Source organism: Longitalea luteola, assembly GCF_017356035.1.
GTDB classification, from domain to species: domain Bacteria; phylum Bacteroidota; class Bacteroidia; order Chitinophagales; family Chitinophagaceae; genus Niastella; species Niastella luteola.
This window is the reverse complement of sequence record NZ_JAFIQX010000002.1, coordinates 173,015-403,700: the sequence shown is the minus strand read 5'-3', so window position 1 is coordinate 403,700 and position 230,686 is coordinate 173,015. Positions and strand designations below refer to the sequence as shown.

Here is a 230,686-nt window from a genome sequence, read left to right as displayed (position 1 = left end):
TACCGCTTTCCGCAATTATCATTTTTAGTTAACTGGTATCAAAAAACACCTGCCCATTTTTCTTTTGCCGTAAAAGCGCCCCGCCTCATCACACATTATAAAAAATTCCACGACTGTAAATTACTACTGGACGATTTTTATAACACCATTCAAAAGGGGTTGCAGGAAAAGCTGGGATGTGTTCTTTTTCAATTACCGGCGCAGTTGGCGTATTCAGAAGAGCTGTTACAAAAGATCGTACAGCAACTGAGTCCTTCATTTATAAACGTAGTTGAGTTTCGTCATGTGAGCTGGTGGCAACCGCAGGTATATGAAGCGCTGTCGCGCCATCGCATTTGCTTTTGCAGCATCAGCCATCCCACACTACCCGATGAAGTAATTAACAATACAGATGTTATCTATTATCGCTTTCATGGTGTGCCGGATTTATATTACTCTGCTTATGATGAAAGTTTCCTGCAACAGGTGATCACTGCTATACAAACTGCTAAACAGGCGAAGCAGGCATTTGTCTATTTCAATAACACGGCAGCCACTTCAGCCATATACAATGCACGATTTGTACAGCAGCTGGTATCAAAATGATGCTATACATTTTTGCAACAATTTGCCTGACGTTTTTTACGCAGCCCCCGGTAATAAATTTTTGATCAGTAAAAAAACGCACTACATATAACCATGTAGCTAAGTCACTTGATTTATGCTAAGAAATTTGCAAGAAGAATTTTCTGAATTGTCTTTTTCACATTTTTAGTCGTTAATTTGCTGCGCATTTTTATACGAAGTCTTGGTTAAGGTTCTGAAAATTTTAATCCGTACAGCTATTTTCATTTTAATGGTACCCTGTGAATAATTATTGTGAAATTAAATCCCTTTGTATGAAAAGCCTGATACAATTACCTCAACCCGTACCATCCACTCAAACTGTAGTAACCGAACCTGTTCCTCTTCACCGGCTGATTGATCAACTAATGGTAGGCCTTTTACCACTTGTTACCGGTAAAAAGAGTTTTATTATTAATGACGTCGACCAAACATTCCAAGTTCAAGCCGATGAAAATTTGCTGGCCTATGTGCTGGGCAACCTGTTAAGCGGCGCCATCAATGGTACTGAAAATGTATGTATAAGAGTTGAGGCTGTCTGTAACAAAGAAGGAGTGCATGTGCGGGTTCGTAATAATGGCACTTATTTCTACAGTACTGTATCAAACGGATTTTCGCATGTTGTACAGGCTGCCCGGCAACTAGGCGGCAATATCAGCATCTACAATCAACACAACGAGGGAACCACCCTTACTTTCTCTATGGCCACACCGGTTAAAACCTTTTGCTAAAAAAGCATTGTTGTAAATAAAATAAAAAATCCCTCACGAAGCATCGGGAGGGATTCGTATTTAAACCTAACAGGATTAATAACGATTATTGTAGCTGTTGTTGCGGCTAAATGAACGTTTTTCGTTACCACCACCACGCTCTTCACGAGGACGAGCTTCGGCAACTTTGATCTCCCTGCCTTCTACTCTTCCGCCATCCAGTTCAGCGATTGCTTTTCTGGCAGCTTCATCGTTAGGCATTTCAACAAATCCAAATCCACGGCTTTTGCCAGTGAACTTATCGGTAATTACGCGGGCAGAACTTACTTCGCCGTATTCAGCAAAAAAGCCTTCCAAATCATCATCTGTTACGTTGAAACTTAAATTAGACACGTAAATGTTCATACTTCTAACTAAAATTGGTTAAAAATTAATAATGGATCTGAGGTAAAGCAGGGAGTAAAGGAAGACTAACAACTATTAGCAGAAATGCGTAGCGAGATATATCGTTCACTTACCATATGCTATTATCACTCAAATATGAATACAAAGATACTTTATTCGCATTGAATTACAATGGTTAAACAGCCCATTCGCACGTTAATTTATTTTAACGCACGTTTAATTGAACAAAAATATCATCGGCTGAAGTAAGATTACCTGAATCCATTATCTTGTATGTACAATTTAACCCAGCTAAAACACTATCTGCTATGTTTTTTAGAAAGAAAATTACGGTTGCCGGCACCCTGGCGGCGCTGGTAGTATTAGGTATTGCAGCCAGCGCCCCCGCCGAACCCACGTACAAAAACCTGAAGGTCCTGCCCAAAAATATCAGTCATGAGGAACTGGACAGCGTAATGCACCAGTTCAATCGTTCATTAGGTGTTAAATGCAGTTTTTGCCACGCCCCGAAAAAAGACAACCCGCGCAAGCTTGATTTCGCCAGCGATGACAAAGGCGAAAAAAACGTAGCCCGCGATATGATGCGGATGACCGACCGCATCAACAGAAAATACTTCAATTACAAAAAAGGCGACCAACATGCCATTCCGCCGGTAGGCTGCATGACCTGTCATAATGGAACGCCGCATCCCGAAGCAATGGCGCCAAAGGAAGAAAAGAAAGAAGAGAAGAAAACAGCGCCGGCTGCTCAGCAGAACAGCGGCCAATAAATCAGGGCACTTTCCCCGCCCGCCTATTTGCAATTTGACTACTTTTGCAACCTTATCTATCTGATATGAGTGCACAACAATTTGATTTTGGCATGATTGGCTTAGGCGTTATGGGTAGAAATTTTCTGCTCAACATGGCCGATCACGGATTTAAAGTAATCGGGTTCGACAAAGACAACCAGAAGACCTCCGCCCTGGAATCAGCTGCTACAGCAGGTACTACGGTAAAAGGTGTTGTTTCTTTACAGGAGATGATCAACGAGCTGGCTGTTCCCCGCAAGATCATGATGCTGGTACCCGCCGGTAAACCGGTTGATGATGTTATTGAAAGCCTGTTGCCGCTGGTTCAGCAGGGTGATATCATCATTGACGGCGGAAACAGTCATTATACCGATACCTTAAGACGTGTGGCTTATCTGCAGCAAAAAGGCATTCATTTCATGGGCATCGGCGTTTCGGGTGGTGAACAGGGCGCCCGTACCGGACCCAGCATCATGCCCGGAGGCGATCCCGAAGCATACCCGCATGTTCAACCCATGCTCGAAGCAGTGGCCGCCAAAGTGGATTCAATTCCCTGCGTGGCTCACCTCGGTAAAGGCGCTGCCGGTCACTATGTTAAAATGGTGCACAATGGTATTGAATATGCCATCATGCAGCTGATCAGTGAAAGCTACGATCTGTTGCATCGCGGCATTGGTTTGACCAATGATGAACTGCACGCTATTTTCGACAACTGGAACAAGGGCGACCTGCGCTCTTTTCTCATTGAAATTACCGCCGACATCTTTTTACAACCCGACGATAAAACGCCCAACCGCCTTGTTGATATGATCCTGGATAAGGCAGGGGCAAAAGGAACCGGTAAATGGACTTCCCAGGATGCTATGGATCTGGGGGTTGCCATTCCTACCATCGATATGGCAGTGACCATGCGCAATTTGTCGGCCATCAAAGCCGAACGCGTGCAGGCATCAGCACTCTATCCTGCTGCATCAACCGGTTTAATTGGTTTACCCAAAGAACAATTTATTCAGCAGGTGCACGATGCCCTGTTATTTGCCACCATCATCAGCTATGCGCAGGGTTTAGCCTTGCTGCACAAGGCAGGAACAGAGCTTGACATGCAAATTCCCATGCCGAAAGTAGTTAGCGTTTGGCGCGGCGGCTGTATCATCAGGTCGGTATTGCTCGAACTTTTTGGAAACGCCTATAAACTGAACCCTCAGCTGTCGAATTTGTTATTAGATGCTGAGGTAGCCAAAATATTGCAGGCCAAAGCTGCAGGTATCCGTGCAGTAGCAGCGCTGGCTGTTCAGCACAGCATTCCGGCCGGGGCATTGATGAGTGCATTAAGCTATTTCGATACATACCGTAGCAAACAATTGCCCATTAACCTGCTGCAGGCGCAACGTGATTATTTTGGCGCTCATACGTACCAACGTACGGACCAGGAAGGAAGTTTCCATACCGAGTGGGCAAAGAACTAAAAGGTACAAGGCTCAGGGCCCAGGAACCTAAATCATCAAAATGACCGAAGGGTTATTTGAAAGAATGTAAAAAGCTATTTCAATTCAGATTATGACAAACCATAAATGTCCGCCTGCCTCTTTGCTATTCATCTTTGGTGGCAGTGGCGATTTAAACCAGCGAAAACTTTCTCCCGCTTTATATAACCTGTTCATCGATAACTGGATGCCTGAAAAATTCCATATCGTTGGTATCGGCAGAACAGCCTATACAGACGAGAGCTTCAGGAAACATCTGCTCGATGGCATTCAACAGTTCTCCCGCCGCAAAGGCGATCAAAACGGCAAATGGCAGGAATTTCAAAAACATATCTCCTACCTGCCGATGGACGTAGGCAATGAAGCCGATTACCAAAAAATTGCCGACATCGTAAAACAAAAAGAACAGGAGTTCGGCGAGCATCCCAATGTGATCTTCTATATGTCGGTAGCCCCGCATCTGGTGCCACAGATCGCCAGCAAACTGGGACCGTTAAATATTTGTCATGACACCAAATGCACGCGTATCGTGGTTGAAAAACCATTTGGCCATGACCTGAAAAGCGCGCACGAATTGAACGAACTGCTCACCTCCATGTTCGATGAGACCCAGATCTACCGCATCGATCACTACCTGGGTAAAGAGACCGTTCAAAACATCCTGGCGCTGCGTTTTGCCAATGCCCTGTTTGAACCGATCTGGAACAGGAATTATATCGACCACATTCAGATAACCGCCGCCGAAACCGTTGGCCTTGAAAACCGCGGTGATTATTATGAACGCTCCGGCGCCCTGCGCGATATGGTGCAGAACCATATTTTACAGCTGTTGTGCATGATCGCTATGGAAGCCCCGGTATCGTTCGACGCCAACGAAATCCGGAATAAAAAAGTAGATGTATTGAACGCCATTCGCAAATACAGTAAGGAAGAAGTGCATAAATATGCGGTAAGAGGTCAGTATTCCGACGGATGGATGCAGGGCAAAAAAGTACCAGGCTACCGCAATGAAGATAAAATAAAGCCCAATTCACCTACCGATACTTTCGCTGCGGTGAAATTCTATATTGATAACTGGCGCTGGCAGGATGTGCCTTTTTATGTACGCACCGGCAAACGGTTACATGAAAAATCAACCATCATTACCATTCAGTTCAAACAGGCGCCCAGCTTCGCTTTTCCGCCCGAAGCAGCATTGACCTGGAGGCCCAACCGGCTTACCATCAGCATTCAACCGCAAATGGATATTCGCTTACGCTTCCAGGCAAAACGGCCGGGACAAACAATGACGTTGAACCCGGTTGATATGATCTTCAATTACAAGGATACATACGGCGATGATGATCCCGAAGCCTATGAAACCCTGTTGCTCGACGTTATGGAAGGCAACGCTACCCTGTTCATGCGCAGCGACCAGGTAGAAGCTGCGTGGAAAGTAGTAATGCCCATACAGGAAGCCTGGGAAAGCAGAGTCCCGGTAGACTTCCCGAACTATTCGCCCGACAGCTGGGGACCAGAAGATGCAGAAGCGCTCATTGCGCGCGATGGCCGCAACTGGATCACCTTACCCATAGCCCACCAGGGTGTTCAGGCAGGTGTCTGAGAATAGTTACAGGTTCCAAGTTGCAGGTTACACGGAACTTTACTTCAGCGGTTCAACTGCATTGAAAGCCCCTGAAACCTGGAACCTGTAACTTGTAACGCAAAAAAACTATTTCGAACCTGGAACTAAGAAGATAACATGCTCCATATATACAAGTCTCCCGAAGAAGTAAGCAAAGCCCTTGCAGCCTGGATCACCGAAACCATTGAAACCACCCTGCAGCAGCAGGACCGGTTCACCTGGGTGGTAACCGGTGGAAATTCGCCCAAACAGCTGTATGAATTACTGGCGGCTTCTCCTTTCAGGGAACGGATCGACTGGAGCAAAATGCATATTTTCTGGGGCGACGAACGGGCCGTGCCCCTTGCGGATAACCGCAACAATGCAAAAATGACCTTCGAACATTTGCTCGAGAAAGTGCCCATTGTGCGCGAGCAGGTGCATATTATGAACACGGAATTGCCGCCTGCCGAATCTGCGAAAGCCTACGAAGCCATCCTGCATAATTATTTCCCGGAAGCTGGCGCCAGCTTCGACCTGGTATTGAATGGCATGGGCGATGACGGCCATACTTTATCGCTCTTCCCGCACACACCCGTCATCCATGAACAACAAGCCTGGGTTCAATCATTTTACCTCGATGCTCAGCAAATGTACCGCATCACTTTAACGGCGCCCATTGTAAACAGGGCCCGTAAAGTGGCCTTCCTCACTTTTGGCGCTAATAAAGCAAATGCGCTTTATGAAGTAATAAAAGGAGCTCCCAACATAGATCAATATCCGTCTCAAATTATTCAGCCTGCCAGCGGTGAATTACACTGGTTTGTTGATGAAGCCGCTGCCGGCCGGTTACAACAGGCATAACCGCATAAATATCAATTGAATATGGTTGAAATTGGAGCCGCAAATGAACAATTAATGTTCTTTTTGCGGTGTTTGGATAAATTTTTGCCTTACTGCATAGGGGGAAAAGCCAAAAGAGTGTTTTAATTTTAGTTATCGAGATGTTAACACCCATGACTGACGCACATACCAGGTGTATGGACGAACGCTTGCCGGCTATAAATTGGCAAGCCATCCATCCTATTCCCCTGCCATTCCCTGCCAGCAGCTACTGTTCCTTTTACAGCCCCATTATTTACCAACAAAAAACAATGACAGCATGACGAAACTCGTAACTATCATTGTTCCGGTACATAATGAAAGGGATAATGTGGCCATTATGGCCAAAACCGTAAAGCGGATCTTTTCAGAGCTGCCTTACCGGTACAACCTGCTTTTTGTTGATGATGGAAGCAGCGACAGCACCTTGCAGGAGATCAAGAAGCTGGCTGCGGCCGATGAAAACCTCCGGTACATTTCGTTTTCCCGCAATTTCGGTCACCAGGCCGCTATCAAGGCGGGGTTAGACAAAGCAGAAGGCGATTGTGTTATTACCATGGATGGCGATATGCAACATCCGCCGCAACTGATTCCTCAATTGCTAAAAAAATGGGAAGAAGGTTATGATGTGGTATACACCGTTCGAAAGGAAGATAAAAAACTGCCTTTTCTTAAAAGAGCCACGTCGAACCTTTTTTACCGGGTGCTCAACTGGCTCAGTGACATACATCTTGAAAAAGGGACCGCCGATTTCAGATTATTGAACCGCAACGTGGTGAATGTGCTGAAGAACCTGCAGGAATTTGAACCCTTTTTCAGGGGCCTGGTAAAATGGGCCGGGTTTAAACAACTGCCTGTCGAATACCAGCCCGACCAGCGTAAATCGGGCGCTTCAAAATATACTTCCAAAAAAATGATCCGGTTTGCCCTGCAGGGCATAACCTCATTCAGCATACGGCCATTGTATGCAGCTACCTATATCGGCTTTACATTTGCCGCTTTATCAACGCTGTATATCCCGTATGCGCTGTATAGCTATTATTTTGGTTATACTATTTCCGGTTGGACATCGGTGATAGTCACCATCGTCTTTTTCGGCGGCCTGCAACTAATGATCCTGGGCATCATTGGTATTTACCTGGGCAAGCTGTTCATGCAAAACAAACATCGACCTGTTTACATTGTAAAAGAATCTAATATCCATGAGCCGTCAGAGATACATATTGATGAGTTTTGATGTAGAGGAATTTGATATGCCTTTGGAGTATGATCAAAACCTGTCCATCGAAGAACAAATGGAAACAGGCTTTAAGGGGCTGCAGGCTACCATGCCGGTAATCAGTAGTGCAGACGTATCCTGTACGTTCTTTACAACAGCCAATTTTGCCAACTGGTATCCCGACAGCATCCGGCAAATGGTGCGCAAACATGAAGTGGCATCACATACTTTCTATCATTCCCAATACAAAACGGAAGACCTGTTACACAGCAGGCTCACGCTGGAAGAAATTACCGGTGAACCCATATATGGACTAAGAATGCCGCGGCTGAAAAAAGTGCCCATGCAGGATGTTGTTGCGGCGGGGTATAGCTACGACTCATCGGTAAACCCAACCTGGATACCCGGGCGATACAACGACCTGTCACTTCCCCGAACGGTTTATTATGATAATAACATGCTGCGCGTACCGGCCACTGTGAGTCCGCGGCTGCGCATTCCCCTGTTCTGGCTGGCTTTTAAAAATATGCCTTATAGCGTATTTAAATACCTGGCGGTTCAGTCGCTGCGCAAAGACGGTTACCTGTGCCTGTATTTTCACCCCTGGGAGTTCACCGATATCTGGGAATTTCAAATACCGGGTTATGCAAAAAGATGGTCGGGCGAAAAATTGCAGCAACGTTTATACCGCCTCATTAAAGACCTGAAAACAGAAGGCGATTTCACCACTATGTGGCAAATGGTGGCCGAAACAAGATCATTGCCATCCCGGCCCCTGAACCAGGCTGAACACGCATCTAACAGTTTTAAGAAAACGCCTTTAGCTAAATAATGGCATTGTGGCTGCTATCAACTGAAAAAAGCGGTTACCATTTCATTGGTGAGCGTTCTTTCACCTTTTGTCCATATAGCATTTGGCGGTGGAAATTCGTTGCGGCAATAGCCGCCATGATTTTTGAAATCAAACACGGCATGGCAATAGCTATCAATGATAAGCGCGCACCGTTGCCAGTCCCTCGACCAGATGATCCTGATCGTTCCCTTCCGCTGATCGTCGGGTACTTCCTCAGCATTATAAATATGCAGGGCATCGAGGATATTTAATTTTCCTGTACCCGGCTCCACTTCAACCGCATAAAAATACCCGGTATCGGTATCGTCTTCAAACACGACCCCATAATTGCTTTCATCGATCATACATTCCACGAATGTATCTTCACCCGCAGTAAAAGCCTGCTCCCTCAATAAGTATCCGTTCATGTAAGAAAATTAAGCAGCAAAAGGATTTATCATTTCGCATCTACAGAATCATATACGATCACCTTGCTCCATAAATGTGAGTAATCTTCAACAAATTTTAGATGGATAGGATCTACCTGGTAGCTTTGCTGATCGGCGGCATTATCGAACATGGTAAACCAGGAAATAGCATATGAACGGTCAATTACTTCGCGGTTGGTATCTGCGGGTTGACCAATATGAAACGTTTTAATGGTCTTTACTTTCGATAATTTCTGCAGGCCTTCAATGAGTTTGGCGCGATCTTCCTTGCTGCCGGCATTCTTCAACCAGAAATAAACGTGATGTATGAACTTGTTTTCGATCATAGCGGAATCCCCTTTTTCTGCTAAGGTAACCAATCCGCCGGCAACCATCGCTTTTCCGGTATTGCTGATAAATTCACGTCTTGTTGACATATAATTGGTTTTGGTAAAGCTAATGAAAGTTTCGGCTCCGCCGTCAGCCGTTCACCGGATCTGCGGAAAGGCTATACCGGTGATCTTACGGTATACATCTACGGCATACAGATCGGTCATGCCGGCTATGAAATCAACCACTGACTGAATATCGTTGTACAGCTTTTTGGGATCGCCTGTAATTACAAATTGCTGTGATATGAGTTGAAGCAGTTTTTGCGATTTTGCCGATCCCGGATCGATGACCGCTGCAAAGAATTCCTGCAACAAACCGCCTATTACATTATAACCGGCAATTTCTATTTCCACCACCGACCGGTGATTATAAATATGCTCAATAGAGAACGCATCAATGGTCCTGATCAGTTGCTTTTCCGTTTCAGGCAAATAATCGATCAGCGATCTTTGTAAAGTTCCCTGCAATAATGCTTCTTCATTTTGCATGAACACGGTGGTAACCCGGTTCAACAGCAGGTTGATCAGTTTGGCACGTAAGAACTGTACCCGTTGGTTATCATCATTGATATCATTGAACACCTGCTCCACGCGGTCTCTGGCATCATATCCTTCTTCATTATTGAAAAATTCAAGGAACAGCTCTTTTATGGTATCGATAGAAATAATATTCAACCGGTGGGCGTCCTCAAAATCAATGATGCGGTAACAGATATCATCAGCCGCTTCTACCAGGTATACAAAAGGATGGCGGGCAAAGATATTTTTTGAATCGTCCAGTTGGGGTATGCCCAGCTCTTTGGCAATATGCCGGTACGTCTCAATCTCCGAATCAAAGAAGCCTGATTTTTTGGTTACCAGCTGCTGTTTATTAAAGCCGTTCAGCGAATCAGCGGGATATTTTATTATGGATGCCAGCGTGGTATAAGTTAAGCGGAAGCCACCCGGCGTTTTTTCATTGAAGCTGTGGGTAAGGGTCCTGAACGCATTGGCATTTCCCTCGAAAAACAAAAAATCGCGTTGCTGGTTCTCGCTTAGTAAGTCGGAAAACTGCCGCTTTGCCGCTCCTTCAAGATTCCGGAAAAAAGTTCGAATGGCATCTTCGCCGGAATGTCCGAACGGCGGATTGCCGATGTCGTGCGCCAGGCAGCCGGCTGCAATTACGGAAGGCAGCTCGTATTTGTAAAACTCCCTGAAATCATCATTTTCATGGGGATATTTTTGAGCAATGGCATCGCCTACGGCCTTTCCCAGCGAACGGCCAACAGAAGCCACTTCCAGGCTATGCGTTAGCCGGTTATGTACAAACACGGGCCCCGGCAAAGGAAACACCTGGGTCTTGTTTTGCAGCCGCCTGAAGGCAGAGGAAAAGATCAGCCGGTCATAATCGCGCAGGAAAGAGGTACGGATGGCATCGCTATAAGCCTTTTTATGTTCAGAACCGCTTCTTTTGGTACTGTAGAGTTGTTGCCATTTCATGGCGACAAAAATAACCGAAAAACAGCGAGCAATTTGATTACCGGGAGTCTTTTGCAAAGGACTGGGGCTGAAGCTGAACCCGCCAAATTTTGGTTTTAAAAACCTGTAATAATCGGGGCAAACCCTTAGAATTTTTACAAAACGGAACTGATTTTCGGCAAAAGCTGGAAAAATTGCATGGCAGATATTATATTCAATCTGAATATTGCATCAAATTTAAACCTATGCGTATCGTACCCCTCGTTAACAGCTTATTTACCGTATGTCTCCTGGCAGTAATTACCGCTCTGGTTATTATGATGACCCGGACAGGCTACAATGATAAAGTATCGCACACCTGTTTTATACTTATGTCTGCCGCCGGTTTCTTATTGCTGGCGCGTGCTGCCTTTCAATCAGACGAAGAGGGCGGAAAAGCAAAATAAAAAGGACACAAGCTCCAGGAAACAAGGCACAAGCAATCTTGCACCTTACCTCCTGCAACCTGTGCCTTGTATCTCTGCTAAAGCGGATACCTGTTATCGCCAATGAGCTTTGCAGCAATGCGGCGTTTGGCTTCCTTGCTGTTAAAAGGTTCAACCTTTGTAAAGCGTTTTAAACCGAGTAACATCATCCGTTGTTCATCGCCATCGGCGAAGGCGTTAATAGCGTCTTTACCGTGTTTGTTAATGATGTCGGCGGCATCGTATAACCAGGTCCTGGTTATATCCAGTTCGTAGGCAACAGCGGCTTCGCCTTTGCGTTCAGCCAGTTTCATTACCCGTAACAGGGCGCTTTCAGCCACGAAGGTTTGAATGGCCATATCGGCAATATGCATCAGGATCTCCTGTTCCTGCTCGATCTTCATCATCAGCTTTTGTACCGCAGCACCGGCTGTTAACAAAATGGCCTTTTTAAAATTGGCGATCAGTTTTTTCTCTTTGGCGAATGCTTCTTCATCGTCACCACTGCCAAAATCAGGAATGCTCATTAATTCTTTCTGCACGTTCATGGCAGCGGTCATGAGGTCAAGACGGCCTTTCATGGCGCGTTTCAACACCATATCAACGGTCAGCAGGCGGTTGATCTCGTTAGTACCTTCATAGATCCTGTTAATGCGGCTGTCGCGATAGGCTTTGGAGATCACGTACTCATCGCTGTAACCATTACCCCCATGGATTTGTACGCCTTCATCTACTATCAGGTCGAGCATTTCGCTGCCAAATACTTTCAACATCGCACATTCAATGGCATACTCTTCAGCACCGCCCAACACGGCTTCACTGAATGGTTTACCGGCCGACAGCAATTCATGCTCCTTATCGTCGATCCATTTGGCCGTGCGATACAGGGCGCTTTCGCATACCCACATTGAGATGGCCATTTCGGCCAGTTTATTTTTAATAGCCCCAAAGGAAGCAATGGCTGTTTTAAATTGTTCGCGGGTATTAGCGTATTGAATAGTGGTAGACGTTGCCCGTTTGGCGCCGCCCAACGCGGCCGCCGCTAATTTCAGGCGGCCGATGTTCAGGATATTAAAGGCAATCACATGGCCTCTGCCAACTTCGCCCAGCAGGTTCTCAATGGGCACTTTACAATCCTGGAAATAGAGCTGAACGGTAGAAGAGCCCTTGATGCCCATTTTATGTTCTTCTGCTCCCTGGGTAAAGCCTTCGAATCCTCTTTCCACGATAAAAGCAGAAAATTTATCGCCGTCGATTTTTGCGAATACAGTGTATACATCGGCAAATCCCCCGTTGGTGATCCAGCATTTTTGTCCGTTCAGGAGATAATATTTTCCATCGTCACTGAGTTTTGCCGTTGTTTTGGCGCCCAGCGCATCACTGCCACTGTTCGGTTCCGTTAGGCCGTATGCGCCTTTCCATTCACCGGTAGCCAGTTTGGGAATGTATTTCGCTTTTTGCTGTTCATTGCCGAAATACAGAATTGGCAATGTACCGATACCCATATGGGCAGAAACGGCTACCGAAAAAGAAAAACCACCCCCCAGTGCTTCACTTACCAGGTTAGAAGTGATAAAATCTTTACCCAAGCCACCATATTGTTCGGGAATGGACGCGCCCAGCAATCCCTGTTCACCGGCTTTTGTTACCAGCGAGGGCATGAGGCCGGGTTCCAGTTTATCGATGCGTTCGAGAATAGGTAACACTTCTGCGTCGAGGAACGAAGCGCACATGTCTTTTACCATCTGTTGTTCTTCGGAAAAATCTTCAGGGATGAAGGTCTCAAAGGGAGAGCTTTCTTTTATCAGCCATTCGCCACCTTTGAGTATATTATTTTGTTGTGTGGTGGTGCTCATATAACTGTGTTTATGTTGGGTAAATATTGTTGCAATCGTTATTTGGCGAATCGTGAATCGTATTACTTAGAACATAGAACTTATAACTTATTTCAGATTATCGTACACGATCTGCAAAACTTCGCGGCACACATCTATGCGATCGGGCGACACTCCTTCCAGGGCTTCATTCAGCGTTTCGTTGGCCAGTTCCATGGTTTGGTCCTGCAGCTTGAGCGCTTGTTTGGTCAAATAGATCAGGTTCATTCTGCGGTCCGATTCTGACGATACCCGTTTCACCAGCTGCAGTTTCTCCAGGTTGTCGACCAGCCGCGTAATACTGGGTTTATCGCGAAACGAAGCGTTGCATAATTCCTGCTGGCTGATACCATCCTGTTTCCACAAATGATATAACACGCTCCATTGTTCAATAGTTAAATTAAGATTGGCCGCATTGAACTTTTTTTGCAAACGCCGGGCTATGGCTGTCGATGCCTTTCCTGTGATAAAACTGTATAATTCGCCTCTCTTGAATTGGTTGTTTGACATATAGTTGTTTATACAACTATCCAAATCTAGGATTTTCCGGCGATTTTGACAAGTTTTGCGCGGGTAATTTTTTGTCCGAAACGACTTATGGGAAAGTCCTGTTACAGACAGTAACCCCCTTGTAAAAACATTGAAAAACTGTGTTCGGAAGATGAGGGTTGTTGAGGACCAAAGAGTTAGGATGAATTCTTCGCGAAAATCAGCGCATTTTTCATGAATTACCCCACCATTTTCACGAAAACAAGGTCATTTTTTATGCAATTCCACCCTTTTTTCACGAAAACATGGCTGTTTGCATGCAATTCCACATCTTTTTCGTGCAATTCAACCAACTTTTCGTGCAAATCCATACCTTTTTCGTGAAAACGAGACCTTTTCTTATGAAAACCGGTATTGTTTCACGAAAACAGGAACATTCTTCGCGAAAGAACTTCTTAGTTCATGAAATACATATCGCCTGTACCGTAAAAAGTTTTTATTCCGTAAAAACGAGTTCATTCTTCGGGGCAAATTTTCATTCCCGCTAATTGATCCATCTTGCTCCCGTGAATAGGTGTCGTTTGTCTCATAGGTGGGCAAACAGGTAATGCCATTAGAAACGCTTCACCGGAACAAAGGCGGTGCAACTGCTTGTTGGTATAACGCCGCTCACAAGCGCCTTGTGTCATTTCTGTCGCGGATGACGCTTCGTTTTGTATATCCATCCTGTCTATACGATAATCATGCCTGTACCGGCCCTTTCTTTCATAAACCAATGTGTTGGTTAATAATTATCTTGTAGCCAATTTGGAGCCGCATGCAAAAGGCCTTTCTACCATACCGCTCATCGCAAATACATTACTGCTGGTTTGGCAGCGGGCAAAAAATAATCTTTTGCCTGCATGGTTATGGTGAATCCAAAGAATCGTTCGGGGTATTGGAAAAAGCACTGCCCCCTGCGTACACCGTGATCGCTGTTGACCTGCCCTTCCATGGAGAAACCCGATGGCAGGAGGGGTTTCAATTTTCTACAAATGATCTGTTGGCTATTACGGAAGCATTACATGCGAAACACAGTACGGCAAACACCCGCCTAACCCTGCTTGGTTATAGCATGGGCGGACGGGTTGCATTGCAACTGCTGCAGCTTGTTCCCACAAAAATTGAAAAACTGGTATTACTGGCTCCCGATGGATTGAAAGTAAATTTCTGGTACTGGCTGGCCACACAAACCTATATCGGCAACCGCCTGTTTGCCTATACCATGAAACATCCCGCCTGGTTCTTTTCGCTGTTACAGGCCGGCAACCGGTTACAATTGATCAATCAAAGTGTGCTAAAGTTTACGCGCTACTATATTCATGATATCACCGTGCGCAGGTTGTTATATGAACGCTGGACGGGCATGCGCGCTATTAAACCCCAGCTGACATTGATAAAAAAACTAATTCATGCACACCGGCTGCCCGTTCGTTTATTGTATGGGCAATATGACCGCATCATCAGGCACGAACGGGGAGAAAAATTTCGAAAGGGTATTGAATCTTTCTGTACGTTGCATTTAATTCAGACCGGCCACCAGGTGTTACAGGAAAAACATGCTGATCAGATAATACAACTAATTCAATCGTAAAATCTATTTCCAAATCCAATTGAATGATGCCGCTTTTCTTCTTCCTGTTCTTTTTGCTAATGGTGGTATATGCAGTACTGATAGCCTATTATCATAGTGCATGGAATAAGCTGCCGCAATTTGCTTTATCAGAAAAGGAGGCATCAGTTCTCATCTCGGTCATCATTGCAGCCCGCAACGAGGAAAAGAACATTCCCCAGTTGTTACAGTCCTTACAGGATCAGCAATATCCCAAATCATTATACGAAGTGATTATTATCGACGATCATTCCACCGATAGTACCTGGACATTATTACAGGAGCATAGCTTTGCAGACCTTCCGCTTAAATCGCTTCAATTACAGGATCACATTGAGGAAAATAGGGTGATAGCTTCTTATAAGAAAAAGGCCATCGAGACCGGCATTCATGCTGCAGCCGGACAATTGATCGTAACCACCGATGCAGATTGCCGTTTTGATCCCCGCTGGCTGCAAACCATTGCAGCGTTCTACCAAAGCCATGAAGCCAAATTCATAGCAGCTCCCGTAACCTTTTATAACCAGTCTTCTTTATTATCTGTTTTTCAAAGCCTGGATTTTCTAACGCTGCAGGGCATCACAGCCGCATCGGTATACAAGCGGTTCCACAGTATGTGCAATGGCGCCAACCTCGCTTATGAGAAAGCGGCATTTTATGAAGTAAACGGCTTTAACGACATAGATGCCATTGCTTCCGGCGACGATATGCTGTTAATGCATAAGATCTTCAAACAATATCCGGATAAGGTCTACTACCTGAAGAACCGCCACGCCATCGTCACTACGGAGCCGGCTGCCAGTTGGAAGCAGTTCTTTCACCAGCGCATTCGCTGGGCCAGCAAAGCCGACAAGTATGACGATAAACGCATCTTCTGGGTATTACTGCTCGTATACCTGTTGAATGTATGTTTTCTGGTGGGCGCCATTGCAGCCTTCTGGAAAAGCATCTGGGGGTTTCTGGTGCTGCTGCTGTTACTGGCCAAAGTGTTGATCGAATTCCCGTTTGTAAATTCGGTCGCCATCTTTTTTGGTCAGCAAAAGTTAATGAAGTACTTTCCTTTTTTACAACCCCTGCATATTGGTTATACGATCATTGCAGGCTGGCTGGGCAAATTCGGGCATTATGACTGGAAGGGAAGACGCATAAAAAAATAACCGTTACAGGTTACAAGCTTCATGTTACAGGGAGCTTTTGAAACTTGTAACCTGCAACCTGTAACATGTAACAATATGAATTCTGCCACCACAAGAACAACCTGGCGGCGACTTAAACGAAACAAAGGCGCACTGATCGGTATTACTATTATCGTTCTGGCTATACTGGTAGCTGTATTTGCTTACCTGCTGGCGCCCGATGGTTCGCCCAATGCCAACAGAATGGTGGTGGAAATAGGCGGTCAGCAACCTGGCTATAGGCAGTTATTCCTTCAATTACCCCGGGAAAGAAAAATTGGCGCTGCCTCTTTTTTTGAGCGGCTTTTCTTTGGTGAGGAAGACAAATACCAGTACATCCCCATTCAAAGCTATCAACAACAAAAGGATAGTATCATCATTCAGCAATACATCGACGAAGGTATTACCGAAAGGGTGGCCTTCCCTGTTTCCAGAACCCGCTGGCAGGAAGGGACAGATTCCGGTACGTTCAAAGTCATCAGCAAAAAGTTCCGGCTGGGAACCGATAAGTACGGCCGTGATATTTTAAGCCGGCTGCTGGTAGGCGTTCGGGTAAGTCTGGGCGTTGGTTTGGTAACCGTACTTATTTCATTGAGTATAGGTGTGTTACTGGGTGCGCTGGCAGGTTATTTCAGGGGCCGGACCGATGATGCCATTATGTGGTTCATCAATGTGATCTGGAGCATACCTACCCTCCTGCTTGTTTTTGCCATCACATTAATATTGGGCAAAGGTTTTTGGCAGGTGTTTGTAGCCATCGGCCTCACCATGTGGGTGAGTGTGGCGCGCATCATTCGCGGCCAGGTCTTAAGTGTGCGTGAGCTGGAATATGTGGAAGCGGCCAAAGCACTGGGTTTTTCACATACCCGCATCATTATACGCCATGTGCTGCCCAATGTAATGGGGCCGGTTATGGTAGTAGCAGCTTCTAATTTTGCGTCGGCAATTGTGATCGAAGCGGGTTTAAGCTTTTTGGGCGTTGGCGTTCAACCCCCGCAGCCAAGCTGGGGATTAATGATCAAGGAAAACTACAATTTTATTATTACGCATAATCCTATGCTGGCCCTTGCGCCCGGATTTGCCATCATGTTACTGGTACTTGCATTCAATATGCTCGGTAATGGCTTGCGGGATGCCTTGCAGGTGAAGGAATAAAACCTGCCAGTTACCGGGTACCAGTTTCCGAACCCTTTTCGCTTGGCTCGCTACAGTTGTAAGCTTTGTACGACTGCGGTTTGCACTGCAACTGTAATTCCCGGCAACAGGTACCCGGTAACCGGTAACTGTTTTTATTTTGCCGAATAACGGTAGCTGCCTTTCCACTGATTGGTATTGCAGGTTTTGGATGTTACTGTAACATCTACCACGCAGCTTGTACCTGCCGGAGTATTCGTGATCGTAAAATTGTTAGAAGATAACGCATTCTCGAGTGTTGTCGTAAAATAAGTGGTTGAACTGCCACCTTCCGTTCTGGCAGTAACTGTTATGGAAGCGCCTGTGCCTGGCATGGCTTCGATATTTACGACTAAAGGAAAGGAAGTACCGGGGGCTGGAGGATCTATAGTTCCGTTAGCAGGAATAGTTATTACTTTTATTTCTGATTCTCCACATCTGTCATTTCCACCATCTTTTTTCTTTTTACAACCAACTGTTACCGTAAGCGCGAGTACGGAGGCCAAACCAAACAGGATAATTTTTTTCATAAGAGGTATAGATATTTGATAAAAAATACATTTTACTAACGCTACAGGCAAATGGTTGGTATACAGGTACCGCTAAAGATAGTGGCTACTGGGTAAAGACCTGAACATTACGGCTGAAGCTTTCTTCAAGGGAAATAAACGTTTCGGTGCGTTCAATTCCTTTTATCTTCTGTAACTCATCGTGCAACACAAAGCGTAATTGATTAATGTCTTTACAAACTATTTCAGCAAACATGCTGTAATTTCCTGTGGTGTAATTTAATCGTACAATTTCGGGGATGCGCTGCAGTTCTTTGGCTACTGAATCGTACAGGGAGCTTTTCTCAAGATATATGCCAATAAATGCAATGACATCATATCCGAGCGCTTTAAGGTCCACATTTAATTTTGTACCTTTGACAATACCCGCTTCCTGCAATTTTTTTATGCGTACATGGATAGTACCACCGGAAACAAAAAGCTTCTTACCCAGATCTGCATAGGAGATTTCTGCATTGTCCATCATCTCGTGGATTATCTGCAGGTCCAGTTTATCCAAATTCAATTTAGCTGCCATTTTTGCAATCGTTTTTTTACAAATTTCAACTAAGTGTGCAAATATTTATATATTGTCGAAACTTTCAAAATTTTTCTTGAATAATTTACAACAATACTGGCAATTTCTTTAATATTGCTATGAAATAGTTCTTTAAACAGCGAAATATACTGTGGGGTGATGGAACTTTGGCAGACATGCCCTCTTGTCTCGAGGGTGGGGAGTACTGGTTCGCCAGGAAGGACAAATTGCGCTTTTAGCGTGGCTAACAACCCCGTGGAGGTTCGAATCCTCCTCCTACAGCAGCTTTTTTTTTACACGTTTTATCTTGTGGAGTGATGGAACTTTGGCAGACATGCCCTCTTGTCTCGGGGGTGGGGAGTTCGGGATAAACGTGGTGTAATGCCGGTTTAAGCAATTAAGCCGACTGGGGTTGACCACCACAGAATTGCGCCATGGCTAACTGCCCCGTGGAGGTTCGAATCCTCCCTCTACAGCTTCAAATGCCGTCTTTGTATTGACAGCCAATACAGAGGCGGCATTTTAGTTTAAATGGCTTTCTGATCAACTTCTGTTGCCGCCTTTTTTCCATTCATTTTTCTCGCCTATTTTTGCCGCTTCATGGGTCAGAAAAAATTACAACGCTTTGCAGAAGTAAGCACGTTCTCCAATGTGCTGCAGTACCCCGAAAATATGCCGGGCAACTGGAAAAACTTTTTCCATAACAACAATCCCATCACGCTCGAACTGGCCTGTGGCAAAGGAGAGTACGCCGTAGGTTTGGGCCGGCTGTTCCCTCAACGCAATTTTCTGGGTGTTGACCTGAAAGGGAACCGCATTTGGGTAGGCGCCAAAAAAGCCCTGCAGGAAAACCTGAGCAATGTTGGCTTCCTGCGCACCCAGATCGATCGTATCGGCACTTATTTCGAACCTGGTGAAGTATCGGAGATCTGGCTTACGTTCCCGGATCCGCAGCTAAGGACCTCTAAAGCCCGGAAAAGACTCACCCACCCCAAATTCCTGCGCCTGTATCAACAAATAATGAAGCCGGGTGGTTATGTACACCTGAAAACCGATTCGCCGAGCCTGTACCGGTTCACCAAATGGGTGATCGACCTGTATGATCTGCCGCTGATCCAGGATATTGATGACGTATATGCCGAAGGACCGGTAAGCGAAGTATTGCAAATAAAAACGCATTACGAAAGCCTCGACATTGCGCAAAGCAACAGAGTGCATTATTTACAGTTCGTGCTGCCGGCAACGCCGTTGCCCGATAAAGAAAGTGCTTTAAAACTTTTATTGCTTGAAGAAGAAGCTGACCGAAGGAGTTGATTTCTATTATAACGAACAGGGATACATTGTGCTTACAGCCGAATATCACCTCGAAAGAGGCTATTGCTGCGGAAATGGATGCCGGCACTGCCCGTTTGAATATGTAAATGTTCCTGAGCCGCGTAAAACCCAGTTGCTCAATCAACATAAACAAGATGGCACCTCGCAAAAAAAACAGTAAACCTGCCAGGGAAAAGCTCACCACCGTAAATCCTTCGGGCCAGAAAGACCATTCGTTCTTTGAACTGGTGTTTGAAGTGGCCCGGCAGATCCCGAAAGGACGCGTTACTTCTTATGGGGCCATTGCTTCCTGCCTCGGCACCAAACTATCGGCACGGATGGTAGGCTGGGCCATGCATGCGGCTGATGCGGCCAAACCCAAAGTGCCCGCCCACCGCGTAGTTAACCGTAATGGCATGCTCACCGGCAAACATCATTTTAACCCGCCTTCGAAAATGGAAGCGCAGTTGAAGAAAGAAGGCGTGAAGGTTAAAAACGATGTCGTTGTCGATTTTAAGAAACTGTTCTGGGATCCGTCGACGGAATTGTGATAATTGGGAAACGGCAGTCGTCAATCGTCAATCATCAGTCGACAATCGTGAAACGGCAAACTACAAACCACAAACCACAAACCACAAATTACAAACGCTCCATTTTCACATTTACTAATTAGCCTTTTTGCCATTACCTATAACTCGACCATCGCCTTAATAACGCCCGTCTCCGGTTTCAGCCAGCTGGCAAATTCATTTTTTACATTGTCGAACAATACGCGGTGGGTAATATAAGTGGCAGGATTTACCAATCCCTTCTTCATGCTCTGGATCACCAGGTCAAAATCTTCTTTTGTGGCATTCCGGCTGCTCATCAATGTGGCTTCGCGCTTATGAAATTCAGGATGTGAAAAGCTGATCTCGTTCTTTTGCAATCCGACCAGCACATAGCGGGCGCCATGCGCCATATACTGAAAAGCATTGTTAATGGCTTTTAAACTTCCGGTGGCATCAATGACTACGGTTGGCATGTCGTTACTGGTGATCTCCTGCAAACGTTTCATCACATCATCTGCAGCGGCATTGATAGTATGGGCTACCTGCAGTTTTTCACGGCAGAAATTCAGACGTTGCTCATTAATATCCATGGCAATTACCTGTCCACCGGCGATGCGGGCAAATTCCATTATACCCAGACCGATCGGTCCGGCCCCGATCACCAGTACAAATTCACCAGGTTGTACACCTGCGCGGCGTACACCATGGGCGCCGATGGCCAATGGTTCTACCAGCGCCAGTTCATCAAAGCTCAATCCGTCGCCATGCAATAAAGAGTAAGATGGAACTACCAGGTATTCACGCATGCCGCCATCAACATGCACACCGCATACATTGATGCTGGTGCAGCAATTGGGTTTACCACTGCGGCAGGCAATACATTTTCCGCAGTTAAAATAGGGAATGATGGTAACGGCTTCGCCGGGCGTAAAGCCGGGTGCATCGCCCGATACATATTCTGCGGCCAGTTCATGCCCCAGGATGCGGGGATAATTGAAGAACGGCTGGGTACCTTCATACGCGTGCAGATCGGTGCCGCAAATACCTATACGTTTTATTTTAAGCAGCGATTGATTTTCCTTTACAACGGGTTGCTGGCCATTTTGATATTCCAACTGGCCCGGCGTGATACAAACTAATTGCTTCATATTTCGAATTTCTTATCGTAGTCAATGTTGTGAATGGTCAATGGTGAATAGTCAACCGTGAACCGTCAATCCTTGCCCGTCCGAAGCGTAAGCGAAGGCGGGGGCAATCGTCAATCATCAATCGTCAATCGTCAATCCGTCTTCGCAAGGCCGCGGATAAATCGGCAGACGGGAAACGGAAAACGCTGATATTCCGTGCGTCACTGCTCTTTATGGCCAATTTCTTACATCCTGCTTCCCCACTCCCACACCTTCCAACTCTTCCTTTTCAACTTATGAACTGAATAACTTATGAACTGAATAACTAAGAAACTTAATGTCAACGCCTCCCTTCCAACATAGTCACCTCTTCACTATTAAGATTCAGCAACACAATAATATTCGCCTTGCGCGGCGTGAAGATCAGCATGATCAACAAATGAAAGACGGCCAACGCAAAAAATGCATAATTGCTGGTCAGTATAAAACCGATGCCCGCCATTATACCTGGCGCTTCTATCATTGCCCACCACAAAATACAGGCAGTGCGGTATAAGGCCATCCTTTTCTCTCCTGGTTCAGGACTGTTCCTTGCCGCCAGCATCTTTTTCTTGAAGATCTGAAAACCCGCTACGAGGCACACCGTCGACAGCAAAATACAAACGGCCTGCAGGGTCCTTTGCTCCGATTCGTCAAAAGCAGGAAACCCTTCGCTTACCATGATCAGTGAAACGATATTAAATGCAAGCATTCCACTGAGTAAGGCAATATGAATGATCCTTAAGGTAGTAAAGGCGTTTTGCATGGTGAATGGTCAATAGTGAATGGTCAATGGTCAATGGTGAATGGTGAATGGCTAATACGGATGCAGCCTGCTGCTGGTTCAGTAACAGGTTGCCGGTACAATCCGTTCATTAATAGTAAGGACTGATCATCAAATACACCAGCACGCCGGTTACTGAAACATATAACCAAACCGGCCAGGTAATACGGGCCAGTTTAACGTGTTTCGTCCACTCGCCTGTTAACGCTCTGTAAGCAGTATATAATATGAAAGGAAGAATAATACCCGCTAAAGGAATATGGGTGCCAAGAATGATATAATAGAACGTTCTTTTACCACCGGTCAATGCTTTTTCTGCTTCGGTTACCACACCATTCTGGTCAATATCACCAAACCTGGTATCACCAGCCAGTAAGTGATGGCAGATGTAGGACACCAGGAAAATAACCGATAATACCAACGCTGAGACCATAATGCGCTTATGCAGCAGGTATTTTCTCTGCCTTACCACCACTAAGCCCGCCAGTAACAACAGGCTTACGAGCGAATTGATGATCGCATTCAGTTTCGCAAACACATGCACATCGAAACCCAGGTCAACTTCGAGCTTGATGCGGCTCAACAGCACCACAGCAGCAAATACCACAAATGAAAATACGAGGATCAGCCAGTTGGCCTGTTTATCGTTTTTTGCCAGAACAGGAGGAAGCATACTATTATAATTTGGGTTCTTTTGCAGGTCTTCGGGTGATCCATACAAACAATACTACAGCCACAATCACGGCAATATAAATAGGCCACAGGCCTTTTAACTGCGCCAAAACCGGCGAAGATTCGGTCTTGTCTTTTTCCAGCATCAGCAGGGTGATATCTTCTGCAAGCCGTGATAAGGCAGCTGTATCCAGTCCATCGTAATAACCTCTCACAATGCCTTTTCTATCAAGCACCACAAATTTTGAGGTATGAATAAAATTTGAATCAACCCCTTCTCCATCCTGCAGACCGAGCTTTACCTCGTTCAGCGCAAAGTCGTAGATGGCTTTTTTGGGACCCGTGAGCATCCACCATACATCAGGGTTTACGCCAAAATGATCGGCATATCTTTTCAGTGCAGCTACTGAATCCCGTTCAGGATCCACGCTGAACGATACAAAATGAACGAATGAAGTGTCTACTCTTTTGGTAACATCCTTCATTTTCAGGGCGTCTTGCAGGCCCTTCATATTTTTTGTAAGAAAGGGACAAATGGAAGGACAATGGGTGAAAAAGTAGTCGGCTACCACGATCTTACCTCGCAGGTCGTGTAATGATACGGATTGCCCCAACTGGTTTGTCAATTTGATATCTGCCACCTGGTGCCAGATGGTATCGCTTACTTTTTTTCCGTTCTTAACCGTTTCAATTACCTCATCGGGGTAATACCGCGGCGGCATATGAATGGCGTCGCGGCTTACTCCTTTTACAATAAAGTAGCTGAGGAGTGGTAATATTATTGCTATACACAGGGCTAATAATGCTTTCTGACTCACGATCTTTTTCTTTTGCTGCGCAAAGTTACCGCACGATGCAATGCCATGCAGCTTTTTATTTGAATATAACACATTTATGTATTTTCCATCTGAGGCTTCTCAAACCGTCTTGCCTGATGGTTTATAACACCCTGTCAATTAACCGGTTTGCAAAAAGCAAAGAACCATCCCGGCTCGCCGGGATGGTTCTTTTTTATATCACATTTAGCAGTAAGGTCGATTAATGCAATTTGCCAGGCTCCTGGGCTTCTTTATGCTCTTCACCATGGCCGTGTGGTTTAGGTGCAGGCGCTTTCTCTTTGCTGTGATCCAAATAATGCCTGTCGTAGGTATTACGCAGGTTTTTGTATGAATTTCCATCCCACAAAAAGGCGGTAATGAACCAGATGAACAGCAGGGCAGGAATAGAGATCGTCAGGATCATATTCCTGATCTCATGACGTAAGTGCATGAACTCAGCAATGATGAAAAATGCCTTAGCCAGTGTAAGTATGATAAATACGCCATTCAGTAAATACTTTACCAGCTCAGGATTTGAGAAAGTCATTGAATAATATCCGATAGCCAGGATCAGCTCGAATATAGTAATGTACAGAAGTATGCGAAAGGTTCTCCAGATGGCTTTTCTGTCGAAAGTATGCTGCTCGTCGTGAGCATGATGATGTTCTGCTGAATGTGCGTTTGCCATAATCACAATTTATATATAAATCAATAATCTATCTACAATGTCGGTCCTGCAGTTGAGTCGATCAACTAGAACAGGTAAAAACAGGTGAATACGAATACCCATACCAGGTCAACGAAGTGCCAGTACAAACCGGCCTTTTCGATCATCAGGTAGTGGCCTCTTCTGTCGAACACCCCTTTCCAGGTCATGATGAACATAATGATGTTTATCACTACGCCAGACAATACGTGGAAACCGTGGAAACCGGTGATGGTAAAGAAGAAGTTGGTAAAGTTGGTAGAAGCTTGTGTACCGTCGATGTTCACGAACGGATTAGAACCCCACCAGGCGCCCTGGTGATAGAGGTGCGTCCACTCCCATGCCTGACAGCCCAGGAAAGCAGCACCACCGAGGATCGTCCAGCCTAACCATTTCAATACGCCTTTTCTATCCATTTCATGGCCAGCGCCTACAGCCAGTACCATGGTTACCGAACTCATGATCAGAATAAAGGTCATCAAGCTTACGAAAGCCAGCGGAATATTCATTTCGCCAATGATCGGGAAAGACCTGAACACGTGGTTGGGGTCGGGCCATGAGTTGGCTGAAAACCGGATGGTACCGTACGAAATCAAGAATGCGCCAAAAGTAAAAGCATCACTCATCAAAAAATACCACATCATCAGCTTTCCATACTCCACTTTAAATGGGCTCTTTCCTCCTGACCACATGCTTTGATTAGCCGTTGCTACTTGTGCCATGTTGCTATTTTAATATTAGTAGTTCTGCAATTATAATTTAAACAAAAAGAACACAAACAAATAAACCCATAACAGGTCAACAAAATGCCAGTAGGTGCTCATTACTTCTACCGGTATTGAATTGTAATTCCTGATGCGCGCGCTGAATGCTTTGATGAACATCACGATCAATGCAATGATGCCACCCAACACGTGCACCGCGTGCAAGCCGAAAATAACATATAAGAACTGGCCTGCGCCGGTTGATCCTTTCATTTTGGTGCCCGCTTCCCACAACTGCGAAAACCCAATCAGCTGCATGCAGATAAAGGCCAATCCCAGGATCATGGTCACCGTTAACAGGCGGCGATATTGTTGCATACCGCGTTCTTTGAACGATTTCAGTGCCCATTGCATGGTAAAGCTGCTGATCAACATTACAGCTGTTGAATAATAAAAGATCTGCGGCATTTGCACGGTGGTGAAACCTGCCATGCTACCTTTTACGATATAGGCACTGGTTAAACCGGCAAACATCATGATGATGCTGCCTATGCCTATCCACAATGTGAACTTGTGGGGATGTATTTTTTTTCGTTGCGTACTCACTGCTTCGGTCATCACGGTTTTTTAATTTTATGTTTCGTCATTGTTAATCGGCAATCGCAGACCGGCAAACGGCAGACGTGAAACGGCAAACGCTCCTGCTTCGTGCTTCACTACATTTCGCTCACCTCCTGCCTTCAACTCGCCTGTTCTAACTTATTAACTTAATAACCAAATAACTTAAGAACTATCCCAGTTTATCTGCCAACAGCGCCAGTAAAACCACCGGCAGATAAATATAGCTGGTGAACATTACCCGGCGGGCCGCTTTTTTCTCCATTTCGCGATACAACCGGATACTTTGCCAAAGCATCAGCAGGTTAGCTGCCAATACGATCCAGAAGCTGATCATGCCGCTCATACCAACCAGGTAAGGCAATGTACCAACCGGTATCAATACCAGTGAGTAAATGATCGATTGAATGGCCGAATACTTTGTGGGCCCTTCAACAGACGGCATCAGCTTAAAGCCGGCATTCGAGTAATCTTTGTGCGCAATCCAGGCTATTGCCCAGAAGTGCGGGAATTGCCAGAAAAACTGGATGGCAAAGAGCACCCAACCGCCTGCACTTAACTCATCCTGGCCTGCTGCCCAGCCAATTAAACAGGGCAAAGCACCTGGTACAGCACCTAACAGTACTGATACTGCGCTTACTTTCTTTAACGGCGTATACATATAAGCATACACAAACCAGCTGAAGAGGGCCAGCCCGGCAGAAAGCCAGTTAAAGAAATAACCCAGGATGAATAGTCCGGCGGCAACGGCGATAACGGCAAATGCCCAGGCTTCAGCCGGTTGCATTCTTCCGGCGGCCACAGGTCGTTTGGAAGTGCGCATCATCATGGCATCGGTATCTTTCTCCACGATCTGGTTTACGGCATTGGCACTGCCGGTAACCAGCAGGCCGCCTATAAATAACAGGCAGATGTGCAGCCAGTCGTATTCTACGATTTTCGGCGCCAGCAGGTAACTGATAACAGCAGAGAACACGACCATGAAGCTGAGGCTGAACTTAATCAGCATCATATAATCCTTTACCTTACCGGCGATATTTAAAGAACTCTGTTGCTTCACGGTTATCTGCTGCATCTATTGTTAATAATTTAAGTGGTCAATGGTGACTGGTCAATGGTCAATAACGGATATTCAAAACCACTGTCCGTCCATAGCACGCTTTAGTGCTTGGATTCATTCGGACCGATCGGCTCGGTTTGCGGAATGAAATCGCGTCCATCCTTACTGTAGTCATAAGCCCAGCGATGAACTTCAGGTATTTCACCTTCCCAGTTACCGTGGCCGGGGTGAATTGGTGTAGTCCACTCCAGGGTGGTAGCATCCCAAGGATTCAGGGTGGTCACTTTTCTACCTTTCCAGATTGAGTAGAAGAAGTTGAACACGAACAGCAACTGCAACGCGAACACGATCATTGCCACCGTAGAGATGAACTTGTTCAGCTCACCGAACTGGTTGAATGATGACCAGTTGCTGTAATCGAGGTAACGGCGGGGCATACCAGCCAGACCTTCGTAGTGCATTGGCCAGAAGATCAGGTAAGCGCCGATCAGGGTACCCCAGAAGTGGATGTAGGCCATGGTGTTGTTCATGAAACGGCCATACATTTTGGGGAACCAGTGGTAAATACCGGCGAACATTCCGAAGAAGGCCGACACACCCATTACTATGTGAAAGTGCGCGATCACGAAATAGGTATCGTGCAGGTGAATATCCAGTGTTGAGTTACCGAGGAAGATACCAGTTAAACCACCAGAGATGAACAGGCTCACGAAACCTAACGCGAACAGCATACCCGGGGTAAACTTGATATTTGATTTCCAGATGGTAGTTAACCAGTTGAACACTTTGATGGCGGAAGGTACCGCGATCAGCAGGGTCAGCAGTACGAATACAGAGCCCAGGAACGGGTTCAAACCGGTTACGAACATGTGGTGCGCCCAAACCAGGAAGGCAAGAATGGTGATGGCGAACAGGGAGCCCACCATGGCCATATAACCAAAGATCGGTTTGCGCGCGTTAACTGATAAGATCTCAGAGGCCATACCCATCGCAGGCAACAGGATGATGTACACCTCGGGGTGACCCAGGAACCAGAACAAGTGCTGGTACAGGATAGCGCTACCGCCCTCATTAGGTAATGCCTGGTTGGTAGCGGCAATATAAATATCTGACAGGTAGAAGCTGGTGCCGGCGTGACGATCGAACAGCAACAGGATAAAACCTGATAATAATACAGGAAAAGATAAGATACCTAACACCGCGGTAAAGAACAGGGCCCAGATGGTCAAAGGCAAACGGGTCATGCTCATACCTTTGGTACGCAGGTTCAATACGGTAGAAACATAGTTCAAACCACCGAGTAATGAAGATACCACGAACATGGCCATAGCCGTGATCCACAGGTCCATACCGGTTTTGGAACCGGGTGAAGCATCACCCAGGGCGCTCAATGGCGGATAGGCAGTCCAACCACCGCTGAACGGACCGGTTTGAATGAACAGGGAAGATAACATGACGATGCTACCGCCGAAGAAGAACCAGTACGACAGCATGTTCATCATGGGAGAAGCCATATCACGGGCGCCGCACTGCAGGGGAATGAGGAAGTTGGCGAAAGTACCGCTCAAACCACCCGTTAATACGAAGAACACCAGGATGGTACCGTGCATGGTAACCAGGGCATAATAACTTTCAGGGGTGATCTTACCACCTCTTGCCCAATTACCCAGAATATCTTCCAGCCAGGGGAAAGTCTGGTCGGGATATCCTAATTGCAAGCGGAACAGCACCGACATCAAACCACCGATGATCGCCCAGATCATACCAGTGATCAGAAATTGCTTTGCAATGATCTTGTGATCCTGGCTGAATATATATTTTGTTATGAACGACTGATGGTGATGATGCGCGCCATGCTCATCGTGATGCACTTCATGCGTTGTTATTACTTCTGCGTGACCGTGGCTCATTGTATCTTTTTTTGTAAGTCGTAATTAATCTGTTTCGGAATTTGACCTATTTGTGTGCTGCTACCAAATTTCCTTTGGGTACTACCACACCAGCGCCTGCTGCTGTAGTGTCTGCCGGCTGTGCAGCAGGTGCAGGTTGCGCACCAGGTGCATTGAGGGCAGGGTCACCCGCTTTTGTGGGCGCTTTGTAACCAGGTTGTTGTTTGGCCCGCCATAAAACAAACTCATCGCGGGTTACTACTTTAATAAGCCCCTTCATTGAATAGTGACCGTTACCACACATCTGATCGCAGGCAATTTCATATTCAAAATTGGGATTATTGGTAATTTTTTTCATTTCCTCTGTAGTGTACTTAGGCGTAAACCACATTGTAGTTGGCGTACCGGGAACGGCATCCATTTTCATCCGGAAGTGAGGCAGACCCACGTCATGGATCACATCGCGTGAATTGATGATCAGTTTCACCGGCTGATCCTTGATCAGGTACATAGCCGATGTTTGAATGATATCATCAAAACCGGTGGGGTCGGCTTTCAGGTTCTGAACACCATTGGGTGTTTGCATGGTAGAATCCTTCCATAAAAGACCCAGCATGTTGCCATCAGCCTCATCGATCATCCGGAAATATTTCTTTCCAAATACATTGTCTTTGCCCGGGTAGCGATAGATCCATCCGAACTGACGACCGGTAATTTCCACCTGCATAGCGTTAGCAGGCGCATCGCCGGTTATTTTGAACCAGTAATACAAACCAAAACCTACCAGGGTACACAGTGCAATAGCAGGAACGGTTGTCCACAAAACTTCGAGTTTGTTGTTGTGGGGATAATAGAATGCTCTTCTTTTATCGCTATACTGGTATTTATAAGCGAACCAGAACAATAAGATCTGCGTAATGAAAAACACAATACCGGTAATGAGCAATGTAATCTTCAGCATGGTATCGATGTTCTCACCGTGCTCGGAAGCTGATGGGTAGGGCATCAATGTTTTATGATACAACGCTTTGTTGCACCACCATACCCCGATCAGACCCAGCACCAGGAACACTACCATCAGGAATCCATTGATCTTGTTATTTTGTTCGAAGGACTTTTTTTCTCCTTTTAATACAGAGACATACTCACTCGCCTTGGCTATCTGAAATGTAATCAGAAACCCAAGCGCCAGAATAGCTAACAAAAATAATCCGGTAGTTGTCATGATCTTTCAATAATTTTTATACTATCGAAACTAAGTTCGTTGTTTTATTTAGTATCATACCCGAGTTGCCTGTTAGGTATGATGGATAATACTTTCTTTGATGAACGGATGGTTTTTGGGCACCAAAGGCGCTTTTGTTAACGCGTTTGCTACTGCATACATTATCAAACCTACAAACCCGGCAGCCACACCAAAGTCAAACAGGTTAAGGGTAACATGATCAGGGAACAGGCTGGCATGGATCATTTGATAGAAATCCAACCAGTGACCGAATATGATCAGGATTGCCATAAACGTAACCGTAGTATAGTTTCTTTTAGATCCCCGGCGCATTAATATCAATATAGGAGCCAGGAAGTTTATACAGAACATCAACCAGTAGAGGCCAGTGTACGGACCGCTGTGGTTTTTGCTGGTTACACGTGATTTGAAGTAAACAGTTTCTTCAGGAATGTTTGCATACCAGATAAGCATGTACTGTGCAAACCACAGGTATGTCCAGAAGATAGAGAAGGCAAACATGAACTTACCCAGGTCATGGATATGCTCTTCGTTGGCATACTCGAGGTAACCCTGATTTTTCAGGAACACCACGAACAGGGTGATCAGCGACATACCGCTTACGAACGTACTGGCGAAAGTGTACCAGCTGTACATGGTAGAATACCAGTGTGCATCGATACTCATTAACCAGAACCAGGGGGTAACGGACATTACTGTCAATGCAAACCATACGATGAAGATGGCAGCCCAAACGGTATTTTTAAAGATGTATCTGCGGCCAGCTTCGGGATCGCCCAGGGGCGCATTATCAGTTTCACGTGATAACTGGCGCATTTTGTAACCCAGCACAATCCACAAACCAATGGTGAGCAGGGTCCAGGTGATGTAAAATCCTTTATTCAAAAAGGCTGATTTGCCTTCCAGTATCTTGTCACCGTGCGGGTGCAGCCAGTGATAAATATGGGGGTCAACGGTCACCAGGCATATTAATACTATAAAGGCTATTATACCTAAGGGAATAACTGCAACAGAAATGGCTTCTGTAACGCGTCCGAAAGTCAGTTGCCAGCCGCCCATAGCCAGGGTAGTGGCGCAAAGGAAAAACATGGCAGCGTTGGTTACCAGCAAAAAGAAAACGCTGTTCTGTAACATGGTAGCCCAAAATCTTGCCGGATGCTCACCGGTTCCATATAAGAAAAAACCGATGATAACAGATAAAATGCCGACTCCCATCAAAGCCAAAGACCAGGTTCTGTATCGTGCGGGGATGGCGAAAACTTCTTTAATAGCCATTATCAGTAATTTATATGTTCTGTGTTCGTGTCAGTTATTTTTTAGTTGTATCTGCAGTTGATTGAGGGCCTGTGCCGGGGCCAGTACCCGGATCCTTTACAGCGGCTGCTGAATCGGCAGGTGCTGCCTTAGCTGCGGGTTGCTGTTTGCCACCACCCTGTTTAGATTTCACATAGTGAATGATCATCCAGCGTTGTGTGGTGCTCAGCTGAGAAGCATAACTTCCCATCTGTCCTCTACCATAAGTAACAGAATACATCATTTGCCCTTCAGGCATATTCTCGTATTTGGCCTGGCCAACCAGTTTGGCAGGAGCGGCTGCGTACGGTCCATTGCCTCCATTGTACAGGGGCCCATTACCGTCGAGCGCAGTACCATGGCAAATACCGCAGTTAACAAGATATAAACGTTCTGCTTCTTTCATCTGAACTGCATTCAATGCAGGCAAGGGATTAGCGATCTGCATAGCTGCTATGTAGTTGGCAGTATCGCCGGCTTTGTCGGCGGTCAGCGGGAAAGGCAGCAACTCATTGCGTTTGATAGTACCAGCTACCGGCAGGCGGTTATATTTAATACCCTGCTTTGCGAGTGTATCATAAGGAGCATATGTTTCCAACGCCCGGCTGTAACCCATATCAGGCATATACGTTTTGCCCGGACTTCTACGTACGTCACTGCAACTCCAAACTATCACAGACATCACTAAAACAGAAATAATTGATAATTTTTTCATCTTAAAGTATTCAGATATTATGCAGAAACAGTTTCGCTTTGACCTTCAACAAACAATTTTTGTTCTTTATCGTATCTACCTAACCACCAGCCGGTTTCGGCATTCTGTACATTCACTTCTGTGGCGCCAAGACCGGTGAGGAATGAACTAACTTCACTTTCGTTTGTCTTACTGGTTAATTCAATAACCATTACAAACTTATCATCGGTAGCACGCAGGTGGAAGTGATGCTTTTTTACAAAAGGTGCTAACTGGCACAGGTACATGAAAGTGATCACCATACCCACACAGGAGCACAATACAGTGAACTCGAAAGTGATGGGGATCCACGCCGGTAAGGCGAAATGCGGCTTGCCACCAACGTTCAACGGAAAATCTGCGGTAAATACCCATGTCATGAACGACAACATGGAGGTAGTACCAAAAATTGCGTATAAGAATCCGGCTGTATGCAGGCTGGTATCCCGTAATCCCATGGCTTTGTCTAAGCCGTGAATGGGAAAGGGGGTATACACATCATGCAGTTTATAACCTGATTTGCGTACTTTTTTAACGGCATCAAATAACGGCCCCTCATCATCAAAACAACCGACAACAAATTTTTTAACAGCCATATAAAGATTTTGATAGTTCTTATTTCTGAATTTCTGTGATTCTATAATTCCTTTCTATCTTAATTATTAATGATGATGATCGTGGTGTACATCATTATATAATTGTTCAGCACTTTCCTTTTCAATATGGTACATGTTCTTCTTGTAGCTTTCACCTGATTTCTTCAGGATGTGCTTGATCTCAGCCACCGCAATTACGGGGAAGAATTTAGAGAACAGGAAGTAGCAGGTGAAGAACAAACCGAACGTACCAAGATAGAAACCAATTTCCCAGATGGTGGGCGTGTAGTAAGTACTCCAGCTACTGGGCAGGTAGTCGCGGTAGATAGAGGTAACAATGATCACAAAACGCTCGAACCACATACCAATGTTTACGATCACCGACATGAAGAAGGTAACGACCAGGTTGCGGCGCAATTTGCGGAACCAGAAGATCTGTGGCGAGATCACGTTACAACCCATCATCAGCCAGTAACTCCAACCGTAGGGGCTGAACAGGTTCAACCTGTTTTGAGCGAATGCCCAGCCTTCATTGGGGTTTTGACCATACCATGATATGAACAGCTCGGTTAAGTAGGCAACACCTACAATTGAACCGGTCAATACAATTACTTTGTTCATTACCTCGATGTGCTCGATGGTAATATATTCTTCCAGGTTCAGCACTTTACGGCTGATCAACAGCAGCGTTTGCACCATCGCGAAACCCGAGAAGATGGCACCCGCAACGAAGTAAGGCGGGAAGATGGTGGTGTGCCAGCCTGGTATAACTGAAGTAGCGAAGTCGAAAGATACCACCGTGTGCACTGATAATACCAGCGGGGTACTCATACCGGCCAGTACCAACGACAAGCTTTCATGGCGTTGCCAGTGTTTGGTAGAACCGGTCCAGCCGAACGACAGGAAACCATACATAAATTTCCGCCATTTCAAACGGGCGCGGTCACGTACGGTAGCGAGGTCAGGGATAAGACCAGAGTACCAGAACAACAATGATACGGTGAAATATGTAGAGATCGCGAATACGTCCCACAAGAGCGGCGAGTTAAAGTTTACCCATAACGGACCGCGGGTATTGGCATAAGGCAGTACGAAGAAGGCCATCCATACGCGACCCATGTGCCAGATCGGGAACTGACCGGCGCACATTACCGCAAAGATGGTCATGGCTTCAGCAGCGCGGTTCACACCCGTTCTCCATCCCTGGCGGAACAGCAACAGGATCGCTGAGATCAGTGTACCGGCGTGACCGATACCCACCCACCATACGAAGTTGGTGATGTCCCAGCCCCAGCCTATCGTTTTATTGAGGTTCCACTGACCTACCCCATAGGTTACCTCCCGGTAAATTGAATACACACCAAAAAGTAACAAACCAACTGAGATAAGAAAACCGATCCACCAAAGGCGGGTTGGGTTTGCTTCAATAGGACGCACAATATCTTCCGTTACCTGGTGATAAGTCTTCTCATTTTCTACCAGCGGAGGTCTTACTTGCGATTCGTATCTTAATAATGCCATGTTATATGCTTTTAGCTATTTCCTTCCCGCCTTCGGCGGGAAAAATGTTAGCCGAGAAATTTTTATGTAAGTGGTGACTGGTCACCTTTCAAACTCTTGTTTAACCTATAACTTACTTATGTTCTGCGCCATGCTCAACAGCTGGTGTGTGTGTTGAACCGCTGACACTGGTTCCCAGTACACCTTCGTTACTGATGCCGCTCGCATTTCTCACTTTCGCCAGGTAGTTCACATTCGGCATAGTGTGAATGTCCTCCAGCGCGTGGTAAATACGGTTATCGTTCTCTTTGCGTGTTTTGAAAATGGCACTATCAGTATTGTTCACATTACCGAATACGATAGCATCGGCAGAACAAGCTTGCTGACAGGCAGTTTGGAAATCGCTATCCTGTAATGGACGGTTTGCTTTTTTAGCTTCCAGCTTACCAGCCTGTGCTCTTTGTACGCAGAATGAACATTTTTCCATTACACCGCGGCTGCGAACCGTAACATCCGGGTTCAGTACCATGCGGGTAAGATCGTCGTTCATCATCAGCACTACATCGTCCAGATTACCTTCGTCAACCAGCGGTTGTTGGTTGTTCGGGAAGCTGTCGGCGCCGGTATAATCGGCCCAGTTGAAACGACGTACTTTATAAGGACAGTTATTAGCGCAATAACGGGTACCGATACAGCGGTTGTAAGCCATCATGTTCAAACCTTCGCTGCTGTGGTGCGTTGCGGCCACCGGACATACGTTTTCGCACGGAGCGTTGTCGCAATGTTGGCACAGCATTGGCTGAAACACTGTTTGAATGCTTTCCGCATCATCGGGGTTGCCACTGAAGTAACGGTCGATGCGCAACCAGTGCATATCGTGATAACGCATTACTTCGTGTTTACCAACGATCGGTACGTTGTTTTCGATGTGACAGGCTACCACACAGGCACCACAACCAAAACAGCTGTTGAGGTCGATGCTCATGCCCCATTTAATACCCGGACGTTCGTACACGGGATACAGGGTGCCGTCTTTTTCGAATTTCTCAAGACCGCCGTAATTCTTCAGTTCAGCTGCTCTTTCGTTGCGGATGATCGCAGGCTCTTTCTGATATTCATGGAGGGTAACTTCACGGATAACACCATGACGACCTTCGTAGCTGTTATGGGTTTGCGCCTGGGCAATTTTATAAGTGCCGCCGGCTTTGCTTGCATCAGCCTGGCCGGTCCATTCAAAAGTAGAACCGTTAAAGCTGAGTAAAGGATAGGCATTTTTACCCAAAACACCGCCGTCGGCTGCTACTACAGCGCGGCCAACACCTTTGTCGCGGCCATAACCTACGGCTATAGCGATGGTGTTTTCCTGTGTACCGGGGATAATAATGATTGGCAGTTCAACCTGCTGGCCGCGAACTTTTACTCTGATAAGAGGTTTATCAACAGTAACCTCGTAGCGGTCGGCAGATCCTCTGTCGGCCAGATCGATCTCAAACATTTTCTTGGCCAGTACAGGAGAAATAACAGCGTAGTTATCCCAGCTTACGCGGGTGATTGGATCAGGCATTTCGAGCAACCAGGGGTTGTTTGCCTGTTTACCGGAACCAACACCTACTTTCTGGTAGATCACCACTTCATACTCACTGTTCTTCTTCATGGTGTTGGCTGCAGCAATAGCCTGCGCTACGGCAGCACCATTGAAGGCGGCGCCACCGGCATCAGCAGCGGTTGTTTCAATTACACCGTCCTGCAATGCTTTATTGAAAGTGTCCTGGCTGCCTAATTTGGCGATCCAGAAGTTCTTGAGGTAAATGTCCCAGCGGTTGGTGTTACCTGCCCAGTTCAGCAATGACTGCTCAAAAGGTCTTGAATCGAACAGCGGATTGATGGTGGGCTGGATAAGGCTTACATAACCGGCTTTGGGTTCAGCATCACCCCAGCTTTCGAGGAAGTGAGGAGCCGGCAATACATATTTACACAATTGAGTTGTTTCGTCTCTCCTGTCGTTGAAAGAAACAGACAGTTTAACGCCTTTCAACCCTTTTTTGAAACGTTCTGCGTCAAAATATTCGTAAGCAGGATTGGCGCCATAGATCAACAGGGCTCCTACGCGGCCAGCTTCCATATCCTGAACCAGGGATACCATTTCGCTATCAATACCCTGGTGCATCAGGATGGGAGCAGCCCAGCTGATGGTTGAACCATAAGCACCGATGGCGTCGTTGATGGCGTTTACAATGATCTGCACCTGGGTATTGTTGCTGCCGCTTATTACGAGGGCTTTGCCTTTGTTGGCAACCAGGTCTTTAGCCGCTTTTTCAATGCCTGCTTTCAGTTTACCAGTTACGCCTGCTGCACCCTGGCCGTTCACAGCGCTTAATAAAGCAGCTGCTACGATACCAGCTTCTGAAGGACGGTGAACAAAACGCTCGTCGGCAGAAGCACCGGTTGTGCTCATCATGCTTTCGAACTGGTAGTGTTTGCTCATGTCTAACTTCTTCTCGGTAACCTTACGGGTTTTGCTGTAGCCATGCTGGAATTCAACAGGGCTCAACCAGGTACACAGGAAGTCAGCACCAAGGCTCACTATAGTTTGTGCATTTTCGAAATTGTAAGAAGGGATAGCACGTTTTCCAAAAGTAGCTTCGTTGGCCAGTAACATACCGCTGTAAGAAACGGCATCGAACTGAACGTGCTTGCTGTTGGGATATTTAGCTAGGAATTCTGCGATAACCTGTTTGGTAGAAGGCGAATTGATGGTAGAGGTTAATAATACCAGCTGACCACCGCCGATGCCGGCCAACGCGCTTTTAATATCGCGGTCAATGGCCTCGTAACTGGTAGCCGTGTTATTGGCTATTGGATGACGTAAACGGGCTGTATCGTATAAATCGAGCACCGATGCCTGCATGCGGGCAGAAGAACCACCTTTGCTGAAATTTGACAGGGTATTACCTTCTAATTTGATAGGACGGCCATCGCGCACTTTGGCAACAACAGGAATTGCTTCACCGCCACTAACAAAGGTAGTAGCATAGTAATCTGCAACGCCAGGCACCATATCCTGAGGCTTGTTCACATAAGGGATCGCCTTTCTAACCTGAGTTTCGCAACTGGCTGCGGCAATTGCGGCCGCTGTACTAAAACCAAGATATTTCAAAAAGTCTCTACGGGAGGCAGGACTGGTCTCCAATCCTTTTTTATCTGCACTTTCAAACGGTAATTCTTCTTTGAATTCGTTCGAAATCGACTTTTCATAGGCCTCACTGTTATTGAGCTCTCCGAAACTCTGCCAGTACTTTTTATTAGCCATTTATCTTTTGATTTGAAAATTTGATAATTCGATAATTTGATAATGTAAGCATCGAACTTTATAAGGCCTGCATGATCAAATTTTAACTTATTTGGTTCTGGGTTTGAAAATCTGAAAATCGGGATCTGTTCTCATCTTCAAATTTTCACATCATCACATTAATAGTGACATTTCTGACACTCTAATCCACCGATATCATTTACAGTTACACTGTCTCTCTTACCCTCTTTGATCTCGTCGTGGTATTTTTTATAGATGCTATAGAACTTGTTGCCTTCTTCGCCTTTGCCACCAAAGTCAACTTTAGTTGTACGGTGACAGTTGATACACCAGCCCATGCTCAGGTCGGCAATTTGTTTCACTTCATCCATTTTTTGGATATCGCCATGGCAGGTTTGACATTGTACCTTACCGGCATTCACGTGTTGAGCGTGGCTGAAGTATACGTGATCGGGCAGGTTGTGAATTTTTACCCACTGAACTTCAGAGCCCTTGCCAGTATATGATTTGGTAGAAGGATTCCAACCCGCAGCTGCATAGATCTTTTGAATTTCTGCAGTTCCGTTTACTTCTGTACCATCTTCACGGAACAGTTTACCGGCACTGCCTGAATATTCGCTGATGGTCATGTGACAGTTCATACAAACATTCACTGAAGGAATATTGGCATGTTTGCCTTCCATAGCACCACCGTGGCAATATAAACAGCTGATCTGGTTTTGACCTGCGTGTACTTTATGTGAGTAGTAAATAGGTTGTTCAGGCTGATAGTTCGTGCTGCGGCCTAAACCAATTGCACCCTTCACTATGTAATAACCGCCCACTACAAAAAGGATCAGCGTTAAGATAGTGATGTAAGATTTGTTACGATAGAAAGGAATGGGCTCGTAAGAAGGAAGGCCTTCTTTTTCGTCGCTCAGCTTTTTAAGATTGCTGTTCACCTGCAGCATGATCAATGCAACGATGGCAAGGATCAGGGTCAGTACACCATACATGATAGAACTATCGCTGTCATCTATCTTCTGTGTACCAGGTGCACCCTGTGGAGCGCCCTGAGCTGCACCGGGAGGGCCTGCTTTAAATGTTTTCTCTACGTAGTCGATTACGGCATCGATCTCTTTCTCTGATAATGTTGGAAAGGCCGTCATTACCGCACCGCCAAACTTTTGCTTCAACCCTTGGGTATAGGGATCAGAAGCCATGAACTTAGCCGGATTATGAACCCAGTCGTAAAGTTTCTTACGATCAGTCCAGGGGCCACGTGTTGTTACTCCACCTAATGCCGGGCCGGTAAGATCTTTGAAAACAGCATGACAGGAAGCACAGTTATCCTGGAAAATCGCTCTACCATCCTGGGCTAAAATCTTATTTCCGAACGACAATAGTAAAAAGAACAATGCACTGAAGAGGGTTCGCTTAACGTTTGCTCTATGATCAATCATATTGTTGGATATGATGAAATTATGTGGAAAAATTTCCCGAATTGGGTGCAAAAATAAGTCAGGAAATTAACAAAATCACAACCTGTTTAAAATTTTTTTAATGCAGTCTGGGCGCGGGTTTCAGCCGATTTTACCCCCTTTGTTAAAACGGTTCAGTCAGAAATGTCATGCTTTTGTCAATCTGACAACTAACAATTTCAAGATGGATAAATTGACTTTTCTTCACCCCAAAATTTTCCTGCACTTTTGCGTTCATGTTTCAACGACTGAAACAAAAGTGGAACGTAAACGGCACACAGTTATTTTTAATACTGTGTGTTTTTGCTGTTACCGGCACAACCACTGCCTGGTTAACCCGGCAGGCGACTATGTGGTTACAACTTGACGCTTCCTCTTTTTGGTACTGGGCCGTTAAGATCGGTATCCTTCTCTTCGGTTACCAGATACTAATTCTTCTTTTCTCTATTCCTTTCGGACAATTCAATTTTTTCTGGAAGTATGAAAAGAAGATCCTTCAACGTATGAAACTGATCGGTAACAGTTCAACAGATAATGCTAACTCCCCGAATAAGAACTTAAACGTAGATATTAATAATATGCAGACCATTAACGTTGCCATCTTTGCATCGGGCGCAGGATCGAATGCGCAAAAGCTCATTGATTATTTCCGGCAACATACCCAAATTAAAATAGCATTAATTGTTTGCAACAAACCAGGCGCTGGCGTATTAACTATCGCAGAAAAAGAAAACATTCCTACCTTATTAATAGAGAAGGAACAGTTCTTTCGCGGCAATGCCTACGTCGACGAAATAAAACAACATAATGTTGATTTTATTGTACTCGCAGGTTTTTTATGGAAAGTTCCTGTTGCATTGATCCAGGCATTCCCCCAACGTATTATTAATATACATCCCGCTCTTTTACCCAATTATGGCGGCAAAGGAATGTATGGCCGCTTTGTTCATGAAGCAGTGATCGCTGCCAAAGAAAAAGAAAGTGGCATCAGCATTCACTATGTTGATGAACTATATGACCATGGGAAACTGATCTTCCAGGCACGCTGCGTTATCGATGAAAAAGACAATGCCGACAGCCTGGCGCAAAAAATTCACGCACTGGAACACGAGCATTATCCCCTCATTGTTGAAAAAGTGATCCGTGAACTGCAAAATCGCCGTTAAATAAATTGGCCGGTTTATGTTTATGTCATTTTCTTGCAGTAATATCACAATCTTAATTACACCAGCTTGATCCTAAAAGGGTACATACTTTTAATTTTACTGGTCTTCGGTTCGCTTGCAGGCCTTTGTCAGGTACAAATTCAGGTTAAAGGAAAAGTATTTGACATGACCCAGCAGATCCCGTTGGTATCGGTGAGTGTAATGAGCACGGGCGGCACCGGAACAACCACCGATTCATTAGGCCGGTATTCCCTGTATGTGCGGGATACCGACTCTATCTGGTTCTCTTATTTAGGCAAAGGCACGCCGAAATACCCGGTAGCATCTATACCCAACCAGCAGAACTTCGAAATTTCCCTGCATGTAAATGTTACTGAATTAAAGCCCATTATGGTAAAGCAACGGAACTACCATCTGGATTCTATTGCCAACCGCGAAGAATACGCCAAAGCGTTCAATTATAAAAAACCCGGCCTGGGCATTGTAACACCTACGACCCAAAACGCAGCCGTGGGCGTTGACCTCGACCAGCTCATTGATGTTTTCAACTTCCGCAAGAACCGGCGAATGGCAGCATTCAGAGACCGGCTGATCGAGGAAGAAAAAGAGAAATACATCGATCACCGCTTTAGCCGGCCTCTGGTAGTGCGGCTTACGGGGCTGCGCGGCGCCGAACTGGATACCTTTATGAAACGCTACCGGCCCGACCTCGTATTTATCGAAAGCGCCACCGACTACGAACTTCAATCTTACATAAAGCAGTGCTTCGAGAAGTACACCCGGTTGAAACAGATCATGGGTGAGCTTCAAAAACAAAATGAATAACCAGTTGCCAGTTACTGTCACCCGTTTCCGGAACCCTTTTTTCGTAATTAACGGCTAATGGTAATCAACTGTATTTACCTGTAACCCGCAGCCGGGAGCATGTAACTGTTATAAAGCGACAGGAATTTGTAACCGGTAACTTTTCCCTACGTTGATTTTTTTTCGATTATAGTACTATCTTCCATACCAAATATTTCATGCAATCATGAGAAAGCTCGCCAGCACAATTTCAGTTATCCTGTTTAGTATTACAGTCAGTTTTTGCCAGTCGAATCATTCAGATGCCGTTATTTATTCGCGCCACCCGGTACTTAGTATGGCAGCCACCCCCGAAGCCGGTGGATTTTCTTCAAAGCGGTTAACACGTATAGATACCGCCTTACAGGAATATGTTGACAAAGGCAGAATGAACGGAGCCGTAGCCATGATCGTGCATGACGGCAAGATCGTATATTATAAAAATTTCGGTTATAACGACATCGATACCAAAGCGCCATTGCAGAAAGATGCCATTTTCCGCATTGCCTCCCAAACAAAAGCCATTACCAGCGTAGCTGTAATGATGTTGTTTGAAGAAGGAAAATTCATGCTGGATGATCCTATCTCCAATTTTATCCCCGAGTTCAAAAACCCGAAGGTGATCGATAAATTCAATAGAGCCGACACAACTTATACAACCGTTCCCGCGAAAAGGGAGATCACCATCCGCGACCTGCTTACCCATACCAGCGGCCTTGGGTATGCACAGATCGGGTCGGCAGAAGCCAAAGCCCTTTATGCCAAAGCTGGCGTAGTTGGCGGAATTGGCGTGCCCAATTACATCCTGGCCGAAAAAATGAAGATCCTTGGCACCCTCCCGCTCTTTCACCAACCCGGAGAAAAATTCACGTATGGATTGAATACCGACGTGCTGGGTTACCTGGTAGAAGTAGCCTCGGGCATGAGCCTGAAAGATTTCTTTCATAAACGCATATTTGAGCCCCTGGGCATGAAAGACACTTACTTTTATTTACCGGCCGACAAACAAAAAAGGCTGGCCATGTTGTATACCGAAGACAGTACCACTAAAATGCCGGTAAAAATGAAAGAAAGAGTAAATGTGGTGAATGAAATGTTCCGCGATTATCCCAACATGAAAGGCACTTACTATTCAGGTGGAGCCGGTTTATCCTCTACCATCTATGATTATGCTATTTTCCTGCAAATGCTGTTGAATGGCGGCGAATACAATGGAAAGCGCCTGCTAAGCCATAACAGTGTGCGCATGATGACGATGAACCAGATCGGCGAGATCAGCCGCGGACCCAACAAGTTCGGATTGGGTTTTGGAATTACTACTGAACAAGGCAGCGCTGTATTGCCCACCCAGGAAGGCACTTTTGAATGGGGCGGCATGTTTGCCACCACTTATTGGGTTGATCCGAAAGAAAAACTCATCGGGTTACTTTACCGCAATATATGGCCCACCAGCTGGGGCAAACTCAGCAACCTGTACAAAGTACTGGTTTACCAGGCTATGAATTATTAATATCATAAACCTTACTGCTGCTACAGTGATCGTGCTAATTGACCATTTACTACGGCTACCCGTACTGTAAAGTGGGTGGCCATCACTGTTCAGATCTTGTAGCGTTTACACCTTACGCATTTTAGCGTAAATAAGTGACATACTTTAGGTACACGATAAATATATTAATGAAAAACTCATTGTATATTTCAGGTTGAAAATGTATGTTATGGATCAATTGAACCTCGGCATTGGAACCCGTTTACAACACCGGCAACATGGCCCCGGCGTTATAGTAGGTATCAGGTACGCAACCTACATCATCTCTTTTATTCACCATGGCATTAAAGAGATAGATAAAAACGACAGTCATCTGGAAGAGATCATTCCCGAAAATGTTACCGAAGAAATAGAAACGCACAGCGATGTTGAAAGATCGCTGTTAAAGATCCTGCGCCTGTGGGGCGGCTTCCAGGAGATCGTTCCCCTGGGCGATCGCTGGAAAGGCGGCACTATGATATTGCAACCAGCAGATAAAACGCAGAAAGGAAAAGATGTTCCCATCGATGTATTCTTTCACAAGATCGTGATGCTGCGCGACCGCCTGCGCGTACTTGAACAACAGATCAATGCGCATAAGCAATTGAGCGATGAAGATAAAGTGAACCTGCAGCAATACATCACCCGCATTTATGGTTCATTAACAACCTTTAATGTATTGTTCAGGAATAAAGAACAATGGTTTGTAGGGGAAAAAGGCGCTACTGCAGATTAATGGTGGCACAAGATTTTAACTGTTATGAAAAAAACAGTTATGGACAGATTAGAAATTAAAGGCAACTGGAATAAGTGGAAAGGAAAGATCAAGCAAGCCTTTGGGAATCTGACGGATGATGATATTAAATATGAAGAAGGGAAAGATGAAGAATGGCTGGGCCGTTTACAGGAAAAAACCGGCAAAACAAGGGACGATCTGGTTAAATGGCTGAAATCGCTTGATTAATCACTTATTCAACAATAGTAAAAGAAGGGGCTTTACGGCTCCTTCTTTTTTTTGTACAGATACAAAACCAACCAAAAGTACCTATCAGTTAAAATTTTTAATTTAATCGCGTTACTGCTGTTCGGCCCCGGCCTCGTGGCAAACTCTCAATTCTTAGCGTCAACCCTACAATGCCGGGTTTCCGCTCAGCCTGTGCAGGGATTTAATACCCTGGCCTGTTCGGCGTATCTCTTCTTTTACCAGAATCTTTGGTACGGCTGCTATCCTGATTAGACCCTGTGACCGGAGGCTGCGGATAAGCGTTGGCCGGATCGACATGATGTACGGCACTGGCTGAATCGGAGCTTTGCTGGTCATGCGCTGTTGTACTGTCATAGCCCTGCGCATCTTTTGATACGCCGTCGTCTTTCGATGCTCCGTCGTCAGCACAATACATCAACCCGCATAATCCCACCGCAATCAACATATGGAAGAAGTAATTAGTCCTTTTCATAAGATTTTCTCTTTCTGATACCTATTAAATAATCATTCCAGCCCTGTCCCATGGCGGGTTTAACCAGTTATTATGCTGTGGAATTTTGTCAACAGGCCGGCCTGGAACGAATGGCTTGTTCGATAGCTACGAGCTGCCCTGAATACAATAAATCAGTCGGTTACAAAAGCTTTTTATCATAGCTGCCTGCAAAAAAACGCAGTACAAAATGTAAAAATGGTTACCTAATTTTAAAAGACCATGAGAAAATTATTAACGGCCTTATTCCTGCTGGCAGGCATCGCCTGCATTGGCCAAACTAACTGCGACATACTTATTCGTAATGGCCGCATCATCGACGGCACAGGCAATTCCTGGTTTTATGGCGACGTAGCCGTACAAAGCGGGAAGATCATAGCTGTAGGTAAACTCGCCAATTTTTCTGCCCACAAGATCATTGATGCCAACAAGATGATCGTTGCCCCCGGTTTTATTGATGTGCACGGGCATATTGAAAGCGGCATCTTTCAATGGCCCACAGCCGATAATTATATTTATGACGGAGTAACCACCGTAATAACGGGCAACTGCGGCGGCTCATCGTCCAATTTACGAGAGTTCTTCCGTCGTATCGACAGCTTACATCCATCCATAAATGTAGCCTCGCTGATGGGCCATAACACCGTTCGTCAGCAGGTAATGCAACGCGACAACCGCCTGCCCACGCCCGCGGAACAACAACAAATGGAATCGATGATTGAAGAAGCCATGAAAGATGGCGCCGTGGGCATCAGTACCGGTCTTATTTATATTCCCGGCACTTTCGCCAATACCGAAGAAGTAGTGGGGCTGGCGAAAGCAGCTTCCAGATACAATGGCGTATATGCTTCCCATATTCGTAATGAAGAAAACAAGGCGGTAGATGCCATCAAAGAAGCGATCGATATTGGAAGATCGGCCAACATTCCCGTACAGATCTCGCACTTTAAGATAGGCGGTAAAGCCAATTGGGGCACCAGCGCGGTTACATTGGGGCTTGTTCAGCAAGCCCGGCAGGAAGGCTGGGATGTGACCATTGATCAATACCCTTACACAGCAAGCAGCACCAATTTAGGCGTGCGCCTGCCTGATTGGGCCTTTGCCGGTGGCAACGATTCCTTAAAAATGCGGCTGCATGACCCGGCTACAAGAGCCCGGATCAAAAAAGAAATGCTGGAGCAGCTGCGCAAATACAAATTTAAAAATTACAGTTACTGTGTGGTGGCCAACTATTCGGCCGACAGCAGTTATAACGGTAAAAGCATTACCGAGATCAATAAGCTGATGGGACGTAAGTCGAAAGCCGCGCAGGAAGCCGAAACCATTATGGATATGGTGGAGAAAGGCGGCGCCCAGATGGTATACCACAGCATGAATGAAGAAGATGTGAAATACATCATGCGCTATCCGTTTTGTATGACCGGGGCCGATGCCGGCGTTCCCGTACCTGGCAAAGGCATGCCGCATCCGCGTGGTTATGGCACCAATGCACGGGTGCTGGGCAAGTATGTGCGCGAAGAGAAGGTGATCACGCTGGAAGAAGCCATCCGGCGCATGACCTCGCTGGCAGCCCAGAAATTTCAACTTAAAGACCGTGGCCTGCTGAGAGAAGGCATGGCAGCCGATATTGTAATTTTTGATGATAAAACCGTAAGCGATCATGCCACCTTCGATAAGCCGCATCAGTATTCAACCGGTTTTCATTATGTGCTGGTGAATGGACAGCTGGTCGTGGAGAACACCAAGCACACGGGTACACGTAGTGGCGTGGCGCTGTATGGGCCGGCTTATACCCCCTAGCCCCCTAAACCCCTGAAGGGGAATAGTTGCCGGTCGCAGTTAACAGGGGTGTGTTACATGATAACATTTACTTGTTTCAGAGCTTGCCCGCTCTGAAGCGTTGCAGGGAAACAGTTGATTTCCATCAGAAGTTAAGTACGCAAAAGTGTCCCGGAAACCGGTAACTGGTAACCGGTAACACTTTTATGCTGCTTCACCCTTGAAACAAGAAACCTGAAACCTGTAAGCTGAAACGTGTAACTTTAAGCCCATGAAGCTGATCTTCTTTTTGCTGTTTCCCATATCATTGCTGGCCCAGCCATTTAGCGGGGAAGAGATCGCCCGCTGGCAGCAACAGGCAAAACAGGTAACTATTATCCGCGACAAATGGGGCATCCCGCACATCTATGGAAAAACCGATGCCGACTGCGTATTCGGGTTACTGTATGCGCAGTGTGAAGATGATTTCAAAAGAGTGGAAAATAATTACATCGACATATTGGGCAGAAGCGCCGAGATCAACGGTGAAAAAGCACTGTACAACGATCTGTATACGCGCCTGTTGATTGATTCTGCCGGAGCTAAAAGAGATTATATTAATTGCCCCGACTCGTTAAAAAAGCTACTGAATGCCTTTGCAGATGGCATTAATTATTACTTATATAAACACCCAACGGTAAAGCCGGCCTTACTTAAGCGCTTTGAGCCCTGGTTTCATTTAATGTGGACCGATGGCAGCATTGCCGCCATTCAAAGCGGCGGCTTATCTATCGATGAATTAAAGAACTTTTATACCAACGATACAACCACTACTGTTCGCATTAAAAAAGCGGAGGAAGAAGAAGCTACCGGTTCGAATGGATTTGCGCTGGCGCCGGCCCGTACGGCCTCCGGTAATGCCATTTTATACATCAACCCCCATGTGACATTTTATTTCCGGCCCGAAGTACATGTGGTCAGCGAAGAAGGACTGAACGCTTATGGCGCCGTTACGTGGGGACAGCTATTCGTATACCAGGGTTTCAATGAACATTGCGGCTGGATGCATACCTCGGGATACTCGGATGTAGCCGACCTGTATGCATTAAAGATCGCCAAAGGCACAGGCAGTAAATTATATTATCAGTACGAGTACAGGCAGGTGGGGTTGAAGCAGGTACCCATTACCCTCAATTATAAAGAGGGCGACAGTATTAAGACCAAAACCTTTAACACGTGGCATACACATTATGGTCCGGTGATGGGCAGCCGGGAGGGTCAATGGCTCAGTGTGAGGGCCAAAAACCGGTCTATGAAAGCTCTGATACAATCGTGGCAACGTACCAAGGCCACCGGGTTTGAATCGTTTAAAAAGAGTATGGAGTTGCTGTCGAATGCGTCGAATAACACGGTATTTGCCGATGACAAAGGAAATATTGCTTATTGGCACGGCAACTTTATCCCGCGCCGTGATTCAACGCTCGACTGGTCGCAACCTGTTGATGGCAGTTTGCGGTCGACCCAATGGCGAGGATACCATAAGTTGGCTGAAACCATTCACCTGTACAATCCTGCCAGTGGATTTATCCAGAACTGTAATTCCACTCCCTTTACAGCATCGGGCAGTAGTAGTCCGAAAAAAGAGAATTATCCCGCCTACATGGCCCCGGAGCCGGAAAATTTCCGGGGAATAACAGCGGCCCGCCTGCTGGAAAAAGCAAAAAGGTTCACGATCGATTCCATGATCGCCACCGGATATAATACCACGCTGGCGGCTTTTGAAGAGTTGATACCGGCATTGATAAACGGCTATGAAAAGAACCTCACAAAAACCGATTCTGTTTATATAAAGCTGGCAGAGCCCATCCGTGTGCTGAAGGCCTGGGACCTGAAGGCAGGCGTCAATTCCATGGCCACCACATTAGCCATTGGGTGGATGCAGCAATTAATGCCACTGATAAATGCCGTGCGGGTAAACGGGAAGGAAGTTGATCTGGTAACGCGGGTACATACGTATGCGACTTCGGCTTCAGCCGCTGAATTAGCCGGCACCTTGTTGACGGTAGTATATGAATTGAATGGCAAATACGGCACCTGGAAAACGAGCTGGGGAAGTATCAACCGGTATCAACGGTTGACCGGCAGGCTGCAGGAAACCTATGACGATAGCAAACCGAGTTTGCCTGTTGGCATGGCGGCATCTACCTGGGGATGCTTGCCATCGTTTGTAAGCCGTTACAATGCCGGCCATAAGATGCGATATGGCTACAATGGCAACAGTTTTGTGTGCGCCGTTGAATTTGGTAAGAAAATAAAAGCAAAGTCACTATTAACCGGCGGTGTAAGTGGCGATCCCGCTTCAAAGCATTTTAGTGATCAGGCAGAAATGTATACAAAGGGGATATTCAAGGAGGTGCTGTTTTATAAGGAAGATGTGATGAAAAATATGGAGAGGAAGTATCATCCGGGGGAGTAGGAAGCAAAAATTCCTCAAACTTCTTACTTCCTACTTCTTACATCACATTCCTAAGAAAACGTAGACCCGACTTAAGTAAATGCGTTTCTTACAACCGCAAACATCCCTACTTCTTATAATACGGCATATGCGTATCCTGGAACTTCTTCTGGGCATTTTCCCAGCTGTTCATCATCTGCGTACGCTCTTTGTTCACCGCATTATTGGTTTTGTTGAAGGCATTGATGCCATCATTGTATTCATTAACCGCTTTGTTGTATGCATCAACGTCCTGCTGCGTACGGCTACCGGCCGGTTTTGATTCAAATGACTTCTTTGCTTTATTGAAGTTCTCTTCCTTCAAATAAAAATCAGTGAGCCTGGGCACATCGGTCTCAGCCATTTTCTTGTAATACTTCAATACTTCCCGGCAGGTATTGGCCAAACTGGGATCATTGTTAAATGTCTTAAGGGTATCAAGGCCTTTCAAACCTTCATTGGCAAAGCGCAACAAAGCGCTGCGCGCCTGCTCTACATCATTCACTTTTTTATTGTTCATGGCAGCGACCATCAGGTTATCCTGCCAGTTGCATTTGAAGAAAATAAGGAACACTTCATTTACATAATCGTTCAACTTGCCTGCTATCTCCAGTTTGTTATCAAGCGCATCTTTAGTGCTATCGATTTGTACATGGTACTTCGCCGCAAAATCCATAGCTGTTTTATGCATTTTGGCAGAAGCTTCGGCTAGTTTTTCCGATACCTTCTCCTGCAACAATAAATAAGCTGACATGGCATCGTATGATTGTTCGGCTACCTCTTCCATATCAACGATCTTCTTATAATCTTCATTGAATACCCGGTAACATAAGGTCATGTAATCAATTGCTCCCTGGCGTAAGGTATTATCGCCTTTATATTTGGGCAGATCGGTCGCTTTGTATTTGCATTGATTGATAGTTTCCAGCACTTCGCCGCGCAATTTTTCTACCTTCCGTGCCCGGCGGCCATGCGCTGCTGCACTCAGGTATTGCATATACTTGGCATCCATACCACCGCGGGCATTATTAACAGCAGTCATATACTCGCCAGGCTGCTCAATGGCCTGCCCCTGCGTTGATTCAAGACTTATAACAGAAACAAGCAGAAGAACAAAGCGGCGTACATTTTTTTTCATAGCTAAGTTGTATTAAGGGTTGTTGGTTACTGACTACTTTTTCATAGTGGCAAGTACCTGAAAGGCTACTTTTACATATGCATCTGTTAACAGGTCTTCTGTCCATTCTTCGTCTAACTCACTATCATGCGCGCGTTGCTTTTGCCCCGTAGGAATTACCTTGTAAATCGGCTTCTGCGCATCGGGCTCCTGCAGCGCTGCTGCTTTTTGTTCTTTCTCTCGCCTTTTTTGCCAGGCTTCCTCTATTGACAGGGAAAGATCTTTTTTCTCTTTTGCTGCTTTTGATTGCTCGATGTACCGGTTAACATAATTAAAGTAAGCCGACTCAGCCATTTCTTTTTTTGCCACAGCTGCTGCCGCAGCTACGGGCAATGCTGGCAAAGGTTTATAATATTTGTTAGGCTCTATTACAGATGCCGGCAACACATATTTTTCATCGGCCTCTCTTTCAGGCGCTGCATCCGTGAGATCGGGCAAACTGATATCGGGCTTCACGCCCTGTGCCTGCGCAGTTGTTCCGTTTACCCGAAACAGTTTCGACGTGGTTAATTTTATATAACTGGCCGCTGTGCTTTTTCCATTGTACGTTTGCAGATCAATGGTGGTATCAATGGGTAATACGATTTGGGAAGTGGCTTTGCCATAGGTTGGTGAACCTACGATGAGAGCCCGGTTATAATCCTGCATAACAGCAGCCACCATTTCGGAAGCCGAAGCGCTGAATCCGTTCACCAGCAGAACCAATGGCCCATCGTAAATGGTTCCCAGCACACCGTCTTTTAAAGTATGCGCTTTAGGGGCTTTGGTCTTTAACTGCGCAACCGGACCTGCATCTATAAATATCCCCGACAATTCAATGGCTTCCTGTAAAGATCCCCCGCCATTGTATCGCAGGTCAATAATCAGTCCTTCAATATTTTCTTTCTTCAACTTGATGATCTCCCTGGCCACATCATTGGCACATCCGTTTATCCCCAGTGTACCTTCCCAATCTGAATAAAAGGCGGGCAGGGAAATAAACCCTATTTTACGGTCGCCCTGCAGCATAAAACTTTTTACTTTCTCTTCCTCCTCTTCTTCTTCCTCTTTATCTAAACGTTCTTTATGCAATGCTACCTGGCGAACGGTTCCATCTGCTTTCTTAACGGTGATGTTTACCGTGCTACCGCCCGTTGCCGCCAGCGCCTGCTCTACTTCTTCTACCCCGGCATCCGCTACATCAATCGGTTCTTTTTGCTCCCATTGGATGGATTGTATTTTGTCGCCTTTATTTAACCGGCCGCTTTGATAGGCTGAACTGCCGGGCTTCAGGTAATCGATCTGTGCATGACCGTCTTCGTCTTCGCTAAACGTTACTCCAAATTCCAATGGCTTCTTGCCCAGCTGGCTTTCAAAATTCTCTTTGGCGTCGGCAGAGAAATATGCGGTATGCGGGTCGTAAGTAGCTGCCAGGGCCTGGCAGTATAAATTGCCTATGATAAATTCCACCCCTTGCGGGCTTTGCAACACTCTTTTTACCGACCGTTTAATTGTTGTTCCTGCTTTTTTTCTTAAAGCGGGTTCCAGGCTGTCTATTGTTTTTTTTGATGGCAGTTTAGCCGGGTCGGTCAGTTCAGCGTATTCGAGTAAACCTGCCAGTACTGTAAGCTTCAACAGCTTCTGCATTTTTGCATGCATCGCCGGCACATCCGCCGGGCAGGTCGTGTCTTCTGCTACTGTATATTTTTCTTTGAGGGAGAAGTTGAACGGCTTTTTACAAATATTATCCAACATGGTATCTGCCTGTAAGAGCCGCTGTTTGTACGTGGTGATCAGTAGGTGAAGAAAGTTCGATCTTTTGTTTTTGATCTCATCGTCGAGCTGCAGCCGGTAAGCAGATAGTTTCTTCACATCATCCTGCGTAAAGAATATACGTTGTTCGTCTAAAGACTGCATCAGGTCGCGAAAAATGGCATCTGATCTTTCATCATCCAATGGGCGGGGCTGAATATGAAACTTTTCCACCATCCGGCTAACCAGGTAGGCATCGGTAACCGTTTTTTGAAGCGGTTGTGCTTTAAGAATATTACAACTGAACGCTACAAGGATCAGAGTTGCTAATAAACGCATATTACTAACCAGGGTTATTATTTTCGGCAGGGTGATTTCGGGTTACCGGTTACCAGATCTCTTTAAAATCAACGCGTGCTGTGCATTCCGGAAAGAAAAACTCGTGCAATTTGATGCCCTGCTTTTGATAGATTCCATATTTTGTATGCCGGTCTTTTAAGGCAGTAGCTGGTAACAATATTTCAACTATAAGGGCTGGTGGAAAATCAAGATACGGTTTAGTGATTTCGCCACAAACAATCAGAAAATCCGGTTGCAAAATTATATCATCGGCTACCCGGTAATCTAAAGGTTGGTAATCTGTACATTTATTACAAGCCCTCAAAGGCACACCGAAGACTCTCGATAAACTCGATGATATCCTTTGGTGTTTCGGCACAGGGGCCGGGCTCATTGCAATTGCAATTCCTCTGATCAACTCCCACTTCCCTTCCCAATGTATCCAATCATCATAAGTATAATGTGGCAATATAGTAGCTGCGTCACTCACGTATTTCTAATTTTCATAAAGATACAAATTTCGGCATGAATCCTAAATGCCTCACCGCCCTACAGCCCATTGATAATTAAGGCAATACAAGCCATTTGTTATTAATACCTTAGCAACCTTTTCACCGCTTCCGGCAACCGCGACTTCGCCAGGAAATTGTTTTCCAGCTCCAGGTTGAACGGAACAGGCGTATCGAGGGAAGCGCAGCGTACTACCGGCGCATCGAGCAACTCAAAACAATGTTCCCCTATCCAGGCAGCAACCTCACCGCCAATGCCGCCCGTCAACGTATCCTCATGTAGTACCAGCACCCGGCCGGTTCGGCTTACCGCAGCCCTGATGGCTTCATAATCGAGCGGCAACAAAGTTCGCAGGTCCAAAATGTCTATCGAAATTTCAGGATGCGCAGCGGCATATTCTTCTGCCCAAATTACCCCCTGTCCATACGTGATAATACTGATATCGTCACCCGAACGTACATGCCTCGCTTTGCCGATCTCCGTTTCATAATACCCGTCAGGCACATCTCCGCTCACACTTCGGTACAAGGCCTTATGCTCAAAGAACAACACCGGATTAGGATCATTGATCGCCGCTATCAACAGCCCTTTGGCATCGGCCGGCGTTGATGGATACACCACCTTTAACCCCGGCGTATGCACAAACCAGGCTTCATTGGTTTGGGAATGGAAAGGCCCTGCCCCTACCCCCGCGCCGCATGGCATTCGTATGACCACATTGGCCGGCTGCCCCCAACGGTAATGGATCTTTGCCAGGTTATTAACAATTTGCGTGAAACCCATTGTTACAAAATCGGCAAACTGCATTTCTATCATGCTTCTGAACCCCTGCAGGCTCAGGCCCAGCGAAGCGCCGATGATCGCGCTTTCGCACAGGGGCGTGTTGCGCACCCGCTCTTTACCAAATTCATCTAAAAAACCTTCGGTGATCTTGAATACGCCACCGTATTCGGCTATGTCCTGCCCCATCAGGATGAGGTCGTCATGGCGCTGCATGCTCTGCCGCAAGCCGTCTTTAATAGCATCAATAAAGCGATGGTTGGAAACAGAACCTACCGGCTCTTGAACCGCTACGCCAGACGGTGCATATACATCCTGCAACTCCCTGCCTGTATCAACCATCATCGGTTTGGCATTAAACCCTATGGTGCACTCAACATCAATATAATCTTTTAAATCCTGGTGAATGCTATCCATCACCTCCTGGCTAAGTACATGTTTCGATAGCAGGAACTTTTCAAAATTTTTGATGGGATCTTTCATCTCCCATACTTCAAATAAATATTGGGGAACGTATTTGGTGCCGCTGGCTTCTTCATGGCCACGCATGCGAAAGGTAGCACACTCAACCAGGTACGGCCGGTGGTTTTCGAGGCAGTATTTTTTTACTCCCTTAATAGTATCATACACGCTGAGGATATTATTACCGTCGATCTTTACGCCGTCAATGCCGTAACCGCGCGCTTTTTCAACCAGCGCCTCACAACGGTATTGCTCATGCACCGGTGTGCTGAGCGCATAGCCGTTATTTTCTATTACAAAGATCACAGGCAGGTCCCATACGGCGGCCACATTCACGGCTTCGTGAAAATCGCCTTCACTGGTGCCGCCTTCGCCGGTAAACACAACCACTACTTTATTTTCCTTGCGTAGTTTATGCGCGAGGGCTATACCATCTGCAATCCCTAACTGCGGACCAAGGTGTGAGATCATGCCACATATATGATGCTGTGCATTGCCAAAGTGAAAGCTGCGTTCACGCCCTTTACTATAACCGCTCTGATTGCCCTGCCATTGCATTAGCAGCTTATGCAGCGGCATATGCCGGCTGGTAAACACACCCAGGTTCCGATGCAGGGGCAGTATCCACTCGTCTTCATCCAGGGCCTGGGTAACGCCCACGGCAATGGCTTCCTGTCCTATTCCGCTAAACCATTTTGAAATTTTTCCCTGCCGCAGTAACACGAGCATTTTTTCTTCGATCATCCGGGGCAATAACAGGCTCCTGTAAAAATGAACCAGTTGGTCGTGCGTCAAATCTTTGCTATCGAAGTGCATACAATACGGTAATAAAATAGTGTACCATGAAGTTAACGCAAATCGAATATCCGTGGAGGGCGGCGTCTATTCTTTTTCATCCCTTTTTTCTTTATATAACAGCGAGGTAACAATCGACAGCAGCAGGCTGAAGAACAGCGCCCACCAGAACCCGTCAACGTGAAAGCCCTTGATGAACTTATCGGCCAGTAAGATAATGAGGGCATTGATCACAAATAGAAAAAGCCCTAACGTGACAACCGTAATAGGAAAGGTGATCAAAATAAGTATAGGCTTAACAATGGCATTCAAGATGGCCAGTACGATCGCCAGTACGATGGCGGTTGTGAACGCATCAATTTGCACCCCACTTAAAATATACGACAATCCAAATGCAACAATGGAGGTGACAATGATACGCATGAGAAAATTCATCAGAATAGAGATTTTGTGATAAATCAGGTGCGGTGGATAAAATGATGCTGCGCAAAGGAACTATGACAATTTCTGATTTAGAGGCCTGCCTGCTGCACCTTCGCGAAGCTTCGGCGGAGCAAGGCCGGCAGGCAGGTTCAGAGATTTTGAGATTTGCTCAGATTCAACCATTCCGACAAATCACACAATCTCAAAATCCCGAAATCTCGAAATATCTGTCTTAAGGCATTATCACCTAGATTACTACTAACTCATAAAAATCCTCCTTCACCAAATACTTATTCGCCAGCTCCTGCAGCTCTTTGGCCGTTATGTTCTTAATGATCTGCAGTCCGCGCTCAAAATAGCCTTCCTCTACATTGTTGAGGATCATATTTTTCCAGCGTCCGATAACCTGGAATGGCCCATCCAGATCGCCCAGGATGCTGCCGATCATCGAATTGCGCGTCATCATCAGTTCTTCGTCGTCTATCAACTCCTCGCGCAGCTGCTCCATTTCATAATAGATTTCCTTCACAGTATCTGCTGTGACATCGCGCCCTGCTTCGGTGCTCACCATCCAGCCGCTTTCGCTGGTAAAATTCAACAGGTAACTGTAAATACCATACGTATATCCTTTTTCCTCGCGGATATTCCCCATCAGGCGGGAACCAAAAAAGCCGCCAAGCACATTGTTCAGCACCAGTACTTTTTGAAAATCGGGATGCTGGCGGTTGGGGAAAGGCCGGGCAATGCGAATAGCGCTTTGCACCCCATTGGGATCGTTCAGGATTTCATGTTTTTTCTGTGCAGCCGGTTGTATGGGATGCTGTACAGTTGCGGCAAAACTCGTGGAACGCGGTTTCAACGGCAGGTTGCCAAAATGCTTTTCCAGCGTTTCAATAATATCTTTAGGCAGTTTTCCGGCCACGAAAATGACACAGCGGCCCTGTTTGTAATAATTGTTATAGAAATCCACCGCATCTTCGCGCTGTACGGCTGCATAATCGTCGAGTTGCATATACCTGCCGTAGGGGTGATTTTCGCCAAACAAATAAGCATCGATGAGGCGGCCGGCCACAAACTCGCATTTCTGCAGGTTTACTTTTAACCGCTGCTGCGCGTTCTGCACATAAATGTTCATTTCTTCCTGCGGAAACACCGAGTCCTGCACCAGTTCCGCCACCACAGGCAACAGCTCATTGATATGTTTTCCTAACGTGTGCAGGGTAAGCTCTGCTGTTTCATTATAACAGGTGCGGTTAAGGTAAGCGCCGTAATACTCAAAATGTTCGTTTATTTCAAAAGCATTGCGCTTACTGGTGCCGTTTTTAATTAAGAAATTGGTAGCGGCAGCCACTGCCTTTTTCTTTTCCCACCAGTTACCGGCATAAAAAACCCAGTTCACCATTAACGTATCTTCATTACCCAGGTCAAGGGCATACACTTCAACACCATTCGTGAGCGTATGTTTTTTGCAGGCCGGTAAATGTATATCGAATGCAACCGGATCTATTATTTTTGGAGCGATAGTTCTATTAAGCATAATTCTTTTTAGTCGTCTTTTAATCTTCAATTAATTCTCACTATAGTATTTCAGTGTACTGCTGTTGTTCGGATCGAAAATCTTCTGGCTGTATTTCAAAATATCATCACCGGTTACCGAAAAATATTTATCCCTGTCGGCATTGAACAGGTTCACATCGCCCAACAGTTCATAAAAAGCCAGGTTATTGGCCCTGGTAAGCACACTCATATCTTCAAAGGCGAGGGTTGCTTCGGTTTTGTTCTTTATTTTGGTAAGCTCTTTTTCGGTGATGCCGCCTTGTTTCAGTTTTTCAATTTCTTCGTTTATGGCGTTTTCGGCGTCTTCCATCTTTACACCTTTTACCAGCTTTCCTTCAACAGCCAGCAGGCCTTTATCAACCGTTCCGAAATGGTAGCATTCTATCTGGCTGAACAGCTGTTTTTCTTTTACCAGGCGCTGGTAAAGGCGGGAAGAACCACCTCCGCCTAACACTTCAGTTATGAGATCGGCTACATAATACCCATGATCGAGGCGGTTATCCATATGCCATACTTTATAAATGGCATCGAGCGGCACATTGGCTTTTACTTCCATAACGCGCGCTTCTTTTTGTGCCGGTTCATCGGGGATCTGACGAATGTATTTATCACCGGCAGGAATATCGCCAAACCATTTTTCAGCCAGTTGCCGTACCTGTTCGCCTTTTACGTGGCCGGCCACTACCAAAATGGCATTTACCGGGCGATAATGTTTGAAAAAGAAATTCTTAACATCCTGCAGGCTGGCATTTTCAATATGCGATAATTCTTTTCCGATGGTCATCCAGCGGTAAGGATGCTGCTTGTATGCCATTTCCCGCAACTTAAACCATACATCACCGTAGGGCTTGTTAATATAGTGCTCTTTAAACTCTTCAATAACCACCTTGCGCTGCACTTCCAGGCTTTTTTCACTGAACGCCAGCGACAACATGCGGTCGCTTTCCAGCCAGAATGCTGTTTCCAGGTTTTCAGCCGGCAGCTGAATATAATAGTTGGTTACATCGTTGCTGGTGTAGGCATTGTTTTCGCCACCCGCCATTTGCAGGGGCGTTTCAAAATCGTCGATATTTCCCGAGCCACCGAACATCAGGTGCTCGAACAGGTGGGCAAAGCCCGTTTTATTTGGATCCTCATCTTTAGCACCCACATCGTACATCACATTTAAAACTGCCATCGGAGTAGAATGATCTTCATGTACTATAACCCGTAACCCATTCGAAAGCGTGAATTTTTCAAATTGTATCATATTCCGTTTTTGCTTTTAAAATTAGGCCAGACCTGTAAGGTGGACGGTAGAGGGCTTCAATAGTCATTAGGTTAAAGTCCACCTGACAGGTCCACATCTCCAGATTAAATCCGGCCTGTGAGGAGCGCTTTAACAAACTGTAAAAGCAAACTCAGATGGCGCACCTTACAGGTCTGCCTGCCTCTGGCTACAAATTAACGACAAGTTGAGGTATTTGGTTGAAAGTGATTTGATAAAAGCAGATTACCGCCCGGTGAGGATGTTTTTAACCTTCATAGTAAGCACAACGGGCCCTTCCTTACGCAAAACCAGTATTTTAAGCTTTTCGCCGGGGGTTTGCATCAGGTTTTTATAGGTTTGAATATTATTACTGAAGTTATTAGCCACCGCCATGATCACATCGCCTGCTTTGAAGCCGGCCTGTTCAGCAGGCGATTCCGGCATGATATCCACCACCTGAATTTCCCCATCTACCACATACATCCCCAGGCCTGTATAGGAATAATCAAACGCCTCCTTGTAATGGGTATTGGGCATCATGTAAATATCTTTCTTTTCATAATTGATGATCAGGTTGAACCGGCGCAGCAGGTCATTTCCTATCAGTCCGGCCAGCGATGGGTAAGCGGTAACATTGTATTCATCATCGAAAATATAGGTAGGCACGTTCCTGAATTTATATGGCCCCACCTGCATTTGTTTTATAACACCCTGTTTCATAGGCGCTTTGCCGCCCAGCCCCTCGGCCTGGGTGGCATACCATTTCCGTTTGGGCTTAACAAAATTGCTGTCGCTCACAAAATCGGCCGACAGCAGCAGGCACATGCCGGCGCCCGTATCAAAATAAAACCGCGATGTCAGCTGCCGGTTGTCGCGGATGGTTGACTGCATAATGGGAATGGTGTTCAACAGGGGTTTCAGCAAAAAACCACCACGGGGGTATTTAATGGTTCCTTTTGTGTACACAGAGATCTTCAGGCTGTCATAATCAACGCCTACGATGTACCTCGACAAAAAACTCAATCCGATAATGCCATCTATTTTCTCGCCATAGGCGCTGGTCAAAACATCATAATCATTAATATGAAAATCCAGGTTCTCTACCGACAGGCCCGGCAGGTGCAGGCTTTGCCGGTAAGCAAAATATACCCGCCTCACCCCGGCAATACCCCGGATCGTGCGGTCACTTAATTTGGTTTCCACCTTCAAATGATCAGCAGTGGAAGAATCGATGGAAATACCGCCGCTGCCTGTATCGAGAATGAAATTGAGCGTATCAGGAAAATTGCTGAGCCGGGCTTTGAGGGTGATAATGCCCCCGGTAAGTAGTCGGAAAGGGAATTTGGCAATCAGCTTTGCAGGCGGCTGAATAAATTCTTCCTGGGCTTTTACAAAGCTTACTGACATCAAAAGCAGTAGTAACATGGGTATGGTCAACAATCGCATGGAAGCAGGTTTAAAAAAAATAGCTGGATCCCGAAGCCGTTCATTCGGTTTACGGGCCCGGAAGCGATCGGCGACCCATTTACCAAAAAACAACCATGGCTTTGGATATTCGGACTTCCGGCTGTTCGGGCTATACAGTTTCTCAGTCTGCATTTACCAGTCTTTTGGTTGCAGTTAGTAAGATAAAATATTTATGTGAAATTGGTAAACCATTGGTATAAAAACACATAAAGAGATGTTACCGCCTCCTCAAATACGGGTGCCGGTATATAAACGTGCATCCTATTTACCAATACGATTCGTTCTGAACCGATCGTTTAGTACTTTTGTTGCCACAATAAATTTTTATGCATCTGGATGAGCTCTACGCAAAGGCCCTGAATTTTGAAATGCTGACCATCGAGGAAGGAATGTACCTGTTTGAACATGCCCCATTGACAGAACTGATGTTTGTAGCCAATGAGTTGCGTAAAAAACAAGTTCCCCATGGAAAAGTTACCTGGCAAATAGACCGTAACGTTAACACCACCAACGTATGTATTGCCAATTGTAAGTTCTGCAACTTTTTTCGCATACCCGGCCACAAGGATGCATATATTACCGATATCGCCACCTATAAGAAGAAAATCGAAGAAACCATCCGCTGGGGTGGCGACCAGTTATTGCTTCAGGGAGGCCATCACCCAGAGCTGGGTTTACAGTTCTATGTTGACCTTTTCAGGCAATTAAAACAGCTGTACCCTACCATCAAGCTGCACACTTTAGGACCCCCTGAAATTGCCCATATTACCAAACTTGAAAAATCGACCCACCGGGAAGTGCTCACCGCCCTGAAAGAAGCCGGTATGGACAGCCTGCCGGGCGCAGGCGCTGAGATCCTGGTCGACCGGGTACGGCGCCTCATCTCCAAAGGAAAATGCGGCTCCCAGGAGTGGCTCGATATCATGCATGAAGCCCATAAACTGAATATTACCACTTCGGGCACCATGATGTTCGGCCACGTGGAAACGCTTCGCGAACGGTTTGAGCACCTGGTGAAGATCAGGGAAGTGCAGGCTAAAAAACCAGCCGAAGCCAAAGGTTTCCTGGCCTTCATACCGTGGACCTTCCAGGACGTGGATACCCTGCTGACAAAGATCCGTGGTGTACATAACCTAACCACGCCCGATGAATATATCCGCATGATAGCCATCAGCCGTATCATGCTCCCCAATGTCAAGAATATCCAGGCGTCCTGGCTCACTGTTGGTAAACAAACCGCACAAATTTGCCTGCATGCCGGCGCCAATGATTTTGGCAGCATCATGCTGGAAGAAAATGTGGTAAGCGCTGCCGGCGCTCCGCACCGGTTTACTTACAAAAGCATACAACAGGCCATTGCTGAAGCCGGGTTTGAACCGCAATTGCGCAACCAGCAGTATGAATGGCGTGATCTGCCGGTGCAAATAGAAGAGCAGGTGATTGATTATTAAAATCAAGGTAGTTTCAGGTTACAAGTTACATGTTTCAGGGCTTTCAAGGCAACATGCGCTCCCGCCCAAATTGCCCGAATCCTGTAACTTTTATCCTTTTTTGTAACCTGTAACCTGTAACCTGCAACCTGTAAGCCTCCCTATCTCATTGATCCTGACCAGCAGCCGCACAGGAAATGTAAAATCCTGTAGAAATACCCTTAATTATGGCAAAAAACAAGGGTTGGCGTTCAATACAAACTATATTTATCAGTTATATATCGGGTAGGTTTTGTATCCCTTAAATTCATGAAGAGTCCTGTTCGCAAACTGGTCAGAATTGCCATCGTGCTGCTTGCAGCTGTGCTCCTGTTTAACTTCTTCGGTTATTACTTAATTCATCTGTCGTCAAAACAGAATGAACAAATGGTAAAACTGGTGAACATAAGCGGGCAGCAGCAAACGTTTGGCCAGATCATTACCAAGGACGTCTTACTCCTTACCAAAGGCAACCTGCCGGAAACCGATCAACAAACCATCCGCGAACAACTTAAACATGCCACTGACTCTTTTATCGTTTGCAACCAGCTTTTACGTGATAAATTAAGGATCGTAAAGGATGAACCGGTGACTACCGACCTGCTGGAAATCACCCGCGACCTTACCAATGCCCAAACGCACTTCAAAGGCATTGTGGCTGTAGCACAGGAAGTATACCTGGCCGATAGCCAGCTGCTGGCCATCAACGGCTCCCTGTACAAACAGCAAATGTTGTACAGCGAAAGAAAATTCTTTCCATTGATGAACCAGGTGGTGCAACGGTACACCCGCGTGGTAACCGATAGAATTGAAGAATCGTCCACCATCAATACCGGTAAATTCATTTCGCTGATCGTTGCCCTCATCTGTCTTATCTTTCTGGTGATCGATCCGCTTTTACGCAGTAACAGAAAGAACTACGAAGCGCTGCAAATGGCCCGTAATGCCCTGCTGCGCGAAAAGAAATACCTCTCGTCCATCCTCAATTCACAAACAAACTATGTTGTCCGTATAGACCGCAACGGCAATTTCACCTATGCCAATCCGCAGTTCCTGAAAGTCTTTGGATATTCCGAAAATGAAGTGCTGGGTGTTCCGTTCTATACAACCATTCATCCCAAAGACCTGTACCGCTGCCAGGAAGTGGCCGACCAATGCTGGTTGAACCCGGGTACGGTGTATAAACTCCTGATCAAGAAATCTATCAGGCAAACAAATGATTTTCAGTGGACCGATTGGGAATTTATTGCCCTGCAGAATGAGGACGGGGTTTCGGAGATCCAGGGCATTGGCGTAAATGTAACGGAGAAAGTAATTGCCGAACAGGCCCTGCAGAACAGCGAACAAAAATTCCGCCTGCTGGCAGAACATGCCGAAGATATTATTTCGGTGAGCAGTCCCGAAGGTGTGTTCCAGTATGTGTCGCCGTCTGTTGAGAAGGCGCTGGGTTATTATCGCGAAGAAATGGAAGGCCATTCCATTACTGAATTCGTTCATCCGGAAGATGTACATGCTTTTACACCGCACAAAGGCAGTGTGGCCATGCACCGGGTCGATAACCTCACCCTGCGCTATCGCATCAGAACAAAAAGCAACGAATACATCTGGCTCGAAAGCATCTTAAAGCCGGTGAAGGAAAACAACCAGGTTGTAAAGATCATTACTACCTCCCGTAACATTACTGAACAGAAGAAGGCAGAAGCTGAGCGTGAACAGCTGCTGGCAGATGTAAAGCAGTCTGAAGAACTGTTGCGCACCATCATCAATTCTACGCCCGACTGGATCTTCATAAAGGATCCCAATCACCGCTTCCTGTTGATCAACCAGGCCTGTGCCGATTCGCTGCGCAAAACGCCCAAAGAAATTATTGGTAAAGACGACCTGGAAGTGGGCTTCCCCGTTGAATACGTAAAGGGTGATCCTTCGCGTGGCATCCGGGGTTTCTGGGCTGATGATGATGAAGTAGTGCGAAGCGGCAAAGTGATATACATTCCTGAAGAACCCAACTTTGCCAATGGCCAGTTAAATACCATGAGTACGGTAAAAGTGCCGCTGAAAGATCAGGATGGCAATGTGTGGGGCGTATTAGGTTTTGTACACAACATTACCCCGCTGAAAAAGGTAGAAGAAAACCTGCGCCGCAAAGACCAGCTCCTGCAGGCCGTAGCCGAAGCCACCCACCTGCTCATAAGTAATAACAACCTCGATCAGGCTATTGGCGAAGCTATTCAGCTGCTGGGCATGAAAATGCAGGTTGACAACCTGAACGTATATAAAAACGAATACGTGCTGGCAGACGATAAATGGTATACCAGCAGGTTGTGGGCCTGGGATAGCGCTACGGATGAATTGACTTACCGCAGCCCCGATTTTCAGAATAAAGAGATCAATATAAAATCGCCGCTTTTTCAAACCCTGGTAAACGAAGAAATATTCTGCAGCCACGTGCGTCAAATGCAGGACGCTGAATTGCGGGCTTTCTATGAAGGAACGGGTGTTAAAACTGCCGCGGTGCTGCCCGTGTTCACCATGCATTATTTCTGGGGCTTTGTAGCCTTCACCGATTGTACCCGGGAACGCGACTGGACAATCACCGAATTCAGCATTCTGCAATCATTTGCCGCTACCCTGGCTGCCGCCATTGAGCGCAAGCAAATGGAACAGGAGCTGGTAATGGCCAAAGACATGGCCGAATCGGCCAACCAGGCAAAAAGCGAATTTATGGCCAATATGAGCCATGAATTGCGCACTCCCATGAATGGCATCATCGGTTTTACCGATCTCGTGCTTACCACTACCCTGCAACATTCTCAGCGCGATTACCTGGAGAATGTAAAGAAATCAGCGTACGGGTTGCTCGATATTATCAATGACATCCTCGACTTCTCCAAACTGGAGGCCGGTAAACTGCGCATAGATAATACCACTTTCAGAATTGATGAACTGGTTGAGGAAAGCATCGATATTCTCACCGTAAAAGCTTATGAGAAGAAGCTTGAAATGGTTTGCCATATCGATCCGCTGTTGCCCAGCCGCGTCAGTGGTGATCCCGTTCGCATTCGGCAGATCTTTGTGAACCTGTTAGGCAATGCCATTAAGTTTACCCAGAAAGGTGAGATCTTCGTATCACTTAAAAAGGCCGGCAATATCTATGTAAAGGACAACAGGAAATTTATTGATATAGATCTGTCGGTACGTGATACCGGTATTGGTATATCCAAAGAAAAACTGGTAAAAATATTCGACAGCTTTACCCAGGCCGATTCTTCCACCACCCGTAAATATGGTGGCACAGGATTGGGCCTCACCATTTCAAAAAGCCTGGCCGAATTAATGGATGGCAGCTTACATGTTGAAAGCAAAGCGGGCCAGGGCAGCACATTCACGCTTCGGCTGCCCTTACAGATCGTAAATATAGAACCACAGATAACCGGTGCTTACCGGCCGCCCTTACAAAAAGTGCTGGTCATAGATGACAATGCGAGCAACTGCTGGCTCATGCAGGAGATCTTCCGTTATTTTGGCATCCCCTGCGAAACGGCCGCCAGCGGACAGGAGGCATTGACCATCCTGCAGCGGATACACCAGCGCGGCGAATCTCTCGACCTTATCTTAACAGACCACCAGATGCCTGAAATGGATGGCATACAACTGGTGCAGGAGATCAGAAAATCGGATACAGGTGCAGCACAGCCGGTGATCATGATGCTTTCTTCCATTGAAAAAAACATCGTTCAACGGCAGGCTGAAGAGCTGGGCATCCATAGCTTTTTGTCGAAGCCGGTTAAACTCTATGAATTGTATGCCATGCTTTCTGCCATGTTCACCACCGGCCAGCAACAACCGGCCAAGATCAGCCATATTCATACCATTGAAAAAATTACCGATGCTGCCACTATCATGGTAGTGGAAGACGAGCCCATCAATATGATGCTGATAACGGAAGTGCTGGGTAAAATGGGATTTGCCGTCATTAAAGCCACTAATGGCAAACAGGCGCTGGAATTATTACAGCAGAAGGACCCGCAGCTGATCTTTATGGATGTGAATATGCCTGAAATGGATGGATTTACCACCACCCGGCTCATCAGGCAGTTACCGGAACCTTACAGCCTCATTCCGGTCATTGCGCTCACCGCCGATGCTATGCAGGGCGATAAGGAGAAATGTATTGAAGCCGGCATGAATGATTACATCTCCAAACCATTCAAACTGGAAGAGATACAGGCCATACTGAAAAAGCGCATGCTATTAGTGTAACAACACAGATTCTGTTGGCTAAATTTTAACAGGCAGCCGGTAATTATTCAAGAACTACTGCGACTTATTATTTGTCTTAATTGTCGTAAATTCAGGAAATGAACAAACAGCAAACTTCAACGTCATTGATATTTTGTGTAGTGATGGATATCATCGGCTACGCAACGTACACCATTCCCTTCCTGGGCGAATTTGGTGATATCATTTGGGCGCCTATTTCTGCGCTCATTTTCTACCGCACTTTCGGTGGCTGGAAGGGCGCCTTTGGTGGCTTGTTCAACTTTGTGGAAGAGCTGATGCCGGGGCTTGATTTCATTCCCAGCTTTACCATTATGTGGTTTATGCAACGGTTCAAAAATCCGCAACAGCGGATCAGGACGATCAAAACAATTGGCCGTTAACCAACCACGAACCGGTAGCCCACGCCTTTGATGGTTATGATTTCCAGCAGGTCGTCTTCTTTTAGATAACTGCGCAATTTGGTTATGTAAACATCAAGGTTGCGGGAGTTAAAAAACGAGTCATTGCCCCAGAGCAGGTTCAGAATGTCTTTTCGGTCAATGATCCTGTCACGGTTCTCATATAATATCTTTAGCAATTCACTTTCCCTGAAAGATAGTTTACGCTCTTCATTGTAACCCGACAGCATTTGCCGGGTTACATGAAAGCTGTATTTACCGATGGTTAATATATCTTTCCCGTTCGCAACAGGCGCCCCTTGTTGTTTAAACCGCAATGCATTTTCAATACGCACAATCAATTCCTCCATGCTGAATGGCTTTCGAATGTAATCATTGCCGCCGATCGTAAAGCCTTTTACCAGGTCATCGGTCTGTGTTTTGGCGGTGAGGAAAATGATGGGCACAGCACTATTTATTTCACGTATTTCGCCTGCAATGGTAAAGCCGTCTTTATGAGGCAGCATAACATCCAGTACGCATACATCGGGGTTTATTTGCCGGAAAACAGATAAAACATTTGTGCCGTCACTTTCCATCACGACATCAAACTGACGGCTTTCCAGGCTTTCCTTTACAATTTTGCCCAGGAACAACTCATCTTCAACGTATAGAATTTTGGTTTTGCTCATGAAGCTGCAGGTAATTTTATAATGAACCGGCTTCCAATACCCGGTTTACTCTCCACATCGATACTGCCGGCATGCCGCTGAATAACATAGGCTACATAACTCAATCCCAACCCATAACCTTTCACATTGTGGGTATCACCCGCCGGCACCCGGAAGAATTTATCGAAGATCTTTTTATGGTATTCTGCAGGAATGCCTATGCCATTGTCGGTAACATGCAGCAGAATGCGGTCGTTGTCATCTTTCAACTCAATATGAATGGATGGATTTTCCCTGCTATACTTCAGCGCATTATCGAGCAGGTTGAACAACACGCTTGTAAGATGCAGCCGGTCGGCTTCCACCTCAAAGTGATAACCATTCAACTGCAGGTTTACCTGCGCCTTATATTTTTCAAACTGCAGTTTCATGGAGTTCACTACTTCTTTTACCAGCAAGGCCAGGTCAATGGTTTCTTCCTTTAGCTCAACCTGGTGCTTTTCAAACATCGACAGTTTCAACACTTTATCTACCAGAAAAGATAAGCGCTGCAATTCGTTTGAAGAAATAGCCAGGTATTCTTTTGTTTTCTCCGGATCATGTAATGCATCGAAGTTCCTTAAGGCTTCAATGGCCACGCTTACCGTTGCAATTGGCGTTTTCAGTTCATGCGTGATATTACTGATGAAATCATTTTTGATCTGGGTGAGTTTGCGTTGCTGCACGAGGCTGCGCAATAACAAACTGAATGAAAATACGGTAAGTGCTACCAGCAGCAGCGAGATCAATAGTTGCGACCACATTTTTCGGATCACAAAAGCGGTTGTATCTGCCATGTTCAACCTGTAGGTTACCGGATTTTTAAAACCAATGGTTATTTCATTATCCATTTCAAGCGGCGGTGGCGGTGGATAGATGCTATCGTTCCATACCGCCTTATGCCTGGTTATGGTAAATGGGACGGAAATTTTTTCTTCCTTCAATATCTGCGCATAACTAACAGTAAGATCATTGATATTTAAGCTATCCTGCAGCGAGTCTACCCTGCTCAATACTTTTACAATACCCGAGCCGGGACCATCTTTAAAAAAATGGATCTCTTGCACGGAATCGGCAGATGAACCCTGACGGATAAACTGCGTATTTTTTTCCGTTACCAAAACCCGCATCCGGTTCCTGGCGCCCAAAGTATCATTCATTCTTGTCCGGATCACGTCCAGCATTCCAATGGCGCGGCGGGGCGGCATCCTGAAGTGAACATTCGGATTAAAATTGGAATCCAGCTTTAGCTTTTCAACCCGTACGCGCTGTACTGCTTCGCGAAAAAAAATATTGGTACGAAAAGCGAGGTCTTTTTTTTCTTCCCGGAAAGTTTTCACGACCCAGTAAACCTGGAAACTTGCTACAGCTATAATAGCCAGCAGCATTAAAACTATCGGTAAATACAGGCGTTGACCGTTCATACGCTGCAAAAGTAGCCGTTTAATAGCGGCCGTGGTAGACCCATTAACCTTAATTAACATTAAACCAAGGTGCATTAACCTGTTACGGCTACAGGCTGCGATAGTTTTGAATAAATAAATGTATATGAAAGCAATATATTTCTTAGCCAGCGTATTCCTGATATTAAAGGCTCAGGCTCAGCAGCAAAGCGGACGGGTAGTATATGAATTTACCCGGCAAATTCAGCTAAGAGTAGCCGGTGGGTCAGGTGGAATGGAACAGTCACCGCCGCCGCCACGTGCCCATGTTATTAAACTGGAAGTCCTCTTCGGTAATGATCAGATGTTACGCCAGTCGCTGGTTGACAATACAATGAATGATTTTGCAGGCAATGAAAACGGCGCCAGCTTTCGCTCATTCGGCATGGGAGATGATGATATCACCTGGATCAATTTTGCAGAAGGCCGCAAAGTGGAACAAAGGGAATTTGCCGCCAGACTCTACCTCATTACCGACAGCATTCGAAAACAACACTGGAAACTCACAGGCGAATCGCGTAACATTCTGGGTTACACCTGCCAACAGGCAACTACCACCCGCGTCAGCAAACGTAGTACGATATCGATGGAAAATGGTGTTATGACCAAAAAAGACATCCCTGACACCAGCCGGGTTACCGTTTGGTTTACAACCGCTATACCAGTGCCCGCAGGCCCCGACTACCAGGGACAACTTCCCGGATTGATCTTACAAATTGATATCAACAACAATACTACATACAAAGCATTAGAAATTTCACAAAAAACAGACCTCGCGGCTATCAAAGAACCCAAAAAGGGAAAAAAACTATCAGCTGAACAATTTAAAAAAGAATGGGAAAAAGAAATGGAAGGAATGCAACGCAATGCGGGAGGAAGAAGGGTTATGCACATTGGTAATTAAACTTCAAACACTTCGCATACCCGGGTGCTTAAATCATTGCCACAATCATCATACATGGTGATGGCCATCATAAATTAATTGAAGAATTCATTCTATTTTCATAGTGGTTTTTCATAGGATATTGGATTAACACGGGGCTGGATTTCTATCCGGCCCTTTTTATATTTTCTTACGTTGTAGCGAATTTTCAATGCAACACTGCAAAAAACTTAGCGCAGATCAATAATTCTATAAACTGCATTTTCTGTGATCACCGTCATAGATTTTATGCTTTTAACATAGTATTTTCATTTCGGTTTTTCATAGGATATTGGATTAATACGGGGCTGGATTTCTATCCGGCCCTTCTTTAATTTATCAATCGCGCGAAAGGATCAAAGCATTGTACGGTCCCAGATTAATGGCAGCACTGAATGCAAGGCCATCTTTCTTACCTTCAAATGTTTCAGCTTCCAGCGCCGGCGTATCAGTAAACGATTCATCATATCCCTTCCAATCGCTGTTAAATCGTACCTTCCATACGCCTTCCTCAGGCACGCCGATCACATAATCTTTGTGCTCTTTATTGGCGAAATTCAACACCACGATCGTACTGTCTTTCGGACCGCCGTCATGCCAGCGATGAAAGGCAATTACCTTATCTTCATTATTCACATGAATGATCTTCGTATGTTCACCCGTAAGTCCTTTGGTTAAGCCATCGATATTGCGGCGTAAGCGAATACAATCGCGGTATAACCGCGCAATTCCCTTAAATGCCGAGAACTTTGACCAGTCGAGCGGTCTCGTATCATCAAATTCTGCGTCTTCAACAAACTCCTGTCCCTGGAATATCATGGGTATGCCGGCGCAGGTGAATATTAACACAGCGCCCAGCACCGATCTTTTTTTGGCGAACCAACCCTGGGAATCTCCCGGTGCTATCTCTTCCGGTACGCGTGCTTTTCCATTGGCCACATCGTCATGTGATTCGGTATAGATCACCCGTTGAAGCCAGTCGCCATTGAAATTATGCATTATGGCAAATTGTATCTTATCCATATCGCGATGCACGTCATCCGGCACTTTCAACACATCCCGTACACTAAATGTAAATCCAGGGTCCCATTGGGTATTAAACCCTTCACCGCCTTCTTCTTCTTTTTTGGTGATCCATTCATTGTCTTGCAAATCTTCTGCGATCATGATCTTCCATGGATAGCGTTTCTTCACTTCTTCATTGATCCATCGCATGAGCGTCCAGCCTTCCGGCAAATCGGCTTCCGGCAGGTTTTTGCCATGTACATTGCGAACAAATAACAAGGCATCTGTTCGCAGCCCGTCAATATGATAATCTTCGAGCCACATCAAAGCATTGTCGCGCAAATACTGCCTTACTTCCGGCCGTCCGTAATCGGGCCGCGTATGACCCCACGGCGTTTCTGCCCGCCAATCCTGGTAAAAATAAATGCCCCCGAGATCGTTCTCGCTCCAGCCATCAAACTGCCACAGATCGAGGTCTGAAGGACCGAAGTGATTGTACACTACATCGAGTATAACTGCTATGCCCAGCTCATGCGCTGCATTTATCAGTTCTTTGAATCCCTTGATGCCCCCATAATCCGATTCAATGGCAAACGGATGTGATAAGTTATATCCCCAGGAAAATCCACCCGGGAATTCAGTCGTTGGCATAATTTCAATGGCATTTACACCCAGGGCTTTTAAGTAGCCCAGACGCTGCCTGGCCGTTTCAAAAGTGCCGGGCTTGCCATCTTCCTTCACATTAAAAGTTCCAATATGCATTTCGTATATCACCAGTTCATTCCAGGGAGGCATTTGAAAATCCTGATCGGTCCATTCAAAATGCGGATCGGTTACGATGGAATTACCGGCTGAATTGGTTACCTCGCGGGCATATGGATCGTTGCGGTATAGCTCGCCTTTGTCGGTCAGTAAAATATATTTGTATTGATTACTTACTACAGCATCCGGAATATTCACTCCCCAGTACCCATTGCCTTCGTGCGTCATCGGGTGTTTGTTTTTCGACCAGTTATTAAAATCTCCGGTAACAAACACTTTTTTGGCATGCGGGGCCCAAACCCTGAAATAAACGCCATTCTCATGCGGGATAGAACCCATTCCTTGTATATTCACTTTAGCTGCTGGCGTTGCCAGGGTAGCGCTTTTTTTTGACATAATAGTACTGTTTGAGATTTTTCAATCGTACCTTATGCAATTTTGCTACCATGCCATACTGCAGTGATCACCAGGGTATATGCTATCTTTTAATGATATGTACGCCGCCCTTGTCGTTGGGTGCGCTTAAGCCATTCTTGGTAAGACTGTAGGTAAAGCTCAACAGGAAATAGCGTTGCAGGTTGGTTACGCGCTTGTCTTCGATATAATTTTGACTGGTGCTGCGGCTCACGCCAATATTCTGTTTCAACAGGTCAAAGACCGATAACTTAATTTCTCCGCGGTTAAAGCGAAGGAACTGTTTACTGATGAACACATTCCATAGTGGCACTTTTGCGTTGAAGCCACTGGCCCGCTGGCTGTTAATGGCGTAGGTAAATTCCGTATTGAAGAAAAAGCGGTTGGGAAGCTGCCAGTTAATTTCAGCACTGTATTGCTGGTTCAAATACTCGGTATTTAGCGACTGTTGTAACCCATATTGCGTGCGGTAGTAGTTCATTCCGGCAGATAAGGAGATGTCCAGTTTTTCGGTTGCATTGATATCGAACCGCACATCGGGACCAACAGTTAAGGTGCTGATCATATTTTCAGCTCCATTGATGTACGTTTTGTTCCTGGTATAACCTCCATAGGTATTCACATTTACCGTTCCTTTCAAAAACGGCAGTGGTAAACCCAGGTTAATTGACCCGGAAAGATCATAGGCGCCATCAACATTCACCGGCCGCGTGGTTTTTACGCCTACCGAATCAATCGTATCGGCATCAACGATCTTGTTATCTGTTCTGCGCAGGTTAAAAAAAGCAAACAGGTTACGATTCCTGAATGGGTTCACTGAAAAGAAGTTCAGTTGCACTGAATGTGTTAGCTCCTGTTGCAGATCGGCATTACCGGCTTTAATATTCAACGGGTTGCTGTTATCGGGTACCGGTTGCAACTGCGAAACCGTGGGCTGTTTGGTAGTGGTTGAATAATTCAACCGCAGATTACGGAATTTGGTGAAATTATATTGCAGGCGTGCGTTGGGCAACAGGGTCGGAAATGTTTTGCTGATAATTGAATCCATACCCTTTGTGAGAATATGCCCTTCCAGGCGGGCCTGCTGCCAGTTCATCCCCACCGATGCATTGAATTTTCTTTGCTGCATCCGCCAGCGCAAACCCGCTGAATAATAACCATACTCATTTTCATAGTTATTGGTAAGCCGGTCATTCAGCCTGTCGAACTTGCCACTTATGGTATCGTAATCATATGTCGTTTTATGCGCGGTACTTTTGCTGTTGCTCGTTGCTACACTGAATTCGAGCAACGATCTCTTGAAAACAGGTTCAGTATATACCAGCCGGGCCGTATAGCTGTTTAAGTCGCTGCTGCTTGTATTGTGCTGGCTGATGGAATCTGTTCTGATAACAGTACCGGCCGTATTGCGGTAAGTGTTGCTTGAACGCAGGCTGCCGTCTCCATCGCTTGCATTCATATTGTTCTGCAGGCTCAACGAAACTGTTCTGCCACCCCGCCGGAACTTTTTACGGAACAACAGATCATTTTTAAAATTATAGCCCCGGCTATTCGTTTCATTTTGGCTGGAACCGCTGCTGCCCGGAATTTGGGTAAGCGACCAGCTCTTGTAATCGCTCACCTCTTTATTATTTGTTTGCTGATAGCCCAAAGAGGGAGATATTTTTATTGAATGAAAGGAATCCAGTTGAATATCAGCACTCAGGTTTATTTTATGGCTGTTGTTCAGGTTATTTGCAAAGGCATTCTGGTTATAATAATATGATGAATCCGCAAGGTAGTACTGCCGGTGAATGTGGCTTTCGGTATTGGGATTATACCGGTTATAAAAATAGTTGCTCGTGAATTGGGTCTTGTTGCCAATAAGGTCATTATAATTAAACCCACCGCCCCAGATGGTCTTTATGCCATTGTTGTTATCATCATTGCTGTTGGGGCCATCATCCCTGATGCTTAGCTGAATACCGCCACCCCCGCCCTGTTGCATATTGCCCATGCCATTGTTGAAGCTCAGCATATCCATAAATGAAAAACCTTCGGCATTGGTGTTATTGCCCATACCTATTACCGAGAACTGGCGGGCGCCTTTAAATGAATTCACATTGAACTTTCCTTCGTACCGGTCGCTGGTGCCGCCGCCCGCCGTCACTTTTCCGAACATGCCTTTATTCTTGTCTTTTTTTAATTTCAGATTGATGGTCTTTTCACTATTACCATCATCAAAACCGGTAAGCTGTGCCTGATCGCTCATTTTATCATATACCTGCACTTTATCAACGGCATCGGCCGGCAGGTTGCGGGTGGCTATTTTGGGATCGTTACCAAAAAACTCCTTGCCGTCAACCAGCACCTTCTTTACTTCCTGACCTTGCGCGGTGACGGTTCCGTCTTTTTCTATTTTAATACCCGGCATTTTTTTCAGCAATTGTTCAACGGTAGCATTGGGTACGGTTTTAAAAGAGCCGGCATTGTATTGTACCGTATCGCCCATCAGTGTTACCGGGGGCGCTTCTGCCGTAACAGTCACTTCCTGTAATAGCCGGCTAACATCATTCATGATAATATTTCCCAGGTTAACCTGCTTATGTGAATCATCGATAGTAAAGAGTTTACTGGTATTATGATAGCTTACATGGGTTGTTAATAACCGGTATTCGCCATTGGGTAAACCGGTGATCTCAAACTGCCCTTTACTGTCTGTCATGGCAAAGGTTACTAAAGAGGAATCTTTTCGCTGTAATAAAGTAACCGTTGCAGCTACTACCGGCTGCTTTAAAAGGGTGTCATAGACAAGGCCTTTTACTATACCCTTTTGCTGGGTCCATGCCAATGAATATAAAAAACAGGAAAAAACCAGCAGGTAGCAATGCTTCATACAGTTTATATTTTCGCGATTGTAAGGTGGTTACGAAAATATTCTTACGTGCCGGCAATGCAGGTTAAGCAGCGTTGGTTTAATGTTAATGAAGGTTAATGTTTCTGCTGTAATTATTAAGGGTTTACCACAACCGGGTAAGAATTAAGGACCATCAGTTTGGCTATTTTATGAGATAATTATTAAATTAGTCCACAATAAAAAAACCGCTTTACCCGTTACAAATGGCGGCTTATTCTATTAATTCTTAACAATTCAATACCAATGAAAAAGAATCCAATGTACTACGATGTACACCGTGCGAAAATTCACAAGACCATCTACCGCCCTTCATCTAACGTTGTTCGATTTGTTAAAACTTTGTTAGCGGTAATCATGCTGGGCAATTCGCCTATCAGCACGCCTGCACCTGTAAGAAGAAAGTTACATTAAGATTCGGTTAGAATTTATTATAACGCATAGCACTTACCTCTGAAACCACAATTGTAAGTATGTGCTTAACCCTTTCCGATCCATCGGGAGGGGATTTTTTTTAGCTTCAAAACAGGTGTGCCACTTTTAAAGTGTGGCACACCTGTTTTTTAGTCCGATCATAATAACCGCGATCACGGCATTATGGTACCGCTGCGCCCACTATTGTTCCGCTCAATTTGTCGCTCTATGCTGCGCGGTAACCGGGGAGCGCCCTGCCGCTGTTGCTGACCGGTACCGGCCCGGTTAAGGTTATAAGTAAAGGTGAGCATAAAGTAACGGCGCAATACATTTACCCGGGTGTCCTGTATTTTACCATCGGTTACGGTACGTGAAATACTTTGGTTCTGATTCAACAGATCATTTACCGAGAATTTCAATTCACCATTCTTCTTTTTAAACAGTTGATACGCCAGGCTGCTATTCCACAAGGGAATACTTTGGTTAAAGCCATCGGCACGGCCCGTATTGATGTAGTAATCAAAATCGGTCGACAGTACCAGGTTCTTCAGGAAGGTGTAGCTGATATCGGCTGAATAGGTTTGGGTAAAGTATTCATTATTTTGATTCGACAACAAAGAATAGGTAGCCTTATTATAGGCAACACTGGCATTTAATCCCATGATCAGTGCATCTTTAATATTGAGGTTAATGCCGGCTGTTTGTGTAATAGTAAAGGTGTTGGTAATGTTTTGCTTTTGAAACAGGATATTCACATCGCGGTTATACGCAATAGAGTTGTTGAAATTCAGGCTGCTTCCTTTCAGTCTGCCCTGCAAAGGCAAACCGAATGTTATAAATGAAGAGGTGCTGTATGATCCGTTGAGGTTAACCGGAACGATATATTGTGAGGCTGATGGGAAAGTATCATAACCGGGGTATTTCTGCCTTATTTCAGGCCGCAGTGAGTCTATGCTGTTGGCAATTTTATTATGGGTATTGGTCAGGTTAATATTCACCGACAAAAATTTGAAGGTCACCGCATCAAACGTATTGTAATTGAGGTTTACGTTATGGGTAAACTCCTGTCTCAACGATGGATTACCGTTGGTTACTGATAAAATATTCGTTGCATCCGGAACTTCCTGTAATTGGTTTACAGATGGTTGATTGGTTCGGCCGCGGTAAAACAACCGCAAGGTCTTTGAGCGGCTGAACTGGTAGGTAAAATTGGCCGTAGGGAAAAGGTTGGTATATGATTGTTTTATCGTGGTATCGCCATACTGCGCGCGGTCGTTATAATTATTCAGGTCAGAATGCTCAACGGCTGCTCCTATCTGCCAGTTGTACATTTTATTCTGTACCCGGAAGTTGGCGCCCGCGCGATGCGCAATGAAATCGTTCTCAAAATAATTCGTCTGCGCCTTGTTCACGATATCATATTTAAGCGAACCGGTATTGAAATCAAAAGCATCGCGGTCGCTGGTGCTGTGCCGGTTGGTATACGCATAGTTAAGTTCTAAAAGCTTATTGGCGCCAATGGGTTCAGTATACGAAGTACTGATAACATTGTTCATTGACCTTGTTTTTTGAGACGACCTGAAATTCTGATTGATCGTCCCTGTTAAATTGCCCATAGCATCATAGGAGCGGAACGGCGATTCTGTGGTGCCATTTCCGTCACTATTATTTATGCTGTTGTTCAGGCCAATGGTTAATGTACGGCCGAGTTTATGAAACTTGCGGCGGTACAATAAGTTATTGTTCAGATTAATACCGTCGCGTATATTGGTATTGATGTTAGTGCCTTCATTGGCGAGAAAATCCACGGCGTTGACAGAGCGGGTAAACAAAGTATCGAAGCTATATGATTCAGAGTGTTGCAATACCAGGTTGGGCGTATACAACAGGGAGTTCATGGAGTCGATATAATATTCAAACCGCAGGTTGAACCGGTGATTCTGGTTTTTAGAGGTTGAAAACATATCTTCATTCTGAAAAATAACGGAGTCGGCTTTGATCGTTTGTTCAGTTAGGCTTTGCTGTTCCTTACGATTTTCACTGGTTGAAAAGAAATAGCTGCCGCTCACATCTACTTTACTGCCCCATTTGTCAATATAGTTAATACCGGCATTGGTAGCTTTGGTTATACCGTTATTGCCGCCGCCAGCACCACCGAAGCCCCCTCCGCCGCCAAAACCGCCGCCGCCAGTAAATCCACGGCCACCGCCGCCTCCCCGGCCGCCACCGCCAAAACCGCCACCTCCGCCACCGAAGCCGCCTCCGCGTGAACCAAAACCACCCATGTTGCCAACTATGTCGTTAAAAGAAAAAGAAGATCTGTTCAGGTTGTTTGAACCTGCCAGCACCGATATGCGGCGATCATTATCAAAACGGTTAAACATAGCGCTCGCCTGGTAACGTTCATTATCACCTGCACCAGCTACGAAGCGGCCGAAATAGCCTTTGCGTTTATCTTTCTTTAATTTGATGTTTATCGTTTTTGAACGGCTGCCGTCGTCGATCCGGGTGAATTTGGCCTGATCGCTCATATCATCGAATACCTGCACCGATTCGATCATATCGGAAGTGATGTTCTTGGTAGCCATTTTAGGATCGGTGCCAAAGAACTCCTTACCATCGACATACACTTTTTGCACATCTTCCCCCTGCGCTTTTACATTCCCGTCTTTATCTACCTGCACGCCCGGCAACTTTTTCAACAGGTCTTCAGCCGTTGAATTGGGTTTTGTTTTAAAGGCATCGGCCCTGAATTCAACCGTATCTTTCTTTACTGTTATCGGCGGCGCCTCCACGATCACCTCCTGCAGCATATTGTCTTTCTTGGACATGTAAACAGTGCCCAGCTGTATATTGGACGAATCGGCGCTAATATTGAACTTTATATATTTCGGTGTATAACCCTGATAGCTGATCATCAAACGATAACTACCGGCAGGAATGTTTTTTATTCTGAATTCGCCCCTGGCATCGGCGAGGGTATACGATACCACGGTGGTATCGGTAGCATGAAGTACGGTAACGGTGGCATCTACAAGATTGTCAACAAAAAGACTGTCGTATAACTTTCCCTGGATACTACCCGAGACATTTTGGGCGTAACCAACAGACACAAATACAAACGCTAACAAGAACAGGGTAAAAAACTTTTTCATGTATGGGTTTAATATTACAATATAACTTTTAGACGCCACCCTGCCGGCAAACTTGTGTAAACAAAGCGTGTGGTAAAAAGTTTCATCGTCAGGATAAGTTAACCTGCTTATTCCAAAAAAATATGCCACGATCAGCACATTTCAGTTGCTAATCGTGGCACTTTATTATTTACCGCAAAAACAGCATTTGGAATTACTCAATGAAAACCAGCCGCTTACTAACTAAACAGGTATTCCACATCCTCACGGGTAAGCGACTTAACAAATCCTTCATCATCAGTGATCAGGTCCTTGGCTAACAATCGTTTTTTATCCTGGAGCTGCAATATCTTGTCTTCAATGGTGTCTTTACAGATCATGCGATACGCAAAGATATTCTTCGTTTGTCCAATACGATGCGTACGGTCAATAGCCTGCTGCTCCACGGCCGGGTTCCACCAGGGATCAACGATGTACACATAGTCAGCAGCTGTAAGGTTCAAACCCACACCACCGGCTTTGAGCGAGATCAGGAATACACGGCAGTTGTCGTCGTTCTGAAAACGTTGAATAGCCCGTTCGCGGTCAATGGCCGAAGTACTTCCATCGAAATATTCAAAATCAACCTCCAGCTCTTTCAACTTTTCCTTGATGAGGGCCAGCATACCCAGGAACTGGGAGAACACCAGCGCTTTGTGGTTACTGATATTCTCAGTGATCTCACGGCCCAGCTCTTCCAGCTTTATGGAGTGATTGGGGAATTTTTCTGCTTCATTCAAAATGGCTGGTGAATCACAGATCTGCCGCAGTTTCATCAAACCCTGCAAAATGGTTAACTGTGACCGTTGAATGCCCTGCTGTTCGATGGTACCCATGATCTTATCGCGGAAATCATTGCGATAAGCATCGTATATCGCCTGCTGCTCCGGTTCCATTTCGCAGAAGAGGATGGTCTCAATTTTATCGGGCAGGTCTTTGGCCACCTGCTCTTTGGTACGGCGTAATATGAATGGATATAATAGTTTACGCAAATGGTCTTTACGGTCGGCCTCGCCAAACTTATCGATAGGAATGGCAAATTCCTGCCGGAAGAATTCAACACTGCCCAGCATGCCCGGATTGAGGAAGTTCATTTGGGCAAAAATGTCAAATGTATTGTTCTGCAGCGGGGTACCACTTAAACAGATCCTGTTCTTCGATTGCAATAAACAGGCAGCTTTGGTAACCTTGCTGGATGGGTTTTTGATCGCCTGCGATTCATCAAGCACCACATAATCGAATGGAATTTCGACCAGCAGTTTTATATCGCTGCGTAAGGTTCCATAAGTGGTAATAATGATCTCCGCATTCATGAACTGTTCCTTGCCACGCGTTCTTTCACCACCGTGATGGATATAATAGGTAAGCGTAGGCGTAAATTTCTTGATCTCATTTTCCCAGTTGAACATCAATGTGGTTGGACAAACAACCAGCGCCCGCAGCTTACCCTGACTGGTCCTGTAATAATTCAGATAAGATAAAGCCTGTACGGTTTTACCCAAACCCATGTCATCGGCCAGGATACCACCCCAGCCAATTTCACTGAGGTAATGCAACCAGTGATATCCATGTTCCTGGTAGGGACGCAGCACATTCTGCAGATGTTCAGGCAGGGGTATCTCTTTTATCTTGTTAAAGCTTTTCAGCTGTTCGTATTTCTCTTCAAGCCTTAATACCAGCTCTTCTTCACTGCGATTATCATACAGCTCGTCAATGACGCTCATGTGGTATTTCGACAGGCGCAACTGGTTCTGTTTGCCTTCGCCCACCCTGAACAGCAGTGAATATTTTTTGATCCATTCTTCCGGTAAAATACCCAGCGTTCCATCGTTCAGTTGTACGAACTGCTGCCGGTTGGCCAGCGCTTTCTTTACATCGGCAATGGTCACTTTCTGGTCGCCAAATACAATATCAACCCGCGCATCGAACCAGTCGGTATTGCTGCTGATATGGATCTTTGTTTGAGGACGCGCTGTATTAAAGCGGAAGTTCTTCAACGCATCAAATCCAAACACCGGGATCTTCATTTCCTTCATGGCGTCAACGAACAAAAAGAACCAGTTATTCTTCAGTACATCACTTCCTTTCAGCGCCAGCTGTTGGCCGCCCTCGGGTCTTATAAACCCTGAATGCAGGTTCTCCAGCTTTTTAATGAACTGTAATTCTTTTTCTTTATTCCGGTGAACGATCACAACTCTTTCCGTGTCGGGAATCACCAGCTCATCTTTGCCGCCAGGTTTGGTCTCAAATCCTTTATACGAGAACAGCGGTTGAAATACGAGATAATCACCTTTTTCCTGCAACACCACCCGTTTTTCCGGATCACCGTCCTTTACTTCGCTTACCAGCGATCCATCAAACTCCACATGGTAATCTTTGGTAAGTGGCAATACCATTTTACGCAATTGCTCAGGCCAGTCGGCTTTGGAATATACCAGCTTTCCTTTGCCGTGGAATTGTGTTACGAGGCCAACATCTTCAGGTTTATCCCACAGGAACAGGTTATCGTTATAGAAGAAAAGTAAACTGCTGTTGATGCTGTTTTCGCTGATGTTCACATGTTGTCCGTTCAGCTTTACCCAGCATTCAATTTCATAACTGTTCTTGCCGGCAATTACTTTGAAATAAGGCGTAATATAGTCGGTTACAATACCGGCGGTATGCAGGTTTTCTGTTTTAAAAACCTTTTTACCATTCAGGTAGTAAACAAACGGGTTCGAAGCAACATCTGCAAACAGTTTCTTCAATTTGGGATGCAGGTATTCCACCATCAGGGCCTTGGTCTCTTCAGGCAGGTCATCTTCTTCATGGTGAATGATGTTCTCCCATATTCCACTGAAGGGTGAATTGCGGTTAAGGTACTTGGTTACTTCCACATCCTGCATCTTGCGCAGCTGGGGCACCATTTGCCGGTCGTTTTCTGAATAAACGTCCAGGTTAATAAACTTGGACAGGTCGAGCTTTTCTACCTTGCCTGTGAACTGGGTGGCTTCCTCATTTACTTCACCGCTGATAGCATCAATGGAAAAACCGGGATAACTTTCGTAGTTGAAATTAAATACCACTCCCAACCGTTGGGTGAATTGGGTTGTTTTTTCCGGTTCTTCTACCGCTACGGTCTCAGTAACAGCAGGTACTTCGGCCACTACCGGTTTTGGTTTGGAGCGGGCAGCATCCTGTGGTGAAATGCGTTTAATGGAAGGATCCAGTACCCGCAAAAATGGTTTGCCGTCTTTATAGGTAAATTCAAACTTGCCGTCGAGGTTATCGCTTAGTGAATAACCATAGGCTTCCAGTAATTTATTCTTCTCTTTATCCCAGTTGCGAATGCTGTCGAAATAGTAAGGCCCGTAAGCGTTGAGCAATTGCAGAAATACGATCACCTTGGGCAAACACAGCGGATGCAGGCGATCTTCATAATTACAACTGGTGTCAAAATTTCTTTCTTCATTCTTGCGGATCACTACCTTCCAGGGAGTACCGTCTATGTTGACAGTAGCTTTCACTACTTCATCCTGGGCATATTCGATATCTGCACGTTGCGTGCGCAGGTATTTTTCAGCTTCGGTATATGTTTCGGGTGAACAGAGCAACCGCAGGGTCTTCAGGTCGATGAATTTCATCTTCAGTACGGTATGCTTCTGGTCATAATCCACTTTTTCGGTCTTCAGCATATTCTTATCCAGCATCTCCTGGAGTTGAATAAGCGCGGCCGCTTCGTGACGGCAAATATCGCCAAGGTTATACGGACATGCACAACGCACGGAGAGCGTACGTGCATCCTTAAACTTCTGTATGTTTACTTTATAATAAGTAGTATAACTATCATCCTTAACCCTGAACGTCACAGAATCAAGAAGTTCATCATAGTCCACCAGTTCTACATACCCGATGGCGTGTATCTTCTTTCCCCTACGGATCACTTCATCAGTTCCATTGGTGTACACATACTTAATAAGATGAGGTAGTGCCATGCTAATTTTTAAATTTCCAAATCCCTTGTAATAGCTGGCAGTTTCAATTTCCAGTTGGCAGTTTGCCATTTGCAATAAACCCTAAAATTGTAAATCCTGCTAATTCGCAAGCTGCTAAAAAATTCAACAGTTAACTGCCAACCGCCAACTGCCAATTGTTATCAAAAGGGCAATCTGCAAAAGTAAAGGAAAAAAGGTGAGCTTATAAAGAAAAAAACGATCTTAAACAAAATTAATCTCGTGACTTTGTGCACCGTTATTTCAGAAACATCCGGTTAACAGGCATTTATAAACAGATTATAAATTAATTTGTTCAGTTCTTCCTGCACAAGAGCTCCATTACTTGTCTTAGATCAACGCCTAAATAATTCAATAACCTGCAACAGACCTTGAAAAATGTGTTAAAATAGTATTATTTTCCTGAGGGGGCCCGGCTTTAACCAAAAACAGCTTTCGCTTTTCGCCGATTTTTCTGTTTTACAAATGGCTGTAATTTTTGATAAACAATTATTGGTACAGGCTTTGTCTAAGTATAACTTTGTTTGCACCTAAGCCTGAAAAATAAGTACAATGAACCTGTTCATGCGTTTATTGATCATTCTATTGTTCGCCTCCCTGTCTTCGGTAGGCCAGAAATTGAAAAAAGCCGATAAAGTTATGATTGCCAACCTGCAGGCGCACATCGCGTACCTGTCGGATGATAAACTGGAAGGCAGAAGGGCCGGCACTAACGGAGAAAAGCTGGCAAGCGAATACATCAGCAATGAATTTAAAAAGGCCGGTCTTGAACCAAAAGGTGAAAAGGGCTGGCTGCAGCCATTTGAGATCTATGATGGCAAACAGATCAACGCTTCTACCCTGTTGTTCATAAATGACCAGGAGCTCAAATTAACCGAGGAATATTTTCCTTTTGTGTTTTGTCCTGATGCCAGCCTTACAGCTGCTGCATCGCCTGCCGTAAAAGAGCAGGGCGTTCCCTGGTTCAATGACCTGAAAGATATTATAGAAGAGAATAAAGATAACCCGCATTTTGACCTCACCGCGGCTATAAAAACCATTGCCGGGAAAGCGCATGAGAAAGGTGCTACTGCTTTATTCGTATATAATAGCTCCGGAATTGCCGACAACCTTCAATTCGACGCCAAAGACAATTCCCGCCCGCTGGTGATACCGGTTATTTATTTAACCCAGAAGGCCAGCAAACAATATTTAACCGATGAGTCGGCCACGCTCGACATCCGTTTAAAGACAGTGATCAGCGATAAAAAAAGAACAGGCAACAATGTGATCGGTATCATTAATAACGGCGCTCCTACCACGATCATTTTCGGCGCGCATTATGACCACCTGGGTTTTGGTGAAGATGGCAATAGTATGCTGCGCACCGGGGAAAGGCAGATCCACAATGGCGCCGATGATAATGCCAGCGGAACAGCCGCCCTTATTGAACTGGCCAGGCTGCTGAAACTGTCGAAGAACAGGAATAACAATTATGTATTTATCGCCTTCTCTGGTGAAGAGCTGGGCCTTTTTGGCTCTAAATATTTTACAGAACACCCTACCATCAATCTGCAAACGGTGAACTACATGGTGAACATGGATATGGTAGGCCGCCTGAACGATACCAGTAAAACCATTACCATTGGCGGTTATGGCACTTCCCCCGCCTGGCCCGCCGTGTTCAGTGCGTTAAGCAAGCAGAAGTATTTTACGGCTAAATACGATTCCAGTGGTGTTGGGCCCAGCGATCACACGTCTTTTTATTTAAAGAATATTCCGGTGCTTTTCTTTTTTACCGGCCTGCACAGTGATTACCATAAGCCTACCGATGACGCCGATAAGATCAACTACACCGGCGAGCTTTTCGTCATAAAATACATTGAAAGCCTGGTAGCCCTTACCAATACCAAAGGCAAACTGGCCTTTCAGAAAACGCGCGAACCGGCTATGAGTACCGCCGCCCGTTTTAATGTTACCCTGGGTATTATGCCCGATTATACGTTTGCCGGCAGCGGTGTACGGGTAGATGGTGTTAGCGATGGACGGCCTGCGCAAAAAGCAGGTATTCAAACCGGGGATATAATTGTACAATTAGGTACCTACGACACTCATAACCTCGAAACCTACATGCAGGCTTTATCTAAGTTCCATAAGGGCGATAAAACCACCGTGAAGTATAAAAGAGGCGAAGAAATGAAAGAAGGCCCTGTTGAATTCTAAGTTTTATACCTTTATGGCAATATAATGGCATGAAACTTAAGCTCGACCTGGATGATCTGGCCAATGATTTTTTCGACAATACCCGTTTAGCCGGAATTGTGGCGCCGCTCAAAAGCTACCAGTTTTGCTGGCACCTGAACCATTTACTGCATTTTGATTTTCGCATTAACAACGATATAGAGATCCAGCTGCAGAAAAAAAAGCGACACTATTATTTCTCAGTTTTTGAATACCGCGAACCCTTAGGCAGCCTGGTACACTATTTATATAACAACCAGTACGACGGTGAATACCTGTTGCCCGAATTCAGGCATCTTGATTTTTTATGGCTGATGAAAGGCGATACCGTACCTGATGCATTCTTCCAACAGATATTAGCTTCCGTTAAAACCATTTCCGGCGTTCAGCTGGTGATGGAGCTAACGAATGAGAAGATCAAAAATAAAGGCCATTTGATATTTTAACACAGTCATTGAAAATAGGTAACTGTAGCCGGTTACCAGATACCGGTTACCGCGGAATGCAGTTAAAGGTTTCTCCGATTTAAGATTTACGAACTTTCGAAATCAGCAAATGCCGGAGTTAAATACAGTTGTTAGCCTCGATAGTAAGGCCCGGTAACTGGAAACCGGTACCCCTGGAACTTGTAACCCCGCTGTGCGGGGCAAGCTCTGAAACCTGTAACCAAACAAATAAACTTTCATCTATGTGGCAGGAACAAGATAATAAGCTCTACCGGAAGTTTGAATTTAAAAACTTTTCCGAAGCATTTGCCTTTATGACGCGGGTTGCGCTGGAGGCAGAAAAAATGGATCACCATCCATTATGGACCAACGTATGGAACCAGGTAGAAGTATGGTTAAGCACCCACAGCGCCGGCGATGTGGTTACCGATAAAGACCGGCAGCTGGCTAAAAAGATCGATGCCCTTGTTTGATCAAAATGCAATGCTGTTAACTGCAATAAAAAAGCCATCCGTTTTAGCGAGATGGCTTTTTATTATGTTTTGCGGCAGATGGTGTTCAGCCGTTCATGCTTGCTAAAAATTCATAATTGTCTTTCGTACCGCGCATCCGTTTCAGCAATTCGTTCATTGCTTCTTCGGTATTCATATCGGTAAGATACACACGCAATAGGTTCATGCGTTGCAATACATCACGTTCAAGTAACAGGTCGTCACGGCGGGTAGAAGATGCTACCAGGTCAATGGCAGGGAATACGCGCTTGTTGGCCAGGCGGCGATCCAGCTGCAATTCCATGTTACCGGTACCTTTGAACTCTTCAAAGATCACCTCATCCATTTTCGAACCGGTATCTATCAAAGCGGTAGCTAATATGGTGAGGGAGCCGCCATTCTCAATTTTACGGGCGGCGCCAAAGAATTGTTTAGGCTTTTGCATCGCGTTGGCTTCCACACCACCCGATAATACTTTACCAGAAGCAGGCGCAACAGTGTTATGGGCGCGTGCAAGGCGGGTAATAGAGTCTAACAGGATTACTACGTCATGTCCGCACTCTACCAGGCGTTTGGCTTTCTGCAGGGCGATGGTAGACACTTTTACGTGTTTTTCAGCCGGTTCATCGAAGGTAGATGCAATTACTTCAGCACGTACGCTGCGTTCCATATCAGTAACCTCCTCAGGACGCTCATCAACCAGCACGACCATCAGATAACACTCAGGGTGATTGGCGGCAATGGCGTTGGCCACTTCTTTCAGCAATACGGTTTTACCGGTCTTGGGCTGGGCTACGATCAACCCGCGTTGTCCCTTACCAATGGGCGTAAATAAGTCCATGATACGGGTGCTGTATTGATTCGATTGCGTGAACAGGTTCAGCTTCTCGTATGGGAACAGTGGCGTGAGGTAATCGAAAGGAACACGGTCACGCACTTCTTCCGGTTGTTTACCGTTGATGGTTTCTACTTTCAACAACGCGAAGTATTTTTCTCCTTCTTTTGGCGGACGAACAGCACCAAAGATGGTGTCGCCGGTTTTCAGGCCAAACAATTTTATCTGTGAAGGAGAAACATAAATATCGTCGGGAGAAGAAAGGTAGTTGTAATCTGAAGAGCGGAGGAAGCCATATCCGTCGGGCATCATTTCTAAAACCCCTTCGGCCATAATAACGCCGTCAAACTCAATATTAAAGGCAGATTCGCGACGGTGGGGATATGATTTTTGTTGCTGTTCTACGGAAGGTTGTGGTTCTGAGATCCGCTCGTGGTCCTGGGCAATCAGGGTGTTGGTTTCTTCGTCGTCGTCTTCTTCATCGCGTGACGTTATTACCGGAATATCATCTTCATCGCTGTCGTCATTCATTACCGGTAAGATGGGGGCCACTTCTTCCTCTTCTTCTGGTTCTGGTTTCTTGCGGCCTTTCTTGGGAGGAGCAGATTTTTCAATCACTTTCTTTTTGGGTGCTTCCTTCTTCATTTCTTTACGCGCTGGTTTCTCATCACCACTGACCACATCGGCTTCTTCTGTTGCGTTTGCAGTAGTTGTTTTTACTACTCTTTTACGTTTACCTTTATCTTCAGCTGTACCATTCTTTACTGCACTAGCCATCACAGCCTGCTTATCGAGGATTTTATATACTAGTTCCTGCTTATCTAATTTTTTTGCGTTGGGTATTTTTAACTGTTCAGCAATATCTAACAGTTCTGGAACGAGCATGTCGTTCAATTGCAAAATGTCATACATAAAATAACTTGTGAGTTAACACCTAATCAGACGAGCAAACTTTGTTCGTTGAAAATTCGTTTGAAATAAAATTGAAATGAGTTTATATGCGTGGAATGAGATTAACTGATGAGCTTTGTGAGTATCGGGTATGACTTATCAGCCCTATTCCAAACACAATAATACGCCAAATTTACAAAAAGCAAAAATTTTTGGGTTTGATCCCGCTTTTATGTCACTTTTTTAACCCCGATTGCATATATTCAGGGCTTATGGGCTACTTTTTTTGCCGGTTCAAGTCCTCTTTCTTTCTTTTCTCTTCGCTGCGGCACCTTTTAAATGATATGATCTACAACCAGGCTTATGGGAGAATATGCAAATTCGATTCCAGCCTATTTTGATTTGCAGCACAAATATTATAAAAAATTATTTACATAATGATCAACCGGTTGCCTTTGGGGCATAATTTTTATTAAACCTGGCACCCATCGTTGCATACATGCATTAAGACCAGCGGCAGCGACCTTTAGGAATGTGTGTAATTAACCGGCAAAGATCACCATGATTTACTCCATGCGTAAGGGCTTACTCTTATAAACCAGGCCGGTTGCCAACAGCAGTGGCACTATGATCAACCTGTACTTTTACTCAATGAAAGGCGTTCAGCCAGGTAAGTCGTCAGCCTGCTACGATCGGTTAACAAACGGCTAACCATAAAGGTTAATTACAGGGGTATCCATCAACAGGTATATACAGCCGTACGCTATGGTACCAGTTCAGAGAACAAAAGAACGTCGAAGTGCTGAAAAAAGAGATCCCTGTGCAAATAACGCACAGGGATCTCAATTAGTTTATTAAAAGAAAGCTAAAATGCCCAAAAGAGGGTTACCAGCTCACCTGGTTATAACCAGCGTTCACCAGTATGCACTACCAATTTTCCTTCTTCATAAAAGGGCAGCACATTGGCAATATCAGGCGTAAGGCAATACCTGATGTCTTTCTCCAGCCCGAAATTGGTGAGGCGTTGATAATGGGTTGCATTTTTTTCTTTTATGAAACCGTACATGTCGCTTTTTGCGTTCAGGTACAAAGTTTCAGCAATGCCTGAACTGTCGCAATTGATGTTAAAATGATCTTTTACCTGATGAATAACGGCGCCGGCAAATAACATATCTTCCATGTTCACCCTGTCTTTCCAGGCAGCACAACCCAGCAATACCGGTTGCTGTTGTTGTATAAGATAATCGCACACAGCCGACAGGTTCGGGAAAGATCCGGTGATGATATGCCCTGCGCCCCGCTCCAATGCCATGTGCAACAGTTTAGTGCCATTGGTAGTGGTTAATACCAGGGTTTTACCGCTGATGAATTCTTTTGAATATTCAAAGGGAGAATTGCCGTATTCAAGGCCTTCTGCAATCTTGCCGTCCCGTTCACCGGCAGTGATCGCTTCGATCTTTTTTCCCAGCTCAATGCACTTGGCTACACTGTCGACCGGGATTATACATTTGGCGCCATTGTGCAGGGCCGTGGCAATGGTCGATGTGGCGCGGAACACATCAATGATCACTACTATTGTATTGTTGATATCGTATAAATCCAGTAAGGCAGGAGACGGAGATGTGTATAGAGTCGGTTTGCTGTTTGACATAGTTAAATTAAACCGCAAAAATACTTAAATCAATTGGCAATGGAGAATTGGCAATTGGCAAAATTTTCATTGGGATACAGCCTTTCATTTGTCTCATTCCTGGACCATTGATTGGCTGTTATGTTTCAAGACCTGCGGCCAGCTTATCCAATGTGTATACTGCTTAACGCTTTAGCTGCTATTGTTTATTTTCCAGGAGATGCTTCCACTTGTTGCTTTCCGCATATTCTTTAATCACCTGGTTCCGGTGTTCCAACAGTTTTTCGAGGTAACCCGAGAGATAAATCCCGCTGAAAAATCTGCCTAGTCCGCCATACGGCGCTTCATAGTTGAAAATATCAATCATCAGTGTGCCGTTCTCTATCGCTTTGAAATGATGTTCGTGCTTCATCTTTTTGAAATCGCCTTTTTTCATCTCGTCGGTAAATGAAAAAGGTCTTTCCATGGCGGTTATCTGCACCTGTAACACCCTTGTTTTCATCAGGTGTTTGGCTTTCCAGGTCACGGTCTCGTTCAGGTTTATCAATCCCATGATGGTACCGGCTACGGCCTGTTCACGGTGATTGGCCATTGATTTCTTATGCAATTCTATGCTACGGCTCAGATCAAAAACCCTTTCAATAGGTGCGGCTATAAAGGTTGTCAAATGGATAATAGGCATACAGACATGTACATATTTAAAAACGTCTTCTCCAAGCAGCAAGAAATAAGCCAAGAGTATAAATACAGGGTACAGGTTTCAGGTTACATGTTACAAGGCTCATATAAGATAACCCGACAATATTTCTGCAACCCGTAATTGCTGCCCTGTAACCTGCAACCTGTAACTTGTAACTGGCCTCCCGGTTCAGCAGGGAACAACCAGCCAGCCTGTGACTTGATCTATACAAAAGGGAACTTTACTACTCTTGCCTTCAACAGTTTGTCGCGCACGCCGATATATATTTCAGTATCCAGCGCAGCATGCTTAACTTCCACATAGCCCATACCGATGGCTTTTTGCAGGCTGGGCGCCTGGGTGCCCGATGTAACAAATCCTATTTTGTTGCCTGCGGCATCTTTGATGTCGTAATGGTGGCGGGGAATGCCTTTGTCTACCATTTCAAAGCCGACCAGTTTACGGGCAACGCCGGCCGCTTTTTGTTTTTCCAGGATGGGGCGGGCTGTAAATTCTTTGGTGAATTTAGTGATCCAGCCAAGGCCGGCTTCCAGCGGCGAGGTAGTATCGTCGATGTCATTTCCATACAGGCAGAAGCCCATTTCAAGCCGTAAAGTATCACGGGCGCCCAAACCAATGGGCTTCAAACCCTGGGGACCACCCAGGTTGAAGATCGCATCCCATATTTTTTCGGCGTTGCCCTCTTTGTCTTCGAAGTAAATTTCAACGCCCCCTGCACCGGTATAACCGGTTGCACTGATCAGCACATTGTCAACCCCTGCAAATTTGCCTTTGGCAAACGTGTAATATTTTAAATTAAGTATATCTATATCGGTAAGCGGTTGCAGCATCTTGGTGGCGTTGGGACCCTGTATCGCCAGCAGGCAGGTCTTATCTGAAATGTTATGCATCTCTACGTTCTTAGTGTTGAATTTCGAGATCCAGTTCCAGTCCTTTTCAATGTTGCTGGCATTTACGACCAGCATGTACACTTTATTTTCCTCGATGCAATAGATCAGCAGGTCGTCAACGATACCACCCTGTTCGTTCGGCAGGCAGCTGTACTGGGCTTTGCCGGCAGTTAATTTGGAAGCGTCGTTGGAGGTGACGCGTTGAATAAGGTCCAGCGCATTTTCTCCTTTCAGAATGAACTCGCCCATATGGCTTACGTCAAACACGCCGGCATTGGTTCTAACCGCAGCGTGTTCATCATTTATGCCACTATAGGAAATGGGCATATTGTACCCGGCAAATTCAGCCATTTTGGCCCCAAGGGCTATGTGCTTTTGCGTAAAAGGCGTGTTCTTCATACAGTTTATGTAGTTTTTGTTTGGCGGCAAAAATAGGGAATCAGGCTGAACGCTTAATGCTTATCGCTGATCGCAGGTTTCCGAATTCCCTGCTCCATGTTTGCCATTTAGCTGTCCACAGTACTCGGTCCCCGTTCTGCGAATCTCCGCACAGGCGAAGCGTTCGGCGTTGAGCATTTTGCGTTTTGCAAAAAAAAGGGCCCTCAAAAGGGCCCCTGTTGTTCCAACTTCAACCCCGCCTGCTTCCGGCTACCGGATAACAGGGCGGCGGGGAGGTTATCAAGTATTTTTCATGTTGATCCTATCGGGCAATGCCATGTTTCCTCGAGGTGTGACGCTGGAGGCATCTGCCTTCTGCCCACGACCGAACGACGTTCACCGGGGCAGACATTGCTTATTTTTCCATCAGGCGTTTATTTTATAACTGGCGAACCGGCTTGAAAATAAAGTGGCAGGCTCATCTTCATTGGTACCGGCGCTGGCCGATGCAGCATTCACATTGACAGGCGTATCCTTTTTCTTCTCAGGCGCCTGCTTGCGATAGCGGTAACCGCCGGTGGTATCAACGACAGCTTCATTGTTCCTGCGGTTACGGCGCTCCCGTTTCAATTCCCGTTCATTGCGCTCTTCTGTATTGTCATCATTACTGCTTTCATCGTTCCTGTTTTCCCGCTCTTTATATTCGCCTCTTTGTAATGCTTCAGGGTCGAGTTTAGACACCTGCTTCGGGCCATCAGGCGTCATGATATATTCTTTTCCGGTTTCTACCCAATACGTGCGTTCCCAGGTATCTTCAATATCGATCCCACCGCGATGGTTGTACCGAACCTCAAACCAGTCGTATCTTGATACGCTTCTGTCGAGGATGAATCTTTTTCCAACGGGCACCTGTAAGATCAACAACACCTGTTGATTGCGCCAGCGTTCATTTTTACTGATCGAAAATCCCTTGGGCAGGTATAACATACTATCTACCTGGTAGGTTTGAAAACTGATCTTTTCTGCAATATTCCGGGCGATGACCGGATTCTTACCGCGGCTGAATTTAACTTTCGTCAGCTGGAAATTGTTGTCATTGCTTTTCACCACATCGATGCGAACCGTATTCAGCATTATGCTATCGAGGTTGGCCCCAAATAAAGGAGAATCGCCATCCCAGTCGAACCAGTCGTTACTGTAATAACGGTAGTTAATGTTACTGGTAGTTACATCCACGTACAGTTTATTGCTGGCGGGTTGCATGAGCGCAACATTCTCTTCAACAAAGTTCCTTGATTTAAAACTGCGGAGAATTGAACCGGTGAGCATGGCGGCGCTTACAATACCAACAAACCATAAAGTGCCGAATACATAACCGAGATAATGATTTTTGGAACGAACGCCCATAATGCGGCGGATAAGCCAGGTGATCAGGGCAACCACCGGCACACCCAGGAACAGCACTACTGACAACCAGGCCAGTGAATTTTGCCAGAAACCTTCCAGCAAAAACTCTTTGAACGACATAACCGGTACACCACCAAAAAGCAGTCCCATCAATGCGCCAAACAATGCCAGGGCTATCATACCCACTACAAACAGGAAGAAAGCTTTAAACAGTACGCCAATGATGTGAGCGATACCGCTGCCGGCACTGCGCGCCGTTGTGGATGCTTCTGTAGTAAAGGTTTTGACCCGCTCGCTCTGACTGAATTGTCTGGCGCGGTCGCCAAACTGCTGGGCGCTTTGTTTAACTTCGTTTCCCCAGTTCTGCGCTCTTGATCTGAAACTCTCCAGGTCTTCTTTTACGGTATCACGAATAGAGTTCAGATCAACCCGCTCCCCCCGCATTTCAAGTTTTTCAGCGGCTGTAACGGCAATGGGTACTGCAATCCATAAAACAATGTAGCTAACGAACAGCGTGCTGCCTAAAGAGCCTGTCACTACGCGTGGACCGATCCAGAAATCGATATCACCCCACCACCAGTTAAACGGACCGGACAATAACCCGATGATCAGCGGCAAAGCAAAGATCAGGCGGGGAACCCAGGTGCTGATATTGAAATAAGCTGCCAAACCACCACACACCCCCGCAATTACCTTGTCATCGCTGCTGCGGTATAATCTTTTCCTAATGTTCGATTGAATAGATTGCGAAGGAACGGCTACCCATAAGATCAGGTACACGAGCACCCCCGAACCGCCGGTGAAAAGCAGCACCACAAAAATGATGCGCATGATCACGGGATCGATGTTAAAGTAATTGGCCAAACCACTACATACACCCGCAATTATTTTATCGTCGGCATTGCGTACCAGTCGGCCGCGGGTTACATAGCTGGGTCCCTGGCTGCTTTGGGACTGCTGCCAAGAACTTTGCTGTTGACCAGTACTGCTTCCCGTTGTTTGGGCGCCGCCATTGCCGTTCGCGCCGGTCTCTGCTTCAAAATCTTCGGGGCGTCCCATACTGGCCATCACAGCCCGCACATCATCATCGGTAATGCAGGTAACCTCTTTCTTCAATCTTTCTGAGAACAATTCAGCAATACGGCTTTCGATGTCATTGATAATTTCATCCCGGCCTTCCTCATTTGAAAAATACCTTCGTAAACTTTCAATGTATTGCTTTAATATTTCGTAAGCAGTTTCCTCAATAGGAATAACCCTGCCCTGGAAATTTATATTTATAACCTTTTTCATGGTGAGTAGTGTTTGTTGGTTGAAGTTATTTGTTGGGTTGGGTCGTTTCAGTTGGATATGTGGTACTCTCTGTTGTGTTATTTGTATTGGCCGACGATGTCAGCGACTCCCTTTTACTGGCCAGTGTATTCACCGCATTGGCCAGTTCATTCCAGGTTGTCTCCAGTTCTTTAAAGAACTCTTCGCCTTTGGGCGTAAGCGAAAAGTATTTGCGGGGAGGGCCCGAATTACTTTCAACCCATCTATAGGTTAGCATTTCTGCATTCTTCAACCGGGTTAACAAGGGGTAAAGGGTACCCTCCAGGATCTGGAGATTGGCACCTCTCATTTCATCCACAATATCACTCGGGTAAGCTTCCCCGCGGCGAATGATTGAGAGAATGCAAAACTCCAGGATCCCTTTCCGCATCTGACTTTGGGTGTTCTCGATATTCATGGCTATTCTTTTTCAGACAGGCAAATGGCCTGTTCTATGTTGCTTTTATTTGAATTGTTATTTACTACCATTGGTTCTGCTTTAATGATCTGGTATAAACCTGATAATTGAAAAATATGCTCCAAAGGCGTGCTTGACCGTTGCCCTTTTATGGTTACGGCATTATCGGTTTCTGCAGCCATCAATACTAAAGTATTGCGATTATCTTTTTTGTTGGCCCAGTTATATTGTTTACCTCCGATGATCACCACCTGGTCAGGACTGCCCTTGGATTGTGTCCTGGTGAGCCCCAGTGTAAACAGGGCGACAAACATGGCTATGATAATTGCGATTGGCATGGCTGTTCGTGAAGCCGGGGCTTTATTCCCTTTCACAACACAAATATAGGGCGGTTTTTAGTACTATGCAACACATAGTACCATTTTAATTATGGTAATATTGAATGATTGCTAACTAGCTTAACCAATGATACTTGATTTACAAAGCATTACATCGAAGCTGGCTTCGGGCACAAGTTGTCATGATTGGATGAGTGGCTGAAAAATCCAGATGAATGGAGAAAAACTGGGCGAATACCTGCCCAAAAGCAAAACGGACAAGCAATCCGTTGGGAAATGCTTATCCGCTCAAATATTGTCATTCTCAAGGGCAGATTACCGCAGGGTGCACACATTTTGCACCTGCAGACGGCCATTGCCTTCTACTGTCAGGGAAAGTGATTTGCTTTGCTGATTTTGACCAGAGAAGGTGATTTTTACCTCATTAGTCCCAGGTTGCAATGGGATCCTGGTATATAATATAGTATGTGGCAAACTCTGCCAGTTGCGGGTATCGGCTTTTTCTGAAACGAAATTGAAGATCTGTATGGCCGCAGCCATAGCCTCCTTTTCATCCTTGTTCTTATCATCTTTTTTCGGCCGTGCAGCTGCTTCTGCCAGTTTTTTGATCGCCAGGCGACTGAGGGTTTTCGTCATATCTTTTAAAAACCGTTCCTTCAGGGTGGCAAAAGCCAGATCATTGATGTTTTCGGCTTTTTCAAAACTGTATTGCATATTGTTTACCGACACCGTACCACTGGTATAAAATACCGGTTGTTCAATATACTTGGGAAATGCTACCCGCAACGACCTGATGTCTGATGCTTTAATATCGTCCTTATTAAGACTACTGTTCAAAATGAACGGAACCTGCACCGCCCCGGTAGCATCGGTGAACATAAGATTGCCGATGGCGTCTTTGGTGAGCGAAAAGAAAAAATTCTGTTCCTGTTTAACGGGGGCGAGTCCGTTTTCCCAGAAGAGCACCAGTTCACCGCCGGCCTTGTTGGCAGTGGGTTGTAAAGTGGTATTAAGCAGCGTTGAATACCGTTGCACTTCATCCATAAAGCCATTGGCTGCAGCGGTTCGCAATACGTCCTGCTTTAATTGTTCGGGCAGGCTAACGCCATACCAGTTGTTATTATTCTTTAAGAATATATCAACTGCATTCCTGTACGAGATGAAAGCGTTGTTCACATCGCCGCTCTGCTCATATATGATACCCTGCAGCATGAGCGAAAAAGCATCATCTGAATACCGGTTATCCTTATTGCCGGTCTTGTCCTGCTGCGCATAACTGCGCAGGGAGATACGCCGGGCTTCTACCATCGCTTCATCGCTTTGGCCAAGCCCCAGGTAGTTCAGTGATTTATAATAATGCACCATGAACTTCTCAAAATCTTCCCCTTTGTACGTTTCCATCATGGGGTTCAGCAGCGTGCCTACTGCCACATCCCTTACTGAGGTACGGGCATCTTCAATAAAAAGATCGGCTTCGTTAAAGAACAGGTTGCTGCTATCGTATTGTTTCAGCAGATGGGCCATTTTTCCTTTTTCAAAAAGGTACAGCAGCCGGTTCCGCTTGCGCAGCAACAGCTTGTTCTGATCAATGGCCGTATACGCTTTATCGAACTGGTTGTTCACTACCTGATCGTAATAACTGCCAATGCGATTATTGTACGTGGCGCAGGAGCATAACAAGAGCATCGGACATACAACTGCCAATGCTCTTATCATATGTTTTGATGATAAAACCATGCCGGTGATAATTGCAGGTTATCTGCAGTTGAGTACAATTAATTTTTCACGAATTTGGCAATCTTCTTATCCCCTATCCAAACCACTTCATTGCTTTGAATGTTGGTCAGCTCCAGGTCAACCTGGTAATAAACCACTTTTTTGCGTTTTTGAGAATCAACGATGGAGTTGATGGAACCTTGCAGAATATAATCGGCGCCTTGTTCAAGGCCAAACTTTTTCATGCTCGAGGCAGAAGCATTGGTTTGCTGATCTGCTTTTTCGGCGCGCAGCTCATCTCTTTTTTTGCCGCCCTGTACCAGACGCACTCTTCCTGATTTAATAAAAGATTGTTCTACGTCCTTAACAAAGGTTTCGGCTTCAATGTGCTCATGGCTTTTGTTGGTAACAAAACCCACGATCACTACGGGTTTTTGTCCGCCATGCGCTTCCTGGTGATCGCCTAACCACCTTTCGCGTAAAACTGTTTCGATCATTTGTTCAGCTACCAGGCGCGAATCGGTATTGTTCCAGCGCCCGCTCAGGTCAACCTGTTCCTGGGGGTCAATACGGGTTACTTTATGCGAACAGGACAAACTCATACCGGCTACAACCAGGGCCATAACAGCCAGATAAACTCTTTTCATTTTGCTTATTTTAAAAGGGAAGAATTGATTAATGTAATGTTTTATTGATGCTTTTTATCGGCGCAAGATATTAATATGGAATCTACTTTGTATTCCATTTATACAATTATCGGTGGAATGTTAGAATTACCGGGTTAATAACCAGCCTACGGTAGCAGCGGTTGCGGCCAGTGGCACGAGGTTCCAGTAATTACGGTTCCAATACCGGCGATAGGGGTAGTAGCCATAACCACGCGAATACACAGGATAGTAACTACCATAACCACGTGAATAAACAGGATAGTAGTTGCTATAGGTACGTGGATAGTAATAGTCGAAGTCATTATAATACCAGCCGTAGCCATTCCGGGCTCTTTCCAGCCTTAATTCACGGCGGAAAGCGCGGCGTTGCTCACGGGCGGCCTGTCTGTCGGCCATCCAGTCAATGGCTTTGTATGTTTCCTGGGGAGTAGTGCCGTGCAAGCGGTTGATTGAATCGGCCATGCGGGCATATTTTACCTGGCTGATCATGTAATCGGGATTCTGGTCGGGTTCCAGGCTTGTTTGTGACATGCTCCCCGTAACTATCAGCAAAGCCAGGGGTAACAGTAACAAATTATAAAGTACATTTCTTTTCATTGATGTGGGTTTAAAGTGATATATTATTAACGAAAAACCTTATTCTTTAATTATTCCGGCGCCTGAGTGAATAACTAAATTTTGATGAGTCTAAAATACTCAGCAATCTGTTAAGCAGGGGTTAAATAAAAAGCCGGCATATAACCGGCTCTTTATCACTTCTTTATTTCTTTAGTCCAATTTCTCTTAGTCGCTCATCGAGATATTCACCAGCGGTTGCATCGGGAAAAGCTTTCGGGTGTTTGTCATCGATACAGCTTTCGAGACAGGCAAGGCTCATATCGCTTTTCGGATGCAGGAAGAAAGGTATGGAATATCTCGAAGTATTCCACATTTCCCTTGGGGGATTTACTACGCGGTGCGTCGTAGATTTCAGTTTGTTATTGGTAAGGCGTTGCAACATATCGCCCACGTTCACTACGATCTGCTCGGGCAGGGAAGTTACCGGCACCCATTCATTTTGTTTGGTCAGAATTTGTAATCCATCTGCTGATGCGCCTACCAGTAAGGTTATTAAATTGATGTCCTCATGTTGTTCGGCACGAATGGCTGATTTAGGTTCCTGCGTTATAGGCGGATAATGTATCGCCCGCAAAATGGAATTACCGTTATGAATATATTTATCGAAGTAATGTTCATCCAAACCAAGATACAGGGCTATGGCCTGCAATAACGCCTTACCTGATTTCTCAAATGCCCGGTATGCCCTGGTAAAGGTGGCATTGAAATTGGGCACATCACTTACCTGCACGTTATCGGGGTATTCGCTTTTTACGGGATCATTATCGTCGACGATCTGCCCAAACTGAAAGAACTCTTTCAGGTCGGGTGCATCACTCCCCTTTGCATGTTCTTTTCCAAAAGAAGTATAACCACGCTGACCGGCGAGGTCGGGTATTTCGTACTTCTTTTTAGTTTCGGCCGGAAGGGCAAAAAACTGTTGCACATATTTGTACAAGTCGGCAATGAGCTCATCGGGAATACCATGATTCTTTACTGCCACGAAACCAACTTCCTCATACGCTTTACCCAGTTGATTAACGAAAGCTTGCTTCAGCTGCGGATCGCCTGATAAAAAATCGGCGAGATTAACTACCGGTATTGCCATAAAATGTATTTAATTCGGTTTATACAATGAATTACCTGAAACTTCGAGGGACATACAATTTACAAAACAGTATCACCCCCACAAAATTTATGTGCAATTTCCGGCAAAAGCGGTAAAGCCTGTGATGAGTATTTTAATGGCCTTTCAACAAGGTGTTGGCGGCAGCCGAAACATTAAAACGTTTTGCGAACTATCGCACATTTATTTACCTGAACTTTTATTAACGGCCACCTCCTGTTCGTACGAAGTTATATCCATTATGGCATACCGTTTAACGCCATTTATCATTACTTCATCCAACACGTTTATGAGGTTCTGATAATTCGATTCAGGTGTTGGCTTAATCATCAACAAAAGCTCTTTGCGGTTACCTGGCTTCACCCGGTCGAGCGCAGCCTGTTTCTTCCTTACAATTTCTCCCAACCCTTCACGTATTGAATAATTGGTAATGCCATAGCAGCTGCCTTTAAGCGCATCGGTTAATTCACCATGGTAATAAAATACTTTGTCTTCTTTCAGCGGTATTACAGTTAGCGCATTGCTTAAGCCCACATTCGTAGAGTCTTTGCTGTCTTTTGGCATGATCAGGTCCGTTACCCTGGGGTCTGATATGGTGGTAGTAAAAATGAAAAATGTAATGAGCAAAAAACCAAGGTCAACCATGGGAGTTAAATCGACTCTGGTGCTTAATTTTTTACTTCTGCGCACACCGGGTTTGTCTCCGGTTGCACCGGGGATATTAATTTCAGACATAACTAATTGGTTTGATTATAAGACGCGGTGGCACAATTTTTCCATATATATTAAATATCAGTGAGCTAACTGATTAAGGTCAGGACAATAGGAAGAGCGCAATAGTACTTTTAATCATCAAAAAAGAAAAAGCATGAAAACACTGGTAGTTCCTACCGATTTTTCGTCTGTATCTGTCAATGCGCTCAATTATGCCGTTGACATGGCACAGGCCATTAATGCCGGTATAGTGTTACTGCACGTGTACAATGTACCGGTGACTTTTACAGATGTGCCTACGGCACCTGTAAACACTGTATCAATTGAAGAACTAAAACGCACGGCTGAAGAGCGGCTGGAAGAAATAAAAAGAAACCTGGTAACGATTACTTCGGGCAGCATTCAGGTATATTCTGAAGCCCGGTTAGGCGAAACCGTTGAGGAACTGGAACAGCTCTGCCGCTCTGTTGAACCACTGGCCGTTGTTATGGGCAGTCATGGGGCTACAGGTCTTGAACGAATGATCATGGGCAGCACTACCATAACTGCTATGCGACAGTTAAAATGTCCGGTGATCGTGGTACCACCAGGCACAACTTACCATGGCATTAAGAAAATCGGCCTTGCCTGTGACTTTGAAAATGTAGTTCAAACCATACCGGTGACGTATATCAAGAATATAGTCAAGGAATTCGGCGCTGACCTGTATGTTTTAAATGTGCAGGATAAGGAAGATGAGGAACGCGAACTGGCCGAACATACCCTGGATACAACTTATCTCGACGCCACGCTGGATGATGTTAAACCAATTTATGTACCATTGACCGGTAAAGATGTGGTAGAGACTATAAATGTATTTGCCGAACATAACAACCTCGATCTGGTAATGGTAATTCCGAAGAAACACCGCTTCCTCGACCGGTTATTTCATAAAAGTCAAAGCCGTGAGTTGATTGACCACGCACATATACCCATTGTTTCTATCCATGAATAGATCTCAAAGCAAAACGGTGGTCCCCGAATAATCAGGGACCACCGTTATTTTATGCCTGTCAATATGTATTAGAACTCTGCATTCTTGGGCGTTCTTGGGAAAGCGATCACATCTCGAATGTTGGTCATCCCGGTTACAAACAATACCATGCGCTCAAAGCCCAGTCCGAACCCGGCATGGGGAACAGAACCAAAGCGGCGGGTATCGAGGTACCACCACATTTCTTCTACCGGAATATGCATTTCCTTCATACGCTCGGTCAATTTTTCCAGGCGTTCTTCCCTTTGAGAGCCGCCTACTATTTCACCAATACCGGGCGCCAGAATATCCATGGCCGCTACCGTTTTTCCATCTTCATTCTGCCGCATGTAAAATGCCTTGATCTCTTTGGGATAGTTCGTCACGATCACCGGTTTCTTGAAATGTTTTTCAACCAGGTAACGCTCATGCTCGCTTTGCATATCGATACCCCATTTCACTTCATACTGGAATTTCTTTTTCTTGTACGCCGGTGAATTGAGTAAGATGTCGATGGCTTCGGTATAGGTAATACGTTCGAAATCGTTGTTCAATACAAATTCCAGTTTTTCTATCAGGCCCATTTCGCTACGTTTGTCCTGCGGCAGTGCTTTTTCCTCTTCCGACAGGCGCTGCGCCAGGAACTCCAGGTCTTCTCGGTTATGCTCCATGGCATACCGGATAATATATTTAATGAACTCTTCGGCCAGGTTCATATTGTCTTCAATATCGTAGAACGCCATTTCCGGTTCAATCATCCAGAACTCGGCCAGGTGGCGGGCCGTGTTCGAGTTTTCGGCCCTGAAGGTGGGACCAAACGTGTAGATCTCGCTAAAGGCCATGGCAGCAAGCTCGCCTTCCAGCTGACCACTTACCGTGAGGTTGGTGCTGCGGCCAAAGAAATCTTCCTTGAAGTTGATGGAACCATCTTCGTTGCGGGGCGGATTGTCGAAAGGCAGCGTGGTTACCCGGAACATTTCACCTGCGCCTTCGGCATCACTGGCGGTAACGATGGGGGTATGCATGTACACAAAACCCTTTTCGTTGAAGAACCGGTGAATGGCAAATGCCAAAGCGTGGCGAACACGGAATACGGCGCCAAAGGTATTGGTGCGGAATCGCAGGTGGGCGATCTCGCGTAAAAACTCGAGACTGTGTTTTTTTGGTTGCAGCGGGAATTTCTCCGCATCGCTATCGCCTAATATTTCAAGGGATCTTGCTTTGATCTCCATCTTTTGACCCTTACCCAAAGAAGGTACGGCTTCCCCGGTCACCTTGAGCGAGGCGCCGGTGGTGATGCGTTTGAGGGTATTTTCGTCCAACATGCCCAGCTCCACTACTATCTGCAGATTATTATTGGTACTTCCGTCGTTCAGCGCTATAAACTGGTTGTTACGGAATGTACGTACCCAACCCATTACTGTTACTTCCTGACCGGTAGCCTCACTGGCCAGCAGATCTTTAACTTTTACCCGTTTGTTGAACATATCCTGTAATTTTTTAAGGTTTCCTGTGCGCTTTGGGCGCTACAGAAGGACGGCAAAGATAAGTATTGATGCAAAGTCAGGAGATGAAATAAAACGCATAAAAAATATTTGAAAGCTAATGAATGTTAGGTAGTGCCCGGCAAGTGGTAACTGGCAGCCGGCAAGTGGCAAACTGGTAACTCATTACAGCCCTGAAACCCGCCACTTGCAACCTGTAACCTGTATTTTTGCTTCCATGAAAATCGCCTTCTTTTCCACCCAATCATACGACCGGGAATATTTCACCCGCTACAATACCAGCCATGAGCTGGTTTTCCTGGAAGCGCCGTTGAATGAACAAACAGTTGCCCTGGCCACCGGCTGTACAGCGGTTTGTGCCTTTGTAAACGACAAATGCAATGCAACCGTCATTAAAGGTCTGGCAGCCGCAGGCATCCGGCTCATCGCCATGCGATCGGCCGGTTACAATAATGTTGATCTGTCGGCAGCAGCCGCCCATCAGATAAGCATAGTTCGCGTACCGGCCTATTCACCCCATGCCGTGGCAGAGCACGCAGTGGCATTGATCCTTACGCTGAACCGTAAAACACATAAAGCCTATAACCGCGTGCGGGAAGGCAATTTCTCGCTGGAAAAATTAACCGGTTTCGACCTGAATGGAAAGACCGTTGGGGTCATCGGCACCGGCAAAATAGGCCAGGTATTTTGTGAGATCATGCAGGGATTCGGTTGCCGCATCCTGGCATTTGACCTGGTAGCCAATAGAGAACTGGAAGCCAAAGGGGTCGATTACCTGCCGCTGACAAGATTATTACCACAATGCGATATCATTTCCCTGCATTGCCCTCTCACCGAACAGACCCGGCATATCATTAATGCCGACACTTTAGGCATGATGAAACCCGGCGTCATGCTCATCAATACCAGCCGCGGTGCTCTAATTGATACCGGCGCCGTGATCAGGGCTTTAAAAACGGGCGTTATCCGCTACCTGGGCATCGATGTATATGAACAGGAGGAGAAACTGTTCTTCCATAATTTGTCTGAAGAGATCATCCAGGACGACGACATCATGCGCTTGACGAGCTTTCCCAATGTACTTGTAACCAGCCACCAGGGTTTTTTTACCGATGAGGCCCTTACCCAGATAGCCCAAACCACCCTGCAGAATATCGCTGATTTCGAAGCAGGCAAACCGCTGGTAAATAAGGTTGTGTAACCTGCAACGAGGTGTTCACCGGTTCCTTTTTCTGCACCCGGGTAACAGTAACAAACGGTCCCAAAAAGCCGCCCCTATATTGGAAATGTCGTATTAACATTTATTATCTTAATTCCTTATTTTCGGTTGCTGAATAACCATCTTTTTACCTTAACGATATTGCCACATGAAAAAATTGGTTGCCTTGTGCGTCACCATATTTATTGCCTGCAGTGTTTCTCTCGGCCAGTCTTCCGCCATAACAATTACCAGTCCGGACAGATCCATACAGGTTACCTGCCGCCTCAATGAGGGGAAACCGACGTATTCGGTTCAATATAAAAACAGCGTAGTACTGGAACCTTCGCAGCTCGGACTCGCTCGTGCTGATGGCGATTTCTCAAAAGCGCTTACCCAAACCGGTATTACACCTGTTTCTACCGTTACAGACAAATACCGGCTTGTTACGGGCAAACGCCGGAACAATGTATACAGGGCCAACCGCCAGGTGATCCATTATAAAAATGCGGCCGGCGATCTGATGGATATTATCTGGCAGGTTAGTAATGATGGCGTTGCCTTTCGCTATTATTTTCCTGGCACGAAAACGGAACCTAAAAAAGTAGACACAGAATATACCTCCTTTCATTTACCGGCAACCGCCAAAGGCTGGCTGCAGCCCATGAGCGTAGCCAAAACTGGCTGGGAACAAGTGAATCCCTGTTACGAAGAATTTTATGAGAAAGGTATAACCGCAGGCACGCAGTCGCCGCTGAAAGCAGGCTGGGTATATCCTGCACTGTTTCAGTCGGCCGGTCAGTGGCTGCTGATCACGGAAGCCGATATGGATGGAAGCTGGTGCGCCACCAAGCTGGATAATGATTCGGCCAACAGCAACTATCGCATCGCTTTTCCCGATGGACGGGAGGTAATTCCCGGCGGTGGTTTAAAACCTCTGGCTCCCCTGCCCTGGTATTCGCCCTGGCGTATTATAACCATTGGCAGTCTGGCTACCATTATTGAATCAACGCTCGGCACCGACCTGGCCAAACCAACGGTTCCCAACCAGGATTTTTCATTTGCTAAAGCAGGCAAATCGGCCTGGAGCTGGGCTTTGCTGAAAGATGATTCCACCGTTTATTCGGTACAAAAGCGCTTTATTGATTATGCTGCCGATATGAACTGGCAGTATTGCTTAATTGATGCGGACTGGGATACAAAGATCGGTTACGACAGTATGCAGTTGCTGGTGAATTATGCCAAACAGAAAAATGTTGGCATCTGGTTATGGTATAATTCGGCAGGAAGCTGGAATACTACGCCTTACCATCCCCGTAATAAACTGCTCACACATGAAGACAGGGTGAAAGAATTCAGCCGGTTACAGAAAATGGGTGTGGCCGGCACCAAGATCGACTTCTTTGGCGGGGACGGTCAGTCGATGATCCGGTATTATCTCGACATTTTGCAGGATGCCGCTGCTCACCAATTGATGGTGAACTTTCACGGCGCCACGCTGCCCCGCGGGTGGCAGCGTACCTGGCCTAATTTAATGAGCGCAGAAGCCATTAAAGGGTTTGAATACATAACCTTTGGCCAGAAAGATGCCAATGAAGAACCTGCGCATGCCGCCATGCTGCCATTTACCCGTAATGCTTTTGACCCCATGGATTTTACGCCGATGTCTCTTTATAAAATTCCGCGGATAAACCGCCAAACGACGCCGGCCTTTGAACTGGCCCTGTCGGTCTTATTCCTGTCAGGTGCACAGCATTTTGCCGAAATTCCCGAAGGAATGGCCCATATGCCAGTGCATGTGAAAGATTTCCTGCGTAAGCTGCCCACCGCCTGGGATGATGTGAAATTCATTGATGGATTCCCCGGTGAATTCGTGGTCATAGCCCGCAAATCGGGTAACAAATGGTATATCGCCGGCATAAACGGAAGTTCTGGCGAAAAAACACTGACCCTTGATCCCGCTATTTTCAAAGCTAAAAAAGCCACCAGCCTGGTTAATAGCAGGGCCAACGTTTACATTGACCAGCAAATGATAACTGTTAAACCCGGTAAAAAGGAAACGGTCACCATGGCCGCCCATGATGGATTTGTAATGGTGCTGGAATAACTGAACAAATCGACGCTTCAGGTGTATAGGTGAGCCGTTCATCGCCAGTGCGATGGGTGGTTCACCTTATTACTTCAATATTTTACTCATATCGTAAATACCGGCCCGGTTAAATCGGTAAATTTGCGCTCTTGTTTAAACCCTTTTGCTTAGGTAAAAGGGTATTTTAGTAATGGTGAAGACGATACATATTGCATTAGTAGGAAATCCAAACAGCGGCAAAAGTTCCCTGTTCAATGTTTTAACCGGCCTGAACCAGAAAGTGGGCAACTTTCCGGGTGTAACGGTAGACAAAAAAGTAGGCGCCTGTCAATTGTCAGATAGCCTCAACGCCTCTATTATCGACCTGCCAGGTACATACAGTTTGTACCCGCGCCGTGAAGATGAATGGGTGGCTTACCGCGTTTTGATGCAGCAGGATAAAGATGTGGTGCCGCCTGAGATGGTTGTGCTAATTGCCGATGCCAGCAACCTGAAGCGTAACCTCCTGTTCGCTTCCCAGATCATTGACCTGAAAATTCCGGTGGTGGTAGGGTTAACCATGATGGATATCGCCCGCCACAAAGGCATTCAGATAGATGTAGCCGAATTGGAAAGAGAACTGGGCGTGCCGGTGATTCCCATCAATCCCCGTAAGAACAAAGGTATTCAGGCTTTAAAAAAAGCCATTGAACAAACCGCACTGGAGCTTTATAAAGCACCGGTACGTGATTTTATAAATAATGAGTCCCTGGCCCCTGCTGCCATCGGCAGTGTTAAAGAGCTGATCCCGCATTTGAGCGACTATAAAGCCATTCACTACCTCATCAACCATGAATCATTTTCCCTGAATGGCGGGCTGCAGGAGAAAATAGAATCCATTGAACAGGTTAATAATTTTAATCATACCAAAACGCAGGCGGAAGAGATCCTGCAACGGTATCAGCGTATTGGCGCCATTCTGAAACAATCGGTTTCGGAACCATCACCGCTGAAAAAGACCCTTTTCACCGAGAAGCTGGACAATGTATTTCTCCACCGGCGCTGGGGCTATCTGATTCTGTTGGTTGTAATGTTTTTGCTATTCCAAAGCATATTCTGGCTGGCAGATTATCCAATGACTTTAATTGACGTTGGTTTCGCCGAACTGAATCATTGGCTCGGCAAACAATTGCCGGCAAGCTGGTTGACCAACTTATTTGTTAATGGTATTATGGTTGGCGTAAGTAGTGTACTGGTATTTGTACCACAGATCATGATGCTGTTTGGTTTAATAACTATTCTGGAAGATACCGGCTATATGGCCCGCATCAGCTTTTTAACAGACAAACTGATGAGAAAATCGGGGTTGAACGGAAAAAGCGTCATGCCCATGATCAGCGGCTTTGCCTGTGCCGTACCAGCCATCATGAGCGCGCGCAATATTGAAAACAAAAAAGAAAGATTGCTAACCATACTGGTTACTCCGCTAATGAGTTGCAGCGCCCGACTTCCGGTGTACTCAATTTTAATTGGATTAGCCATTCCGAAAAAAATGTTTTTCGGTTTCCTGGGATTACAGGGCCTGGTGATGATGGGATTGTACCTGCTGGGACCTTTAGCATCGTTACTGGTATCCTACGTTGCTCGGTGGTTTATCAAGAGCAAAGAAAAAAGCTTTTTTATACTTGAACTTCCTGTATACCGGGCACCCCGCTGGAAGAATGTACTGGTTACAATGGTGAATAAGGCAAAGGTATTTGTATTTGATGCCGGTAAAATAATTATGGTCATCACTATTATTTTATGGGCGTTGAGTAGTTATGGTCCCCCTAAAAAAACGGAGCCTATAAAAGCCCATTTTAACGAACAAATAAGGCTGGAGTCCGATTCTACCCGGAAAGCTGAGCTAGGCCGCTTGCGGGATGCAGAGTTGCTGCAGCATTCATATGCAGGAATACTGGGACAAACAATTGAACCGGCCATCCGTTCGTTGGGTTACGACTGGAAAATAGGCATTGCATTGATCGCCTCTTTTGCAGCCCGAGAGGCGTTTGTAGGAACCATGGCAATTATATACAGTGTTGAAGGAGGGAAAGACGCTGATCAACGCACTGTAATGAAAAAAATGAGTACGGCCGTTCGCCCGGATGGTACTAAGGCATATACCACAGCAACCGGTATTTCCCTGATGATCTTTTATGCTTTTGCCATGCAATGTATGAGCACGCTGGCCATTGTCAAGCGGGAAACCCGCAGCTGGAAATGGCCGCTGATACAACTGTTCTATATGACCGGTCTGGCCTATATCGTTAGCTTTATTGCTTACCAACTGCTGAAATAGAAATTTTGATGTTGAGATTTTGCGATTTCGGCGATTTTAAGAGAATAGCGACTAAGCCGCTTTTCGGAGTGCGGCCTTAGAAAATCAAAAGATCTCAAAATCTCTAATCCAAAATAAAAAAGGGGCTCGCGAAAAAGCCCCTTCTGTTTTGTCCAATCCATGAAAAATAAACCGTCCTGATAATTACTTTATGCTATAGTTACAATGGCATTATTCGGTAGAATAGTAGATTTTACGTGTATTTCTTTGGCTGCGTTTGTACCAATGACTCCGTTAACCAACACATAACAAAATCAGGCTGTCAGCGCTGTTATACACATATATATGACCCCGTACTGCATAAAAAGTTTGTTATGAAAACCTTAAATGGGTATAGATGCAATGGTTACCAGATAGTGTCTGATTGAGAGAAGATGTAATGAGAGGAGGGATAAAATATATTGCTTATTCTAAAATTTCTTATTGTCCTACCAATTTACTTCGCTTTTCCAGCATAACGGTCGAACGCCAGACGCCATGCAGCTGGGCTATGCGCTCTCGATAACCAATATAACGGAAGCCACATTGCTCATGCAGGTGAATACTGGCGCGGTTTTCTTCATGGATCACGCTTAATAATGACCATATTCCATTACGCTCGCTGGCATCGATCAATTCAACCAGTAATGTTCTGCCGATCCCTTTGCGCTGGTGTTGCTGATGAACGTACACACTTACTTCTGCCACTCCCCTGTAACAGGTTCTTGTTGAAACAGGCGACAGCGCGGCCCAACCCACCGGTTGGTTATCAATTATTGCGATTATTCTTGAGTGTGGTAAATATTTCCTGTCAAACATTTCCCATCGGGGCACCTCCGTTTCGAAAGTAGCCATTCCTGAAGCAATGCCATGGCCATATATCTCCAGTACGGGACCGGCATGTTCCTGCAGCATTGGTAGCAGTGAGATCATATCACTAATTTAAAAAATCAGGCGGCTATTTTCATGCAAAAACGGCTGAGAATTTAGATACGGCTTAACCGTTCTGCCGCCAGGGCCAGAGTCTCTTCTTTTTTGCCAAAACAAAAACGAACCACTTTGTTATCAGTAGCATCCTGGTAAAAGGCAGAAACAGGGATAACCGCTACCCCGAATTCTTTCGTGATACGGATGGCGAATTCCTTATCACTTTCATCACTGATCCGGTCATATTGGGCGCAGATAAAATAACTGCCTTTGCTATCCAGCATGGTAAACCGGGTACTCTTCATCAACTGCAGAAAATAGTCGCGTTTTTGCTGCAAAAATGAACCGAGGGATAAATAAGACTCCTTATTCCGAAGAAAGGTAGCCAGCGCTACCTGTGACGGGGTATGACAGCTAAAGCAATTGAACTGGTGCACTTTCCGGAATTCACTGGTGAAAGCCGCAGGCGCAATACAATAGCCGAGCTTCCAGCCGGTGCAATGGTATACTTTTCCAAATGAAAAACATACAAAACTGCGCTGTGCCAGGTCGGGATATCGTAAGATGGACTGATGTTTTACATTATCAAAAACGATATGTTCATATACTTCGTCAGAAACAATGATAATATTGGTGTTTTGCACCAGGTTGCGCAGTTGCTGAATATCTTCTTCCCGCAGCACGGCGCCCGTGGGATTATGCGGTGAATTCAGCATGATCATCCTCGTTTTAGGCGTGATTGCCGCACGCACTTTTTCCCAGTCGATCCTGTAATCGGGAAACAGCAGATCGATGCGAACAGGAATGGCGCCGTTCACAATGATGTTAGGAATGTAACTATCATAACCGGGCTCAAAAACGATGACCTCATCGCCGGGTCGTAAAACAGTAGTAAGCGCTGTATAAATGGCATAGGTTCCGCCGGGAGTAATGGTTATTTCAGTTTCAGGATTGACCGCCGCGTTATACAAAAAAGCGATCTTTTCAGCAATGGCTTCCCGCAACGGCATCCAGCCCGGCATCGGCGAGTATTGATTATAACCCTTGTTCATGGCCTCCGTTACCAGCGCGGTCAATTCAGCACTCATGGGATAGTCGGGAAATCCCTGGCCCAGGTTTACGGCTTTAAACTCGGCTGCCAGGGCGCTCATTACGGTAAAAATGGTAGTCCCTACTTCAGGTAATTTCGATTGTATATGAAGATGGCTCAAGGTAAAATTTGAAATAGTGGCAAAAATTACTTCTTTCCTTTCAATTGTTCCCGTGCTTTTGCCGGCAGGCTTTCTACGATCAGGTCGTATGAATCATTGATCCATTCTTTCAGCATCGAATTGGATACTGTTCCATCCACTAAAATGGTATTCCAGTGTTTTTTATTCATATGATAGCCCGGTTGCACACAATCATAACGCTCTCGCAGTTCTATCGCTTTCTCCGGATCGCATTTAACATTAAACTGTAATGTATCGGAATCGAGCCCGCAAATTAAAAAAATTTTACCCCCGACCTTGTACACAAGCGTATCGGGTCCGAAAGGAAAAGTTTCTTCAACAGCGGGTTTTGATAAACAATATTCGCGAAGAGATTCAATGTCCATACCGCTTCACTTTAAGGATATAAAAATGTATCGCGTAATTAAATGTTATTGTTTGATCTCTATATTTTCGGCAGCAATGGGTTCTTCACCGGTCATGCGCAAATAAACCTGGGCTACGGTAACCACGTCCTTCTGACAATAGTTAACGATACGATCCAGGTCCTTGTCTTTCCAATACACCTGCCATACCATGCTGCCATCAATATCATCCTTAGGGGTGGGAACGCCCAGGGTGCAGGCCAGCAGGTTCAATGATGTAAACGTTTTATAGTCCCCGAAACGCCAAAGGTCCATGGTATCGAGGTGGCTTATTTCCCAGGGCTTTTTGCCACGGGTATTCAAAATAGCGGGTATTGGAATATTGTGAATGATCATTCGCCTGCACAGGAAGGGAAAGTCGAACTCTTTTCCGTTGTGGGCGCATAAACATTTATTGGCATCGGTTGCCCAGCGTTTCAGCATGTCGGCGAACTGCAACAACACTTCTTTCTCATCTTCCCCGCAAAATGATTTAATCACCAGTTTTTTTACCGGATGGTAGCCCTGGATAATGCCACAGCTGATACATACAATTTTTCCGAACTCCGAATAGATCCCTGCCCGGTTGTAAATGGTTTCTACCGTTTCTTCTTCTTTGTTTCGGATCAGGTAGGATGCTTTCAAATCCCACAGGGCTTTCCATTCGGTGGGCATTTTATCGTAGCAATCGTACTGCGGAACGGTTTCAATATCGAGGAAAAGAATATTGTTGAGTGTAACCATATTAATTTGAAAATGCCTTCCTGTCCTGCATTTTCAATTCAAATTAGCACTTTTATTATTAAAGATACTTGTCGCCCTTATTCCTTTTCACTTCTGCCACATACTCCTTGATCTCCTGCTCTTTTTCTCTTTTGCAGATGAGCAGAACATCATTGGTATCTACCACGATGAAGTCTTCCATCCCCTGCAGCAGCACCAGCTTGTTTTCCGGTGTTTGGATCATACAGCCCTGCGTATCGAATACGATAACGTTTCCGCCACCGTAAGCATTGCTCCTGTCGTCCTTCTCCAAATTCTCCCAGGCGCTGTTCCAGCTACCAAGGTCGCTCCAGCCAAACGAGGAAGGAATAACATACACATTATCGGCCTTTTCCATAATGCCAAAGTCGATGGAAATGTTCGTACAGAGAGGATATACGCGTTGTAAGGCCGCAATCTCCTCTGTGGTATTAAAATGTGTTCTTTCCGCTTCAAATACATCATACATTTCGGGCAGGTGTTTCTCAAAGGCAGCAAGAATGTTCTTTACCTGCCAAACGAAGATGCCGGCATTCCAGAGGAACTCACCGCTGGCAATAAAGGTTTTGGCCAGTTCCAGGTTCGGCTTTTCGGTGAAGGTCTTTACTTTATATACATTATCGCTTACGGCCTGCTGTTCATATTGAATATAGCCATACCCCGTATTGGGATAGGTTGGCTTTATGCCGAGCGTTACCAGCGCATTGTGCTCGCCAACAAAACCAAGCGCTTCCAGACAAACCTTATTAAAGGCAACCGGATCAAGGATCAGGTGATCCGACGGTGCTATGATCATTGAAGCCTGCGGATCGAGCTCATGCAGTTTATAGGAGATATAAGCAATACAAGGCGCTGTATTCTTGCGGGAAGGTTCGCCCAGGATATTTTGTAACGGCAATTGGGGCAATTGCTTTTTTACAATATTTATATATTCATTGGAAGTGACTACATAAATGTTTTCAGCCGGAATAAAGGCAGCAAACCGGTCATACGTAGCCTGGATGAGGGTTTTACCGGTATTCAGTATATCCAGGAACTGTTTAGGGTAATTTGTACGGCTCATAGGCCAGAAACGACTGCCTATTCCACCTGCCATTATTGCTACGTAAGTATGTTTGTTCATTTTTTATATTATTGTCCTTCGGCCAAGCCAGGAGATTAATTCGTTTATTGCTTAATGTGGCATTACTTACAACATTCTTTGTAAAGTTACAATCCTGTTGTATTATGCCATCTATATGAGCCCTTCCCTGATCAGGTCATGCAAATGAATGAACCCAAGATATGTTGAATCGCCGGCTATAACCACCAGTTGGTTGATATCAAATTTGCGCAGGCGATCCAGCGCTTCTACAGCCAATGCATCGGCTGTAATGGTTTTCGGATTAACCGTCATTATCTCTTTCGCTGTTACACTGTCTAAAGGGATGTTCTTTTCGAGCATGCGTCTTAGATCACCGTCGGTGATGATGCCCAGCAGGCGATTGTTTTCATCGGTAACGGCTGTTGTTCCCAGTCGTTTTTTTGAGATCTCAACAATTACCTCTTTGAGGGAAGCCGAAGCAGCCACGCGGGGTTTTTCGTTATTCACATAAAGGTCAGAAACGTGGAGGTACAATTTTTTTCCCAGCGTACCGCCGGGATGGAAGCGGGCAAAATCTTCGGAGGTAAAACCCCTGAGCTCCATCAACGACACGGCAATGGCATCACCCATAACCAGCTGGGCCGTTGTGCTGGATGTTGGCGCCAGGTTGTTGGGACAGGCTTCCTGCGACACAGTAGTATTTAAAACCATGTTCGACTGGCGCGCCAGGAATGAACCGGTATTACCCACCATACCAATAAGGATATTACCAAAGTTTTTAACCAGGGGCACCAATACCTTTATCTCAGGGCTTTCGCCGCTTTTGCTAATGACCATTACAACATCTTCCTGCTGGATCATGCCCAGATCGCCATGAATGGCATCTGCTGCATGTAGAAAAACAGCCGGCGTACCGGTGGAGTTAAATGTTGCAACCAGTTTCTGGGCAATCAAAGCACTTTTACCAATACCACTAATAACCAATCGCCCTCTGGTTTCATAAATAGCTTTCACAGCGCTCTCGAAATCGTCGTTGACCATGGTTTGCAACGATGCAATCGCCTCTGCCTCCAACCCAATGGTTCGAAGCGCAACAGATTTAATATCAATGGCAGACACTGTAGACATATTAAGGCGCAAACCTACTTGAAAATGTTAATTACACAAAGCTTTAAGCTATCTGAAGTAACATACGTTTGTTAAAATAGTTAAGAAACGTATCCGGCGCAGCTGCCAGGCAATTACAGCAGGATCGCCATGCATTATTTATCAGAAGCTTATACAAACAACAACAATTTTACGTTTATACAGTTAAGCTGTTTGCAGGTTACCCCGTTTTGTTAACAGCTTTGCTAAAATGCAGGCTGATCAACACTTAAACAGGTTTTTAAATATGAGGAATTGGGGATTAAAAGGTTGGCATAACAACAAAAATGAATTAAATTCGCATCCCTTTACAAGATGCCTGTTACATCTTTATCCTAATGGCCTGATTTAAACCCATTCAACCTGACGATTTGCTAAAGGGCAACTGAACCATTTATTGCTGTTTCAACATGGCAATAAGCAGGCAGGTAATTAAATTCTGAAACAATCTGTGCGAAGGAAACACTTTGAGCAATGTCAACCACATCTAAAAAAATACCGTCAAAAACGGCAAAAGTTCAGAAAGACAATACAGTAGCAAAGAAAAAAGTGGCGAACTCTTCTTCTACTATTTCCAGCGCTTCTTTACATCAGGCTCTCCAAGAGCAATTTGGATTCGACTCATTCAAAGGCAACCAGGAAGCCATCATCAAAAGTTTATTATCAGGAAAAGATACGTTTGTAATAAAGCCTACAGGTGGCGGCAAAAGCTTGTGCTATCAGCTGCCAGCCATCATCAGCGACGGCGTAGCTATCATTATCAGCCCATTGATCGCGTTAATGAAAAACCAGGTTGACCTGGTTCGCAGTTACAGCAGCAAAGATGATGTAGCGCATTTTCTTAACTCCACCTTAACAAAGAAGGAAATTCGCGAGGTACATGATGACCTGCTGAGCGGCCGCACCAAAATGTTATATGTAGCGCCTGAAACGCTCACCAAACAGGAAAACCTGGAATTCTTCTCTGACCTGAAGCTTTCGTTCTTTGCTGTTGACGAGGCGCATTGTATTTCAGAGTGGGGACATGATTTCCGTCCTGAATACAGGAGACTGCGGGAGATGATGACGCAGATCAATCCGGATATTCCGGTCATCGCGTTGACCGCTACAGCAACTCCAAAAGTGCAAAGCGATATTATCAAGAACCTGGGACTGAAAGAGCCCGAGATCTTCATCTCTTCTTTCAACCGCCCCAACCTGTATTACGAAATACAGCCCAAGATCAAGAAAGATCAAACGATCAAAAATATAGTGCGTTTCATTGTGCAAATGAAAGGTAAAAGCGGTATCATTTATACGTTGAACCGTAAGACAACCGAAGAGCTGGCCGACATGCTGATGGCCAATGGCATTAAAGCCGTTGCTTATCATGCCGGGCTCGACAGCAAGTTGCGCGCTGAACGCCAGGACCTTTTCTTAAATGAAGATGTTCAGGTGATCGTAGCAACGATCGCATTTGGAATGGGCATCGACAAACCCGATATCCGGTTTGTGATCCACTTTAATATTCCCAAAAGCATCGAGAACTATTACCAGGAAACCGGCCGTGCCGGTCGCGACGGACTGGAAGGAAAATGTATCTTATATTATTCGCATAAAGACGTATCGAAGCTCGAGCACCTGATGCGTGATAAACCGCTGAGCGAACGCGAGGTGGGCGCCCAGCTGATCAGCGAAACAGTAGCCTATGCCGAAAGTGGTGTATGCCGACGCAAAATCCTGATGAGTTACTTCGGCGAAGAATATACCGAGAAGAATTGCGGACAGTGTGACAACTGCCTGCATCCGAAAGAGCAGGTAGAAGCCAAAGACAATGTGGTGAAGGTATTGAAGGTGATCAAAGCGCTTGACGAACGGTTTGCTTCTGATTATGTGGTAAACATTATCATTGGGCGGTTAACCCCCAATATCACCATGTACCGTCATGAAGGGCTTGCAGAATTCGGTATTGGCAATGATCAGCCAGACCATTACTGGAATTCGCTGATCAGGCAAATGTTGCTCGAAGGTCTGTTGAGCAAGGATATTGAAGATTACGGTGTATTAAAGATAACCAAGGCAGGAGACGCCTTTGGCAAAAAACCCAAATCGTTCAGGATCGTATTGAACAATTTGTACGAAGAGGCCAATGCCGATGATGACGAAGGAGCAGAAGCAGCCACCGGCGCAGCAGCTGACGAAAAGCTGTTTGAAATGCTGAAGGAACTGCGCCAGAAAGAAGCAAAGCGGAAATCTTTGCCGCCGTTCGTGATCTTCCTGGAAACTTCATTGCAGGATATGGCAACCTTATACCCTACCACGCTCGAAGAACTGGAAAAATGCCAGGGCGTAAGTAAGGGCAAAGCCATTCGTTACGGTAAACCCTTTATTGAGCTGGTAGCCCGCTATGTAGCCGAGAATAACATTGTGCGTCCGGACGATTTTGTGATGAAAAGCGTGGTGAACAAGAGCGGTAATAAGGTGTACATCATTCAGCAGACAGATAAAAAGATCCCGCTCGAAGTAATTGCCAAGAACAAGGGATGGCGTATGGATGAAATGCTGGAAGAAATGGAAACCATTGCCGCCAGCGGCACCAAGCTGAACCTCGATTACGCCATTGCCGAAATGTTGGACGAGAATGAACAGGATGAAATAATTGATTATTTCAAAGGCTGCGAAACCTCGTCGCTGCAGGTAGCATTGGAAGAATTGTCTGAGCACAACTTCACCTGGGAGCAGTTGAAGATCATGCGTATCAAATTCCTGGCCCAGTACGGCATGTAATAGACTTACTTTAAAATGTATATAGAAATGTATGCCCGTTCAACAAACGGTAGCATACATTTTTATTTTATGGCCAACGCCGAATAGCCAACATTCATCGAACATTGGAGACCCTTAATCGAAATAAAGGGCATATTTACTTACTTGTTAATACTTTAGGCTACATAATCCCGTTTAAGAGTTAATGATGTAATGTAACTCCTGAACGTTAAATTTAATCCTAATGAAAACCATGATACTTATGGGCATTTCATGCCTGTTGCTGGCGGGAGTGTATGGTGTAATGAATAAGGAGAGTGTGGTCAGCAAAACATTATCTTTCAACTATGCCAATGGAGCGGTTTCGCCCATTGACGCGGAAGACCGGGATAACAAGATCGACGGATTACCTACTGATAGCTCTGAACATAAAACATCTGCTTCAACAACTTTGGATGACAGCCACTGGATTTATGATCCACTTTTTGAAAAGGCGGCCGAATCCGGGCTGATCACGGATAGCGAAATTGACCTGTCTACCGGGCCTAAGGCTGATCCGGAGACCATTAAAACTGCGCCCCAGGGAGAAGAAGAAAAGGTCACTGCGCCGGCGCCTGAAATTAAACAGCTGATATTGGAATTAGAGCCAGATAGCGGTACCGGGAAGGTTCCGGTAGAGACGATATAATTTGATCATCAGGACGAATCAACAATAAAGAGACTGCAATAAGGGCATGAATAATGAATAAGCCAATAGCAACCCGCCGATGGGGTTGCTTTTTTTTGTAAAAATTTGAAGGAAAAAGGAATTCTTTTTTACAAGTTTTTGCGAATTTGTTAGGAATATCCCCTATTTTTGCTGCCCGATTTAAACCACCGGGTGGAGAGTCGGCAAAACCAAAAAGGTTTGATGGTGCGGTAGCTCAGTCGGTAGAGCAAAGGACTGAAAATCCTTGTGTCGGCGGTTCGATCCCGCCCCACACCACGAGGCCTCTGATGTGAATCAGAGGCTTTTTTATTTTATCTGCATGGTGGATCTCCGCCCCAACGGAAATATTGAAGGTCCCCGGGATCATGATTGAAAAGTTGCGGGATTTAAGAGAAAGTAGTTTTTTTGTAGGAATAAAAAGACCTATGAACATTGCAGTGTGCCCATAAAGCAATGCACCTATAATAACCAAACATGGCTAAACTGTCTATTCTTGTTCCTGTTTACAACGAAGCCGCTACTGTTCATTTGATCCTCAACAAAATTGGCAAGGTTGATCTGATTAACAATATTGACAAAGAAGTAATACTCATAAACGACTGCTCAAATGATAATACGGAAGAGGTAGTGTTGAAGTACATTGAAAGTAATTCAGAGTTGACGATAAAATACATCAAACATCATGTTAATAAAGGAAAAGGAGCAGCATTACACACCGGCATTGCGCACGCAAATGGCGATTATATAATAATTCAGGACGCCGATCTGGAATATGATCCCAACGAATACAATATACTATTAAAACCCGTGGTTGACGAATTTGCCGATGTAGTGTATGGCAGCCGGTTTATGGGCGGCAGACCACATAGGATCTTATATTTCTGGCATACAATAGGCAACCGGTTCCTAACATTCTTATCGAACATGTTCACCAACCTGAATCTAACAGACATGGAAACATGTTATAAATTGTTCAGGGCCCCTATTATAAAATCGCTTACCCTAAAAGAACAAAGATTCGGGTTTGAGCCTGAGGTAACCAACAAAGTTTCCCGCATCCCTAACATAAGAATATACGAGGTGGGGATCTCCTATTATGGAAGAACATATGCTGAAGGAAAGAAAATAAAATGGAAGGATGGTTTCAGGGCAATTTTTTGTATCCTCAAATACGGACTGTTCAGGTTTTAAAAAGAACAAGGATCAAAAATGTATTGACCCTGCAACAGGCAGATCCACAAAAGCCATGTTTATGAAATAATCATCCGCACGCGGCGCATCAAGGAAATGGCACCATTACCAGTGGTTGCTGGTAATGATGCAATATCCAACTATGTAAATCGCCGAATTACATGATATAATAATACTTCTCCTGCCGCTTATCTTCCGGCAGATCCTGATCATGCAGCAGCTGCTTCAGGTCTTTTTCTATTGTTCTGGCAATTGCTGTCATAGGCGTGTCGGTTGGTTTATTCTCAAATGGATCCTGTAAGTGGATGGCCATCTTTTCTATCAGTAAGAAACAGGCGCTGATGGCTACTACCAAAGGCACTTCCAGGAAGCCAAAATAATCGATTACACCAAAAGGCAGCATGCAGATAAACAACAGCAGGGAAAAATGAATATATAAACTATAGGTGGCCGGAAATACGGTATTCTTTATGCGCTCACATTTTCCCATGTTATCGCAAAAACGGGTCAGGGTACGATCGATCTCAATTTGTTGATACCTGTTTATATATCCTTCTTCGAGTGCACGGCGCAGGTCGCGTGCCTGCTGGTCGAGCAAAGCCATGGGTACATTACTAAAACGGCTGCAATGCTCCAGGTCGCGGCGGCTTAAGAATTTATCCAGTTCCGCAGTTGGATTTAACCGGCGCAGGCTTTGTCCCAGCGCATAATTCCACGCCATTTGTCTGCGGATCATGCGCTGCCGCAACTGATGCACTTCATCCTCTTCATATTGACTTTCGGTAAAAGTGAGTAGCTGCCTCGCGAATGTACGTGAATCGTTCACGATAGCGCCCCATACCTGCCGGGCTTCCCACCAGCGATCATAGGCCTGGTTACTTCTAAAACCCAGCAGTAATGAAATAACGGTACCTAATATAGCCGGCACTGCCAGTGGAATACTGATGGGCACTACCAGGAACAATTCGTGTATAATGGCTATGGCCGTACTATACAACAGTATAATGAACAACTCAACCTTTACTTTTCCAAACACATAGCCGATCGGTATATTCTTTTTTAGTAACATCAATTGTTCGTTTAGCGTTCTTGATTAAACTACAAATGGAATTTAGCCAGTCATTATAGTGGTGTTCCCTGCAGCGAGTTGTAGGATCCTTCCTTTAACTGGTTGCATTCAGCATTTTCAGCAGTGCAATTGCTTCTTCTTCTACTGCTGTTATTTCGGGGAGGGTTATTACGCGGCGTTTTGATTTGAACTGTCTTAAGAGGGGAACCCTGCTTTTTTTGAACATAGTGTCGGGGTTCACACTGTCGGGATGTACCTGCCTGAATTCGTATTGATCGGGATAAACAATAAGGTCGATGTCATTTGCATCCACAAAATTCCTGAACACAGCAGGTGTATTGCCATATAAATGTTTAAAAACAATGGTATTCACCTGTTTCGGGTATTGTTGTTTTAACTGTTTGCAGTTATTCCTGAATGCATCTGTCAACAGATCGTGGTATGGCTGCCGTTGTTTCCTTATCAGGTCGTTCACAAAAAAGGGCATCTGAAACGCGTGGAACAAGGTGATATTCAGGACCTGCTCGCCCATTGTATGAATGGCCTTTTCTGCAAGATCAAAAGAAGCAGGTGAGAAATCGGTGGGTACCAATACATTGCGCATACTGTAATCATTAAGTTAACAATGAAGTTTACAGATGCAAAGCTTGTACAATGGGATTAGAAGCTCTTAAGAGGTCTTTAAGAAAGCATTAAAAAAGAAATAAGAATGGGATTAGAAAGTGGTTACACGCCTGAACTCAGCATGATCTCCACAGTTGTGCCCTTATCTTCCTCTGACTTTATTACCAATTCACCCTTATGCAGCCGTACAATATTACGCGCAAGGGGCAGCCCTATGCCATAGCCTTCAAATCGATTCGTATTAGAGGCGCGGTAAAATGGATCAAATACATATTTAAGCTCAGAGGCGGGAATACCAATGCCCTGGTCAATTATGCTTATCCTGATCTTTTGTTTGATTGCCTGCAGAGCGAGTTGTACCGGCCGGTCGTTGCTGTATTTGCAGGCATTCATAACAATATTGGTTATGGCCAGTTTCAATAAATGATAATTTCCTTCAACTGACAGTTCGTTCTCATTGAGCGGCAGTTCGCCAAAATGCAATTGGACCTGGTTATTCGGGTCCAGCTCGTCAACTGCCTGCTTTACTTCGCATAATAATTCATCCATTCTAACCAGGCTGCGGCGTTGTTTCTTGCCATCGAATCCGCTTTGGGCAAGGGCGAGCAGACTGCTGGTCAAATGATCTAGTTTACCGGCTTCGTTCAAGATCACCTGTAAACTTTGCCTGTATTCCTCATTGGTACGGGCTTTTTTCAGCGCAATATCGGCTTCACCCATAATGGTTGTGAGCGGGGTGCGCAATTCATGGGAGGCGTTGCTCACAAAATTATTCTGCGTTTCAAAAGCAGTTTGCAAACGGTCGAGCATGGTATTGAATGTATGCGCCAATTCCGTCATTTCATCCTTTCCCTTGTTGGTTTCCAGCCGCAGGTGAAGATTATGTGCGCTTATGTCCTGAACTTTGCTGATCAGCTGACGCAGCGGTTGAAAGGTTTTACGGCTGAAGAAAATACCAACCGTAAATACCAGTAATACGCCCACAATAAAGGTGGCGATCTTTGCCCGCGCCAGGGTTTCTAACAAGCGGTTTGCATACTCGTTTACGGCCGATTTTACGACCAGGTACTTTTGGCCATCATTATGATATAAGATCCCTGCATAATGTACTTTGTTCTTTTCTATATACACTGTTCTACCCTGTCCTTCAATAATACGCCAATAGAATGATTCCGGCAGCCCCGGCACCTTAGGTTCAATAGTATTGGCTACTGAATCCCAGGTGAGCAGGTACTCCTGCTCTTTCGGCAGCACTTCCAGGTACTGGCGCCGCAATTCGTGGTAGGTGACGGTAGATATTTTATCCTGCTCAAATCGCAGTTTCGCAGCTACCCTTACCCGTAATTCAAGGCGTTTCAAAAAATCGTTAGATGCAAACCGGCTTATGAAATAATAGGTGGTAAAGCTCAGGAACAGGATCAGGAGCGCCGTGAGCACGGTAAAAAGCAATGCGGTTTGAGTTTGGATCTTCAACGGTATTAGCTTTTTTTATCTTCTTTAAGAATATAACCCATGCCGATCATGGTATGGATCAGTTTGTGCGAAGGATCGGTATCAATTTTTTTGCGCAGGTAGTTCACATAAACATCCACTACATTGGTGCTCATATTAAAATCTATCCCCCATACATTTTCCAGCAGCTCCATGCGGGTCAGTACCCGGCCACGGTTCTGTAACATAAATTCAAGCAGGCGGTATTCTGTGGCAGTAAGGTTCACCGGATCGCCATTCAAAGTAGCTGCGCGGGTATTGGTATTCAGGGTAAGATTTCCTATTTGCAGCAGATCGCTCTGGCCATTATTCCCGGGTGTTTTCCGCCGTACCAGTGTTCTGATACGGGCTTCCAGCTCAGCAAACTGAAAGGGTTTAACCAGGTAATCATCGGCGCCGCTGTCGAGGCCGGCCACTATATTCTCTGTAGTGCCCAGGGCCGTTAACATAAGAATGGGCGTATCTATTTGCTGCCGGCGCAATTGCTTGCATAACTGCATGCCATTTACGCCTGGTAGCATAATATCGAGAATAATTACATCGAACTGGTTCTTACTGGCCATCTCATGGCCAATAAGACCATCCGGAGCAACGGTAACCTCATTTCCAGCCTCTTTCAGCCCTTTGTTAAGCATACCGGCCAATGCTGCCTCATCCTCAACGATAAGAATCTTCATCTGAATGTATTTGGTTGACCATGGCAAATCCTACCAAGAACCATGATCCTGTAAAAAAACAAAAATAACTATGAACGCCCATTTTCCACCCATTTGCAAGATTTCCACAAAAAAACAAATCCCCTCCTGAAAACAGGGAGGGGACGTTTTTTGTTGATCGGCTTATACTTAATTATTAATATTCATATTTCAAGGCAACCTCACCGTCGCTGGATGTTAACGGGTAGCCATCTGCATCATATGTATAACTGGTGGTATAGCTGAAATCGAAGTCTGTTCCCGGAAAATCATAAAAAGCTGTTAACAATTCATTCTTTGCATAGAATTCCAGGGTTTCACCCAGCCCGAGCACCCATTTGCTCATAGTAGGGAAACCCGGCTTTTTGGTACCATAAGTAAAGGACACAGTATATACTTCGTCGCCGTCGATGGTTATTTTATCCAGATTGCCTGTGTTGGTATAGGTAAGGTTGGCGGTCAATTCGGTTTCTGCCAATTTCATTTCCTGTTTGATGGTAGTCACCTGGTTATTCACAACAGTATAGGTAAACACATCGTCCTGCACGATGTCATCGGGCTCCCCGGCTACCTTATGCACCACTTTCAGGCTGCCGCTAACCGGTATGCCGTTGTTATAGGTATACATGTAGGTGCTGTAATCATTATGATCCCTTATCTCGATCCTGGTAATGTTACCAGCTGCGTCGAACGTAAGTGCAGTTGATTCAAGATTGTCGGTACTGTTGAATGATCTTAATTTATTGCCTTCGTAATTCAGGTTGTAAATGGTAGTAATGCCGTTCTCTGTTTTCGTTACTTTCTTCAACAGTTTTGTATTACCGCCGTTATCGCCTCCATTTGAATCCTTGTCCTTTTTACATGAACTTACAACCAACAAGGTCATTACACCGGCTAACCAGAAAATCTTTTTCATACTTGTAATTATGTGTTGTTAATGATGGGTGCTTCACCGGTTTGTTTGGCTATACGTTGCAGCGGTGAAGCGGCAGCAATATTAGCGCGGGAACAGGCAGCTACGAGCCATGAGTGGAGTGAAATGCAGAATAGGCTACATGAACTGTATAAACATGTTATCTCAATAAGATGAACGCCGCATATTGTTAAATAATATCAACTGCTTTTATAATAACGATGAATGTTTTTTAAGGAATCTTCCGCGTTCATTTACATATTCAATTTCTGCATGAATGACTGGTAAAGATGGGGTTATAGTAGATTTTACCTAATATCTTTGTACTACAATTAAGGCAACATGGCAATTCGCATCTTTATCACGGGGGGTACTTTCGACAAGGAATACAATGAGTTGAACGGGGAGCTGTATTTTAAAGACACCCACATGAATGAGCTGCTTACATTGGGAAGAAGCCGCTTACCTGTGAATATCAAGACGCTCATGATGATCGATAGCCTTGAGATGACTTCAGAACATCGTAACTATATTGCCGATGAATGCCGTCATTGTGAAGAAGATAAGATCGTTATTACGCATGGTACAGATACTATGGCAGAAACCGCCCGCGTACTGGCAAAAAAAGTTACCGGAAAAACCATTGTACTCACCGGCGCTATGATACCCATTAAATTTGGTAGCTCCGACGGTTTGTTCAATCTGGGCAGTGCACTCGCCTTCGTACAATCCCTGCCGCCAGGTGTGTATGTTGCCATGAATGGCCGCTATTTCAACTGGGATAATGTACGTAAAAACCGGCAGACCGGTATTTTCGAAGAATTGAAACAGGTCAGTACGAGCGCAGAATAGTGGTAATGGTTTGAAGGCGCGCTTTCATTACCTTCCTGTTTCTATCTCCCGTCATCAGGATTTTTTCGGAGGTAAACTAAAAGCTACGGCTTCATGTTCAAAATGACCTTTATGAGAACCATCGCAAAAAGGCTTGTTTTGCGACATACCACAACGGCAGATTGAAATTACTTCACGACCGCCCAGATCATACACATTGCCATTTTTATCTACAATCTCAAAATCACCTTCTACCCGTAATGAACCATTGCTGTTTACTGTAATCTTTGTTGTTGCCATTGATGAGAATAAATTTAGGCCGCAATATAAAGGAAAAAGCATACGTGGAAAGCTGGTATGGACCAGTAAACAAAACTTCATCAATAAACTGTGTCAATGACAGTTTCTTTTCCGTTAAAGACGAATTGATCGCCTGCCTTTTTATTCAACAGTGCCTTCGCCAATGGGGCGAGAGGAGAAAGATAAATTACCTGATTGCCATCAATAGTTTGTTTGCCTAAACCGGCGCCAATGAAGAAGACCATAGCAGCACATTCCACGCAGGCACCGGTAACAGCTGCCGGATAAACAACATCTGTTTTAACCGCGTTTAACAAGGCCAGCTCTTTTAGCTGCTGCGCCAGTTGTTTCGAGTGCATTTCTTTTTCCAGTTGGTTCATAGCCCTGGCCGTTTCATATTTATCACCCGCCGAACTTTTCTCTTCACTATTCGCCGCTTCCTGCGCATTTTCGATTATGGTCTTTGCAGCGGCTATGCGCTGCTCGATGAGGTGCTGCGCCGCCTGCTTAAGCCTGTTCTTAAAAGCTATTTTGTCTGTAGCTGTCACCCTGCTAAAATAAGCAAACCGGCCAATATCATGCTCTTATGCTGTTCCAGCACACAATTGTTAAAGTAATCTAAAAACAGCCGGTTTTACCCCCCAGGTGCTTATGCAAATGCAAATAAGAACGCATCCTGTTGGAAACAACTCTTTATGAACACCCTGAATAAGCTGATTGCCAGTTGCCTTTTGATCATGCTCGCCATGACGTTTATGTACTCAAAAAAGCCTTCGCCGCCTAACCTGCCGACAGCGCAGGCCCCTAAAAAAATACAGGTGGCCGTATTGCTCGATGTTAGCAACAGTATGGATGGATTGATCGGGCAGGCAAAAGCCCAATTATGGAACATGGTAAGCGTATTGGGAAAAGCGACCTGTAACGACGTTGCTCCTGAAATAGAATTGGCCCTTTATGAATATGGGCGCCCGGCCAATGACGCGCGCACTGGTTATGTAAAGCAGATCAACTATTTTACAAAAGACCTCGACGAAGTATCACGCAATTTGTTCAGGCTGACCACCAATGGCGGCGATGAATATTGCGGTCATGTGATCTATACATCCCTTACCAGCCTCGAGTGGGACAACAATCCGGATAACTACAAGGTTATCTTCATTGCCGGAAATGAGGATTTTCTGCAGGGTGATATCTCTTATACAAAGGCCTGTGCCGAAGCCAAAAAGAAAGGAGTGATCATTAACACCATTTATTGCGGCGACCGCAATCAGGGCATCAGGGAACACTGGAACCTGGGCAGTGAGTGTGGAACCGGCAGTTTTACCAACATCAATCAAAATGCCGAAATAGTTGATATTGCCACCCCTTACGACGATGAACTGTTTGCGTTGAACAACAGATTGAACAACACTTACATTGGCTACGGCCGTTCAGGAAAAGAAGCTTACTCGAAGCAGGCTGAGGTTGACAAACTCAACTACAGCATGAACAAATCGGCAGCCGCTAAACGCGTTGCGGTAAAAAGTAAAAAACAACTGTATGATAATTCCACCTGGGACCTGATAGATGCGAGTCAGAGCGACCCCGGCATTTTGGAGAAGGTTGAGTTAACTACCCTGCCCGATTCATTGAAAACTAAAAGCCGGGCCGAGATAAAACAGATCGTAACAACGAAAAGCCAGGAACGCACAACCATTCAAAAGGAGATCGCTGCGGTTTCAGCCAAAAGGGATGCTTTTATAGCCACTGAGAAAACACGCCGGTCAACAAAGACCAATGAGCCTACTCTGGAAAGTGAGATAGAAAAAATAATCAGGCAGCAGGCTAAAAAATACAACCTGGTGATTCAATAAAACATAGGACGGTTCTCGCTAAAAAAAACGGAGATAGTTACAAAAACCATCTCCGTTAATATTTTACATAACGCTGCTTTAGAAAGGCAGATCGTCGTCACCGGCAGAAGTGGTTTCAAATGTTCCCGGCATGTTATTATTATAGCCGGTATTTTCGGGCACTGCGCTACCCGCTTTTTTAGAAACCATTTTCCAGGCCTTTACATCAGTGTACCAGCGACCATTATATTCACGGCTTTCCACATCGAAGGAAACATCCACCATATCGCCGGTCTTGAAGCTGCCCATATCTATTTTATCGCCCCAAACAGCGATACATATTTTTTTAGGATAAGTGTCGCCGGTTTCCAGGATGAACTCCTGTTTTTTCCAGGTGCCATTTTTCCCCTGGCCAGATTGAACCGGTAAGAATTGTACAATTTTGCCGCTGATATCCATAATTAGTATTTTCTATTGTCGTCACCAAAGGTATGTTTACCATTTTCATTTTCTGAAAATGTTACTACCAATTTTTTAACAGTCGCCCTCCACATCCTCCTCGTCAAACTGATCTTTAAGACCCAGTTCTTTACAGGTGCACCATTCATTAAACGGACAGGAAGGCGGGTCGTAAGAGCAAAATTCAATGGTCTCGAAACCATTTTCAACAATGGCTACTTTCTTTTCAAGCACACTGATCAGCAGGCTGTATTTCTGGGGAATGGGTAATTTGTCGGGCATTTCTACTCCAATATTCCATGTAAACAACATTTTTTCAAAAGCCAGACTCACCGCTTCCATTTGCACGGCCGTTAATTTTTCCACCGGTGGAAACTGCTCTTTCTGCAAACCGCAGTAATAGCTGAAATCATGTTCCGGTTCATTTTCCAACCAGCGCTCAACCTCCTCAAAATAACGTTCAATAGCTTCCAGGTCATTTTCAGCGGATGCCGCTGAATACGTTTGTTCTTCCCGGCAGGCTTCGGCTATATCCGAAAGCAGGTGGTTAATATAGGACTGCATAGAATACATGTCAATTATGCGTGCATAATTGTTTTACTGAAAGATTGAAATAACAACCGTTTAAGTAGAAGGGTCTTAATTTTCCGGATGCGGCCCGAGGAAATATAATCAGCTATAAAGGATTGTACGATACCCTATACCGTTATATTCCGGAGTTATATATTATGCGGAAAGTTAATTAATTCCTGCAATAAAAAAAGCAGGAATTTGATATCCCTGCTTCGTTTGCATTTTTAAAATTATAGTAAGATCAGGCTGCCATTCTGTTGTATAGCTGATCGCCAATAGCTTCAGCTACCCGCGGTGGAATTTTAGAAGCGGCAGACCCCCCGTCGATGGCGGTTATTCGTTTTTGTACCGGATGCCATCCGAAGATGTACACAGGACTTCCGTTTACACTAACCCGGTATTGGGTTTCCCTGGTATAGGTTTGAAATGAAGTCGCTTTCACAAAAAACGGAATTTCATCTAACACCATTTCAAACTCTTCTGTCCTTGTCATTTGCTTTTTGGCTTTCATGAACCCTCCCTTTTAATGTAATTAAAAAGGGTAGTTTTCCAACAACTGTGCCGGAATAACCAGGTCATGCCAGGCACCAACACGCTCCTATTTCACATTTATCAGCCAGGATCCCGCTATAAATGCATTACCTGTTAAGCCCCAGGAAAATGGGTGAAAATTATAACGATTTGTGAAAACTGGTTAGGAACCCCGTTGAGCCCGCCCGGCTACACGTGTTGATTTGGCGGCGCCTTTACTGTTGCTTTTCCCTTTTGTGGGAATGGGGGATTGTTTGCCTGTACTGGGGTTGCCTTTCTTTTTGTCTTTGTTCTTATTCGTGTTAAACAGTGACATAAATTCAATTTTAATCTGTAAAGTTACAAAAGCGGCACAAAATCGAATTCCGCATCCCGAAAGTTTCAATATAACGAATTGTTCTGCATAAACGTATCTGGCCACTGACCTGTGAATAATATTTGGGAATCTTTTATAAAATAAAAAAGTCACCCTGCAACAGGTGACTTTCCATTTTTTTCATGGCCACATCTTCTACTGATTCTTAAAATTACACCGAATGCTGCCGCAGCAATTCCTTTTTATACGCTATATACTAACATACGTTATTTCATAACCAGCTGTAATTCAAATGCTAATCAATTCAGCCCCGACAAATATTCGGCAACACGTCACAAATTTACAATAAATTTCTTAAAGGGCCGCGCTTGTCAGAATTTTATTCAGAAATAACCTAATTTTACAGAAAATTCATCGGAATGGATGTTAGTTTAGACAATACCGACCTGCAAATACTGGAGCGTATGCAGGCCAATGCGCGGATTTCAAATGCCGATCTGGCCCGCGAACTAAACATGGCTCCGTCTGCCGTGCTGGAACGGGTGAAAAAACTGGAACAGAAAAAAGTGATCCAGGGGTATACGACCCAGATCAATCCGGCCACCATTCAGCAAAAACTGCTGGCATTTATTTTTATCCGTTCATCGGAAGGTTTTACCTGCAGCAGTAACACCGCCCAGGCATTAGCGGCTATACCTGAGGTGCAGGAAGTACATCACATCGCTGGTGAGGATTGTTACCTCATTAAAGTTCGTACCACTGATTCTTCTTCGCTGATGGCACTGATGCGCAATCAGCTTCAAAAGATCCCTAACATAGCATCCACGAAGACAACCATCGTGCTGGAAACCGTGAAAGAGCAACAACAATTGGTGATTCCTAAAATTTAACAGTATGTCCATTGATGCAAAAAGAAGCGCTTCTCCTGTAATGGTCGTAATTGCCTTCGCCACGGTGTACCTGGTATGGGGCTCAACTTATTTTTTCATACAACGCGCCGTTGAACATTTTCCACCCTTTATCCTGGGCGCCATCCGCTTTATCATTGCAGGTGGATTATTACTTGCCTGGGGCGCCATAAGAGGCGAAAAATTGTTTAACTGGTCGCACATTAAACCGGCCCTCGTCAGCGGTTTTCTAATGTTATTTATTGGTAACGGTGCCGTAATATGGGCCGAACAATCACTTGCCAGCTCACTGGTAGCGGTACTCGTTTCCTCGGCGCCCATCTGGTTCGTAGTGCTCGACAAACCGAAATGGAAAGAGAATCTTACCAGCCGTGCCACTGTTATGGGCCTGATTGTTGGATTCATTGGCGTGATCTTATTGTTCAGCGAACAGGCTACCAAAGCAATGGGCGCAGGCAACGGCCACCAGGTCATTGGTTTGATCGTACTGATCATTGGCGCCATGAGCTGGGCCGGAGGTTCATTATATAGCAAGTACAAGTCAACATCTACCTCCGCTACGGTAAATACTTCGTGGCAAATGCTGGCGGCGGGATTGGCGTTTTTGCCGGGTAGCTTTATTAATAATGAATGGAGCTCATTTCAGTTACAGGAGGTTACTGCCAGCTCCTGGTTTTCGCTGATCTACCTGATAACTATGGGTTCGCTGGCAGGTTTTAGTGCTTATGTATGGTTGTTGCAGGTGCGCCCCGCTACACAGGTAAGCACCTATGCCTATGTGAACCCCGTAGTGGCCGTTCTATTAGGCGTTTTCTTTGCCGGGGAACACATGACCATTTTGCAAATAGCCGGACTGGCAGTGATCCTCTTAAGTGTATTGTTGATAAACCTCGCTAAATACCGGAAAGAACAAAAATCAGGAACGGACGCACCTTCCCCTTCCGTAAAAGATAAAATGGTGATGTCGTCGAGGCAAAAAACAGTGAACGCTTAACGCTCAATACCAAAAGGCGAAAATAAAGGGTTAGATACAGGTATTCAACCGGCGGTTCGGTCTTCTACAGGAAGCAGGACCTGCCGGTTTTCCGTTTAATGTAAATGTTAATTCCGCCCAGGCAATTCCCCGGCACAGGTGGTATAATTTGAAAATAATAGGGCTTATTACTATTTTTATCGCTGTACCATATATTATCTTTTTTAACATTCATCCAGTACTGTACCTTAATTAATCTCTGATCTATGAAAAAAGGAATAAAAATCTTCTGGTGGGTCTTTTTTAGCGGAGTGCTTGCAGGTGTTCTGCTTATTGTTTCTGCCAATATCGGATTGCTAGGCAAAATGCCTTCCATTAAGGAGTTATCAAATCCAACCGCGCTTATTGCCAGCCAGGTGTATGCCGAAGACGGCAGCCTTATTGGTAAATATCTTATCGAGGACCGTATCAATGTTGATTTTAACGAGATCAGTCCGGAGGTAATGAATGCGCTGGTGGCTACAGAGGACGAACGTTTTTTCAAACATAATGGCATCGACGGCCGGTCACTGATGCGTTCCCTGGCTTCCTTCGGAACCAGCGGCGGCGCCAGTACAATTACCATGCAAACGGCTAAAAACCTTTTTACCGAAGGATGGAGCACGCGCAACATTGTTCTTCGTATCATCCAGAAGGTAAAGGAAGCTATTATAGCGGTAAAGCTCGAACGCAATTTCTCAAAAGAAGAGATCATCACCCTGTATTTAAATACAGTGGCTTTCAGTGACAATGTGTATGGCATTAGGAATGCAGCCTATACCTTTTTTCAAAAAGCGCCAGGTGATCTTTCTACCTCCGAAGCGGCTGTGCTGGTAGGTATGTTGAAAGGCAACCAGCTGTATAATCCTCGCAAGTTTCCCGAAAGATCAAAAGAAAGAAGGAATGTAGTGTTACAGCAAATGGTTCGCAATGGCTACCTGGATCAGGCAAAAGCCAGCGCCCTGGGCAAAGAACCGATAAAACTCAATTATAGAAAACTGAATGAAAACACCGGGCTGGCGCCTTATTTCCGCGGCGTTTTGGGAGAAGAATTGAAAAAGTGGTGCAAAGAACATGAGAACCCTGCTACCGGCAAGCCTTATAACTTATATAAAGACGGCTTGAAAATATATACCACCATCAATCCGCGCATGCAGCAATATGCTGAGGAAGCAGTTGCCAAACACATCAGCAAGATGCAGAAAATACTGGTGGCGCAAAAGAATATCAAAAATGGCGCTGTGTGGAAAGAGCATGAAAATGTGCTGGAAGCAGCCATGAAGCAAAGCGATCGCTGGAAGAACATGAAAAAAGAAGGCATTAGTGAAGATGAGATCCGCAAATCGTTTTTTGTAAAGACCGACATGAGCGTTTTTGCATGGAACGAAAAAAGGGAAATTGATACAGTGATGACGCCTTATGACAGTATTAAATATAGCCGGGCCATTCTACAGGCCGGTTTCATGGCAATGGACCCGCAAAGCGGCGCTGTCAAAGCGTGGGTAGGCGGCATCGATTTCAAAACATTCAAATTTGATCACGTAAATATTAACACCAAGCGCCAGGTTGGTAGTACCATCAAGCCGTTACTGTATGGGCTGGCTATCGAGAATGGCGGCTTCACCCCAAGCACTCCGGTTGAAGATGTACAGCAGAACTTTGAAGGATATGGTCCTGTGCCGGCCACAACCGCTTCCTGCTCCAATCAAACGGTGCCTATGGCCGAAGCACTCGCCCAATCACGCAACTGCGCCACGGCCTATATCATGAAACAATTAGGCAACAAAGGCAATGATGCAGCCGTACGGTTTGTTGAATTTTTGAAGAACGTGGGGGTTGAAACAGATATCGAACCGGTACCGGCCATTTGCCTGGGTAGCGGTGAAACATCGCTGTATGAAATGATGCATGCGTACAGCATGTTCCCATCCGGTGGTTTCTCGGTAAAACCGCTGTACATCACCCGCATCGAAGATAAAAACGGTAACACGCTGCAGTCGTTTACATCAGAACGTAAAGAAGTGATCAGCGCAGCTACTTCTTATAATGTTATTAACATGATGCAGGGCGTTATGAAATTCGGTACGGGCAGACGCGCTGCCAGCTACGGCATTAACACCGCGAATGTTGCCGGTAAAACCGGTACTACCAATGATAACAGTGATGCCTGGTTTATGGGTTACAGCCCGCAATTGCTGTGTGGCGTATGGACGGGTTGCGATGACCGTTTCATCCGTTTTAGCAGCACCGCTGTAGGCCAGGGTTCTTCCTTAGCCCTGCCCGTTTGGGCATATTTTTATGCAAGCTGTCTAAAAGATAAAACACTTGGGCTCGATAGCAAGATGGCTTTTGTAAAACCCGAAGGAGTGGTCACTGATTCACTACCCGACTGGACTAAAATGCGCCCGACCGGTCCGGAAGACAGTGTTGAAAACGTAGACGCTTCAAAAGCAAGTGAATACTAACCAATAATAAGATCACATAAGGAGGGCTGACTAAACATTTTTTAGTCGGCCCTTTTTCTTTTTACAGTTACTACCTTTATAAAAAACCACCAACGCGGATGAGCCTGACAGAGAAAATATTGTTTCTTTCATTCGGATTGCTGCTGATTATTTTCATTTCCGTTGGTTATTTAAATAAAGCGGATACGCTCAAACTGTTACGGGATCAATATGATGCGGCATTGGCAGGTGATGACAGGGAAGCCGCCATTGCAGCCGGGCAGGCTTACTACCGTTCTTTGCGCGGCGGCGAATTAACGCCTGAAGATGAAAGGATCATTCTTAAGGATGTGGCCCATTTACCTGAACCAGAGAACACAGCGGAAGACGGGCAATCGTAAGTATCCATACAGGTTATACCCATACTTAGGGAGTTGCGGGGCCAGGTAAGCCGTTCAGTTTCACGCCGCATCCGTTGTACGCATTGCCGTTGTATTTTAGTGCTACCTTGTATTCATACCAGTTATCGCTCATGCCGTCGCTGCAGAACTGTGGCGTAATGACTATTTGCATGGAATCATTTCCACGCAGTGTGTTGTAGATATATTGCCCGTTCTGTTGAACAGCCTCCACATAAGGGAATACGGTTGGCTGACTGCTATCTACCTGTAGAAAACTAATGTGTTTCTCTTTATCCATTTCCATCAGCCAGAACGGTTCATTACCCAGTGCAAAAAAATCAATGCCCTCCGCTTTCTTCTCCATCCAGGCGATATTATCAGCGCCAATGATTTTACGGCTGAGGTAACTGTTCTGGTACAGCGCTAACGGAGCGCCCGTCATACTTAATTCATTCAATCCTTTATTGGTTACTGCAAACTTTTTTGTAACCACATTATTTACCAGTAATTGCAGCTGATCGTTAGTGGTGAGCCAGCGGCCTTCCATTTCTACAGGCGCTTTATCTGTTCCATTAAATTCATCTTTCAGGTGAAAGCTATGGTCGGCTAAAAAAAGGATCTTACGGGCGATATCGCGGCAATCGGTACAGGGTATTGTACCAGTATAATAACCAGGAACGAAAGAAATAGGCGTATCCTGTTCATCTGTTTCAACGGTTGTGGTTGAAAACCCCGTGTCCGCTGGTGTTATGGTAATGGTAGGTGCGGGTATGCGTGCAGGTTCATTACAGGCTATAATAATCAGCATAAACAGGCCAAAACAGAATTTCATTGTCATTTATTTTTCCAGGGAACCCGCCATCATGCTATTCATAATTATATAGTTGCAAATAGCAGACGGTTTATACGGATAACGTTATGTCAACTATCCGTACAAAGAATGGGCCGTTGTTGAAAAAACGGAATTAATCTATAATAGTTTTTACAAGCTGATTAAATTGAAGAAGAGAGGATGGGTAGAATTTAAATATCGTTATTGTTTTAAAGTTTAAAGTAAGGGTACGGATCGTTGTAATTAGCCCTTCGGTAAATAAGGCCCATCCTGCTTAGCTTGCTTTGCCCTTGTGTTCCCAATACTCTTTAACAATTCTACCGTCTGACATCTGCCGGAGTCGTCGCGTAAATCGTTCGCCTTTAATTTGGCCGCTATCATCTTTACGGCCAAGCAGTAGTACAATGGCATCCCCCTCCTTATCGGTTTTAAATGCCAGATCGTAGTGATTGCAATGCGTTTCAATGAAAGAAGATGGTTGGTACTTCTTGCGTAAGATCTTTAAAACAGGTTCTTCCAGCTCCATAGTTTTGAATTTTAAACATGACCAAATGAGTTTTTAATTTTCATAGTTGGTGAGGGCCTGCTTCATTACCGTTATATAAGTAACCAATATGCGCGATGCATTAAATACGGTCAGTAGGAGTTGTTAGATTGTAATCACGTAGTTTGGGGAAGGTCTTAAAACAAAACTGCGCGGTCATTCTACAGGTAACAAAATCGCAGTTTTAATGGCTAAATATTAGGCTTTTTTAAAATTGTTAAAATAATAATGCCACTCTTGTCACAAGCAAAAAATGCACAGATTATGGTGGTACACTTAGAAAAACGTGGCATATGTTGTACATATAAGGGAGGGGATTTAGTGGATAAGGTGGGTAAATTACGATACACATAGAGGCCACTAAAAACGTATACTATTGAGGGCACGGAAAGGAATTGCTTTAAAAATTATAGCAGGTATGTTTTATAGATAAACGTAAGCGGATATCAACTGGTCTATTAAAGTTACAACTTTACTATTAAAAAAGCACGAGACCCCCCTGTTAAGTTTTAAGAGGGGGTTGGATTTTATCAAATATCAATTGCGGGCGTTGCTAATAATAGTATACTAATGCAGTTGCCATATCGTTTAATTTCAACTTTTGCCCATTACACCCGTTAAAAAATACGTACTTTAATCAACCATGGACTATCTGAAAAAGTATAAGAGCTTTTTGTACAGTTATTATTTAAGTTCCGGCGTGCGTATTACAGCAGGGGTGATCTTACCCGCCGTCATTTTCAGTTTTTTCGATATGCTGGCATATGGCGTGGCGGTATCGCTGGGCGCCATGTGCGTAAGCGGCACTGATAATCCCGGTCCTATTCACCACCGGCGCAATGGTATGCTTGTATGTTTATTGTTTTTAGTGGTGGTAGCATCGTTAACCAGTTTAACCGCCTCCTACCCTGTTTTGCTGGGCATTCTCATCACCGTTTTCTGTTTTGTTTTCTCGATGATCGGGGTGTATGGCAGCCGCGCCATTTCCATTGGGGTATCAGCGCTGCTGATCATGGTTTTGCAGATCGGCCATCCGGGCCAGGGTAAGGAAGTGCTCATTCAGGCAGCCTACATTTTATTAGGCGGTTTATGGTATACCGGTTTAAGTTTACTGCTCCACAAGTTTGCCCCTTATCGCCTCGCGCAACAGGCCCTGGGAGAATGCATTGCAGCCACAGCCAACTACATCCGCATCCGCGCACTGTTTTATGATACCAGCTCCGACTTCAATAAAGCTTACCGGCAAATGATAGAACAGCAGGTGATCGTTCACCAGGAGCAGGAACTGGTGCGCGAACTGTTGTTTAAAAGCCGGTATATCGTAAAGGAATCTACCAACACCGGCCGTACCCTGCTGTTCCTTTTCCGAAGCCTGGTTGATCTCTTCGAAAAGATCATAACCACCTATCACGACGATTATAAGGAGCTGCATGAGATGTTTGCCGATACCGAGATCATGAGCCGCTACCGGGAGCTTATTATGCTGCTGGCAGCCGAGCTGGATGATATCAGCATTGCCGTAAAAAGCGGCCGCCGGTCGCGGGAAACCAATACGCTGGCCAACGCCATCAAGGAAACCCGCCGGTATTATATTGAAATGCGGAATAAGAAAAGAACCCCCGAGACCCTGGAATACTTCATTGCTCTGCGGAATATCCTGAGCAATATTGAAGACATAGCCAACCGCATCCATAGTTTACATTTATACACTTCATACCGGCAAAAGGTCACCACCATTTCTGAATCTGATGACTTTGACAGGTTTGTACAGCGGCAGGACTTCAGCTTCAAGGTGCTTACCGATAACCTGAGCCTCCAATCCAACTACTTCAGGCATTCGCTGCGGGTGAGCCTGGCCACCCTGGCGGGCTATATTATTTCACAATACCTGCAGGTGGGCCATAACTACTGGATATTGCTCACTATAATTGTGATCCTGAAACCCAACTACAGCCTCACTAAAAAAAGGAACTTCGAAAGGTTGTTCGGGACCATAGCCGGCGCCGTTGCCGGACTGATCATTCTATATTTTATTAAAGACAAGACGGTGCTTTTTGTGATCATGTTGTTGCTGGCATTAGGTACCTACAGCCTGCTGCGCACCAACTATATGCTCAGCGTTATTTTCATGACGCCGTATGTGCTGCTGATCTTTCAATTGTTATACAATACACCCCTCAAGAATGTGCTTACCGACCGCCTCATCGATACCAGTATTGGCTCGGCTATTGCTTTTATAGCCAATTTGTTGCTGGTTCCTGTCTGGGAGCACGAACAGATCTCCGGCTATATTGCCACCGCCATTGAAAAGAATACCGCCTGGTTTAAAACCGTTGTCACCCATTTTATGGGGAAACCGGTGTTGCCTACAGAATACCGGGTAAGCCGCAAAGACGCATTTGTGGCCCTCGGTAATTTATCTGATGCCTTCACCCGCATGCTGGCAGAACCCAAATGGCAACAAAAGAATCTGACCTTGATTCACCAGTTTGTGGTGTATAACCACCTGCTTACTTCCCATATAGCCACCCTCTCACATTTCGGGCAACAATTTGCAGCCATCAATGCCACAAAAGATTTTATACCGGTGATCAATTACATTGAAACGGAATTGTGTGCAGCCAAAGCCATTATAAACGGTGAAGAAGCTCCTGCGGAATCGGCCCGGCCGGCGAACTGGCAGCAGATCGATAAAAGAGTGACCACTTTAATGTTAAACCGCCAGAAAGAATTGCAACAGGGTTTAACCGACACCGACACCCGCCATTTGCTGCTGCAGGTGAAATCAGTCACTGACGAATTCAGGATCATTCACGACGTCACTACCGATATAAAAAAGTCAAGCTTACAATTAAAGGAAGCGACCAGCTAAAACCAACGGCCTTTGCATGAGTTGTCAATCTCTTTTCCCCATTACATTCCATTACGGCTTTTCACCGGTTCAACCCCTGTATCAACAATTCATCAGTTGAAATCCACATTTTACTTTGTCAAAAGTATATATTTGATGATTCATTACTTATTGTGCTACGATCAACCCTTGGTTTTATCTTTTTGTGCCTGATTAGCCTGGTATGCCTGTCGCAGGAGGAAAGGCAATATGCCTTTGCACATTACAGTACCGATAAAGGCCTGGCGGGGCATGAAGTAAAATCCATTGTACAGGACAAAGCCGGTTATCTCTGGCTGGGCACTGCTACCGGCCTGCAGCGGTTTGACGGCACCCGCTTTATTACTTATTATCATCGCACGAACGATCCAACCAGTATTCCGGAGAATCACATCAACCAGCTTTTCCTCGATAAAAAGCACAATTTATGGCTACTCACCGTTTCCGGACAGGTAGGTATTTTCGATACCAAACATTTCCGGTTTAAGCCCGTAGCTGTTCAACCCAATAAAAAAAGTTCCCTTTTTACCGATAAAAAGTTCTACACAGACAGCCGGGGTAATCTGTATCTGCTCTGTTTCAGAAGTGAATTGCTGGTTTATAATGAAAAGGAAAACCGGTTCGTTCCCACCTCGCAGCTCTTACCGCTTCCACCCAAATGGCCCATCATTTCCTTTTGTGAAGAAGCCGGCACCGGCAAATATATTATTGGCACCGATTCAGGGCTGGTAGTTTATAACAGCCATACCAGCAAGCTCAGTTACAAAGATCATAATACGGAGCAGGAACCGTTGATAAAAGAATTGGGGCATGTGGGCTATGTGGCGCCCCTGCTGCTGGATTCAAAACACCGGCTTTGGTTCATAAGCTGGCATCCGAATGTGGGCACCCCCTCTATGTATTGTTATGATCTGTATCACGATACCATTGTGCTGAAGAAGTACAGCTTTCTTCCTTTAGTAAAAGAGTATCATGAGCCTGGTGGAATGATAGAGCAGAAAAGCGGCACCATCTGGATCAGGGGTACTAACCTTTTTGCCAGTTTCCTGGAAAAAGAAAAGAAATTCCAGCTGGTGCATAACGGGTATGTAAACGACCAAAGCATCGCCTATGAAATGGTGCATGACCTGAAAGAGGACCGGGAAAAGAATCTGTGGGTGGCTACGAGTAACAATGGGTTATACCAGTTCAATCCATCCCGGGAATATTTTTTAAATGTACGCCACATCAACCGCACGAAAAATAAACCTGGTGAAGGTTCTGTGCTCAGTTTCATGCCCGATCAGAATGGTACGGTGCTGATGGGCGCCTGGGGCAATGGTATTTACCGGTACGATTCTTCCTTTGCCAATGTACCGTTGAACATAAAAGGTATTAATGAAAACAATTCCCTCGTGGTTTGGACCATGGTGCAGGGGAACGATGGCCGCACGGTGTGGATGGGTACGCAGCCAGGAGGTTTGTACAAATATGACCGTATTACAAAAACGGCTACCTATTATGAAGTGCCTGCACTTGAAAAATCAACGGTCAGGCAAATTGCAGAAGACAGGAACGGGAACTTATGGATCGGTACGCATACCCGGGGGTTGTATAAATATACCAAAAAAGAAGCCGCTTATAATTTCAGCAGGAATGTTGAAAAATGTCAGGCGGTAGATGCCCGAACCATCAATGCACTTTGTTTTGATAAAGCCGGCAACCTGCTGGTGGCCACCAGCTCAAACGGCGTTTATGTCGTTGATGCCAACACCAACCAGACGCTGCATCATTTTACTACAGATGGACCGGCCAATCAACGGTTACAACATCTGGACGCTACGGCCATTTGTATTTATAGTGATACGGCTATCATTATTGGCGCTGGCGGCATCAACGTGTATAATCCCCAACAGCAAACCATTCAACCGATCCGCATCCCTTCCAGTTTGCCCAACGATGTAGCCGCCATTGAAAAGGACCGGAACGGCTATTTATGGATAACGCAAAGTACCGGGCTCTTCCGGTTATCGCCGAATAAGAAAAATATTTTCATCGTATTTGACCGGGTCGATGGTATCATGAACGATCAATTTGTTGTGGGTGCTTCAACCGGTTTACCCGACGGGCGGCTTTTATTTGGAAGTAAGAACCAGTTTATCGTTTTCGATCCCCACAAAATCGACCTGGTCGATTCATTGCCCAATGTAGCTATCGCCGGTTTCAAAGTGCATAATCAATCGCTGCTGGTTGATTCGCTGCTAAGCTTGAAGCTGATAGAACTGGCGCCTCATCAGAACGGCATAACCATTGAGCTGGCATCACTGGTGTTTCAGCCTACGTCCATTATTAAATACAAACTGGAAGGAATTGATAAGAACTGGAAGCGGGCCGATGTATTAAGCCAGGCTGTGTATCCGTATTTGCCGCCAGGAACGTATACTTTCCTGGCGCAATCTGAAAACAGCGAAGGCGTGGGAAACAATATCACGCGGCTTACGATAAAAATAAAACCACATTACTGGCAAACCTGGTGGTTCTTCGGTTTGATCGTTTTTGTGTGCCTCGGCATTTTTCTTTGGTTCGATAAATTGCGCCTGCAAAGAATAAAAGCTACTGAAAGTGTGCGTAACCGAATTGCTGCCAGCCTTACTGAAGATATGAGCAACTCGCTCAGCAGTATCAATATCACCAGCGAGCTGGCTAAAAGAAAAATAGATTCCGATACCGAACGTACCAGGGAATACATTGATCAGATCAGTGACAGCAGTAACCGTATGGTGCAGGCCATGTACGATATGGTGTGGAGCATCAATCCTGAAAACGATACGCTGCAACATACGGTTGACCGCATGAAGGCCTACGCCGCAGAAATGGAAACTATGTATTCCCCGTCCATCATCTTTCAGGTGGATGAGCAGGCCAAAGAGCTGCGCCTGACCATGGAAAACCGGTATGAAATGCTGAGCATTTATAAAGAAGCGGTGTACAATGCCGCCCGCCATGCACAGGCGAAATATATTGAGGTGAGTCTGCAATACAAGAGCCCTTCGCTTATCTTATGTGTTCGCGACGATGGAAGAGGATTTAATGTTGAACTGGTTGAATTGTCGCGCGGCTTAAGCGAAATGCGCCGCCGGGCCGGCACAATAAATGCCAAACTAACGCTGAAATCAGAAATCAACACCGGAACAACAGTGAGGCTTGTTATTGATCAGTAAGCAGTGCTACTCATTCGGGAATGCTTACCGTTTTGTATTCCATTAGCAAATTAACACATCAGCCAATCAGCACATTCGTCAATTAGCACATTGACTATTTCCCCATCCATTTTTTGAAATCAGTGACCTTTTCCCGGCTAACGATGGCTTCTTTATCCACGGCAGGTTTCAGATTCAGCAACAGGCGGTTGCCGAAATAATCGTGTATCTGGTCAATGCAGTTTACCGAAACATAAAATGCGCGGCTGATGCGGAAAAATTGGTTCGGATCAAGCATGTCTTCGAGGTCGTCCATGGTATAATCCACCACGAATTTGCGGTTGTCGTTTGTTTTGAAGAAGTTCAGCCGGCCATCGCTGTAGAAATAGGCGATCTCTTCTACATCAACACTTACTAATTTCTGGGCATGTTTAACCAGAAAGCGTTTGCGGTATTCTTTCGGTTGCAGCTTTTGCTGCAGTTCTTTTACCAGGTTATCAACATTCAGGGATGGCGTGTTTACCTCACTGCTGTAGAGCGATCTTAAGTTCTTCCATTTTTCCAGTGCGCCCTGCAGGTCTTCTTTCTGAATGGGCTTCAATAAATAATCTATGCTGTTCACTTTGAACGCCTTTAGGGCGTATTCATCGTAGGAGGTGGTAAAGATAACAGTGCTTTTAACTTCCACTTTATCGAAGATCTCAAAGCTTTGGCCGTCGGCCAGTTCAATATCCATGAGTATAAGGTCGGGCGTGGGGTTTGCCTGTAACCAGCTTACTGAGCTTCTGATACTGTCTGCGACCCCTACAACTTCTGCCGTTGCGTCAACACTGGCCAGGGTTTTCTGCAGCTTTTTCACCGCCAGTTCTTCATCTTCAATAATTAATACTTTCATGGAGTCCGTGGTTTTAGTTGAATATCCTGCAAATTACAAATAGCAGTTTGCATTCGCGGGCTGGCAGACATGAATTGCCGAATTGGAGGATGAATTGAGGCTAAAGGCACAAGGCTGAAGGCGGAAGGCAGAAGTCTAAAGGCGGAAGGCTAATGGCTAAAAGCAAAGCCTCGCGCGCGAAGCGCTACGTGGAAATAAGCGTTAAGCCTTAAGCGTTGAGCCTTAAGCTTATTTTGTTAAGCGTTGATCAGCGGCACAATGACGGCAAATTCCTTCCCATCGTCACGCACACTGATCTCTTCCTGTTTCATTAACCGGTATTTTTTAACGATGTTGCTCAATCCCACTTTGTTCGAGGTGACCATCCTGTCTTTCCGCTGCAGGTTATTACTTACGATCAGGCGGCCGCTGTTGGTGGTGAGTATGAGTATTTGCAAAGGTTTGTCCTTCAGGATCATATTATGTTTCACCGCATTTTCCACCAGCATTTGCAATGTCAGCGGTGGCAGCAAACAGGTTAAAAACCGATCTTCGATGGCCGTTTTCATATCCAGGCCATCGCCATAGCGCGTTTTCAACAAATGGAAATAGGAGTTTATAAAATCCATTTCGGCTTGCAGGGTAGTTAATCCGTCTTCATTGGTGCGCAACAGGTACCGGTATACCTTGCTCATTTCATCGAGGAACTTTTCGGCTTTAACCGGGTCATCGCTGATGAGTGAAGAAAGCGAATTAAGGCTGTTGAACAAAAAATGCGGGTTTACCTGCCCTTTCAATCCTTCCAGCTGGCTTTGCAGGTTTTCTTTTTTCAGCTGTTCTGCTTCATCTACCACTTCGCGCCAGCGCTCGAAAAAAGCAGCCCCTTCATTGAAACTGGTTGCCATGATATTACAAATGGCGCCCACGATCAGCGTCCAGGCATACTGGTTCAGGTTGATCTGGTAACCCATAAACCCGATATAATCGTAGACCCAGAAAATAATGCTCAGGCCGGTAGTCGTCAGTGCGATATGAATGCCCAGGCCGATGGCAATGCGTTTGAATGTCTGGCTGTATTTCGGAAATCGGTTGCGAAGCATCTCCGCTACCATACCGCAGCAGATATACACAAGGATCATAACACCCAGGGCGATGACAGTAGGGATCAGAAAATTCCTGACCGTTGTAAAATACTGGGTCCCAAATAAAACAACATTCAGTAATAGGGCAAAGGCTGGTAACAGGATCACCGCAATCACCCATTCCTTTCCCGAGTATGATAATGGTTTTATATCATCGGCATATGCCTCCATGCCCATCAGTTTGCGATTAAAGTACGACTGTTTTATACCCGCTTCAGGTAATTTGGCATCAATTGATGCATTTTTCGATGAAGTGTTTCCATCTGTGTGTCAATTGTGCTTTGCAGGTACAAATTACGGGAAATCGGGTAATGGGAAAACGCAGAACGCTTAATGATGAACGCTTAATGCAAAATCCAACACATAAATCGCAGCCATGGAACCCTGCAAGCCCGCCCAAAAGCTGATACAGGTAACCTGTACCCGGTAATTTGACAAAATGGCAAGGTGTGTACAGGAAACTCATCTAAGAGTTTGCCACTAAATCAAAATAAGTTTAATACAAATGCGGTGGAATTAGCCGCCGAAATAATTTGAAATGCTTTGCCCCCATAGCATCTTTGTGATGTTAACAGTTAACGCGTTCCAATTTCCTTGAAAGTTACCGGTCCGTCCTTTGAAAGCCAGTTTATCCAATAAATGTAAAGCCGTCCATTCCAAACCTATGAAACCCGTCCAAGTATCCTGATATTTGAAAGATCACTGTTTACCGAAGGATCCCTTAATTAAGTTATTACCCCGCTTTGTGCGGGGTTTTCTTTTTTGTGGACCACCGCATAAAACCATCTTGCTTTACGTAAATATGCTTATTTTTACTTATACCTTACGGTTGGGAGTAGTTTAGGTTCTCTGCCGATCAAAAAATGAACCGCGTTCTCCCAACCCGGCATCGCTGCTTCCCGCGCACCTTTTTTATGTATTGGTTAGGCCTCTAAACGTTGATCGTACCCGTGTTGTGATTTGCTAACATTTATTCAATCGCCAACTATTACATGAAACAAAAGTTAATGTGCATCCTGTTCATCGATGATGACGAACCAACCAACTTCTTAAATAAATTACTGGTTGAAGAATTGAATTGCGCCCATCGTGTTGAGGTAGTGACCAGTGGAAACGAAGCACTGGAGTATTTAACCGGTACCGGTTCTTTCAGCAACGGGAGAGAACACCCGCGGCCCGACCTGATCTTCCTGGATATTAACATGCCGGGTATGGATGGCTGGGAGTTCCTGCAGCATTATGAAAAGCTGCCGCCTAACCAGAAAGCGAATATTGTTATGGTAATGCTTACCACTTCCCTGAACCCGGACGATGAAAAAGCAGCCAGGGAAAATGCGGAGATAGCCGGTTTTGAAAATAAACCATTGGAACCCCAGGTGATAGAAAAAATACTAAGCCGGTTCTTCCCTGAATACTGTTAAGACCCGGTTCGATTGTTTGCTATGAAAGATCCCAATGAAATATTGCTTGAAAATGAAAAAGCATTCAAATCTCTATTTGAACATGCTACCATCAGCATTCTGGTAACCGACGAAAACGGAGATATTATCCTGGTAAATCCCAATGCTGAAAAGCTGTTTGGTTATACCAAGGAAGAACTGGCCGGCCGGTCTATTGAACTGTTAATTCCCGAGCCATTAAGAGATATTCACCGCCAATACCGCCAACAATACTTTAAAGCGCCCAAAGCCAGGCCCATGGGCCTGGGAAAAGACCTGTTTGCCCGCGATAAAAACGGGCGCACCTTCCCGGTAGAGATCAGCTTAGGCTATTACAAACTGGCCGATAAGAAAATGGCTGTTGCCTTTATCACCGATGTGAGTGAACGAAAAAAAGCGGAAGCCGTACTACGGTCGAGCGAGGAAACCACGCGGCTCATCATGAATTCGGCCCTCGATGCTATTGTATGTATAGATACCGAAGGGTGCATCACAGTATGGAACCCGCAAGCGGAAAAAACTTTTGGCTGGAAAGAAAGCGAAGTGAAAGGCCGCCGATTGTCGGAAACCATTATTCCACTGCAATACCGGGCTTTACATGAAGCGGGTTTGAAACGGTACTTATCCACAGGGCAGCATAACGTTTTAAACAAACTGATAGAAATTACAGCCCTGAACCGCCAGGGCAGGGAGTTTCCGGTTGAACTAACGATCATCCCGATGCGCCAGCAGGACAAAGATTTCTTTTGTGCCTTCATCCGGGATATTACCGAACGGCAGGAGGCGGAGCTGCGCCAAAAAGAATTTGCCGAAGACCTTAAACGAAAGAATATAGAGCTGGAACAATTTGCCTATGTGGCTTCACACGACCTGCAGGAGCCGCTGCGCACTGTTTCGGGTTTTGTAGAACTGCTGAAACGGCATTATAAAGACCACGCCGATGAAAATGTATCGAAGTATATTAATTATATAACCGATGCTTCAGACAGAATGCGGCGATTGGTGCAGGACCTGCTGGATTATTCGCGCCTGGGCCGTGAACGTATCCTGGAACCGATCGATTGCAACCTGGTGGTGCAGGAAGTACTGAGTGACCTTACCATCGCTATTCAGGAAAGCCATGCCGTTATTCATGTTGACACACTTCCGGTCGTTTCAGGTTATGCCACGGAAATGAAACAGCTTTTCCAGAACCTGATCAGCAACTCTATTAAATTCAGAAAACCGGGTGAACCCGCGGTTATCAAAATAGCGGCAACACCAAAAGACGATCACTGGCAATTCATGGTAAGTGACAATGGCATTGGCATCGAGGAAAAATACTACGACCGCATTTTTGTGATCTTTCAACGCTTACATACTAAAAACGAATACGAAGGCACCGGCATCGGACTGGCGCATTGTAAAAAGATAACCGAACTGCATAATGGAAGAATATGGGTTGAATCGGTTCCCGGCGAGGGCAGCACCTTTCATTTTACGATCAGGAAACGGAGTACAGACAGGTGGGATAAGGCTGGTCTGGGTAGTAAAAGTGATTAACCGGCAGCTTGCACGCCTGGATCACGGTCTTCTATCCTGTTTATTTCTTTAATTCAGCAATTACGTGTTTGATAAGCTCCGGCTCATAGCCTTTCTGTAACAAAAAATCGGTGGTTTTACCCATTTTTACAAACCCGTTCACTCCTTCGCCTGTCACTGAGTTCCATTTTTGTTCGGCCAGTTTGCGCAGGGTTCTCTTATAATCGGCCTCATCAATTTCTTTCAGGGCCCTGTTGATGCAATACGTACTTACCTGCTTTTGTTTCAGGGCATGGATGATCTTCACCCGCCCCCATTGCTTCATACGGAATTTGCCACCCGCAAATTGAATGGCAAAACGCTCTTCATTCAGGTAATCCTCTTCTATCAACTGCGCCAGCGATTCTTCCACCATCTGCTTCCGCAAGCCGAAAGAATACAGTTTCTCTTTCGCCTCTGCATGGCTTCGTTCCTGGTAGGCACAATAATGCCGCAGTTTTTGTAATGCCTGTTCCTTCGTTAATTGTTGCTTTCGCTCAAACATCGTCAATGGTCAATGGTGAATGGTCAATCGAAAAGTTACCGGTTGCCAGTTTCCGGTTTCCGGGATCTTATTGAAGGCTGACTTCATTTTGTCTTCCCTGGAAACCGGTAACCCCGCAACTGTAACCGTAGCATGTAACTTATGAACTATAAGACTACTCCTCTATTCTATCCAGACAACCATATTCATTTTTCAAAAGGTCATCATAGAAGTCGGCCTTTTTGAACAGGTTGTCGAACACTTTTACGCCACCTTCCTTAGTGATATCAAGATCGTACATAATGCACGACAGCACAATATTCTGGTTCTGGCAGCTCAATACCAGGTTGTTGGTACGATAGTTTTCCTGCAAAAGGAACTGGTAAAGCGGTTTTATTTTGAGTGCATCCTGGGGCAGCTGGCACAAATAGGCATCGCCTACCACAAAGAAATTTTCGGCATTGTAAGTGATCTTGATCTTGGCACTGCCTTCCCGCACTTCCCAGCGGTTCACCCCATCGCGGGCCAGCTTGATGTCTTTGCCCAGCTCTTTTAAAATATCTTCAATTGTTTTGGCAACACCTGTGGGCACCACCTCCTGTTCGGGCATTTTTGGCAATTTGACCTCGGTGCCGCAGGCGGGGCAATACTTCTCTGAATCGATATTCTCGGGTAATACCAGGTAATCGCAACTGTGGCAACGCGTACTGCTGATGCCTCTATGCGGTGCATACAACTGCAGCGCCTGTCGCAGGTAATTTACCGGTAAGGCAAAGCCCAGATTATCGCCACCCTGGATCTTGAACGAATTCACCCCAATCACTTCGCCACTGGTGTTTACGAGCGGACCTCCACTGTTCCCGGGGTTGATAGCAGCATCTATCTGAATGAACTTTAAGCCGTCGCGAATGCGGTCTACCTTTGAAATTACCCCCTGGGTGGCTGAATAATTAAACCCGTAAGGGTGACCGATGGCCACTACTTCATCGCCGTCTTTGAGCGCTTCATAGGTGCCGAGTCGGATGGCAGGTATCTCTACATTGGCCGGACTTTGTAAAAAAGCCAGGTCGTGTTTGCGATCGGTATACCATACACGCGCTAAAGTTTTGTCGAACGATTTTCCGGCAATTGTTACTTCTGCATTGTCCTGCACCACGTGATCATTGGTTACGATCACATCATATTCCTTTACATAAAAGCCGGTACCGGTACCGGTTTGTGTGGCTATTTGAATGATGGCGGGATGAAACTGCCCGATGATATCCTGAACCATTGATTAACATTTTGTAAGTATGGCGCACTTTCCCTTGCCTGACAAGTGAGGTTGCCACACTTTATAAGAATTAGTTTGAATCGAAATTTAAAGCAGCGATCTCCGTGCTGAAGCTGCTATTGAAAGTTACCAGGTTGTTGAACTTCAGGGTATCCATTCTGAAGATCAGCTTGGGGTATTTGGGTTGCCAGGCGGTAATGATCTCTTCAATCCGTTCGCGAATTGCTTCGGGGTTGAACTGATCGTGCTGCGCATCATAATAGGGTACAGTAAACCCAAGCGCTTCGAAATATGCCCGGTAGTTGATCTGCATGAACAGCAACACCAGGTCGCTGAGCGGTTTGGGTAAGCTGTAGGAATACTGGCTGAATGAAAGCGCATACTCCATAACATTATTGGCAATGTTCGGATAGTTGTTATCCCGGTACCATACCACATTTTGCGCCGCACCGTTGATGGCGTCTACTACCGTTTGGTGGTGTTGCGGTACAACAATGGCAAAAGTGTGTTTTGAGCGGAACAGGAATGGATATACTTCCTCTTTCGTTTTGCCGGCCAGTTTTTTAAACCCTTCGATCATGCCCAGGTTGCGCTCGATCGTTTGCTTTTCATCTTTGCGGTAATAGATCTCCACGATCTTTTCCAGCTCGTTCAGGAGTTTACCTTCGGGGCTTACCAGGTAATCGATGCGGAAGGCCAGGGACAACAGCAGGTAAGCAATTCCACCGGAAAATTTATCGGCGTCCAAGGTCACAATATAATCAAGCGTTTCCCTGATCCAGTTCATCATGAAATTATATTTCACTTCTTTTTCTGAATCGGGAAGGGCAACAATATGGTCTGTATCCACGGTTTGCAGGGCGGCAAATTCCTGTACTAGCAGGTCGTCGAGTTTATCGGCTTTAATGGCCAGTTCTTTCAAACCATAGTAGAGTTTATTGGGATTGGCGGCTTTTATGTCGCTGTCGAAACGCATGCACAACCGGTCGTTATCCAGGGCATACCGGCTGTAATAGAGGGTAAAGTTCATTTCGAGCAGGCGGCGCATAACGGGTACGCTGGGTTGCGGCATTTTGGCCAGGGTTATTTCGGCTTTCAGACTTTCGCTGTCAAATTCGCCGCGAACGATCTTCGAACCCTGAAAAACCTGAAAAGTACCACGGTCATTGCTGCGGTTCAGGATCACATTGCCCTGTTTATCGTCGGCCAGGTAATCAAAAAATGCCGCGATGCTTTCGGGGTAGGACTGCTGTTTGAAGAGGTTATCGGCATCCGTCCAACGGCGCACTTTTTCAACCGTTTTGTTGTTATCGGAATAGCGGCCAAAAGAGATATCCGGGTTCTCCGGTTTCTTTTTACTACGTCCGAAAAGTTTGTCAAACATATAAGGTTTTATTGTTTTTGAATTTCATGCTCTGGCTTAACGCTGAAATACGCTAAACGCTAATTGCTTAAGCTTAACGCCGAAATGCGCTAAACGCTAAATGCTTAAAGCTTAACGCTTGTTTCCTCGTAGGCGCTTCGCGCCAAAAGCTTTTGTATTTCGCTTCAGCGTTCGGCCTTTTCGCCTTTTGCCTTCAGCTTTTAGCCTTCAGCCTCAGCTTTAGGCCTTTTTGCCTTTTGCCTTCAGCTTTTAGCCTTCAGCCTTTAGCGTTCGGCGTCAAGCGTTCGGCTCCGCCTGCCGGCAGGCAGGCTTTCTTTAACGAACGCGCCACCTATATAAGTATAATTGTTATATGGGAAAACTGCCTTAACCACACCGGCCGTATAAATGTTGAATTGCCCGTTTTGCGGTAAAACGGTCGTAGCAGCCTGCTTGATGGTTTCCTACGGTTTGGAATGCAGTACCATTGAAATCAGCTTCCGGTACACATTTCAGGGACCTGTTTTTCAATACTGTTCCCAGGCAAGATAGGATATTTGTGGATTTCGTGTTTTAAAAAAAGCGGGTAATTTATTCAGTCAGAACCCTATATTTGCTCAAATCTTAATCAGTTATATGAAGTTTATCGTTTCATCTTCGGCTTTATTGAAACAATTACAACAGATTAGCGGGGTTATCAATGCCAATACGGTGCTGCCGATCCTGGAAGATTTCTTGTTTGACGTTCAAAAAAACCAATTATCGGTTGTTGCCACGGATCTGGAAACGGTAATGAAGATTCAGCTGGAAGTAGAAGCCAAAGAGACCGGTCGTGTTTGTATTCCTGCCAAGATACTGATGGATTCTCTAAAGAATATCCCAGAGCAACCGCTTACTTTCAATATCGACAAGAATTACGCTGTTGAAATAACCAGCGATAACGGTAAGTATAAAGTAATGGGTGAAAATCCCGATAACTTTCCTAAAGACCCGGTAGCCGATGACACGAATTCATTTACGGTTACATCGGCAGCGCTGGTAACGGCCATTAACAAAACGCTTTTTGCCGTTAGTAACGATGACCTGCGTCCTGCCATGACCGGCGTTTTCTTCGAAATGGACAAAAAAGGACTGCAGTTCGTAGCTACCGATGCCCACCGACTCGTGCGCTACAAACGTACTGATGTTAGCTGTCCCAAAACCGATTCACTCATCGTTCCTAAAAAACCGCTCACGCTGTTAAAAGCGGCCATGCCGGTAAATGAAGACGAGCTTACCATCAGCTATAACAGCAATCACTTGTTCGTAACTCATGGTACTACACAGCTAAGCTGCCGGCTTATCGATGCGCGGTTCCCGGATTATAAAGTAGTTATTCCGTCCGATAATCCATATAAATTAACGGTTAACCGTACCGATTTCCAGGGCGCATTACGCCGCGTGGGTATCTTCAGTAATAAAAGTACCAACCAGGTGGTATTGAGCATTAGTGGCAGCCAGTTACAACTGACAGCCCAGGATATTGACTTTTCTTTTGAAGGAAATGAGCGCATGAAATGCCAATATAATGGCGAAGACCTGCAGATCGCTTTTAATGCCAAATTCCTGATCGAAATGTTGGGTGCTACCGATACAGAAGATGTAACCGTTGAATTATCTACTTCTACCAAAGCCGGTATCATCAGGCCAGGTGACCAGGACGAAAATGAAGAATTGCTGATGTTGGTGATGCCATTAATGTTGAACACCTGATCGCTTATTTTATATATAGTTATTACATACAGCAGGAACCCGGCGAATGGCCGGGTTCTTCTGTTTTTATTCCCTTTCATTCTTTTCCCAGTCATTTAATTACTTACACAATACCTAAAATTCATATACGGACCTGTTGTATTTAATTGAATTGATGAGTAGGTTGACCACCGACTTAACCGGGATTTTCTACGTAAATTGTATGAAACGATGTACTGCCATGGAAGCTTTCATGCAATTTTGGGAGAATATTGTGCCCTGGCAACGGATGGCCATCCTGATGGGCGGAATGATCTTTTTCTGGCTGATCGAAGGATACTACCCCCTCTTTAAATTCAGCTGGAAGCGATATAAACATGCCGGGGTGAACCTGGTTTTTCTAGCAACCACCGTTATCCTGAATATTGTTCTCGGCGCTATTACCATCGTCGCCTGCAAATGGGTCACCGACCACAATTTCGGCTTACTGAATATTATCGAACTGCCGGTTTGGGCCGATATCATTTTGGCGCTGTTGTTTATGGACTTCTTTGCGCAATATGCCCCGCATTATATGATGCATAAGGTAAAATGGATGTGGAAATTCCATATGATCCATCACAGCGATACAAAAGTAGATGTTACTACCGGTACCCGCCACCATCCAGGCGAATGGATCTTCAGGGAATGTTTTACCATTATTGGCGTGTACCTGATCGGCCTTTCTATCGGTATGTATTTCCTGTACCGCAGCATGTCGGCCATTTTTACGCATTTCAATCATGCAAACATCCGGGTGCCCCTATGGCTCGATAAACCCATCAGCTGGATCTTTGTGTCGCCTAATATGCACAAGGTGCATCACCATTATAAACGCCCGTATACAGATACCAATTACGCAAATATCTTCTCCTTATGGGACCGCCTGTTCGGCACTTTTGCATATACCGATCCCAAACGACTAAAATACGGACTCGATGTTCTGGATGACAAAACCGACGAGAGTCTTTCCTATCAGCTGAAGTTACCGTTCAATAAGAATGTAAAAACAGACTATTAATTGTTTGTGGTTTGTAGTTTATGGTTTGTGGTTGCTTAAATTTCGGACTGCCCGACCAATGTCAACCTGCTGCAATATAAGAACCACAAACAACAAACCATAAACCATAAACTCATTATTTGTTGCCGCCCCCCGCAATAAAAGAGTCACAATAACCACAGGTTTGTGGTTTATTGTTTATAGTTTGTAGTTACTTAAATTTCGGACTCTCCGACCAATGTCAACCTGCTGTAATAGAAGAACCATAAACCATAAACCATAAACCATAAACTCATTATTTGTCGCCCCCCGCCACAAAAGAGTCACAATAACCACAGGTTTGTGGTTTATTGTTTATAGTTTGTAGTTGCTTAAATTTCGGACTCTCCGACCAATGTCAATCTGCTGTAATAGAAGAACCATAAACCATAAACTCATTATTTGTTGCCTCTCCCCGCAATAAAAGAGTCACAAACCACAAACCACAAACCATAAACTATAAACTATTATCTTTATCCCGATGAAAAAAATTGCAATGATCCCGGCCCGCTATGCGGCAACCCGGTTTCCTGCCAAACTGATGCAGTTACTGGGGAACAAGACAGTTATCCGCCACACTTATGACAATACTGTAGCCACAGGTTTATTCGATGAGGTTTGGGTGGTAACGGATAGTGAAATTATTTTTAATGAGATCGTATCTAACGGCGGCAAGGCCTGCATGAGCCGCCAGCAGCACGAAAGCGGCAGTGACCGTATAGCCGAAGCCGTAGCTGATATCGAAACAGACATTGTAGTGAATGTGCAGGGCGATGAACCATTTGTAAAGAAAGAACCGCTGCAGAAATTATTACAGGTATTTGAAGGGGAGGCCGGCCAGAAAGTACAGGTAGCTTCGCTGATGCAGGTATTGAAAGAGCCGCAATTCATTGCCGATCCCAACTACGTGAAAGTAGCGGTTGATAAAAACATGAACTCCCTCTTCTTCAGTCGTAGTATCATTCCTTATCCCCGCAATAATGAAGCGGTGATCACTTATTATGAACATATTGGTGTTTATGCCTTCCGCAAAGAAGCCCTGATGAGCTTCACTACCTGGCCCATGACCCCATTGGAAGCCGCTGAGAAAATCGAATGCCTCCGTTATCTAGAACATGGCATACCATTGAAGATGGTGGTAACGGAATATATGGGTGTTGAAATTGATACCCCTGAAGACCTGGAAAGAGCGGCGCGCCTGCTAAAATAACTATTTTTGGAGTGTGCCGCACATACCTGGCCGCGAAAAAAGAAGTGTGGCACACTTAATTTCAGTGCACACCTTCTAACTAAATTTAACCTACAACATGACGCAACCATTATGGGGCATTGACCTGGGCGGAACCAAGATCGAAGGAGCGATCGTTCCTTCATTGGATGATCCGAAACCCATACTCAGGACCCGCATCGATACGGAAGGCCATAAAGGGTACGATCACATCGTTAGCCAGATAGATAAACTGGTTCAAATGATGACACAACAATCGGGTTTGCAACCCAGCCGCATTGGCTTTGGTACACCCGGCGTGCTGGATCCCATTTTGCAAACCATGAAGAATTGCAACAGCACCGCTCTGAATGGCCGGCCTTTGCAAAAAGACCTCGAGGTTAAACTGGGCATTCCCTGTGTGCTGGCCAATGATGCCAATTGTTTCGCCCTGGCTGAAACGCATTGGGGTGTTATAAAAGAAAAAGCACCCGATGCCCGGATGGTGTTCGGTATCATTATGGGCACCGGCGTTGGTGGTGGCATTGTCATGAATGGCCATGTATGGAACGGTAAACACGGAATAGCCGGTGAGTGGGGACATAATTTCCTCGATGAGTCTGGCGGGCCTTGCTATTGCGGCAAGACCGGTTGCGTGGAAACGGTACTGTCAGGCCCAGGCCTGCAGCGGTATTATAAAAGTATTACCGGCTCTATGCTTTCTTTAAAAGATATATTAGCGCATGCCTTGCAGGGTAACGACCCGGCAGCTGTAAAGACCATCGACCGGCTGAATCATTATTTTGGAAAGGCCGTTTCTGTTATTACCAATATGCTCGATCCTGACGTAATTGTGGTAGGCGGCGGCGTGGGTAATATCGACAGCATTTATACAGCAGGAGTAGAATCGCTCCAAAAATTCATCTTCAACAACCGCGTTGATGTGCAGATATTAAAACCAAGCCTCGGCGACAGTGCCGGCGTCTTTGGCGCTGCTGCCCTGGTAGCGTGAAACGTTAAACGGCAAACGTGAAAGCGCTCGGGATGTTTGCAATTAATAACCGACCTTGCGTCGCCCAAGTTCCTTGCCGTTTGCCGTTTGCCGTTTGCCGTTTGCCGTTTGCCGTTAAGCCAGCACGGTGATCAACGACTTAATAATTGCACCCAGTTTCACCCCTTCCAGAATGCGGCTTTCAGAACCACCATGTTGCAAAATGGATTGCTCATGCGAAGTAATGCACATTTCGCATCCGTTGATGGATGAAATCACCAGGCTCACCAGCTCGAAGAACTCCTTGCCTAATACCGGATTCATCATAATGCTCATTTTTATACCAGCCGGTGTATTGGTATAATAGTCTTTCTTCGTGAAATGACGGAAACGGTAAAAAATATTGTTTGCGTTCATCAGTGATGTACATGAAACAATCTCTGCCAATTCCGCTTCACTGGCGCCTGCTTCTTGTGCCTGTGCACGGAATGCATCTTTCAGCAGATCGAACTTTTCATTTACCGCTACTGAATACGCCAGCAACAACGCTTCCTTTTTGTTCAGGTATTGCGTGTTGTTCAGTACATTGCTCACATTGATCTTCAGGTCCTTTATATACTTCGATTCTACCTGCAACAATTGCTGTGCAGTGGCAGAAGGATTATAATCGGATATTTGCAGATCATTCAACATATTGGTGAACGTCTCATTCTGTATTACTACCTGGCTCATCTTTTTCCTTTTGTTTTAAAATTAACGGAGCCGGCTAAAGCATCCTGCAATGTTGTAATGCCATCCGTTTTAGCCGGCCGGTATCGTTATCCAAGTATGCTGAAAAATTAATTCATGCTTAATTGGGTAGTCAGGGTTTCCTGACCTTTCTGCCAGTTACAGGGGCACAGTTCGTCTGTTTGCAAAGCATCCAGTACACGAACAACTTCCTGTACATTACGGCCTACATTCAGGTCATACACACTTACCCAACGTACAATACCTTGCGGGTCAATGATGAAAGTAGCACGGTAAGCGATCTTCTCTTCGTTATCCAAAATACCCAGCTCTTCAGCCAGTGATTTGGAAGTATCAGCCAGCATAGGGAATTTGAGGTCGCGCAAGTCGCTGTGATCTCTTCTCCAGGCAGCATGCACAAATTCTGAATCGGTTGAAGCACCGATCAAAATGGCATCTCTGTCGGTAAATTCGCTGTGTTTTTTGTTGAACTCTGCAATTTCAGTCGGACACACAAAAGTGAAATCTTTAGGCCACCAGAACATTACTGTCCATTTGCCTTTAGCCGTGGCGTACTCATTTGTGATATCAATAAATTCCTTGCCTTTCTCAATAGATACTACCGCTTTCTTCTTAAATGCCGGGAACTGGGTTCCAATTGACAACACTTTATTACTCATATTTTAGGTTTGTTTTTTACAATTCCGGTAAATGCTGCATCCACCTGACGCTGCACGTTAGGCGTTTGGCGTTCTCGTTATATGGCTGGAAGCAATCGATGCCCGTTACGGGCGCTTGAATGGATTGCAAAATTGCCGAAAAAACATATAGATTTTTATAGTATTAATCTATAAACTGATAGATTTTATCTATCCATTGTGCAAGAATAGCAAACGTTACGAGGTTACAATTTCTGGGTGATCTCACTGTCTGTATCGTATAACAAGATTCCTTCATTATTATCATTCAACTGCGCAATCATAGACCCTTCTTTATTCCATACAGCAGATTGACCGGCGCATTCGCCATCTTCACACATTCCCACACTATTGCTCATTAGAACCGTCATCTTATAAGTGCGCGCAATTTCACCTAAACGGACTGCTGCTTTTTCAACACCTGGAGCGGTTTTGGCCACACTGGCCAGATAGAGGTTCGCGCCGGTATTGCCGGCTTTTTCAGCATGTTCGGGAACTGAGATCTCATAACAGATAGCTAAAGCAATATGCGTATTGTCAATGATCAATCCCGGTAAGTTGATCCCGGGAACAAAGAATGGATCTTCATCAGCATGCAAATACATTTTTGAATTCACCTGCGGCGGATTACCCGGCTGAAACAACACCATACTGATGTGGATCCCGCTGCCGCCTTTCGTGGGCAGGCCAACCCCTATGATAAGGTGCTTTTCATCGCTGAGTCGTTGAAAAATAGCCAGGCGGTTGTCGGTTGCGGTTGTTGCCAGTTCTTTGGCCAGGGAAGGTTCGTAACCGGTCAACGACAATTCCGGAAATACGATCATCTCCGCGCCATTTGCGGCCGCCTGTTCTATAAATCGTACATGTTGATTAATGTTATATTCTATATCGCCGCGTACCGGTCTTGTTTGTGCCAGTGCTATTTTCATTTGGATAAGTTTTTATCTCTAAATACATTTTTAAGTTACGAAATTCACCTCTTTCGCTGATATCAAAAAAAATGATAGATTTAAAGGACCTTAAGCCATAATACCAAAACACGATTGTTGATGAAATCCCTGTTCGTATTGTTGATCGGCATGCTGCCTGTTTGTTTGCCGGCGCAAAATAAGCCAGCCTATAAAGAGCCCTTCCGGCCGCAATTTCATTTCACCCCGCACCACAACTGGATGAACGACCCGAACGGTTTGGTGTACCACAAAGGTGAATATCATCTTTTTTATCAATACAATCCGGTGGGCAATACCTGGGGACATATGAGCTGGGGACATGCGGTTAGTTCCGACCTGGTGCACTGGCAACACCTGCCGCTCGCCATTCCTGAAGACGATAAAAATATGATCTTTTCCGGCAGTTGTGTAGTTGATAAAAATAACACCAGCGGCTTTAGACAAAAACCGGGACAAACTCCGCTGATTGCTATTTATACGGCCCATATCATTCCCGATAAATCAAAACCCGACGACTACCTGCAGCATCAGCATATCGCTTACAGCCTCGACGATGGCCGTACCTGGACAAAATATGAAGGCAACCCGGTGCTTGACCTGAATAAAAAAGATTTCCGCGACCCAAAAGTGTTCTGGCACGAACCCACCAAAAAATGGATCATGGCCATTGTGTTGCCCCATGAACATATCGTTCAGTTTTACAGTTCTTCAAACCTGAGATCATGGGCGCATTTGAGCGATTTCGGTCCGGCCGGCGATACCAGCGCCATCTGGGAATGCCCCGATCTGTTGCAGGTACCCCTCACCGGGCAAGCGGGCAAACGCAAATGGGTGCTCATCAATTCGCAACAATATACCATGCAGTATTTCGTCGGTGAGTTCAATGGCATCCACTTTCAAAATGAAACACCAGCCGATACGATCCTTCGCCCCGATTATGGACCGGATTTTTATGCTGCTATTACTTATAACAACCTGCCCGTGGATCAGGACCCCGTTTTGCTGGGTTGGGTAAACAACTGGAAATATGGCGCATCGATCCCTACCTCGCCGTGGCGAAGCGCCCAATCGCTGCCTCGTACTTTACGGCTGAAAAAAACGGGCAATATCTGGACGCTGCTGCAAGAACCGGTGAAAGCTTTGCAGGGGTTACGAGGCGGGGTAGTGGAATGGAAAAACCAGCTCATTTCCGGTGATCTTACATTTCCGGCCAAAGGCCAGGTGATTGAACTGGATGCGGAGCTTATACCAGCCAAAGATGACATTTGTGGTGTGCGGCTGGCGGTGAAAGGTTCACAAGGTCTGATCATCGGCTACGATGCTGCGAAAGAGCAATTGTACATTGACCGGTCAAAAAGCAGCAATACCTACTTCAATAACGAGTTTGCGGCCCTGCTCCATTCGGCAGCCCGGGTTCCCCTGGAGGACGGCAAATTGCGGTTACACCTCTTTCTCGATAAAAGTATTGTAGAAGTGTTTGTCAATGACGGCACTACGGTGTTAACGGTGCAGCTGTTTCCCCCGTCTGGCGCCGACGGCATTGAATTTTTCAGCCAAAAAGGCGGCACCAGGATCACCACGGCCAAAGTGTGGCCAATGCGTTCTACCTGGAAATAACAAGAGCCCGCTCCTATTAACTGGCTAACTATCACCGGCAATATTCTGCTATACCGGGCGTTCAATAATTAGGCTCTACCGCTGCTTGCTACCAGCCACCAGCCGTTCCCTGGCCGGTACAATTTGTCAATTGTCTATTGCAAATTGCCTATTGATTCCGACCTTCGCACGGCTAAATCACAGTATCTGTTAAAAATCGTTTAGCGTAAGCATATGAAGTTCAGAAACTTTAAAATGGTCAGCTTTGTTATTTATGGCCGAGGCAGTTTTAACCAGCTCGATGAAATTTTAGCTCCACATAGAAAAGGCGATGCGCCGATGATCTTCTTGGTAGATCATTTTTTTGAACATGGCGCCGCTACCGGCGACGGCAAGCCGCTTATCAACCGCATTCCCCTGCGTGGTAAAGACAAAATAATCTTTGCCGATGTTACCTACGAACCAAAAACCACCCAGGTAGATAAACTGGCCAAACAGCTGAAAGATGAGTTCGGCACGGTGAGCGGGATCATCGGAATTGGCGGCGGTTCAACCCTCGACCTGGCAAAGGCCGTATCCCTGATGATGAACAACCCGGGTTCTTCAGCCGATTACCAGGGCTGGGACCTGGTTAAATTCCCCGGCGTATACAAAGCGGGCATTCCTACCCTCAGTGGAACCGGCGCCGAAGTTTCGCGGACAACCGTATTGACCGGTCCAACCCGCAAGCTGGGCATGAACTCCGACTTCACGCCTTTCGACCAGATCGTGCTCGATCCTGAATTAATAGCCAATGCACCGGTGAACCAACGCTTTTATACAGGTATGGACTGCTATATCCATTGCATTGAAAGTTTGCAGGGTACTTACCTCAATGAGTTCAGCAAATCGTATGGTGAAAAAGCTTTGAACCTTTGTCAGTATATATTTCTGGACAAGGACAAGTGGGACGAAGAATGCGATGATAAATTAATGATGGCTTCCTATGCCGGTGGTATGAGCATCGCTTATTCACAGGTGGGTGTTGCCCATGCGGTAAGTTATGGATTAAGCTATTTGCTGGGCACCAAACATGGCGTTGGTAATTGCATTGTGATGAATCACCTGGAACCTTACTATCCGGAAGGCGTGGCTGAATTCAAAAGAATGGTAGAAAAGAATAACATCGATATTCCCGTTGGTATCTGCAAAGGCTTAACCGATGAGCAGTTCGATACCATGATCAATGTGTCGCTGGGCATGAAACCGCTGTGGGAAAATGCCCTTGGCAAAGATTGGGAAAAGATCATGACACGCGAAAAACTGCGCGCACTGTACGAGAAACTGTAATTATTAGGTGTGGCACACTTACCCTTGCAAAACAAGTTGTGCCACACCTTTTAATAATAATAATAATATAACCGGGCTGCCAATGGTAGCATGCAAACGGAGCTGCATCTTGCAACTCCGTTTTTTTTATCCCACAGCTTCCTAAACGGGGAGATAAATAATGAAAGCTGTTATTGATGCACGTTATACTTTCAGCTTAAACATTTGCTGCCTGGTCACATTTTCAATGTCAGCGGAACGAGGACTGCCGCGGAGTTGCGGGTTTTGCGTTGGGTGGTAAGGGTTGAGCATTGGGCATAAAGCGTTTTTCCGTAAATTCACTTAAAACCTTTTTATATGAAAAAAATCGTATTGGGACTAAGCCTGCTGGTAGCTGTAATAACTTCGCGGGCACAGGAAAAATATGCGCCGGTAATTAAACAGGGTACCAAACTCGGTTATTCTGCAGCTGTTAATGGTCAAACCTTTGCCGTGTCTTTTTCCATTGATTCTTTGTCGGCAGACTATGTAAAAATTGGCTGGAATGTTGATGGTTACGGCAATGGCACCTGGGTAATGAGAAACAAATCGCTCGAAAGCGGCACCCGCGGCTTTTGGAGCCAGCCAAACCTGGGCGCAACCGAAGATCTGGCAGATGATCAAACGGTGATCCTGTTTTCTAAAGCGCAGTGGCAAACGCTTCAGAAGGAAAATCAAATAACTTTCGATCAGCAAACATTTACAGTTAAGAAGCCGGGTGAACAGCAACAGTTAAAACTCGATGGCAAGCTGGTAGATGCTTATTATCTCGAAAACGCCAATGGTTCTACCAAACTCTGGATCCTCAATAATGCAGCATCACCGGTATTGTTAAAAATAGAAGGAAATACCCTTGGCGCCGACCTCGCCATTAGCTCCGTGGAATAATTGATCCGGCAGGATTATTGACTACTAAACAACAGGTTTTTCAGCCAGTTGCCTGGCTGCCACCATTGTTTTTCAGTTTTTTTAGCCATTTTTGTTATATGAGTCCACAAAAATACCTGCGGTATTTGATGCTGCCATCTTTGTTCGGCACCGCCAGAACCAAGGAAATCCTGCAGGTAAATCCTACCATTATTCCGCAGCGCGAAGAAGCGAAAGATGTAAAAATATTCGTACATGAATACAATGCCACTTCCATCCAGGAATACGGGGTGGAAAGTGCTTCCGAATGTTTGCTTCGCCATGATGATGGTTTCGTGAGCTGGATCAATATTGATGGCCTCCGGAAAAATGATGTTGAAATCATTTGCAACAATTACGGTATTCACCCGCTGGTGATCGAGGATATATTGAGTATTAACCAGCGTCCGAAGATGGACGAAGTTGATAATATCCTTTTCTGCCTCCTGAACATGTTATATTTCAACGAGCAGAAAAAATCGGTTGAAACCGAACAGATCAGTATTATCCTCGGTAAAAATTTTGTGCTCTCTTTCCAGGAAGATGCTCACCGCGATGTGTTCCCGCCGATCAGGACAAGGCTTAAGATCAACAATGCCAAAATAAGGCAACGTGGCGCCGACTACCTGTGTTATTCCCTGCTGGATATGATCGTGGATAATTACTTTATCGTCATGGAAAAAGTGGGTGAGCAAATTGAAATTGTAGAAGAAGAGGTGATCCGCAGCAGCAATACCCGCTCACTCGCCCGCATTAACCAACTGCGTAAGGAACTTATTGTATTAAAAAGGAATTTCGCCCCGGTACGTGATCTGCTGAATGGTATTATCCGCAGTGAAAGCGAATTACTCGAAGACCGCCACACCAAATATTATAAAGATGTGTATGATCATATTGTACAGGCCTATGATCTGAGCGAAAACTATCGCGATATCATTATGAGCATGCAGGACCTGTATATAAATAATGTGAACCTGCGCATGAACGAAGTAATGAAGGTAATGGCCATCGTGACCTGCCTGCTGGCGCCTGCAACCGTTATTGGCGGGATCTTTGGAATGAACTTCGATCTTATCCCCTACATTCATAACCGTTGGGGATTTTTTATTGCGGTGGGTCTAATGCTGCTGATCCCGCTTTGGATGTTGTATGTTTTCAGAAGAAGAGGCTGGTTCTAACCGCAGGGAACATTTCGTTAACAATAAACCATCAAACCAATTACATCATGCCCTCCAATCGTCGACATTTTTTAAAACAACTGGGTGGACTCGCAGCCGGTTATGGCGTTGCTTCCACCGGCTTATCTTTTATTTCTCCCGATCAAAAAGATATTGAACCAGCCACAAAACCATTATTTTTTACTATTTCCCTGGCCCAATGGTCATTGCATAAAAAACTTTGGGCAAAAGAAATGGATAATCTCGATTTCCCCTCGGTTGCCAAAAATACCTTTGGCATCAGCGTAGTGGAATATGTGAACCAGTTCTTCAAAGACAAGGCAAAAGATGAAAAATACCTGGCCGAACTGCTGAAACGCTGTAAGGACAATGGGGTTAAAAATCACCTGATCATGTGCGATGGCGAGGGTGACCTGGGCCACCTCGACGCTGCCAAAAGAATGGAGGCGGTGGAAAACCATTACAAATGGGTGGATGCCGCTAAATTCCTGGGTTGTACCACCATCCGCGTAAACGCCTTCGGACAGGGCAGTGCCGAAGAAGTACAAAAAGCAGCCATAGAAGGCCTGAGCACGCTCGGCGAATATGCCGCCAAAACCGGCATTAATGTCATTGTGGAAAACCATGGCGGTTATACTTCCAATGGAGAATGGCTGGCCAATGTAATGAAAGGCGTTAACCGTAAAAATGTAGGTACGTTGCCGGATTTCGGTAATTTCTGTATCAAACGGGAAGGCGGTGCGTTATGGGGCGCCAAATGTATAGAAGAGTACGACCGTTATAAAGGTGTTGCCGAAATGATGCCTTTCGCCAAGGGTGTAAGCGCCAAAACGCACGACTTTGATGAAAATGGCAATTGTATTGAAACGGATTATGTGAAAATGCTGAAAGTAGTAAAAGATGCCGGATTCAAAGGTTATATGGGTATCGAATATGAAGGCGAAAAATTAAGTGAGGAAGAAGGCATTAAAAAAACCAAGGCTTTACTCGAACGTGTAGGAAAAGCGATTTAAGGATTTCTGATTTTGAGATTTATATTGAATTTTCGATTTTGAGATTTCTGATTTTGAGATTTATATTGAATTTTCGATTTTGAGATTTCGAGATTTAAAATCTCGAAATCCCAAAATCAGAAATCAGAAATCATCAATAGCTTGTTTCATCCAATTTTACCTTCCCTTTAAATGTCCAGAATACAAAGGACGTATAGGTAGCTACGAGCGGTGTGCCAATCAACGCAATGATCAATAATATCTTCATGGTCTTTTGCGATGCGGCCGCATTGTGCACCGTAATGCTGTTAGCCGGATTGTCTTTCGAATACAACAAATAAGGAAATACTTCCAGGGCCACCATTATCAGCAGCAGCGCAATAGTAACCGAAGAGCTGATAAAAGCAAAACGGTATTTACCAATTTTGAGCTGACGAGGAATATTGGCAATGGCCAGTACCATCAAAACCGGAATGACAAAGGAAGAAGGATGCGCTCTGAAAAAATCACCCAGATGCGGCACATATAATAAGGTATACAAAGTGGTGATCACAAAACTCAATACAAAGAAGATGATGAACTGGCGGGCCAGGATATACAATTTAGTGTACAACCTGTTCTCCGTTTTCATTACAAGATAAATGGCGCCATGCATCATAAACAGGGCAAGCGTTGTAATGGCCACCATGATAGAAAAGAAATTGAAGAACGATAACCAGTCACCATCGAATTCTTTCTGTTCATTCAAAGAAATGCCCAGCGCTACATTCCCCAGCATCAGTCCAAGCGATAACGAAATAATTATAGAAGCCACACAATACACCACATCCCAGGTCTTGCGCCATAATTTGCCAGGTTCTTTACTTCTGAATTCTATGGCCACGCCGCGGAAGATGAGGCCAACCAGGAAGATCATGAACGGAACATAAAAAGCGGAGAAAATAGCGGCATACGCTACCGGGAAACCGGCAAACAAAGCACCGCCGCCAATCACCAGCCACACTTCATTTCCATCCCATACCGGACCAATAGCATTCAAGGCAATACGCCGGCTGAGTTCTTTATTCAATAACAAATGTAAAGCGCCAGCGCCCAGATCGAACCCATCCAGGATGGCATAGCCACTTATAACAGCGCCAAATACCAGATACCACCAAACGTTATAATCGATACCTAAGAATGTTTCCATTGTTATAGTTTATGCAGCGTGTACAATTGATTTTAGGATGTTGGGTTTTGAGATGTTGAGATTGTGTTTAAGTCTCGAAGTCGCGCAATCGAAAAATCAGAAATCTATTGATGGTGGTCCATGATCGGGTTATCTCTTTTACTGCCTTCCTCTATATCTTCTTTTGTTCCATGATCTACCGGTCCATGCACAATTTTCTTATTCAGCAGGTAAAGGAACAGCACAAACAACAATGCATATACCATCATGAACAATACCAGGGAAAATATGATCTGGTTCGCCGTTACCGTTTTTGAAAGCGCATCAGAAGTTCTCAGCAAACCATACACCACCCAGGGCTGGCGGCCCATTTCGGCGGCAAACCATCCGGCCTGGTTGGCAATTTGTGGTGCAAGCACCGCCCATACGAAAACCCACATCAGCCAACGCTTTTCGAACAGTTTATTTTTATAGCTCAGCCAGGATGCATACACCGTTAAGGCGATCAGGAACATGCCGATGGCCACCATGATGTGATAGAACTGGAAAATAGCATTTACCTGGGTCGGCCTTTCCTCCGGTTTGAATGCATTCAATCCTTTCACCGGTTTATTGAAATCGCCCTGCGTCAAAAACGACAGGCCGCCGGGAACTTTTATGCCGGTTACTTCCTGTGTTTTATTATTCACATAACCCAGTAAAAACATATCGGCCACGGCCATCGAATCGTAATGGCCTTCAAGGGCAGCGAGTTTGGCCGGCTGGTATTTATATACAACATCGGCGCTGCGGTGGCCTGCAAACAGCTGCAGCAATGAAAATACAGTTGCGGCTACCAGTGCTATTTTGAAAGTAGGTTTAGCGATCTCGAGGTGTTTCTTTTTTAAGATATACCAGGCATTTACACTCAGCACGAGAAAGATCCCGGCGAGAAAAGCGCCTATCCACACATGTAACAGCCTGTCAACACTGGAAGGATTAAAGACCATGGCCCAGAAATCGGTGATCTCGGCACGTGCTTCCATGTCTTTGCCAACAATATGATAACCTGCAGGGGTTTGCTGCCACGAGTTGGCTACTACGATCCAGATGGCAGAGAACATTGAACCGAGGAACACCATGAGGGTAGAAAAGAAGTGCACCCGGGAGCTTACCCGGTTCCAGCCAAAAATGAGTATTCCCAAAAAGCCGGATTCCAGCGCAAAAGCAAAGATGCCTTCCGCCGCGAGGGCGCTGCCAAAGATATCACCCACATATTTTGAATAGGTAGCCCAATTGGTACCAAACTCGAATTCCATTATAATACCGGTGGCTACACCAATACCAAAGATCAGGGCAAAGATCTTGATCCAGAATCGGGTGGCCTGTTCGTATATCTTTTTACCCGTTTTCAGGTATAACCCTTCGAATACCACGAGCAATAAACCTAGACCAATACTTAAAGGCGGATAGATGTAGTGAAAGGCGATCGTAAAGGCAAATTGTAAACGCGCTAATATTTCAACGTCCATGTTGAGCGGTTTTAGTTTCAGTAGAATAGTATAATGTGTGCCACACTTCGCGGATGGCATTACTATGGCAAGATATCTCACCTGGTCAGGTTAAGCGAAAAGGCAGGCAACAGTCAGATCAAAAAAAAGCCGACGCGTCGGCATCGGCTTCGTTTATTATTTTCTTTTAAAGATAGGAACAGTACTGCAAGGTTCGCCATACATGATGCTCTTGGCTACCGGCATCAATTTTTTGGTGATGGCCAGGTAGGCAAATTCACGTATGGGAATATCGCCACAACCTTTAACGACTATTCTCTTATCAACAAAAGGTTCCGGATCGATGGCTTCAATACGTTGTAAAAAAACCTGTTGCCGGGCTGTGTTTTCATCGCCGAAAATAATTTCCCTGGCAACCGGTTGCAGATAAGAACCAACCAGCATATATGCCCACATGGGAATAATGGCATCTGCGGTACAGGTAACTGCTACGATCTTATTCTGGTAAATACTCCAATCCAAATTCTGTAAGGCTGTCCGGAATTCTTTTTCCTTCAGGATCAGCTCCATGAACAAATGCGGTTTCAGGTCGAAGACCGCGATCTCTTCAGCGGGATAATAGGTTTCCAGGTCAACTGTGACCAGTTGACTTTGCGCGACCTTATTTACAATTTCTTCACTCATAATACTCCTTTTCACTAAACGGTTACAAAGTTACTACGGAAAGTTGAAAAGTTGACAGGTTAACCGGTTGACAAGCAAAGACCGCTCATTTTGGACGCATTCTTTAAAAGAAAAGGGTTGACAAGCTTGGCTTGTCAACCCTATCAATATTATCAACTTATTAACTTTTCAACTTAAAGGCCAACTAGAAGAATTTGATCCTGTTATCCTTAATGTCAGCCGACTTCTTCATGATCTCGATCGCTCTGTAGCCGATCATAGTACCCATTTGTTGCTGCATAGCAGCCTGTTGCGCTTTTGCATCGAAGTTCGGATTCGGAACAGCAGAAATGTTGTCTACCTTGATCACAAATACGCCAATTTCACCTTTGATGGGAGGAGAAACTTTGGCCTGGTATTCTTTATTGAATGAAGCGCCCAACACTTTCAACTCGTTACCAACATTGGGTATAAAGTTGCTGTTGAAAACAACGCTGTCGGCTTTCAATACCTGTTGGCCGGTGGCCTGTGCTACAGCTTCGAGCGTAGCGGCATTGCCGATCTTTTTAATAATGTTCTCCGCTTTTTTATTGTTACGGATCTTGTATTCAACCAACGGACGGGCTTTTTCAACCGACATTGTTCCTTTTTCAGAAACAGCGGTAACGGCAGGCACCACATATTTATCACCTACCAGGTAGGGATGTTCGGCCACACTGCCTTTTTTAGCATCGTTAAATGCCCAGCGGATAATTTCGCGTGATTCCCCCAGTCCCATGATCATGAAATCACTTTCTTTAACCTCTGCGGGGAATTTATTAAGTTTCTTTTTATTGGCATTATCGTCAAATGCTTTCAGTGAACGGCTTTCGGCTGCAAACTGGGCTGCCATACCGCTGGCGCCATTTACGGTTTCATCGCTGGGAACAACCGGCCGGCTGAGGTAAGCAATTTTATAGGCAGTCTCGAATTTCTTTTGATTCAGTACTTCTATATAATGATATCCGCTGTAAGAAGCGTTTTCAACTTTCACTACTTTTTTATCACCAACGTTGCCATAGAAGATCACTTCAGCAAATTCCTTGCTCAGGTTCGAGAACTGCATGGAAGTGAATTCGTATTCACCTCCTTTATCCTTACTACCAGCGTCGTCGCTGAATTTAACTACCATGCTGTCGAAGCTGGCGCCGCCTTTGATAGCAGTTACAATGCTGTCGATCAGTTTCTTTGCAGCACTGTCGGTTCTCGTTTGACCCTGCTGATCGGCGATCTTGACCAGGATGTGACGGCATTTAACACTGTCGGGCATTGAGCGGCGGCCGATCATTTTTGCCAGTGTATAATTTGGACCATCCAGGTAGGGACCCATCATCTGGCCGTCGGCCAGTTGGCGAAGCGTATCGGCATTTGACATTTGCATGCGGCTGCTCAATACATAACCATCGAAGAATGGTGTTTCGCTGGAGTTGGTAGCCAGTACATTTTGAACCTCGGCAGGCGTGTTGGCTGCAGCCAGTGCATCTTTTTGAGCGGCTACAGTATTATATACAGCCTGGCTGTCGGCAGCGCTGGGGGCAGCATCAAAAGTTACATACACCAGGCTGCGCTCATTTTCCTGTTTGTAAAGTTCTTTGTATTTTTCAACATATTCTTTCACATCCTCGTCAGTTACTTTGATGGAAGAATCGGGGATGGAAGAATAGGGAACATTTACATACGATATAGAAGAACGCTGGCTGTTTTCAGCATTGGTCTTTTCGAGCAGCCATTTTGGAACGTACATGCTTTTTCCCAGGAGGGAAGTGAATTTTTCACGCTGACGGCTTTTTTCCAAGGCCGGAACAAATTCACCCCAAAAGCTGTTGTATTGAGGCGTGTTTTTTTTCAGTGAACGAATGGCCTGGTAAGCCATTTGTGCATTGTATACACCGGTTGAATCGGTGAACTGTTGTCTTAACATTTGGGGTGGGTTAGCACCATATAATATATCGCCCACTTCTTTATCAGAGATGGCGATGCCCAGTTTTGCGTATTCGTCAGCCATTAACGCGTCTTCAACAAACTCGTTCCAAAGGCTTTCACGGATCTGGTTGCGCAGCTGGTCATTTACGGGGTAGTTCTGCGCACGGTAGTTTTCTTCGGCCATTTTGTAGCGCTGCTCAAAATCGCGCACGTCGATACTGGTACCATTAACTTTTCCAAGGGTCGTATTGTTACCACGGAACAAACCTCCGCCTCCCCCTTGCAGGGCATCCTGTACAATAAAGGCGATAAGGGCTAATGCAATCGCACCAATGATGATCCACGCTGCTTTGTCGCGGATGGTTTGAATTACTGACATATTATAGGTATACCTCTTTTTATAAGGATGGCAAAAATAGGCGAAAAAAGTTTATGAACAAACTGTGGAAAACCACTCAAAACCAGCATCAAGTAAAGGTTTTGCCTGTTCACAGCCATGTGCACAACCACTATCTTTTTAATATACGTACCTGTCGTGGAACAGCGTCGTGAAAACAATGCTAACATCAAAAGGGTATAACGCTGAAAATATGTGGGTAACCCCGGTTTTTGCACATCGGTTTTAGTGGATAGTTCGCCAATAAGTTTTGATGAATAGTTTCCCCAACGGTGCGGTGTATAAAAACCCTTAGTTATTCGACCTCCATTAACACACTTTGTATGTTCACAGGCCGTTGTATTTTTCCCGGCGATTTTTATTCCACGGAAGTGGAAAACTGGCTAAAACCCTTGCCAGGTAACAATTGTTTAATGTTGATAGAAAGTGGAAAAACGTGGATAACCAGGTTGTTGTAACTTTACCAAATTTCTCGGCTTTCATTTTATCCACGAATCCACAGCCGTAATAATAATAGGTTATTTATAAAAAAATAGAATTAATATAAATACTATGGAAGATATCCACGTTGCTAACGCAAAAAAAAATGTGCCGAAGGCCGGGTTTCTCGACATTGAAATTGACCCCACCCTGGATTTGTTTCATGAAATTGAGCGTTTGAAAAAAGAAAAAAATGCCATCCTGCTCGCGCATTACTACCAGGAGCCGGATATTCAGGATGTGGCCGATTATATTGGGGATAGTTTGGGATTGGCGCAACACGCAGAGAAAACCAATGCGGATATCATTGTTTTTGCCGGTGTGCATTTCATGGCCGAAACGGCGAAAATCCTGAACCCGAACAAAAAAGTGCTGCTGCCCGACCTGAACGCTGGTTGCTCGCTGGCAGATAGCGCGCCGGCCGACCTGTTCAGAAAGTTCAAAGAACAGCATCCCGATCATATCGTGATTTCCTACATCAATTGCACGGCCGAGATCAAAGCCCTGAGCGATATCATCGTCACTTCGAGCAATGCTGAAAAAATAGTTGAAAGTGTTCCGCATGATCAAAAGATCATTTTTGCACCAGACAAAAACCTGGGTGCTTACCTTGTGAAGAAAACAGGCCGTGATATGGTGTTGTGGAACGGCGCCTGTATGGTGCACGAGATTTTCAGCCTCGAAAAGATCACAAAATTGAAAACACGCCACCCGAATGCTAAATTCATTGCCCACCCGGAATGTGAAGAAGCGGTTCTGCGGTTGGCCGATTATATCGGATCCACCACCGGTTTGTTGAAATACACCCAGCAAAGCGATGCGAAAGAATTCATTGTTGCCACCGAAACCGGTATTCTGCACCAGATGCAAAAGGCCTCGCCGGATAAAACCTTTATTCCTGCGCCGCCCAACAACAGCTGTGCCTGCAATGATTGTCCACACATGAAACTCAATACCCTGGAGAAGTTGTACCTGTGCATGGAATACGAAACACCGGAGATCCTGATGGACGAGGAATTGCGGAAAGCAGCCAGGAAACCAATTGACAGGATGCTGGAAATCAGCGCCAGATATGGTTTGTAAGGCAACGGCTTAACAACTTTTGCACTGTCCGTTGTTCAATCGGCAGTTGGCAATTGGCGAAAACCGCCAACTTCAAACAACCAACTAGCGTTTATGGAGGCTAGCGATTGATAGTGAGGCAAATAGGTAGTATAGATGGGGATAAACCTGTGTATAACCTATGAATAACACCCTATTTCGTAACAATGGATGTTAGGTTAAGGGTTTTCGGTGGCAATCGTTTTTATGAATTTGCAATAATTCTATATTTGCGGCATGGCAGAAGATCTGAGCATTGTGCAGGGCACAAAAGAAGAAAAGTACCAGTCAGTAATACCCCAGATAAAAGCATTGATCGAAGGCGAACCCGACCTGGTGGCAAACCTGGCCAATATCGTAGCAGCGCTGATGGAACAGTTTGGCTGGTTATGGGTTGGTTTTTACCTGGTGAAAGAAAACCAGTTGGTATTGGCTCCTTTTCAGGGACCCGTAGCCTGTACCCGCATCAAAAAAGGGAAAGGAGTTTGTGGAACCAGCTGGGAGAAAGCGAAAACCATCATTGTTCCGGACGTAGAGAAATTCCCCGGGCATATTGCCTGCAGCAGTAAGTCACGGTCAGAGATTGTGGTGCCAATAATCCGCGACAACAAGGTGATGGGTGTACTGGATGTCGACAGTGAGGAGTTAGCCGCTTTTGACGAGAGTGATAAAAAATTTTTGGAGGAGATCGTGGATCTCATCATTTTCGAATAGTAATCAATTGCTTCCCATATATGAAACGCAGAAACTTTATCCAGCTCGCAGCTACCACCACTTCAGCATTAGCTGCCGGCAACCTGGCTTTTGGCTCCACCGGTAAAGCACCAAAAAAGGAATTATACGAGTGGCGGGAATATGAGATCCGTTTTCGCGGAAGTCAGCCTGCTTTGCATACTTACCTGGAGAAAGCACTGATACCTGCTTTGAATAAATTCGGCGTTAAGAACGTAGGCGTTTTTAAAGAAACCGGTAAAAGCGAACCGCCGAAATTGTATGTGCTTATTGCCTATCCGTCGTTTGAAGACTACACCACCATCAATGATAAATTGAAGTCAGACAATGACTTTAAGCAGAACAGCGCCAGCTGGGATAAGATGCCGGCAGACAACCCGGTTTACAATCGTTATAATACTTCGTTATTGATTGCATTTGATGGATTGCCTGTCATGAAAGTTCCGGCGAAGGAAAAACGCATTTTTGAATTGAGAACATATGAAGGTTATAATGAAGATGCGGTAAAAAGAAAGATCAAGATGTTCAATGATGAAGAGTTCCCGATCTTCTACAGAACAAAACTGACTCCTGTATTTTTTGGTGAGGCCATAGCGGGACCCAATCTTCCCTGTCTAACGTATATGATCACTTTTAAAGATATGGAAGAGCGTGATAAGAATTGGGCGGCATTTGGTGCAGATGCCGATTGGAAGCGGGTTTTGGCAGATCCCCAATACGCTAATACGGTGTCAAACATTCGAAGAATATTCCTGGAACCACTCCCCTATTCACAGGTTTAATTTCTTTACTTTTTATTGGCGATAGGTTTTCTCGTAAGTTGATGAAAAAAAAGTAAATTACGAAAGGCGTAATAAGGAAAGGATAGTAGATATATATTTATGAATTATAATAAATAGGATCTATGCTATTTCTTGAATTTATATATTTTGTACTTAGTATAATCAGTACGGTTAACCGTAAGAAAATATACAGGTCTGACGAGAAGCCTACTATAGCGGAGATCTTTAAAAGCCGGAAGCAAAAAAAGATCTCCGCCAGTTAGCACACGTAAGATCATCTTCCCATATACACCATCAGTATTTGCACATCGCTTGGATTTACTCCACTGATGCGGCTTGCCTGGCCTAATGTTCGGGGTTTAATTTTTTTGAATTTCTGCATAGCTTCCGCCGACAAAGAATTGATACGATCGTAATCGAAATTATCCGGGATCAGCAGATCTTCCAGTTGATTCATTCTCTTTACCAGTTCCTTTTCTTTTTCGATATATACATTATATTTTATCTGAATATCAGCCTGCTCTATTATTTCTTCTGAAAAACCAGTCAACGCCTGTTTAATTCTGGGTAAACCGTTGATCATAGCTTCCAGTGTAATATTTGGGCGAAGCAGTACCTGAAGCGCTTTTTGTTTTTGGGGCAATGGCGCTGAATTATTTTCTGCGAGAAATCCATCTGCTTCAGCCGGCTCCAATGAAACTTCTTTCAGAATATCTTTTATTTTTTCGACACCGTCTTTTTTGTTGATCACTTTATCCATTCTTTCCTGGGATGCGAGTCCCAGCCGGTAGCTTAATTCCGTCAGCCGGAGGTCTGCATTATCCTGACGAAGGATCGTTCTGAATTCGGCGCGGCTGGTAAACATGCGGTAAGGTTCTTCCGTTCCTTTACTGATGAGATCATCGATCAAAACGCCGATGTAGGCATCGCTTCTTTTCAAAATAACCGCATCCAATTCTTTGGCTTTTTGATGGGCATTGATGCCGGCCATCAAACCCTGGCAGGCAGCTTCTTCATAACCCGTGGTTCCATTGATTTGTCCGGCGAAGAATAAATTCTGAATGAGTTTTGTTTCCAGCGAATGATTTAACTGTGTTGGTGGAAAGTAGTCGTATTCGATGGCATAGCCTGGACGGAACACGCGAACATTTTCAAAACCGGGCACCTGGCGAAGGGCAGCGATCTGCACTTCTTCGGGTAGAGAAGTGGAAAAACCATTTACATAAATTTCAACGGTGTTCCAGCCTTCGGGTTCAACAAAGAGCTGATGTCTTTCGCGTTCAGCGAACCGGTTGATCTTGTCTTCGATGCTGGGACAATACCGTGGACCGGTGCCTTCAATTCTACCAGCATACATAGGACTCCTGTCGAATCCTGTTTTCAGGATGTCGTGTACTTTCGGGCTAGTATAAGTGATCCAGCAGCTTCTCTGTTCAACTGGTTTTTTAGTATCGGTAAATGAGAAACCTACGATTTCTTCGTCGCCTTTTTGTTCTTCCATTTTGGAATAATCGAGACTGCGGCCATCGATTCGGGGAGGTGTTCCTGTTTTAAGGCGATCACTTTCGAAGCCGAGTTCAACCAATTGTTCAGTAATGCCGGTAGCGGCTTTTTCGGCTACGCGGCCACCACCGAATTGTTTTTCACCGATATGAATGATGCCGTTCAAGAAGGTACCGTTGGTGAGAACAACTGCTTTTGATCTTATTTCATGACCAAGGCCGGTGACCACACCACAGGCGCGGCCGTCTTTTATAATAAGTGAGCGGACCATGTCCTGGTAAAAATCTACGTTTGGAGTCCGTTCTAACAATTCCCGCCAGGTGGCTGCGAACAACATGCGATCATTTTGTGCGCGGGGGCTCCACATGGCCGGACCTTTGGACAGGTTGAGCATGCGAAACTGGATCATGCTGATATCGGTGACGATCCCGGAGTATCCACCCATAGCATCGATTTCTCGAACGATTTGACCTTTTGCAATACCGCCCATGGCCGGGTTGCAGCTCATTTGGGCAATGGTTTGCATATTCATGGTTACTAAAAGGACCTTTGAACCAAGGTTAGCGGCTGCTGCGGCTGCTTCACAACCGGCATGACCTGCCCCTACAACAATAATATCGTATTCTGGAAACATGGTGCAAAATTACAGGAAGGACGGCAAGGGGTAAAAAGAGAAAAATGCCGGTAAGGGTTTGTCCGGGAACTTTCGTGAGATTTTTTTCATCCAAATATGGATATTGTTATCCAAAAATGCTGGGTCTCGTACTTGGTTTGTCTATTTAATTCCTTGAGGGTAATGAAAGGTTCCAGATTTTTATTGGTGCCTTTTGTCAGGAGCTATCCTTTACTTTTATAATTGAATTCTGAGTTCTCTAAATCTGTCCTCTTTCCCTTCTTCTTCCTTTACCTTTTTTGAAGGGATCCCTTGTTTGCCTACTTCTTTCCTCTTTTCGTATTTCACTTCTTAAGGACCATTCTTTGAGTCGCTTGTTTTACTTTCCTTTGACAGGGTAAGTTTTGTTTGCTTACTTAATTCCTGTTCCCACAGTTCTCCTTTGCAAGGTTCTTTGTCATTCCTTATTTTCTTCAACTGCTATGGGGTACTTTTGTTTAATCATTGGTTTCCTCTTTTACTATTAACCTCCTTGTAAGGACCCTTCTTCGCTCCTTTTTTTCCTCGCCACCCCAATGAGAAAGTCTCTATTATCTACTTGGATTTCTCCTTCCTACCTTGCCCACCTGCTTGTGCTCGCTTTCCGTTTCTTATCCCAAAGGAACTGCCCTGTTTGCCCGCCGTACTTTACCATAGTTAGCCTTTGCTCTTTTTGGGAGGGAATTATGTTCACCTTTCATATATCATTTCTAATTAGGGTTTTGGTAGTGGGTGCCTGCTTCGCTATCTATAGCCGCCTTTCTCTTGCTTTCCCTTAGGGTGGCCCTGCCCTGTACGCCCTTCTATCTTTTTTACCCTTACGTATGAAGCTTTTTGTTTTATCTCACATGTCTACCTGAAGGTGGGTCTTGGTTGTCTACTTTATTAGGCTCATTTAGTATTTAGATTGATGAAGTTTTTCGCCTCGACCTTTACTTTTACAGGCTTACTCTAATTCGTCTACTCCTCCTGCTTTCGCCATGTTATACCTTTTAAAGCAGGCATCGTCATATTTTTAAACGCTTTATAAGGGCACTTTTATTTGAACACTTCTGTTGCCCTCTTCCTAATATAAAGGAACTCACAACGACTATTTTGTGCATGGAAGGACCTCTGCGGACAACAACGTTACTTTTCCGCACACCTTATTCCCTTCCCTTTGTATGTGAAACGCTTTCTGAAAGGACCCTTTCCAAAAGGACCGTTGCCCTACTTTTACCGCATTCTCATCATCCCTTTTGATATGTACTCTCTGTTTTAAGGATCTTTTCCTTACTTGTGGCCGGTCCAAGCCAACCCTTAGTCTGTCTTGATTCCTTTGGTATACTATCCTTTTTGGCTAGTATGCCTTATTGCCCTTCTTTTAATTCTGTTCTACAAGGACCCTTCCCCCTACTTTTACCCCATTCTCATCATCCCTTTTGATATGTACTTTCTGTTTTAAGGATCTTTTCCTTACTTGTAGCCGGTCCAAGCCAACCCTTAGTCTGTCTTGATTCCTTTGGTACGCTATCCCTTTTGGTATAGTATGCCTTATTGCCCTTCTTTAAATTCTGTTCTGCAAGGACCCGTTCCCCCTACTTTTTACCCCATTGTCATCATCCCTTTTGATTTGTACTCCCTGCTTTAAGGATCTTTTCCTTACTTGTAGCCGGTCCAAGCCAACCCTTGGTCTGTCTTAATTCCTTGGGTACACTATCCTTTTTGGCTAGTATGCCTTATTGCCCTCCTTTACACTCTCTTCTAAAAGGATCCTTTCGCCTTTTTTGTCCCAGTCTCATTACAGCGTTTCATTTGCACACCCCTTGTTCCCTTCCTTTTGTCTGGGAACGTCCTCCCAGAGGACCCTTGCCCCGATATTTCTGCTCCGATTTTCAACCTTTCAACCCTTATTTCCTCACTTCTCTGTGGAACCTCTCTTTAAAACGATCGTTCACAGCTTTGTGTTCCACGTGGAACCCTCAATGGGATTGACTTTGACAAGTGACCAGTGCTTTTTCGCATATTCTTTCCGCTTTGAAGTAGGCGTGCTTTTGGAGTGACCCCAGCAGATAGATGGTTTATCCACTTACTGTTCGATCGAGTACTATCGTTGACCTGTCTAATCCCTTTTGCAAGCATACCTTTTTTATCCTGGTTCATTTTTTCAACTGGGAGTGAGAGACCCATTTGGCTAAGAGTAATGCCCAACGTTAAGGGCCCGCTGCCTTCTCCTTACTCTCTACATTCTGAAAGCCATTTACTCCTTTCTTTAATTCACTGATGAGCCTATACGACATGGATAAGGTAGAGTCGAGCGTTCCTGTATGTAAGCTTACAAAAGGAGGTATCAAATAAGGTTGCAATGGGTTTTATTCGATTGATTTAAGGCTTAATTGTGTGATTAAGCTTTCCAGCCAGGCCACTGGGAAAAGGTTTAAGACGGAGATTCTTTTATATTAAAAGATGGGTTGATTCAGGGAGTAGTTTAAGTTGCTATTTACATAAGGTTGTGCAGGTGTACCCTTGATATGAAATAGAGGTAAGATTTAAGGGGAGAAATCCCGGGATTGCCTACTGAACAATTAGGACTCTCTCTGGTAAGGAAGTTATTACTAGGAGATAATTCACTTTTTCCATCCGGACAATGGGCCCTCTTTTAAAAAGGAAACATCCTTCTGTGGCCACAAAACGAATGGGTTGTCTGATCGGTTTTTAAGTTGTGGCCCTAAGGACTGTACTGCCAGGGAGCTATATTCAATTAAATTCACCTTACTATCTGGGCGCTGGTGATCGTTCAGAATGGATTGGTCACTCGTTGGCAGTAAAAAGCATCGTTATCGACGGGTTATTGAACTGAGAGTACATCGCCTGTCCTGCCAGGAGGCTGTGTTCAGTTATTATTAAGCATCCGCAATAAGAGTTGGTCCGAGGGAGGTTTTCCTTTGCAAGAGGAGGATTTACCGTGGAACTATCAAGGGAACTTCTATAAGGAAGTTATAATTCTTGCTTCGTCTGGACGTCAGTATTGGGTTCCAGGGTTGTGGTTCTGCTGGCCGTAAAAGGTAGTTTTACCGGGGGACTATTAAGGTGAGACCAACAGGACTCGACTTCTATAAGGATGTCATTAATTCACGCTCCATATGGACGTCATTTTTGGGTTCCAAGGACGTGGTTCAACTGGCCGTAAAAGGGAGTTTTACCTGGGGGGACTATTAAGGTGAGACTAAAAGACTTCCGTAGGGAAGCTATTAATAAGTTGGTTTCATTTTGCCATTTGGGCGCCGTAGACGGGTGAAGTAAGTTCTTTGGCAGTAAAGAGAGAGGTATCGGAGGTATTATTAAACTGGACTTCAACGGCTGTCCTGTCAGGAACCTATATTATTCTTCGTCTTTCCGTCCGGACACTATAGATGCGTTCAGGGAGGTGATTCTGCTGTGCTTGTAAAGTAGACTTTATTCAAGGGACAATTGAGCTGAGCTAACAGGCTGTTTTGTGAGGAAGCAATGGTAACTCATTAGCCATCTTTCTATCGGGCACCTGAGACCATGGTTCAGGGAAGGGCTCGTGCTGTAAACGGAGGGAGCTTACCCGGGCGTTTGTTCGACTGAAGCTGTAAAGGCTTTCCTGTATGAAAGTTCTGTTTACCAATAATTCATACTCTCGCCCTGACTTCTTAAGCGTGTTTCAAGGGGAAAGGTTCTGCATTGCAAAAGAAAAGTGCATGGGGATTGTTTAGTTGAGACTTGGGCTCTTACCTGGAGATTATTATTTACCATTGTATCCGGTGAATGGATTTTGGTTTCAGAAGAAGACATTGCAGTGGTGGCAAGTGGTGAGGGTTTATCCTCGGGATAGTATGGCGAGACTATGTGGGCTGTACCGTAAGGAAGCCAATCGCTAACTCATCTATTTTATCCGGACAATGGAGGCGGGTTTTAAAGAAGGAGATGCCTGCTGGTGGCGGTAAAGGAGAGGTTTCATGTTCTGGGTAGTTCAGGAGAGACTACAAAGGATATCCTGTAAGGAAGTCTTGTTGCTGATGATTAAACCATACCATCCGGAACACTGAAGCGATCGGTCTAATGGTAAGCGGGCAGTGTTATGCCTGCTTATTGAGAACCAGTGTACATTAAACCACAGGGAGTACACTGCCAATCCAATATTTTCAATGGTGGTTCCACTCTTTTATAAAATGCCTGTCTTTTTACCCAGCCCATGACAGCTGTATTTCAATTGAGCATCCGCCGTATTAAAAGATGATTGATCCGGGGGCAGTTTTATTTTGATGGAATGTAGAGGAGGCTGTAGTGTAGAATATGATTTCCCCAATCTAGATTTCAATAGGGTTAAAACATGGTGGAACTGTAAGAGTCGCTGTAAGGAATAGATTCCTTCCCCCAGATCTACAGAAGGTCGTATAAAAACTGATTCTTGAACTGGATAGTATCTAACCTTCCGCCTATTAGTTATCATTCAGGTAAATGTAATGTTTCACGTTCCACGTGGAACACCCTATTGAAGTTTAGACAAATAGTAGTGTAGATATTTATCCTCAGCCTTTCGCATTAAGTCTTCTTCTTTTTTGGTCTTGTCCTTATACCCACATAAATGCAGAGCGCCATGAAATATTACCCGAAGGAGTTCATGTTTGAAAGGAACTTTATAAGTGCGGGCATTGTCCTTAACCCGGTCAACACTTATATAAACTTCTCCTATTACCGCATTGTCATTTTCAGAGAGGTCGAAGGTGATAATATCCGTGTAATAATTGTGCTGTAGATGTTGTTTGTTGATCTCTAAAAGGTATTCATCTGAACAGAATATGTACCGAAGTTGTTCCAGTTTAGTCTTCTCCTTTTTAAAAATATCCCTAACAACTTCCTTCACCAGGGAACGGTGAGAAAAGGATACAGCCAACAAAAAGTGAAATTGAACAGGCGGAGTGTTAAGATTATGCATTTTTCGAAATTCGTAACTGTCATTAATAAATACAAAGCTACATTTGTTGTCTATTGAATTATGAAACGATTATCAGAAATAGAAACAGGAACTGTTGCCCGGATACTTTCTTTTGAAAATAATGACCTCTTTCTTAAACTAATGGAAATGGGTTGTGTTCCCGGTGAATTGGTTAAGGTAGAACAAATTGCCCCGCTGGGCGATCCCATCTCAATAATTGTTGCTGGCTATAACCTCAGTTTACGATTGAATGAAGCCGATAATATTTTTGTAGAGGAACTCGGATTTGTATAAAGCGGTTCCGGTTTTTACACCTCCCTCTATTCCTGTCTAATTTTACTACAGGCTCTCTTTCCGTCATCCTCATCAAACTTTGGTCTGCTTTGTATCCTCCTGAAGGATATTCTATTCCAGGATCCATCCTTTTATCCTTTCGCATAACCTACCATTCTGCGGTCACTTTGAACCGACCCATCTTCGTACCTGAACCGGAGCATCTTCGTCAATGTCTCGTACATGTGCCGTATATATCTCGTATATGTCTCGTATATAAGCCGTACCTATAAAAGAACGGGATATGTACGAAACATACACAACTTACGTATGACACAGGCAGGAGAAAAAGGCGAAGAAGGCCCGAAGCTGGTACGCTACCATTATACAGCCGTGGTGAGTGGGAGTATAATTGGTAAAGGCAGCTAAAGGAGAAGAAGACATGTTGAATCAGCCGCTGCACTGTCTTACCGGCCCTTCGCAATATTTTTTTCTGCATCGCCAATCCCATCTTTCATGCACTATGAATCTGTTTCTTTGCAGAAAATTATCCGTCGCAAGAAGCGATTAATTCAGGAACTTTAAAAAGGGGAACTGTTAGCATTTATGAAAGTTGGACTTTACTTCGGATCATTCAATCCTATTCATCATGGTCATTTGATCATTGCGAATTACATGTTGCAAAATTCTGATCTTGATCAGATCTGGCTGGTCGTATCTCCACAAAATCCTTTTAAACAATCGTCCAGTTTACTGAACTCCTACAACCGGCTGAACCTGGTTCAACTGGCCATTGAATCGGAACCGAAATTGAAGGCCAGTGATATTGAATTCCGCCTGCCGCAACCTTCCTACACGGTGAATACACTGGCGTATTTGCAGGAAAAATATCCTACCCACCAGTTTGCGATCATTATGGGCAGCGACAGTTTTGAAAATCTTTCCAGGTGGAAAAACTATGAGTTCATCCTGCAGCACTGCCCCATTTATGTGTACCGGCGGCCCGGTCACGATGTAGTGAATAATTTTAAAGAAGGCAGCATAACCATTCTCGATGCGCCGCTGCTGCAGATATCAGCCACGCATATCCGTAACAATATCCGGCAGGGAAAATCCATCCGTTACCTGGTGCCCGATAAAGTGCTCGAAGAAATAGAAAGAAATAATTACTATCGGTAACGCTTAAACGAAATTGTCGAGCGCACGCTGTTTTATATTATAAGTTGATTAAAGCAACTGCCGGTCTTAAAATTTTGGAATCTTTGTGGGCAGCTTCCCCAGTTCCCTGGAAAACAAAACACATGAGAAATTTTTGAACCTGATCATATTATGAAAAAAAATATTCTATCTTCATTGTTATTACTGATCGCCTGTTCCTTATCAGCCCAAAAGATCGATCATAAATTGCAGCGAAAGATCCAGGACCTGGTCAAAGACCTTTCCGGAGATATTGGCGTATATGTTAAAAACCTGCGCACCGGAAAGATCGCACAGGTGAATGCCGATTCAATATTCCCAACCGCCAGCATGGTGAAGGTTCCCATCTTAATAGGCATCCAGGATAAAATAGCCAAAGGAGAGCTCGAGTACCAACAGCAACTTGAATACAAAGATTCATTATACTATGCCGGTGAAGATATTCTGGGTTCATTCAAAAACGGTGAAAAAATCGGATTGCATAAAGTACTCATGTTGATGCTTACTACCAGCGACAATACCGCCAGCCTCTGGTTGCAAAGCCTGGCCGGAACCGGAACCCGCATCAATGAAATACTCGATTCCCTTGGCATGAAATATACCAGAGTGAATTCAAGAACGCCGGGCCGCGAAGCCAACAGGCAACAATATGGGTGGGGACAAACCACTCCACGTGAAATGGGCACCCTCATGGAAAAGATCTACCGCGGCGAAGTGATCAGCAAACAATCCTGTGAAAAAATGATCCGCCTGTTGGGAAGAAATTATAATGATGAACAGGCGATCGCCGAAATTCCACCGTACATATTTGTGGCCTCGAAGAATGGATGTGTTAATGCATCGCGCAGTGAAATATTGTTGGTGATGGCGCCACATGGTCCCTATATTTTTTCAGTAGAAACAAAAAACCTGAAAGACCAGCGTTGGGATAATTCAAATGAAGCCTGGGTGCTTACCCGCAAGCTATCGGCCCTATGCTGGAATTATTTTGAACCACGATCGCGCTGGAAACCATCATTATAAGTCGTCGAATGATGCAGTTTGCCTAACTTGTGAACTTTCGGATGTGATTTGAATACAATGGAATGATCCTTCTGCGCCATATACCTTTTTTGAAGGCGGTCTTTATTCATAGTGTTTCTGCCTTTGGCGGACCGCAAGGTCATTTTGGTATGGTGATGAAAACATTCGTTCATCGGCGCCACGATGTTACCGAACAGGAACTGCTGGAGTATAATTCATTCTGCCAGCTGTTGCCCGGCGCCTCTTCAACCCAGGTGTTAACCCTCATAGGTTATAAACGGGGTGGCATTCCGCTGGCCATATTAACGTTGCTTATCTGGATCTCTCCGGCCTGTATTTTAATGGGCGCCTTTTCTTTTCTGCTCGAGTTTTTCGACAGCAAGTCTGTGAGCAACGGGATCTTTAAATTCATTCAACCCATGGCGGTGGGTTTCCTCGCCTTTGCCGCTACCCGATCTTTCAAACTGGCTATACATAACAATATTACCCGTGTTATCATGGTGATAAGTACTATCACCACTTATTTCCTGTTCAAATCGCCGTGGATCTTTCCGGTATTGCTGGTGGCTGGCGGCTTTATAACCAACCTGAGCGATAAACGCATTCCTGAAAAAGCACAACCCGTAAAAAAAATTAAATGGGGTAACATCTGGCTATTTGCCATCATCTTTTTTGTAGCGGGGGTTGTGAGTGAAATGGCCAGAAAAAACGACTGGCCGAACCGCCGTCCGCTGAACCTGTTCGAAAATACTTACCGCTTTGGCAGCCTGGTCTTTGGTGGCGGACAGGTATTAATACCCATGATGTATGAACAGTATGTTGAACGTCCGAAGTCGCCGGTAGTTATTCGAAAAAACCTGAACAAGAAAGGCAATGTCATCAGCATCGAGCGTGATGATTTTTATACCGGCGCCGGAATTGTTCGAGCCATACCCGGACCTGTATTTTCCATTTCTTCTTTTATGGGCGGCATGGCCATGAAAGACAAAGGCACCCTTTGGCAAATACTCGGTTGTATCATAGGATCCATTGCCATTTTTTTACCAAGCGCCCTGCTGGTATTATTCTTTTTTCCCATCTGGCATAACCTGCAACGCTATGTAATAGTATACCGGGCGCTGGAAGGCATCAATGCTGTAGTCGTAGGTATTATGGTGGCCGGCACCATTTATATGATGCGCGATATTTCTGTGATCGGCTTCCGAACTGTTAGTATCATAAACCTTGCTGTTATCGTGGGTACCTGGCTACTGCTGAACTTTACGCGCATTCCCTCTCCTATCATTGTATTGATCTGTTTACTGCTCGGCTGGGCATTCCAGATGTAATGCTGAACGCTAAACGCAGAACGCCGAAGCCCAAAATCAAAGGCACTCCGCCTATTGGCAGCAGGCGCAAAACGCGGAAATCAGCGTTAAGCCTAGGCATTAAGCTGCTAATCTTATTTTGCCATTCCCGGCCATTTCAGTAAATTACAATAGACAACTTTCCCCTTCTATCCGCACTTTATACAATACTGATCAGTCTCCTGCTTCACGCGCAATAAAGCTGTTTGAATGTTATGAAGCGCATTTTACTATATTACCTGCTGCTTATTGTAAGTGCATTGCCATTGTATGCGCAAAAAGTAGTTTCTATAAAGGTAGACGCCACTATTAATCCGGCTTCGGCAGATTTTATTCGTCGCGCCATGGATGTGGCAAAAAAAGAACAGGCTGCCTGTTTACTTATTCATTTGAACACCCCCGGCGGATTATTGAAAAGTACCCGCTCTATTGTAAGCGACATTCTCGGATCACCGGTACCCGTTGTTGTTTATGTTTCACCAGGGGGCGCCCATGCAGGTTCTGCTGGCGTGTTTATCACTATGGCGGCTCATATAGCTGCAATGGCGCCGGGTACCAATATTGGCGCCGCTCACCCGGTAAGCAGTCAGGGTGAAATGGATACCATCCTGAGCGCAAAGGTTACCAATGATGCTATTGCCTTTATAAAATCCATTGCCGCCAAACGATCCCGCAATGCCGAGTGGGCAGCACAGGCAGTGCAAAACAGTGTATCGCTTACTGAATCGGAAGCGCTGGAATATAATGTCATTAACCTGGTAGCCTCTACTGAACAGGAGCTCCTGAACAGCATCGATGGGAGGCCCATCACCGTTAGTTCGGGCACGGTTACACTGCATACGAAGAATGCAGCCATCCGTTCGCTCGAAATGGGCTTGGGCGAAAAAATGCTGAATATCCTCAGTGATCCCAATGTCGCTTATATTTTATTTCTGCTGGGTTTGTACGGACTCATTTTTGAACTGTACAGTCCGGGTGCTATTTTCCCGGGTATCATCGGCGGCATTTGTATCATTCTCGCCTTGTACACGATGCATACCTTACCGGTAAATTATGCCGGTCTCGCCCTGATCGTTTTTGGCGTGATCTTATTTCTGCTTGAAATAAAAATTGTGAGTCACGGATTACTGGCCGTAGGCGGTGTCATATCCCTGTTGCTTGGTTCCATGATGCTCATTCGAACGGATGAAGCCTGGGCCATGGCCAGTTTGTCGTGGGCGGTGATCCTGACAGCGGTTGCTGTAAGTGCTCTCTTTTTCATGTTCGTGATAGGCATGGGATTAAAAGCACAGCGGGCAAAACCAGTGATCGGTTTTGAAGCCATGATAGGCGAAGTAGGTCACTCATTAAGTGAATTGAATCCCGGCGGTACCGTACGTATGCATGGGGAGATCTGGAAGGCCATTGCTGCCAGCGGGTTCATTCCCGAAGGAAAAAAAGTGATCGTGACAGGCATTTTAAATCTTACCCTGCAGGTAGAACAATACCATGATCCATCAGCATAAACCCGTTTTAATATGAACACATTACCTTTTTCTGCTTCAGCCATTGTCATAGTGATGTTCCTGATCTTTGTGCTTTCCAGCGCCATTCGAATTTTACGTGAATACGAGCGGGGCGTTGTATTCAGGTTAGGCCGCCTGGTTTCTGTTCGTGGGCCGGGTCTTATTTTATTAATACCGGTTATTGATAAGATGGTAAAAGTAAGCTTGCGTACAGTAGTAATGGATGTTCCGCCACAGGATATCATCACTGAGGATAACGTTTCCATAAAAGTAAATGCCGTGGTGTATTTCAGGGTGCTTCAACCTCAAAAAGCCATTGTAGAAGTGGAGAATTACCTGGTAGCCACTTCCCAGTTCTCACAAACAACGTTGCGCAGTGTACTGGGTCAGTCAGAGCTGGATGACCTGCTATCGCAGCGGGAAAAAATAAACCAGAAACTGCAGCAGATCATAGATACGCATACCGAACCCTGGGGCATTAAAGTATCGAACGTGGAAGTAAAGCAAATTGACCTGCCACAGGAAATGCAGCGGGCCATGGCCAAGCAGGCGGAAGCCGAACGCGAGCGCCGTTCGAAGGTCATTGCAGCTGAGGGCGAATTCCAGGCATCGCAACGGCTGGCCGATGCCGCCCGCATTTTGAGCGATCAACCCAGCGCCCTTACACTGCGCTACCTGCAAACATTGAGAGAAATTGCCACCGAAAATAACTCAACCACCATCTTCCCCGTACCCATCGATCTGGTTAAGCCGTTCCTGAATATTGATAAGGAACAGCCGTAACTAATAGATTCATTGTATTAACACATATTTAATAACCCCGTGTCCTATGTAAAATTTATTCATTTCCTGCCATAAACAGGGGGCTATTCTTTTATTAAATGACCCCTATACAGTAACTTCATAATAGTATTTTAGACGATTATTAAATAATTGATGCTTACCGCCGGTCGCTTGCCAGCGTATTAATTAATAAAGCACAAAACTGGATCATGAGTGCAGAACATCAACGACTTGCGGTTAATTCCACGAGGAAAATTCCTTTGGAGCAATGGGGACCGTATTTAAGTGAAAGACAGTGGGGAACTGTAAGAGAAGATTTTAGTCATAATAACGACGCCTGGAATTATATTACCCATGACCAGGCGCGCTTTCGTGCCTACAGATGGGGTGAAGATGGTATCGCGGGTATTTCCGATTTCTTTCAAAACCTGTGTTTTGCCATTACTGTTTGGAATGGAAAAGACCCTATTTTGAAAGAACGCCTGTTTGGACTGGGAAACTATGAAGGCAATCATGGCGAGGATGTTAAAGAACTTTATTACTACCTCGACAATTTGCCTACCCACTACTACATGGAGTATTTGTATAAATACCCGCAACAGAAATTTCCTTATGATGAGCTGTTGTCAGTGAACAGGCAACGTTCGCGTACGGAACCGGAATATGAGATCCTCGATACAGGCATTTTCAATAACAATGAATATTTTGATGTGCACGTAACCTACGCGAAACATAGTTCGCGGGATATCAGCATCCGGATAAATATTCATAACCATCATACCAAGTCGGCCGAAATAACGCTTTTGCCTACCCTATGGTTTTACAATCGTTGGAGCCATGATGCTTCGAAGAAAAAGCCATCCATTGCCTGGCGCGATAAAACTTCGGTAAAAGCGAGCCATCACCGGCTGGGTACTTACTATTTATATTTTCAACAGCCGCGCGATATCCTGTTCACGGAGAATGAAACGAATTTTGAAAAAGTGAACGGCAAACCGAATTTGTCGCCTTTTACCAAAGACGCGTTTCATGATGCTATCATCAAAGGCGAGAACATTGCCGCCTTACGGCAAAAGAAATCGGGAACCAAGTTTGCACCTGTTTATAAATTACGCATTCACGGTGGCCGTTCTGAAACCGTTTATCTTCGGCTAAGCAATAAGGTGGTAGACGATCCATTTCACGACGGCTTTGAACAGATCTTTAAATTACGCAAACAGGAAGCCGATGACTTCTACGCCAAAGTACTGGCGAATACGAAGGTTCCCGGGCTGGCGAAGATCCAGCGGCGGGCGCTGGCTGGTTTATTGTGGAGTAAACAATACTATCACTTTGATGTGGAACGCTGGCTTACCACCAGCGATGGAATTACACCGGTAAGTGCAGCCCGGTTACACGGAAGGAACCACGACTGGAAACACCTCAAGAACCAGGATATTATTTGCATGCCCGATAAATGGGAATATCCCTGGTATGCCGCGTGGGACCTGGCTTTTCAATGTATTCCCATGGCCATGGTTGATCCCGTGTTTGCCAAACATCAGCTAACGCTGATCATGCGCGAATGGTATATGAAACCCGATGGACAGCTGCCGGCCTATGAATGGAATTTCAGCGATGTAAACCCGCCGGTGCAGGCATGGGCTGCGATGGAAGTATACCGCATTGAAAAAATGCAAACCGGCAAAGGCGATATACCTTTTCTAAAGCGGATCTTCCAAAAGCTGATCATCAATTTTACCTGGTGGATAAACCGGAAAGATTCGAATGGTAATAACATGTTCCAGGGAGGATTCCTTGGACTCGATAATATTGGGGTATTTAACCGAAGCCACCTCGTGCATAACGATATGGAGCTGGAGCAGGCCGATGGAACCAGCTGGATGGGCATGTATGCGCTGAACATGATGGATATGGCCCTGGAAATCGCCATGCATGATATATCGTTCGAAGACACCGCTACGAAATTCTTTGAGCACTTTGTAATGATCGCCGAGGCACTGAATGAACAGGGCATGTGGAACCAGGAAGATAAATTCTTTTACGATACATTGTCTATAGCGGGTTCCGAACCCCTGCATTTGCGCATCTTCTCGATCGTAGGCCTTACCTCGCTTTTTGCAGTATCAACCATTGAAAAGCGGATGCTCGATAAGCTGGATGATTTCAGAAAACGCATCACCTGGTTTGAAAATTACCGGAAGAAAAATAACCGCTTCTGGCCTAATGAAGAACGAAGCGACGGCAAAACGATCTTATTATCACTGGTGCCGAAAGAACGGCTGGTATTTTTATTAGAACGGCTATTGGATGAAACGCAGTTCCTATCGCCCTGGGGTATCCGCGCTTTGTCGAAATACCATGAAAAGAACCCGTTCTCTGTGAACATCCGAGGCATTGAATATAAGATCCAATACGAACCGGGCGATTCTACCTCTGATATGTTCGGCGGTAATTCAAACTGGCGAGGTCCGTTGTGGATGCCTATTAACTATATCATTATTCAATCCATCCGGCATTTTGGCGAATTTTATGGCAACGAACTGGTAGTGGAATGCCCGATCGGTTCTGGCAATAAAATGAACCTGGTACAGGTGGCCGAAGAATTGACCCGCAGGTTGATCACGCTGTTCCAGCCTAATCAGCATGGCAAGCGTCCTGCGCATGGTGCTTACAGTTGGTTCTATCAACGATCTGAAAATGCCGACCTGGTATTGTTCTATGAGTATTTTCATGGTGATACCGGTGCCGGACTGGGCGCCAGCCATCAAACAGGTTGGACGGCCCTGGTAGCCGAACTGGTGCATTCATTATCAGAGAAACAGTATTTTACAGACGAACCGGCGCCTGCTGATAAGCAGTAAGGTTCAATGGAGAACTGCCGAAACCTCTACTAATAAAAATTAAATGCCCGGATGATCTTCATGTATAGAATGATCGTCCGGGCTTTTTCAATTAGTTGGTTTTCTTCACTTTTGATTACTGGCTCAATAGCGCGCCAGCTCGCTTCCCCACTATGTTCCATGGCATAAACATTGCAAAAATGTAAGGGTAATATAACATATTAACACAAAAGGGATAGCTATGAAGAAAGTATATGCAGCAGTTCCGGCTTTCCTTTTTGTATTCGCATCAGTACGTGCACAGAACGATTCTGCAAGCCTACGGGTCGATACAATTCCCTTACAACAGCCGGAAATAAAAGAAGTAAAAGAAGAGCCGAAAGAGGTTTATAAAATGAACTGGGGCGCCGATATACCGGTGACCGCTACAGGAACTTTGTGGTCTTTATATGCATTTACAAAGATCTACAGTAAAGATCCTACGAATGAAGAAAAAGTACTTGCATTGAATAAGTCAGACGTTAACGGTTTCGATCGTTGGGGAATACGCCCATACAATAAAAAAGTGGATGACATTAGTTATTTACCATTTTATGGATCGATGCCGGTGCCTGTATTTTTCCTGTTCGACAAAAAGATGCGGAAAGACATAGCAAAGCTTTCGTTCCTGTACCTCGAAGCCATGTCGATCACCGGGTTGTTGTATACAGGTTCCACCTACTTTACAAACAGGTACAGACCGTATGTGTATCATGAAGAAACACCACTGGATTATCGTACGCGAGGCGGTGGTAAAAATTCATTTTATGCAGGGCACGTAGCACTGGTAGCCACTTCCACGTTCTTTTTTGCACAGGTATGGGCCGACTACCATCCCGATTCAAAAGCGAAATGGGTGTGGTATGGATTGGCAGGCGCTGCAACCGGCGTAACTGCCTGGTGGCGGCATCGCGGTGGCTTGCATTTCCCGTCTGATATTTTATTGGGAATAACACAGGGTACGCTGACCGGTATATTAGTGCCAAAGCTGCATAAAACAAAACTGATCAAAAATCCCAATCTCTCCATTACTCCGTTCACCGGACTATCGCATGGATTGGCAATAAGATATAAGTTTCAATAAGGAAGAAACCAACGTGGGCACAACAATTCGCAGAGCTCAAAACAAACGGTGCCTTCCTATGGCAGTAAAGAAGAATTTATATTACAGAAAACTCTATAGGAAATTCAACGATCCCCGACACATTTGATAATGCGTTGGGGATTAATTCTAATGCCATAAATACGTCGGCAGGTGCATCAAAAGGTGGTCTGATGTGCCACCGGGCAGCAGGAAGGAATCCAAATTTTGGAAAATAATGTTCATGTCCAAAAACAAATACATCGGTATAACCCAGGTCTGTAGCTTTTTGTAAACCAACAGCGATCATCCTGGAACCAATCCCTCTTTTTTGAAACGCAGGATGCACTACCATAGAAGTCAACCCCAAACTTTGATGTCGGTAGTCGCCGTTTGTGATAGTGATCTGGGAAAATAAAATATATCCGATCAATTCATTATCTGAATACGCAACCAATGATAATTCCGGAATGAAATGAGGACCCTGGCGCACATGATCTACCAACCTTGCTTCATTCTCCTGCCCGAATACCAATGTATTGAGCTCATGAATTTCATCTATGTCGGCCGGTTGCTCAGGCCGGATTGAAATGTTCATTGTATTAGCATTACATAGGTTATTATACAAATTACGCACCACATACGTGTGTTTATGACCAAACAACTACGACTGCTATTATATAAGATAACGAAAGACAACAGCGAGTTGTATACAAAAGATCAAGATTTTGTTAATGCCTGGTGAATGTACCTACTATATACGGGAGGAAATCTTATATAGATTCATAACGTACTATGAAATATGTCAGCGAATTATACATGCAACTCAGCCACTGTTTTTGAATAATCGTATTGCAGGTCTTCATGCAGGCCCAACAGTGTTTTATTGATTTTCTGTACCTGCCCTTTGTACAAATTAGCAATGATGGGATTTTTTTCAATAGGGATGCCGGATGCCTTAATGGACTGGCAAAAATAGATCAGCAGATCGACGGTAACCTGTGCAGAACCGGTGTACCGTATATGCGTATTGATGTTCCTCAGGATCTTACGCAGCGTCTTCTTAACAAAATACAGATTGCTGTGGTTGATCTCCGCAAATTGTTCATTTACTTCCCTTTTAATTGATTCTATATAAGCAGCCTCATCATGCGCTTCGAAAAGCAGGTACGTTAATAACTCCTTGTTCTCTTTTTTATATTTTGCCAGCCGCAGGCATAAGTCAGTTAACTCAGCGGCCGGTTTGGTCAATAGTTCCTGCTTTAATTCATGAACAGATGCGCTTCTCATAAACACAAAAATAACCCTGTTGGCGATAGGCACAATGATTACCTTTGGTTCACTAATTTAATATCATGTCAACGCTTACCATTACTACTATACAAACCGATTTGCATTGGGAAGACAAGAGCGCCAACCTGCAAATGCTGGAGGAAAAGATAAGGCAGTTGCAGCGTACGGAAGTGGTAATATTGCCGGAAATGTTCAGCACCGGTTTTAGTATGCAGGCTGAAAAGCTGGCGGAAAAAATGGATGGCCCTACCGTGGCCTGGATGAAGAAACGGGCTGCTGAAAAAAAGATCATCCTCACCGGTAGTTTGATCATTGAAGAGGATGGCAGCTATTACAACCGCCTGGTATGGATGTTGCCTAACGGCCAATATGGCTATTATGACAAACGCCATTTGTTTGGCTATGCCCATGAAGACCAACATTATTCGCCCGGCAATAAACGGTTGATCGCTTCAGTGAAAGGCTGGAAGATCAACCTGCTGGTATGTTATGACCTGCGTTTCCCGGTGTGGAGCCGGCAAAAACCGGCAGCCTCCTCCCTGGCCGACCTGGTTGCTTCGGAAATGGAAGCCCATGACTTTCCGGTGGCGCCGCCGCAGGAAGCCGGCTCTTCTGCTATTGAAAATACACCCGAATACGATGTGTTGATCTATGTTGCCAACTGGCCTGAAAGACGCAACCATGCCTGGAAAACATTGTTGCAGGCAAGGGCTATAGAGAACCAGTGTTATGTGGTGGGCGTAAACCGCGTAGGCAATGATGGCAATGGCATTTATTATAGTGGCGACAGCATGGTGGTGGATGCCCTGGGAACAGTTTTGTATACCAGGGCCAAAGAGGAAGACATTTTCACTATTACCCTCGAAAAAGCAGCCCTAGATGAAGTAAGGAATAAGCTGCCTTTCCTGAAAGATGCCGACCGGTTTATATTAGCATAAAACAACATCACTTCCTCCTCCTCCTTTCGGAGGGGCAGGGGGAGGCCAACCCAACCAAACTGAATTAAGCAAAAAGCATGTCTACAGCATATACGAACGGAAAAATATTTACAGGCAAACGTATTGAAGAAAACAAAGCGGTTTTGACGGATAATGATGAAATAGTTGCCCTGGTGAATGCCGATGAAATTCCTTCGCAATACAGCATAGAAGACCTGAGCGGATTTACCCTGGCCCCTGCTTTCATTGACCTTCAGATCTATGGCGGCAACGGCAAACTGTTCTCGCATGAGTTAAGTGTGGAATCTTTGAAAGCTACCTATGATTATTGTCTGTTTGGCGGCTGTACGCATTTTATGATCACCATGGCTACCAACACCATCGACAAATTCCTGCAGGGCTTTGAAGTGGTTAGGTCTTATTGGGAACAGGGCGGAAAGGGTTTGTTGGGGCTGCACCTGGAAGGCCCGTATATCAATCCCGTAAAAAGAGGCGCACACCTCGAAGCTTGTGTAAAGAAACCTACGCTGCAAGAAGTGGGAATGCTGTTGAAAAAAGGGGAAGGCGTCTTTAAGATGATGACCGTAGCGCCGGAGGTATGCGATGCGGCGGTCATGGAGCTGTTGATCAAACATAACATCATTGTTTCCGCCGGCCACAGCAATGCCAGTTACCAACAGGCTACGAACGCTTTCAACGATGGGATACCGGCAGCCACCCACCTGTATAATGCCATGTCGCCGCTACAGCATCGCGAGCCGGGAATGGTGGGAGCTATCATGAATCATCCGCAAGTGATGAGCAGTATTGTTTGCGATGGTGTACATGTAGATTATGCAGCGGTCCGAATTGCAAAGAAGATCATGCACCAGCGCCTGTTCTTTATTACCGATGCAGTGGCCGAAACCACTACCGGCGAATACCAGCACCTGTTCCGTGGCGACCGGTATGTTTTGCCTGATGGCACTTTATCGGGATCGGCACTAACCATGCTGCAATGTGTAAAAAATGCAGTTGCGCATGCCGGTATTGAGCTGGAAGAAGCTTTACGGATGGCGTCAGCGTACCCTGCGAAATTGCTTACCGGTAAAAAACTTGGAAGAATTGAAAAAAGCTACCGCGCCGATTTTGTAGTGTTTGATAATAACCTGGAGCTGCAGCGGGTTTATTGCTGAGCGATGCCGATCTTGTTCTTGTGCATGATCATCCGGCGGATAACGGCCGCTTTCGGATCGATGCCCCGCAGAATGGTTTCACGGGTTGGCGACACCTGGATATCCGGCATAATGCCACGCCCTTCCTTCACCATGTTTTTATCCATAACCAACCTGAATTTGGGAAGGCGGAACCGTACTTTGGTATTAGGCAGTGTTACATCCGGGATCATCCACGCTGAGTTGCCATAAGCGCCCCCACCCGTCTCTTCGCCGATCACTTTCACATTCTGCTGACCCTGCAGCGCTTTCACGAACAGGGTGGTTGCTGAAAAGGAGTTACCACCGGTAACCAGGTAAATATTACCGTCGAAATGATGTCGTTTTTTAGGCCGGAAATAGTGGCGTTCAAAATATCCGAAATGATACAGTCCGTCTTTTTTCTTGTGCGTTACAAATTGCATCAGCGACCAGTAGAATGGCTGCCAGGAAATGTATTTATGGTATTTACTGCTTCTGCGAACGGCGTATAACGAATCGGCCAGCTTGAATTTTTTATCAGCCAGGTAGCGGGTCAACAGGGTGGAAATGCCTGCATCGCCCCCGCCGTTGGTACGAACGTCAACCACCAGGTGTTGGATCTTCCGCTTTTCCAGTTCTCTGAAAGCCTGGCGAAAGAAAGATCTCAATTTATTTCCCCGTGCAAACGTATGAACGGTCATGTATGCGGAAGACAGGGTGGTATCTATCTGTACATAACGTGCCTTCCACGAAAAATGACGCGGGTTCTCTTTGGATGGTTTCGGAGCCTGCCCTGATTTCGAAACTTTTGCTGCCGTATCCTTATCATCCACTGAGGGATCGAATACGGGCACGGTTACGGTTTGTTCTGCGCCCGTGCTGTCAATATAGGTTACCGTTATTTGGTCTTTCAGGCCAATGATATTGCGGTAAAGGCTTCCAAAAGCGCCGCTGTTGCTGAGGCTTTGGTATTTTCCGTTTATGCTGTGGCCATCACCCGAAATATAATTCATGAACGTATCGGTAAGTTGGCGAACGCTATAGCCATCGATGGCGGTTACCAGTGTACCGTATTTCAGAATAGAATCTTTTCTATTGATATTGGCGGTTATGGCCAGGGAATCGCTCCACACCTTAAAGCTCAGGGGAAACATCTTTATTTTTGCCGTATCGATGTACCGGCCGTATTTTTTGGAGTATTTGACAGCCGTATGCCCGCAATGTACCTTATTTACCACATAGGAAAGCACATTCCGGAATTGTAATTCAGTCATGGAATCCCTCAGGCGGTTAAATCCCTCATCGAAATAATAATCCATGCTGTCTTTGGAGGTGAACCAATACAGGCTGGGGTGCGATTCTTCGAGCACGCCCCGGAAAACGCGGTAATCCTGTTGTAATTGTTTTTTGGTGTATGTGCGTTGCGGGTTGTAGGATTGCCGGGATGCAGAACAGCCAATAAGGCAGGTAATTGCTACAATAAAGCCTACGTACGAAATCTTCTGCATCATGCTATCACCGGTTTATTTTTTAAAGGCGTTCCATCCCTGGGCCGTAATGGAATGCACATGACCGCCTTTGGTGTTGATTTTCAACCCTTCAGCTGCATCGGTCATATAACCGATCACACTGATCTGCTCATTTAAAACGATCTTTTCATAATCTGATTGTGACATCGTGAACAGTAATTCATAGTCTTCGCCCCCGCTCAAAGCGCAGGCCGTTGGGTCTATTTCAAATTTAAAAGCTGCTTTGCGCATTTCTTCGGCTATGGGTAATTTTTCTTCATACAATACGCATCCAAGCTGACTTTGTTCGCAAATGTGGAGAATCTCGGAGCTGAGCCCGTCGCTGATATCCATCATCGCGGTTGGTACAATATTCTGCATTTCAAGGAACTCGATAATGTCTTTGCGGGCATCGGGTTTTAACAACCGGCCTATTACATAAGTTTCCCCTTCCAGGTCGGGCTGCACCTGCGGGTGTTCGAGGTAGATCTGTTTTTCACGTTCCAGGAACAATAAGCCCACATAGGCGGCACCCAGGTCGCCGCTGCAGCAGATAAGATCGCCTTTTTGGGCGGTATTTCTTCTAACATATTTACCTGGCGTCACTTCGCCGATAGCGGTTACCGAAATTACAAAGCCCTTTTGGGAGGAACTCGTGTCGCCGCCAACCAGGTCGACCCCGTATTTTTCGCAGGCGGCGTAGATGCCCTCATAAAACTCGCTGATCGCCTCCACGCTGAAACGGTTGCTGAATCCGATACTCACCGTGATCTGGGTGGGGGTAGCATTCATAGCGTAAATATCACTGATGTTTACCACCACGCTTTTGTAGCCGAGGTGTTTAAGCGGGGTATACATGAGGTCGAAATGAATGCCTTCGATCAACAGGTCGGTCGTTATAACCGTTTGTTTGCCAAAATGGTCGATAACGGCGGCATCATCGCCCACGCCAACGATGGAAGAGGCGTTCTGGAGCTCAATATTTCTGGTCAGGTGCTGAATAAGCCCGAATTCGCCGAGGGAACTTACTTCTGTTCTGCTTTCGCTCATGGTGCTGATATGATATTATCTATTTAAATAAATAGCAATACCTGCCGCGCTGATCAGTAATTCGCTGTAACGGGCAGGCAGAAAAGACCAATAAAGTTATAGAATTATTTGGCAGGCCGGTATTGACGGACTACGCTTTGTCGTTCACCCATTTTAACATATCGTCATGTATTTTTCCATTGGAAGCGGCGATATGCGGTTGATACGGTGAATAAGGCTTGCCTTCAAAATCAGTTACTTTACCACCAGCTTCTTCCACTATTAAAAATCCGGCGGCGCTGTCCCACGCCTGCAGCTTATGTTCATAAAAGCCATCAAAACGGCCGGCAGCCACCCAGCACAGGTCCATTGCGGCAGAACCCAGGCGGCGTACAGGTATTCCTGCGCGAATGAACCGCGAGAATGCTTCCAGGGGTCCGTTAGGCTGATTGATATACGTGTAGGGAAAGCCGGTTACCAGGCAGGATTTCATCAGATCGCTTTCAACGCTTACATGAATGGGCTCGCCATTCAGGGAAGCGCCTTTGCCTTTTTCGGCAAAATAATATTCTTTGATAAACGGGTTCAGCACAGCGCCCATGATCATGGTGCCATTGTGCTCGAGGCCGATGGAAACGCAGCAAATGGGAATTCCATGGGCAAAGTTCACAGTTCCGTCGATGGGGTCGATGATCCATTTATACTCACTGTCCATAATGATCTCACCCACTTCCTCGCTCATAATATAATGATCGGAAAACTGCTGTTTAATTGTTTCGATGATGGCTTTCTCAGCCGCATGGTCAGCTTCGGTAACCAGGTTGTTGATTCCTTCTTTATTGCTGATCAGCAAGGTTTTCGAATTAAAATAATGCTGCAGCACCCTGGCGCCAGCCTCGGTAGCGTTTATTAAAGTTTCTTTTAACATGGCGCAAAGATAGGGATACAGGGTGCAGGTTACAAGTTATAGAGCCTGCCCCGCTATGCGGGGTTACAGGTAAAAACGATTACCGGTTATCAGTTTCCGGTTACCGGGCCCAAAGTTTGAATTGCCTTGGAACACATAAGCAGTTATGGTTTTAACCGCTGTAAGGGTAACCCGCAATCAGTAACCCAGAACCTGTAACTCTTAATAATTTCTATACTATTTTGCAGATATGTTGCTTTCTGTCATCATTGTTAACTATAATGTGAAATACTTTCTGGAACAGTGCTTATGCTCTGTAAGGAAAGCTATTGGCGAGATGAGTGTAGCCACCGGTGAGCGGAACGTGGAAGTTTGGGTAGTAGATAACAATTCAACGGACGGCAGCATTGAATACCTCCAGCACCGGTTTCCCTTTGTACATTTTATAAAGAATTCAGTAAACCAGGGGTTTTCAAAAGCCAACAACCAGGCCCTGCAAAAAGCCACCGGGAAATACATTCTATTTCTGAACCCCGATACTATTTTGCCGGAAGACGCTTTTACAAAATGTGTTGGCTTTATGGAAACCACTGCCGATGCCGGCGCCCTGGGCGTTCAAATGATCGATGGTACCGGGCAATTCCTGAAAGAATCAAAGCGGGGTTTCCCTTCTTTATGGGTGTCATTTTGTAAGATGAGCGGGTTGACGCGCTGGTTCCCCACATCTAAACTCTTTGCCCGCTATTATATGGGCCATTTGAGCAACCAGGAGGTGAATAAGGTTGATATTTTATCAGGCGCGTTCATGATGATCAGACAGACCTTATTGAACAAGACCGGCGGCTTCGATGAGCAGTTCTTTATGTATGGGGAAGACATTGACCTCAGTTACCGTTTACAGCAAACCGGCCATTATAATTATTATTTACCTGATTGTACCATTATACATTTCAAAGGCGAAAGCACCCGTAAGGACAGTAAATATGTGCGGCTGTTTTATAAGGCAATGGTGCAGTTTGTGCAGAAACATTTTCATGGCGAACTGGCCTGGCTTTATACAGGTTTGCTGGAAGCAGTGATCTGGTTACGGGCAGCCGTAACGTTTGTGAGCGGGGAACACCAGGAACGATCGATAAAATACGAAGGCAGGCCCCGTTTCTTTCTCGCAGGTGATGATAAAAGCAATAACGAAGTACGTTCGGTACTATCAGCTGTTCCAGACTATTCAGTTACCACAACGGCTGAAGAGGCGCGGGAATGGATCTTCTGTGAAGGCGCTATGTATTCATTTAAACAGATCATTGAACAGCTGAAGACTTGTCCGCCCTGGTTAAAACCATTCATCCATGCCAGTGGAACATATACAATTGTAGGAAGCCATTCAAAAGATCAGCGGGGATATGTGATTGTTATGGAGTAAAATTATTCTGTTTTGTGTGAATGCGTGCCTAAAGAAAACGTTCGATATTTAATAAGGCCCTCTCTCCTCATCTTACCTTTGCATTGGTTATTTCGCTGTGATATCGCTGCGCTGAAGGGGTGTAATCTGACAGCATTATTAAAAAGCCTTACACGGTTATCGGCGATTTCAACACGCCTATTGGCAAAATTGCACGCCTATTAGATAAAGACAATGTTCACCGGCAATTCATGTAGCTTTGAATGAACGTAAACCATTCTATGACTAAACAATTATACACATAACGTATTCTCCTATTTCCTTTTTACCTCAACGAACGCCGGCTACAAATGCTGAGTTGTAGCCAGTGCGGTTAAAATAATCGGTTTTCATTTACGGTATCAGTTTAATTATTCTTCGGCCTTGACGGCGGAACGGGCTTTCTATTCTTTAATTATCAAAATACAGTTTATGTTAAAAAAGACCTTAAAGATCACAGTTGGATTATTCATTATTGGAAACAGTGCTTTTGCTCAATGGGGTGGAAGTACTACTATTAATAGCCCCATTTGGCGCACCGGGGGTATAGGTATTGGAACCGATGCAACATATCCGCACCCAGGGCATATTTCATTTGGTGCACAAGGCACTCACTTATCAATTCCCAGGAGCGGGTTTGTAAATCAGGTGCTACTTGAAACGAATTGGAGCGGCGTTAATGGCGACTATACAGATCTACGCGTACCAGGGGCTGTTCCCAATAATGCTGTTTTAAGATTACAGGCAAATGGTCATCTGGGAGTTGGAGCGGCAGAAGTGCGTGAGAAGTTTCAGCTGGGTAGTAAATTCTTTTTCCACGATGGAGGAACCAAAAAGATAACCGTTAACAGCTATTATGACGCTAATCTGGGAGTAGTTAAAAGAGCGGAAGATGGGCCCATTTCTGAGTTTGTTTTTCATCCCAATGGTGGATTTGAGTTTGTTACCGGCCCTACTGGTGCTGCCAATTCAATAGTTAATAGTTCTACATACGGCATGGTTATAACGAATAACGGGAATGTGGGAATAGGAACAAACAGCCCATCACATACTTTAGATGTAAGAGGAAGTGCACTGATTCAGACCGACGTTGACAATGTGCTTACTTTTAACAATGGTGATAACTCCTGGCAGTATATGGAATATAAAAGAAGCAATGTGCGCCAGGCCTGGATGGGATTAGATAATGCAAATGATTTTTATCTAAGCAAAGAAACACAGGGAAATATAGTATTAAATCCTTTAAATGGCAACATATTACTGAGTCCTTCTGGTGGAAGCGTGTGCATAGGAACTACCAACCCTGGTTCATTTAAACTGGCCGTTGAAGGAAAGATAGCAGCCCGTGGCGTCAAGGTTACTACAGCTGTTTTTGCTGATTACGTTTTTGATTCAACATACCATTTAAGACCGCTTGCCCATGTCGAGCAATACATCAATCAGAACAAACACTTGCCAGGTATGCCTTCTGCAAAAGAGGTTGAGAAAGAAGGTGGTTTTGAGCTGGGCGAAATGAATGTGAAATTGCTTGAGAAGATCGAGGAGTTGACGTTATATGTTATTGAACTTAAAAAGGAGAATGAGCAAATGAAGAAGGAAATTAAAGAGATAATTAAGAAGAAGTAAAAAACATGGGAGAATTTTAAAAATGCTTAATTAAAATGACATGAAGAAATTTTTAAAAATACTAATAATCTTTTTGTGCGCTATTGCATATCGAGGTTATTCCCAAAACTGTGCTGATGATTACACAGACATCACCAACAACCAATTCGTATGTGCAAATTATGGTGATGCAAATGGTAACTCGAACTGGAATTGGGAAATCAAACCATCTGATGCTAATTATTGTAAACACTGGAGCGCCCGAACCAGTAGCATAAGTACTAAACTTACTATAATGGGGTCACCATTTGTAAATTCCCCTACCACAGCGCTGGATTTAATTTCACAAAGAGGGGATTACACAAAAGAAAAGGGTTGGGAGTTATTGCAAAGGGATTTTGGATGCACGCATGTCACTGCCTACCCATATTTTGTTTTATATAATAAGTTTACTGGCCTAATACGAGTATATATTTATAAAACGGAAACCCCGGAAGGATTTACTTCCATGCTTGTGACCATGGAACCTACCATGCCTGCACCATACCCTGCTACCACATCTCTTGGAGATGAATTAGCGGGCACGCCAGCTGCGTTTCTTAATTCAAACGAAACCGGTAAATATGGAAAATCGGTTGTTGCGGTTACAGAACAGGGCGGGTACACCAGGTGGTCTGTTGCAGAATTAAATCCGGGGTTCGATCCAAACATTCAAAATGGGGCTTATTTCGGAGCAGGGGTAAAATTTACTATTTATGGTGTAGTAACCAATGATTTGAAAGCTGTTATAAAAGGCAGAAGTGTAACAGGAACAAATGCTGCCATATATAGCTTTTCCTATGTACCCAAAAATACGCCTACTTCCAGTAATGGCGGTCAAACGGTTCAATTTTCAGCTATCGGTGAAAAATTCAGCACGTTTAGCAAATCGATTTCTGAAGTACGAAATCTGGCTAAGACATTTGCTGAAAGAGTGAAAGCGAAAATTCAAGAAACAAACCCTCCTGAAGACGGTCCTGAAGGTAAAATAGAATTAGAGGCAACTAACGTTAGCAATAATTCCAATAATGACCATGACTTCCTTAAAATGTTGGGCAATGCAACTTCTAATCTTGCTACAGGAACAGGAAGTGCAGGTGTAATATTGAAATTCGTGGGAGAAATGATCGGTTTGTTTTCAACCGGATCTTCGGGCAAACCAGCAGCCATGCCTACATATACTTCGTATGATATGGAATTGAGAGGTAGTTTAACAGCAAAGACGGTACAACAATCATTTATATTGCGGGTTCCTGGGACCATCCAGCCAAATAATGATAACGCAACTTATTACAAATGTCCGCTTGGAATATTCAATATAAAGAATACTCCTGAAGCCGATACTGTTATTTATACTAGGGTGCACCATTTTCAATATTCATCTTGTTGCGTTAATACCAGCAGATCAGATTATGTATCCTATAGAATACGTAACAACCTCGAAGTGTCATTTAATAGCGGTGCTGGTCTTGAACTTGTTTCAGCACAGGCTGCAATAGTTGGACAAATCCTTCCAAACGGCGCAGGGGAGACTGCTACCGCTTCCTATGATCTGTTCTCTCAAAATGAGTACATAAATGATCCCGATGCCTACTATTATCTGGTACGTACGTGCAATTTTATGCGGCCCGATCTGGAATCGGGAAGATTGCAGGTTACCACATTTGATACGGAGAAAAAGTTACATACATTTCAAACCCCGTATGTAAATATTGAATGTGTAAATGGCCTTGCTTTCAACGCCCGTAAGGAAACAAAGGTGTGGCTCAGGGTAAAAGCTGTTTTGAAAAAACAAAACGATCCTGAAAACACGCCTATTCTTTACATTCATGATTATGAAATAAAAACATTTCAGGGTTCTTTTGACACTTATTTCAGGAACAGGCATAATCAGGTTTATTCATGGCAAACACCGCTGCCTTATTCAAATTATACTGAAACACCAACGTATGTATCAGACAAAGTAATATACGGCATTGTTTATAATCAATCCGTAGAGGAAAAGGTAGATAACAGTATCACAACTGAAGGCGGAGTAGACGTAATAGTACCCAATGGCCAAAGTGTTATATATAAAGCAGGTAGTACCGTCCTACTTCAAGAAGGATTTGAGGCAGAATATGGTAGCGAGTTTGAAGCTTCGATCAACACATTCGGATATAATATTAGCTGCGGCACACTCCAGGCCGAAGCTTTCCAGAACCCGGGTGCCTGTTATAATACTGCTATTTCAGGGTTAAGAAAAACCACTACAAGTAATGTTATCGATGAAACTGAGACTCCCGAAATATTGCGGGTTTACCCCATTCCCACAACTGGAAAACTGTTTATTTCAGGAATGACCGATGCCAAAAACGCCATCATCACCATTCTCGACCAGTCAGGCAGAACCGTTCGTGAACTGAGAGCAGTTGCTCAGGGATCTACCGGCCGCCTCGACCTCGATGTTTCCGGTTTGCAAAACGGGGTCTATTTTGTAAAAATTCAAACCCAGGCACAAACCATCACGAAAAAAATTGTAATAGGTAAATAATCGGGGTGCAAACGCTGAATCATTACATATATAATTTTTTTCACTGGACGAACAGAAATTTCACAAACCCGCCCTGACCGGCGGGTTTTTTTCTTTTCGGTTTACCGTACACCCTAATCTTTGCAAAATGTGCAATATATCAGGCTAAAAACCTTTAATTTTGGTTATGCCTGACCAAACGGGCAACTATTGAATGGCCCTAATTGATATCTCTTTACCCAGGTCCGTTGCCAGAGCGTTGCGTTTGCCGGAGAAGTCACCACGGCGGCAGCAGATCAAGGTGCTAAAGAAATTGCTGAAGAAAGCCCGGTTTACCGAATTCGGTCAAAAATACCGGTTCGACGAGATCCTATTGAGTAAACACGCTGGGAAAAAATTCCAGCAACTGGTCCCTACCTATGATTACAACAAGATTTATGCTGAATGGTGGCATAAAACACTCGAGGGTAAAAGGGACATTTGCTGGCCCGGAAAGATAAAATATTTTGCCCTCAGCTCCGGAACCTCCGAAGCTGCCAGTAAATATATTCCCATTACCAATGATCTGATGCGTGGCAACCGCATCGTCATGATCAAGCAATTACTTTCCTTACGCACCTACCACGATATTCCTGTTAAAAGTATTGGCAAAGGCTGGTTAATGCTGGGCGGTAGCACCGACCTGCAAAAAGGACCCGGTTACTATGCCGGTGATCTCAGCGGCATTACCGCCAAAAAAGTACCATTCTGGTTTTCGCCCTTTTATAAGCCAGGAAAAAAAATTGCCCGTACCCGCGACTGGAACAGTAAAATAGAAGCCATTGTTGAGGAAGCACCCAACTGGGACATCGGCTTCGTGGTGGGCGTGCCGGCCTGGATACAAATGTGTATGGAAAAGATCATCGAGCGGTACCAGCTCAACTCCATCCACGACATGTGGCCTAACCTGGCATTCTTCGTACACGGCGGCGTTTCCTTCGAACCATATAAAAAAGGCTTCAATAAACTGGTGGCCAAACCGCTTACATTCATTGAAACCTACCTCGCCTCTGAAGGGTTTATCGCTTACCAGGACCGCCAAACTTCCAAAGGCATGCGGCTGGCCCTGAACGATCATATCTTTTTTGAATTTGTCCCTTTCAATAACGACAATTTCGATGCAGATGGTAACCTGGTAGAAAATCCGGAAGCACTGATGATCCACCAGGTGGAAGAAGGAAAAGACTATGCGATCCTGCTCAGCACTACCGCCGGCGCCTGGCGCTACCTGATCGGCGACACCGTTCGGTTCGTTGATAAAGAGCGCTGCGAAATAATTATTACAGGCCGTACCAAACACTTTTTAAGTCTTGTTGGTGAACACCTGAGTGTTGATAACATGAACAAAGCCATTAAACTGGCCAGCGAAGAAATGAATTTGGACATTCCTGAATACACGGTGGCTGGTGTTCCGCACGGTTTGTTCTTTGCGCATGAATGGTGGATCGCCTGTGATGATGTCGTAGATGCGGACTTATTACGCCAGAAAATAGACAACTGCCTGAAAGAACTCAACGATGATTATGCAGTTGAAAGAAACAGCGCACTGAAGGAAGTTTATCTGCACGTGTTGCCCGTTTCAAAATTCATGGAGTTTATGCACCTGAAAGGAAAGATCGGCGGGCAACATAAATTTCCACGTGTTATGAAAGGCAAGATGTTCGAAGACTGGAGCAGGTTCGTTGAAACTGGTACCATTACACAATCCAATCCCTAAATCAACAATCCTCTCTTTATATGCAATTTGTTTTCCTACCTTGCGCGCACGTATATAAAATTGGACTATTTATAAGGATGTAAGCATGTGGCAAGCCATAATAAGTGGGTTAACGCTGGGATGTATTCTTGCTCTCTCTGTAGGGCCCGTAATATTTACCATTATAAAGCAAAGTTTGAATAACGGGCATACCGGTGGGTTGTGTTTTGTAGCCGGCGTATGGTTGAGCGATATTATACTCGTTGTAATAAGTAACGCCTTTTCGGCTTTTGTGTCTGATTTACTGGAATACAAAAGCGTGATCGGCTATATCGGCAGCGGTTTCCTGGTAGCAGTTGGCATTTATTACTTGTTCTTTAAAAAGGTGACCCTTCGTACAGATGCCGATGGCAATGCCCTAAAATTTGGAAAGCTGGAAATACTCAAGATCCTGTCGAGCGGATTTTTTCTGAACACCTTAAATCCCAGTGTATTCATCTTCTGGCTGGGTACCGCAACCGCGTTTTCGAAATACAGTTTGAACCAAAGGTTACTTATCTTTTCGGTTTGCCTCGCCGTTAATATCGCTGCTGATATTTTAAAAGTGATGCTCGCGGGCAAATTGCGAAACAAGCTAACACTGCACAATATCTCCGTGATCAATAAAGTATCAGGGGTCATTCTGGCCGGATTCGGCATAGCGCTTTTCTATGGCACCTATTTCTTATCTGACAAGATCAATTAAAGCGCAGGACTCCTTTAACAAATCATTAGTGAATTAACAAAATGGCCCGGTGTAACTTGTCACCGAATGAAACAAGCTTTACTTTTAATACTACTCGTATCATTAGCAGAAGTAACCTTATCGCAGACCTCGGATTTTATCGTATTAAGAAAACATAATAACCGCACTTTAAAGACCTACTATCCCGGCGTCTTCATTTCAGCCGTAACGCACAACGGTTTTACCATAAATGGTTATATAAAAGATATCAGGCACGATTCAATCATCATTCAGCAACAGGAGCGGCAACTGCAAGCCACTGAATTCGGTACTACACTCGATACAATGGCCTACACTATTGGCATAGACTACCGGCAAATAAAAAAGTTTCAATTCACCCGTCAATACACCTGGGGCAGAAAAAAAGGGTTTGCCCAGGTAACATTGCCTGCATTAATGAAAGTGGGCGGACTAGGTTTCATCTTGCTGGAACTGGTAAATACAGCTTACCGGAAAGAATCGGTTACTGCCAATAATAAAGTAGTTCCATTGACCATTGCTGCGGGAGTGGCGGCTACCGGTTTTGCCCTCACGCACTTTCAGAGCAGGGCCGATAAGGTTGGGGGAAAATATAAAGTGGTATATGTGAAAAATTCACGATAAGAAAATATCCGGCCCCCTGGCAACGTTAAGGATCAGCAATCAAAATTGTATCTTGCAGGCCAAAGCAGTTCCCTACTCATGTCAACTAAAACGAAAGAAAAAGCCCTTCGCATCTGGCGTATTATAAAGAGGACTTTGCTCTTTCTTTTTCTATTACAGTTATTCTATATTCTTCTGTTGAAGTGGGTCGACCCGCCTTTTACCCTAACTCAGCTGGGTAGCCTGTTTTCCGGTAATGGTTTGAAAAGGGATTATGTACATATGAAAGAAATTTCATCCTATGCACGCCTGTCCTTTATTGCTGCTGAAGACCAACTGTTCCCCGATCACAATGGGTTCGACTGGAAAAGCATTAACAAGGCGATGGAGTACAACAAAAAAAAGCCCAACCGCATAAAAGGCGCTTCAACCATCAGCCAGCAGGTAGCTAAAAATGTGTTCCTGTGGCAGGGCCGCAGCTGGTTTCGCAAAGGCATGGAAGTGTATTTCACCTTTATGATAGAACTGATGTGGGGAAAGAACCGCATCATGGAAATGTACCTCAACGTATCGGAAATGGGACCCGGTATTTTCGGGATTGAAGCCGCTGCACAGAATTACTTTAAAAAGCCGGCAAAAAAACTCACCCGCCAGGAAGCCGCCATGATCGCCTCCTGTATGCCCAATCCGAAAAAATACACCGTAAAGCCAATGTCGCGGTATGTTGCCAACCGCTATCCCTGGGTAATGAAACAAATGGCTTTTCTGCAAAACGACCCGGATATTCAAAGGCTGCTGCAATAGTTATTTTACGCAAAGCTGAAATTCAGTACTGTTAATCGTAGGAAATCCCGGTAAGACGGTCCCGATACATAAGCGGGCTGTATATTCACCATCGCCAATATCGCCGGGAACATTCACCAAAAGCCTGAGGCTGTCGCCTGTCAACCGGCTCACCGTAGTGCCGGTATTGATCAATGTTTTTACTTCCCCGTTTTCGTAGAGCACCAGCCAGATGGCCGTTTGACAATAACTGACCTGCTGAAAGTATTCCCTGTATCTTTCCGGAACACTCACCTTCGTGCTGATCTCTATAGTACGTGTCTGCCGGTTGGCACAGTTCATGTCGGTAAATAATACCCTCGCAAAAGAATAGAAGCCCTGCTGCACGCCGTCATGCGGGAAAGGCCAGCCATGTGGCTTGAAAAGTCTTTTGAAATAATCGCTGTTATCTGGCACATCCATATAAACAGCCTTACCGATCAATGAATCTTCTACCGGCCACATATTAAAATTATTCCGGCGGTAATAAGCCGAGTTCAGCGAAAACGCCGGCAGGCCGGTATAGAACCAATATTTGGAAGCGCGTTGGTAGGTATCAATGAAGACCACCGGCAAATTACCCGCTTGCTGATGCATCTCGGTTGTCCATGTACGGTTGCCATGGAATTCATTGCGCTTAATCCAGGAAACAGGCGGGAACCACCACATAAGATAAAGTCTTATTGCCAGCACCACTAACAAAGTAACCGGAAGACTTATATATAACCATTTTTGCCATTGGTAACGTTGCACCAGGTATCGATGGCTTAACACCATTAAAGGGATGAATGCGGCTGCCGTCCAGTTAGCCTCCACCCGTCCTTTATAAGTACTTAATAGAAATATGATATAAATGCCGACCAGCGAATATTGCATGGCCTTTTCAAGATAAGAAACCGGCCTGTAGCGCACCGCTGCCCATAAAAGGAACCAGCCGATGATCGGTCCGGCAAAAGCTATTTGTCCCAGGATATATTCAGTGGTAAAAACGAACCGGTAACCGGATGCATTTCTTTCAAACAAATGATATTGTACCGAGGGAAAATTGTGCTGGTACTGCCAGTATAAATGCGGCAGAAATAACAGCAGGCAAACAGCCGCTGCCACCCAGGTATATTTGTTGGCGAACAGTTTTATGTTCGATAAAAAAACCAATCCTATCACCAATACGCCATGATACTTACTGTATAACATGCAGGCCATGCAAAAGCCCAGTAACAGCGAGCTGATGAGGTTTGTCTTTTCCAGGAATCGCTGATAGAGCCGGAAAAAAAGTACCGCGAAGAACAGTAATGGTGTATCGGGCACCGCCAGTATGCCGCCAATTTGTGCAGCGGCAATAGAAAGGGCCACAGCATAAAACAGGCGGTCGTCCTTTTTGTAAGTAAGTTGCTGAACTAAAAAGATGGTGGCTGTGTTCAGTAATATTATAAAAAACCGAACACCCAGCTCATTGTGAAAAATTGCATATCCTGCCTTAACCAATGCCGCGATCATGGGTGGATGATCAAAATAGCCCCAATCTATAAAACGACTGTACACCCAATAATACGCTTCATCATCGAATAGTTCAGTATTGATAGCTTGAACAATACTTATTACTAACCATCCGATGTAAAATAACAATCGATGATTCATTGCAGCGCGTTTTGCCTACTACAACAACATAGCAACTATAAAAACTGTTCTACTTCAGAAATAAATCGTTCACCGTCTGAATAGCTTTTTGTAACCGCTCATCATAATTCCCCGAGATATCTACCCAGGGTACAGACTGGTTGGTGAGGATAGTTTTGTAAATGCTGTATAACTGTTTCCGAGGCTCAAGGTCAGGATACTCTCGTAAAGCATCTTTGATCCATGGGAGATCAATATTACATAGAAGGTATAAATCATATTTCCTTTTTGTAATCTGATCAAGGATCCAGGGATGGCATTTGCCAAATACAAACTCACACCATACTTTCATTACATACTGATCTGTGTCAATAAACAGGAGCTTTGCATCTTTCGCTTTTTCGATATAGCTTTCTTCCAGGGCCAGCTGGCCTTTGGCAATGATGAGCAGATCGTCATACGTATAATCAGTCCCATGCTGCAGGAGATAATCCCGGGCATACTCAGGCACCCAACTGGTTTTATAATAGCGGGCCAGCTGTTCACTCAACGTGCTTTTTCCTGTTGACTCAGGACCTATGACAACTATCTTTTTCATTCCCCCTATTTAACCTTCCAATTCCTGGCGCGTTTTTTCCATTCCAGCAATCCCCACACTGCCATTAAAAACAGTATAAAATAAAAGACACTGGTGAACACATATTGCTTCACAAAATATAACGGAATGGAGGCGATATTGGTTGCGATCCACCAGTACCAGCTTTCCACTTTCTTTTTGGCCATAAGCCACATGCCGGTGAATGCGGTTGCCGAAGCAAAGGCATCGGCCCAGGGAATAGTGGCTGAATAAAACGCGTGCTTCAGCCAGGTCAATGCGCTGAAGATGGCGATGTAAAAAAATGCAAAGAAGAGGATCTGTTGCACCCATTCGCGGCGGGTTGAAAATTGTACCGTCACGACGTAATGTTGTTGTTTGTCTTTTTTCAGCCACAATACCCAGCCATAAATGCTCATGATGGTATAGTACAGGTTAACGCTCGCTTCGCCATACAGGCTGCCTTCCACACTAAGAAATATATATATGACAGTGCTGATCAGTCCCACCGGGTACACCCAGATGTTCTCAATGCGCGAAAACCATACGCTAGCAATACCCGCAAATACCGCGATGTATTCCGGAAGCGTGGTATTGCGCATGCCGTCGACGAATTGCTTTATAATTTCTTCGTATGTCATGCTCTAAAAAAGCGCAAGATAATTCTATTGCAATTACCGGTACCATTTTCTGCACTTTCAGGCCGGTTTCCGATATTTGGTCACAAATTTTTATTCATTGAGTTATTTTACCAATAAGATCGTTTGGATCACCGGCGCCTCTTCGGGTATTGGCGAAGCACTTACTTATGCACTGGCTAAACAGGGCGCAAAGATCATTATCTCTGCCCGCCGCGAGGAAGAGCTAAAGCGGGTACAACAGCAGGCCGGCGGCTCCAATATATATGTGCTTCCGCTCGACCTGGAAGCGGCTGGTTCTTTTGCCCAGAAAGTTGAAGAAGCCATGGGCGCATTTTCACAGATCGATATTATGATCCATAATGGCGGCATAAGCCAGCGGTCGACGGTAAAAGACACCCTGCCTGCCGTGCAGCGTAAAGTAATGGAAGTTGATTATTTCAGCTATATAGAGCTCACCAGGTTATTACTGCCACACATGCAACAAAGGAAAACCGGTCATTTTGTGGTGATCAGCAGTGTCATGGGTAAAATTGGAACGCCCATGCGCTCGGCATACGCTGCGGCAAAACATGCGCTGCACGGCTTTTTTGATTGTTTGCGGGCTGAAGTGTGGCGGGATAATATCAAGGTCACCCTGATCATGCCGGGATACATTCGCACCCAGGTTTCTTTAAATGCGGTTACTGCTTCGGGCGAGAAACTGAACGAATTGGGCAAAAATATTGGACATGGCTTTCCGGCCGATAAAACGGCTCAACAAATATTGCGGGCTGTTGAAAAGGGGAAATTTGAAAAGTTCGTGGGGCGGCCTTTTTCACAGGAATGGATGGCCATACATCTTATGCGGTTATTTCCAACAATGGCTATGAAGGTGTTCAAAAATGCCGTACCGCAATAGTGCCGTCGTACAGTTCACAGAACTTTTTGAGGTTTTTCAATCCTTCGGCGATCTGGGCATTCAGGTTTTTGTGCAGCATATATCCTATTAACCGGCCTACAGGGTAAGGGAGATCGCCGAAATTCTGCCAGGTCACTTTGGTTTCATCATTGCCCCATTCTTCAAACAGCCAGTTGTCGCGGGCGGTGGTCTTTACCGGCTTTATAAAATCAAGATCAAAGTGAATATGCCTGTCATCAATATCGCGCAAGGTGAGGCTGCCGGTTCCGATCTTCGATTCTTTCCATGAATATTTATGACCTGGCCTTTTTGCCAGACCGGTAATAGCGCCCGCTTTAGCAGCCCCTTTTGGATGCCATGGGTTCCACTGAATATGATTATGGAAGTCAGCCACTTTATCCATTACAAAATCACATGGCTTTTTTATGATGGCCGATTTCTCAATATAATACCCATCTGGTAAAAACAAGGCGATGATCAACAGTAACACTATCACTACTATCAATGCGCCCAAAATATACAGTACGGTCATAAACCCGCTGTTTTATTGAATTTACTGCATTCCTGCAACACGGCCAAGTTGGGTTATCAGAGGGGCTGGTTAAAGATCGAAGCGCACGGTTGCGGTAGTGTAAAACAGCGCATCAGCTTCAGGGGTTGACTGACCATTGGCAGTAATTACATTTTGCGGTAGAACAAACGCAGGCGTAATAATAATGTTCATTTTACCGATGCCATAAATGACCGGACAGCTTAGTTCATACGATAAAAGATCGAAACGGCTGCTGCTGGCGGTTACTGTTTGTTCGCCAACCGGTATAAAAAGAAATCTTTTTTGTTGCAGCCATGTTTTGGTAAACCGCTGGGTACCGAAATAGCCATAGACGGCGGGGGCAATCACAATTACGCCTCTTTTGCCAATGGAGTCGATGCGAAAGGAATGGTCAAGCCCGGCGTAAACGCCAAAATCAGTTTTATCGCTGAATTTCGCATCCGCGCCGCCATAGATACCCACAATTTTATTGGTGTGGATCAGGTTGATGCCAGCTTGTCCTTTCAGTACCGATTGCACCAGGCTTACATCTTCATTATAAAGAAAGCGCGACCCGAAGAGGTTCCCCCGGAAATTTTCTTTTTTGTTCCTGAATTTATAGCCTGCTTCCAAGGTAGTGGCCGCATAAGTGGTGGCAACTGCATTGCGAACGAAAATGAAATTGGAGAACAGGTATAATCCATTCGGCAATGTAATGCCAACAAAGGGATAAATGCCCTGGCTTTTCAGGCTATCGGTACGGCCATAATAGTTGAGCCCTGAATTAACGGATAGCCCCGTTGTAATGGTTATTTTCCTTTTCGTTGTAGTGGAATCAGTTTGTTGCGCCTGCAGCACCATACAAATAAAAGCGAGGGGAAATAGGGCAATTAGTTTTTTCATATTACGAATTGAAATGGAGATGTAAATAAACCCTCCCGGTTTAACACCGGGAAGGTTTTGTTATCAATAGGGCAATTATTGCTTGGTGGTCTTTACAGCAGTTTCATTGCTTACTGCAGTGGATGAGGTCACAGAAGTATTGGAAGCAGTCTCTTTAACCGCATTGGTAGTATTGGCGGTTGTTGATCTTACTTTATTCGCGGTTTCGCGGGTTTTTGTAGAGGCAACATCTTTTGTTTTTTGAACTTTTTCAACCGCTGTGCTGCTAACTGATTCTGTGGCCTGGTTGTTTGATGTGGCATTTACAGCAACAGATCTATCGGCACCTGCTGATACGCCCACGACATTATCAGTGGCGAGTGAAGTTGCTGGTGTGCTTGAATTGCCCTGTACCGAAGCGCCGGCGTTTACATTCACGGCGTTGTTGTGGGCAGTATTGGCCACGCCATTCTTGGTTGCTGTAACGGTGTTGGCAGTAACTGATCTGGTTGTGTTCACTGTTTTTTGAGCGGCGCTCTGAACATTTGTACGGGTATGATTCAGCGCTGCGCCTGCACCACTGGTATTAATACTGGTAGCAGACCTCAGGGAAGCAGAAGTGGTAGCACCCAGGCCGAGCTGTGCTTTGGAAGCTGTTGTTAACATGGCCGCTGCTGCAGTAGAAATAAACAGGATGTGTACTTTCATAAATGTTGATTTTAGTTTTAATAATGGTCGTTTTTATAGTTATGGCATGAGTTGCCCCTTATCAACCGGTTGCATTGAAAAAAATGCTGCCTGTTGAAACAAATCAGTGCCATTAAAATTTTAGCTGTTCAGATAAGGGGGTAAGACCCGGTTGTACGTGTTGTACTTTGGTAGTTTTGATTTGACCGTTTAACAGGATAATGGTTTAATTGTAACGGCCAATAGACATGCATGAAACTTCGTAATCACTTTTTCTTTCAACTTCATATATGCACAAAAAAAAGACCTTCCCTTTTGGGGAAGGTTTAAAACAAGTTAAAATATGTTAACAGAAATGTGTTATTCTGCTTCTGCCACTACTTCTTTAACCTCAGGGATCATCCGCTTCATCATGCCTTCGATACCTGCTTTTAAAGTGATCATGGAGGATGGGCAACCACTGCATGAACCCTGCAGCATCAGGTTAACAACTCCATCGCTATAGCTTTTGAACTGAATGGCGCCGCCATCCATTTCTACGGCTGGTTTTACATAATTTTCGAGTAGCTCTTTGATCCGTTTAACCACGTCGTCGTCATCGGCAGCTACAATGTTGGTGCTTTCCTGTTTAATGGTAGCGATCTCTTCTTCATTGATCACCACTTTATTTTCTTCCAGGTATTCTTTCAGGAACTGGCGAATGGTAGGAATAACATCATTCCACTCGGTTTCAGCAGTTTTTGTCAGTGTTACAAAATTGCTGGCAATAAATACTGCTTTAATAAAGGGAAACCCAAACAGTTCGGTAGCCAGCGGCGAAGGCTTGGCATTTTCCACATCCGGAAAATCAATGCTTTTGCCCGGGTACAGTAACTTATTGGCCACAAACTTCATGGTTTCCGGGTTAGGCGTCATTTCTGTATAAATACTAATGACAGGATTTCCTGTTTTGATCATGATATTCCTTCTTTTAAGTTGATTACAAAAATAACAAATGCCTGCTGCAATTGTTTCTTATTTTGAAAATCTTTGAGCCGTGACGAACCCGGCCGGTGAGCTGTCAGCAGAATTTACGAGGCAGGAACGATTCAGGAATAAATATGACCAGGAACAAGGGCTTAGTGATCGCAGTCGTCTTCATGGGCGTGGTTATGCACGCGGCAGGCCCTGAAGTTCATTAAATGAGCGGTTACGATCATTAAAACAGCAAACGGCAGGATCCACAGCTGGTATTGATGCCATATTTGCTTGGCTATCAGTCCGGTAATGCCAATGGCAAAGATGATAATCGGAACCGTGCTGTGATGATGCTTTTTATAGCCATGGCGCAGGGAATAGACGCCAATAGCCATTGCCAGTAGGATCATAAAATACTCAAACGCCTCATTTTCAATAATGTTTATGCCTAAAACAGGCAAACTGGTTAACACAAGCGGCAATATAGCACAATGGATAGCGCAGGCGAGTGAAGCTGCCACACCCATCGCATCCCAGTTTACTCTAAAATTCATGGCTCGAAGATAAGAACTAAATCAACTAGCATGCAACTTTGTTGCAAAAAGATTCGTTATAAAAATAAATTAATTGGTAGCGGAATGGGTAGCCGTACCTTTGTTGCCTGAAAAATCATAGATGATATGCGCCGGAAACTGATCTTTTATGTTGCTTTTTTTGTGGTGTTGGTGATAGCCTTTTATGTGGCCCTTACCCAGGTGATCCCGGGGTACGGCGAGGTGAAACTGCCGGTGGTGAACCGGGTTCAACCATTCAGTTTTACCAATCAGGATGGGCAGCTGGTAACCGAACGGCACCTGGAAGGCAAGGTATATGTGGCAGAATTCTTTTTTACGACCTGCCCCAGTATTTGCCCGATGCTGAACACCAATATGAAAAAGGTATACGACGTATATAAAGATGAGCCCGGTTTTATGATCCTGTCGCATACGGTAGACCCGGATACTGATAACCCGGCCCGTTTGAAATTCTACGCCGATAGCATGCAGGTAAATACCCAAAAATGGGTTTTTGTAACCGGCCGGAAGGACAGCCTCTACCAGGCCGCCCGGAATAGCTACCTGCTGGATGATCCGAAGAATAACCTGCAGAGCATTAACGACCAGTTCTTACATACCCAGTTCTTTGCGCTGGTCGACCGCATTGGGCGGGTGAGAAAGATTTATGACGGGTTGAAAAAGGACGAAGTGGAAGAATTGAAAGAAGACATCAGGCGATTGTTAAAGGAAAGGAATACGCAGGAGCGATTTTCAAATAATATGTTCGGCAGTTGATACTGCCATTGTTTAATGTTTTTAAAGATGGAAGCGCAGATAGACGAAATACTTCGCAAAAATCAGTTGAGTGTTACCGGTAGCCGGAAGCGGATCCTGGAATTGTTCCTAATGAGCAACGGAGCGCTTGCGCATGGCGATATAGAGAAAAAGACCGGCGAAAAATTCGATCGCGTTACCGTGTATCGCACGTTGCAAACCTTTCTCGAAAAAGGCATCATCCACTCTATACCAACCTCCGATAACTCTGTATTATATGCATTATGTAAAGATGACTGCTCCGAGGGTCATCACCATGACAATCATGTGCACTTCATTTGCTCCGACTGCGGCAAGACTATTTGCCTGGCCGATGTAACTGTTCCGCAAGTTAAATTGCCCGTCGGGTTCTTACCGCAGGAATATCAAATGGTGGTAACCGGCTTGTGTAAGGACTGCCGGTAAAAAAAAATTGACCATGGTCATTTTAATTGTATTTCCGGTTGTGCAGCATTGAGGTAACCGTGCGTATTTCGGTGTACCCTAACCGGACTTTTAAAAATCTACTACAACTCCTTGGCGGGAATATTTGAAGATCTTGTTTACAGTTACGCTCTATGAATTTACCAAATGTCAAAGCTCAATCAGTTTTGCTTAGACAAAATGAAAACAGCGGGCACTTAAATTGAGACTGCCGCGTTTTTTTAACAAAACCTTAAATATCTAAAAAACAAAGCCCCGATGTAGAAACACCGGGACTTTTGGTTAAGGCTCTGATTAGTAGCTATTTTATGATGTCAGGTAGCGTAACTACCTTATCAATATACTTTTAGTGGTACAAATATAATAGAATGAATTAATATTTCGCATACCATGAACTGGGTATTTTTTTTCCGGCTATGGATGAACGTTTAGTTTATCCATTTCAACTTTCACAAATTGCATTAACTGCTTAATGTAATCAGGCGAAAAATTAAATACAAGTCCTGCTTCGCTGTAGAGTTCTGGCAATGTTTTGGTGCCGCCCAGTTGCAAAGCCTTCATATAATTGTTAAGCGCCGCTGTTTTGTCTTTTCTGAATTGCATCCACAGGCCGATGGCGCCCAGTTGGGCGATCCCGTATTCAATGTAGTATAAAGGAACTTCAAACAAATGCAGCTGCCTTTGCCAGGCATACGTGCGGTATTCCGTAAGGCCGTCAAAGTCAATTACGGGGCTGGAAAATTCATTCAGGATCTCCATCCATTTTGCCGCTCTTTCTTCTACGGTATGCATGGGATTTTCATACACCCAGTGTTGAAATTTGTCGATGGTGGCGATCCAGGGGAAGATAGTGATCACTCTTTCCAACTGGTGCTCCTTTGCCCTGATCAGGTCCTCTTCCTTGTCGAAGAAAACATCCCAGGCGTCCATGCTGAACAGTTCCATCGTCATGCTGGCCACTTCCGCTATCTCCATAGGATATTCTTTAAAAGAAGTTAACTCCAATGGATGCGCGAGAAATGAATGCACTGCATGACCGCCTTCATGCACCATAGTGGTAACATCACTCATTTGTCCAGCCGCATTCATAAAGATAAACGGAGCGCCTGTTTCGGCGAGCGGACAATTATATCCACCAGGGGCTTTACCCTTGCGGCTATCAAGGTCGAGGTGTTTCATTTCGCCCATTTTCCGCAGACAATCGGCGAAGAAGGGATGCACGCGATCGAAACACCGTATGCTTTTTTCCAGTAATTCACTGCCGGTGCTAAACGGGTTTAGTGGTTGAACGCCTTCCGGCTCTGCTTCTGAATCCCATGGGCGGAACGAAGACAGGTTCAGTTTTTTCTTTTTCCGTTCGTTGATCACATTCACCAGCGGCAGGATATGCTGTTTAACCGCTTCATGGAACTGAAAACAGTCTTCCTTGGTATAATCGAAGCGGCCCAGTTCTTTGAACTTATAGTCGCGATAATTATCAAAGCCGGCATTTTTAGCTACCTGGTGTCTTTTCTGGATCAGTTGGGTGTAGAGGTCATTGAGCGCTGTTTTATCCTGCAGGCGGCGTTCGTTGATCTTACGGTAAACGCTCTCGCGCAAACTGCGGTCGTGGCTCTCGAGGAATTTGGATGCCTGTTGTAAAGTGTATTCCTTACCGTTTACTTCAACGGTCATTTTGCCGGCAATGGTGCCGAACTGCTGGGCCAGTACTGCCAGCTCAGATTGCAGGGGAATATTTTCTTCACGGAACAGCTCGATGCTTTTGCGAACACTGCGCAGGTAGGTAAAATATTTCTTTTGGTCGAGTTCATTTACAAAGGGGCTTTCAACCAGTTTTTTATTCAGTTTATCGGCATAAGGCTGAATTTGCGGCTGGATCTGGGTTACAAAGAACACAAAAGCCTCTTCCAGCGCCTTGTTCTCGGTATCACAGGTCATTTTAATCTGGCGCCAGCAGGCGTCTTCGCTTACGACGGCTTCCAGCTCACTCATGTCGTGCAGCCATTTTTCCAGATCGGCTTTAGAATTAACAGGCCTGTCGAGCAAATTTTTAAAATAAGGTTCAAGATTGTCCCAGGTAGTTACAGTAAAATCTTCCGGTAAAAAATGCCGGGGCAATTTCTTTATGTCTGCAGAATAATTCATTGGTTCACTTTTTTAAAATAAGAAAGCTACAAACTTCAGGTAATAAAACCAGCAGCCTGTAGCTTTAGTTTATTAAAGTTTGCTAAATTACTTCTTGGCGTCTTTTTTAGGAGCCGCTTTCTTTTTAGCAGGAGCTTCATCAGTAGCATCACCCTCTTCTTTTTTGGCTTTAGGGGCCGCTTTTTTCTTGGGAGCTGCTTCTTTCTTTTCTTCACCATTGGCATCACCCTCTTCTTTTTTGGCTTTGGAAGCCGCTTTTTTCTTGGGGGCTGCTTCTTTCTTTTCTTCGTCGTCTGCTACTTCTTTTTCCTTTTTAGCCGCCTTTGGCTTTGCTTCTTTTTCGCCAGCTGCTTTTTCTTCTACAGCAACTGCTTCTTCAACCGGTTCTTCTTCAGGCGCTGCTTCTCTTAATTTGATCTCGATATTGTTCGATTTCAGTACGCCGAACCATTTTACCATCTTCTTCATATCGCTGGAATATACGCGGTCGAAGTCGAGGTCGGGGTATACTTTCTCAAAATATTTTTTTACAGCTTCGTTATCTTTTTCATCAGGTGTTTTTTCGCCGCTCTGGTCCATGGCAGTAAAAATATCCACCAGGTTCACATTGTCCCGAACTGTATATACTTCAATGCTTTCGAGATGAGAAAAATTATGTATCCTGCTCGAAACAAATCTTGTGCTTTTGTCATCCAGTGACCGTACAATAGCGCCATCTGATTTACTGCTCACCAATTCATATAATCCTGGTAAACCCGTTACAGCAACAATTTTAGCGTATTCCATATCAATACAAATTTTTTAAGGAGTTGCAAGATAATCTGAATTTGGCAAACGGTGTTCCAAAATAGTTTGAAAGATAAGGAGTAGGCTGGCCGGTCCGGGGTTTGCGGCTTTAGCCAGTGCATTTTAGCAGCTCACCGGCCCTGTAAGGCCTCAGAGGGGCGATTTGGGCATCCTGTTTTGTTTTTGGGCTTTTTTTGACTTTCACACAATAATTTTTTCACCCGCGCAGGTTTTTAACCGAAGCGGCATCCAATCAAATACATACTTACATTAAACTAAATCTCATAGCATGAAAAAAGCGATCTTATTGCTGGCGATTGCCATAACCGGGGTTATAGCCGTACATGCCCAGGGCGGCGGCGGTTTTCGCCGTACTCCGGAAGAAAGATTAAAAATGGTCAAGGAAAAACTGACCGACCTTAAACTGAATAGTGACCAGACCACTAAAAGTGACAGTGCTTTTATAGAATATTTCAGAGCCCAAAATAAATTATTTGAAGAAATGCGGGCCGGCGGCGGCGCTCCTGACCGCGAAGCTATCCGGGAAAAGATGATGAAACTGGCCGGTGAACGCGATGAAAAGCTGAAAAAGATCTTTACCGAAGACCAGTTCAAGAAGTGGAAAGATGAAATTGAACCCACAACCCGTCCGCAACGCGGCGGTGGCGGCAACCGCGGTGGCGGCGGCAACAATTAATGGCTTTTATGCACACGTTATAGGATGTACCCCGGTAGTTTATATTATCGGGGTTTTTTATTGAAGGCTGAAGGCTGAAGGCTGAAGGCAAAGAAATGCCGCGGCGCAAGATCGTTTATTAATTGAAATTTCGCCAGCCATTACGATCATGCAGATCAACCTAAAAACCATAAACCATGCAGTGAGAACTGTAAACTATGAACTTTAAACTATATACTGTTTACTGTCCCATCCATTGCTTAAAGGCGGCGGCATTTTCCTGACTGATGATGATGTCTTCGGTAACCAGCGGCGTTACCTCGAGCAACAGCTTGCTTTTCGGGTAGGTTTTGATGCGTTTGATAGCGCTCATATTTACCAGGTATTTGCGGTTGACCCGGTAAAAGACCGCCGGGTCGACCTGGGTCTCAATATCGGCGAGCGACTGGTCCATGATAAATTTCTGGCCTGCGCTATCAACCATACACACCAGTTTATGGGTGGCATAAAAGTAGGCTATCTCCTCTGTTTTAATACTAATGTAATCGGTGCCCCTTTTTACGAGGAACCGCTTTTTGTAACCGCCTTGCGGCTGGGGCTGCTGCCAGTTCACCAGCGCCTGGTAGTTGTTAGTGAAATGCTGTTTCAGCTTCTGGTATTTACTGAGGGCGGCTTCCAGTTTTTCGGGTTTTACCGGTTTCAGCAGATAATCTATGCTGTTATATTCAAATGCTTCCTGCCAGTATTCGTCATAGGCGGTGATGAAAATCACCGGGCACTCAATATTTATTTGTTCAAATAATTTGAACGAGAGGCCATCGCTGAGCTCAATATCCATAAAGATCAGCTCGGGGGTAGCATGTTGCTGCAACCACTCCATGGCTTCTTTAATACTGCTCAATACGGCTTCAACATATACAGGTTGATTGCTTACAGCAAGTAATGAAAGTAATTTTTCTGCTGCCGGCTTTTCGTCTTCTATAATTACACACTTCATCTCGTAATAATTATTTGGTTTTGCCACGGACGTTTTATATCAGGCAATTTTTAATACCGGTAAAGAAACCATGAAATCACTCCCTGATTCCATCACACTGATCTCTTTACTGGTAGTTAATTTATAGCGTTCGCCCAGGTTATGTAACCCGATCCGCGAAGATGCTTTCCGTAATATCTTTTTGCGCACCTGGTTGTGGATGATCAATTCATCGTTTTGCATGTCAATAGTAATTACCAACGGGATAGCATCTGAAAATTCATTGTGTTTAATGGCGTTTTCTACCAGGATCTGCAATGAAATTGGCGGGATAAGGTATTGTTCAAACAAAGCCGCATCGATATTGACCTGTAATTGCACAGCCTGTTCAAACCTGATCTTCAGCAAAGAAAAATAATCGTTTAAAAATAGCATTTCTTCATGAAGCAAGACCAGCTCGCGGGCTTTGTTTTGAAGAATGTACCGGTAAACATCTGCCAGGTTATCATTGAACTGCCTGGCTTTTGCCGGGTCTTTTTCAATGAGGTGCGACAAGGTGTTGAGCGAATTAAAAATAAAATGCGGGTCTATCTGGTTTTTGAGCGCTTCGAGGGCCGCTTCTGCCCGGGCCCTTTCCAATTGTTCCTTTTTTAATTTCTCGGTTTCTGCTTCCCGCACCAGAAACACCGTTTCGTAAATATGCGTGATGAACAACACGCATATCATGATGATAAGTGTTGTGGTGGTGATGGTATTCCAGTTTACTTTTCCTTCATTGAATATTTCATACCAGATCACCAGCAGCAATGCACTTATAGGAATTGTATAGAACGATACCGCCAGTACGAGCACCGTTATCTTGCGGATTGGTTTGTTGAACCAGTCGAAATAACTGCGTAATGTAAACAGTAGAAAACGGTTTCCTTCCCAGATAATAAAAGCAATTCCTATGGTAAAAAGGATACTGAGTTTGACTTTCCACGGCGAGAATTCCTGTTCGTTGATCATGCCCGTAAGCAGGGGAATAACTACACCAAAGGCCGGGATAAGAATTACCCTGAAACCGATATCATTTAACCGGTCGGAGCCTGTTATTTTTTTGATCGGCTTATTAGTACTATTGATCGCCTGCTTTTCCAGCCTGATTCCATTTTAGTTGCGGGCGTAAAAATTAGCAAATAGATTTGAAATAACCTTAAAAACCTGTTAGGGCTAAATTTCAATCAGCCATGAAAAATTGTGTTCAATAAGCAATCCCTGTTCAGCCCTAACGGTTTTTACAAAAATTATATGCTTATGATCATGCCTGTAATTAACTGGTGGGCTGTTTTAGTTGCCGGGATATCTTCATTTGTGGTTGGCGGCATCTGGTATTCACCGGGTCTGTTTGGCAAGGCCTGGATGAAGGATAATAATTTTACTGAAGAAGAAATAAGAAAGGGTGGCAATAAAGGAAAGATCTTTGGCTTTACGCTCATCTTCTCTTTATTGATGGCGGTTAACCTGGCCATGTTCCTGGCTACACCAGCCGATTGTCCGCCCCATTGTGCTGCCAAAGCCAATGTTGCCTGGGGCGCCACCGCCGGGTTCCTCGCCGGGATCTGGACCTTCTGCGCCATTGCGATTCACAGCCTGTTTGAACTGAAGCCCTGGCGATTGATTTTTATTAATGGTTTTTATAGTGTTGTTGCCCTGGTATTAATGGGCGCTATTATTGGAGCCTGGCGGTAGTAAGAAGGGAATATTGATCTTAACCGAGCACAACGGTTTTATGAAACCATTTTTGGGGTTCAGCTAAATGCCATTGATCTGCCCAACATAAAAATGCGCGTGTTTCCCGTCGATGATCAGGTGAATGGTGTTACCGGCGCCCTGGCAGATACGGGTGGTACATTTCACAAACCTTCAGGTACCGACGGGCCGCTGTTATATTTGAATGCAAATCCCGATGTTCAGCGGGTGTTAAACAAAGTTGAAGCGGCTGGCGGAAAAGTGATTGTTCCTAAAACAGAGATCGCACCTGAATATGGACATATGGCCGTGTTTATCGACAGCGAGGGAAACCGGATAGGCCTTCATTCCGTACCGGGTGTGTAATACCTGTGAAACTGTAATATCAAAAATTAAATTATATGTCAACAATTGACTGGAGTCGTTTTGTAGTTCGTATTAATGTAAGCGCACCGGTGGAAACTTTATACCGGGCGTGGACAACCCGTAATGGGATGGAAAGCTGGTTTGTTCGCCTGAGTGAGTACCGGAATAAAAACGGGGAAGAAAAAGACAAAGACGAACAGGTAGTGGTGGGCGATACTTATAAGTGGCTATGGCATGGTTATCCGGATACATCGTTGGAAAAAGGAGAGATCCTGGAGGCAAACCATAAAGACCTGTTCAAATTCAGTTTTGGCAAGGCGGGCATTTGCACTGTTCAGATCAAAGTTGAAGACGGAGAGCATATAGTGGAACTGGTGCAGGAACAAGTACCTACCGACGAAACCGGAAAGCAAAATTTTCATGTGGGTTGTAAAACCGGCTGGACCTTTTACCTGGCCAACCTTAAATCGATCGTGGAAGGTGGCATTGATCTAAGGAACAAGAACCTGCACTTAAAGGAGATGCTGAACAGTTGATGTACGGATCAAGAACTATGTCAATAAAAAAGCGTCCCGCCCGGTTTAATATGGGCGGGACGCATTGATGAACACGATCTTCAATAAGTTATTTGGTCCTGGTAAAGGTGATCTCCATGGTCTTGAACTCCTGGCCTTCGTGCGTCATATACATTTCCATTTTTTGCGTATTGTCGTTCACTACCGTAAATGTTTGTTTAACATCCATTTCCTTGCCGGTCATGGGATCGGTTGTTTTACCTTTCATGGTGGCTGATTTGGAAGCTTCATCCCACGTGCCTTCCATATACATGATACCGGTTCCCATATTGTCTATCCAGGTGCTGATAAGTATTTTACGGGCATTGTCCCAAGCCAGGGTTCCCTGACCCTCAAATGGTTGTCCCATCATATTACCGGTATGGGTGCTTTGTTGATAACGGCCACCCATCACCATTTTATTTACACAGGTTGCGGTACTTTTGGTGGGTGCTGCGCCAGGCTGCATCCAGAAGGTAACATCCTCTTTCCATTTTCCATCCCATTTGGCCATCATTTTATGTACTTCGCCAGGCGTCATGTAATCGGCCCAGGCTTTCTGTTGATCTTGTGCTTGGGCACTGGCTGTGAAACTGTTGATGACAAACAGTACGGCAGTAGCCGTGACGGCAAGTTTTTTCATAACTGTTAGTTTTTATAAAATTACATTATCAAAAAAAGCGCCAATGTAAAAACTGATCAATATCAACTAATAGCAGGATGAAGCGGGATTGCAACCGGACGAAAAGCCGCTACAGTCAATACCCCTTCAATAAAGTATTTGAAACACTGGATATGAGAAGAAACAATGCCTGTTGCAGGGCTAACGGACATGAATGTGTTATTTGCACGACAACCAGTAATCGAAGAAATTGACGGTTTCTGATTTCGAGATATATGATTTGCTCAGGGTGAAACCTTTTTATAAATCTCGAAATCTCAAAATCTCGAAATCAGAAATTTAGATTTTAGTCCGTGGGGAACTGCGACTTATCAATATTCGGAATAATGCGCAGGGCGTTCTTGTAATATATTTTTTTCAGGATGGCATCAGGAAGTCCCATGCCGTACATCGCCCAGAACGCATGGTATTTTTTATGATAAGGGAAATATTCATCTTCCGTTTCCAGCACCCTGAAATAGGTGGCGTATTCTTCCGGCACCCAGCTGTCCTTTCCAAATAAAATGCGATCCTGGTATTTCTCAAAGAACTGCCGCGCCATCCGGGGCTGGCGGCCCAACTCTGCAATCACGGCGCCAAATTCTACCACCACATTCGGCATTTCATCTAACAAATTTCCCAGCTTTGGCAGATTATTCGGATACCAGCCAAAATGGGCCGCGATGAAGGTGGTGCGGAGATGTTTTCTGAACATGCGGTGTTGTTCTTCGATCAAAACCTCCCAGGGCGCAGGATCGTTATCACTTCTTTTGCGGCCGGGATGCGAAGCGATCTCCAGCCAGCGTTCGTTGTGCTCGTCTTCCGGATCCCAAAAAGGTTTGGGGTCGGCCGTATGGATCAGTACCGGAATTTTTAATTCACCGCATTTCGCCCAGATGGGATCGAGCCGTGGGTCATCGACTGTTACTCTTTTGCCGGTATTGTCTTTTACAGAAAGTCCCAGGTTTTTAAATACTTTCAATCCGTTGGCTCCATACTTTACATCTTCTTCCAGTTGCTTTACTGCTTTTTCAGTCCAGCCGGGTTCACCGATGCCACTAAAATTAACATTGGCAAAAACAATAAATCGTTTGGGACTGGCAGCGCGGATATTGTCGATCTTACTTTGCAGTCTGTTGCCGTTATCGCCGCTGAGGTTCACCATTACCGCCATATTCAGTTTATCCATTTCTTTTTCCAGGCTTTTGAGATCGCCTGCCGACATACTGCGCTGGTGATTGTGCACATCTATAAACGGAAAACGGGCACGGGTCACTTTATGCTCCGGTACTACCAGTGTGGAGGTGGGAGAATATTTTTCAAAATCCATATGCGCGGTTTGCGCGCTGGCTGTGTACAGGCTCAATAAGGCACCGGCAAGGATAAACTGCTTCTTCATGCATGGAATTTTTACCAAATTAGGGGCATTTGGCAAAAATGAAAAACCGATGGTAAAAAACAGTTCACAGTTTAAAGTTCAAAGTTTAAAGTTCACAGTTCACTGCTTTATTTCTTAAGTGAATGAGTTCTCATCTTCGTCAATCATGAATCGACAATCGACAATCGTCAATGGGCTCAAGATGGTTCAAGTTAATAGCGAATTTCGGCCGGCTCCATTGCACCGCTACCCTGCGCCTGAGACGGGCGAGGACCGCCCACTACCAAATGCGATAGCCCGGTGCGAACTCCACTGCCCCTTCAATCAAGCTTCATTTTATACTTATCGGCATATTTATTGATCCAGTCGTACAGGCGGTACACATCCTGCTTCTTAAACAATTGCGTGCCGGGATTCATGGTAGCTGCCGTTCCGCAGGCCACGCCAAAGCGCACCATTTCAGACAATGAACTTCCCTGTTCCAGCATCCATAACATGCCGGCCACCATACTATCGCCGGCGCCCACGGTGCTTTGTTTTTGCACGGTAGGGGTTGGAACATGTTCACAGCCGTCGCGGGTAACCATCAGGGCGCCGGAGGGTCCCAGCGAAACCACCATTACCTCGCAACGGCCTTCTTTGATCACTTCCATGGCCGCATCATCCACTTCATTTACATCCAGATGCTCTTTACCTACCAGCGCACAAAGCTCTCCCAGATTGGGTTTTAACAGGAACACGCCTTCTTTGGCCGCCAGTTGCAATGGCTTGCCCGAAGTATCGATAATGTATCTCGCGTTCAGTTTTCTGACCACTTTGGCCAGCTGGCCGAAAAAGTTTTCGGGTAAACCGGGCGGCAGGCTGCCGCTGGCAACGATACAGGTTGGCCTGGGCTGCAATTGCTGCAGCAGTTCAAAGCAGGCCTGGGCTTCTTCTTCCGAAAGCGAAGCGCCGGGCATTACAAAACGGTATTGAGAATTAGTACTGGTTTCCCGAACTACAATATTCTCACGGGTCTCCTGTTTCACGGGAATGCCTTTAAAACTGATCTGCCGTTCACTAAGATAGTTCTCGATCAGTTTCCCATTGATTCCACCGGAAGGAAATACAGCCAGAGACTCTCCGCCCAGTTCTTTAATAGCTTTACTGATGTTAATGCCGCCACCACCCGCTTCTGTAATGAGCTCACCACAACGCATTTTTTTCTCCGGCACCAGCTTGTCTACAACGGTGCTTTTATCAACTGCCGGGTTCATTGTTATTGTAACGATCATTATGAATGATTTTATAATTAAGCCTGTGATCCCTGCAATGCATTCAGGATCCGTTCACGCAATAGCTCATAAGTTGTATAACCCGATGACAGCATCATGAACTTCGATTCATTTACCTGCAATAATACTGCCGGGTAACCGGTTATCTGCAGTCGGCGGCACACACTGAACTCATGATACGCTTTTTCCTTATAGGAAGGATCGTTCAGCAGGGTATAAAATTCATCGGCCGGAATGGTATATTTCTCCAGTAAATGCCGGTATGCTTCGTTATCACACAGATCGCGGCCTTCGTACTGTAAGGCATATTGCAGGTCTGCAGCGAATGCCACCTGCCTGTCAGGGTGATAGTCTTTAAATATACATAAGGCAATAGCCGGTTTTTCGGAGTTGGGGAACCAATCGCTCAGCTCAGGATTTTTAATATGCCATAGAAAGTCTTCGCCGAATGCGGCTCCTGTATGCGCTGAAACTGTTGCACAATTATTTACAAAGTAATCGGCCATCACACTTATTGGTTTCGGTGATTCGGGCAGGATCATACCACCTGAAAGCACTTCGAATTGTGCTTTGTCGGTAAAGTCCTTGGCAATTTGTTCCATAACCGGACTGAATCCGTAACACCAGTTGCAGTAAGCGTCATAACAATATACGATCACAGGCTTCATAATACTGTGAAATTACAGCATCCTTTTAATATCAAATTAAAAACGGCTATCTATGTACATCACAGATAGCCGTTTACGATAGTGATCGAATTATAATTTTCCGCCGGTTATTTTTTCCGCTTGCGGTAGATCATGATCGCTTCTTCCGTTGTATTCTTGCCGGTTCTAACCAGTCCTTTCAGCGTAAGATTATTTTCGTCGACACCGATCACCACAAATACTTTTGCATCATTGCCGGTTGGTTCATTTAACTTAAGTAAAGTTGGTCTTCTTTCATCCACCACTCTTTTTCCTAATTCATACTTCACTTCTTTAACCAGTTCTTCTTTCAGGTTCCACCTGTATTGTTTTATTTCATTGGTGCAGCCGGATCTGTTACAACCATAATAGGTTTTCGCGTTATAGTCGGGAAGCAGTTCTAACTGCTGATCTTTTCTGCATTCGTCAAATTCCCAGAAGGCGTCTGAAGATCGATATCCATCTTTATTGAGATCAACGGGTCTTTTGAACTTAACAGATTGCAGGATCCACACACCGGTAAATTGTGAAGTGTCGTATTGTGCGTACAGGGTGGCAATAAATAAAAAGCAAATGATGCAGGACGCTAAAATTCGTTTCATAGTATAAGATTAAGGGTATAATTACAGAAACGAGTTTCTGTAAAAAAGAACGCCGAAAGATCAAAAATATTTCTGTAAAACTGAAATGTTTACATAAAAATCCTGCAGCAATCATTTAAAAATCAATGCTTCCAAAAAAATCTTTGGTGTTGCGCCATTCAGGCGGAATGTTGGCAACACAAAAAAATCCCCCCGGTTTGTACCGGGAGGATTATCAATCAGCTATACAAGTTTGTGGTAGTTATCCTCTTCTTATGCGGGATGGCATGCCGTTGGAAGAACCACCGCCTCCGCCGTTGTTACCACCCATATATGGCCTTGAACCTCCGCCGCCATTGCCGCCACCGTTATTCATACGCGGCGTAGAAATGTTCCCTTGCGACATACCTGGCCGGCTTCCGGGTTCAAAACCCCGGTTACCTCCAAAGTTACCCCTGTTGCCGGAAGATGGTTCATAACTGCGCGCTTGTGGGCGATTAATATTTGGTTCAAAACTTCTCGGCTGACGGTTTTGTGGTTGTATGATGCGGCTTTCGCGAGGCATGTCATTATAGTCATCCCTGTTTCTGTTACCATAGGACTGCGCACCAAATCTTTCTCGGTTTTGCTCGCGAGGACTGAGCCTGTTGTCATTGTCGGGCCGGTTCCAGGTGCGGTTATCATTGTCTGACTGTTCCCAGTTCCTGATGACAGTTCTGTTTTCAGGATTTGTGAATCTTTCGCGGTTCTGCTCCTGCACACTGGTCCTGTTGTTATTGTCGGGCCGGTTCCAGGTTCTGTTATCATTTTCCCAGTTCCTGATGACGGTCCTGTTTTCGTCGCGGTTAAAACGATCGCGGTCGAATGAGCCGTTCCGTGGACTTACGCTTCTTCCTTCTGCATCAAAGCGTTGACCTCTGTCTCCGCCCCGATAGTCACTGCTGATGCGTCTGTTGTTTGCAAAATTAGAGCGGCTGCCATCATAACGTCCACCTCTGTAAGGATCATAGCTGCGCGTAACGTTCCTGGTTACAATGCCGCTTCTGTTACGGTATATATTGTTGTTAACATAATAGTTATTTACAACAGTTACATTATTGTATTGGCGATACGAGCGGTAGCTGTTGTAGCCATAGTATCCGCCGCGGTAGTAATAGGACGGCCCGTAGTAGCAGGGGCGGTAAACCCGTGGTCCCCACCAGCCGCCATGGCCCCAATAGCCCCAGGGATTTCCGAAACCGATACTAACGTTGAACCAGTCGTAACCAAATCCTACACCGAAGCCCCAGCCAAACCAGGGATTGTACCGGATGCCAAAGCCCCAGGTATAGGGACGGGGATAATAGTAATGACCAAACCAGGGCCGGTAGTAATAACCGGTTCCATATACAACGGTAGGCCCATATACATACGCATTCAGATAACCGGGCGTATAACCCATGTACACGTAGTCAGGCGTTACATCGTAGATGTAAACATATTTCATGTAGTACACCGGGTAGCGGGGTGGAATAAGAGCCACTGCATAAGGACGGTTTACACACACCGACCAGGGCCCTACTGCATTGTATGATTCGAACCAGATACCATTATCAACACAATAGTACCTGCCCCGCCAGCGGATGACCGATACCGGTGAGTTGGTGGCATAATACATGTCGGTTCCTTCGATCGCTTCCCAGGCAGGATCCCCATCGTAATCCACATCGGCACGTACCTTACTGCGTTCAACTTTAGCTGTCTGTGGAACCTGTGCATCGGCAATGGCATCATTCGCTTCTTCGGTTCCTGCTACACTGGCCAGCACATTGTCCTTAGGCGATCCTTTGGGGATCTCCGCAAAGTCGGCCGGCAGTTGATCTGCCGCCACGTATTCCCAGTTACCACTCAGGGTTTTTGAACGGTACCAGCGGCCTGACAGCAGCACATAATATTGTTGTGTATTGATGTCCATGAAAATGTCGTTCTCAGAATTGGACACATACAGCAACCCGGTGCCCTGTACCGGCGCAAAATTCGCTTCCCCTTTCGACTGGATGAGTTCTGCCGGTTCAGTGGTCACTACAATATTGTAAATGGTATTGGCGTCGGTCTCTTTTCCCTGAGCGGGATTTTTCTTATCGGCTTCCTTAATGGCAGACTCTATTTTTTGCAGGTTGGAAGGTATGTCGGTGATCAGTTTAAAAGGTCCCGTAGCGGCAGGCGCTGTGTACCAGTGTTTTCCCCCGTACAGGTAAAAGCGGTCGTCGCGGTTCTTTACCAGAACGAAAGGGGTATTCACCACTGCTTCAACACCCCATTCTTTATTTGATTGCAGCTTTGGGGTGCCATCGATGGAAACCAGGATGGATGGTACATTGGTATAAATGACTTTGGGTGGCGTGTTGCGGATCTGACTGGCCAGGGCGGTCTGCTGTTTGTTCAGATCGATCGACTGTTGCAATTCATTTAAAGGAAAAGAAATGTTCCAGGCGGAGACTTTTTCCTCCAGGGTGCTGGCTATTCCTTCCAGTTTATCGTCATTAGTTTCGCCAGGGAGTTTGATATTCGTGATGTAGATGGATTGAACCTGTACCTGTGAACCCTCGGTGACCGTGGTGGCTTTCAACCAGGCTACGCCAAAGACCGGCTCCGATTTGCCACTTTCCAGTACCGAGATGGCAGCATGCGCTTTTAAGGAGTTATCAGCGAAGGAATCAGGTTGCCATTGATACAGTTTAATGATGGCTCCTTCTGCAGTGGTTGCTGTTTTAGGCCAGTTCTCCTGGGCCATCACCAGGTGTGTAAGCATACTACCCAGCAATACCGCCACCAGTGTAAAGATCTTCATATAGGGAAGTTTATTGTTTTAGAAAAGTTCATAACGCCGGAAATCTTCCATTAAGTTACTACCATTAGACGGCAGTTTTTAGTAAGGTTTGGTAAATATCTCCACTTTGACAAAATATTAGACAAAACAACTGTTAAAGGCCCCTTTTTTCATTGACAATTAATCAGTTTTTAACAAGGCGTTTATTCTATAACTGTCATATAACCTTTTACCTGTATTTTTGAGCGCGTTATGAAAAAGCGGAACAACCTGTTTATTGCCCTGGAAGGAATTGATGGTAGCGGAAAAAGCACCCAGACCAAACGATTGACAGAACAATTGGCCAGTCAGGGACATAAAGTGTACAGCACTTTTGAGCCTACCGACAATACCATTGGCAAATTGATCAGGGATATTCTGAAGGGCAATGCCAAAGCCGATCACCGCGTCATTGCCGGTTTATTCGTTGCAGACCGGTTAGATCATTTGTTGAACGAAACCTATGGTATTGTAAAAAAACTCGAAGAGGGCTACACGGTGATCTGCGACCGGTACTGTTTTTCTTCTTACGCCTACCAGGGTGCGCATATGAACATGGATTGGGTGATCCAGGCCAATGCCATGAGCGCTGAGATCCTGCGGCCCGATGTCAATATCTTCATTGATGTTTCTCCTGAAATAAGTATGCAACGCCTGCACAGCAACCGGGATAATATCGAACTGTTCGAAACCCTGGAGAACCTGCAACTGGTGCGTGCCAAGTATCTGGAGGCGTTTGACAAGTTGAGACCGGTCGAGCATATTTTTACAGTTGACGGTAACCGCACGCCTGACCTCATTGCCCGCGATATCTGGAATAAAGTGGCATCGATGCTGCAACCATTACCTCAGCAGAACCAGTAACTCATTTTGCAAACTTCATCGGGTACTTTGCTTTGATCTGTCCTTTGGCGATCTTCTCGAGCTTTCCCTGTAATAATTTACGGGTGAGCGGTTTCAGGTAGTCAAGGTAGAGGACGCCTTCGGTATGGTCATATTCATGTTGTATCATGCGGGCTGTAACGCCATAAAACGTCTTTTTTTGCGGTTCAAACGCACGGTTCACATATTCTATCGTAATGCTCCACGGCCGGTTTACGCGCCCCGACAGCGCCGGTATACTCAGGCAACCTTCTTCATCGATCCAGGTCTCTTCTGATTCTTCAACGATGGCAGCGTTTATAAATGTTTCTACAATACCGGTATCTTCCGGGTGAAAATAATCTTCCCTTTCTCCGTCCTCCATTTTATCATAAGTTGTTTTGCTGTCCACCAGGAACAAACGAACGGGTACATTTACCTGCGGGGCCGCCAGTCCGCAACCATTGGCGCCGTACATTGTTTCCCACATATTGTCAATCAGTTTTTGAAGTTCAGGGTAACCGGCTTCAATGTCCTGGCATTTTTCTCTCAGTACGGAGTGGCCATAAGATAAGATAGGTAGTTGCATATATGTATCTTTTTTGGTAAGTGTGCCATCCGCCAGCCGGCGGATGGCACACTTAAATGGCAGACTTACGGATTTAGTGCGCTTCGAGCCAGTTGATGCCTGATCCTACTTCTGCTTCAACAGGCACTTCGTTTGGTAACGGCAGCGCCCGGCGCATGCAATCGAGTATAATGGGTTTGATGGTCTCCACTTCTTCTTTCACGGCATCAAAAACCAACTCGTCATGCACCTGTAAGATCATTCTGGATTCAAACTTATGCTTGCGGAATTCATGATAGATGCTCACCATGGCCAGTTTGATCATATCTGCCGCCGTTCCCTGGATCGGTGAATTGATGGCATTTCGCTCGGCGAATCCGCGTACGGTAAAGTTGGAAGAGTTGATGTCGCGCAGCCAGCGTTTGCGTCCCATGATCGTTTGCACAAAACCATTTTCGCGGGCGAAGTTGATGGTATCATCCATGTACTTCTGAATGCCGAAGAACTGCTTTTTATAATTGTCGATGATCTCCTTGGCTTCCGTCCGGCTGATGCCGAGGTTATCGGCCAGGCCAAACGCACCCTGTCCGTAAATAATCCCAAAGTTCACGCTCTTGGCTTTGTAGCGTTGCTCTTTCGTCACGGCTGATTCTTCTACTCCATATACTTTGGCGGCCGTGGCGGTATGAATATCCACTCCCTTTTTAAAGGCTTCACACATGGCGGGATCACCGCTGATGGCGGCCACAATACGTAATTCAATTTGTGAATAGTCGGCAGAGATCAACACGCGGTTAGTATCGCGGGGAATAAATGCTTTCCGGATCTCACGGCCCCGTTCTGTACGAATAGGGATGTTTTGCAGATTGGGATTGTTACTTGCCAACCTACCCGTAACGGCAACTGACTGTGCATAGGACGTATGCACGCGGCCGGTCTTGCGATTGATCAGTTCGGGTAAGCTGTCTACGTATGTCGATTTAAGTTTGGTCAATTCACGGAACACCAGGATATCTTCCACGATCTTGTTCTGGTGCGCCAGTTTCATCAACACATCTTCGCCCGTAGCATACTGGCCTGTTTTGGTTTTCTTTGCTTTCGGGTCCAGCTTCAGCTTTTCGAACAGTACTTCTCCTAACTGCCGGGGAGATGCGAGGTTGAACTTAATACCTGCCTGTTCATACACCCGGTCTTCAGCAAGGGCTGCTTCACGTTCCAGCTCTTTTGAGTATTCGCGCAGAAAATCCACATCAACTTTTACCCCCTCATATTCCATATCCATCAATACTTTCGCGAGGGGATTTTCTACTTCTTGAAATACTTTTTCTACTTCGCGGCTTTTTAATAAGGGCGTCAATACCTGCTTCAGCTGTAAAGTAATGTCGGCGTCTTCTGCGGCATAGTCGCTGATCTTGTCAATGGGTACCTCCCGCATGTTCAGCTGGTTCTTACCTTTTTTGCCAATGAGCTCTTCAATATGCACCGGTTCATAACCCAGGAAACGGGCGCTGAGCATATCCATACTCCGTTTGCCGTCGGGTTCAATCACGTAATGCGCGAGCATGGTATCAAAGGTTTCTCCCTGTAATTCATAACCATACCATTTCAATACAAGCATGTCGTATTTCAGGTTCTGGCCAATCCACAGTACATCTTTTCTATTGAAGACGGGTTCAAAATGCTTTAAGATCTTTTTGGTGGCTTCCTGATCAGCGGGGCAGGGAATATAATATGCTTCGCCCGGTTTGAAGGAAAAGCTCATGCCTACCAGCTCCACATCATTGGCATCCATGCCGGTTGTTTCCGTATCAAAACAGATCTCTTTTTCTTCGAGTAATTCTTTTACGAGGCTTTCAATGGCATCTACTTCCTGCAATGTACGGTATTGGTGCGGGGTATTACGAATGTTCTTTCCTGCCGGCATTATATCGCCATCCTCCGCGCGATCTTCATCCGCAGCCGCTGCTTCCTGTTTCTTTGTTCTGGTTTCTGCTTTACCTGTTTCCACAGCATTGCCAAACAGATCGGTTTGCACACCCTGGGGCTGGGCGCCCGGAACGATGGAGATTTCTTCGCCCAGAATACGTTTGGCGACCGTCTTGAACTCCAACTCAATAAAGATCTCTTTCAGCAGGTCCCGGTTCCATTCTTTTAACCGGAAATTTTCTTCATGAAATTCTATGGGTACATCGGTAATGATGGTGGCCAGTTTTTTAGATAGGATGGCGGCATTTTTGCCATTTCGAACTTTTTCGCCCAGGGCGCCTTTTATTTTGTCTGCATTCTCCAGCACATTTTCGAGGGTGCCATATTCATTCAACAGTTTCGCCGCTGTTTTTTCTCCCACGCCGGCTATCCCGGGAATATTGTCTACGGCATCGCCCATCAGGCCCAAAATGTCAACCACCTGGTGCACTTCTTTGATGTTCCATTTTTCACATACTTCTTTGGCGCCAAGGATCTCGGCATCACTGCCCTGGTAACCGGGTTTGTAGATCTTGATATTGCCATCCACCAGCTGACCATAGTCTTTATCGGGTGTTACCATGTATACCACATAACCGGCTGCTGCACCTTTTTTACTCAGGGTGCCAATAACATCATCGGCTTCATAGCCATCCACTTCGAGCACCGGAATGTTAAAACCGCGGATCAGTTTTTTAATATCGGGAATGGCGGCCAGGAGGTCTTCGGGAGCATCCTGCCGGTTGGCTTTATAATCGGTAAACTCCGTATGCCGTTCCGTAGGCGCCTGCGTATCAAAACAAACAGCCATATGCGTAGGCTTCTGGTTGTTGATGAGGTCGAGCAGGGTATTGATAAAACCAAATTGTGCGTTGGTGTTCTTCCCTTTTGAGGTTATGCGTGGGTTGCGGATAAGGGCATAATAGGCACGGAAAATAAGTGCCATGGCATCGAGCAAAAAGACTTTCTTATCAGTTGATTGATTCTCCATATGGGTTCCTCCAATTATTTTTCACGATGCCCGAAGTTAGGAACTATGATGCTAAAAAAATTGGTTAATTAGCCCATCGGCCCGATAGTTATACCGGTTATAATCCCGATGGCTAATTAACCTAATATTGGAGTCTTCCCACCTATGGCAGGTGTATGAAGAATTATTTGATGTATCCTGAAAGCCGTTGTAACAGGAATGAGCGACGGCTTTTGATAGAATAAGGCGTTGGGTTTAGGGGTTACATTCGAACGTGCTAAAAACGGGGATGTGTGGATAATATTATATTATACACATTGTTTTTTCATAACGCCTAACCTTTCATTTCCTGCAGTTGTTTTTGCAGGTTGAACATTTCATCGCGTAATCGGGCTGCTTCCATAAAGTCGAGGTCGCGCGCTGCTTTCTCCATTTCCTTTTTGGTTTTGGCAATGGCTTTTTCCATTTGCGGAATGGTTTGGTAAACTACCTGTTCTTCGGCTGCGGTGGTTACCAGGTCGTCGCTTGGTGCTATTGCATATGGATTGGCAGGATCATAGCCTTTAATATCGAGCACTGAAGTCTGTGCAAACACCTGGTCGCGTGATTTTTTAACTGTTTTTGGAACAATGCCATGAAGCGTATTATGGGCAATTTGTTTTTCGCGGCGGCGGTTGGTCTCATCGATCGTGCGCTGCATGCTTTCGGTCATGTTGTCGGCGTAAAAGATCACCAGTCCGTCAACATTACGCGCTGCTCGGCCGGCTGTCTGGGTCAAAGATTTTTCATTACGCAAAAACCCTTCTTTATCAGCATCCAGGATGGCCACCAGGGATACTTCGGGCAGATCGAGGCCTTCGCGCAACAAGTTTACGCCTACCAGTACATCTATTTCGCCTAAACGCAGCTGGCGTAATATTTCAACACGTTCCAGCGTATCTACCTCACTGTGAATGTATTTTGATTTTATATTGATGCGGTGCAGGTACTTGTCCATTTCTTCCGCCATGCGTTTTGTGAGCGTGGTTACCAGTACCCGGTCGCCTTTTTTAACGCGTTTATCAATCTCATCGAGCAGGTCATCGATCTGGTTCACGCTGGGACGAATTTCAATGGGCGGGTCAAGCAAACCGGTGGGCCTTACCACCTGTTCCACTACTATACCATCGGTTTTTTCCAGTTCATAATCACCGGGGGTGGCTGATACAAAGATGGTTTGGTCGAGGAGCGATTCAAATTCATGAAAGTTCAGAGGCCTGTTGTCGAGCGCCGATGGCAGGCGGAACCCATAGTCTACCAGTACCAGTTTACGGCTTCTGTCGCCGCCATACATACCACTCACCTGTGGAATGGTCTGGTGGCTTTCATCTATCACGCACAGAAAATCTTTAGGGAAATAATCGAGCAAACAGAACGGCCGGGTGCCCGGAATGCGGCGGTCGAAGAACCGGGAATAGTTCTCTACCCCATTACAATACCCCAGCTCGCGGATCATTTCCACAT

At 45.2% G+C, this 230,686-nt stretch carries 194 protein-coding genes and 1 tRNA gene (2 of these 195 cut by a window edge); 84 read left to right on the top strand and 111 right to left on the bottom strand.

All coding sequences use genetic code 11. The features are described 5' to 3' along the window. Together JUB15_RS05820 and JUB15_RS05815 are read left to right on the top strand one after the other, a co-directional pair. Positions 1–585 carry the 3' portion of a DUF72 domain-containing protein gene (locus JUB15_RS05820; protein WP_207511388.1) on the top strand. It extends 147 nt beyond the left edge of the window, so 585 of the gene's 732 nt are visible here — the last part of the coding sequence; its start codon lies beyond the left edge, outside the window; its stop codon occupies positions 583–585. 293 nt (positions 586–878) lie between these two features. Further along, complete coding sequence (locus tag JUB15_RS05815; RefSeq protein WP_207511387.1) at positions 879–1,334, top strand: sensor histidine kinase; 456 nt, start codon at positions 879–881, stop codon at positions 1,332–1,334. A gap of 75 nt (positions 1,335–1,409) precedes the next feature. Here JUB15_RS05815 and rbp read toward each other — a convergent pair whose 3' ends face one another. Continuing rightward, positions 1,410–1,718: an RNA-binding regulator gene (gene rbp, locus JUB15_RS05810; RefSeq protein ID WP_207511386.1), complete on the bottom strand. Its 309-nt coding sequence runs from the start codon at positions 1,716–1,718 to the stop codon at positions 1,410–1,412. Positions 1,719–2,026: 308 nt separating this feature from the next. Between rbp and JUB15_RS05805 the strand changes: the two genes are divergently transcribed. The 6 genes from JUB15_RS05805 (at position 2,027) to JUB15_RS05780 (ending at position 8,529) form a co-directional block, all read left to right on the top strand. Continuing rightward, a complete protein-coding gene (locus JUB15_RS05805; RefSeq protein ID WP_207511385.1) occupies positions 2,027–2,488 on the top strand; it encodes a c-type cytochrome in 462 nt (153 codons plus the stop codon). Positions 2,489–2,553: 65 nt separating this feature from the next. Next, the gene (gene gnd, locus JUB15_RS05800; protein WP_207511384.1) at positions 2,554–3,975 is read left to right on the top strand and encodes an NADP-dependent phosphogluconate dehydrogenase; all 1,422 of its coding nucleotides are present in this window, start codon (positions 2,554–2,556) and stop codon (positions 3,973–3,975) included. A gap of 91 nt (positions 3,976–4,066) precedes the next feature. After that, positions 4,067–5,596: a glucose-6-phosphate dehydrogenase gene (gene zwf, locus JUB15_RS05795; protein WP_207511383.1), complete on the top strand. Its 1,530-nt coding sequence runs from the start codon at positions 4,067–4,069 to the stop codon at positions 5,594–5,596. 138 nt (positions 5,597–5,734) lie between these two features. Continuing rightward, the gene (gene pgl, locus JUB15_RS05790; protein ID WP_207511382.1) at positions 5,735–6,460 is read left to right on the top strand and encodes a 6-phosphogluconolactonase; all 726 of its coding nucleotides are present in this window, start codon (positions 5,735–5,737) and stop codon (positions 6,458–6,460) included. A 298-nt stretch (positions 6,461–6,758) separates the two neighbouring features. Further along, entirely contained in the window at positions 6,759–7,715 is a 957-nt protein-coding gene (locus tag JUB15_RS05785) for a glycosyltransferase family 2 protein (RefSeq protein ID WP_207511381.1), read from the top strand. Beyond that, positions 7,681–8,529 carry a polysaccharide deacetylase family protein gene (locus JUB15_RS05780; RefSeq protein WP_207511380.1) on the top strand — a complete coding sequence of 283 codons (849 nt, stop codon included), beginning with the start codon at positions 7,681–7,683 and terminating at the stop codon, positions 8,527–8,529. The genes JUB15_RS05785 and JUB15_RS05780 overlap by 35 nt, the downstream gene beginning before the upstream one ends. 17 nt (positions 8,530–8,546) lie before the next feature. Here JUB15_RS05780 and JUB15_RS05775 read toward each other — a convergent pair whose 3' ends face one another. From JUB15_RS05775 to JUB15_RS05765, 3 genes are read right to left on the bottom strand one after another with little or no spacing between them, the layout of a single operon-like run. Next, a complete protein-coding gene (locus tag JUB15_RS05775; protein WP_207511379.1) occupies positions 8,547–8,957 on the bottom strand; it encodes a DUF2251 domain-containing protein in 411 nt (136 codons plus the stop codon). A gap of 29 nt (positions 8,958–8,986) precedes the next feature. Then, positions 8,987–9,394, bottom strand: coding sequence for a Dabb family protein (locus tag JUB15_RS05770; RefSeq protein WP_207511378.1), 408 nt, complete (start codon positions 9,392–9,394; stop codon positions 8,987–8,989). A gap of 51 nt (positions 9,395–9,445) precedes the next feature. Further along, positions 9,446–10,828, bottom strand: coding sequence for a deoxyguanosinetriphosphate triphosphohydrolase (locus JUB15_RS05765; RefSeq protein ID WP_207511377.1), 1,383 nt, complete (start codon positions 10,826–10,828; stop codon positions 9,446–9,448). Positions 10,829–10,917: 89 nt separating this feature from the next. Here JUB15_RS05765 and JUB15_RS05760 point away from each other — a divergent pair, with 89 nt between their 5' ends. Next, positions 10,918–11,253 (top strand): hypothetical protein, encoded by a 336-nt coding sequence (locus JUB15_RS05760; protein WP_207511376.1) that lies wholly within the window; start codon positions 10,918–10,920, stop codon positions 11,251–11,253. Positions 11,254–11,330: 77 nt separating this feature from the next. Here the strand turns inward: JUB15_RS05760 and JUB15_RS05755 are convergent, their stop codons facing one another. Beyond that, entirely contained in the window at positions 11,331–13,127 is a 1,797-nt protein-coding gene (locus tag JUB15_RS05755; RefSeq protein ID WP_207511375.1) for an acyl-CoA dehydrogenase FadE, read from the bottom strand. 87 nt (positions 13,128–13,214) lie between these two features. Continuing rightward, positions 13,215–13,655, bottom strand: coding sequence for a MarR family winged helix-turn-helix transcriptional regulator (locus JUB15_RS05750; protein ID WP_207511374.1), 441 nt, complete (start codon positions 13,653–13,655; stop codon positions 13,215–13,217). A 796-nt stretch (positions 13,656–14,451) separates the two neighbouring features. Here JUB15_RS05750 and JUB15_RS05745 point away from each other — a divergent pair. From JUB15_RS05745 to JUB15_RS05735, 3 genes are all read left to right on the top strand, one after another. Next, positions 14,452–15,267: an alpha/beta fold hydrolase gene (locus JUB15_RS05745; protein ID WP_207511373.1), complete on the top strand. Its 816-nt coding sequence runs from the start codon at positions 14,452–14,454 to the stop codon at positions 15,265–15,267. 23 nt (positions 15,268–15,290) lie between these two features. After that, entirely contained in the window at positions 15,291–16,442 is a 1,152-nt protein-coding gene (locus tag JUB15_RS05740; protein ID WP_207511372.1) for a glycosyltransferase, read from the top strand. 75 nt (positions 16,443–16,517) lie between these two features. Next, entirely contained in the window at positions 16,518–17,615 is a 1,098-nt protein-coding gene (locus tag JUB15_RS05735) for an ABC transporter permease (protein ID WP_207511371.1), read from the top strand. A 134-nt stretch (positions 17,616–17,749) separates the two neighbouring features. Here JUB15_RS05735 and JUB15_RS05730 read toward each other — a convergent pair whose 3' ends face one another. Both JUB15_RS05730 and JUB15_RS05725 read right to left on the bottom strand, forming a co-directional pair. Further along, positions 17,750–18,163 (bottom strand): hypothetical protein, encoded by a 414-nt coding sequence (locus JUB15_RS05730; protein ID WP_207511370.1) that lies wholly within the window; start codon positions 18,161–18,163, stop codon positions 17,750–17,752. Positions 18,164–18,248: 85 nt separating this feature from the next. Then, positions 18,249–18,719 (bottom strand): Lrp/AsnC ligand binding domain-containing protein, encoded by a 471-nt coding sequence (locus JUB15_RS05725; RefSeq protein ID WP_205508249.1) that lies wholly within the window; start codon positions 18,717–18,719, stop codon positions 18,249–18,251. A 600-nt stretch (positions 18,720–19,319) separates the two neighbouring features. On the opposite strand from JUB15_RS05725, the gene trmB reads away from it, so the two are divergent. The 3 genes from trmB to JUB15_RS05710 are packed head-to-tail and all read left to right on the top strand — an operon-like array spanning position 19,320 to position 20,584. Continuing rightward, complete coding sequence (trmB, locus tag JUB15_RS05720) at positions 19,320–20,033, top strand: tRNA (guanosine(46)-N7)-methyltransferase TrmB (RefSeq protein ID WP_207511369.1); 714 nt, start codon at positions 19,320–19,322, stop codon at positions 20,031–20,033. Then, positions 20,005–20,214 carry a C1orf53 family protein gene (locus JUB15_RS05715; protein ID WP_207511368.1) on the top strand — a complete coding sequence of 70 codons (210 nt, stop codon included), beginning with the start codon at positions 20,005–20,007 and terminating at the stop codon, positions 20,212–20,214. The genes trmB and JUB15_RS05715 overlap by 29 nt, the downstream gene beginning before the upstream one ends. Next, positions 20,189–20,584 carry an MGMT family protein gene (locus JUB15_RS05710; protein WP_207511367.1) on the top strand — a complete coding sequence of 132 codons (396 nt, stop codon included), beginning with the start codon at positions 20,189–20,191 and terminating at the stop codon, positions 20,582–20,584. The genes JUB15_RS05715 and JUB15_RS05710 overlap by 26 nt, the downstream gene beginning before the upstream one ends. A gap of 137 nt (positions 20,585–20,721) precedes the next feature. Here JUB15_RS05710 and JUB15_RS05705 read toward each other — a convergent pair whose 3' ends face one another. The 16 genes from JUB15_RS05705 to JUB15_RS05630 all read right to left on the bottom strand — a co-directional run bounded on the left by JUB15_RS05705 (position 20,722) and on the right by JUB15_RS05630 (position 39,121). Next, positions 20,722–21,732: a zinc-binding alcohol dehydrogenase family protein gene (locus JUB15_RS05705; protein WP_207511366.1), complete on the bottom strand. Its 1,011-nt coding sequence runs from the start codon at positions 21,730–21,732 to the stop codon at positions 20,722–20,724. Between the two features lie 319 nt (positions 21,733–22,051). Next, on the bottom strand, positions 22,052–22,516 hold the full coding sequence (locus JUB15_RS05700) for a hypothetical protein (protein WP_207511365.1): 465 nt from the start codon (positions 22,514–22,516) through the stop codon (positions 22,052–22,054). A gap of 109 nt (positions 22,517–22,625) precedes the next feature. After that, entirely contained in the window at positions 22,626–23,207 is a 582-nt protein-coding gene (locus tag JUB15_RS05695) for a DUF420 domain-containing protein (RefSeq protein ID WP_207511364.1), read from the bottom strand. Between the two features lie 4 nt (positions 23,208–23,211). Then, a complete protein-coding gene (locus JUB15_RS05690; protein ID WP_369411496.1) occupies positions 23,212–24,096 on the bottom strand; it encodes an SCO family protein in 885 nt (294 codons plus the stop codon). A 148-nt stretch (positions 24,097–24,244) separates the two neighbouring features. Beyond that, the gene (locus JUB15_RS05685; RefSeq protein ID WP_207511363.1) at positions 24,245–24,712 is read right to left on the bottom strand and encodes a cytochrome C oxidase subunit IV family protein; all 468 of its coding nucleotides are present in this window, start codon (positions 24,710–24,712) and stop codon (positions 24,245–24,247) included. 65 nt (positions 24,713–24,777) lie between these two features. Continuing rightward, on the bottom strand, positions 24,778–25,452 hold the full coding sequence (locus tag JUB15_RS05680) for a cytochrome c oxidase subunit 3 (RefSeq protein ID WP_207511362.1): 675 nt from the start codon (positions 25,450–25,452) through the stop codon (positions 24,778–24,780). Between the two features lie 30 nt (positions 25,453–25,482). After that, the gene (locus JUB15_RS05675; protein ID WP_207511361.1) at positions 25,483–26,052 is read right to left on the bottom strand and encodes a cytochrome c oxidase subunit 3; all 570 of its coding nucleotides are present in this window, start codon (positions 26,050–26,052) and stop codon (positions 25,483–25,485) included. Positions 26,053–26,224: 172 nt separating this feature from the next. Continuing rightward, a complete protein-coding gene (cyoE, locus tag JUB15_RS05670) occupies positions 26,225–27,127 on the bottom strand; it encodes a heme o synthase (protein WP_207511360.1) in 903 nt (300 codons plus the stop codon). An 86-nt stretch (positions 27,128–27,213) separates the two neighbouring features. Next, on the bottom strand, positions 27,214–29,022 hold the full coding sequence (locus JUB15_RS05665; RefSeq protein ID WP_207511359.1) for a cytochrome c oxidase subunit I: 1,809 nt from the start codon (positions 29,020–29,022) through the stop codon (positions 27,214–27,216). Between the two features lie 46 nt (positions 29,023–29,068). After that, positions 29,069–30,226, bottom strand: a complete 1,158-nt coding sequence (locus JUB15_RS05660) for a cytochrome c oxidase subunit II (protein ID WP_207511358.1) — start codon at positions 30,224–30,226, stop codon at positions 29,069–29,071. A 72-nt stretch (positions 30,227–30,298) separates the two neighbouring features. Beyond that, the gene (locus JUB15_RS05655) at positions 30,299–31,522 is read right to left on the bottom strand and encodes a quinol:cytochrome C oxidoreductase (protein ID WP_207511357.1); all 1,224 of its coding nucleotides are present in this window, start codon (positions 31,520–31,522) and stop codon (positions 30,299–30,301) included. Between the two features lie 34 nt (positions 31,523–31,556). After that, positions 31,557–32,255, bottom strand: a complete 699-nt coding sequence (locus JUB15_RS05650; protein WP_207511356.1) for a c-type cytochrome — start codon at positions 32,253–32,255, stop codon at positions 31,557–31,559. A gap of 17 nt (positions 32,256–32,272) precedes the next feature. After that, positions 32,273–32,869, bottom strand: a complete 597-nt coding sequence (locus JUB15_RS05645) for a DUF3341 domain-containing protein (protein ID WP_205508226.1) — start codon at positions 32,867–32,869, stop codon at positions 32,273–32,275. Between the two features lie 66 nt (positions 32,870–32,935). After that, positions 32,936–34,390: an NrfD/PsrC family molybdoenzyme membrane anchor subunit gene (gene nrfD / locus JUB15_RS05640; protein WP_207511355.1), complete on the bottom strand. Its 1,455-nt coding sequence runs from the start codon at positions 34,388–34,390 to the stop codon at positions 32,936–32,938. A gap of 112 nt (positions 34,391–34,502) precedes the next feature. Continuing rightward, positions 34,503–37,679 carry a TAT-variant-translocated molybdopterin oxidoreductase gene (locus JUB15_RS05635; protein ID WP_207511354.1) on the bottom strand — a complete coding sequence of 1,059 codons (3,177 nt, stop codon included), beginning with the start codon at positions 37,677–37,679 and terminating at the stop codon, positions 34,503–34,505. A 158-nt stretch (positions 37,680–37,837) separates the two neighbouring features. Beyond that, positions 37,838–39,121, bottom strand: a complete 1,284-nt coding sequence (locus tag JUB15_RS05630; protein ID WP_207511353.1) for a c-type cytochrome — start codon at positions 39,119–39,121, stop codon at positions 37,838–37,840. Positions 39,122–39,375: 254 nt separating this feature from the next. On the opposite strand from JUB15_RS05630, the gene purN reads away from it, so the two are divergent. The 5 genes from purN (at position 39,376) to JUB15_RS05605 (ending at position 43,640) form a co-directional block, all read left to right on the top strand. Beyond that, the gene (gene purN, locus JUB15_RS28385) at positions 39,376–40,305 is read left to right on the top strand and encodes a phosphoribosylglycinamide formyltransferase (protein WP_242696214.1); all 930 of its coding nucleotides are present in this window, start codon (positions 39,376–39,378) and stop codon (positions 40,303–40,305) included. Between the two features lie 66 nt (positions 40,306–40,371). After that, positions 40,372–41,130, top strand: a complete 759-nt coding sequence (locus JUB15_RS05620; RefSeq protein ID WP_255539600.1) for a carboxypeptidase-like regulatory domain-containing protein — start codon at positions 40,372–40,374, stop codon at positions 41,128–41,130. Between the two features lie 205 nt (positions 41,131–41,335). Beyond that, positions 41,336–42,658, top strand: a complete 1,323-nt coding sequence (locus tag JUB15_RS05615; protein ID WP_207511351.1) for a serine hydrolase domain-containing protein — start codon at positions 41,336–41,338, stop codon at positions 42,656–42,658. A gap of 208 nt (positions 42,659–42,866) precedes the next feature. Further along, complete coding sequence (locus JUB15_RS05610; RefSeq protein WP_207511350.1) at positions 42,867–43,412, top strand: DUF8685 domain-containing protein; 546 nt, start codon at positions 42,867–42,869, stop codon at positions 43,410–43,412. A 39-nt stretch (positions 43,413–43,451) separates the two neighbouring features. Further along, positions 43,452–43,640, top strand: a complete 189-nt coding sequence (locus JUB15_RS05605; protein WP_207511349.1) for a CsbD family protein — start codon at positions 43,452–43,454, stop codon at positions 43,638–43,640. Between the two features lie 202 nt (positions 43,641–43,842). Here the strand turns inward: JUB15_RS05605 and JUB15_RS05600 are convergent, their stop codons facing one another. Next, positions 43,843–44,133 (bottom strand): hypothetical protein, encoded by a 291-nt coding sequence (locus tag JUB15_RS05600; RefSeq protein ID WP_207511348.1) that lies wholly within the window; start codon positions 44,131–44,133, stop codon positions 43,843–43,845. A 240-nt stretch (positions 44,134–44,373) separates the two neighbouring features. Between JUB15_RS05600 and JUB15_RS05595 the strand changes: the two genes are divergently transcribed. Together JUB15_RS05595 and JUB15_RS05590 are read left to right on the top strand one after the other, a co-directional pair. Further along, complete coding sequence (locus tag JUB15_RS05595; protein ID WP_207511347.1) at positions 44,374–45,951, top strand: N-acyl-D-amino-acid deacylase family protein; 1,578 nt, start codon at positions 44,374–44,376, stop codon at positions 45,949–45,951. Positions 45,952–46,201: 250 nt separating this feature from the next. Further along, positions 46,202–48,385 carry a penicillin acylase family protein gene (locus JUB15_RS05590; protein ID WP_207511346.1) on the top strand — a complete coding sequence of 728 codons (2,184 nt, stop codon included), beginning with the start codon at positions 46,202–46,204 and terminating at the stop codon, positions 48,383–48,385. Positions 48,386–48,491: 106 nt separating this feature from the next. On the opposite strand, the gene JUB15_RS05585 is transcribed toward JUB15_RS05590, so the two are convergent. The 8 genes from JUB15_RS05585 to JUB15_RS05550 all read right to left on the bottom strand — a co-directional run bounded on the left by JUB15_RS05585 (position 48,492) and on the right by JUB15_RS05550 (position 59,025). After that, positions 48,492–49,541 (bottom strand): LIC11966 family surface protein, encoded by a 1,050-nt coding sequence (locus JUB15_RS05585; RefSeq protein WP_207511345.1) that lies wholly within the window; start codon positions 49,539–49,541, stop codon positions 48,492–48,494. Between the two features lie 33 nt (positions 49,542–49,574). After that, entirely contained in the window at positions 49,575–51,650 is a 2,076-nt protein-coding gene (locus JUB15_RS05580; protein WP_207511344.1) for a carboxy terminal-processing peptidase, read from the bottom strand. Between the two features lie 49 nt (positions 51,651–51,699). Beyond that, entirely contained in the window at positions 51,700–52,140 is a 441-nt protein-coding gene (locus JUB15_RS05575; RefSeq protein ID WP_207511343.1) for a Uma2 family endonuclease, read from the bottom strand. 101 nt (positions 52,141–52,241) lie between these two features. Further along, positions 52,242–54,218: an alpha-ketoacid dehydrogenase subunit alpha/beta gene (locus JUB15_RS05570; protein ID WP_207511342.1), complete on the bottom strand. Its 1,977-nt coding sequence runs from the start codon at positions 54,216–54,218 to the stop codon at positions 52,242–52,244. 66 nt (positions 54,219–54,284) lie between these two features. Then, complete coding sequence (locus tag JUB15_RS05565; RefSeq protein ID WP_207511341.1) at positions 54,285–54,632, bottom strand: phage holin family protein; 348 nt, start codon at positions 54,630–54,632, stop codon at positions 54,285–54,287. A 235-nt stretch (positions 54,633–54,867) separates the two neighbouring features. Continuing rightward, a complete protein-coding gene (locus tag JUB15_RS05560; RefSeq protein ID WP_207511340.1) occupies positions 54,868–56,157 on the bottom strand; it encodes a M16 family metallopeptidase in 1,290 nt (429 codons plus the stop codon). A gap of 30 nt (positions 56,158–56,187) precedes the next feature. Further along, positions 56,188–57,426, bottom strand: a complete 1,239-nt coding sequence (locus tag JUB15_RS05555; protein WP_207511339.1) for a M16 family metallopeptidase — start codon at positions 57,424–57,426, stop codon at positions 56,188–56,190. Between the two features lie 243 nt (positions 57,427–57,669). Continuing rightward, positions 57,670–59,025, bottom strand: a complete 1,356-nt coding sequence (locus JUB15_RS05550; protein WP_242696213.1) for an aspartyl protease family protein — start codon at positions 59,023–59,025, stop codon at positions 57,670–57,672. 194 nt (positions 59,026–59,219) lie between these two features. Between JUB15_RS05550 and mqnC the strand changes: the two genes are divergently transcribed. The 3 genes from mqnC (at position 59,220) to JUB15_RS05535 (ending at position 65,023) form a co-directional block, all read left to right on the top strand. Continuing rightward, positions 59,220–60,344 carry a cyclic dehypoxanthinyl futalosine synthase gene (gene mqnC, locus JUB15_RS05545; RefSeq protein ID WP_207511338.1) on the top strand — a complete coding sequence of 375 codons (1,125 nt, stop codon included), beginning with the start codon at positions 59,220–59,222 and terminating at the stop codon, positions 60,342–60,344. A 288-nt stretch (positions 60,345–60,632) separates the two neighbouring features. Further along, complete coding sequence (locus tag JUB15_RS05540) at positions 60,633–64,622, top strand: response regulator (protein ID WP_207511337.1); 3,990 nt, start codon at positions 60,633–60,635, stop codon at positions 64,620–64,622. A 98-nt stretch (positions 64,623–64,720) separates the two neighbouring features. Continuing rightward, entirely contained in the window at positions 64,721–65,023 is a 303-nt protein-coding gene (locus JUB15_RS05535) for a hypothetical protein (protein ID WP_207511336.1), read from the top strand. On the opposite strand, the gene JUB15_RS05530 is transcribed toward JUB15_RS05535, so the two are convergent. Together JUB15_RS05530 and JUB15_RS05525 are read right to left on the bottom strand one after the other, a co-directional pair. Then, complete coding sequence (locus tag JUB15_RS05530) at positions 65,020–65,712, bottom strand: response regulator transcription factor (protein WP_207511335.1); 693 nt, start codon at positions 65,710–65,712, stop codon at positions 65,020–65,022. The two genes, JUB15_RS05535 and JUB15_RS05530, sit on opposite strands and share 4 nt — an antisense overlap. Beyond that, positions 65,709–67,214, bottom strand: coding sequence for a sensor histidine kinase (locus JUB15_RS05525; protein ID WP_207511334.1), 1,506 nt, complete (start codon positions 67,212–67,214; stop codon positions 65,709–65,711). The genes JUB15_RS05530 and JUB15_RS05525 overlap by 4 nt, the downstream gene beginning before the upstream one ends. Before the next feature lie 64 nt (positions 67,215–67,278). Between JUB15_RS05525 and JUB15_RS05520 the strand changes: the two genes are divergently transcribed. Beyond that, positions 67,279–68,076 carry a GLPGLI family protein gene (locus JUB15_RS05520; protein WP_207511333.1) on the top strand — a complete coding sequence of 266 codons (798 nt, stop codon included), beginning with the start codon at positions 67,279–67,281 and terminating at the stop codon, positions 68,074–68,076. A gap of 357 nt (positions 68,077–68,433) precedes the next feature. Here JUB15_RS05520 and JUB15_RS05515 read toward each other — a convergent pair whose 3' ends face one another. The 4 genes from JUB15_RS05515 to JUB15_RS05500 all read right to left on the bottom strand — a co-directional run bounded on the left by JUB15_RS05515 (position 68,434) and on the right by JUB15_RS05500 (position 80,729). Beyond that, positions 68,434–70,257: an alpha-amylase family glycosyl hydrolase gene (locus JUB15_RS05515; protein WP_207511332.1), complete on the bottom strand. Its 1,824-nt coding sequence runs from the start codon at positions 70,255–70,257 to the stop codon at positions 68,434–68,436. An 82-nt stretch (positions 70,258–70,339) separates the two neighbouring features. Continuing rightward, positions 70,340–73,150, bottom strand: coding sequence for an outer membrane beta-barrel protein (locus JUB15_RS05510; protein WP_207511331.1), 2,811 nt, complete (start codon positions 73,148–73,150; stop codon positions 70,340–70,342). Between the two features lie 605 nt (positions 73,151–73,755). Continuing rightward, a complete protein-coding gene (locus JUB15_RS05505; protein WP_207511330.1) occupies positions 73,756–76,737 on the bottom strand; it encodes an outer membrane beta-barrel family protein in 2,982 nt (993 codons plus the stop codon). A gap of 218 nt (positions 76,738–76,955) precedes the next feature. Further along, positions 76,956–80,729: a DEAD/DEAH box helicase gene (locus JUB15_RS05500; RefSeq protein ID WP_207511329.1), complete on the bottom strand. Its 3,774-nt coding sequence runs from the start codon at positions 80,727–80,729 to the stop codon at positions 76,956–76,958. A gap of 570 nt (positions 80,730–81,299) precedes the next feature. Between JUB15_RS05500 and JUB15_RS05495 the strand changes: the two genes are divergently transcribed. The 3 genes from JUB15_RS05495 (at position 81,300) to JUB15_RS05485 (ending at position 83,886) form a co-directional block, all read left to right on the top strand. Further along, positions 81,300–82,949, top strand: a complete 1,650-nt coding sequence (locus JUB15_RS05495; RefSeq protein WP_207511328.1) for a M20/M25/M40 family metallo-hydrolase — start codon at positions 81,300–81,302, stop codon at positions 82,947–82,949. A gap of 29 nt (positions 82,950–82,978) precedes the next feature. Further along, positions 82,979–83,413: an IPExxxVDY family protein gene (locus JUB15_RS05490; protein WP_207511327.1), complete on the top strand. Its 435-nt coding sequence runs from the start codon at positions 82,979–82,981 to the stop codon at positions 83,411–83,413. A gap of 128 nt (positions 83,414–83,541) precedes the next feature. Further along, on the top strand, positions 83,542–83,886 hold the full coding sequence (locus tag JUB15_RS05485) for a 4a-hydroxytetrahydrobiopterin dehydratase (RefSeq protein ID WP_439650996.1): 345 nt from the start codon (positions 83,542–83,544) through the stop codon (positions 83,884–83,886). A gap of 85 nt (positions 83,887–83,971) precedes the next feature. Here the strand turns inward: JUB15_RS05485 and rho are convergent, their stop codons facing one another. The 12 genes from rho to JUB15_RS05425 form a co-directional block, all read right to left on the bottom strand. Then, positions 83,972–85,651 carry a transcription termination factor Rho gene (gene rho / locus JUB15_RS05480; RefSeq protein WP_207511325.1) on the bottom strand — a complete coding sequence of 560 codons (1,680 nt, stop codon included), beginning with the start codon at positions 85,649–85,651 and terminating at the stop codon, positions 83,972–83,974. Between the two features lie 880 nt (positions 85,652–86,531). After that, a complete protein-coding gene (locus JUB15_RS05475) occupies positions 86,532–87,281 on the bottom strand; it encodes a 2-phosphosulfolactate phosphatase (protein WP_207511324.1) in 750 nt (249 codons plus the stop codon). A 178-nt stretch (positions 87,282–87,459) separates the two neighbouring features. Next, complete coding sequence (locus JUB15_RS05470) at positions 87,460–87,942, bottom strand: SRPBCC family protein (RefSeq protein WP_207511323.1); 483 nt, start codon at positions 87,940–87,942, stop codon at positions 87,460–87,462. Between the two features lie 221 nt (positions 87,943–88,163). After that, the gene (gene gcvT / locus JUB15_RS05465) at positions 88,164–89,249 is read right to left on the bottom strand and encodes a glycine cleavage system aminomethyltransferase GcvT (protein ID WP_207511322.1); all 1,086 of its coding nucleotides are present in this window, start codon (positions 89,247–89,249) and stop codon (positions 88,164–88,166) included. Positions 89,250–89,654: 405 nt separating this feature from the next. After that, the gene (locus tag JUB15_RS05460; protein WP_207511321.1) at positions 89,655–91,928 is read right to left on the bottom strand and encodes a PspC domain-containing protein; all 2,274 of its coding nucleotides are present in this window, start codon (positions 91,926–91,928) and stop codon (positions 89,655–89,657) included. A 25-nt stretch (positions 91,929–91,953) separates the two neighbouring features. Then, the gene (locus JUB15_RS05455; protein ID WP_207511320.1) at positions 91,954–92,364 is read right to left on the bottom strand and encodes a PadR family transcriptional regulator; all 411 of its coding nucleotides are present in this window, start codon (positions 92,362–92,364) and stop codon (positions 91,954–91,956) included. 2 nt (positions 92,365–92,366) lie between these two features. Further along, on the bottom strand, positions 92,367–92,702 hold the full coding sequence (locus JUB15_RS05450) for a hypothetical protein (protein ID WP_207511319.1): 336 nt from the start codon (positions 92,700–92,702) through the stop codon (positions 92,367–92,369). 315 nt (positions 92,703–93,017) lie between these two features. Continuing rightward, complete coding sequence (locus JUB15_RS05445) at positions 93,018–94,418, bottom strand: COG3014 family protein (RefSeq protein WP_242696212.1); 1,401 nt, start codon at positions 94,416–94,418, stop codon at positions 93,018–93,020. Positions 94,419–94,477: 59 nt separating this feature from the next. Beyond that, on the bottom strand, positions 94,478–95,065 hold the full coding sequence (locus tag JUB15_RS05440; protein WP_207511318.1) for a penicillin-binding protein activator LpoB: 588 nt from the start codon (positions 95,063–95,065) through the stop codon (positions 94,478–94,480). Positions 95,066–95,191: 126 nt separating this feature from the next. Continuing rightward, on the bottom strand, positions 95,192–95,683 hold the full coding sequence (locus tag JUB15_RS05435) for a hypothetical protein (protein ID WP_207511317.1): 492 nt from the start codon (positions 95,681–95,683) through the stop codon (positions 95,192–95,194). Between the two features lie 163 nt (positions 95,684–95,846). After that, a complete protein-coding gene (locus JUB15_RS05430; RefSeq protein ID WP_207511316.1) occupies positions 95,847–96,791 on the bottom strand; it encodes an isopenicillin N synthase family dioxygenase in 945 nt (314 codons plus the stop codon). A 201-nt stretch (positions 96,792–96,992) separates the two neighbouring features. Continuing rightward, positions 96,993–97,544, bottom strand: a complete 552-nt coding sequence (locus tag JUB15_RS05425) for a biopolymer transporter ExbD (RefSeq protein WP_207511315.1) — start codon at positions 97,542–97,544, stop codon at positions 96,993–96,995. Between the two features lie 133 nt (positions 97,545–97,677). Between JUB15_RS05425 and JUB15_RS05420 the strand changes: the two genes are divergently transcribed. Next, positions 97,678–98,517 (top strand): universal stress protein, encoded by an 840-nt coding sequence (locus JUB15_RS05420; protein ID WP_207511314.1) that lies wholly within the window; start codon positions 97,678–97,680, stop codon positions 98,515–98,517. A gap of 68 nt (positions 98,518–98,585) precedes the next feature. On the opposite strand, the gene asnS is transcribed toward JUB15_RS05420, so the two are convergent. Then, positions 98,586–100,022: an asparagine--tRNA ligase gene (asnS, locus tag JUB15_RS05415; protein ID WP_207511313.1), complete on the bottom strand. Its 1,437-nt coding sequence runs from the start codon at positions 100,020–100,022 to the stop codon at positions 98,586–98,588. A 235-nt stretch (positions 100,023–100,257) separates the two neighbouring features. Here asnS and JUB15_RS05410 point away from each other — a divergent pair, with 235 nt between their 5' ends. The 3 genes from JUB15_RS05410 to feoB all read left to right on the top strand — a co-directional run bounded on the left by JUB15_RS05410 (position 100,258) and on the right by feoB (position 105,647). Continuing rightward, a complete protein-coding gene (locus JUB15_RS05410; protein ID WP_207511312.1) occupies positions 100,258–101,241 on the top strand; it encodes a 2-hydroxyacid dehydrogenase in 984 nt (327 codons plus the stop codon). Between the two features lie 166 nt (positions 101,242–101,407). Next, positions 101,408–103,345 (top strand): glycoside hydrolase family 97 protein, encoded by a 1,938-nt coding sequence (locus tag JUB15_RS05405; RefSeq protein ID WP_207511311.1) that lies wholly within the window; start codon positions 101,408–101,410, stop codon positions 103,343–103,345. Between the two features lie 172 nt (positions 103,346–103,517). After that, on the top strand, positions 103,518–105,647 hold the full coding sequence (gene feoB / locus JUB15_RS05400; protein WP_207511310.1) for a ferrous iron transport protein B: 2,130 nt from the start codon (positions 103,518–103,520) through the stop codon (positions 105,645–105,647). 459 nt (positions 105,648–106,106) lie between these two features. Here the strand turns inward: feoB and JUB15_RS05395 are convergent, their stop codons facing one another. The 6 genes from JUB15_RS05395 to JUB15_RS05370 form a co-directional block, all read right to left on the bottom strand. Beyond that, entirely contained in the window at positions 106,107–106,598 is a 492-nt protein-coding gene (locus tag JUB15_RS05395) for a GNAT family N-acetyltransferase (RefSeq protein WP_207511309.1), read from the bottom strand. A 53-nt stretch (positions 106,599–106,651) separates the two neighbouring features. Beyond that, positions 106,652–107,803, bottom strand: coding sequence for a methionine aminotransferase (locus tag JUB15_RS05390; protein ID WP_207511308.1), 1,152 nt, complete (start codon positions 107,801–107,803; stop codon positions 106,652–106,654). 26 nt (positions 107,804–107,829) lie between these two features. Continuing rightward, complete coding sequence (locus tag JUB15_RS05385; RefSeq protein WP_207511307.1) at positions 107,830–108,189, bottom strand: MmcQ/YjbR family DNA-binding protein; 360 nt, start codon at positions 108,187–108,189, stop codon at positions 107,830–107,832. Positions 108,190–108,234: 45 nt separating this feature from the next. Further along, positions 108,235–108,951: a 3'-5' exonuclease gene (locus JUB15_RS05380; RefSeq protein WP_207511306.1), complete on the bottom strand. Its 717-nt coding sequence runs from the start codon at positions 108,949–108,951 to the stop codon at positions 108,235–108,237. A 58-nt stretch (positions 108,952–109,009) separates the two neighbouring features. Then, the gene (locus JUB15_RS05375) at positions 109,010–110,092 is read right to left on the bottom strand and encodes a mannose-1-phosphate guanylyltransferase (RefSeq protein WP_207511305.1); all 1,083 of its coding nucleotides are present in this window, start codon (positions 110,090–110,092) and stop codon (positions 109,010–109,012) included. A gap of 111 nt (positions 110,093–110,203) precedes the next feature. Continuing rightward, positions 110,204–111,181: a KpsF/GutQ family sugar-phosphate isomerase gene (locus JUB15_RS05370; protein WP_207511304.1), complete on the bottom strand. Its 978-nt coding sequence runs from the start codon at positions 111,179–111,181 to the stop codon at positions 110,204–110,206. Between the two features lie 492 nt (positions 111,182–111,673). Here JUB15_RS05370 and recQ point away from each other — a divergent pair, with 492 nt between their 5' ends. The 4 genes from recQ (at position 111,674) to JUB15_RS05350 (ending at position 115,844) form a co-directional block, all read left to right on the top strand. Continuing rightward, positions 111,674–113,965, top strand: coding sequence for a DNA helicase RecQ (recQ, locus tag JUB15_RS05365; protein WP_207511303.1), 2,292 nt, complete (start codon positions 111,674–111,676; stop codon positions 113,963–113,965). A 223-nt stretch (positions 113,966–114,188) separates the two neighbouring features. Beyond that, positions 114,189–114,632, top strand: a complete 444-nt coding sequence (locus JUB15_RS05360) for a hypothetical protein (RefSeq protein ID WP_207511302.1) — start codon at positions 114,189–114,191, stop codon at positions 114,630–114,632. Between the two features lie 224 nt (positions 114,633–114,856). Next, a tRNA-Phe gene (locus JUB15_RS05355) sits at positions 114,857–114,929 on the top strand. A 198-nt stretch (positions 114,930–115,127) separates the two neighbouring features. Then, on the top strand, positions 115,128–115,844 hold the full coding sequence (locus JUB15_RS05350; protein ID WP_207511301.1) for a glycosyltransferase family 2 protein: 717 nt from the start codon (positions 115,128–115,130) through the stop codon (positions 115,842–115,844). A 157-nt stretch (positions 115,845–116,001) separates the two neighbouring features. Here JUB15_RS05350 and JUB15_RS05345 read toward each other — a convergent pair whose 3' ends face one another. From JUB15_RS05345 to JUB15_RS05325, 5 genes are all read right to left on the bottom strand, one after another. Then, positions 116,002–116,913: a bestrophin family protein gene (locus JUB15_RS05345; RefSeq protein ID WP_207511300.1), complete on the bottom strand. Its 912-nt coding sequence runs from the start codon at positions 116,911–116,913 to the stop codon at positions 116,002–116,004. A 94-nt stretch (positions 116,914–117,007) separates the two neighbouring features. Next, positions 117,008–117,517, bottom strand: a complete 510-nt coding sequence (locus tag JUB15_RS05340) for a universal stress protein (protein WP_207511299.1) — start codon at positions 117,515–117,517, stop codon at positions 117,008–117,010. 122 nt (positions 117,518–117,639) lie between these two features. After that, complete coding sequence (locus JUB15_RS05335) at positions 117,640–119,010, bottom strand: sensor histidine kinase (protein ID WP_207511298.1); 1,371 nt, start codon at positions 119,008–119,010, stop codon at positions 117,640–117,642. Between the two features lie 5 nt (positions 119,011–119,015). Continuing rightward, complete coding sequence (locus JUB15_RS05330; protein WP_207511297.1) at positions 119,016–119,705, bottom strand: response regulator transcription factor; 690 nt, start codon at positions 119,703–119,705, stop codon at positions 119,016–119,018. Positions 119,706–119,880: 175 nt separating this feature from the next. Then, on the bottom strand, positions 119,881–120,639 hold the full coding sequence (locus JUB15_RS05325; protein WP_207511296.1) for a hypothetical protein: 759 nt from the start codon (positions 120,637–120,639) through the stop codon (positions 119,881–119,883). A gap of 339 nt (positions 120,640–120,978) precedes the next feature. On the opposite strand from JUB15_RS05325, the gene JUB15_RS05320 reads away from it, so the two are divergent. Then, the gene (locus JUB15_RS05320) at positions 120,979–121,488 is read left to right on the top strand and encodes an asparaginase domain-containing protein (protein ID WP_207511295.1); all 510 of its coding nucleotides are present in this window, start codon (positions 120,979–120,981) and stop codon (positions 121,486–121,488) included. 54 nt (positions 121,489–121,542) lie between these two features. Here the strand turns inward: JUB15_RS05320 and JUB15_RS05315 are convergent, their stop codons facing one another. Both JUB15_RS05315 and JUB15_RS05310 read right to left on the bottom strand, forming a co-directional pair. Next, on the bottom strand, positions 121,543–121,767 hold the full coding sequence (locus JUB15_RS05315) for a CDGSH iron-sulfur domain-containing protein (RefSeq protein WP_207511294.1): 225 nt from the start codon (positions 121,765–121,767) through the stop codon (positions 121,543–121,545). A gap of 80 nt (positions 121,768–121,847) precedes the next feature. After that, a complete protein-coding gene (locus JUB15_RS05310; RefSeq protein ID WP_207511293.1) occupies positions 121,848–122,315 on the bottom strand; it encodes a hypothetical protein in 468 nt (155 codons plus the stop codon). Positions 122,316–122,462: 147 nt separating this feature from the next. Between JUB15_RS05310 and JUB15_RS05305 the strand changes: the two genes are divergently transcribed. Continuing rightward, entirely contained in the window at positions 122,463–123,620 is a 1,158-nt protein-coding gene (locus tag JUB15_RS05305) for a vWA domain-containing protein (protein ID WP_207511292.1), read from the top strand. Positions 123,621–123,698: 78 nt separating this feature from the next. On the opposite strand, the gene JUB15_RS05300 is transcribed toward JUB15_RS05305, so the two are convergent. The 4 genes from JUB15_RS05300 to JUB15_RS05285 all read right to left on the bottom strand — a co-directional run bounded on the left by JUB15_RS05300 (position 123,699) and on the right by JUB15_RS05285 (position 125,478). After that, positions 123,699–124,058: a DUF3127 domain-containing protein gene (locus JUB15_RS05300; RefSeq protein ID WP_207511291.1), complete on the bottom strand. Its 360-nt coding sequence runs from the start codon at positions 124,056–124,058 to the stop codon at positions 123,699–123,701. 75 nt (positions 124,059–124,133) lie between these two features. After that, positions 124,134–124,622, bottom strand: a complete 489-nt coding sequence (locus JUB15_RS05295) for a hypothetical protein (RefSeq protein ID WP_207511290.1) — start codon at positions 124,620–124,622, stop codon at positions 124,134–124,136. Positions 124,623–124,872: 250 nt separating this feature from the next. Beyond that, entirely contained in the window at positions 124,873–125,142 is a 270-nt protein-coding gene (locus JUB15_RS05290) for a hypothetical protein (protein WP_207511289.1), read from the bottom strand. Between the two features lie 183 nt (positions 125,143–125,325). Further along, positions 125,326–125,478 carry a hypothetical protein gene (locus JUB15_RS05285; protein ID WP_207511288.1) on the bottom strand — a complete coding sequence of 51 codons (153 nt, stop codon included), beginning with the start codon at positions 125,476–125,478 and terminating at the stop codon, positions 125,326–125,328. Positions 125,479–125,897: 419 nt separating this feature from the next. Here JUB15_RS05285 and JUB15_RS05280 point away from each other — a divergent pair, with 419 nt between their 5' ends. From JUB15_RS05280 to JUB15_RS05265, 4 genes are all read left to right on the top strand, one after another. Further along, positions 125,898–126,368 carry an Lrp/AsnC family transcriptional regulator gene (locus JUB15_RS05280; protein WP_207511287.1) on the top strand — a complete coding sequence of 157 codons (471 nt, stop codon included), beginning with the start codon at positions 125,898–125,900 and terminating at the stop codon, positions 126,366–126,368. Positions 126,369–126,372: 4 nt separating this feature from the next. After that, positions 126,373–127,380, top strand: a complete 1,008-nt coding sequence (locus JUB15_RS05275) for an EamA family transporter (protein ID WP_207511286.1) — start codon at positions 126,373–126,375, stop codon at positions 127,378–127,380. A gap of 245 nt (positions 127,381–127,625) precedes the next feature. Further along, complete coding sequence (locus tag JUB15_RS05270; protein ID WP_207511285.1) at positions 127,626–129,863, top strand: penicillin-binding protein 1A; 2,238 nt, start codon at positions 127,626–127,628, stop codon at positions 129,861–129,863. Between the two features lie 98 nt (positions 129,864–129,961). Continuing rightward, the gene (locus tag JUB15_RS05265) at positions 129,962–130,243 is read left to right on the top strand and encodes a hypothetical protein (protein WP_207511284.1); all 282 of its coding nucleotides are present in this window, start codon (positions 129,962–129,964) and stop codon (positions 130,241–130,243) included. A gap of 25 nt (positions 130,244–130,268) precedes the next feature. Here the strand turns inward: JUB15_RS05265 and JUB15_RS05260 are convergent, their stop codons facing one another. Both JUB15_RS05260 and JUB15_RS05255 read right to left on the bottom strand, forming a co-directional pair. Further along, positions 130,269–131,075, bottom strand: coding sequence for a copper resistance protein NlpE N-terminal domain-containing protein (locus tag JUB15_RS05260; protein ID WP_207511283.1), 807 nt, complete (start codon positions 131,073–131,075; stop codon positions 130,269–130,271). Positions 131,076–131,349: 274 nt separating this feature from the next. Continuing rightward, entirely contained in the window at positions 131,350–131,601 is a 252-nt protein-coding gene (locus JUB15_RS05255; RefSeq protein WP_207511282.1) for a hypothetical protein, read from the bottom strand. A gap of 661 nt (positions 131,602–132,262) precedes the next feature. Between JUB15_RS05255 and JUB15_RS05250 the strand changes: the two genes are divergently transcribed. After that, the gene (locus tag JUB15_RS05250; RefSeq protein ID WP_207511281.1) at positions 132,263–134,491 is read left to right on the top strand and encodes an FUSC family protein; all 2,229 of its coding nucleotides are present in this window, start codon (positions 132,263–132,265) and stop codon (positions 134,489–134,491) included. Between the two features lie 182 nt (positions 134,492–134,673). Next, positions 134,674–137,709, top strand: a complete 3,036-nt coding sequence (locus tag JUB15_RS05245) for a sensor histidine kinase (RefSeq protein WP_207511280.1) — start codon at positions 134,674–134,676, stop codon at positions 137,707–137,709. Between the two features lie 94 nt (positions 137,710–137,803). Here the strand turns inward: JUB15_RS05245 and JUB15_RS05240 are convergent, their stop codons facing one another. Beyond that, the gene (locus tag JUB15_RS05240; protein WP_207511279.1) at positions 137,804–138,583 is read right to left on the bottom strand and encodes a LytR/AlgR family response regulator transcription factor; all 780 of its coding nucleotides are present in this window, start codon (positions 138,581–138,583) and stop codon (positions 137,804–137,806) included. Between the two features lie 236 nt (positions 138,584–138,819). Continuing rightward, the gene (locus JUB15_RS05235; RefSeq protein WP_207511278.1) at positions 138,820–139,875 is read right to left on the bottom strand and encodes a sensor histidine kinase; all 1,056 of its coding nucleotides are present in this window, start codon (positions 139,873–139,875) and stop codon (positions 138,820–138,822) included. 821 nt (positions 139,876–140,696) lie between these two features. On the opposite strand from JUB15_RS05235, the gene JUB15_RS05230 reads away from it, so the two are divergent. Then, on the top strand, positions 140,697–141,125 hold the full coding sequence (locus JUB15_RS05230) for a response regulator (RefSeq protein WP_207511277.1): 429 nt from the start codon (positions 140,697–140,699) through the stop codon (positions 141,123–141,125). Between the two features lie 21 nt (positions 141,126–141,146). Continuing rightward, positions 141,147–142,685 (top strand): sensor histidine kinase, encoded by a 1,539-nt coding sequence (locus JUB15_RS05225; RefSeq protein WP_207511276.1) that lies wholly within the window; start codon positions 141,147–141,149, stop codon positions 142,683–142,685. Between the two features lie 40 nt (positions 142,686–142,725). Here the strand turns inward: JUB15_RS05225 and JUB15_RS05220 are convergent, their stop codons facing one another. From JUB15_RS05220 to JUB15_RS05210, 3 genes are all read right to left on the bottom strand, one after another. Continuing rightward, complete coding sequence (locus tag JUB15_RS05220) at positions 142,726–143,208, bottom strand: regulatory protein RecX (protein ID WP_207511275.1); 483 nt, start codon at positions 143,206–143,208, stop codon at positions 142,726–142,728. A 154-nt stretch (positions 143,209–143,362) separates the two neighbouring features. Continuing rightward, positions 143,363–144,460, bottom strand: coding sequence for a trypsin-like peptidase domain-containing protein (locus JUB15_RS05215; RefSeq protein ID WP_207511274.1), 1,098 nt, complete (start codon positions 144,458–144,460; stop codon positions 143,363–143,365). Between the two features lie 70 nt (positions 144,461–144,530). Continuing rightward, positions 144,531–145,844, bottom strand: a complete 1,314-nt coding sequence (locus JUB15_RS05210; RefSeq protein WP_207511273.1) for a type III secretion system chaperone family protein — start codon at positions 145,842–145,844, stop codon at positions 144,531–144,533. 615 nt (positions 145,845–146,459) lie between these two features. Between JUB15_RS05210 and dnaN the strand changes: the two genes are divergently transcribed. The 4 genes from dnaN to JUB15_RS05190 all read left to right on the top strand — a co-directional run bounded on the left by dnaN (position 146,460) and on the right by JUB15_RS05190 (position 150,851). Next, positions 146,460–147,575: a DNA polymerase III subunit beta gene (gene dnaN / locus JUB15_RS05205; RefSeq protein WP_207511272.1), complete on the top strand. Its 1,116-nt coding sequence runs from the start codon at positions 146,460–146,462 to the stop codon at positions 147,573–147,575. Between the two features lie 202 nt (positions 147,576–147,777). After that, positions 147,778–148,614, top strand: coding sequence for a sterol desaturase family protein (locus tag JUB15_RS05200; RefSeq protein WP_242696211.1), 837 nt, complete (start codon positions 147,778–147,780; stop codon positions 148,612–148,614). A 499-nt stretch (positions 148,615–149,113) separates the two neighbouring features. Next, entirely contained in the window at positions 149,114–149,842 is a 729-nt protein-coding gene (gene kdsB / locus JUB15_RS05195; protein WP_207511271.1) for a 3-deoxy-manno-octulosonate cytidylyltransferase, read from the top strand. A gap of 97 nt (positions 149,843–149,939) precedes the next feature. Further along, the gene (locus JUB15_RS05190) at positions 149,940–150,851 is read left to right on the top strand and encodes an ROK family protein (protein ID WP_207511270.1); all 912 of its coding nucleotides are present in this window, start codon (positions 149,940–149,942) and stop codon (positions 150,849–150,851) included. A 114-nt stretch (positions 150,852–150,965) separates the two neighbouring features. Here the strand turns inward: JUB15_RS05190 and JUB15_RS05185 are convergent, their stop codons facing one another. The 3 genes from JUB15_RS05185 to JUB15_RS05175 form a co-directional block, all read right to left on the bottom strand. Further along, positions 150,966–151,562 carry a carboxymuconolactone decarboxylase family protein gene (locus JUB15_RS05185; RefSeq protein WP_207511269.1) on the bottom strand — a complete coding sequence of 199 codons (597 nt, stop codon included), beginning with the start codon at positions 151,560–151,562 and terminating at the stop codon, positions 150,966–150,968. A gap of 107 nt (positions 151,563–151,669) precedes the next feature. Further along, positions 151,670–152,239 carry a peroxiredoxin gene (locus tag JUB15_RS05180; protein WP_207511268.1) on the bottom strand — a complete coding sequence of 190 codons (570 nt, stop codon included), beginning with the start codon at positions 152,237–152,239 and terminating at the stop codon, positions 151,670–151,672. A gap of 224 nt (positions 152,240–152,463) precedes the next feature. Beyond that, positions 152,464–153,186: a carbon-nitrogen hydrolase family protein gene (locus JUB15_RS05175; protein WP_207511267.1), complete on the bottom strand. Its 723-nt coding sequence runs from the start codon at positions 153,184–153,186 to the stop codon at positions 152,464–152,466. A gap of 120 nt (positions 153,187–153,306) precedes the next feature. Between JUB15_RS05175 and JUB15_RS05170 the strand changes: the two genes are divergently transcribed. The 5 genes from JUB15_RS05170 (at position 153,307) to JUB15_RS05150 (ending at position 159,247) form a co-directional block, all read left to right on the top strand. After that, the gene (locus JUB15_RS05170; RefSeq protein WP_207511266.1) at positions 153,307–154,824 is read left to right on the top strand and encodes a glycoside hydrolase family 32 protein; all 1,518 of its coding nucleotides are present in this window, start codon (positions 153,307–153,309) and stop codon (positions 154,822–154,824) included. Positions 154,825–155,037: 213 nt separating this feature from the next. Continuing rightward, on the top strand, positions 155,038–156,132 hold the full coding sequence (locus JUB15_RS05165; RefSeq protein WP_207511265.1) for an iron-containing alcohol dehydrogenase family protein: 1,095 nt from the start codon (positions 155,038–155,040) through the stop codon (positions 156,130–156,132). A gap of 336 nt (positions 156,133–156,468) precedes the next feature. After that, on the top strand, positions 156,469–157,038 hold the full coding sequence (locus JUB15_RS05160) for a hypothetical protein (protein ID WP_207511264.1): 570 nt from the start codon (positions 156,469–156,471) through the stop codon (positions 157,036–157,038). Positions 157,039–157,136: 98 nt separating this feature from the next. Beyond that, positions 157,137–158,234 carry a magnesium/cobalt transporter CorA gene (gene corA / locus JUB15_RS05155; RefSeq protein ID WP_207511263.1) on the top strand — a complete coding sequence of 366 codons (1,098 nt, stop codon included), beginning with the start codon at positions 157,137–157,139 and terminating at the stop codon, positions 158,232–158,234. Between the two features lie 47 nt (positions 158,235–158,281). Further along, positions 158,282–159,247: a sugar phosphate isomerase/epimerase family protein gene (locus JUB15_RS05150; protein WP_207511262.1), complete on the top strand. Its 966-nt coding sequence runs from the start codon at positions 158,282–158,284 to the stop codon at positions 159,245–159,247. A 133-nt stretch (positions 159,248–159,380) separates the two neighbouring features. Here the strand turns inward: JUB15_RS05150 and cydB are convergent, their stop codons facing one another. The 4 genes from cydB to JUB15_RS05130 all read right to left on the bottom strand — a co-directional run bounded on the left by cydB (position 159,381) and on the right by JUB15_RS05130 (position 164,888). Further along, the gene (gene cydB / locus JUB15_RS05145; protein WP_207511261.1) at positions 159,381–160,415 is read right to left on the bottom strand and encodes a cytochrome d ubiquinol oxidase subunit II; all 1,035 of its coding nucleotides are present in this window, start codon (positions 160,413–160,415) and stop codon (positions 159,381–159,383) included. A 104-nt stretch (positions 160,416–160,519) separates the two neighbouring features. Continuing rightward, the gene (locus tag JUB15_RS05140; protein WP_207511260.1) at positions 160,520–161,905 is read right to left on the bottom strand and encodes a cytochrome ubiquinol oxidase subunit I; all 1,386 of its coding nucleotides are present in this window, start codon (positions 161,903–161,905) and stop codon (positions 160,520–160,522) included. A 156-nt stretch (positions 161,906–162,061) separates the two neighbouring features. Then, positions 162,062–162,568: a DUF2480 family protein gene (locus JUB15_RS05135; protein WP_207511259.1), complete on the bottom strand. Its 507-nt coding sequence runs from the start codon at positions 162,566–162,568 to the stop codon at positions 162,062–162,064. 184 nt (positions 162,569–162,752) lie between these two features. After that, entirely contained in the window at positions 162,753–164,888 is a 2,136-nt protein-coding gene (locus JUB15_RS05130) for a peptidylprolyl isomerase (RefSeq protein ID WP_207511258.1), read from the bottom strand. 570 nt (positions 164,889–165,458) lie between these two features. Here JUB15_RS05130 and nadA point away from each other — a divergent pair. The 3 genes from nadA to JUB15_RS05115 all read left to right on the top strand — a co-directional run bounded on the left by nadA (position 165,459) and on the right by JUB15_RS05115 (position 168,001). Further along, on the top strand, positions 165,459–166,469 hold the full coding sequence (gene nadA / locus JUB15_RS05125; protein ID WP_207511257.1) for a quinolinate synthase NadA: 1,011 nt from the start codon (positions 165,459–165,461) through the stop codon (positions 166,467–166,469). A gap of 255 nt (positions 166,470–166,724) precedes the next feature. After that, positions 166,725–167,201 (top strand): free L-methionine (R)-S-oxide reductase MsrC, encoded by a 477-nt coding sequence (locus tag JUB15_RS05120; RefSeq protein ID WP_242696210.1) that lies wholly within the window; start codon positions 166,725–166,727, stop codon positions 167,199–167,201. Between the two features lie 20 nt (positions 167,202–167,221). Continuing rightward, positions 167,222–168,001, top strand: a complete 780-nt coding sequence (locus tag JUB15_RS05115) for an NIPSNAP family protein (RefSeq protein WP_207511256.1) — start codon at positions 167,222–167,224, stop codon at positions 167,999–168,001. Positions 168,002–168,275: 274 nt separating this feature from the next. Here JUB15_RS05115 and mnmG read toward each other — a convergent pair whose 3' ends face one another. Both mnmG and ybeY read right to left on the bottom strand, forming a co-directional pair. Further along, a complete protein-coding gene (gene mnmG / locus JUB15_RS05110; protein WP_207511255.1) occupies positions 168,276–170,138 on the bottom strand; it encodes a tRNA uridine-5-carboxymethylaminomethyl(34) synthesis enzyme MnmG in 1,863 nt (620 codons plus the stop codon). 4,513 nt (positions 170,139–174,651) lie between these two features. Next, positions 174,652–175,098, bottom strand: coding sequence for an rRNA maturation RNase YbeY (gene ybeY, locus JUB15_RS05105; RefSeq protein WP_207511254.1), 447 nt, complete (start codon positions 175,096–175,098; stop codon positions 174,652–174,654). Between the two features lie 60 nt (positions 175,099–175,158). On the opposite strand from ybeY, the gene JUB15_RS05100 reads away from it, so the two are divergent. From JUB15_RS05100 to JUB15_RS05065, 8 genes are all read left to right on the top strand, one after another. Beyond that, positions 175,159–175,392 (top strand): FeoA family protein, encoded by a 234-nt coding sequence (locus JUB15_RS05100; RefSeq protein ID WP_207511253.1) that lies wholly within the window; start codon positions 175,159–175,161, stop codon positions 175,390–175,392. A gap of 585 nt (positions 175,393–175,977) precedes the next feature. Beyond that, a complete protein-coding gene (nadD, locus tag JUB15_RS05095; protein WP_207511252.1) occupies positions 175,978–176,550 on the top strand; it encodes a nicotinate (nicotinamide) nucleotide adenylyltransferase in 573 nt (190 codons plus the stop codon). A gap of 150 nt (positions 176,551–176,700) precedes the next feature. Next, on the top strand, positions 176,701–177,591 hold the full coding sequence (locus tag JUB15_RS05090; protein ID WP_207511251.1) for a serine hydrolase: 891 nt from the start codon (positions 176,701–176,703) through the stop codon (positions 177,589–177,591). 62 nt (positions 177,592–177,653) lie between these two features. After that, positions 177,654–178,919 (top strand): chromate transporter, encoded by a 1,266-nt coding sequence (locus JUB15_RS05085; protein WP_207511250.1) that lies wholly within the window; start codon positions 177,654–177,656, stop codon positions 178,917–178,919. Positions 178,920–179,152: 233 nt separating this feature from the next. Continuing rightward, on the top strand, positions 179,153–180,442 hold the full coding sequence (locus tag JUB15_RS05080) for an NfeD family protein (protein ID WP_207511249.1): 1,290 nt from the start codon (positions 179,153–179,155) through the stop codon (positions 180,440–180,442). Between the two features lie 12 nt (positions 180,443–180,454). Further along, positions 180,455–181,225, top strand: a complete 771-nt coding sequence (locus tag JUB15_RS05075; protein WP_207511248.1) for a slipin family protein — start codon at positions 180,455–180,457, stop codon at positions 181,223–181,225. 209 nt (positions 181,226–181,434) lie between these two features. After that, positions 181,435–184,089: an MGH1-like glycoside hydrolase domain-containing protein gene (locus JUB15_RS05070; RefSeq protein ID WP_207511247.1), complete on the top strand. Its 2,655-nt coding sequence runs from the start codon at positions 181,435–181,437 to the stop codon at positions 184,087–184,089. 220 nt (positions 184,090–184,309) lie between these two features. Then, positions 184,310–185,191, top strand: a complete 882-nt coding sequence (locus tag JUB15_RS05065; protein WP_207511246.1) for a phosphatase PAP2 family protein — start codon at positions 184,310–184,312, stop codon at positions 185,189–185,191. Positions 185,192–185,267: 76 nt separating this feature from the next. On the opposite strand, the gene JUB15_RS05060 is transcribed toward JUB15_RS05065, so the two are convergent. Beyond that, the gene (locus JUB15_RS05060) at positions 185,268–185,786 is read right to left on the bottom strand and encodes a GNAT family N-acetyltransferase (RefSeq protein ID WP_207511245.1); all 519 of its coding nucleotides are present in this window, start codon (positions 185,784–185,786) and stop codon (positions 185,268–185,270) included. A gap of 215 nt (positions 185,787–186,001) precedes the next feature. Then, the gene (locus JUB15_RS05055) at positions 186,002–186,478 is read right to left on the bottom strand and encodes a hypothetical protein (RefSeq protein ID WP_207511244.1); all 477 of its coding nucleotides are present in this window, start codon (positions 186,476–186,478) and stop codon (positions 186,002–186,004) included. A gap of 65 nt (positions 186,479–186,543) precedes the next feature. Here JUB15_RS05055 and JUB15_RS05050 point away from each other — a divergent pair, with 65 nt between their 5' ends. Both JUB15_RS05050 and nagA read left to right on the top strand, forming a co-directional pair. After that, entirely contained in the window at positions 186,544–187,419 is an 876-nt protein-coding gene (locus JUB15_RS05050) for a nitrilase family protein (protein ID WP_207511243.1), read from the top strand. 77 nt (positions 187,420–187,496) lie between these two features. Next, a complete protein-coding gene (gene nagA / locus JUB15_RS05045; protein WP_207511242.1) occupies positions 187,497–188,594 on the top strand; it encodes an N-acetylglucosamine-6-phosphate deacetylase in 1,098 nt (365 codons plus the stop codon). Here the strand turns inward: nagA and JUB15_RS05040 are convergent. From JUB15_RS05040 to JUB15_RS05030, 3 genes are all read right to left on the bottom strand, one after another. Next, positions 188,585–190,105 (bottom strand): S41 family peptidase, encoded by a 1,521-nt coding sequence (locus JUB15_RS05040; protein WP_207511241.1) that lies wholly within the window; start codon positions 190,103–190,105, stop codon positions 188,585–188,587. The genes nagA and JUB15_RS05040 overlap by 10 nt on opposite strands. 12 nt (positions 190,106–190,117) lie before the next feature. Then, complete coding sequence (gene thiL / locus JUB15_RS05035) at positions 190,118–191,152, bottom strand: thiamine-phosphate kinase (RefSeq protein WP_207511240.1); 1,035 nt, start codon at positions 191,150–191,152, stop codon at positions 190,118–190,120. 130 nt (positions 191,153–191,282) lie between these two features. Beyond that, positions 191,283–192,059: an inositol monophosphatase family protein gene (locus tag JUB15_RS05030; protein WP_207511239.1), complete on the bottom strand. Its 777-nt coding sequence runs from the start codon at positions 192,057–192,059 to the stop codon at positions 191,283–191,285. A 229-nt stretch (positions 192,060–192,288) separates the two neighbouring features. Between JUB15_RS05030 and JUB15_RS05025 the strand changes: the two genes are divergently transcribed. From JUB15_RS05025 to mtgA, 7 genes are all read left to right on the top strand, one after another. Beyond that, complete coding sequence (locus tag JUB15_RS05025; RefSeq protein WP_207511238.1) at positions 192,289–193,458, top strand: glycosyltransferase family 2 protein; 1,170 nt, start codon at positions 192,289–192,291, stop codon at positions 193,456–193,458. A 450-nt stretch (positions 193,459–193,908) separates the two neighbouring features. Then, positions 193,909–195,102: a hypothetical protein gene (locus tag JUB15_RS05020; RefSeq protein ID WP_207511237.1), complete on the top strand. Its 1,194-nt coding sequence runs from the start codon at positions 193,909–193,911 to the stop codon at positions 195,100–195,102. Positions 195,103–195,142: 40 nt separating this feature from the next. After that, entirely contained in the window at positions 195,143–197,653 is a 2,511-nt protein-coding gene (locus JUB15_RS05015) for a T9SS type A sorting domain-containing protein (protein ID WP_207511236.1), read from the top strand. 193 nt (positions 197,654–197,846) lie between these two features. Further along, entirely contained in the window at positions 197,847–199,388 is a 1,542-nt protein-coding gene (locus tag JUB15_RS05010; RefSeq protein WP_207511235.1) for a GH3 family acyl-acid amido synthetase, read from the top strand. A gap of 85 nt (positions 199,389–199,473) precedes the next feature. Next, complete coding sequence (locus JUB15_RS05005) at positions 199,474–200,112, top strand: LysE family translocator (protein WP_207511234.1); 639 nt, start codon at positions 199,474–199,476, stop codon at positions 200,110–200,112. A gap of 66 nt (positions 200,113–200,178) precedes the next feature. Continuing rightward, positions 200,179–200,754: a hypothetical protein gene (locus JUB15_RS05000; RefSeq protein WP_207511233.1), complete on the top strand. Its 576-nt coding sequence runs from the start codon at positions 200,179–200,181 to the stop codon at positions 200,752–200,754. A 78-nt stretch (positions 200,755–200,832) separates the two neighbouring features. Beyond that, complete coding sequence (gene mtgA / locus JUB15_RS04995) at positions 200,833–201,537, top strand: monofunctional biosynthetic peptidoglycan transglycosylase (RefSeq protein WP_207511232.1); 705 nt, start codon at positions 200,833–200,835, stop codon at positions 201,535–201,537. On the opposite strand, the gene JUB15_RS04990 is transcribed toward mtgA, so the two are convergent. The 3 genes from JUB15_RS04990 to pnuC are packed head-to-tail and all read right to left on the bottom strand — an operon-like array spanning position 201,538 to position 204,408. Beyond that, positions 201,538–203,193, bottom strand: coding sequence for an ArnT family glycosyltransferase (locus JUB15_RS04990; RefSeq protein WP_207511231.1), 1,656 nt, complete (start codon positions 203,191–203,193; stop codon positions 201,538–201,540). Between the two features lie 49 nt (positions 203,194–203,242). Continuing rightward, a complete protein-coding gene (locus JUB15_RS04985) occupies positions 203,243–203,770 on the bottom strand; it encodes an AAA family ATPase (protein ID WP_207511230.1) in 528 nt (175 codons plus the stop codon). 5 nt (positions 203,771–203,775) lie between these two features. Then, the gene (pnuC, locus tag JUB15_RS04980) at positions 203,776–204,408 is read right to left on the bottom strand and encodes a nicotinamide riboside transporter PnuC (RefSeq protein ID WP_207511229.1); all 633 of its coding nucleotides are present in this window, start codon (positions 204,406–204,408) and stop codon (positions 203,776–203,778) included. Between the two features lie 97 nt (positions 204,409–204,505). Between pnuC and JUB15_RS04975 the strand changes: the two genes are divergently transcribed. Continuing rightward, positions 204,506–205,306: an SDR family oxidoreductase gene (locus JUB15_RS04975; RefSeq protein WP_207511228.1), complete on the top strand. Its 801-nt coding sequence runs from the start codon at positions 204,506–204,508 to the stop codon at positions 205,304–205,306. Here JUB15_RS04975 and JUB15_RS04970 read toward each other — a convergent pair. The 5 genes from JUB15_RS04970 to JUB15_RS04950 form a co-directional block, all read right to left on the bottom strand. Next, positions 205,284–205,838 carry an SRPBCC family protein gene (locus JUB15_RS04970; RefSeq protein WP_207511227.1) on the bottom strand — a complete coding sequence of 185 codons (555 nt, stop codon included), beginning with the start codon at positions 205,836–205,838 and terminating at the stop codon, positions 205,284–205,286. The genes JUB15_RS04975 and JUB15_RS04970 overlap by 23 nt on opposite strands. 69 nt (positions 205,839–205,907) lie before the next feature. Next, positions 205,908–206,741, bottom strand: coding sequence for a hypothetical protein (locus JUB15_RS04965; RefSeq protein ID WP_207511226.1), 834 nt, complete (start codon positions 206,739–206,741; stop codon positions 205,908–205,910). Positions 206,742–206,816: 75 nt separating this feature from the next. Further along, positions 206,817–207,428 carry a hypothetical protein gene (locus tag JUB15_RS04960; RefSeq protein ID WP_207511225.1) on the bottom strand — a complete coding sequence of 204 codons (612 nt, stop codon included), beginning with the start codon at positions 207,426–207,428 and terminating at the stop codon, positions 206,817–206,819. 339 nt (positions 207,429–207,767) lie between these two features. Continuing rightward, on the bottom strand, positions 207,768–208,364 hold the full coding sequence (locus JUB15_RS04955; protein ID WP_205507993.1) for a NifU family protein: 597 nt from the start codon (positions 208,362–208,364) through the stop codon (positions 207,768–207,770). Positions 208,365–208,525: 161 nt separating this feature from the next. Continuing rightward, positions 208,526–208,918 carry a MerC domain-containing protein gene (locus JUB15_RS04950; protein ID WP_207511224.1) on the bottom strand — a complete coding sequence of 131 codons (393 nt, stop codon included), beginning with the start codon at positions 208,916–208,918 and terminating at the stop codon, positions 208,526–208,528. A 126-nt stretch (positions 208,919–209,044) separates the two neighbouring features. Here JUB15_RS04950 and JUB15_RS04945 point away from each other — a divergent pair, with 126 nt between their 5' ends. Beyond that, a complete protein-coding gene (locus tag JUB15_RS04945) occupies positions 209,045–209,695 on the top strand; it encodes an SCO family protein (RefSeq protein WP_207511223.1) in 651 nt (216 codons plus the stop codon). Positions 209,696–209,722: 27 nt separating this feature from the next. Beyond that, a complete protein-coding gene (locus JUB15_RS04940; RefSeq protein WP_207511222.1) occupies positions 209,723–210,139 on the top strand; it encodes a Fur family transcriptional regulator in 417 nt (138 codons plus the stop codon). Between the two features lie 432 nt (positions 210,140–210,571). Here JUB15_RS04940 and JUB15_RS04935 read toward each other — a convergent pair whose 3' ends face one another. Together JUB15_RS04935 and JUB15_RS04930 are read right to left on the bottom strand one after the other, a co-directional pair. Continuing rightward, the gene (locus JUB15_RS04935; RefSeq protein ID WP_207511221.1) at positions 210,572–212,302 is read right to left on the bottom strand and encodes a M3 family oligoendopeptidase; all 1,731 of its coding nucleotides are present in this window, start codon (positions 212,300–212,302) and stop codon (positions 210,572–210,574) included. A gap of 87 nt (positions 212,303–212,389) precedes the next feature. Further along, complete coding sequence (locus tag JUB15_RS04930; RefSeq protein ID WP_207511220.1) at positions 212,390–213,088, bottom strand: DUF5606 family protein; 699 nt, start codon at positions 213,086–213,088, stop codon at positions 212,390–212,392. Between the two features lie 289 nt (positions 213,089–213,377). Between JUB15_RS04930 and JUB15_RS04925 the strand changes: the two genes are divergently transcribed. Then, the gene (locus tag JUB15_RS04925) at positions 213,378–213,785 is read left to right on the top strand and encodes a hypothetical protein (RefSeq protein WP_207511219.1); all 408 of its coding nucleotides are present in this window, start codon (positions 213,378–213,380) and stop codon (positions 213,783–213,785) included. Between the two features lie 220 nt (positions 213,786–214,005). Here the strand turns inward: JUB15_RS04925 and JUB15_RS04920 are convergent, their stop codons facing one another. Next, positions 214,006–214,761 carry a LytR/AlgR family response regulator transcription factor gene (locus tag JUB15_RS04920; RefSeq protein ID WP_207511218.1) on the bottom strand — a complete coding sequence of 252 codons (756 nt, stop codon included), beginning with the start codon at positions 214,759–214,761 and terminating at the stop codon, positions 214,006–214,008. 39 nt (positions 214,762–214,800) lie between these two features. Then, the gene (locus JUB15_RS04915; protein ID WP_207511217.1) at positions 214,801–215,748 is read right to left on the bottom strand and encodes a sensor histidine kinase; all 948 of its coding nucleotides are present in this window, start codon (positions 215,746–215,748) and stop codon (positions 214,801–214,803) included. Between the two features lie 288 nt (positions 215,749–216,036). On the opposite strand from JUB15_RS04915, the gene JUB15_RS04910 reads away from it, so the two are divergent. The 3 genes from JUB15_RS04910 to JUB15_RS04900 are packed head-to-tail and all read left to right on the top strand — an operon-like array spanning position 216,037 to position 217,373. Continuing rightward, positions 216,037–216,471 (top strand): DUF1761 domain-containing protein, encoded by a 435-nt coding sequence (locus tag JUB15_RS04910; RefSeq protein WP_207511216.1) that lies wholly within the window; start codon positions 216,037–216,039, stop codon positions 216,469–216,471. Positions 216,472–216,483: 12 nt separating this feature from the next. After that, positions 216,484–216,837 carry a VOC family protein gene (locus tag JUB15_RS04905; RefSeq protein ID WP_207512042.1) on the top strand — a complete coding sequence of 118 codons (354 nt, stop codon included), beginning with the start codon at positions 216,484–216,486 and terminating at the stop codon, positions 216,835–216,837. A 35-nt stretch (positions 216,838–216,872) separates the two neighbouring features. Further along, positions 216,873–217,373: an SRPBCC family protein gene (locus tag JUB15_RS04900; protein ID WP_207511215.1), complete on the top strand. Its 501-nt coding sequence runs from the start codon at positions 216,873–216,875 to the stop codon at positions 217,371–217,373. An 88-nt stretch (positions 217,374–217,461) separates the two neighbouring features. Here JUB15_RS04900 and JUB15_RS04895 read toward each other — a convergent pair whose 3' ends face one another. The 6 genes from JUB15_RS04895 to JUB15_RS04870 all read right to left on the bottom strand — a co-directional run bounded on the left by JUB15_RS04895 (position 217,462) and on the right by JUB15_RS04870 (position 224,801). Next, positions 217,462–218,034 carry a DUF1579 domain-containing protein gene (locus JUB15_RS04895; RefSeq protein ID WP_207511214.1) on the bottom strand — a complete coding sequence of 191 codons (573 nt, stop codon included), beginning with the start codon at positions 218,032–218,034 and terminating at the stop codon, positions 217,462–217,464. Positions 218,035–218,359: 325 nt separating this feature from the next. Continuing rightward, on the bottom strand, positions 218,360–219,451 hold the full coding sequence (locus JUB15_RS04890; protein ID WP_207511213.1) for an amidohydrolase family protein: 1,092 nt from the start codon (positions 219,449–219,451) through the stop codon (positions 218,360–218,362). 299 nt (positions 219,452–219,750) lie between these two features. Next, positions 219,751–220,704: a 1-phosphofructokinase family hexose kinase gene (locus tag JUB15_RS04885; protein WP_207511212.1), complete on the bottom strand. Its 954-nt coding sequence runs from the start codon at positions 220,702–220,704 to the stop codon at positions 219,751–219,753. Positions 220,705–220,721: 17 nt separating this feature from the next. After that, a complete protein-coding gene (locus JUB15_RS04880) occupies positions 220,722–221,372 on the bottom strand; it encodes a DsbA family protein (RefSeq protein WP_207511211.1) in 651 nt (216 codons plus the stop codon). Between the two features lie 107 nt (positions 221,373–221,479). Then, positions 221,480–221,992, bottom strand: coding sequence for a hypothetical protein (locus JUB15_RS04875; protein WP_207511210.1), 513 nt, complete (start codon positions 221,990–221,992; stop codon positions 221,480–221,482). A 241-nt stretch (positions 221,993–222,233) separates the two neighbouring features. Next, the gene (locus tag JUB15_RS04870) at positions 222,234–224,801 is read right to left on the bottom strand and encodes a hypothetical protein (RefSeq protein WP_207511209.1); all 2,568 of its coding nucleotides are present in this window, start codon (positions 224,799–224,801) and stop codon (positions 222,234–222,236) included. Positions 224,802–225,032: 231 nt separating this feature from the next. On the opposite strand from JUB15_RS04870, the gene tmk reads away from it, so the two are divergent. Next, positions 225,033–225,683, top strand: coding sequence for a dTMP kinase (gene tmk / locus JUB15_RS04865; protein WP_207511208.1), 651 nt, complete (start codon positions 225,033–225,035; stop codon positions 225,681–225,683). A 1-nt stretch (position 225,684) separates the two neighbouring features. On the opposite strand, the gene def is transcribed toward tmk, so the two are convergent. From def to uvrB, 3 genes are all read right to left on the bottom strand, one after another. After that, entirely contained in the window at positions 225,685–226,269 is a 585-nt protein-coding gene (gene def / locus JUB15_RS04860; protein ID WP_207511207.1) for a peptide deformylase, read from the bottom strand. A gap of 73 nt (positions 226,270–226,342) precedes the next feature. Beyond that, a complete protein-coding gene (polA, locus tag JUB15_RS04855) occupies positions 226,343–229,204 on the bottom strand; it encodes a DNA polymerase I (protein ID WP_207511206.1) in 2,862 nt (953 codons plus the stop codon). Positions 229,205–229,517: 313 nt separating this feature from the next. Beyond that, on the bottom strand, positions 229,518–230,686 hold the 3' portion of the coding sequence (gene uvrB, locus JUB15_RS04850) for an excinuclease ABC subunit UvrB (protein ID WP_207511205.1). Its footprint extends 871 nt past the window's final position; the window shows 1,169 of its 2,040 coding nt (coding positions 872–2,040); its start codon lies beyond the right edge, outside the window; the stop codon is at positions 229,518–229,520.

Excerpts from the sequence above, each read along its gene's own strand:
- JUB15_RS05815 (WP_207511387.1), top strand. The coding sequence starts at position 879 with ATGAAAAGCCTGATACAATTACCTCAACCCGTACCATCCACTCAAACT.
- rbp (WP_207511386.1), bottom strand. The coding sequence starts at position 1,718 with ATGAACATTTACGTGTCTAATTTAAGTTTCAACGTAACAGATGATGAT.
- JUB15_RS05805 (WP_207511385.1), top strand. The coding sequence starts at position 2,027 with ATGTTTTTTAGAAAGAAAATTACGGTTGCCGGCACCCTGGCGGCGCTG.
- gnd (WP_207511384.1), top strand. The coding sequence starts at position 2,554 with ATGAGTGCACAACAATTTGATTTTGGCATGATTGGCTTAGGCGTTATG.
- zwf (WP_207511383.1), top strand. The coding sequence starts at position 4,067 with ATGACAAACCATAAATGTCCGCCTGCCTCTTTGCTATTCATCTTTGGT.
- pgl (WP_207511382.1), top strand. The coding sequence starts at position 5,735 with ATGCTCCATATATACAAGTCTCCCGAAGAAGTAAGCAAAGCCCTTGCA.
- JUB15_RS05785 (WP_207511381.1), top strand. The coding sequence starts at position 6,759 with ATGACGAAACTCGTAACTATCATTGTTCCGGTACATAATGAAAGGGAT.
- JUB15_RS05780 (WP_207511380.1), top strand. The coding sequence starts at position 7,681 with ATGAGCCGTCAGAGATACATATTGATGAGTTTTGATGTAGAGGAATTT.
- JUB15_RS05775 (WP_207511379.1), bottom strand. The coding sequence starts at position 8,957 with ATGAACGGATACTTATTGAGGGAGCAGGCTTTTACTGCGGGTGAAGAT.
- JUB15_RS05770 (WP_207511378.1), bottom strand. The coding sequence starts at position 9,394 with ATGTCAACAAGACGTGAATTTATCAGCAATACCGGAAAAGCGATGGTT.
- JUB15_RS05765 (WP_207511377.1), bottom strand. The coding sequence starts at position 10,828 with ATGAAATGGCAACAACTCTACAGTACCAAAAGAAGCGGTTCTGAACAT.
- JUB15_RS05755 (WP_207511375.1), bottom strand. The coding sequence starts at position 13,127 with ATGAGCACCACCACACAACAAAATAATATACTCAAAGGTGGCGAATGG.
- JUB15_RS05750 (WP_207511374.1), bottom strand. The coding sequence starts at position 13,655 with ATGTCAAACAACCAATTCAAGAGAGGCGAATTATACAGTTTTATCACA.
- JUB15_RS05745 (WP_207511373.1), top strand. The coding sequence starts at position 14,452 with ATGCAAAAGGCCTTTCTACCATACCGCTCATCGCAAATACATTACTGC.
- JUB15_RS05740 (WP_207511372.1), top strand. The coding sequence starts at position 15,291 with ATGATGCCGCTTTTCTTCTTCCTGTTCTTTTTGCTAATGGTGGTATAT.
- JUB15_RS05735 (WP_207511371.1), top strand. The coding sequence starts at position 16,518 with ATGAATTCTGCCACCACAAGAACAACCTGGCGGCGACTTAAACGAAAC.
- JUB15_RS05730 (WP_207511370.1), bottom strand. The coding sequence starts at position 18,163 with ATGAAAAAAATTATCCTGTTTGGTTTGGCCTCCGTACTCGCGCTTACG.
- JUB15_RS05725 (WP_205508249.1), bottom strand. The coding sequence starts at position 18,719 with ATGGCAGCTAAATTGAATTTGGATAAACTGGACCTGCAGATAATCCAC.
- trmB (WP_207511369.1), top strand. The coding sequence starts at position 19,320 with ATGGGTCAGAAAAAATTACAACGCTTTGCAGAAGTAAGCACGTTCTCC.
- JUB15_RS05710 (WP_207511367.1), top strand. The coding sequence starts at position 20,189 with ATGGCACCTCGCAAAAAAAACAGTAAACCTGCCAGGGAAAAGCTCACC.
- JUB15_RS05705 (WP_207511366.1), bottom strand. The coding sequence starts at position 21,732 with ATGAAGCAATTAGTTTGTATCACGCCGGGCCAGTTGGAATATCAAAAT.
- JUB15_RS05700 (WP_207511365.1), bottom strand. The coding sequence starts at position 22,516 with ATGCAAAACGCCTTTACTACCTTAAGGATCATTCATATTGCCTTACTC.
- JUB15_RS05695 (WP_207511364.1), bottom strand. The coding sequence starts at position 23,207 with ATGCTTCCTCCTGTTCTGGCAAAAAACGATAAACAGGCCAACTGGCTG.
- JUB15_RS05685 (WP_207511363.1), bottom strand. The coding sequence starts at position 24,712 with ATGGCAAACGCACATTCAGCAGAACATCATCATGCTCACGACGAGCAG.
- JUB15_RS05680 (WP_207511362.1), bottom strand. The coding sequence starts at position 25,452 with ATGGCACAAGTAGCAACGGCTAATCAAAGCATGTGGTCAGGAGGAAAG.
- JUB15_RS05675 (WP_207511361.1), bottom strand. The coding sequence starts at position 26,052 with ATGACCGAAGCAGTGAGTACGCAACGAAAAAAAATACATCCCCACAAG.
- cyoE (WP_207511360.1), bottom strand. The coding sequence starts at position 27,127 with ATGCAGCAGATAACCGTGAAGCAACAGAGTTCTTTAAATATCGCCGGT.
- JUB15_RS05665 (WP_207511359.1), bottom strand. The coding sequence starts at position 29,022 with ATGAGCCACGGTCACGCAGAAGTAATAACAACGCATGAAGTGCATCAC.
- JUB15_RS05660 (WP_207511358.1), bottom strand. The coding sequence starts at position 30,226 with ATGACAACTACCGGATTATTTTTGTTAGCTATTCTGGCGCTTGGGTTT.
- JUB15_RS05655 (WP_207511357.1), bottom strand. The coding sequence starts at position 31,522 with ATGGCTATTAAAGAAGTTTTCGCCATCCCCGCACGATACAGAACCTGG.
- JUB15_RS05650 (WP_207511356.1), bottom strand. The coding sequence starts at position 32,255 with ATGAAAAAATTATCAATTATTTCTGTTTTAGTGATGTCTGTGATAGTT.
- JUB15_RS05645 (WP_205508226.1), bottom strand. The coding sequence starts at position 32,869 with ATGGCTGTTAAAAAATTTGTTGTCGGTTGTTTTGATGATGAGGGGCCG.
- nrfD (WP_207511355.1), bottom strand. The coding sequence starts at position 34,390 with ATGGCATTATTAAGATACGAATCGCAAGTAAGACCTCCGCTGGTAGAA.
- JUB15_RS05635 (WP_207511354.1), bottom strand. The coding sequence starts at position 37,679 with ATGGCTAATAAAAAGTACTGGCAGAGTTTCGGAGAGCTCAATAACAGT.
- JUB15_RS05630 (WP_207511353.1), bottom strand. The coding sequence starts at position 39,121 with ATGATTGATCATAGAGCAAACGTTAAGCGAACCCTCTTCAGTGCATTG.
- purN (WP_242696214.1), top strand. The coding sequence starts at position 39,376 with ATGTTTCAACGACTGAAACAAAAGTGGAACGTAAACGGCACACAGTTA.
- JUB15_RS05615 (WP_207511351.1), top strand. The coding sequence starts at position 41,336 with ATGAGAAAGCTCGCCAGCACAATTTCAGTTATCCTGTTTAGTATTACA.
- JUB15_RS05610 (WP_207511350.1), top strand. The coding sequence starts at position 42,867 with ATGGATCAATTGAACCTCGGCATTGGAACCCGTTTACAACACCGGCAA.
- JUB15_RS05605 (WP_207511349.1), top strand. The coding sequence starts at position 43,452 with ATGGACAGATTAGAAATTAAAGGCAACTGGAATAAGTGGAAAGGAAAG.
- JUB15_RS05600 (WP_207511348.1), bottom strand. The coding sequence starts at position 44,133 with ATGAAAAGGACTAATTACTTCTTCCATATGTTGATTGCGGTGGGATTA.
- JUB15_RS05595 (WP_207511347.1), top strand. The coding sequence starts at position 44,374 with ATGAGAAAATTATTAACGGCCTTATTCCTGCTGGCAGGCATCGCCTGC.
- JUB15_RS05590 (WP_207511346.1), top strand. The coding sequence starts at position 46,202 with ATGAAGCTGATCTTCTTTTTGCTGTTTCCCATATCATTGCTGGCCCAG.
- JUB15_RS05585 (WP_207511345.1), bottom strand. The coding sequence starts at position 49,541 with ATGAAAAAAAATGTACGCCGCTTTGTTCTTCTGCTTGTTTCTGTTATA.
- JUB15_RS05580 (WP_207511344.1), bottom strand. The coding sequence starts at position 51,650 with ATGCGTTTATTAGCAACTCTGATCCTTGTAGCGTTCAGTTGTAATATT.
- JUB15_RS05570 (WP_207511342.1), bottom strand. The coding sequence starts at position 54,218 with ATGCACTTCGATAGCAAAGATTTGACGCACGACCAACTGGTTCATTTT.
- JUB15_RS05565 (WP_207511341.1), bottom strand. The coding sequence starts at position 54,632 with ATGAATTTTCTCATGCGTATCATTGTCACCTCCATTGTTGCATTTGGA.
- JUB15_RS05560 (WP_207511340.1), bottom strand. The coding sequence starts at position 56,157 with ATGCTTAATAGAACTATCGCTCCAAAAATAATAGATCCGGTTGCATTC.
- JUB15_RS05555 (WP_207511339.1), bottom strand. The coding sequence starts at position 57,426 with ATGATACAATTTGAAAAATTCACGCTTTCGAATGGGTTACGGGTTATA.
- JUB15_RS05550 (WP_242696213.1), bottom strand. The coding sequence starts at position 59,025 with ATGCAGACTGAGAAACTGTATAGCCCGAACAGCCGGAAGTCCGAATAT.
- mqnC (WP_207511338.1), top strand. The coding sequence starts at position 59,220 with ATGCATCTGGATGAGCTCTACGCAAAGGCCCTGAATTTTGAAATGCTG.
- JUB15_RS05540 (WP_207511337.1), top strand. The coding sequence starts at position 60,633 with ATGAAGAGTCCTGTTCGCAAACTGGTCAGAATTGCCATCGTGCTGCTT.
- JUB15_RS05535 (WP_207511336.1), top strand. The coding sequence starts at position 64,721 with ATGAACAAACAGCAAACTTCAACGTCATTGATATTTTGTGTAGTGATG.
- JUB15_RS05530 (WP_207511335.1), bottom strand. The coding sequence starts at position 65,712 with ATGAGCAAAACCAAAATTCTATACGTTGAAGATGAGTTGTTCCTGGGC.
- JUB15_RS05525 (WP_207511334.1), bottom strand. The coding sequence starts at position 67,214 with ATGTTAATTAAGGTTAATGGGTCTACCACGGCCGCTATTAAACGGCTA.
- JUB15_RS05520 (WP_207511333.1), top strand. The coding sequence starts at position 67,279 with ATGAAAGCAATATATTTCTTAGCCAGCGTATTCCTGATATTAAAGGCT.
- JUB15_RS05515 (WP_207511332.1), bottom strand. The coding sequence starts at position 70,257 with ATGTCAAAAAAAAGCGCTACCCTGGCAACGCCAGCAGCTAAAGTGAAT.
- JUB15_RS05510 (WP_207511331.1), bottom strand. The coding sequence starts at position 73,150 with ATGAAGCATTGCTACCTGCTGGTTTTTTCCTGTTTTTTATATTCATTG.
- JUB15_RS05505 (WP_207511330.1), bottom strand. The coding sequence starts at position 76,737 with ATGAAAAAGTTTTTTACCCTGTTCTTGTTAGCGTTTGTATTTGTGTCT.
- JUB15_RS05500 (WP_207511329.1), bottom strand. The coding sequence starts at position 80,729 with ATGGCACTACCTCATCTTATTAAGTATGTGTACACCAATGGAACTGAT.
- JUB15_RS05495 (WP_207511328.1), top strand. The coding sequence starts at position 81,300 with ATGAACCTGTTCATGCGTTTATTGATCATTCTATTGTTCGCCTCCCTG.
- JUB15_RS05490 (WP_207511327.1), top strand. The coding sequence starts at position 82,979 with ATGAAACTTAAGCTCGACCTGGATGATCTGGCCAATGATTTTTTCGAC.
- rho (WP_207511325.1), bottom strand. The coding sequence starts at position 85,651 with ATGTATGACATTTTGCAATTGAACGACATGCTCGTTCCAGAACTGTTA.
- JUB15_RS05475 (WP_207511324.1), bottom strand. The coding sequence starts at position 87,281 with ATGTCAAACAGCAAACCGACTCTATACACATCTCCGTCTCCTGCCTTA.
- JUB15_RS05470 (WP_207511323.1), bottom strand. The coding sequence starts at position 87,942 with ATGCCTATTATCCATTTGACAACCTTTATAGCCGCACCTATTGAAAGG.
- gcvT (WP_207511322.1), bottom strand. The coding sequence starts at position 89,249 with ATGAAGAACACGCCTTTTACGCAAAAGCACATAGCCCTTGGGGCCAAA.
- JUB15_RS05460 (WP_207511321.1), bottom strand. The coding sequence starts at position 91,928 with ATGAAAAAGGTTATAAATATAAATTTCCAGGGCAGGGTTATTCCTATT.
- JUB15_RS05455 (WP_207511320.1), bottom strand. The coding sequence starts at position 92,364 with ATGAATATCGAGAACACCCAAAGTCAGATGCGGAAAGGGATCCTGGAG.
- JUB15_RS05450 (WP_207511319.1), bottom strand. The coding sequence starts at position 92,702 with ATGCCAATCGCAATTATCATAGCCATGTTTGTCGCCCTGTTTACACTG.
- JUB15_RS05445 (WP_242696212.1), bottom strand. The coding sequence starts at position 94,418 with ATGATAAGAGCATTGGCAGTTGTATGTCCGATGCTCTTGTTATGCTCC.
- JUB15_RS05440 (WP_207511318.1), bottom strand. The coding sequence starts at position 95,065 with ATGAAAAGAGTTTATCTGGCTGTTATGGCCCTGGTTGTAGCCGGTATG.
- JUB15_RS05435 (WP_207511317.1), bottom strand. The coding sequence starts at position 95,683 with ATGAAAAGAAATGTACTTTATAATTTGTTACTGTTACCCCTGGCTTTG.
- JUB15_RS05430 (WP_207511316.1), bottom strand. The coding sequence starts at position 96,791 with ATGGCAATACCGGTAGTTAATCTCGCCGATTTTTTATCAGGCGATCCG.
- JUB15_RS05425 (WP_207511315.1), bottom strand. The coding sequence starts at position 97,544 with ATGTCTGAAATTAATATCCCCGGTGCAACCGGAGACAAACCCGGTGTG.
- JUB15_RS05420 (WP_207511314.1), top strand. The coding sequence starts at position 97,678 with ATGAAAACACTGGTAGTTCCTACCGATTTTTCGTCTGTATCTGTCAAT.
- asnS (WP_207511313.1), bottom strand. The coding sequence starts at position 100,022 with ATGTTCAACAAACGGGTAAAAGTTAAAGATCTGCTGGCCAGTGAGGCT.
- JUB15_RS05410 (WP_207511312.1), top strand. The coding sequence starts at position 100,258 with ATGAAAATCGCCTTCTTTTCCACCCAATCATACGACCGGGAATATTTC.
- JUB15_RS05405 (WP_207511311.1), top strand. The coding sequence starts at position 101,408 with ATGAAAAAATTGGTTGCCTTGTGCGTCACCATATTTATTGCCTGCAGT.
- feoB (WP_207511310.1), top strand. The coding sequence starts at position 103,518 with ATGGTGAAGACGATACATATTGCATTAGTAGGAAATCCAAACAGCGGC.
- JUB15_RS05395 (WP_207511309.1), bottom strand. The coding sequence starts at position 106,598 with ATGATCTCACTGCTACCAATGCTGCAGGAACATGCCGGTCCCGTACTG.
- JUB15_RS05385 (WP_207511307.1), bottom strand. The coding sequence starts at position 108,189 with ATGGACATTGAATCTCTTCGCGAATATTGTTTATCAAAACCCGCTGTT.
- JUB15_RS05380 (WP_207511306.1), bottom strand. The coding sequence starts at position 108,951 with ATGGTTACACTCAACAATATTCTTTTCCTCGATATTGAAACCGTTCCG.
- JUB15_RS05375 (WP_207511305.1), bottom strand. The coding sequence starts at position 110,092 with ATGAACAAACATACTTACGTAGCAATAATGGCAGGTGGAATAGGCAGT.
- JUB15_RS05370 (WP_207511304.1), bottom strand. The coding sequence starts at position 111,181 with ATGTCTACAGTGTCTGCCATTGATATTAAATCTGTTGCGCTTCGAACC.
- recQ (WP_207511303.1), top strand. The coding sequence starts at position 111,674 with ATGTCAACCACATCTAAAAAAATACCGTCAAAAACGGCAAAAGTTCAG.
- JUB15_RS05360 (WP_207511302.1), top strand. The coding sequence starts at position 114,189 with ATGAAAACCATGATACTTATGGGCATTTCATGCCTGTTGCTGGCGGGA.
- JUB15_RS05350 (WP_207511301.1), top strand. The coding sequence starts at position 115,128 with ATGGCTAAACTGTCTATTCTTGTTCCTGTTTACAACGAAGCCGCTACT.
- JUB15_RS05345 (WP_207511300.1), bottom strand. The coding sequence starts at position 116,913 with ATGTTACTAAAAAAGAATATACCGATCGGCTATGTGTTTGGAAAAGTA.
- JUB15_RS05340 (WP_207511299.1), bottom strand. The coding sequence starts at position 117,517 with ATGCGCAATGTATTGGTACCCACCGATTTCTCACCTGCTTCTTTTGAT.
- JUB15_RS05330 (WP_207511297.1), bottom strand. The coding sequence starts at position 119,705 with ATGAAGATTCTTATCGTTGAGGATGAGGCAGCATTGGCCGGTATGCTT.
- JUB15_RS05325 (WP_207511296.1), bottom strand. The coding sequence starts at position 120,639 with ATGAAAAAGATTTTCTGGTTAGCCGGTGTAATGACCTTGTTGGTTGTA.
- JUB15_RS05320 (WP_207511295.1), top strand. The coding sequence starts at position 120,979 with ATGGCAATTCGCATCTTTATCACGGGGGGTACTTTCGACAAGGAATAC.
- JUB15_RS05315 (WP_207511294.1), bottom strand. The coding sequence starts at position 121,767 with ATGGCAACAACAAAGATTACAGTAAACAGCAATGGTTCATTACGGGTA.
- JUB15_RS05305 (WP_207511292.1), top strand. The coding sequence starts at position 122,463 with ATGAACACCCTGAATAAGCTGATTGCCAGTTGCCTTTTGATCATGCTC.
- JUB15_RS05300 (WP_207511291.1), bottom strand. The coding sequence starts at position 124,058 with ATGGATATCAGCGGCAAAATTGTACAATTCTTACCGGTTCAATCTGGC.
- JUB15_RS05295 (WP_207511290.1), bottom strand. The coding sequence starts at position 124,622 with ATGCAGTCCTATATTAACCACCTGCTTTCGGATATAGCCGAAGCCTGC.
- JUB15_RS05290 (WP_207511289.1), bottom strand. The coding sequence starts at position 125,142 with ATGAAAGCCAAAAAGCAAATGACAAGGACAGAAGAGTTTGAAATGGTG.
- JUB15_RS05285 (WP_207511288.1), bottom strand. The coding sequence starts at position 125,478 with ATGTCACTGTTTAACACGAATAAGAACAAAGACAAAAAGAAAGGCAAC.
- JUB15_RS05280 (WP_207511287.1), top strand. The coding sequence starts at position 125,898 with ATGGATGTTAGTTTAGACAATACCGACCTGCAAATACTGGAGCGTATG.
- JUB15_RS05275 (WP_207511286.1), top strand. The coding sequence starts at position 126,373 with ATGTCCATTGATGCAAAAAGAAGCGCTTCTCCTGTAATGGTCGTAATT.
- JUB15_RS05270 (WP_207511285.1), top strand. The coding sequence starts at position 127,626 with ATGAAAAAAGGAATAAAAATCTTCTGGTGGGTCTTTTTTAGCGGAGTG.
- JUB15_RS05265 (WP_207511284.1), top strand. The coding sequence starts at position 129,962 with ATGAGCCTGACAGAGAAAATATTGTTTCTTTCATTCGGATTGCTGCTG.
- JUB15_RS05260 (WP_207511283.1), bottom strand. The coding sequence starts at position 131,075 with ATGAAATTCTGTTTTGGCCTGTTTATGCTGATTATTATAGCCTGTAAT.
- JUB15_RS05255 (WP_207511282.1), bottom strand. The coding sequence starts at position 131,601 with ATGGAGCTGGAAGAACCTGTTTTAAAGATCTTACGCAAGAAGTACCAA.
- JUB15_RS05250 (WP_207511281.1), top strand. The coding sequence starts at position 132,263 with ATGGACTATCTGAAAAAGTATAAGAGCTTTTTGTACAGTTATTATTTA.
- JUB15_RS05240 (WP_207511279.1), bottom strand. The coding sequence starts at position 138,583 with ATGAAAGTATTAATTATTGAAGATGAAGAACTGGCGGTGAAAAAGCTG.
- JUB15_RS05235 (WP_207511278.1), bottom strand. The coding sequence starts at position 139,875 with ATGGAGGCATATGCCGATGATATAAAACCATTATCATACTCGGGAAAG.
- JUB15_RS05230 (WP_207511277.1), top strand. The coding sequence starts at position 140,697 with ATGAAACAAAAGTTAATGTGCATCCTGTTCATCGATGATGACGAACCA.
- JUB15_RS05225 (WP_207511276.1), top strand. The coding sequence starts at position 141,147 with ATGAAAGATCCCAATGAAATATTGCTTGAAAATGAAAAAGCATTCAAA.
- JUB15_RS05220 (WP_207511275.1), bottom strand. The coding sequence starts at position 143,208 with ATGTTTGAGCGAAAGCAACAATTAACGAAGGAACAGGCATTACAAAAA.
- JUB15_RS05215 (WP_207511274.1), bottom strand. The coding sequence starts at position 144,460 with ATGGTTCAGGATATCATCGGGCAGTTTCATCCCGCCATCATTCAAATA.
- JUB15_RS05210 (WP_207511273.1), bottom strand. The coding sequence starts at position 145,844 with ATGTTTGACAAACTTTTCGGACGTAGTAAAAAGAAACCGGAGAACCCG.
- dnaN (WP_207511272.1), top strand. The coding sequence starts at position 146,460 with ATGAAGTTTATCGTTTCATCTTCGGCTTTATTGAAACAATTACAACAG.
- JUB15_RS05200 (WP_242696211.1), top strand. The coding sequence starts at position 147,778 with ATGAAACGATGTACTGCCATGGAAGCTTTCATGCAATTTTGGGAGAAT.
- kdsB (WP_207511271.1), top strand. The coding sequence starts at position 149,114 with ATGAAAAAAATTGCAATGATCCCGGCCCGCTATGCGGCAACCCGGTTT.
- JUB15_RS05190 (WP_207511270.1), top strand. The coding sequence starts at position 149,940 with ATGACGCAACCATTATGGGGCATTGACCTGGGCGGAACCAAGATCGAA.
- JUB15_RS05185 (WP_207511269.1), bottom strand. The coding sequence starts at position 151,562 with ATGAGCCAGGTAGTAATACAGAATGAGACGTTCACCAATATGTTGAAT.
- JUB15_RS05180 (WP_207511268.1), bottom strand. The coding sequence starts at position 152,239 with ATGAGTAATAAAGTGTTGTCAATTGGAACCCAGTTCCCGGCATTTAAG.
- JUB15_RS05175 (WP_207511267.1), bottom strand. The coding sequence starts at position 153,186 with ATGAAAATAGCACTGGCACAAACAAGACCGGTACGCGGCGATATAGAA.
- JUB15_RS05170 (WP_207511266.1), top strand. The coding sequence starts at position 153,307 with ATGAAATCCCTGTTCGTATTGTTGATCGGCATGCTGCCTGTTTGTTTG.
- JUB15_RS05165 (WP_207511265.1), top strand. The coding sequence starts at position 155,038 with ATGAAGTTCAGAAACTTTAAAATGGTCAGCTTTGTTATTTATGGCCGA.
- JUB15_RS05160 (WP_207511264.1), top strand. The coding sequence starts at position 156,469 with ATGAAAAAAATCGTATTGGGACTAAGCCTGCTGGTAGCTGTAATAACT.
- corA (WP_207511263.1), top strand. The coding sequence starts at position 157,137 with ATGAGTCCACAAAAATACCTGCGGTATTTGATGCTGCCATCTTTGTTC.
- JUB15_RS05150 (WP_207511262.1), top strand. The coding sequence starts at position 158,282 with ATGCCCTCCAATCGTCGACATTTTTTAAAACAACTGGGTGGACTCGCA.
- cydB (WP_207511261.1), bottom strand. The coding sequence starts at position 160,415 with ATGGAAACATTCTTAGGTATCGATTATAACGTTTGGTGGTATCTGGTA.
- JUB15_RS05140 (WP_207511260.1), bottom strand. The coding sequence starts at position 161,905 with ATGGACGTTGAAATATTAGCGCGTTTACAATTTGCCTTTACGATCGCC.
- JUB15_RS05135 (WP_207511259.1), bottom strand. The coding sequence starts at position 162,568 with ATGAGTGAAGAAATTGTAAATAAGGTCGCGCAAAGTCAACTGGTCACA.
- JUB15_RS05130 (WP_207511258.1), bottom strand. The coding sequence starts at position 164,888 with ATGTCAGTAATTCAAACCATCCGCGACAAAGCAGCGTGGATCATCATT.
- nadA (WP_207511257.1), top strand. The coding sequence starts at position 165,459 with ATGGAAGATATCCACGTTGCTAACGCAAAAAAAAATGTGCCGAAGGCC.
- JUB15_RS05120 (WP_242696210.1), top strand. The coding sequence starts at position 166,725 with ATGGCAGAAGATCTGAGCATTGTGCAGGGCACAAAAGAAGAAAAGTAC.
- JUB15_RS05115 (WP_207511256.1), top strand. The coding sequence starts at position 167,222 with ATGAAACGCAGAAACTTTATCCAGCTCGCAGCTACCACCACTTCAGCA.
- mnmG (WP_207511255.1), bottom strand. The coding sequence starts at position 170,138 with ATGTTTCCAGAATACGATATTATTGTTGTAGGGGCAGGTCATGCCGGT.
- ybeY (WP_207511254.1), bottom strand. The coding sequence starts at position 175,098 with ATGCATAATCTTAACACTCCGCCTGTTCAATTTCACTTTTTGTTGGCT.
- JUB15_RS05100 (WP_207511253.1), top strand. The coding sequence starts at position 175,159 with ATGAAACGATTATCAGAAATAGAAACAGGAACTGTTGCCCGGATACTT.
- nadD (WP_207511252.1), top strand. The coding sequence starts at position 175,978 with ATGAAAGTTGGACTTTACTTCGGATCATTCAATCCTATTCATCATGGT.
- JUB15_RS05090 (WP_207511251.1), top strand. The coding sequence starts at position 176,701 with ATGAAAAAAAATATTCTATCTTCATTGTTATTACTGATCGCCTGTTCC.
- JUB15_RS05085 (WP_207511250.1), top strand. The coding sequence starts at position 177,654 with ATGATCCTTCTGCGCCATATACCTTTTTTGAAGGCGGTCTTTATTCAT.
- JUB15_RS05080 (WP_207511249.1), top strand. The coding sequence starts at position 179,153 with ATGAAGCGCATTTTACTATATTACCTGCTGCTTATTGTAAGTGCATTG.
- JUB15_RS05075 (WP_207511248.1), top strand. The coding sequence starts at position 180,455 with ATGAACACATTACCTTTTTCTGCTTCAGCCATTGTCATAGTGATGTTC.
- JUB15_RS05070 (WP_207511247.1), top strand. The coding sequence starts at position 181,435 with ATGAGTGCAGAACATCAACGACTTGCGGTTAATTCCACGAGGAAAATT.
- JUB15_RS05065 (WP_207511246.1), top strand. The coding sequence starts at position 184,310 with ATGAAGAAAGTATATGCAGCAGTTCCGGCTTTCCTTTTTGTATTCGCA.
- JUB15_RS05060 (WP_207511245.1), bottom strand. The coding sequence starts at position 185,786 with ATGAACATTTCAATCCGGCCTGAGCAACCGGCCGACATAGATGAAATT.
- JUB15_RS05055 (WP_207511244.1), bottom strand. The coding sequence starts at position 186,478 with ATGAGAAGCGCATCTGTTCATGAATTAAAGCAGGAACTATTGACCAAA.
- JUB15_RS05050 (WP_207511243.1), top strand. The coding sequence starts at position 186,544 with ATGTCAACGCTTACCATTACTACTATACAAACCGATTTGCATTGGGAA.
- nagA (WP_207511242.1), top strand. The coding sequence starts at position 187,497 with ATGTCTACAGCATATACGAACGGAAAAATATTTACAGGCAAACGTATT.
- JUB15_RS05040 (WP_207511241.1), bottom strand. The coding sequence starts at position 190,105 with ATGATGCAGAAGATTTCGTACGTAGGCTTTATTGTAGCAATTACCTGC.
- thiL (WP_207511240.1), bottom strand. The coding sequence starts at position 191,152 with ATGAGCGAAAGCAGAACAGAAGTAAGTTCCCTCGGCGAATTCGGGCTT.
- JUB15_RS05030 (WP_207511239.1), bottom strand. The coding sequence starts at position 192,059 with ATGTTAAAAGAAACTTTAATAAACGCTACCGAGGCTGGCGCCAGGGTG.
- JUB15_RS05025 (WP_207511238.1), top strand. The coding sequence starts at position 192,289 with ATGTTGCTTTCTGTCATCATTGTTAACTATAATGTGAAATACTTTCTG.
- JUB15_RS05020 (WP_207511237.1), top strand. The coding sequence starts at position 193,909 with ATGTTAAAAAAGACCTTAAAGATCACAGTTGGATTATTCATTATTGGA.
- JUB15_RS05015 (WP_207511236.1), top strand. The coding sequence starts at position 195,143 with ATGAAGAAATTTTTAAAAATACTAATAATCTTTTTGTGCGCTATTGCA.
- JUB15_RS05010 (WP_207511235.1), top strand. The coding sequence starts at position 197,847 with ATGGCCCTAATTGATATCTCTTTACCCAGGTCCGTTGCCAGAGCGTTG.
- JUB15_RS05005 (WP_207511234.1), top strand. The coding sequence starts at position 199,474 with ATGTGGCAAGCCATAATAAGTGGGTTAACGCTGGGATGTATTCTTGCT.
- JUB15_RS05000 (WP_207511233.1), top strand. The coding sequence starts at position 200,179 with ATGAAACAAGCTTTACTTTTAATACTACTCGTATCATTAGCAGAAGTA.
- mtgA (WP_207511232.1), top strand. The coding sequence starts at position 200,833 with ATGTCAACTAAAACGAAAGAAAAAGCCCTTCGCATCTGGCGTATTATA.
- JUB15_RS04990 (WP_207511231.1), bottom strand. The coding sequence starts at position 203,193 with ATGAATCATCGATTGTTATTTTACATCGGATGGTTAGTAATAAGTATT.
- JUB15_RS04985 (WP_207511230.1), bottom strand. The coding sequence starts at position 203,770 with ATGAAAAAGATAGTTGTCATAGGTCCTGAGTCAACAGGAAAAAGCACG.
- pnuC (WP_207511229.1), bottom strand. The coding sequence starts at position 204,408 with ATGACATACGAAGAAATTATAAAGCAATTCGTCGACGGCATGCGCAAT.
- JUB15_RS04970 (WP_207511227.1), bottom strand. The coding sequence starts at position 205,838 with ATGACCGTACTGTATATTTTGGGCGCATTGATAGTAGTGATAGTGTTA.
- JUB15_RS04965 (WP_207511226.1), bottom strand. The coding sequence starts at position 206,741 with ATGAAAAAACTAATTGCCCTATTTCCCCTCGCTTTTATTTGTATGGTG.
- JUB15_RS04960 (WP_207511225.1), bottom strand. The coding sequence starts at position 207,428 with ATGAAAGTACACATCCTGTTTATTTCTACTGCAGCAGCGGCCATGTTA.
- JUB15_RS04955 (WP_205507993.1), bottom strand. The coding sequence starts at position 208,364 with ATGATCAAAACAGGAAATCCTGTCATTAGTATTTATACAGAAATGACG.
- JUB15_RS04950 (WP_207511224.1), bottom strand. The coding sequence starts at position 208,918 with ATGAATTTTAGAGTAAACTGGGATGCGATGGGTGTGGCAGCTTCACTC.
- JUB15_RS04945 (WP_207511223.1), top strand. The coding sequence starts at position 209,045 with ATGCGCCGGAAACTGATCTTTTATGTTGCTTTTTTTGTGGTGTTGGTG.
- JUB15_RS04940 (WP_207511222.1), top strand. The coding sequence starts at position 209,723 with ATGGAAGCGCAGATAGACGAAATACTTCGCAAAAATCAGTTGAGTGTT.
- JUB15_RS04935 (WP_207511221.1), bottom strand. The coding sequence starts at position 212,302 with ATGAATTATTCTGCAGACATAAAGAAATTGCCCCGGCATTTTTTACCG.
- JUB15_RS04930 (WP_207511220.1), bottom strand. The coding sequence starts at position 213,088 with ATGGAATACGCTAAAATTGTTGCTGTAACGGGTTTACCAGGATTATAT.
- JUB15_RS04925 (WP_207511219.1), top strand. The coding sequence starts at position 213,378 with ATGAAAAAAGCGATCTTATTGCTGGCGATTGCCATAACCGGGGTTATA.
- JUB15_RS04920 (WP_207511218.1), bottom strand. The coding sequence starts at position 214,761 with ATGAAGTGTGTAATTATAGAAGACGAAAAGCCGGCAGCAGAAAAATTA.
- JUB15_RS04915 (WP_207511217.1), bottom strand. The coding sequence starts at position 215,748 with ATGATCAACGAACAGGAATTCTCGCCGTGGAAAGTCAAACTCAGTATC.
- JUB15_RS04910 (WP_207511216.1), top strand. The coding sequence starts at position 216,037 with ATGATCATGCCTGTAATTAACTGGTGGGCTGTTTTAGTTGCCGGGATA.
- JUB15_RS04900 (WP_207511215.1), top strand. The coding sequence starts at position 216,873 with ATGTCAACAATTGACTGGAGTCGTTTTGTAGTTCGTATTAATGTAAGC.
- JUB15_RS04895 (WP_207511214.1), bottom strand. The coding sequence starts at position 218,034 with ATGAAAAAACTTGCCGTCACGGCTACTGCCGTACTGTTTGTCATCAAC.
- JUB15_RS04890 (WP_207511213.1), bottom strand. The coding sequence starts at position 219,451 with ATGAAGAAGCAGTTTATCCTTGCCGGTGCCTTATTGAGCCTGTACACA.
- JUB15_RS04885 (WP_207511212.1), bottom strand. The coding sequence starts at position 220,704 with ATGATCGTTACAATAACAATGAACCCGGCAGTTGATAAAAGCACCGTT.
- JUB15_RS04880 (WP_207511211.1), bottom strand. The coding sequence starts at position 221,372 with ATGAAGCCTGTGATCGTATATTGTTATGACGCTTACTGCAACTGGTGT.
- JUB15_RS04875 (WP_207511210.1), bottom strand. The coding sequence starts at position 221,992 with ATGAAACGAATTTTAGCGTCCTGCATCATTTGCTTTTTATTTATTGCC.
- JUB15_RS04870 (WP_207511209.1), bottom strand. The coding sequence starts at position 224,801 with ATGAAGATCTTTACACTGGTGGCGGTATTGCTGGGTAGTATGCTTACA.
- tmk (WP_207511208.1), top strand. The coding sequence starts at position 225,033 with ATGAAAAAGCGGAACAACCTGTTTATTGCCCTGGAAGGAATTGATGGT.
- def (WP_207511207.1), bottom strand. The coding sequence starts at position 226,269 with ATGCAACTACCTATCTTATCTTATGGCCACTCCGTACTGAGAGAAAAA.
- polA (WP_207511206.1), bottom strand. The coding sequence starts at position 229,204 with ATGGAGAATCAATCAACTGATAAGAAAGTCTTTTTGCTCGATGCCATG.